The following is a 230,686-nucleotide window of genomic DNA, read 5'->3' on the forward strand; positions in this document are numbered from 1 at the left end:
CTCATCAGCAATAGCCTTCGGTTTGATGACAAAGCCTACAAAAATACAGGTAAAGAGAGCCACAATCGGCATCAGTACGCTGTTGCTTGCAAAATCCATAATATCAAGGACGGACATTCCGTTCCAGCTTATGAAGCTTAAAGAACCGAAGCCCAGAGAGGAGGGAATTCCCATAATCAGCGCCAGTATAGCTACAAAAATACCTGTAAACCGACGTTTCCATCCGAATTTGTCCATGAATACGGAAACAATGGTTTCCATCAGAGAGATTGCGGATGTCAGAGCGGCAAAGAAAACCAGCATGAAGAAGATGGTTCCAATCACTCCTCCAAATTTCATGCTTGCAAATACTTTCGGTAGAGTCATAAACATAAGCCCTGGTCCGGCATTCAGCGCAGAACGGTCGCCGCCGGAGAATGCAAATACTGCCGGAATAATCATCAGTCCGGCCAGGAATGCAATCCCTGTGTCGAACAACTCAATCTGGCGGACAGAGCTTTCCAGACTGTCGCTTTTCTTCATATAAGAACCATAAGTAATCATAATACCCATGGCCAGTGACATGGAATAAAAAAGCTGTCCCATTGCCGCCAGGATGGTCTTTATGGACACATCCGCCATATGAGGCTTAATGTAGTATATCAGCCCTTCCATAGAACCCTTAAGCGTCAGCCCGTACACGGAAATGATTATGGTAAGCATTACAAGAATAGGCATCATGATCTTGCTGACCTTCTCGATTCCTTTTTCCACACCGCATAAAACTACAACGGCCGTAAGGGCCAAAAAGAGAAAGAACCATCCAATGGGTTCACCCGTACCGCTAATAAAGTCTGTAAAATAGGTGTCGCTGGCTGACTCCTTAACGCCTCCTGTGACGAATACGGTAAAATACTTCACCACCCATCCCCCGATTACGGAATAGTACGGGAAGATGATAACTGGAACGATGACTGCAAGAATCCCCAAAAAGTTGAAACGTTTGTCCAATGACTGGAATGCGCCGATGGCGCTTAAACCCGTCTTTCTCCCCAATGCAATCTCTGCAATCATCAGCGTAAAACCAAAGGTGACTGCAAGGATTAGATAAATCAGAAGGAACGTGCCTCCGCCGTACTGGGCGGCAAGGTAGGGAAACCTCCAGATATTGCCAAGCCCGACTGCGGAACCTGCGGCGGCAAGAACGAATCCAAGCTTGTTAGAAAAATTACTTCTGTCTTTCATATTAACCTCCTCAATTCATGTTTCATTCCAAAAACAGATTATGCTCTATTATTACATGAACGGACAATATTTTCAAGAATATTTTTTAAGCAGGAAAAATAACATTTAACACAGAAAAAACCACGTTTTAAGCAGAAACTGTTGATTCTTTTTCTAAAAAAGGTAAAATATCCTCATATTATATATGAGATGGCCATCTTGGAATGTAGTGAAAAAATAGAAGAGCGAGGGATAACAAATGGAAGAAAAGAAAAAGGGATTTTCGATATCTCTTACGACGCAGATTCTGCTTGCAACGGTTGGCGGTATTCTGTTTGGTACGTTTATCGGACCGTGGGCGGCGAATTTAAAGTTTATCGGCGATATTTTTATTCGGCTAATCCAGATGTCCGTGGTACTTCTGGTTATGTCTGCGGTAGCGGCGGCGGTAGGAAGCGGCGACGGACAGGACGTAGGAAAGATGGGTTTCCACACATTTAAGTGGATTATCGCATTTACCATAGTTTCAGCAGGGTTCGGTGTGGCGTTATCCATGCTGTTTAAGCCAGGCGTGGGGATTGAGATTGCAAGCGCAGAGGATGTGGCAAATGCGGCGGTAGAATCATCCTCCCTTCAGGAAACGCTGTTAGGCTTTGTGCCCACCAATATTATCGGCTCCATGGCAGAGAGCGCAATGGTGCCCTGTATCGTGTTTTCACTGTTCTTTGGTGTGGCAATGGGCGCGTATACGAAGCAGAGTGGGAACCGCAACATGGTAGAGTGGGTGACAGGTCTTAATACGATTATCACCAACATTATTAAGACGGTTATGCATATTGCGCCAATCGGTATCTTTTGTCTGCTGGCAAATGTGGCCGGCTCTACGGGCCTTAAGGTTATTATTCCGATGATGAAGTTCTTAGGAGTGCTTTTGATTGGCGATGCAATTCAGTTTATGCTGTTCGGTCCCTTTACGGCGGCAATGTGTAAGGTGAATCCTGCTAAAATGCCGAAGAAATTCGCTAAGATGTCCATCATGGCCGTGACCACAACCTCAGGAGCCATCTGCCTTCCCACAAAGATGGAGGATGCCGTAACCAAATTCGGTATCAGCCGTAAGGTTGCAGATTTTACTGGACCGATTACCATGTCCATGAATAGCTGCGGGGCTGCACAATGCTATGTGGCGGCAATCTTCTTCATGGCACAGTCTACAGGAATCCAGATGACGGTGTACCAGATGGGAATGGCAATTCTGTTGTCCTGTCTAATGTGTATGGGAACCATCTCTGTACCTGGCGGTTCTGTAATCGTCTATACGTTCCTGGCGTCTTCACTTGGACTGCCCCTTGAGAGCATCGCGGTATTAATCGGTATTGACTGGTTTGCCGGAATGTTCCGTACACTGATGAATGTAGATGTGGACGTTATGGTTGGTATGCTTGTTGCAAGCAAGCTTGGCGAGCTTGACCGTGACGTATACAATGAGAAGAAGGAAGTCTCATATAATTAATTAAGGTTTCAAATCACTATTTGAACATACATATCTCTTTTAAGGAGCCAAAGGGCTTCGGAGAACCTCTGGGTATTGAAGGATATAGCCAGAGGTTCTTTTTTTGTAAAATATAGCTTAATATGGATTTTTGTTCATGTACAATGTCTTCTCCTAAGAGATTATATGCTGGACATTGTGACAGAGTTCGTGATAGATTATACCCAAAGGGCACACCGTAATACAAGGTATACCCAAAGGGCACACCGTAATGCATAAGATGAATAGTAAGGAGGGAGAACATGCAGGGAGACAGGCTGGTATTTGAATTGATTTTAAATATTGCCCTTCTGGTGCTGATTGCAAATCTGATATCCAAATTCAGGCTGATTCAGAAGCTCATTTTGCAGGAGAATAGAAGCCTTAAAAGCCAGGCGTTTCTGTCAGTGGTTTTTGGCGGGATGGTGGTTCTGTCAACGTATACAGGAATTGATATTGGCTCATACAGTCTAAATACACGGGTAATTGGTGCTATGGCGGCAGGACTTTTGGGCGGACCCATTGTGGGGCTGTATGCATCTTTGATTGGAGCCATCTATGTATACCTGTTTTCTGCTCATCAGGCATTTGCCATGGCGTCCGCATTTTCCACGATGATGTTTGGACTTTTAGGAGGCGGCTTCTACCCCTATTTTCAGCGAGGCAAATGGAAATACCAGGACTTGTTTTTGCTGACCTGTTTTGCCGAGGTGTGCGACATGGTGTGCCTCCTTCGGTTTACCGTTCCGGTGGAGATGGCGTTAAATACAATACTGGAGATTTCGCTGCCCATGATTCTTTTGAATGCCAGCGGAATCCTAATCTTTATTTCCAGCTTTAATCATATGTTTATCCAGCAGGACATCGAGCGGAGCCGCCAGCTTCAGCAGGCTTCAGGACTTGTGCGAAAATGTCTGCCCCTGCTGGTGAAAGGCCTTGAGGATTGTGACAACATGGAGAGGTTTGCCAAAACCATATTGGAGGAGACGGACTGGGCGGGGGTGGTTATCACCAGCAGAAGCCAGATTATTGCATGTGGGCAGAAGGAGATCGACAAGAACTTTCAGATAGGGGAGAAGATACCGGATATCGGGGTGCGGGTCATGGAAACAGGAAGGATGGAAACCATGTCCCAGGTGCCTTTGTCGAGTCCCTGGTATGAGTGGATGAAGGAGTATTCTTTAGTTGCGGCGCCTTTTATGATACGGGACCAGGCGGCAGGGTGTCTTATTGTGTGGGTGAAGAAACAGTGGGTGTTCCGTAAAAGTGAGTTAGAGCTTCACCAGCATCTGGTGGACTTAAGCTCCTATCAGCTTGCCCTCTCTGAGCTTGAACGTCAGAAGGATATGCGTCAAAAGGCGGAGTTTAAGGCATTGCAGTTCCAGGTAAACCCCCATTTTCTATTCAATGCACTGAATACGGTTTCCTGTGTTTGTCGGGAGAATCCTATACGGGCAAGAGAGCTTTTAATTATTCTTGCCAATTATTTTCGGTATAACTTGAACAGCGAGGCGTATATGGTTCCCTTTGAGAAGGAAATGGAGCATGTGCGGGACTATCTTGAGCTTGAGAAGGCAAGATTTGAGGAGAAGTTAATCATCACTTACGATGTTCCAAAAGATTTGGAGCTTGAGATTCCCACCTTGATTCTTCAGCCTATTGTGGAAAATGCTGTGCGCTATGGAATCAACCGAGAGGGAAAGCGGATCGTGACGATTTGTGCAAGGGAAGAACCAAAGGGATGCAAGGTATGCATCTGTGATGAAGGAAAAGGTATGCCAGAGGAGGTACTAAAGAAGCTGAAAAGCGGAGAGTCCATTGGGAACAGCGTGGGGCTTAGCAATGTGCACAAGCGGATGAAGAGTATCTATGGGGAGGAGAACGGGCTTCATATCACAAGCTCAAAAGAGGGAACTTGCGTTAAGCTGTGCTTTGGGGCTGAGTCCCTACGCAGGCTTTAGAAGGGGATATCCGTAGTTTACAAAAATGGAGGATGGGAAAATGAGAATCGCAGTAATCGATGACGAGAGGCCGGCAAGAAGTGAATTGAAGCATCAGTTATGGGAGCTGCTTAAAGATGCGCAGATTGACGAGGGAGAGAGCGGAGCACAGGCTCTTGAAATGGCGGGGGAGGTGTGCTATGATTTATTTTTCCTCGATATCAATCTGGGAGATATTAACGGGACGGTTCTTGTAAACGCACTTAAAAATATGCAGCCGGCTATGAAAATTGTGTTTGTGACAGCCTATTCGGAGTATGCTGTGAAGGCTTTTGAGCTTGAGGTAGAGGATTATATCATGAAGCCCTTTGATAAGAAACGCTTGGAAAAGATGCTGAAAAAATGTAAAATAACGAAGAAGGCGGAGAAGGGGACGGACAGCGTAAGACGGATTGCAATCAATACAGAGGGGAAGACGATTTTTAAAGAGGTGGGGGATATTGTATATATAGAGACCTATAACAGAGGATGTATGATTCATACAGTGGAAAATGATTACTTTGAAGGAAAGACCATAGGAGAGTTCGAGAAGAAACTGGGGGACATGGGATTTTTTCGGAGTCAAAAAAGTTTTCTCGTTAATCTCAATAAGGTGAAGGAGTTATTTTTGTGGAAGAATAACAGCTTTGCCATTAAGATGGAGGGATATGAGAAGGAGATTCTTCCTGTGGGGAGAGAGAAGATTAAGGTTCTGCGCCAGTTGCTTGGGGGCTGATGAAGTCAAATATTTTGAAGCCATGTTGTCAGATTGCATTAGATGAAATATTAAGGTAACAGTTCAGCCTGCAACCGCGCACTTGCTGCGCGGTTAGCAGCCAATGAATTGGAGCAGCTGGGAATCCGCCTCTTTGCCGCAGGCAAACTTTAAAATGGGCGGATTCCGTAACAGTGAAGCCGGAAGGCTGAACTGTTACATATTAAGACGAAAATGAGAAAACAGCTATTGACATCACAGGTCACATATGCTAAATTATTATATGCGTGAAGCAAAAAAGAAAGTAGAGTATCCACTCTCACCATAGCACAATCGGGTGACTATTGGTTTGATATTGAGTATTAGGGGCATGATTGGTGACATTATGTGATAATGTCAGGAAGTTAAGCCTGTTATACAGATATGTTAAGTGGATAGTCTGAATGCTGTTCACTTATTTTTATTTATATTTTTATGATGGGGGTGCAAGACAATTAGCGATTTAATGATTAACGGGCAGATCAGAGACAAGGAAGTAAGATTAATTGGAGAAGATGGAGAGCAGAAAGGAATCATGCCGATTAAGGAGGCAATGAGACTGGCTCAGGAAGCAGAATTAGATCTTGTGAAGATCGCTCCAAAGGCTCAGCCGCCGGTGTGCAAGATTATCGATTACGGTAAGTACAGATACGAGCTTGCAAGAAAAGAAAAAGAGGCGAAGAAGAAGCAGAAGACCGTTGAAGTGAAGGAAGTGCGTCTTTCACCCAATATTGACACCAATGATTTAAACACCAAGGTCAACAACGCGAAGAAGTTTATCAGCAAGGGCAATAAAGTAAAGATAACCCTGCGTTTCAGAGGCCGCGAGATGGCACATGTACAGCAGAGCAAGCATATTCTGGACGATTTTGCAGAGCTTTTGAAGGATATTGCCGTCGTGGAGAAACAGCCGAAGCTGGAAGGCCGAAGCATGAGTATGGTTTTAACTGAAAAACGTTAAAAATATATTTACAAATCAAGGAGGAAATAATCATGCCAAAGATCAAGACAAATAGAGCAGCTGCAAAGCGCTTCAAAAAGACAGGTACAGGAAAGTTAAAAAGAAATAAAGCGTATAAGAGCCATATCTTAACTAAGAAGTCTGCAAAGAGAAAGCGGAATCTTAGGAAATCAATCATTACTGATGAAACAAATGTAAAGAACATGAAGAAGGTATTACCGTATCTGTAAGAGAGCGGAGTAAAGTATTGAAGGAGGAAACAAGACATGGCAAGAATTAAAGGCGGAATGAACGCTAGAAAGAAGCATAACAGAGTTTTAAAATTAGCGAAAGGATACAGGGGAGCTCGTTCTAAGCAGTACAGAGTGGCAAAGCAGTCTGTTATGAGAGCTCTCACATCTTCTTATGCAGGAAGAAAGCAGCGTAAGCGTCAGATGCGTCAGTTATGGATTGCGCGTATCAACGCGGCTGCAAGACTGAACGGATTATCCTACAGCAAGTTTATGCACGGGCTGAAGCTTGCGAATGTGGATATGAACAGAAAGATGCTGGCAGAGATGGCAGTAAATGACGCGGCTGGATTTGCAGCATTGGCAGAGGCAGCTAAGGCGAAGCTGGCTTAAGCTGATTTAGATTTTGAAAATATTTCTTGACATCGGCGGTCTGCCGTGATAAAATTTTATTAAACCGATGAGGAAGAGTGAGTACTGTTAGATATCTGCTTTACAGAGAGCCGCGGATGGTGGGATGCGGTAAGTCAGAGCTGTCAGGAATGGGCTTCCGAGGGCGAGCTGAAGTGTCCGAAGGGATGGCAGTAAGCAAGCCGGAGAGGGTACTCCGTTAAAAAAGTACGCGTATGATGGTACGCATGAGAGGGTATATGAGGTTCGTATACCAAGCCGGGTGGCACCGCAGGAGTTGATGATTATTACTCTTGTCCCAGCAATCATTTATTGTGTGGGATAAGGGTATTTTTTTATTTTCAATTTAGTTGTAAAACAGGAAGATACGATATCCCGCGAAGCTTCAAAGAGTGAAAGGAGAACGAAACTATGAGTGAACAGAAAATCCCTTACAAAATCTATCTGGAAGAAAGCGAGATGCCGAAGCAATGGTATAATGTGCGTGCAGACATGAAGAATAAGCCTGCGCCGCTTCTGAATCCCGAAACTTTAAAGCCCATGACAGCAGAAGAACTTTCCGTCGTGTTCTGTGAAGAACTGGTACAGCAGGAATTGGATAACGACAACCGCTATATTGATATTCCCAAGGAGATTATAGATTTCTATAAGATGTACCGTCCGGCGCCCCTTGTTCGGGCATACTGTCTGGAGGAGAAGCTTAAAACACCGGCGAAGATTTATTATAAATTTGAAGGAAATAATACCAGCGGCAGTCATAAGCTGAATTCTGCCATTGCTCAGGCTTATTACGCCAAGAAGCAGGGATTGAAAGGCGTGACCACCGAGACAGGCGCAGGACAGTGGGGAACCGCTCTTTCCATGGCATGTTCTTATCTGGATTTGGACTGTAAGGTATTTATGGTAAAATGTTCCTATGAGCAGAAGCCCTTCCGTCGTGAAGTAATGCGTACCTACGGGGCCAGCGTTACACCATCGCCGTCCATGGAGACAGAGGTTGGAAAAAAGATTCTGGCAGAGCATCCGGGAACCACGGGAAGCCTTGGCTGTGCAATTTCAGAGGCGGTAGAGGTTGCGGTAGGAAGCGAAGGTTATCGGTATGTACTTGGAAGCGTGCTGAATCAGGTATTGCTGCATCAGTCGATTATTGGTATGGAGACAAAGGCTGCCCTGGATAAATACGGGATTACGCCGGACATTATAATCGGATGTGCAGGCGGAGGCTCAAACTTAGGCGGATTAATATCTCCGTTTATGGGAGAGAAATTAAGAGGAGAGAAGAACTATCATGTCATTGCAATAGAACCAGCCTCTTGTCCAAGTTTAACCAGAGGCGTTTATGCATATGATTTCTGTGATACGGGTATGGTATGTCCTCTGGCTAAGATGTATACATTAGGAAGCGGCTTTATTCCTTCTGCCAATCATGCAGGAGGGCTTCGCTATCACGGTATGAGCTCAGTACTGTCACAGCTCTATGCAGACGGATATATGGAGGCAAGGTCTGTAGAGCAGACGGCAGTTTTTGAGGCGGCTGAGAAGTTTGCCAGGGTGGAGGGAATCCTGCCGGCGCCGGAGAGCAGCCATGCCATTAAGGTGGCAATCGATGAGGCGATGAAGTGTAAGGAGACAGGAGAAGAAAAAACAATCGTGTTCGGACTGACCGGTACAGGATATTTTGACATGGTGGCTTATGAGAAGTTCCACAATGGAGAAATGAAGGATTATGTTCCTACGGATGAAGAACTTAAGGTTGGATTCGACGGGATTCCGAGATTTGCGGGGAATATGGAATAGGGAGACGAAACAGTATGAATGTTTTAGTTGTAGTAGATATGCAGAACGATTTCATTGACGGAGCATTGGGGACAAAAGAGGCAGCAGCAATTGTGCCAAAAGTGGTGGAGAAAATCCAGAATTTTGACGGAGAGATACTCTATACCAGAGACACACACGAAGAAAACTATCTGGATACCCAGGAGGGCAAGAAGCTTCCGGTAGCACATTGTATCAAGGGAACTAAAGGTTGGGAGCTGCATCCAAAGATTGAGGCGCTTCGCAAAAAAGAACCAATCGATAAACCTTCCTTTGGGAGTCCCCATCTTGGCAGCCTTCTAAGGAGTATGGATGACGAGTATCAATCCAGCGCTAAGGGTGGGATTGAAGCCATTACGTTCGTAGGGCTTTGCACAGACATTTGTGTAATATCAAACGCCATGATTGCAAAAGCGTTCCTTCCAGAAGTGCCGATTATTGTAGATCCTTCCTGTTGTGCAGGGGTAACTCCAGAAAGTCATAAGAATGCATTAGAAGCAATGAAGATGTGTCAGATTATATGTGAAGAATGATGTAAATATCGTTTGTAACTGTGAGCAGAACTTTTTAGATTGATTTGGCTGTGTAAAAAACAGAAGCCGGTCAGTATAAAAATGTTCTGCTCACAGTGGGAAAGCTTGTATATTTACAGTAGAATGCAAGACGTTACGCAGGATAATTAAGCTGCTTGTCCGTGATGTTGGTGAGGACCTCCTTTAGATACTTCCGCGCAAGATATCTAGCCATAGGAAGGTTCATATCCAGGTAATTCCCGCAGTCTTTTGCACATGCGCCGGGGACATCCCCCTCGAAATTGGCAATAAAGGTAAACATCTCGGTCATCAGCGGCACAATATCTTTGGATGTATATTCTCCGGCAAGAAGAAGATAGAAGCCTGTCCTGCATCCCATGGGTCCGAAGTAAATGGTCTTATCAGCGTAGACCGCATGATTGCGCAAAAAGGTAGCGGCCAGATGTTCAATGGTGTGCATCTCCGCAGTATTCATGACAGGCTCATCATTCGGGCTTGTCATACGTATGTCAAATGTAGTTACAGGGTGACCTTCTACCTGGTCAATACGGGAAACATAGAGTCCCGAAACGAGACGCAGATGGTCTATTGTAAAACTTGTAATCTTTTCCATAATAGATAGACTCCTTTTTGATTTAGTGTGCCCTTGGGCACACTAGTTATTGTGGTAATAGTTTCTTTGCCAGGTTATTATATCACTTTTATTAGGGATTTGCTATGAAAATGTGTGTAAATCAAGAAATATTAGTAACAGTTCAGCCTGCAACCGCGCACTTGCTGCGCGGTTAGCAGCCAATGAATTGGAGCAGCTGGGAATCCGCCTCTTTGCCGCAGGCAAACTTTAAAATGGGCGGATTCCGTAACAGTGAAGCCGGAAGGCTGAACTGTTACAAATATTATGCCGGCGGGTAAGAAGGATATTATAGCTGGTCATTCCCCTGCTTTGCCTTGGACATAACATTTCCGAGAAAATGCCTATGGAAAATATATGGATATGTGGTATACTATACGAAGTATTCCCAGAGGGAAGCTTATAATTTCTGAGGAGGCAGAAGATGAAATTATATATTGTAAGACATGGAGAGACGGAATGGAATAAGGCTCGTAAGATTCAGGGGCAGGTGGATATCCCACTGAATGAGTTTGGCAGAACGCTTGCTAAAAAGACGGCCAAGGGGCTTGCGGACATAAAATTTGACCTGTGTTATACCAGTCCGCTTGTAAGAGCAAGAGAGACGGCAGAGCTGATTCTTGCAGGAGGGACGACGCAGATTATCGAAGATGCGCGGATAGAAGAAATGGCGTTTGGAGAGTATGAAGGGCGGTGCTGTTCTAAAAAAGGATGGGAGCTTCCAGACGAATTTGGCCGCTTTTTCGATGGCCCTGACCGGTATCAGGCGCCAGAAGGCGGGGAGGATTTTGCACAGGTTAAGAAGCGGACAGGAGAATTTTTAAATGAGCTTTGCAAAAAGGCGGAATATCAGAACAGTAACATCCTCATTGCTACCCATGGGGCGGCGCTGGCAGGGATGTTGAACAATATTAAGGGGAGGCCCCTGACAGAATATTGGGGGGATGGGGTACATAAGAACTGTGCCGTGACTGAGGTAGAGGTGATTGACGGCATACCAAAGATTATTTCAGAAAATGTGGTTTACTATGACGACGAAGTAGAGCCGTGGGAGGAGTAGCGTTTATTCTAGGATAGAGACGGAGGAAATGTAAAATGATGAATGACAAGAAAGTATTATTCAGCGGAATGCAGGCCACAGGGAATCTTACCCTTGGCAACTATCTTGGCGCGTTGAAAAATTGGGTGACCCTAAGCGATGAGTACGAATGTTTTTATAGTGTGGTGGATATGCATTCCATTACGGTAAGACAGGAGCCCGCCACATTGAGAAAGCGGGCGCGGGCCCTTCTGACCCTTTACATTGCGGCAGGGCTTGATCCAGAGAAGAACTGTATCTATTACCAGTCTCATGTGTCCGGACATGCGGAGCTTTCATGGATTCTGAACTGCTTCACATACATGGGCGAGTTAAACCGTATGACCCAGTTTAAAGACAAGTCTTTGAAGCATGCAGACAATATTAATGCGGGATTATTTACCTATCCGGTGCTGATGGCGGCGGATATCCTGCTTTACCAGGCAGACGTGGTTCCTGTGGGTGTGGACCAGATGCAGCATTTGGAGATTACCAGGGATATTGCGGAGAGGTTTAACAATATCTATGGAGATGTATTTACCATACCAGAGGCTTATATCGGCAAGGTAGGCGCCAAGATTATGAGCCTCCAGGACCCCACAAAGAAGATGTCAAAGTCTGACGAGAATCCCAATGCCAGCATTTACCTTATGGACACTCCGGATGTTATTATGCGCAAATGTAAACGTGCTGTGACGGATTCGGAGGCGCAGATTTTGTATCGTGACGAGCAGCCAGGAGTTAAGAACCTGATTGACATCTACAGCGCTTGCACCGGAAAGAAGCAAAATGACGTGGTTGCAGAATTCGACGGCAGGGGTTACGGTGATTTTAAGACGGCAGTTGGAGAAGCAGTGGTGTCTGTGCTTAAGCCTTTACAGGATGAGGTTGCAAGGCTTGAGAAGGATAAGGCATATATTGACGGAATTATTAAGAATAATGCAGAGAAAGCACAGTATTTTGCGAATAAGACTCTTCGCAAGGTACAAAAGAAAATCGGATTTCCGGAACGGGTTCGATAGTCTGTAAGAGGTATTAATCTAAGAGAAAGGACAGAGTATGAGCATACAGACGAAAGGCCAGCAGAAATATTATGATTTTATAGAGGAGCGGGTGAAAAAGCTTCGGACAGGAATGATTGTATGGGGAAGTCTTCTGGCAGTTGCATTGATCGGGATGTTTTCAGACGTGTTGCTTGCGATTATTCTGGCTGCGGTCGGGGCTGCCCTTGCCATATTGAATTTAAAGTCCCAGAAAGCGCTGAATGAGAAGCTTAATGTGGTAGAGGACAGGGAGGAATTCTTCCGGCAGTTGGCTTCTTCGGACTTACTTGAGTTTAAAGCTCCACGTTTGATTATTATGAAAGATTATGTGCTGCAAATGAAGGAGGATGTTTTTATCTATCCCTTCTCTGAGATGGAGAAGGTGGAGGTAGGAATTCAGGGGAAGGTGGGTAAGACGCTGTTTCTAACAGACAGACAGGGAGCCCGCCATGAGATTATGTCCTGTATGAAGGATGACGGGAAGCAGGAGGAGTTTGATAAGGTTTACGGCGCATTGATTGAGCGTGTATAGGAGGTTACATCTATGCCAGATAGATTTAGAATACATGGTGATAATATCGTTGAATGTGAACGAATTGTCAATATAATATTAGCAGAAACGAACCCGTCTCGTATTGAAATATCACTTCTTTCGCCATCAACTATCGTTTACAATTTAAGTTTTGGATATTGCGGCTTTGAATTTTGGTGGCAGTTAGAGCTTCTTCCAGGATTTAATAAAGCTGGTCGTAAGCGATGGCAAAGGAATATATTTAACGCGCTTAAAGAGAGTGGAAGTTTTTTGGATGAAACACCAGATGCCATTGTAACCTGTGTAGATGGTGATATGGAAACTATCCTTTATGCCATAGAATTTTGTAGCGCTCTCCAAGCGGGAAATCAAGCGTGGCAAAGAAGCGGGCGAGCATTTTCTACTGGCCGTACAGGATGCCCCTATCTCTATATCGTAGATTTTGTAAAGTATGAGTTAGACCCTAGAACCCGTGAACGTATCGCGTTAAGATTTCCTAATCCAGCAGTTCCGTACAGTTATATAAACTTTTCAAAAGAAAGTGGTAATTTTGTAGCTCAAATCTATGTTCGCTCAGAAGAATTTGATAAATGCGAGGACTGTTTTTTGTATAACTTTGATGAAAAGGATTTCGCTGAAGCTGAACTTCGTGCATACATAGTAAAACGAATGTGTGGATTTGATACTAGTAGTGAAGAAAATTCAATTTTACAAAAGAATCTTAATGTTGTTATGTTTTTGGCTAATCTCTCCAGACCAATTGCAAGTTTTACATCATCTCAATGGAAAAGATTATATACATATCAACAAGGAATCATCCAGTTTTCTATTGAAAACTCTGATTTCAACTATCATAAAATAGTAACAGCCAAAGGACATCATGGTAAATCCCCTGAATTTCTCAAACTGGTTGATGGCTGTAGTGTCGGATTAGCATCGAAAGATTTACCTTTTGGAATTATACCTGCAAATAAGCGAGATGTTTTCGCAAATGGGATTCAACGTATTTACCCTGAGTATGATTCAAATATAATTAGGCAAATTGGAGATACCAATTCTGATTTAATTCTTTGTATCATTAAGGGTTTCAAGCCTCGTGGTGATGATAACCGACCTGATAGAGGAATACTTCCTTTTGTGGCTATGCTATCTTCAACTAATATGGAAGTAATGACATATATTTATGGTCCAGTCATTGCAAATAATCTTGAGACTCTTATAAAGGCGCCGAAACGTTTGGCACATTCAAATGGATTTTGGAAATCAATACTTGCTTTAAGCAATTATATTGCTCTTGATGTTCCTGTCCTTTCCGGACAAAATGAGGATGCGCAAGTACTACTAAACACTTCTGATTTAAAGAAAGATTATACTGCCATTGCTACGAATAATAAAGGACTAACTCGAAATGTATTTTCCAGTTTTCCTCAAGAATTTCATGAAGATGATGTAGATACAGGTATCCATTTTATTTTTTCACATCTTCTTTCCTCGGTTTGTTTTGAGGGAATGTGTAATCCGCCTGGCGGGGATTGGAGTGGGCTTTCCGTATTATATAAAGATTATGAAGTACGATGGCTTTCATTGCCGCGTGTAAGCAAAGAAATAAATGGTAAACGTCCTGACCATGTCTTGGAATTATTTGGTGTTTTTGATAAACCGCTTCTTTTATCAATAGAATCAAAAGAACACTCTTTTGACTTGGAATATCATGTTGGCAACGGTCTCATAAATTATATTACTGGGCTAATGAATTATATTCCTAACGTAGAACGTAAGGTCTATCCGCAGGTGGAATGGTGGCATAAGACCGAAAAATCTGTTGATATTGATGATTTTGAAGTTATTTCTGCCGCTGCATACTTACGAGCTTCTGCGCAACCCAACCATATAGTATTTCAAAATTCAAATTGTGATATGCATTTTATTATGGAACCTCAACAATATGGATGGAAAGTAGAAATTGTCCCCAATACCAGTAAATCATTAAAATTAAAATCCTTTATTAAGGATAAAATGTTTGAATTAAAATTTTGCAATATAGATATTCTTTAATTACCAATTTAAATACAATGATTCAAATACTTGGAGGTTTTGTTTGTTCATTACTTTCTTAAAACTTGAATTGCCGGATGGGATAAATTCATGCCTTTTGTATAAATCTTTGGGTAAATCAACGGTATAATTATCTTCGCCTCTAATTCCGTCAAACGAAAGCATATATTTTATTCCCTTACGGTTTAAAGATTCAAGATACGTAAGGAAAGTTTTATAATCTATACTACCATAATACCGACCCTTTGTATGAAAGTACGGAGGGTCTAAATATATTAAATCTCCTTCTTTTGCTTCCGATGTGGTTTCAAAATACTGCTGTGCTACGAATTTTGTATTTTGAATATGTTTAGACCAATCTTTAATTATCTTTTCTAAACTGTTTGGCGCGATGCCTGGCCTTGTATGATGCAATGAATTGTTAAATTCTCCATTTGCATTAAATCGAATCAATCCGTTGACACAGGTTCTTGATAGAAATAATAGATCTTCCGGCTTATGTTCACGATTAAATACATCTCTAATTTCGTAATAGACTGGATATCCTTCTTCTTGCAATCTACTCCAGCGGACTTTATATGCTTCTGCAAGCTCATCCGGATGATTCTTAATTTCATTCCACAAATCAATTAATGGAGTACAGATATCTCCACATACTGCGTTTAATGGGGTTATTGCATAGAGTATAGACCCTCCGCCTAAAAAGGGTTCAAAATACGTTCCGTAGTTTTCAGGCAGAAAAGTTTTGATCATATCTGCTTGGCTGCGCTTACTTCCGCTCCATTTTATAACAGGTTTAAACATGAGTATCCTCCGTTGGTTTATCAGCTTCAATTAAAATATCATTAGGATTAAGATCCAAAAAATCACATAAGCGAATAAAAGCTACAGATAATGGTGTCTTTCCATTTAAATAATCATATATTGTAGGTTTGGAGACTCCGGATTTTAGCGCCAACTCATTGATTGTTTTTATTTCTAAATCAATCATCCTTTTTCTAATCTCTTTCTCATTAATTATAAGTGTTTTCATAATGCAGAGGCACCTCCCGACATATTTAAACCTAATTTCCCCAAAGAATCTTCATTTTCTTTTGTATGAATTAAACGAGTTTCTGCCAACTTACAATATGATTCGTCCATTTCTATGCCAATATATTTTCTGCCGGTCATTTTTGCTGCTACACATTCACTTCCAGAGCCGGCAAAGGGGGTTAATACTATATCTTCTTCTTTTGAGGAGAGCTTAATCATTCTTTTTAATATTCTAATAGGTTTTTGGGTTGGATGTTTACCATACACAAGTTCAATTTTTCCTTTATTATTTGATATATCCCAAACTGTCCGCATTTGTTTGTCAGGAACTTTTAATCCATCATAGGAAAAATCTCCGGATTTTGAATATTCGTAATCAAAAAAGTACTCTCTTTTTTTACCGCCCTTATTACACCAAAGAATCGTTTCATGGCTTGCTGTTAAGCGTCTGCCTGCGAGATTTGGAAAAGCATTTCTTTTATACCAAATAACCTCATTAATTATTTCAATTTCAAGCAGTTGACACATAACATTAATGATTCCGATGTTATGGTATGTGCCGAATATCCACATAGAACCTGTCGGTTTCAGAATCCTTTGAGTTTCTGATAGCCACTCGTTTGTAAAAGCCGTGTATGCTTTGAATGAATAATCATCCCATTCCTGCATGACTTTATTCCAATTTCCGCCCATACCCTTTAGTTCAACGCTATTATCCCATTTCCAAGCCCCGCCTTTTGAAAGATTATATGGTGGATCAGCAATAATTAAATCGATACAAGAGTCAGGCATTTTTTTCATTTCAGCCACACATTCGCTGTTGATAATTGTATTTAAAGGCAATTCAATCATAGCAATTCCTCCTTGTGCAAATAGTATATCATTCCATCTTTTTGTGGTCAATATATTTTGCCTTTTAGTTAAAAAAATTTTACTCAGTCCATCCAACTGAAGGGGATGAATTGCGGTGTACCTAAAGGGATATATCCAAATATAATTGAAGAATGTGTATCATCGACTTCGATGTGAAAAACTCCATAACGAAACCGATAATACACATTCTCACAATTTAATCATTTGTTTTTGTTCAACATAGTGTAACGTTGATGTTCTAAGATAAGGAGAGTTTAGTCGTCTTCCTCTCCCTGGATTGTATAAGTCTGTCTCTTTCTTGCCATCTCATCATTTTCCAGATATTCGTCGTAAGTGGTAATCTTATCAATCAGCTTGCCGCCAGGAACAATCTCCATAATCCGGTTCGCCGTCGTCTGCACAATCTGATGGTCTCTGGATGAAAACAGAAGAACACCTGGGAACTTAATCATACCGTTGTTCAGTGCGGTAATGGCTTCCATATCTAAATGGTTGGTGGGCTCGTCAAGAATCAGTACATTTGCACCGGAAATCATCATCTTGGACAGAAGGCAGCGAACCTTCTCCCCTCCGGAGAGGACACGAACCTTTTTAACGCCGTCGTCGCCGGAGAACAGCATACGGCCCAGGAAGCCCCGTACATAGGTAACGTCTTTTTCTTCTGAATACTGGGTGAGCCACTCTACGATTGTTGCGTCATTTTCAAATTCATCGCCGCTGTCAAGCGGGAAATATGCCTGTGAGGTGGTGATTCCCCATTTGTAGGTTCCCTCGTCCGGCTCCATCTCGCCGGTCAGAATCTGGAAAAGGGTGGTCTTGGCAAGCTCGTTGCTTCCGACGAAAGCCACCTTGTCGTCGTGGTTCAGGGTAAATGTAAGGTTATCCAGAACCTTTTCCCCGTCAATGGTTTTGCTTAAGCCTTCTACAGAAAGGACTTCATTTCCAATCTCGCGGTTGGGGCGGAAATCAATATAAGGGTATTTACGGCTGGATGGTTGGATGTCGTCAAGCTGAATCTTCTCAAGAGCACGTTTCCTGGAGGTCGCCTGCTTGGATTTGGAGGCATTGGCGCTGAATCGGGAAATGAATTCCTGAAGCTCCTTAATCTTTTCTTCTTTTTTCTTATTGGCCTCCTTCATCTGACGGATGAGAAGCTGGCTTGATTCGTACCAGAAGTCGTAATTTCCAGCGTAAAGCTTAATCTTACCGTAGTCAATATCCGCAATCTGGGTACAGACCTTATTCAGAAAATAACGGTCGTGGGATACCACGATTACTGTGTTGTCAAAATTAATCAAGAATTCCTCAAGCCACGCGATCGCATCCAAATCCAGGTGGTTGGTGGGCTCGTCCAGAAGAAGAATATCTGGATTGCCAAAAAGGGCCTGGGCAAGCAAAACCTTTACCTTCTCCGGACCGTTTAAATTCTGCATAATCTCGTAGTGCATCTCAGTTTGGATTCCAAGACCATTTAACAGAGTAGCAGCATCAGACTCCGCCTCCCACCCGTTCATGGCGGCGAATTCTCCTTCCAGCTCACTGGCCTTGATTCCATCCTCATCAGTGAAATCTTCTTTGGCGTAAATGGCTTCTTTTTCCTTCATAATCTCGTATAGTCTTGCATTTCCCATCATGACCGTGTCAAGAACAGGGTATTCATCGTATTTAAAATGGTCCTGCTGCAGAAAGGAGAGCCGTTCCCCTGGGGTAATGCAAACCTCGCCTTTGCTTGGTTCAAGCTGGCCGGAGAGGATTTTGAGGAAAGTGGACTTTCCGGCGCCATTGGCGCCAATCAGACCGTAGCAGTTTCCTTCGGTAAATTTGATATTTACGTCTTCAAACAGGGCCTTTTTCCCTACGCGTAATGTAACATTGCTTGTACTGATCATAGTAAATCATACTCCTTATTATTTGAATCTTATTTTTGTTTCAGTTAAAGGTATACCAAGGTATACCTTGCATATCTTACCAAATAAAGAAAGAAATAGCAAGGTTTTTCAAGTATTCCCTGTACTAGATGTGGAAATGGGTATATAATAGCAGATGAGAAAGCGGGGTTTTAATTATGGTAAATGCAACAATGGTATTAGAGGGCGGCTCCACCAGAGGGGTGTTCACTTCTGGGGTGCTGGATTATCTAATGGAGAAGGGAGTGTATACGTCCCATGTGGTGGGTGTGTCTGCCGGCGCCTGTAACGGTGTGGATTATGTTTCGAGACAGATTGGAAGGACCAGGGACTGCATGATTCACAAGGAGAGAGAATACTGTTATTATTACGGATTCCGAAAATTTATCAGGGAAAAGAGTCTGATGGATATGGACATGATTTTCGACCGGTATCCGAACGAGTTCTTTCCATTTGATTATGATACCTATTTTACCTCTGAGATGGAGTGTGAGATGGTTACAACCAACTGTGAGACAGGGCAGGCGGAATATATGACGGAGAGACATTCAAAAGAGCGGCTTATGAAGGTCTGCCGTGCATCCTGCAGTATGCCATTGGTTTCTCCAATCGTAAATGTGGACGGCGTACCATATCTGGACGGAGGACTTGCAGACTCTATTCCGGTCAGACGGGCCATTGAGATTGGGAATAAGAAGATTATCGTAGTACTGACCAGGAATCCGGGTTATAGAAAGAAGCCCACGTCCCATGCTGTGGCGGATTTGTACCGCAGGGCGTATCGAAAGTATCCTGAGTTGGTGCGTGTGACGGTGAGACGGAATTATGAGTACAACCGACAGATTCGGCAGGTGGAGAGACTTTCGCGGGAGGGGAAGATATTCGTCTTCGCTCCAAGGATTCCCACAGTTTCCAGGGTTGAGAAGGATTATGATGCGTTGCTGCATTTCTACGAGCATGGATATCAGCAGGCCAGACGGAGATATTCAGAGCTTGAAGCGTATCTGGAGAGATAAGGAGGAAAGAGCATGAATCTATTTGAACATCAGATATCTACAAGGGAAGCACAGCAGATGGCGAAGGTGACGGATATGATTCGCCAGGATGTTGCGAAAAGCGGGGTGAAGGAGGGAATCGTGATTGTGTATTCCCCTCATACCACGGCAGGATTTACGATTAATGAGAATGCTGACCCAGACGTGGTGCATGATATGTTGTGCGGGCTGGAGGAAGCTTTTCCCACACGGAGGGAGTATTATCAGCACATGGAAGGGAATTCTCATGCGCATATTAAGACAAGTTATGTGGGGCCCTCACAGACAGTACTTCTCCATGAGGGGGAATTGGTGCTTGGAATCTGGCAGGATGTGTATTTCTGTGAGTTTGACGGGCCGAGGAACCGGAGATTTTATGTGAAGGTGATGGAAGGATAAGAAATGTCAAAGGTTCTGGCTCCATAACCCAAAATGAGATACGTAAGATGCTTGAAGAACTTTCCAGAACAAGTAATGTACAGGTTCAAGAACTAGATGAAGAAGATTCCGGTCTATTCAGTATTGAAAATTTTTTGAAAGAACGATAAGAGCATCAGGGCTGCTGCATTAAGCATATTTACGCTTAATGCAGCAGCCCCGTGTTTTTACATGGATTTACTCTTTCCAAATCCTACACTGTTCAATTCGTTTCCCATTATCCCCCTGCTTTTCGTCATAAGCAAACTGGTTCAAAAGCTGGCAGGGGAACTTGTCGCAGCTTCCGCAATGCTTGTGGGGCTTTGCCTCACAACAAGATTTCAGCGGACAGCTATCGCCCCAAAATGGTTTTTCAATATGAACGCACCCTGCGCAGTTCATCTGTTCACGGTAGGCGCACTGGCTGCATAGAAGCCCGCATCTTGATTCAATCTCCGACGTTTCCTTTAAGCCCACATAAATGTGGATTTCCGCGTTATCCATGCTGTCATCCTGGTATTCCTCGAAATCACATTTGAAGGTTCTTGGAAGATTCATCTGCCAGATTTCCTGCCATGCCGATGCAACTGCCTGTACCATGTCCCCATGAATAATAAACTTCGCATACCTGCCGGCCGGAACGCGGCAGACGGTATATTCTCCCTCCTTGGGCTCTTTTGCAGTCTCACAGGCTACGATTGTAGTGTAGTCATTTTTCTCATCACCCTCATAATCCGTATAGATTCCAAGGGCCTTCATGTTGGTCTTTTCCGGAATAGAAGCATAGATTCCCTCATTATAAAAACGATTCCAAAGCCCGCCAATCACGGCTCCCATGTCAGGAGACAGATTGTTGGTTCGGGCAGAGACGCCCACGGCGATTTTTTCCTGTAATGTTACAATTTCATACTTCATATTATAGATACTCCTTTTCTTTTGATGGGAATATTCTATCAAAACAATTGTGACAACTGTGTGTCATGATTCAAAAAATAGGTTGACGAAAACCAATACCTAATATATAATTTATTTATATAAAGAGCTTATATAAATAAATTATATAAATGCTTCAGATAGTCAATAACGATATCTGTATTACAGAGAATAAAAAGGAGAATCATCATGCCAAAACAAAGAATCACAAAAGAAATGGTGGTCAATGCAGCTTTCGACATAGCAAGAAGCAGCGGTATGGAGAAGGTTCTGGTTAAAAATATCGCGGACAAAATAGGATGCTCTGTTCAGCCCATTTACAGCTATTGCAAAAATATGGAGGGGTTGCGTCAGGATGTGGCAGATCAGGTCAGACATTTTATAAAGCAATATTTGGCGGCGCATATTGATAAAAGCAACCTGTTTTCCAGTACAGGCAAGGCGTACATTCAGTTGGCAAAAGAAGAACCATATCTGTTTAAGATATTTATTCTGCACCAGAGGAAGGGGATATCTTCGCTAAAGGATTTATATGAGAGAGAAGCCAATCCACAGGTAGCAATAGCCATTGCAAAAGAATTGGGGGTTAGCGTTTCACAGGCAAGACAGTTACATCTGAATATGCTGATTTATACCATTGGTATCGGCGCCATTTTTTCAGTGACCACACCAGGAATTTCAGCGGACGAGATATACACACAGCAGGAGAGGGCGTATGAGGCATTTTTAAAACAGGCGTTGGAGACAATAGATTTTGCGGAAAGGAATTTAATATGAAAACAGGAGTGATTATCTATCAATCGAAATATGGGGCGACACAGAAGTATGCAGATTGGCTGCGTGAAATGACAGGGTTTGACTGTGTAAAAACACAGAAAGCGGTGTTGGAGGAGGTGACAAAATACCAGACCATCATCCTTTGCGGCGGAATCTATGGGTCAGGCATAGCGGGACTTAAGTTTTTGAAAAAGAATATCGGCAGGTTAAGAGGCAGGAAAATCGCCATTCTATGCGTGGGCGCTTCCCCCTATGATAAGAATGCATTTGAAGAATTAAAAAAGCACAATCTGAAAAATGAGTTGGAGAATATTCCTCTCTTTTACGGACGGGGCCAATGGAAGCTGAATCAAATGACCTTCGTGGACAGGACATTATGTACCATGCTTAAGAAGTCTATCGCAAAAAAAGATCCCAGTACATACGAACCATGGATGGCAGGGCTTATGAGTGCGGTAGGCCCAAATGAAGACTGGACGGATAAAAAATATTTGGCTCCATTGCTTGAATATGTTAAAATGTTAAAATGTAAAAAGTAAAACTTGGGGGATCGGGAGGAAGCAGATGGAATACATACCAGCGAAAACAATCGTAACGAAGGTTAAGGCTCCAGGAAATTGGTTTGGTATTGACTATAATATGAACATTTACAAAGGCTGCTGCCATGGCTGTATTTATTGTGACAGCCGTTCCGACTGTTACGGTGTGGAGGATTTTGACAGGGTGCGCGCCAAGGAGGATGCATTAAAGATTATTCGGGATGACCTGCGCAGGAAAACCAGAACCGGCGTGGTGGGAACCGGTGCAATGAGCGACCCCTATAATCCTTTTGAAAAAGAACTTATGCTTTCCCGCCACGCACTGGAGCTGTGTGATGCATTTGAATTCGGCGCTGCCATTGCAACGAAAAGCTCTCTGCTGGAGAGGGACATGGATATTCTGCAAAGTATTGGTGAACATTCGCCTGTACTTTTAAAGATTACGGTGACAACCTCTGATGATGAACTGGCGGCAAAGATTGAACCCTTTGTTTCCCGTCCAACAGAACGGTTCCGCCTGATTGAGAAGCTATCGAAAGCAGGACTTTACACAGGAGTCCTGCTCATGCCTGTCCTTCCTTTTATTGAGGATAATGAGGAAAACATTGGAGAGATAATCCGAAAGAGCGAGAACGCAGGCGCAAGATTTATCTATCCTGGATTTGGCATGACTCTTAGGGGCAATCAGAGGGCCTGGTACTATCAGAAACTAGATGAATTATTTAAAGGAGAAGGTTTACCAGAAGCCTATCAGAAGAAATACGGGGGATACTATGAGTGTACCAGCCCACAGGCCAGAAGGCTGTGGGGGTATTTCTCACAGGAGTGTGAAAAGAGACATATTTTATACCGCATGGAGGATATCATCAGCCAGTATAAAAGGCCATACAGAGTTGAGCAGATGACATTGCCGTTTTAAGGTGCCAATCCCTTTTTCTTTCATATCCCTGCATACAAAATCATGACAACTCCTCCAGCATTTCTCGAACAGTTTTGTGGGTGCATGGGTGATGCTTGTAAGGCGCAATCTCATGAAGGGGCTTCAACACAAATTCCCTTCGGTGCATATCCACATGGGGAATGCACAGGTCGTCATCCTCCAGAATCAGATTATCATAGAAGATAATATCCAAATCCAGAGTCCTTGGTCCCCAATGGATTATTCGCTCTCTTTTGGCCTCTTGTTCGATTCGGTGCAGCACCTCCAGCAATTCACGCGGGGGCAGCAGGGTACGAAGCTTTAAGCACCCGTTTAGGAAATCATCCTGGTCGGTAACGCCGTAAGGCTTTGTTGAAAGGAAGGAGGATACCTGGATGACTTCGCAGGAGGGGGTTGTATGAAGGGCATTTACCGCCTGTTTTAGAAAATTCTCCTTGTCACCCATATTAGAACCAAGGGCAATGTAGGCTGTGTGCCATCCCCGTTCAATTTCTACCGACACAGTTTCCAGAGGAAGGCCCACAGGAGCCCAGGGCTTTTTAAGCTTCAGGCAGACCTTCTTAAGACGAGGGGTCTGAAGCAGGAGTGTTTCTGCCAGGCTTTCCGCAGCACACTCCAACAGCTTAAATGTGTGTGTGGTAAGAAAATGCTCGATTTGCCGGCTGAGTTCGCCATAGTCGATGGAAGAAGACAGTTCGTCCGTCTTTCCGGCAGCTCTTGTATCTGTGTACAGGTGGGCGGTTATGATGAATTTTTGTCCCAGGGCATTTTCTTCAGGAAATACGCCATGGTGGGCGAACACCTCCAGGTTTTTAATCGTAATCTTATCCATAGGCTCTCCTTCCCATTATTGCCTCTGTCATCTGGATTGCCCTGCGGTTTGCCTTCACGTCATGGACACGCACAAAAGAACATCCATTCATCATTCCATAGACGGTGGTGGCAAGAGTTCCTTCTTCTCTTTGGTCTGAGGGAAGGTCAAGGGTCAGACCGATAACGGATTTGCGGGAGGTTCCCAGAAGAACCGGATATCCAAGGTCCTGCATCCTGCCCACATGCCGGAGGATTTCCAGATTCAGCTCATAGGTTTTTCCAAATCCGACTCCAGGGTCCAGAATAATCTTCTCATCCCCAATCCCAGAAGCTTTTGCAATCCGGATACAATCCCTCATATCCTCCATAAAATCTATTAGGAAATCCTGGTAAACAGGCTCTTTGCGATTGTGCATCAGACAGCAGGCTGCGCCGTAATCTGCAACGAGCCCTGCCATAGAGGAATCATATTTCAGTCCCCAGATATCGTTGACAAGGTCAACGCCCCCTTGGAGGGCGGCTCTGGCTACGGAACTTTTGTAGGTGTCAATAGAAATTGGAATGTCAAATTCCTGTTTTAGTTTTTCAATCACAGGTACAGTGCGCTCAATTTCTTCTTCTTCGGTAATCTGAGCGTGGCCAGGGCGTGTGGATTCACCGCCTATATCCAGAATATCCGCCCCGTCGTCTATCATTTCCTGCGCATGCTTTAATGCGGCGTCCACAGAAAGGTATCTGCCTCCGTCAGAAAAGGAGTCGGGTGTGACATTCAGGATTCCCATGATGTAAGTGTGATTTTTTGTGTCAAATTCTTTTTTTCCTATAATCATAATCGAATCTCCATATTCTTCTTTTCAATACTCCAGTTACATTCTGCCTGTGAAGGACAGGCAAAGCAGGCCCGCGACAGCTTATCGCCTTGATACAGGAGAGCCTCCAGGGGCTCTGGGTTATCCCGCAGCCGCCTGTGTCCAAGGATTGCTGTGAGAATCTGCTGTTTTTCTGCTTCGGTATATGCAATATCCTTTGGCATATCTGCAAGAATCTGAGCCGCCAGAGCTTCGCCTGCAGATTCGTGGGGAATTCCTTCCTCATACTGCCTGCTTTTGCCAATATCGTGGAGAAGAGCCGCCCCATAGATTAGCTCGCGGTCAAGCCCTAAGTTCATTTCCAGATTCAGGATATAAGCGATTCGGGCAACATCCAGAAGGTGGTCCATCTGATGGCAGCAGAATATACGCGCCTTCTCAAACTCCTTAAGCTTTTGATAGGAGGAACGGTAGAGAGGGTGGTTTTGTATGAAATTTAGTTTTTTATTATCAGGTAATTTTGCCATAAGATGATTCCATCCTTCAAATAGTGTACTGTTAATTTTGTTTCAGTAATCGGAAAAAACGCTCCTCAAGCAAATGGTCAGTCTCAAAAACACCCCGCCGCGCCAGCGTCACGGTCTGACTACCAGGCTTTTTAATCCCGCGCATGGTCATGCACATATGCTCTGCCTTAACCATTACCAATACGCCTTGGGGCTTCATATGCTCCATGAGCGCATCAGCGATTTGTTCGGTCAACTGCTCCTGGAGCTGCAGCCGCCTTGCAAACACTTCCACTGTTCGGGCAAGTTTGCTTAAGCCCACCACCTTACCATTAGGGATGTAGGCAATATGCACTTTCCCGAAGAAGGGCAGCATATGATGTTCGCAGACGGAATGGAAGGCGATATCCTTCTCAAGCACCATCTCACTGTTGTCTACATGGAAGGTTCGGCTCAAGTGTTCGCCCGCATCCTCCTCCATACCGGAAAAGAGCTCAGTATACATTCTAGCGATACGGTCCGGCGTGTCAATAAGCCCTTCGCGGGTTATGTCTTCGCCGATTCCTTCCAATAAAAGACAGATTCCCTGTCGGATTTTGTTTTGATCTATCATAATTTTCTATCCTTTTAATCATATTTTTGAACTGACAATAATTAATGATATCTCATGTAGAGATTCGTTTAAAGCTCGTCATTACCTGGCCAAGATAAGAGAGGGAGCCAAAAGCAAGGATTACATCCTCCTTTCTGGCGTTTATCAGGGCCTTCTTTACCCCAATTTCTACCGTCTCTTCAGCTTGAATGGGAATACCCTTTGGGCAATGTCGTTCCATTACCTTAGCAAGCTTGGCAGCCGGAAGCGTGCGGTCTGTATCCGGAAGATTCACGGTATGGACTGATTTTGCCAGAGGAGCCATGATTTCAGCGATTTTCTCATACTCCTTATCCCGAAAAACTCCCATGATATAGATAAAATGTTTATTTGGAAAATAGATTTCCAGAGACTCCCGAAGCCTCTTTACAGCATCTTCATTGTGGGCCCCGTCTATAAAGAAGAAGGGTTTTTCTCTAAGACAGGTGAAGCGGCCGGGCCAGACGGTTTCTCTTAGGCCCTCTCGGATTGCATCACTGGTGATGTGATAGCCCAGTGTCCGAAGTGTAAAAATGGTTTCCAGCGCCGTAACCACATTCCCCGTCTGATGCCGTCCGGCAAGGGGACAGAAAACATCTGTCATCTCTTTATAAGAAAGAACTTGTCCCTGACAGCCATCTTCAATGAGTATTACCTGGTTTTCATCGGCAGTTACAAAAGGACAGCCCTGTGTTTCTGCCTGTTTTCTCAATATCTGCGTCACCTCTGGCTGCTGGCTTGAGGCAACCACCTGACAGCCTGGTTTGATGATACCCGATTTTACGGCGGCAATTTTTTCCAGAGAGTTTCCGAGAATCCCCAGGTGATCCCGACTGATGGAGGTGAACACAGAAATGAGGGTGTTCGTAATAATATTGGTGGCGTCTGTGGCGCCGCCAAGGCCGCACTCCAGCACAACAAGGTCACAGCTTTGTTCTTTAAAATATAAAAAAGCTATTGCAGTCTCCATCTCGAATACAGTCGGGCTCGTCTCACCGGCTGCCTCCATACGGGCAATAGCTTTCTGGACTAATGTAGTCAGTCTGGCAAATGTGTCTTCTGGTATCCATTGAGCGTCTACCTGAATCCGTTCCAGATAGGAAATCACTGTCGGCGAGAGATATCGTCCTACCCTGTAGCCTGCTTTGCTTAATATTGTGGAGGTGTATGCAAGTACAGAGCCTTTGCCGTTGGTTCCGGCAAGATGTATGAACTTAAGGTCATCCTGCGGATTCCCAAGTTCCCGCAACAGCTTGCGAATCGTACCCAGACCAAGTACACTTCCGTATTTCGACGCTTTGTCCAAATATACCCTTGCTTCTTTATAGGTCACGTTCTCGTTTCCTTTCGTTTTGTATTTTTCGTCGATGTTAATCATAGCACTAAAATGGGATTCCCACAAGAGAATTTGGAAAATATCATGCCTTTTTGGACAAGGCTCCCCCATCCCAAGGGGATAAATAATGGTCTCTTTTTGTTAAATTTTAGCAAAAAATTAACATGATAAGCAAGCGAAGTTATGATAAAATGAGTAATAATTTGTAATTGTGGAGGAAATTTTATGTTACAAAAGGAAAAGAAGGCTAAGGCGTTCCATTCCGGCAAAAGTAAAAGCCTTAGCAAAAAGATTATTTCAAAAATGGCATTGATCGTTGTAGCAGTCTTTTTGCTGACCGTTCTGACATCCGCCATGCTTGCTGCAAATTCTTTGATTCATGTGAACAGAGAAAAGCTGTCGGCGGTTGCCTATGAAAATGCTTTTCTGGTGGTCAATGACATTGAAAATGCCTATGGAAAAGTAGTAGGCTTTGCCGGTTCCCTGCGGAACATTTCCACTCTGCCCCCAAATGAACAGAGGGGCGCTATTGATACTGCCTTAGTTGGGCTTCTGGAGGAGGGGGATGGCTTCCCAACAGGATTTGCTTATTTTGAGCAGAATGTGATTGCAGATGCTAATGGACAGCCATACAGCGTCCATGGGAAGGATATTGCCTATGAGTCTGTCGTCTATCCCAATGAGGACAAGACAGGGTATGTATTCGAGAAGCATGAGGATGCATTTGATAATTATGAAAAAGATTATTATATGCAGATTAAGGAGACGAAAGAGCCATATATTATGGACCCCTATGTATACGAGCTGATGGGAAAGAATATTATGATGATCAGCATCATTGCACCGCTGTGGAATGCCGAAGGGCAGTTCTTTGGCGTGTCCGGCGTTGATGTGGGATTGGATAATATGCAGGAGAATATGCTGGTGAGCACGGATTATGATTCCGCCCACCTGGTTGCCCTGGCAGAAGACGGGACGATACTGATAGATTCTGCAAATGCCGATAAAGTGGGCAAAACAGCCTCAGAAGCAGGGTACTCTCAGATGGCGGAGGATGCAAAGGAAGTTCAGGCTATGCCGGAAGGCGAGAACATGAACAGCAATTCTGTGATAAAAGAAACTACGAATTTCAGCAGCGGAAAGAAGGGAATCTCTGTTGCCATTCCGCTGACGGTAAATGATAAGACCCGTTGGACGCTGCATCTGACTGTGGACACAATCGAGTTCTATGGGCCGATTATCAAAGATGCGGGGAAGCTGACCCTTATGGTTACGCTTCTTGGCTTTATACTGTTGATTGCGGTAAACAGCATCATCAAGAGATCCTTAGGTCCCATCCGGCAGATTGCCAACGGAGCCGCCAGGCTGGAGGCGGGGGATCTGAACATACATATAGATATCCAGTCCGACGACGAGCTGGGACGACTTTCACAGGCGTTTAATCATATCAGCGCCACCATGAGCAATTATGTGGAGGATATCTCCGGACTGCTTTCACAGATGGCGGACAATAATATGGATATTACGATGAGACAGAAATATATCGGTGATTTTATCCCGATTCAGGTGTCTATCGAGAAGATTTCCCAGTCGCTTAACGACACGCTGCATCAGATTGTGCTTTCGGCAAATGAGGTGTCCTCAAGCTCAGATAATGTGTCCTCCGGCGCACAGGTGCTTTCAGAAGGCGCGGCCGAGCAGACATCAGCCATTGAACAGTTGGCTGCATCCATTGAGAGCCTGTCAAAAGATGTGGCGGCAAATGCCAACGATGCGCGTACTGCCAATATCACTGTTTCGGAGGTGGGCAGGAACATTGAAGAAAGCAACAAGGAGATGGAGCAGTTAATCCGTGCAATGTCGGAGATCAGCCGATCTTCCGTTGAGATTGAGAAGATTGTTAAGGCTATCGAGGATATTGCGGAACAGACCAATCTTCTTTCGCTGAATGCTTCAGTGGAGGCGTCCAGAGCAGGTGTGGCAGGAAAAGGTTTTGCTGTTGTGGCAAATGAGATTAGAGGACTTGCTACAAGGAGTGCAGAGGCTGTCAACCAGACGGCAGCTCTAATCGCAACCTCTCAGCAGGCAGTAAAAAACGGTATGGGTATTACGGATAATACGGCCAAGTCCCTTGCAGCAGTAGTGGAGGGTTCGGAGACGATCTTAAGCTTTATGGATAAGATCAGCAGCGCTTCCCAGAATCAGAAGAACGTGCTGGAAGAACTTACTAAGAATGTAGAGTTAATTGGTAAGGTGGTTCAGTCCAATTCTTCTTATGCCCAGAACAGCGCCTCCACCAGTGTAAAATTGTCACACCAGTCCAAGCGTCTGCATGAGCTGGTGAACCGGTTCCGTTTGAAACGGATGTAGGGTAATTGTTAAAATTATCTGATACAGAAGCCTTGGGAATTGATTAGAGATATTAAACGAAGAAAGTAAAATACAAGATATGGCAGAATCCAGTTGTAAGAAAATGCCATATCTTGTATTTTTTATGACCAAGCGTACGCCAAAATACATGCCATGGAATACCTATGTGACAGACTTGTTTCTAAAACCTATTTCTTCATATAAGAAGAAACCATCCGTACCATCCCTTCAATCTGGTCCTGTTCTTCCTTGGATTTTCCGTCCTTAAGGACTGAGAGTACCAGCGAGAATTCATCCGGCGTAAACTGTATCCCCTTCTTGTTGGCATTGGTAATCAGCGCCATCATAATCGGAGCAAGGGATTTCCCGCTTTTGCCCTGGGTTTGTGCGGCGGCGGTGCGGATTAACTCCATTTTAATCGGGTCCATATTCTGCATATCTGGGTGATTCATCCATTCATTCATTTTTTGTGTCTCCTTTCTGGCTGCCCGTATCGGGCGAATTGTTTTCATTTTCAAATTCCTGTTCAAACATCGTATTGTACATCTCAAACATCTCCTGCTGTTCGGGGCTTAACATGCCCTTCATCATGTCCATCGGGTTAAACGAACCAAACCCCTGGGATGACGAATCAGAAGCATCGTCTGACATTGACTGCATACCTCGTACCATTTCCATCATATTCATCATGCTTGACATTTGTTCCATCATTTCCTTTTCAGCCGGACCCATATATGGTTTTAATCCCTCCAGTATGTTGGCAGGAGAGGAGGAAAATCCCTGGAAATATTCCATGGTGTGGCGCAGCTCCAGAAATTTTATGTAGATTCCGAAGAAACGCTGCACAGAAGGAGGAGTGTATGGAAGCATGAGTTTTAACGTGTATAGAAAAGGCGGTGTCACCAGATTGTCGAATGGTGTCATTGGTTTCGGCGGATTTTGTTCCATAGGCACTCCTTATCATAACGTTGTAAATATATATGACGGCGGAATGGATTTTATGAGATATGGGAAAACTAAATCTTAAGCATTTCATATATTATTAGGGAAATATATGTTTAGGAAGGAAAAGGGATATGAATAGAAAGTTGATTATTGATGGAAACGCCGTTTACGAGATTGATGAAGCATGCATGTTGAAAAAACAGTTAGAGGAAGAAAAGAAGAAGGAGCAGGACAGGATGAAGAACCAGGAAACAGAAGGGTATCAGATGAAGGAGAGCAAATAATATGAAAAGAGGCGGAGTGTTTTACTCCGCCCCATTTTAAGCTTTACGGAATTAGCATCCGCAGTCAAAGCCGCCGCATCCGCCGCTGCCAAAGCCGCCGCAGCAGAAGAGCAGAAGGATGATCCACAGACAACTATCATTGCCGCATCCGCCGCCAAAGTTGCTGCCGCATCCGCCACAGCAGAAGAGCAGAAGGATGATCCACAGGCAGCTATTGTTGCCAAAGCCGCAGCCACACTCTCCACCTCTACCTACATTTGACTCACAGCCACATCCACAGTTTGTAGCACTTAAATCGCTCATATTGAAATCCTCCATTTATGATGTTTACAGTACATAATATGCGAGGGGTATAGATGTGTGAAAAAGAAAATCAAAATTTTACCAGACGTTTTATGGAGTGCTGGTAATGGTAGGTATTTTTCTGGAGTTTCAGCTTATCCAGTGCGGAAATGTTCTCCTTGGCGTACTCGTCATATAGGGTCAGCAGGTAGGAGACGGTATAATTCCTGTGCTGGAACCAAGTGAACAAAAGCCAGTTCATAATATCCGGATACCAGTACCTCTCTGGAATGGATGAATTCCGCAGGAGAACCACATGGGTAAGGGCTTCTGTGGATAACCGAGTCAGTTCTTCGGAATAGTTCTTATCCCGAAACAGTGGGGCGCTTTTCTGGATGATATCAAACAGTGCGTTGGATGCCTTCCAGTAGGCCACGAAGTCGGGAAGGGAGTCGTCGTCATCTTCCATATGATGAAGGTCAAAGGTCTGCATGACGGGACGCTTGCGGGTATGGGACCAGTCGTACTCAGAGCGTTTGTCTGGATTAGACAGAACGCGGTAGGCCTCTAAGATTTCCTGCATCTTCTCAGTGGTGTCGATACCGTTCTTAATGTTGACGTCCGGATGGAACCGCTTTGCCAGTTCGTTCTTGGCTGCGGTAATGTCTTCTAATGAAGCTTTTTCTGAGACGCCTAATATATCGTAATAATTTTTATCTTCCATTATATCCTCCTGTTGCTAATATATGGACATAAACATTATTATCTTACGACAATCTTACAAAGAAATCAATTATAAATTTTACGGTTTTTCACAGGATTAGCATGAAGCGAATATTCTGGTAAAAAAGGGTTTTTTTTCAATGAATAGAGTAAAACAGCAGATTCACTATCGTTGTGCCGATACAATGCAGGGAAATATTAAGGGGCAAAACGTAACGGCTGCTATCCTAGATACAGGAATGGCGGCCCATCCCGACCTGAACGGCAGAATTCTTGCGTTTTACGACTGTGTCAACAGGCGGCATGGAATGTACGACGACAGCGGGCATGGAACCCATGTGGGAGGGATTCTTGCGGGGGACGGCAGGCTGTCAAAGGGGGCGTATGGAGGGATAGCGCCAAAGGCAGAGCTTGTTATTGTTAAGGTCCTGGATTCCAAAGGGGAGGGAAGCGTCGAGCAGATTCTTAAGGGAATCCAGTGGATAGAGGATAATCACGAGCATTATAACATTCGGGTTGCCAATGTGTCTGTGGGTGCGAAAAAGGGGTTGGATGAAAAAAAGGAGAGGGATTTGATTGAGGCTGTGGAGGTATTGTGGGATCTGGGAATCACGGTTGTGGTATCTGCGGGGAATCAGGGGCCAGAGTCGGGCAGTATAGCAGTTCCTGGCAACAGCCGGAAAGTCATAACCGTGGGTGCGCTGGATGAGCCGGGGGTGAAGGACGGATGTTCAGGCGTCGGTCCTACGGATTATTGTATTGTCAAACCTGAGCTGGTAGCACCAGGGTATCATGTATCGTCTTGCAACAGCCGATATTTTAAGACAAAGATTCCTTATGTCAGGAAAAGCGGAACATCCATGGCGACTCCTGTGGTATCCGGCGCAGCGGCTCTTTTTCTGTCGAAATATCCACAGGCTAAGAATGTTGATGTGAAGCTTAAGCTTCGGGAAGCCTGTGAGTGTGAAGAAGAGGCGCGACAGGGATGGGGGTGCCTTCGGATTGACCGGTTGTTGGAATAAAAAGGGAGGTGTCAAGAAAAAATACTTGACACCTCCCTTTTTTTGTTGTATGATAGCACAGGTGATGAAAGTGGATAAGATTCTGGAACAGTCATTACTGTTTGATTTTTATGGTGAATTGCTGACAGAACACCAAAAGGAGATTTATGAGCGTTTTATTGCGGAGGATTTGTCGCTGGGCGAGATTGCCGAGGAAGCGGGCATCAGCCGACAGGGAGTTCATGATCTGATTAAAAGGTGTAATCAGACACTGAGAGGATATGAGGAGAAGCTGCACTTGCTCGAAAAATTTCTAGCAGTAAAAGATAAGGTGGAGAGAATCGAGCAGCTTTTAGATCAATATAATGAAGAAGGTGCAGAAGAACTGGTTCGCAATATCCGGAAGATATCCGGTGAGATTATAGAGGAGTTGTAGTATGGCATTTGACAGTCTGACAGAAAAGCTTCAGAATATATTTAAGAATCTGAGGAGTAAGGGACGTCTCACTGAGGATGACGTGAAAGAGGCTCTGAAGGAGATTAAGCGGGCGCTGCTTGCGGCGGACGTGAATTTTAAGGTGGTAAAGGATTTTGTCAAGAGTGTCCAGGAGAGGGCGGTAGGGCAGGACGTTATGAACGGGCTGAACCCTGGGCAGATGGTTATCAAGATTGTAAATGAAGAACTGGTTAAGCTGATGGGGTCACAGACTACGGAGATAAAGCTTCAGCCAGGAAGCGCCATTACAGTCATTATGATGGCCGGTCTTCAGGGCGCTGGTAAGACCACCACAACTGCCAAGCTGGCAGGCAAATTTAAATTAAAGGGCAAGAAGCCGCTTCTGGCTGCATGTGACGTGTACAGGCCGGCGGCGATCAAGCAGCTTCAGGTGAATGGTGAGAAACAGGGCGTGGAAGTGTTTTCCATGGGAGAGAACCATAAGCCGGCCAACATTGCCAAAGCTGCCCTTGAGCATGCCCAGAAGAACGGGAATAACATTGTGATTCTGGATACCGCAGGGCGTCTTCACATTGACGAAGATATGATGGAGGAGCTTCAGGAGATAAAGAATACGGTGACGGTTCACCAGACGATTCTGGTTATTGACGCCATGACAGGACAGGATGCTGTAAACGTGGCTAAGGAATTTCACGAGAAGGCGGGGATTGACGGGGTTATCGTCACGAAGCTGGACGGTGATACCAGAGGCGGTGCGGCGTTATCGGTCAAAGCCGTTACAGGAAAGCCGATTCTATATGTTGGTATGGGAGAGAAGCTGTCTGACTTAGAGCAGTTCTATCCAGACAGAATGGCGTCCCGTATCCTGGGAATGGGCGATGTGCTGACGTTGATTGAGAAGGCGGAGGCTGAGATTGACGAAGAAAAAGCGAAGCAGATGGCCCAGAAGATGAAGAAGAACCAGTTTGACTTCGAGGACTATCTGGAGAGCATGAGCCAGATGAAGAACATGGGCGGGATTGGCAGCATCATGAGTATGATGCCTGGTCTTGGCGGCATGGGAGGCATGGGCCGGATGAAGGGCATAGATGAAGAACAGACTGCCCAGGCGGAGAAAAGTATGGCGAGGATGGAAGCGATGATCTATTCTATGACGCCGGAGGAGAGAAGGAATCCTGACCTTTTGAATCCGTCGAGAAAGCACAGAATTGCCAGAGGCGCAGGTGTGGATATCAGTGAGGTCAATCGTATGGTGAAGCAGTTCGCTGAGATGAAAAAGCTCATGAAGATGGTGGGCAAAGGCGGCAGGAAAGGAAAGCTCCGTCTGCCGTTCTGACATAAGAGTCCTGTCAGTTGACAAAAAGTGCGAGGGCAGGGAGAGGATATAACCGCGCGCAGCGCGTTATATAGATACAAAAAGTATATTTTATGGAGGTAGAATACAATGGCAGTAAAGATCAGATTAAGAAGAATGGGACAGAAAAAGGCTCCTTTTTATAGAATTATTGTAGCTGATTCAAGATCCCCAAGAGACGGCAAGTTTATTGATGAGATTGGTACTTATGATCCGAATTGTGATCCGAGTGCGATTCATGTTGACGAGGAAGCAGCAAAGAAATGGCTGAATAATGGCGCACAGCCAACAGAAGTTGTAAGCAAGATCTTCAAGATTGCAGGAATTGAAAAATAAATCATAACTGTTAAATCTTATTATTGAGGAGCTTGATTATGAAAGAGTTGGTTGAAGTCATTACGAAAGCTTTGGTTGATGATCCTGACAGCGTTGTTGTGACCGAGAGGGAAGAAAAAAAGACAATCGTTCTGGAGGTACACGTGGCTGATTCCGATATGGGAAAGGTTATCGGAAAGCAAGGACGCATTGCCAAGGCAATCCGCTCGGTTGTGAAGGCTGCGGCCGCAAAAGAGGATAAGAAAGTTATCGTTGATATTATGGATTAAGGTAATGTATGCCTATTTTAAATGGGGACAGACGCAAGATATTGTGCTCTGTCCTTATTTGTCCGACAAAAAGTATGTTGGGAGATTAATATATGGAAGAATTATTGCAGGTTGGGGTGATTACCCAGACACATGGAATCCGCGGAGAGGTGAAGGTGTTTCCCACAACGGATGACGCCTCCAGGTTTCGTGACTTAAAGCATGTACTTCTGGATACAGGAAAAGATACACTGTCTTTGGAGATTGAAAATGTTAAGTTTTTTAAACAATTTGTGATATTGAAATTCAAAGGCTATGATAATATAAATGATGTAGAAAGATACAAACGCTGTCCGCTGCTGGTAGAGCGGAGTGACGCGGTGCCCCTTGACGAAGATGAATATTTTATCACAGATATGATAGGGATGCAGGTGGTGACTGACCAGGGAGAGGATTTTGGCGTCCTGAAGGATGTGCTGACCACAGGCGCCAATGATGTGTATATGATTGATCATCCGTCGGCGGGGGAGGTTCTTGTACCGGCCATCAAGGAATGTATTTTAGAGGTGGATATCCCAGGCAGGAGAATGAAGCTTCACGTCATGGACGGGCTGCTCTGACAGTGGGGGCTTATTGGAAAATTAGGTAGGAGTAGGAAGATGCATTTTTATATTATGACTTTATTTCCGGAAATGGTGATGCAGGGATTGAACACCAGTATTATCGGGAGAGCTATGGAAAAAGGGCTTCTTTCCATTGACGCAGTCAATATCAGGGACTATGCCTTTAACAAGCACAACAGTGTGGACGATTATCCCTATGGCGGCGGCGCTGGGATGCTTATGCAGGCAGAGCCGGTTTACCAGGCGTACAAGGCGGTAGAGGGGATGATTGCAGGCGCGGCGCCAAATGAGCCTTGGCTAAAGGAAGCCAAAGAAGATGCTTTCTGTCAGGCAGAGAGCCTAAAGGAAGCAGGAAAGCCGCGGGTTATCTACCTCTCTCCCCAGGGAAGGACGTTTAATCAGAAGATGGCAGAGGAACTGGCACAAGAACAAGAGCTAGTGTTCCTATGCGGTCATTACGAGGGAATCGATGAGCGGGTGGTGGAGGAGATTGTAACGGATTATGTATCCATCGGTGATTACATCCTTACAGGCGGGGAATTGCCTGCCATGATTATGGTTGACGCCATTTCCCGTCTGGTGACGGGAGTTCTTCACAATGATGTGTCGGCGGAGTTTGAGAGCTTTCAGGACAATCTCCTTGAGTATCCTCAGTATTCCAGGCCGGAAATCTGGCATGACAAGCGTGTTCCAGAGATTCTGCTTTCCGGACATCATGCCAATATTGAAAAGTGGCGCAGAGAGCAGTCGATTTTAAGGACGGCGAAGCTGCGTCCAGACCTGCTTAAAAAAGCCCAGTTGACGGAAAATGAGAGAAAACTCTTGTCAAGAGACGATAAATGTGATAAAATGTAAAACGTTGTGAAGAAAAGAGATGGTCCTCTGGTACGAATGTATTAAGAACATCCAGAATATAAGGAGGTCACACAATGAACGATATTATTAAAAAAATTGAAGCAGAGCAGTTGAAAGAGAATGCGCCTGAGTTCCATGTGGGAGATACCGTTAAGGTATACGGCAAGATTAAAGAGGGTAACCGTGAGAGAATCCAGGTGTTTGAGGGAACAGTCCTTAAGAAGCAGGGCGGCGGTTCAAGAGCTACATTTACCGTAAGAAAGAATTCTAACGGTGTCGGCGTTGAGAAGACATGGCCCCTTCACTCACCGAACGTTGAGAAGGTTGAGGTTGTCAGAAGAGGTAAGGTAAGAAGGGCAAAACTGTTCTACTTAAGAGACCGTGTCGGCAAGAAGGCGAAGGTAAAAGAGTTAGTAAAATAAGAGACGGGTTAAAAAGGACAAGTACATAGCGTATATTGTCCTTTTTCTGTTATAAGGGGAGTACATGGGACGCAGACGGAAGAAACGTTTATTTAAGAGAATCAGAAGAAAGAAATTCAGGCTCCGTATTGACCTTCAGAAATTGTTTGAGATTGGGAAGTGGGGCTTCAAGATTGGCGTAGTGTGTCTTCTGGCGTTTGTAAGTGTCTGGTATTTCGGACAGCAGGTCAGTACCGTGGGTGATTCCATGAAGCCGGTCCTTGGCAATGGGGACGTGGTTTTGGTGAATCGGATTATTTATAATGCCACCACACCGAAGCGGGGAGATATCATTATATTTAAGCCCAAGGGGAATGAGAATGTCCATTATTATACGAAGAGAATCATTGGTCTTCCAGGGGAGACGGTGGAGATTATGGAGAACCGGATTTATATTGACGGTGAGAAGTTGGAAGAAAGGTACGAGACGACGGATATTGACGACGTGGGGATTGTAAAGGAGAAGGTGAAGCTTGCGGGGGATGAGTATTTTGTCCTTGGGGACAATCGGGCAAGCAGCGAGGACAGCCGGAATGCGGATGTGGGAAACGTAAAACGGGAGTATATTTACGGAAAGGCCTGGTTCGTGATTTCCTTTGGCGAGCATTTTGGCTGGATTAAACATAAGGAGTAGAAAGTATGCATTTTCAATGGTATCCGGGTCATATGACCAAGGCGAAGCGTATGATGCAGGAGAATATGAAGCTGGTTGACCTTGTAATCGAGCTTGTGGACGCGAGGATTCCGTTAAGCAGTCGGAATCCGGACATCGATTGGCTTGGAAGGAATAAGGCAAGGTTGATTCTGCTTAACAAGGCCGATCTTGCACAGGAGAGGTGGAATGACGCCTGGGAGGAATATTTTAAGGAAAAGGGTTATCTGGTGGCAAAGGTGAATTCCAGGAAGAACAGCGGCATGAAGCCTGTCAACGAGGTAATCAGGGAGGCATGCAAGGAGAAGCTTGAAAGGGACAGAAAGAGAGGAATCCTGAACCGGCCTGTGCGGGCCATGGTGGTGGGAATCCCCAATGTGGGGAAGTCTACTTTTATTAATTCTCTGGCAGGCAAGGCCTGTGCCAAAACGGGAAATAAGCCGGGGGTTACGAAGGGGAAGCAGTGGATTCGCCTGAATAAACAGGTAGAGCTTCTGGACACTCCGGGAATTCTGTGGCCTAAGTTCGAGGATCAGAGAGTTGGGCTTATGATGGCTTTGATTGGGTCTATGAAGGATGAGCTTCTGAATACGGAGGAGTTGGCAGCAGAGTTAATCTCTGTGCTGGAGGCTGATTATGCGGGGGTTCTAAAGGAGAAGTACGGGATAGAGGCAGATACAGAATCAGATGTGTTTGTTAAGCCCTTCCAGATACTTGAGCAGATTGCGCGCAGCAGGCATTGTATTCTGAGAGGAAATGAGCTGGATACGGAAAAAGCAGCGCTTCTTTTGCTGGACGATTTTCGTAACGGAAGACTTGGAAGGCTAACGCTGGAATATCCGCAGGAATAAGCTGGTGATCTGTGGCAGACGTAAAGAAGGAGATAGTAAGCTATGGCAAGGCAAGAAGAAAAGAGCATACTCCGAGAACTGGGAGGCTGGCTCTTATACATACTGATTATTATTGTGCTGACATATTTAATTATCACGTTCGTGGGACAGAGAACGAGGGTCAGCGGTTCGTCGATGGAGACGACCTTAAGTGACGGCGATAATCTGATTGTGGATAAGCTGTCCTATCGTTTTCAGGAGCCAAAGCGTTATGATGTCATCGTATTCCCTTATCAGCATGAGGAGAATACATTTTACATTAAGCGGATTGTGGGCCTTCCAGGGGAGACAATCCAGGTGGTGGACGGTTATACCTATGTAAACGGCGAGCTTCTGTCCAGTGACGTCTATGGTGCGGAGGTGATGAATTCTCCTGGGATGGCAGCCGAGCCCATTGAACTGGCACAGGATGAATATTTCGTGCTTGGGGATAACAGAAATCACAGCTCTGACAGCCGAGACCCAAGCGTCGGAGTGTTGAAACGGGAGAATTTAATCGGGAAAGCCTGGGTGCGGATTTATCCCTTTGACAGACTTGGAGTGATCAGGCATGAATAAGCGGGAAGAGGAAAAGCGAAGGAAGCAGGAGGAAAAACTTGCGAAGGAGAGGGCAAGGCTTGAGGCAATGCGCTCCTATGAGCGGGAGTATGACGGGAAATATATCTGTGGGATTGATGAAGTGGGCAGGGGGCCGCTTGCAGGACCGGTTGTGGCGGGGGCGGTAATCCTGCCCAGAGACTGTGAGATTCTCTGGGTGAATGATTCAAAGAAGCTTTCAGAGAAGAAACGGGAGGCCTTGTACGACGAGATTATGGCAAAGGCAGTGGCCACGGGGATTGGCATGGCAAGTCCGGCGAGGATTGATGAGATTAATATTCTAAACGCTACCTATGAGGCAATGCGCATGGCTATTGAACAGCTTAAGGTTCGGCCGGAGGTGCTTTTGAATGATGCCGTCACAATCCCGAAGGTAGATATTTTTCAGGTTCCCATTATCAAGGGGGATGAAAAGAGCGTGTCTATTGCGGCGGCCAGTATCATTGCCAAGGTCACAAGAGACCGGTTGATGGCGGAATATGACGGAGTAATTCCTGGATATGATTTTGCAAGTAATAAAGGTTATGGAACGAAAAGACATATTGAAGGGCTTAGAGAGCTTGGACCGTCGCCAATACATAGGATGACGTTTATTGGGAAATATGTTGTTTAAGGGCAGCAAGGTAGTTTATGGCGGGAAATAAGAGAAAAATTGGCGAAGCATATGAGCGCAGGGCAGGAGAATATCTGGAGGAAAAAGGTTATGAGATTCTGGAATATAATTTCCGGTGCAGAAGGGGCGAGGTTGATCTGATTGCCAGAGACGGGGAGTACCTTGTCTTTTGTGAGGTGAAATACAGGTCAAGCCATAAGAGAGGCCATCCGGCGGAGGCGGTGGATTTAAAGAAGCAAAGGGTAATCTCCAGGTGCGCCCTCTATTATATGAAAAGCCGCGGACTGTGGGAGGCGGCGTGCCGTTTTGACGTGGTGAGCTTTGAAGGGGATACTGTGACACTATATTCCAATGCATTTGACTATATAGAGGGATAAGCGGCGCCTGAGTATGGAGGATAGAAATATGAGTCTGGGGTTAAAATATAAGAATGAAGAGCATATATTTGACGAGAGAGAGGTAGATGGAGTCCCTTACCTTTCTTTTCCGCTCATTGAGAAGACTGGCATAGTGAAGCATGGATTTTCCACCAGGCTTGGCGGGGTCAGTAAGGGGCACTGTGGGACTATGAATATCAGCACTACCAGAGGGGATGAGCCGAAGGCTATTGAGGAAAACCGGCGCAGGATTGCCAAAGCTATTGGGGTAGACCCTCTGGACTTTACCTATACGCATCAGACCCATACCACCAATGTGGCTGTGGTGGAAGAAAAGGACAGGGGCGGCAAGTTTCCAGACACGGATGGAATGGTGACAAATGTACCAGGAATCTGTCTGGTGACCTTTTATGCGGACTGCGTGCCTCTGTTTTTCGTGGACCCAGTGCATCGGGCCATTGGGCTTAGCCATTCGGGATGGCGGGGAACCGTTGGAAGGATGGGGAAGGTTACGCTTGAAATGATGCACAAGCAGTACAAGACAAACCCTTCTCAGGTGTTTGCGGCGATTGGGCCGTCCATTTGTCAGGACTGTTATGAGGTTAGTGGGGATGTGATTGAAAGATTTAAAGAGACATTTGATGAAGCGCTGTGGAGTGAACTGTTTTATGAAAAAGCAGGTGGGAAGTATCAGTTAGATTTGTGGAGGGCAAACCTGGCTGTGCTGACAGAGGCGGGAATTCCCAAAGAACAGATTGCGGTCACCAATGTGTGTACACATTGTAATCCAGAGATTTTGTTCTCCCATCGGAGTCTGGGGACGGCCAGGGGGAATTTGAGCGCGTTTCTTGCACTTAAGTAGAGAGTAAAGAAAGGAAGGATGACTATGGTAATACCGGTACCGCCAAGCGGGGGCCAGGGAACAACGACTGCCGGTGAAGTGGCTGCGACAGCCGCGGGAGAGGTAGCAGAGGTGACACAGGATACGGTTGAGGAGATGGGACGACTTGCCCAGTATATCCAGGACAGTATTCCTAAGCTTGCAGGGTTTGGCGTGCGTGTTTTGGTTGCCCTGGCGGTATTTTTTATCGGAAGAATTGTCATCAGATGGATTCAGAAGCTGGTGCGCCGCTCTCTTGAGCGTTCCAGTGCAGATAAAGGGGTAGAGCAGTTTGTAGACTCCTTTTTGAAGTTCGGGCTTTATTCGCTGCTGATTTTCAGCATTGCGGCAAAGTTTGGCGTGGATACGGCTTCTGTGGCGGCTCTGGTGGCGTCAGGGGGCGTTGCCATCGGTTTGGCGCTCCAAGGCAGCCTGTCCAACTTTGCCGGCGGGGTGCTCATCCTAATTTTGAAGCCTTTTGAGGTGGGAGACTACATCGTTGAGGACACCAATAAAAATGAGGGTACGGTGAAGGAGATACAGATTTTCTATACCAAGCTGTCTACGATTGACAACAAGACCATTGTGATACCCAACGGGATGCTGACCAACAGCAGTCTGACCAATGCGACGGCTAAGGCGGAGAGAAGGCTTGACTTGAAGATATCTATTTCCTATCAGGCGGAGCTTCGTAAGGCGAAAGCGTTGATAGAGGAGATTCTGACGACAGATCCCTGTGTGATGAAGGATGAGGAGATTAATGTGTTTGTGGATGAGCTGGCTGACAGCGCGGTAATCTTAGGCGCAAGAGCGTGGGTAAAGAACGAGGAATTCTGGCCCACAAGGTGGCGGCTTCTGGAAACGATTAAGCTTTCGCTGGATGAGCAGGGAATTGAGATTCCTTACCCACAGTTGACGGTGCATGTGGGAGGAAACCGGTAAGGTGAATATTTAGTAACAGTATTTGGCATAAAATCACAAAATGTCATTGCCATTCACAATCAAACAATGCTATAATCTTCTGTAGTATTGTTTACGAATCAGCAACGAAAGAAGCAGGTGTCAGACTTGAAAAATAAAATCCAGAAATTTTCCAAAGGAGATTTTCAGTTATCACAACCTGATGTCATATTTGATGAGACCAATCTGGTGCTCATTATCGGAGAAGGGGAAGTATATCGGGGGAGTTTTACAATCAGAACGGAAAGTGGGAAGAAGATACGGGGACTGGTGTACTCGTCTTCTTTTCGTGTGCATTTTAAGAATCAGGGGTTTGACGGCAATCCTGCGAAGGTGGAGTTCACCTATGAGGGTAAGGGGCTTCGGCCAGGGCATGTGGAAGAAGGATGGTTTACCGTGGTATGCGGCGGCGGGGAGTATGAGCTGGCGGTCACGGCTATTATCGAGAAGCCTTATGTCATGACCTCCTACGGGAAGGTGCAGAGTACAGATGATTTTCGTAAACTGGCAATTAAGGATTTCTCGGAGGCGGGGCGTTTGTTTCGTGCCAGGGAATTCTACGAGATTTTGAAATATGAGAATGAACGGACATTTTATCTGTATGATAATATGAGAAAATGGTCCCTTGGGGATCAGGCGATGGAGGAGTTTCTGGTTGGCATTAAGCAGAAGGAGTGTATTTTTTTGACCCTTCCCGGTGAAGGGATGTTTTTTGAGGACATCTCAGAGCCCACCAAGGGAACGCTGACCATTGTTAAGAATACCTGGGGATATATGCCGATCCGTATTGAGGCGGAGGGAGAGTTTATTAAGGTACTCCGTCCAGAGACGAGTACGGACGATTTTGTGGGCAATGCCCATGAGATTGAGTATGTGGTTCGTCCTGACCGTCTGCATGGAGGGCGTAATTTTGGACTGCTTAAGTTTATTACGCCTTACGAGACTCTTACCTATGAGATTGAGGTGCTGCAGAACCAGGATTACAACGAGAACCACAGGAAGCCGGAGCTTCTCCTTGCCCAGATATTGAAGGAATATATCGGCCTTGTGGCAGGCAGAATCGAGATTGGCAACTGGCTGGAGAGCGCGGTGGAGAAGATGATTTCTCTGCGGAAGCTTAGGCCCCACAGTGAGCTGTATCAGTTAATGCAGGCTCATGTCTATCTGGTGGGCAGCAAGGTGGAGGAGGCCAAGTGGATTCTTGAGAATTATAATTATAACCGTTTTGCTATCGGAAAAGACCCTTTAACCAACTGTTATTATCTGTATCTGACCGCACTGGTGAGGGGGAAGGGAATCCACGCTGAGCGTGTGCTGGACGAGGTGGGTAAGACCTACATGCGGCACCAGGATTCTCTGCTTCTGCTCTATATGCTGATGGATTTGGATACCAGATATAAGACCTCTTATAAGAGGATTGAGCTGTTAGAGCAGCAGTTCCAGTATGAGATGCATGGGGTGATTTTTTATCTGGAGGCGTATCTGTGCTATCAGGACAGGCCCACACTTCTTAAGAAATTAGGCCCTTTTGAGATGCAGGTGTTAAATTTTGCGTCCAAATACCGCCTGATGACCAAGGAGCTTGCCCTTTATGTGGCGAATTTTGCCAGTCAGCAGAAGAAATACAGCGATAATATATTCCGGATTTTAGAGCGTATTTATAAGATGTATGACGAGCCGATGATTCTGAATACCATCTGTACGCTGCTGATTCGGGGCAATAAGCTTAAGAAGCGGCATTTTCCCTGGTATAAGAAGGCGGTAGACTCAGAGCTTCGCATTGCACAGCTCTATGAATATTATATGATGACGATTGATGAGGACAGCTTTAGGGGACCGCTGCCAAAGGTTATCCTTTTGTACTTCATGCATGGCAATTCGCTGAATTATAAAAAGGCAGCCTTTCTCTATGCGAATCTGGTCACTTACGAGGAGCAGGCAGGAGAGCTGTATCTGAATTACCGTGAACAGATGGTGGTATTTACCTGGAAGCAGTTGATGCAGCGGCACATTACGGAGTCTCTTAGGATTCTGTATAAGAGGTTCTGTCAGCCGGAGGAGATGACGGCCGAGAGGATGGAGGCAATGCGGGATATCTGCTATTCCTATTCCATTTCCACGCGGGTAAAGAATATGAAATGTGTCCTGGTTATTGATAAGGACGGAGAGATTCGCCAGAGAATTCCTTACGATGCTGAGGAGGGGACGGTAATCCGTCTGTATGACAAGGAAGCCAGGGTTGTGTGGGAGTCTGTGGAGGGACGCCATTATACGGATTCTATCGTCTATGAGACAAAACGTCTCTTTTATGAGCCAAGGTTTGTGGAGATGTGCCGTAAATACGCGGCTACAACCGGCGTATGGGAGCAGGAGAATGAAAAAGAACTGCCGACCTTTGAGGGGCTGATGGAAAAAGGGCTTCAGGCATTTGAAGGAAAAGATATATTCAGGCTTGTGACCAGGCGGATTAAGGAGGAGAACTATGAGGAGGACAGCTTCTTAAGTTATCTGTGCTTAGAGCTGTTCAAGCGGCAGCATTTTGACAGGGTGACGCTGATGTATCTGGCCAATTTTTACTGTGGTCCTACACGGGAAATGAAATATCTCTGGAAAACCCTGAAGGAAAACGGGATTCCTGCTTATAAGATTGGTGAGAGAATTATTACTCAGATGCTCTTTTCGGAGAATTTATTCCAGGAAGAGAAGATATTTGAGGATTATTATCTGTCGGATAATGTCTATTTTCGTCTAAAACAGGCCTATCTTGCCTATGTATCCAGAGAGTACGTGGTTTACGGAAGAGAGCTTGAGGCCAGCGTATTCGATATTATTGCAAATGAATGCGATGAGAAGGAGGATTTGTCTGATATATGCAAGATTGCATTGCTTAAATATTTTTCAAACCATGATTATACGGCGGCTCTGGAGGTGGTGCTTCACCAGGTTCTCAGGGAGATGTGCGAGAAGCAGATTGTTTTCCCGTATTACCTGAAGTATAAGGAGGAGTGGCTTAGAGAGCTGCAGTTGTATGACAAGGTGATGATTTCTTATCAGGCGAGGCCGGGCAGTCGTGTGACACTGTACTATAAGATGAAGCACGGCGCCAGAGATGAGCTTGGTTATCAGAATGAGGTGATGATGCCTGTCTATGAGAATCTGTATGTGCGGCAGTTTGTGCTGTACAGTGACGAGTCGATCAGTTATTATTTCATAGAGACTAAGGGTAAGGAGGACATTATCACAGAGAAAGAGGTCTTAAAAAACGTGAGGGAGATTAAGGAATCGGGCAAGTACGGCCGTCTGAACAGTATGGCGACTATGGCGCCTGCGGCGAGACGTAAAGCCATGATGGAGTACGAGGAAGAGGAGATTATGGCCAAGCGTTTGTTTAAGATTCATTAAAGATGTCTAAAGAGGGGAGGGGATAATTATGAGAAAAGGCGGAATCCTGGGGTATGATTTGAATGAAAAGAATTGTCAGATCAGCTATTATGACGAGACGAAGGAAGAACCGGAGACGATGGGAGCTGCTGCAGATAATTTTCAGATTCCCCTGATACTGGGATATTACAGGGAACGGTGGGTATTCGGCCTGGAGGCGAAGCGTTTGGCTTCCGTCCAGGAGGGAACCATGGTGAGTGACCTGTTTGAGAAGGCTGTGAGAAGGGAAAAGGTAAAGATTGGTTCTAAGAAGCGGGATGCAGTCTGGCTGCTTGCGAAGTTTATCCGCATGACCCTTGAGGGCTTCGAGGATATCGCTTTTATCACTTTTTCCGTCCCGTTTACGAATATTGATATGTCTAAGATGCTCAAAGGAATCGGGCAGCGTCTCGGCGTGGCGAAGGAATGTGTCTGTGTCCAGGATTATAAAGAGAGTTTTTGTCAGTATATGTTTTACCAGCCCAAAGAACTGTGGCAGTATGAGTCTGCGTTGTTTTACTGCGACGCCCAGGAGATTCGGGCGTATATGCTAAGGAGGCTCAATGCGGTGGGTGTGAAGGATCGGGATATGTTCGTCACCGTGGAGGAGGTGGCCAGTGCGCAGATGAATGAGCTTGCCGCCATCTATACCCTTCTTAACAAGGAGAAGGAGAAGGTAAAGGATAAGGCCAAGGCAGCAGACGACCGGTTTAAGAGGTTTATACAGAGTGTGTTTGAGAAGAAGGTGGTTTCTTCGGTATATCTTACGGGAGAGGGGTTTGAGAACAACTGGTATCCTAATTCTCTGAAGGTGCTGTGCAACGGGAGGAGGGCGTTTATCGGCAATAACCTGTACAGCAAGGGCGCATGTTACACATCTATGAGACGATACCTGGAATATCACGAAGGGCCGGTGTATCTGGATGATACGAAGATGACTGAGCAGATTTGCCTGCGTATGCGTGTAAACGGACAGGAGGGGTGGTATCCCATTGTGTCCTGGGGAACTCACTGGTACGAGGCGGACGGTCAATGGGAGGTAATCCTTGAGGATACGTCGGATATTGAGATTCATGTGGAGAGTCTGGCTGGGGAAGAACTTCAGGTGGAGACAGTATCTTTGGAGGGGCTTCCCAACAGGCGGGATTATTCTCTGCGGGTTCAGATTGAAGTGCTGTTTATGGACGAACGCACCTGCCGGCTTATGTTTAAGGACGTGGGGTTTGGCGAGTTTTTTCCATCCACAGGATTTCAAGTGGGGAAGACCATTCATTTAGGAGGCATCAATGGGCAGTTTAATTCTATGTCATAGGAAGCGGGCGAGACAGCCCTACGAGATAGCCAGGATTCATATGCGTATCTACACCATTGAGGAATTGTGTTATTATATCTGCAATAATCTCTATCTTATTGACTATACAATGGTGAACAGGCAGTTGTGCAACTGGATTGATAAAGAGCTGGAGCTTCCAAAGCTGGCTGAGCAGCTTCGTGAGGAATTGCGGCAGAATGGCACCATGGAACAGTTTGTGCTGACTATTCTTCGGGAGTCCACCATCTATGCCACCGGAGATATCAATAAGATACAGGGGATTCTTGAGCACCTTCAGAATCTTAAGGATGTGGAGAGGATGAAGTATAAGGCGGACAGCCTCCAAAAAAGCGGGGAGTATGAGACGGCGATTCTGGTGTATCAGTCTATTATTAACAGGGAGTGGGACAATTCCATCAGTAAGTTGTTCTACGGCAGGGTTTATGCAAGCCTTGGGGCGGCTTACGGGAGGCGTTTTCTCTATGAGGAGGCGGCCAAGGTGTATCTGGAGGCGTACCGTATCTGCGGTGATATGGAGCTGCTTCGGACGTATCTATACTGCTGCTATAAGGCCCTTCCGGGGGATCAGTATGTAAAAATGTTGTCGGGAAACTCGGTTTTTCTGAATATGGATTCTGCTATGAAGGAGGAAATCCGTGAGATTCAAAGGGGGATTGATATTGATATACCGGAGGAGTTATTTGAACAGTGGAGGAAGGAATATCGGCGAATTGATAAAAGTTAGTAGATCAACATAAAAAGGAGGAAAAGGTTATGAGTCATGACAGGTATTTAAGTCCGCTCTCAGAGCGTTATGCAAGCAAGGAGATGCAGTATGTATTCTCACCTGACAAGAAGTTCAGGACTTGGAGAAGGTTATGGATTGCCCTTGCAGAGACGGAGAAGGAGTTAGGGCTTCCTATTACGGAGGAGCAGATTGAGGAGTTAAAAAGCCATGCAGAGGACATTAATTATGACGTGGCAAGGGAACGGGAGAAGCTCGTCCGCCATGATGTTATGTCCCATGTGTATGCATATGGACAGCAGTGTCCAAAGGCAAAGGGCATCATCCATCTGGGGGCAACCTCCTGTTATGTGGGGGATAATACGGATGTGATTGTGATGTCAGAGGCTCTTGAGATTGTGAGAAGAAAGCTTCTGAATGTGATTGCCAAGCTTGCGAAGTTTGCAGAGGAGTATAAGGATTTGCCTACCCTGGCATTTACCCATTTCCAGCCGGCCCAGCCAACGACAGTGGGCAAGAGGGCTACCTTGTGGATACAGGAGTTTGCCATGGATTTGGAGGATCTGGAATATGTGAAGAGTACGCTTAAGCTTCTGGGTTCCAAGGGGACTACGGGAACCCAGGCAAGTTTTCTGGAATTGTTTGAGGGAGACCAGAAGACAATCGATAGGATTGATCCTATGATTGCCGAGAAGATGGGATTTGAAGCCTGCTATCCGGTGTCAGGTCAGACTTATTCGCGCAAGGTGGATACCAGGGTGTTGAATGTGCTGTCCGGCATTGCGGCCAGCGCCCACAAGTTTTCCAATGATATCCGGCTTCTGCAGCATTTAAAAGAGGTGGAGGAGCCCTTTGAGAAGACCCAGATTGGTTCTTCGGCTATGGCGTACAAGCGGAACCCCATGCGCAGCGAGCGGATTGCGTCTTTGTCCAGGTATGTGATGATTGACGCCTTGAATCCGGCTGTCACGTCTGCAACCCAGTGGTTTGAGCGGACCCTGGACGACTCGGCCAACAAGCGGCTCAGCGTGCCGGAAGGTTTTCTTGCCATCGATGGGATTCTTGATTTGTGCCTGAATGTGGTGGACGGCCTTGTTGTGTACCCGAAGGTGATTGAGAAACGTCTTATGTCCGAGCTGCCCTTCATGGCTACGGAGAATATTATGATGGATGCTGTAAAGGCAGGCGGCGACCGCCAGGAGCTTCATGAGCGGATTCGTGAGTTGTCCATGGAGGCAGGACAAAACGTGAAGGTTAAGGGGCTTGATAACAACCTGCTTGAGTTGATTGCAGAAGATCCGGCGTTTAATCTGACTCTGGAGGAATTAAAAGAGACTATGGACCCCACAAAGTACGTGGGACGCGCCCCTGTTCAGGTGGAGGCGTATCTTACAGAGGTGATTCGCCCGCTGCTTAAGAAGAATCAGGACCTGCTGGGGATGGAGGCTGAAATCAACGTATAACATAGAAGGCTAAAGCTTTTACGGTATGGCATACTCAAGAGAACGCAATCATTCATGTCCTTGGGGATAGAGAGTTGGTTTTCCAGAGAGAATAGTGCAAGTTTAGAAAGGGAAATGACTATGAGGTATGAATTGACGAAAGATTTAGAGACAGGAAATGCGATAATTGACCAGGAGCATAAGGAGTTGTTTCGCGCTGTGAACCAGCTTCTGGATTCCTGTCACAAGGGCCAGGGAAGGGCTGCAATGGAGCCTGCAATCAGGTTCCTGACTAATTATGTGGACCAGCATTTTACTCATGAGGAGCAGCTTCAGCAGATGGGAGGATACCCAAACAGGGCTCCCCATAAGGTGTTTCATGAGGAATACAAGAAGAAGTTAAAGCAGATCGTGTCGGGGATTCCGGCAGCGGGACCTTCTGTGGCAGACCTTAGCAGTCTGAATATGCATATTGCCCTCCTTGTGAATCATATCCGCAGCGAGGATAAAAAAGTAGGCGCATTTTTGAAACAAAAGTAAAAAGAATATGAAAATAAAATGAAAATTTGGCAAAATGACCAAAAATTTTGGGGTTGAAAATAATGTCATAAAAATAACAGGCGGAAAATCAAGGATTACCGCCTGTTATTTTTGCAGAATTGGACAAGGTAGTACAATATATGTACAAAATAGACAAAAAATGTGAAAAAAATAACAGCATATTGAATAAAACATTTTTTAATGGTATGATAGGAGAGATGAATAACTTATATTCAATTTATCTATGCAAAAGGGGGAATTTGTAAATGGAAGCTATGTTGAATAATATTTTCTCAACATTAGGCAGCTATCTGTCAAACTACATTTTGATCGCAGCGCTTCTTGGCGGCGGCATATGGTTTACAGTAAGTCTTGGTTTCATTCAGGTTAAGGGTTTTGGCGAAGGAATGAGAAGAACCTTTGGCGGAATGTTCAAGAAGGGTGACAAAGCGGGAGCAGACGGTATGTCATCTTTCCAGGCGCTTGCAACAGCTATTGCAGCCCAGGTAGGTACTGGTAACATTGCCGGAGCGGCGACAGCGCTTGCAATCGGTGGTCCCGGAGCTATTTTTTGGATGTGGATTGCTGCATTCCTTGGAATGGCAACCATCTACGCTGAGGCAATTATGGCCCAGAAGTACAAACAGGTGGGTGACGACGGTGAAGTAACCGGAGGACCTGTGTACTATATCCGTGCAGCATTTTCAGGAGCCTTCGGTAAGGTGCTTGCTGGTATCTTCGCTGTTCTGATTACTCTGGCTCTTGGATTTATGGGTAATGCTGTACAGTCTAACTCCATCGCAGCAGCATTTAATACTGCATTTGGAGTACCACAGTGGATTATGGGAGCTGTCCTTGCAGTCCTTGCGTTGTTCGTATTCTTAGGCGGTACAGGACGTATTGCAAAGATTACAGAGCTGATTGTTCCGATTATGGCAGCGTTCTACATACTTGGTTCTTTAGTTGTAATTATTTTTAACATTAAGGAGATTCCGTATGCGCTCCATGCAATCGTTGTGGGAGCATTTGCACCATCCTCAATCGTCGGCGGCGCTGCAGGAGCAACCGTTAAGCTGGCTCTTACTAAGGGTGTTGCACGTGGACTTTTCTCCAATGAAGCTGGTATGGGTTCTACGCCTCACGCACACGCAGTTGCTAAGGTTAATCATCCAGTAGAGCAGGGATTTGTAGCGATGATCGGTGTATTTATTGATACCTTCGTTATCCTCAATCTTACTGCACTGGTAATTATTACGACACATTCCATTCCGTCAGGGAAGACAGGGGCTGAGCTTAGCCAGTATGCATTTTCTACACTGTATGGAAAGGGAGGAGACATCTTTATTGCAATCTGTATGTTCTTCTTCGCATTTTCCACGATTCTCGGATGGTATTTCTTTGGTCAGGCAAATATCAAGTATTTGTTCGGCTCAAAAGCGGTTAAGATTTATTCAGTAATCGTTGCCGTATGCGTATTCCTTGGCTCACTTGCAGAGGTCGAGCTTGTTTGGACGATGCAGGATACTTTCAACTCTTTGATGGTTATCCCGAATATTCTTGCGTTGTTCGCATTGAGCGGAGTTATTAAGCAGGTGCACAATGACTTTTTCAAGGACCGTAAGAAATAAGACATTGGAATAAAATTAAATAAGGAAAAGTAACGCCGTGCAGTAAGAATGTTCTCTGCATGGCGTTTTTATGGAATAAACAGAATATGATTGTAAGATATAAAAAATAGACAATAATCACAGGTAAATATTGTCTATAATGTACAAATTCAGATATTTTAAATTTAAAGGTTGCAAATGTTTTAACAATCGGTTATTATAGGTATAGGCAATGAAGCATATATAAATTGTCTATGAGCAATATTGAAAAGAGTGTAAAAAGAATACAAGAGTGGGATGATATTTCTCAAGAGAGAGTCATAACAATGGCCGCCGAAGAGGCAAACCGGAGATAGATTATATCGCAGGCGAAACTTTCAGGCAAAAGGACTGGGAGATGTACCACATTCTGAATCTTGTGCTGTATGATAAATTTCTAAAGATGATTGATATGTTATCAGGGCAAAAGACAGAAAGGGCGATTGCACACATGATTGTGTTCAAATCGTCCTTTTTTTACAATAAAGTTTACAGATGACCGCAAGGGAGAAGAAAAGCAGATGGGAAGCAGAGATTACATGGTAATTACCAATAATCCACTGGTTTTGGACAGACTTAAGGAGACACACCATATCGTTTATCGGGATATTTCCTATGAGGAGGTCCTCAGGGAAGTGAGAGACAGAATTCACGAGGGGCACACATTGTTATCGCATCCGTTATCCGGAAGCGTGAAGCCCAATGAGACGCCATATAAATCCATTATGATATCAGAAGGAAAGGGGGAGGTTGACGAAGGGTCCGTTAAGTTGATTGAGAACGCCATACAAGCGTGCCAAAAGTTCATCTTCAAGTCTGACTTGTATGAAGAATCGGTATATGACGATTTTCAGTTGATTGACTGGACGCTGCTGGAGAGTGGAATGGCATCTGCAGATGTCTGGTAGTCTTAAGTAAAGGTTGTAGAAGCGTATAAGCTTTGAACAATAATATCAATATTCTAAGGAGGGAACCAAAAGTGAGATTAGAAATGGGACACATTTACATTAAGGATATTCAGTTCGCGGCTGAGTCTAAGATTGAAGACGGTATCCTTTATGTATCCGAGGAGGCCGTAAAAGCGGTTGCTCTTGAGGACGAGAAGATTAAGAGCGTATCTTTTGATATCGCAAAGCCAGGTGAGTCTGTGAGAATCACACCGGTTAAGGACGTCATCGAGCCAAGAGTTAAAGTGGAAGGCAGAGGTGGAATCTTCCCAGGCGTAATCGCTAAGGTTGATACTGTAGGCGAAGGCAAGACATATGCGCTTAAGGGTATGGCTGTTGTTACGGCTGGTAAGATCGTAGGTTTCCAGGAAGGTATCATCGACATGACTGGTCCGGGAGCTGACTACACACCATTTTCCAAGACGCTGAATCTGGTTATGGTATGTGAGCCGGTAGATGGCATTAAGCAGCATGATTATGAGAAGGCTGTACGTTTCGCAGGCTTCAGAGTTGCTGTGTATCTTGGGGAACTGGCGCGCGAGCTTACTCCGGATGAGACAAAGGTATATGAGACATGTACAATCAAAGAGGGTATGGAGAAGTATCCGAACCTTCCGAGAGTTGCATATGTACAGATGCTTCAGAGCCAGGGACTTTTGCATGATACATATGTGTACGGCGTAGATGCAAAGAAGATTGTTCCGACGATTATGAGCCCGACAGAAGTTATGGACGGCGCTATCGTATCTGGTAACTGTGTATCCGCATGTGATAAGAACCCAACTTATGTTCATTTGAACAATCCTGTTGTTCACGATATGTTTGAGCAGCACGGAAAGACATTTAACTTCGTTTGCCACATTATTACCAATGAGAACGTATATCTGGCTGACAAGCAGCGTTCTTCTGACTGGACGGCGAAGTTATGTAAGATGTTAGACCTTGACGGCGTTATCGTTTCTCAGGAAGGCTTCGGTAATCCGGATACTGACCTGATCATGAACTGCAAGAAGATTGAGGCAGAAGGCGTTAAGACTGTTATCATTACAGACGAGTACGCAGGACGCGACGGAAAGTCCCAGTCACTGGCTGACTCTGATCCGGCGGCAGACGCAGTAGTAACAGGCGGTAATGCAAACCAGGTAATTATCCTGCCAAAACTTGACAAGGTTATTGGAACTCTGGATTATGTAACGAAGATTGCAGGTGCAAGTGAGGAGACGCTTCGTGAGGACGGCTCTCTTGAGGTTGAGCTTCAGGTACTTACAGGTGCAACCAACGAGACTGGTTTCAACAAACTGAGTGCGAGATAAGAAGGGAGGATAAGAACATGGCTAAATTAAAAGTAGTTCATTACATCAATCAGTTCTTTGCACAGATTGGTGGAGAAGAAAAAGCAGATTATCCGGCAGAGCTTCGTGTTGGAGAGATTGTCGGACCAGGTCAGGCATTGACACAGCAGTTCGGTGAGGACGCTGAGATTGTTGCTACAATCGTTTGTGGTGACTCTTATTTCAATGAGAATCTTGAGAAGGCAAAGGCAGACATTCTTGCTATGGTGAAGGAGCAGGCTCCGGATGTATTCGTGGCAGGTCCTGCATTTAACGCTGGACGTTACGGCGTTGCCTGTGGTACGATTGCAGCAGCAGTTCAGGAGGAGCTTGGTATTCCGGCTGTTACAGGCATGTATGTAGAGAACCCAGGCGCTGATATGTTTAAGACTCAGGTTTATATTGTATCTACAAAGAACAGTGCGGCAGGTATGAGAGACGCTGTTAAGAAGCTGGCTCCGTTAGCTGTTAAGGTAGGAAGGGGCGAGGCAATCGGCGCTTCCTCAGAGGAAGGATATATCCCGAACGGTGTTCGTGTGAACTTCTTCGAGAAGGAGAGAGGTTCCCTTCGTGCCGTTAAGATGTTGATTAAGAAGCTTAATGACAAGCCGTTCGAGACTGAGTTCCCGATGCCTGATTTCGACAGAGTTGACCCGAATCCGGCGGTTAAGGATCTGGCACATGCGAAGATCGCACTTGTTACCTCCGGCGGTATCGTACCGAAGGGCAATCCGGACCACATTGAAAGCTCCAGCGCTTCACACTACGGCGAGTATGATATCGCAGGCGTTATGGATTTGACAGAAGCGACATACGAGACAGCCCACGGTGGATATGATCCGGTTTATGCAAATGAAGACTCTGACCGTGTATTACCGGTTGACGTACTTCGTGACATGGAGAAGGAAGGAAAGATTGGGGAGCTGCATCACCTGTTCTACACAACCACAGGTAATGGTACAGCCGTTGCATCATCCAAGGCTTTCGCTGCTGAGTTCTCTCAGAAGCTTAAGAACGACGGTGTTGACGCAGTAATCCTCACCTCCACATGAGGTACCTGTACTCGTTGCGGTGCAACGATGGTAAAAGAAGTAGAGAGAGCAGGAATCCCTGTTGTACACATCTGTACAGTAACTCCTATTTCTATGACAGTTGGCGCGAACAGAATCGTACCGGCTATCGCTATTCCACATCCTCTTGGAAATCCTGCATTAGATGCAGATGAGGAGAAGAACCTCAGACGTAAGATTGTTGAGAAGGCGTTAGTTGCCCTTGAGACAGAGGTTGAGGGACAGACAATCTTTGATTAGTCTCTAAATATATGGACAGATTAGAAAACTGTCCATATAGATGGTATTTTATTTTCATTTAATAAGTGGTATAGTGCAAAGAAGGATGACACTATACCACTATAAAAAGGAGAAGTTTCGTTATGAGCAAAATTTATGACGTAATTGTCCTGGGCGCAGGTCCTGCAGGTTTGGCAGCAGGACTGTACGCAGGAAGAAGCCGTCTTTCTGTTTTGATTATTGAAAAAGGGCAGGACGGCGGACAGATTGCAATCACAGATGAGATTGAGAACTACCCTGGACAGACGGTTGAGGGTGAGTCAGGACCGTCTTTGATTGCAAGAATGACAGAGCAGGCGGCTAAATTCGGCGCTGAGCGTGTATCTGACACGATTACAGAGGTTTCCCTTGAGGGAGAAGTAAAAGTGTTAAAGAGCGCAAAGGCTGAGTATCAGGGAAAGAATGTGATCATCGCTACAGGCGCTCACGCAAGGCCAATCGGCTGTAAGGGCGAGGCAGAGTACATGGGCAAGGGCGTATCCTACTGTGCTACCTGCGACGCTAACTTCTTCGAGGACTTTGAAGTATATGTAGTAGGCGGCGGCGACTCTGCTGTTGAGGAGGCTATGTATCTGACGAAGTTCGCAAGGAAAGTAACCCTGATCCACAGAAGGAATGAGCTTCGTGCCGCGAAGTCAATCCAGGAGAAGGCCTTTAAGAATCCGAAGCTTGAGTTCATGTGGGATTCAGTCGTTGAGGAGCTTGGCGGAGACGAGATTCTGTCTGAGATGACGGTTAAGAACGTTAAGACAGGGGAGATTACCAAGGTTACGGCAGACGAGGACGACGGAATGTTCGGTCTGTTTGGTTTCATCGGTACGGTTCCGAACTCCAAGATCTTTGAGGGAATCATCGACATGGACGAGCGTGGATATATTAAGACAGATGAAGATATGCACACCAATATTGCTGGTGTATATGCTGCCGGCGACGTTCGGATTAAGAGCTTAAGGCAGGTAGTTACCGCAGCGGCTGACGGAGCAATCGCGGCAGTTCAGGTTGAGAGAAGCATGTCAGACTACTTCTAAAGCAGGCAGACTTCGTCTCGCGGGGCATCTCCTTATGAGGGGGTTATCCGCAGCATTAAGATTGGGATAGACACGCTTATAGATGTAACAAGCGGTAGGCGTGTTTACAGAAGCCTTACTATTAGGCTTCGATATCATAATATCAATAAAGGAGGATGATAGAAATGATAGATGTAGATAAGAATACATTCCAGACTGAGGTTCTGGAGGCAGAGGGCTATGTATTCGTAGATTTCTATGGTGACGGCTGCGTACCATGCCAGGCTTTGATGCCAAAGGTACATGAATTCGCTGATAAGTATGGTGACAAGATGAAATTTACTTCTCTTAACACCACCAAGGCACGTCGTCTTGCAATCGGACAGAAGATTCTTGGACTTCCTGTAATGGCTATTTACAAGGATGGACAGAAGGTGGAAGAGGTTGTTAAGGAAGATGCGACACCAGAGAGTATTGAGGCGATGATTCAGAAGTATATCTAATTGATATAGTTCTTGATCATATAAATGTTTTTTACCACATAAGAAAGGAGAAAGCATAATTATGGCTATTTTAGAAGGGAAAAAAGCAATAATTATCGGAGACCGTGATGGAATTCCGGGACCGGCAATCGCTGAGTGCGTACAGACTGCCGGCGCAGAAGTAGTATTTTCATCAACGGAATGTTTCGTCTGAACGAGCGCAGGCGCAATGGATCTTGAGAATCAGAAGAGGGTTAAGGATTTTGCTGACGAGTATGGTGCAGAGAACTTAGTAGTAGTTCTTGGTGCAGCAGAAGGTGAAGCTGCAGGTCTTGCAGCAGAGACTGTAACAGCAGGAGACCCGACATTCGCAGGTCCATTGACAGGGGTCCAGCTTGGACTCACGGTATATCACGTATGTGAACCAGAGATGAAGGAAGAATTCGACGACGCTGTTTATGATGAACAGGTTAGTATGATGGAGATGGTACTTGACGTTGACGATATCGTTAGCGAGATGAGTTCTATCAGAGACGAATTCTGTAAGTATTTATAAGATAGGATTGTAAGAGGGGGCGGACTCTATGGTGACCCACCGTGGGTCTGCCCTTTTTCTATCCGCCTGATAGGGCGGAGACAAACCCTTCTGTATCGAAGAAATGAAAGGTGGTAAATAAAGCAATGAACAGTGTAATTAAAGGCGCCAGCTACGTGCTTGCGCATACGCCGCAGATGGTGGTATATAATGGAACGACTCAGACCACAGAGAGAATTGTAAATCCAGAGTCTGAGTATCTGAAAGAATTGGAGAGCCATTTACGTTCCTATGAGGACTGCGTAAACTACTGGCCAAATCAGGTATATATCGGTAATGCGACACCGGAGGACCTTGCAGGCGTGGAGTTCCCATACTATGACAAGGTAAAAGAGGGCGCCCAGAGATATGGAAAATATGGCGAGATCATGCCAGAGGAGGAGTTTATCCTTCTGGTACAGGCATGCGACCAGTTCGAGGTCGTTAAGATTGACAAGGATTTCGTCAGCGCCCACAAGGATGCATTTGCCAAGGACCCGATTATCACAGAGGATATTGCAGCAAGAGTTGAGGCCGGCGTAGAGCTGTCCGAAATCGAAGCAGCGGTAAAGGATGAGCATGCAGAGGGAATCTATGTGGCAGGCAAGCTTGTAGCTTGCGTAAAGAGAGCTCATGATATTGACGTAAACCTGTCCGCTCATGTTATGCATGAGAACCTGATGAGCAAGGCGTCAAGCGTACTGGCTCTGTTATACGGCGTCAAGAATGCAGGAATCAGCAAGGACGACATTGAGTATGTTATCGACTGTGCAGAGGAAGCATGTGGAGATATGAATCAGAGAGGCGGCGGCAACTTCGCGAAGGCAGCGGCAGAGATCGCAGGTCTTAACAATGCTACAGGCTCTGACAGCCGTGGCTTCTGTGCAGGACCATCTCATGCGCTTATTGAGGCAGCGGCATTGGTAAAATCCGGCGCATACAAGTGTGTGGCTGTAACAGCAGGCGGATGTACCGCTAAGCTTGGTATGAACGGAAAAGACCATGTGAAGAAGGGACTTCCGATTTTAGAGGATTGTTTGGCAGGCTTCTGTGTCATCCTTTCCGAGAATGACGGAGAGAATCCAGAGATTAATCTTGATATTTTGGGACGCCATACGGTTGGAACAGGAAGCGCACCGCAGAACGTAATTGGAAGCCTTGTTGCCGACCCGCTTGAGAGAGCAGGACTTAAGATTACAGATATCGACAAATTCTCTCCTGAGATGCAGAATCCGGATATCACGAAGCCGGCAGGAGCAGGAGATGTGCCGATGGCAAACTACAAGATGATTGCGGCTCTGGCTGTAAAGAGAGGCGAGCTTGACAGAAAAGAGCTGGCTTCCTTTAGCACCAACCACGGTCTTACCGGATGGGCGCCGACACAGGGACATATCCCGTCAGGTGTTCCGTACATCGGATTCGCAAGAGAGGATATCCTTGCAGGAAAGATTAAGACAGCCATGATTATCGGAAAAGGAAGTCTGTTCCTTGGACGTATGACCAACTTGTTCGACGGTGTTTCCTTCGTAATCCAGGCAAATACAAAGGCAGAGGCTGAGAAAGCTTCCGGCGTATCTGAGGAAGAGGTAAAGGGATTGATCGCAAAGGCGATGAAGGATTTCGCAGCTTCCCTGATTGCAGAGTAAGGGGGACGGTAACGATGGCAAATAATATTGAGAGAATGATTGCCGATACCTTTATGGAGATGGCGCAGGGCCTTGAGACGGGAAGCTTTGGAAAGAGGCCGAAGGTAGCCCTCACTGGTATGGGCAGCGAGCATGGAGAGGAAAACTCCATGAAGGCAGCCGTAGAGGCGGCAAAAGACGGAATCGACGTTTACTATATCGGAACATTAGAGGCAGAAGGCGTTACTACCATCAAAGTGGCCAACGATGAGGAAGGTCACGACCGTATGGAGGAGATGCTGAAAAACGGCGAGGTGGACGCAGCAGTTACCATGCATTTCCCGTTCCCAATCGGCGTTTCAACGGTAGGACGCTGTGTAACGCCGGCAACGGCAAAAGAGATGTTTATCGCAAACACAACCGGAACCTCCAGTACGGACCGTATTGAGGGAATGATTAAGAATGCGATTTACGGAATCATTACCGCTAAGGCCTGCGGAACAAAGAATCCTACAGTGGGTATCCTGAATGTAGACGGCGCGCGCCAGACAGAGAAGGCGTTAAAGCAGTTACAGGAAAAGGGATACGACATTGCATTTGCTGAGTCCGGCAGGGCAGACGGCGGATGTGTAATGAGAGGGAACGATGTGCTTCAGGCGTCACCGGATATCATGGTAACGGATTCATTAACCGGAAATATTCTGGTGAAGATGCTGTCCTCCTTTAACACAGGCGGAAGCTTCGAGGCCACAGGCTTTGGATATGGACCTGGAATCGGGGAAGGCTATGAGCAGTTAGTCATGATTGTGTCAAGAGCAAGCGGCGCTCCGGTAATCGCCAATGCAATCCGTTATGCCGGCCAGCTCGTAAGAGGTAAAGTGTTCGAGGTTGCTAAGGCTGAGTTTGCAGCAGCGAAAAAGGCTGGACTTAAGGATGTTTTAGATGCGCTTAAGGCTTCTCAGAAGCCTGCAGGGGCCGCCGAAGAGGTGAAGGAGCCGCCGAAGGAGATTGTAACCGCTCAGATTGCAGGAATCGAGGTCATGGACTTAGAGGATGCAGTAAAAGCCCTGTGGAAGATTAACATCTACGCAGAGAGTGGAATGGGATGTACGGGTCCAATCGTCAGAGTATCTGAGGCGAACCTTGCAAAAGCAGAGGAAGAGCTTAAGAAGGCTGGATATATTAACTAGTATACCCAAAGTGAATTAGCTGAATATAGGTTACCGAGAGGTACTGGAAAGTGGCGTCTGTCTCATGATGCCACTTTCCTTTGCATTAGGCCGGTTCTATAATGAAACCGTGAGGTGTTAATAGTTTATGGAAGCGGTTTTGAGAGTAAGGTTTTCGGGCATTGTTATGCCTTGGAAAGAAGTGATAAGAGGGTGTCTTGTCATCCTGTTATTAGGTATTTTATGTCTCTGTGTCCAGAATTACGCTAGGAGAAATGAGGCGGTAGAGTCACTGCCCGCAGGCAGCCAGGTTAAGCAAAGGACCGTGGCGGTTGGGCTTGAGGCAGATTTTACGGAAAGCTTTAAACCGACAGCTATGGATATAAGAAAAAGGCTTAAGGCTTTGGACACAGACTTAAGCGCAGCAGTAAAGCCTGTCCCGATACAGAATTCTTTGGCAAAGTCATATACGCTGCCGGAAATAGATTTGGGCTTGCCGGATGAAGCTTTCATCAATGAAGCTATCATCGAAGAAAGAACAGAATCCGTCGTCATCGAGGAGTTGCCGGCCATTGATGTGCCGGAGGCTCCAAAAGAAAATATCGTACCGGAGAATCCAACTGTACCAGATATAACAGATATTCCGGAAGAAAACGTGGTACCAGAGAATCCAACTGTTCCAGAGGAGCCAGCAGCTTTGGACGAAATCGCGGGTTTCATTCTGGACGAAGAAGGCTACATAACAGGTTACACAGAACGGGTCGTGATTAGAGATGACTTACTGATTATTCCGGAGAGCGAAAGCTTAGTCGGAATCAGAAGCGGCGCTTTTCATGGATTGAGTGAAAATATCATAGAAGTTTACCTTCCGGCAAAGCTTTGCGATATTGAGCCAGGTGCGTTCGATGTGTTCCCGAATCTGATGTTTGTGGAGGTGTCAGGGGATAACCCCTATTATTACAGTTTAAATGGGCTTCTGTACCATGTATCCGGAGAAGAAGTTTTCTGTCCAATGGGGAGAACAACTGAATAAAAGAGTAAAATGAAAGGGATGATTTCTCTGCTTTCACAATATACTAATCAGTAGGATTGTGATGGAGACAGTGGGGAGTCATCTCTTTTTATATATAGAAAAAAATTCTGTTATTTTTGGGAAGCAGGTGATATAATGAGAAAAGATTTTTTTAAGGAGGCGATGGCATGAAGATTCAGCAGATCAGAAGAGACAAAGACGAGTACATAGATATGCTTCTCATGGCAGACCCACAAAGAGACATGATTGAAAGCTATCTTGATAATAGCGAGATGTTTGCCTTGATTAATGGGGGAGATGTGTGCGCAGTCTGCGTGGTTGAGCTGTTGAAGAATCGAAAATGCGAACTGAAAAATATTGTGACCCGAAAGAAGGATCGAGGGAAGGGCTATGCGAAATATATGATTCGCCACATCTGCGAGCATTATGGCAATCAGTGCGATACCATGTATGCCGGTACGGGCAACTGTAAGAAGACTCTTGAATTCCTGGGGAAATGCGGGTTTGTCAACTCTCATATGGTGGCGAACTATTATCCGGAGCATTACCGTGAGCCCATCTATGAGGAGGGAGTCAGGCTCACCGATAAGATTTATCTGAAAAAGCAGTTGGATTCAGAGGTCAGCGTGAAAAAGGTGGTGGATCTTGCGCTGGAAGCGGGAAGGATTCTCTTAAAAAACGGTGCGGAGATTTTTAGGGTGGATGAGACCATTATCCGAATCTGTAAACGTTTCCATGTAGAATATGTGGATACGTTTATCTTAAGCCATGCTATTTTCATCAGTGCGGAGAACGGCATGGAGGAGGCATATACGAAGGTGAAGCAGGTGCCCTTGTCCTCCTCTCACCTTGGGATTGTGGCGGAAGTAAATGAGTTGTCAAGGGAGATTGCAGAGGGGCTTGTGAGTATCGAGGAGGCATCTGAACGTCTTAGGGAGATTGACAGGTTTCCGGAGAAAAGGGGATATTTTCAAGTTCTTGCTGCGGGTATCTCAAGCGGATGTTATGGATATATTCTGGGGGCGTCTGCGCTGGAGAGCATAGTGGCATTTTTTATCGGATGTATCCTGTATGTATGGGTGCTGACGGCAAAGAAGCTTAAGCTGTCAAAGATGATTGTAAATATTGTGGGAGGCGTGATGATCACGACTCTTGCGATTGCAGGGTATCATCTTCCCCTGCCAGGGGAGGTGGCGCTTAGCGGGATGATTATTGGCTCGATTATGCCCCTGGTGCCGGGGCTTGCCTTTGTGAATGCCATCAGGGATATTGCGGACAGTGATTTTCTGTCAGGGACGGTGCGGATGATAGACGCGCTGCTGGTATTCGTCTATATTGCCGTGGGCGTGGGGGTTACGCTCAGCGCGTATAATAATATGGGAGGGGGATTGATGCTGTGATCCATGAGTTTATTATGCATGTCATATGCCCGTTTCTGGGTACCATGGGATATGCGGTGCTGTTCCATGTTCCTAAGCGGTTCTATCTTAGCTGCGGGTTCACAGGTATGACAGGGTGGCTTGTGTACAATACAATCGTTGGCCGTACTTTTTCAGCGGCCTTCGCCTCCTTTTTGGGAACCATGGCCGTGGTATTTTTATCCCGCGTGCTCAGTGTGAGAAAGAAATGCCCCCTTACAATCTTTCTGGTTTCTGGAATTTTGCCGCTGGTGCCAGGAGCAGGCATCTACTATACTGTGTACTACCTTGTAACGAACCAGTTGGCAGAGGCCTCCAGACGGGGGATGGAATCGGTTAAGGTGGCATTTGCAATCGTATTGGGAATCGTGTTTGTCCTGGCTGTTCCGGGCACAGTATTCCAGTCATTGGCTGTGGGACAAAGAAGAAGTAGAAAAGGTTGATAGATGTCTGATAGATATGGTACAATGAAGATAATATAAAGATGCAATTAGCAGCTACAAGAACCGTTACAGTTATGTAAGGAAGGTGAGCATATGTCAGGTAATTTGTTAAAGATTTTAAAGGAGAGCCGGTATACTACGGTTCTGAGCGGATTTGGCATGCTTCTTGAGAGCGGCTATCCATCCATCCGAGACGGCGATGTGTCCTACGATATAGAGCAGAAATACGGATATTCTATGGAAGAAATGTTTTCCAGTGCATTTTTCTCTACACGGAAGGAGCAGTTCTATGAATTCTACCGCAATGAAATGCTCAGTCAGCTTAAGACACCGCCGGGGAAGGGTTTTGCTGAGATGGCTGAGCTTGAGCGAAGGGGGATGTTCCAGGTCATTATTACCAGGCGGATTTATGGGTTGTCTCAGAGAGCAGGATGTAGGAACGTGATAGACCTTCATGGGAATGTGTACAATAATTTTTGTCCCCACTGTGGAAGGACTTATCCCATGGAGTACGTGAGGGATTCCGTCAGAGTGCCTTTGTGTGAAGACTGTAAGACTCCAGTTAGGCCGAGAGTCTGCCTGTTTGGGGAGATGGTGGATAACGGCGTGATTACCAGAGCGGCAGAGGAGATTCAGAAGGCAGACGTTCTGCTGGTGCTTGGCTCCCACCTGAACTCTTATCTGTGTAATCAGTTAATCAATTATTATGAAGGGGATAAATTGATTCTGGTAAATGAGACGCCCCATCATGCGGAGCGTTTGGCAAATATTGTTATCCATGAGAGGGTGGACGATCTGCTGGAAAGGCTTATAAGAAAACTGGGGTAGGCGAGGGGAATCCCTGCCCCAAAAAGGTTATTAAGACAGATTAAGGAGATATAGACATGAACAGAGTAAGAACCAGATTTGCGCCGAGTCCCACCGGCAGGATGCATGTGGGAAACTTAAGAACTGCGCTTTATGCGTATCTGATCGCGAAGCATGAGGAGGGGGACTTTATGCTTCGGATTGAGGATACGGACCAGGAGCGTTTTGTGGAAGGGGCATTGGATATTATTTACCATACTCTTGCAGAGACAGGACTTGTCCACGACGAAGGACCGGATAAGGACGGAGGGGTTGGTCCCTATGTCCAGAGCGAGCGTAATGCTTCAGGGCTCTATTTGAAATATGCGAAGCAGTTGATTGAGCAGGGAGATGCTTATTACTGCTTCTGTGACAAGGAGAGGCTTGAGACTTTAAAGAGCAGCGTGTCTGAGGACGGTGGGACTCAGATTGTGGTTTATGACAAGCATTGCCTGGGACTTAGTAAGGAGGAGGTTGAGGAGAACCTTAAGGCGGGCAAGCCTTATGTGATTCGTTTTAATATGCCCACAGAAGGGACAACCACCTTTGTGGACGACATTTACGGAGAGATTACAGTTCCAAACGAAGAACTGGAGGATCTGATTCTAATCAAATCTGACGGGTATCCTACTTATAATTTTGCCAATGTGGTTGACGATCATCTTATGGGGATTACCCATGTGGTACGTGGAAATGAATATCTGTCTTCCGCGCCGAAGTATAACAAGATTTACGAGGCCTTTGGGTGGGAGGTTCCCACCTATGTGCACTGTCCATTGATTACGGATGAGAATCATAAGAAGCTTAGTAAGCGGTGCGGACATTCTTCGTATGAAGATTTGATTGATCAGGGATTTATCACCGAGGCTGTGGTCAACTATGTGGCGCTGCTTGGCTGGTGTCCGGCAGGCAATCAGGAGATATTTTCCTTGGATGAGCTGGTGAAGGAGTTCGATTACCGGCATATGAGCAAGTCTCCGGCCGTATTTGATATTGTGAAGCTTAAGTGGATGAACGGCGAGTATTTTAAGGCCATGGATGAAAAGCGGTTCTATGAGATGGCTAAGCCTTACATTCAGGAGGTGGTATCTAAAGATTATGACCTTCAAAAGATAGCGGCTCTTGTCCGCACCAGGATTGAAGTATTTCCGGATATTCGCGAACAGATTGATTTCTTCCAGGAGCTGCCGGAGTATGACCCGTCTATGTACTGCCATAAGAAGATGAAGACCAATGAAGAGAAGGCTCTTGAGGTGCTTAACGAGGTGCTGCCCCTTTTGGAAGCCCAGGAGGATTATAGCAATGACGGGCTGTTTAATGTCCTTAAGGGATATGTGGACGAGAAGGGGTATAAGACAGGCTTCGTTATGTGGCCTGTACGTACGGCAGTATCCGGCAAACAGAGCACCCCAGGCGGCGCAACGGAGATCATGGAGATTATCGGAAAAGAAGAATCGCTTAGGAGAATCCGAGCAGGGATTGAATTATTAAGCAGATAAGGGGAATCTATGAGTTTAAATCGTGCTCAGAGTACGGCGGCTGCCCACAAGGACGGGCCATGTATGGTTCTCGCCGGTCCCGGTTCCGGGAAGACTCTTACCATTGCCAAGAGAATTGAATATCTGATTACAAAGTATAAGGTAAGACCAGAAGAAATTCTGGTCATTACCTTTACAAAATATGCGGCAAATGAGATGAAGGAGCGTTTTTGGCAGGTCATGGGGAATGTAAGGATGCCTGTGACCTTTGGGACCTTCCATGGAATCTATTACGGTATCTTAAAATGGGCGTACAGGCTGAACCAGCAGAATCTACTGACGGATGAGGAGAAGGACGCCCTGCTTCGTCAGCTTGCGGGTCAGCTTGAATGGGATGTCTTAGGGGAGTTGGGCGACGAAAGGGATGCTCTTAAGGAGTTGGCCGCTGAGGTGGGAAATATAAAAAATAATTGTCTTGATATTGAGGAATATGAGTCCAGGCGTTACAAAACGTCCATGTTTCGGGAATTGTACCGGCTCTATGAGAGGGAGAAGAGGAAGCTTCGCAAGATTGATTTTGAAGACATGTTAATCATGTGTCGGGAATTATTTCTAAAAAGACCGGACATCCTAAAGAAATGGCAGGAAAAGTTTCAATATATCCTGGTAGATGAATTTCAGGATGTGAACCAGGCTCAGTATGATGTGGTGAAAATGCTTGCAGCCCCCAAGGACAACCTGTTTGTAGTGGGGGATGACGACCAGTCTATCTATGGGTTTCGGGGTGCGAAGCCTGGGATTATGCTGGAGTTTATGAAGGATTATCCCAAGGCAGAACAGATTCTTTTGGAGCTCAATTACCGCTCCACCGCTCATATTGTAAACGGAGCTCTTCGGGTGATTAATCACAATGATGAGCGTTATGAAAAGAATTTAAGAGCGCAGAAGGGGAAGGGTGAAGCCATCCACGTCCAGGAGGTCTATGACCCTTTGGCAGAGGGTGAGTATGTTCTTGAGATGATTCGGGAATATAAAGAGAAGGGAATCCCTTATGAGGAGATGGCTGTACTGTACCGGACGAGCCTGGATGCCAGAGCCCTGACAGAAGCCTTGGCAAAGGGACAGATTCCCTTTATCATGAAGGAAAGAATAACCTGTTTGTATGACCATTTTATAGCTGTAGATTTGATGAGCTATCTCCATTTGGCCAGGGAGGGGTGTGAGCGCAAACATCTCCTTCGGATTGCCAACAGGCCCAAACGTTATCTTAGCAGAGACAGTATGGAGGGAAGGGTTAGCTTCGAGTCTATGCGGAATTTCTATTGTGACAAGGCATGGATGATTGACCGGATTGACCAGTTGGAGTGGGAGCTTAAGATGCTTAAAGGTCAGTCTCCCTATGCCGCGATTCAGTATATCCGAAAAGGAATGGGATATGATGATTTCCTTAAGGAGTATGCTGTCGGCCATCAGGTTTCCCTGGATGATCTTATGGAGACCGCGGATGAAATCTGGCAGAGCGCAAAGGGATATCGAACAGCAAAGGAGTGGTTTGAACATGCAGAAAATTATAAAACTGTATTAAACGAGCAGAAGGCTAAGGGATGGAATCAGACGAAGGAAGGAGGCGGAGTTTCACTTTTGACCATGCATGGGGCCAAGGGGCTTGAGTATGAGCTGGTGTTCGTAATCGCCGCCAATGAGGGAAGTACACCTTACCGGAAAGCGAAGCAAAAGGAGGAGATTGAGGAGGAGAGGCGGATGTTCTATGTTGGGATGACCAGGGCAAAAAGCAGGCTCATCCTTAGTTATGTAAAAGAAAAAAACGGAAAAGCTCTCAGTCCTTCCCGCTTTATTGAAGAATTACTCCTCGTCTAGTTCCTCAAATTCCTGTGTGTCCATCCACTCGTCAAATGCATCTGCAGCAATCTCGTATTCTTCGTCATCTACGATATTCTCAAGTTCGGGTTCTCCTTCGGGCGTCTCCACATAACGGTAGAGGTAAACGTCTCCTTCTTCGGTGTTCCCATCTTCGTCCATGGGGAGTAAAGCTATGTATTCCTTGTCGGCGGCCTCGAACAGAGTGAGAATTGCGCATTTTACGACTTCATCATTGTCAAGTGTCAATTCAACTGTCATGTATTCATCCATAGTATCCGTCTCCTTTATTTTTAGATACTTTAACTGTACCAAAGGAAAGGGGAAAATGCAAGAAGGTTTTGAAAGTTACTATTCACAGCCACATAAAAATGTTGTAGAATAATAGGAGGATATGCGAAAAAGGCGTAAGGAGGAATACTGTTATGAGAAAAAGGAAAATGTTAAGGGCATTGATGATGCTCGTATGCATTTTCGTATTGTCCGCTTGTAAGAAGAATGTGGGAACGCCGGAGGATAACGCGGTGTCTGATGAGTCAAAGGAGGAGGAAACTCCAAAGAAGGAGGACGATACATATGTGTTTGGTTTTTCAGGGATTGATATGGAGAATCCTTATTTTATAACACTGGAATCAGCGATTAGGGAGGTGATTGAGAAGGAGGGTTTTGAGCTTATTACAAAGGATCCGGCTTCAAGCCCTGAAGATCAGGAGGCGCAGATTAAGGAGATGATTGAGGAGGGAATCGATGGGATTTTCTTATGTCCCGTGGACTGGGAGGCGATTACACCGGCCCTTGACGCTCTGAAGGAGGCGGATGTGAAGATTGTCAATGTGGATACCCAGGTAAAGGAGATGGAGTATGTGGATGCATACATTGGCTCCAACAATGTGGAGGCGGGGTATATCTGCGGCGAGGATCTGATTGAGAGATGTCCGGAGGGAGGAAAGGTTGCGATTCTGGAGTGTCCCACCCAGAATTCTATCAATGACCGTATTACGGGATTTGAGGAGGCGATTGCCAAAGCCCAGAAGGGCTTTGAGGTTGTGGAGCGTGTGGACACCAACGGAGAGTTCGAGAAGGCGTTAGGGGCTGCAAAAGAGATTTTGGAAAAGCATCCAGACGTATCGGGCATTATGTGCGGCAACGACCAGCTTGCGGTTGCGGCCAAGACGGCGGTAAACCTTGCGGGCCTAAAGACGGTGGTGATCTATGGTGTGGACGGCTCGCCGGACATAAAGAAGGAATTGAAGAAAGCAGACGGACAGATTGCGGGGACGGCGGCGCAGTCGCCCATCAATATTGGGAAGACGGCGGCTAAGACGGCGATTGACATGATGAATGGGGAAGATTATGAGACGGAGATTTTTGAAGAAGTATTTATGATAAATAAGGATAATGTTGAGATGTATGGAGTAGACGGATGGCAGTAGAGAGGCTGATTTTGTAGCAATAGCTGTATGGTTCCGGAAGATAGCAGGAGGATTTAAGGCATGAAGGAAACACAGGGGAGACCTTTACCGTTAGGAACTACAATGATAGGAAATATTGTGAATTTTTCTGTGGCTGTGCCTCAGGAGAAGGAGTGTCAGTTATTGATTTACCGTGCTGGGGCGAAGAAACCCCATGCTGTTTATGATATGAAGCGGGAGCTTGGGGAGGTACGTTATCTCGCTCTGGAAGGGATAGAACCATCGAAGTTTGAATACAATTACAGGATTGGGGGAGAAGTTGTAATCGACCCGTATGTGAAGGCGATCGCCGGACGGGAGGTCTGGGGACGCAAGCGAGACGTGCAGAAGCATGAGGTAAGAGGGATTCTGTATGATAAAGAATATGACTGGGAGGGAGACATGCCGTTGTGTCTTCCATATAACAGTGTGATTGCCTACAGTCTCCATGTGAGGGGGTATACGAAGCATGCTTCCTCCAAGGTAGTAAGCAGAGGAACGTTCCAGGGTGTGGTGGAGAAGCTGCCTTATCTTAAGGAGTTGGGAATTAATCAGATTCAGTGTATGCCTGTTTATGATTTTGAGGAGTGTATGCAGTATCGGAATTACTGGGGATACGGTACTGCATACTGGTTCGCGCCAAAGAGCTCTTATGCCAAGTCGAAAGACGGTGTGAAGGAATTAAAGGATATGGTAAAGGCATGTCACAGGGAGGGGATAGAGGTTGTTCTTGAGATGCCATTTACGGAGGAAGTTTCAAAACAGACGATGGAGGAATGTCTGAGATATTATATGATTGAGTACCATATAGACGGGTTTATCCTGAATCCGCAGATTGCGCCGATGGAGGCAATTTATGCGGACCCGATTTTGAAGAAGACGAAGATCATGGCTCACAGGATTGATTTTCAGACGGTCATGCGCCGTTTCCTTAAGGGAGATGAGGGAATGGTGGAGGGAGTCATGTACTGGCTTCGGCGTATTTCCGAGAAAGACGGAACCTTTAACTGTATTACGAACCAAAATGGATTTACCTTGAACGACCTGGTATCTTATGACAGGAAGCATAATGAGCCAAATGGGGAGAATAACCAGGACGGTCCAGAATATAATTATAGCTGGAATTGTGGGGCGGAAGGACCCACCAGGAAGAAGGCCATTGCCAAGCTTCGGGACGGGCAGATAAGGAATGCATTCTTACTGCTTTTGCTGGCCCAGGGAACGCCTTGTATCCTTGCAGGGGATGAATTTGGAAATGCACAGAAGGGGAACAACAACGTGTACTGCCAGGATAATCCAGTAGGATGGACGGATTGGACTCACTTAGAGCAGAAGAAGGACCTCCATGATTTTGTGAAGCAGTTGATTGCAGTTAGGAAGAACCATCCGGTATTCTGGCCTAAAAAAGAGATGTGCGGCTTGGATGAGGCAAGGTGCGGCGTTCCAGATGTGTCCTACCATGGGGAGAGTGCGTGGCGGGTTCCGTCGGAGGTGTTCAGCCGGCAGCTTGGGGTCTATTACAGCGGGATGGCAGCAGGGGGGGAGGATTGTTTTGTCGCTTACAATATGCATTGGATTGAACATTCCTTTGCTCTTCCGGCGCTTCCAAGGAATAAAAAGTGGTATATGATTGCCTCCACAAAAGAGGGTGTTCTTGATAAAGTCCAGTGTCTCAGGAATCAGAGGACAGTGGTTTTAAAGGAGAGGACGATTATGGTGTTTGCAGGCAGGGAAGAAGATGGAGAAAAAGGGGACAGAAGTGGTGAAAAAAACAGGGCTGACGTCCTACCAGCTAAAGTGGATTGCAATTATAACAATGTTGATTGACCATACCGGTGCAGTGTTATTCCCACAGATATTGGCTTTCCGGTATGTGGGCAGATGCTCATTTCCCATATTCTGTTTTCTTTTGACGGAAGGGTTTGAACATACCCGCGATGTCCGGATGTATATGGTAAGGCTTGGCGGGTTTGCGCTGCTGTCTGAGGTTCCCTATGACCTTACGCTCCATGGCGGGGTTATGAATTGGGAGCGACAGAATGTATTTTTTACACTTTTTTTGGGCGTGGTTTTGATGTATATGCTCAAGAGAAGCAAAGAGCTGCCCCTTAAGGTGGTGGAGATTCTGGTGGTTATGGTTGCTGCGGATTTTCTGCGGACGGACTATGGATTTAAGGGGATTATTCTGATTGCCGTGTTCTATCTTCTGCGGGAGCATCTGTGGCTTAAGACGGTTTGCGGCGGTGTTTGGAATTTTTTGTGGAATGGCAGCATACAGGGATACGGTGCGCTGGCCATGATTCCGATTGCTTTATATAACGGAGAGCGGGGAAGGAGAATGAAGTATTTCTTTTATTTCTTCTATCCGGCCCATCTGTTGGTTTTGTATCTGGTCCATAGGTATTTTAGTTTTTAAAGGAGAAAATGAATGGGTATGAAAGCATGGCAGCATTTCAGGACAATCAATCATCACCGGTTTTTGGTTATGAAGGGGTGCTTTAAGGTGGGCTTATACCGGCAGGGCCTTCTCCATGACCTGTCTAAGTATTCCCCTTCGGAGTTCTTGGTGGGATGCAGGTATTATCAGGGAACCAGGAGCCCCAATAATGCGGAGCGGGAGGAGATCGGGTATTCCAGGGCATGGCTTCACCATAAGGGAAGGAACCGGCATCACTATGAGTATTGGATTGACTACAGTACAGACCCCAAGGAGGGAATCATCGGTATGAAGATGCCGGTTCGGTATGTAATTGAGATGTTCATTGACCGGATTGCGGCGGCTAAGACTTATCGTGGGAGTAAATATACGGATTCCTATCCGTTGGAATATTATGAGAAGGGCGTAGCAAGGCTTGGGCGGATGGTTCATCCAGAGACGGCCCAGCTTTTACATTCCTTACTTAAAATGTTGGCCAGAGATGGGGAGGAGGAGACGTTTCGTTATATACGAGGGAAGGTTTTGAAGAAATAACCGTAAGGACTATGGCAGAATATTTATTTGCAGCGCTATCGGAGTAAATCTGATGGCGTTTTTAAGGTCGGCTATGACAGGATGGAATGGCCGCAGAGAGTATTGAGGGTTGAACTGAGAAAGTAAGGTGCATAGAATGGAATTTGAAGAACAAGCACGAAAATTTATAGAGGAGTTGCCTTATAGACAGGGGGAGTACGCAGGACGTAATTGGGGCCATCCATGGCATTCCTTATGCTCATACCATGGTAAATTGAAACCAGCGATTGCACATATGTTGGTTAGAGATTTTACAGAACCGAAAGACGTGATTTTTGACCCATTATGCGGCGTAGGAACAATTCCCTTTGAGGCCTGCATCCAAGGTCGAGTTGGAATTGGAAATGATTTGAGCAGAATGGCATACGCAGTAACAAAAGCAAAAGTTCAGCATCCGGTTAAAGAGGATGCCTATATCATTTTAAAGAGATTAGAAGATTATATTGAAGGTAATAAAAGTAAATTTGATATAGAACCGCCGCCCTACAGTGATTTTGGATTTAACGGAAAAATTCCTGCGTATTTTGAAAAAAATACTTATTGTGAGATATTAGCGGCAAGAGAATTCTTCATGAAAAGAAAGGAGATTACTGGGCCGGAGTGTATGGTTTTGGCGGCTATGCTTCATATACTTCATGGAAACAGGCCATATGCATTGTCGAGAAATTCCCATCCACTGACGCCTTACGCGCCCACAGGTGAATTTGTATACAAAAATGTAATCGAACATATTCATGACAAGCTAAATATTGCTTATAAAAAAGCTGATTTGTCAAAGGCATATACAGGGAAAAGTATTCACAATGATTTTTCAAGAGTAACAATAAATGATGTCGGTGCGGTTGATTGGATTATTACGTCGCCGCCATTTACTGGTTCTCTTAGATTTTATATACAAAACTGGATGAGATTGTGGTTCGTTGGCTGGGAAAATGAAGATTTTAAACAAGCAGATATGGATTTTTTGGAGGCAAAGCAAAAAAAGAATATGGATATCTACTTTGATTTTTTTGAAATGTGCTCAAATGTATTGAAATCTGATGGAAAAATGATTTTACATTTAGGGAACTCGAAAGTATGCAATATGGCTGAGGAATTGACTAAACGATCGGTAAAATATTTTGATGTAGTGTATGGAGGGGGAGAAAATGTTGCGGCTATAGAAAAGCATGGAATTGCTGATAAGGGCGCTACATTTGAACATCAATATTTATTTTTGCAGAAGAAATAGGATGAAGAAAGTATCTTCGGGGCAGTTCGGTAATCTGTATTACCATGACAGCGATGGAAAAGTGGTATTTATCAATGACGGAAAGATTAAGCCAGAAGGAAAAGTAAGTTTGGAATTATACCGCCCAGTCTTCCTTTCGGGATTTGATGACTTTGTATTGTTTCCTGAGTTCGTCCAAATTCTGTACATTCTTAAAATAGGTATTCATAACTCAACCTCCATAAAATAAAAAGAGTGTAAAGCCCTTGATAATTCAATAGACTTTACACCCTTTGATTAAGTGGTTGTGATTTAGTTGTTACATTTCATATTCTTCAGATGGTATACCTAAAGAAGCAAGTTTGTTTTTGTATACTTTTAACTGATACTCTAATTCTGGATTATTACCTTTATCAGCTTTTTTAATACGCTGTAAATTTACATAATAGTCAATCGTAATTTGTTTTAGTTCATCAAGCGACTTATCTTGTACCATCCTTTCACCGCCTTTACCATATTGAAACAAACGTTAAGTGTTATACTTATTATAGCGGATTAAGTGAGAGGTGTAAAGCCTTATTGAATTGTCGAGGTACTTTGTTGTTTTGTGTTGAGATAATTATAATATCTTGTACAAGATAAACAATAATACACTTACAAGCTCAAACAAAACACCACACAAAAAGCCAAACAACGAAAGGACGGTAAATAAAATGTTATTTGAAAAGGAGATCAAAGAAGCACAAGAGAAGCTACACAAAAAAAGTTACTATGTATCTAATATGTCAGAGCCTTATAACGATTGCTATGAAGTTTCTGATGGGAATAACAACATTATGATCGACTATTTATCAGTTGCACAACACATTCAACTATCAAATATGATATACCAGGCAGACAGGACAACAATCCAAACAAAAGGCGGCAAACAATATGAAAAAATTTACTAAAAAGCAATTAAATAGCATGACTATTAAACACTTACAGCCTATAACGTTAAATTTAGCAATTATATATTACAATAGTGATTCCTGCAATATCTCATTTGGTAATCGTACACCTGAGCAGGTAGCATTTACATTAGTAGCACAAGCAAGTAAATCAAGCCTAGTAAAAGATATAATGCGTTTTCAAAAATCAGTAACATAATAAATCCTCTGACGAGTCTTTGAGAATTAAGACGAAACTCCCATAACAGGGGATCGGGATAGCAATATCATCCAAAAGTTCTTTGATAATCGAATAAAGGCTTTACACCTAAAACACCGATTGATATAATAAAAGTATTAAAGTAAACGGCACTTATAGAAAGTAGGTGAAGATATGACGCTTGAAGAACAAAGACAGGCTGCTATAATGACATATGTAAATCTTATGAGAATTAAGGCACATGAAACGGGCGAAAATAAAGAGCTTGAATATCAGATCAAAGTTGCAAAGATTGTATTACAAAATTTTGGTATTGATTATTCAGAACTTGAACTTTAAATTTTACAAGTAATTACCAACCAAGGTGTAAAGTCTTTATTGAATTATTAAAGGCTTTGCACCTTTTTTAATATCGGCTTTAGCCGGTTGAGTACGGTGGAGTTTTTCGTGTTCCGAAAAACGGAGACGTGCGAAACAAAAATCCACCTGCTCTGCGCAACATCATAAACTTAAGAATCTCTGCTGCACATTTAAATTATTACAATAAAAGTCTATTTTAGCAGATCATGTTAAAAGAAAAATGCCCATAATCTCCCCTTAAAAGGAGTATGAGCATTTTAAAAACTATTCTTTTGATTATTTTAGGTATTTGTGATTTAGTTGATGTTAATATACAAAAGAACCTGTCTGCTTACAGCGTAAGAAGCTTCCTAGAAAAACAAAAGAAGCCTTGAAAATCAAGGCTTCTTTTTTCCTGCGGAAGATGGGACTTGAACCCACACAGCTCGAAAGCTACAAGATCCTTAGTCTTGCTCGTCTGCCAGTTCCGACACTTCCGCAAGCGACGTATCTACCGTCCGAAAATTATAATACTACAAAGTCTATCAGATGTCAACAAGAAATTCTATTTTTTCCAATTTTTTTTATCTGTATAAGAAACGGAACAGACTTGAAGAAAATTTCAGAAATTATTCAATATATACCGAAATTTTGGTGTATAATAGAAACAGAACCAGTAAACGGATGAATAATGGTATATTTTGCAGGAAAAGCGAGGAGAATGACGATGTTAGAGAAGCTGGATTTGACAAAATCACTTGGTAAGGCGGAGTATAAGGAGAAGATGGCGGAATTGATGCCGAGGCTAGGGAAACTTCAGAGAGAATGCAGAGAATACGGGATACCGGTTATGATTGCGTTTGAGGGATACGGTGCGTCCGGCAAGGGAGTTCAGATTGGCGAGCTGATAAAGGCCCTTGATCCGCGAGGCTTTGAGGTGTATGCAGTTAAGAACGAGACAGAAGAAGAACAGATGCATCCATTTATGTGGAGATTCTGGACAAAGATGCCGGCAAAAGGTCGTTTTGCCATCTATGACAGCAGTTGGTATCGGAAGGTATTGATAGACCGTTTTGACAAGAAGACAAAGAAACGTGAGCTTGCGGACGCTTATCATTCCATCTGTGCCTTTGAGGAGCAGATGACAGCAGATGGGATGGTAATTATCAAGATTTTTCTGGCCATTGACAAAAAAGAGCAAAAGAAGCGTTTTGATAAATTAACGGCTTCTAAGGAAACGGCTTGGAGGGTAAGCGAAGGAGATTTAAAGCGCAACAAAGCATTTGATAAATATCAGGTGGTCAACGAGGAGATGCTGACACGTACAGACACGGAATATGCGCCGTGGAATATTGTGGAGGCAGTAGACCGCCGGTTTGCGACGGCGAAGATCTATGCTGTCGTTGTACAGACTTTGGCAGAGAAGGTGGAGGAGGCGAAAAAGAAAGTCAGAGACATCGAAGAGAATACTTTAGAGCCGGCGCACGATGACGGCTCACAGAAGGATAGAAAAGTTATGCAGGAGAATCATGTAGGGCAGGACAAGAAGATGAAGGAATCCATCCTTGGAAAAGCGGACTTGAGCCTTACATATACGAAGGAGGAGTATAAGGCGCGTCTTTTAAAGCTTGAGAAGAAGATGGAGAAGCTGCACGGAGAGCTTTATCGCAGGAGGATACCAGTAGTTTTGGGCTTTGAAGGATGGGACGCCGGCGGTAAGGGCGGCGCCATTAAACGACTGACGGAGAAAATGGACCCCAGAGGGTTTGTAGTTCATCCAACGGCTTCGCCCAATGATATTGAGAAGGCGCACCATTATCTTTGGAGATTCTGGGTGGATATGCCAAAAGCCGGCCACGTCACCATATTTGACAGGACATGGTACGGCAGAGTCATGGTCGAGAGGATTGAAGGCTTCTGTACCAGACAGGAGTGGCAGCGGGCATATAAAGAGATTAACGACATGGAGAAGGATTTGGCGGATGCAGGGGCAATCGTACTGAAATTCTGGATGCAGATTGACAAGGACGAGCAGGCCAGAAGGTTTAAAGCAAGACAGGAGAATCCAGAAAAACAGTGGAAGATTACGGATGAGGACTGGCGCAATCGGGAGAAATGGGAGCAGTACGAGGAGGCGGTAGACGAGATGCTGATTCGGACCTCCACCCCTTATGCCCCATGGATTGTAGTAGAGGGAAATTGTAAATATTTTGCCAGAATCAAGGTGTTGGAGACGGTTATAGACGCCATTGAAAAGCGCCTTGACAAAGATATGGAAAAAAATAAGAAGTAAAATAAAGGAAATCCAGTACTTTTGTCGAATATTATATATGAGGGTGTAAATGATGTATTATTCCGATGAAGTAATTGAAGAAGTAAGATCAAAAAATGACATAGTTGATGTCATATCCACTTATGTCAGACTGCAGAAAAAAGGAAGCTCTTATTTCGGGCTATGTCCGTTCCATAACGAGAAGTCGCCATCATTTTCCGTCAGCAGACCAAAGCAGATGTATTACTGCTTTGGCTGCGGGGCGGGCGGCAATGTATTTACCTTTCTGATGGAATATGAGAATTATTCCTTCGTGGAGGCCCTTAAATATTTGGCAGACAGGGCAGGTGTAGACCTTCCGGAGCAGGAGTACTCCAAGGAGGCAAAGGAGAGGGCAGATACCAAAGCTATTCTTCTTGAGATTAATAAGCTGGCAGCCCAGTATTATTATGTACAACTGAAGAATGAGCAGGGAGCCCATGCCTTGGCCTATTTAAAGAACAGGGAGTTAAGCGACGATACGATACGGGCTTTCGGGCTTGGATATTCTAACAAGTACAGTAATGACCTGTATCAGTATTTGAGGTCAAAGGGCTATCAGTCAGAGATGCTTTTAAAGGCAGGGCTGGTCAGCATGGACGAGCGGCAGGGAGTGTATGATAAGTTCTGGAACAGGGTGATGTTTCCCATTATGGACGCAAACAGCCGAGTAATAGGATTCGGCGGCAGAGTCATGGGGGACGGAAAACCAAAGTATCTGAATTCTCCGGAGACGATTATTTTTGACAAAAGCCGTAATCTATACGGTCTTAATAGGGCAAGAAGCACCAAGAAGCCTTATTTTTTGCTCTGTGAAGGATACATGGATGTGATTTCGCTTCACCAGGCAGGCTTTACCAATGCGGTGGCCTCATTAGGAACAGCCCTGACAGCGGGGCATGCCTCGCTGATTAAGCGGTATGTGCAGGAAGTATATCTGACTTATGACAGTGACGAAGCAGGGACGAAGGCGGCGCTTCGCGCTGTGCCGATACTCAAGGATGTGGGAATCACAGCAAGGATCATTCGTATGGAGCCTTACAAAGACCCAGACGAGTTTATTAAGAACCTGGGGGCGGAAGCGTTTGAGGAGAGAATCGGGAAAGCCAGGAATGGCTTCATGTTTAGTCTGGAGGTCTTGGAGAAGGATTATGATCTGCATACCCCAGAGGGAAAGACGGATTTCATGAGGGAGGCGGCCAGGCGTCTTACGGAATTTGATGAAGAAATTGAGCGCAAAAACTACATAGAAGCAGTAGCGGCGGCCTATCATGTAGGCAATGAAGATTTGCAAAAGCTGGTGGCAAGAATGGCAATCCAGGCGGGACAAGCCAGTCCAGCCAGGCGGCCTAAGCCTGTGAAGCATCAGCCTAAGGGGAAGGAGGACGGGATTGTGAAGTCACAGAAGATCCTGTTGACCTGGCTGATTGAGGATGTCTCTATCTTTCGCCAGATTGAGCCGTATATTACACCGTCAGATTTTTCAGGAGATTTGTATCGAACGGTTGCAGAGCTTCTCTATGAGCAGTATGAGGCGGGAGATGTGAATCCGGCGAAGATTATGAATCATTTTACAGACGAGGAGGAGCACAGGGAGGTGGCCAGCCTGTTCCATACGAAGATTCGTGAGCTTACGACTGTAAAGGAGCAGGAGAAAGCCCTTAAGGAAACGGTTCTGCGTGTGAAGAACCACAGCATAGAGGTGGCGACGAGAAACCTGGAGCCAACGGATATGAAGGGCCTGCAAAGGCTGATGGAAGTAAAAAGCAAGATGCAGGATATTCAAAAACTGCATATTTCTGTTAATTAAGGATAAAATATAAGCAAGCAATGAGAGGATGGGCACTATATGGAAGAAAACATAGTGAAATTTGAAGAGAAATTAAAAGATCTGGTCTCTCTGGGAAAAAAGAAGAAGAGTATTCTGGAAGTACAGGAAATTAATGATTTCTTTTCAGATATGGAGCTGGAGCCAGATCACATGGAGAAGGTGTTTGAGTATCTGGAGTCCCATAATATCGACGTACTGCGCATCAGCGGGGATGACGATGATATCGACGATGTGGATCTTATGATCTCCGAGGAAGATGAGGTAGACATGGAGAAGCTGGATTTGTCTGTACCGGACGGAATCAGCATCGAGGATCCTGTACGCATGTACTTAAAGGAGATCGGAAAGGTTCCGCTTTTGACGGCAGACGAGGAAGTGGATCTGGCAAGCAGGATGGCAGAGGGGGATGAGGATGCCAAGAAACGTCTTGCAGAGGCGAACCTGCGTCTGGTTGTCAGCATTGCCAAGCGTTATGTGGGGCGCGGTATGTTGTTTTTGGATCTGATCCAGGAGGGCAATCTGGGACTGATTAAGGCTGTGGAGAAGTTCGACTACCGCAAGGGCTTTAAGTTCAGTACCTATGCGACTTGGTGGATTCGCCAGGCCATTACCCGCGCGATTGCAGATCAGGCGAGAACTATCCGTATTCCGGTTCATATGGTTGAGACGATTAACAAATTAATCCGTGTGTCCAGACAGTTATTGCAGGAGCTTGGGCGTGAACCCACGCCGGAGGAGATTGCGGAGGAACTGGACATGCCTGTAGAGAGAGTCCGTGAGATCCTTAAGATTTCCCAGGAACCGGTGTCCTTAGAGACGCCTATTGGCGAGGAGGAGGACAGCCATCTTGGGGACTTTATCCAGGACGACAACGTGCCTGTTCCGGCAGAGGCAGCGGCACAGACCCTTTTAAAAGAGCAGCTTGACGAGGTTCTGGATACACTGACAGAGAGAGAACAGAAGGTTTTGAGATTACGGTTCGGTATGAATGACGGGCGTGCGCGTACGCTTGAGGAGGTCGGAAAGGAATTCGACGTAACAAGAGAGCGTATCCGCCAGATTGAGGCCAAAGCCTTGAGAAAGCTCCGCCATCCAAGCCGCAGCAGAAAATTAAGAGATTATCTGGATTAAGAAAGAGGCGCCTATGGAACTATCAAGAAGACTTTATGCAGTTGCAAGTCTTGTGACAGAGGGCGCCTCTGTTGCAGATGTTGGAACAGATCACGGATACATACCTATTTACCTGATGCAGCAGAACATTGCATCAAAGGTAATTGCATTAGACATCAATGGAGGGCCTCTTGAGCGTGCCAGGATGCACATTATCGGGTATAACTTAAAAGGGCAGATTGAGACGCGGCTGTCCGACGGGCTTTCGGCGGTTAAACCTGGGGAAGTGGATACCATGATTGCCGCTGGTATGGGGGGCGGATTGGTAATAAAGATCCTGGAAGATGGCAGAGAAGTGGTAAAGAGTCTTAAGGCGTGTATCCTTCAGCCTCAGTCCGAGGTTTGGCGGGTACGCAGGTATCTTTTGGACCACCATATGGATATAATAGATGAGGATATGGTGGAGGAGGACGGAAAATATTACCCTATGATGCGGGTGATTCACGGGGAATCGCCAAGGTATACAGAGTGTGAATATATTTTCGGTAAGAGGCTGCTGGAAAAGAGAAATCCGGTGCTTGAGAAGTTTCTTCACAGGGAATTGGAGATTCGGGAGGGCGTCTTTAAAGAGTTGAGTCATCATGTGGATAGTGAAGGTGCGAAAATGCGAATGACGCAGATACGCAGGGATATGATGATAATCAGCAGAGCTCTTGGATACTATTGTATCCACCCCAATTTGTAAAGAGGCCGTCGGGTTTTAAAGGGCATGATTTGGTGAATAAGAAAACGAAAAAAGGTGGATTTGTATGCTATGTAAGGATATCATGGCTGTGATTGAGGACAGTTATGCCAGGGAATATGCCATGGAATGGGATAATGTAGGTCTTCTGGTGGGAAGGACCGATAAGGAGATCGGGCGTATCTATGTGGCGCTGGACGCTGTGGACGAGGTGATTATTGAGGCGGTAAATCTGGAGGCGGATATGCTGGTGACCCATCATCCGTTGATTTTTGGAGGGATGAAGCAGATTACCAACCAGGACTTTATCGGGAGGCGCGTGCTTTTGATGGCCCGTCGGGATATGGCTTATTATGCCATGCATACGAATTATGATGTGGTTCGGATGGCACAGCTTTCGGCAGATTATTTAAAACTGAAAGAACAGGAGGTTCTGGAGGTTACCTGTGAGGAAGCGGGACAAGAAAAAGGGCTCGGTCAGATTGGGTATTTGGAAGAACCGGTTTCACTAAAGGCTTGCTGTGAGGGCGTGAAGAAAGCATTTTCTATTGAGGCAGTTCGAGTGTTCGGGGATTTGCATAGGACAGTCCGAAAGGCGGCAATATGTCCAGGTTCGGGGAAGAGTGTAATCCGAGACGCCCTGAGAAAAGGTGCGGACGTTCTGATTATCGGAGATATTGGGCATCATGAAGGGATTGACGCCGCGGCTCAGGGCATGGCTGTGATCGATGCAGGACATTACGGGTTAGAGCATATTTTCGTGGAGGATATGAGGCAGTATCTTACAAAGAAGCTTGCGGGCGTGGAGGTTATTGCAGCGCCTGTGAGACATCCTTATATGAATATTTAGCAGAGGAAAATGAGTATTCCAAAGGTGGTTTGTATACCCTGCCGACAGATATTGTCCAGGAGGTTATGAGGGTCAATGTGATTTGTGTTTGGGGAAAGAGGTGGTCATATGGGTAATGAGGCGTGTAAGGATATGTTTGATGGGAAGGGGAGTGTCTTAATGGCAGATGATATGATGGGAAAGGAGATGTATCAGGTCAAAATTGGGGAGGAAACTCGGCTTTATAAGGCAGGGACTACATACCGTGAGATTGTGAAGGAGTACCAGAAGGATTATGAGAATGATATCGTGCTGGTATTTGTAAACGGAAAGCTCCAGGAATTATTTAAAAAGCTCAAATCAGACTGTACGTTGGAATTCGAGACAACGGCAGGAGAGATTGGACACAGGGCTTACCAGCGCAGCATCAGTTTGATGATGGTGAAAGCGGTCTATGATGTGGCGGGGCATGATGCAATAGAGAAGGTGAGGATACATTTTTCCGTTAGCAAGGGATATTATTGTACTGTCAAGGGAAATATTTCCGTGGACCAGAAGCTTCTTAACAGGGTGGATGCCAGGATGCGCGAGATGGTGGAGATGGATTTGCCTATCAATAAGCGCTCTGTGCGTACGGATGATGCAATCGCCTTGTTCGGGCGCCATGGTATGTATGACAAGGAAAGACTGTTCCGTTACCGCAGGGTTTCCAAGGTAAATATATACAGCATGAATGAATTTGAGGATTATCATTATGGGTATATGGTCCCAAGCGCGGGATATTTGAAGTATTTTAAATTGTATCTGTATGACGAGGGATTCGTTGTCCAGATGCCGGTGAAGTCTGCGCCCAAAGAGGTGCCTCCTTTTGAGCCTCAGAACAAGCTGTTCCATGTGCTGAAGGAGTCGGTTCACTGGGGGGATATACAGGGAATCGAGACGGTAGGCGCCTTAAATGACAGGATTACCACAGATGGGGTTCATGATGTGGTTCTGGTACAGGAGGCGCTGCAGGAGAAGAAGATTGCGGAGATTGCAACGCAGATTGCCGCACGTCCGGAATTGAAGTTTATCTTGATTGCCGGGCCGTCCTCTTCTGGAAAGACCACATTTTCCCACAGGCTGTCTGTCCAGCTTCGGGCAAATGGACTGACGCCAAGGCCCATTGCTGTGGACAATTATTTTGTGGAGAGGGAGGAGAATCCCAAGGATGAGACAGGCGCTTTTGATTTTGAGTGTCTGGAGGCTGTGGATGTGGCTCTGTTCAATAGCCAGTTGAATGAGCTGCTTGAGGGCAGGGAGGTGGTTCTTCCTACGTTTAATTTTGTGACAGGGCATAAGGAATACGGGACACGAGCTATGAAGCTTGGAGAGAACGATGTGCTTGTAATTGAAGGAATCCATTGCCTGAATCCCAAAATGACGATGAATCTGCCGGATGAAAATAAATTCAAAATCTATATCAGCGCCCTGACCCAGTTAAATGTTGACGAGCATGACCGGATTCCGACTACAGACGGAAGGCTCCTTCGCCGGATTGTGAGGGATGCCCGTACCAGAGGGTCGTCTGCACAGCGTACCATACGGATGTGGCAGTCGGTCAGGCGGGGGGAGGAGAAGTTCATCTTCCCGTTTCAGGAGGAAGCGGATGTCATGTTTAATTCAGCGCTGATTTATGAGCTGGCTGTGTTAAAGATTTATGTTGAGCCGCTGCTGTTTGGGATTGACAGAAGTTGTCCAGAATATTTGGAGGCGAAGCGGCTGCTTAAGTTCTTAGATTACTTTGTAGGGATTGGGAGTGAGAATGTCCCTACCAATTCGCTTCTGAGAGAGTTTATTGGGGGCGGGTGTTTTAAGGTGTGAGCATAGTCTCGCATTTTCATTAAAGGTGTTATGGATATTCTTTTTTCTTCCATGTCCTGTCATAAGTAAACCTCCAAACTGAGTAATTTTTTCTATCAGTTTGGAGGTTTACACAATCGCTTTTAGATCGCCTTTTTTTACCTGTCTTTCTATCCGTTCAACTGCTGACAGTTGGTCTAAAAGATAACCATTTTTTTCCATTAGCAAAATGTTTTTATTATTTATAGTGGCGTCCGGATTTTGTAATATGTGCAACCTTCTGGGTATTCGTAAGCCAGGTAACGATTTCGTTTGCCTGTGAAGCCTCGATTTTCGGTCCTAACTGTACCTTTTCTATCTGAATATCTTTATCTACCTCCACATATAGTCTGGGGACATCAAAATTATCCAAATCTATTTTTGGTTCAAAACAATGGTGAATCATACGTACTTCTTTCTCATGGCTGTACTCTGAGCTCTTGAAAAGGAAGCGTACTTCATTCAGGCAGCTAGTCACAAAATTACGGATGATTCCTTTTTCATCCAGACCAGCTATATGGGTATCCCATTTAGTATTGTTTGGAGTTTCTTCCATACGTTTTTCCAGATCGTCGAGAATACACCATATTTCCTCCATGATTTTCAGAATGATTTGGATGTTTTCGTCAGAATCTTGGTCAATATACTGAATCACATAGAGAGGATAGTCTTGGTCGGAATAGATGGATACATCCGTCAGTGTATCCTCGGCTTTCTGAATATCCAGAAAGTCTTCCGTAAATGTAATACTGCAGCCTTTCGCATCATCCGCATAGGAAACCCACATTGGAATGGCATTGTCCAGCTTTGTAAAACTGGTGACGTAAATATTTTCATTGATTGGAGTCAAGGTATCTTCATCAATACATTTTTTGTTTGGGTGTGGAAAATACCTTTCAATCTTTTCCAATATGTTTCTTTGCTGTTCTGGTGTATTTTCTAGTTGTTGCGAATTAAATTCTAATCGTAGTGCCGCTTTTTCCATCATTTCAATAAAACATTCTCCTTCAAAAGAGTCGTTCATGTAAATGGTATTCCATAACCGCAGTTTACCAGGTGTATCCGAATCTTCGGGCAATAGCCGCTTTAATGTACTGATTTTCGTGTAATGTACAGGAATGAGATTCCCCGCGCCTGATGTCTGAGCACCTGGAACAAATTTGCATATATCTTTTATATCGATAATCTGCTTATAAAGGCGGAAAAGGCACATCAGAAGTTCCCCGCGTTTAGCCGCCGTTAATTTCCTGAAGGTATTATTTTTTTGTAAACGTTGGAATAATTTATAGCCTTCCTCATTCTCATACAGTTGGAGTCTCGCCAGTGACCGATACATAGTTTCCAGTCTTATTTGTTCTATGTTATACTCGGTTTCCATCATTTTTATGGCATAGGCAAGGTTCGCACATGCCTTTATGGAATAAGTACCAGAGGAATACCGGAGTCGATTCTCTATATTTTGAAGATACTTTTTCCGTTCACTATTTTCTAGCCTTAATTGTTTTGCGTTCAACAAGGGAAATACACTTGCCGATACCCATCCTGTATTTATGTAGACATCTTTTTTGTGGTAATTATCGGGAAATGTTTCAGCTTTTTCAAAATATTCCAGAGCTTTTTCTAATTTAGGTTTCCATCCAAGCACTGTCTGCTGCATAAGCTCATAAAAATAATATCCCTGATGCAGATTCATTGTATAGTTGCTTGGCTCCGTATTTTGTATGGAATTTAATATATGTTCTGCTTTTTGAAGATAGGTTCGTCCTTGTTTTGGATCACGTGCCAGATGGAGATAACATATTGCCAGATATTTTTTAATTTTTGCCTTATTTTTTCCCCTAATCGTTTTTGCATACCTCCATACTTTTCTAATATCATTTCATAGCGGTCTTTTGATTTTTTATAATAGCCCAGCTTCATCAAACATATGCCCTGGCCAATATCTGCAAGCAGATCTCCGATCGGCGGAGCATCCAGACGTAAATTTTCAATCATAAAAGAGTCTAAATGCATATTCGTATCAGCGAATAGTTTGCTTTGAAGCCTTTCCTTTTGTTGTGGATAGCTGTCAGAGCCACATTCTTCCTGGATTTTTTCATAATATTTCTTTGCATTATGATAATCTTCCTGTAAAAACAGATTTTGTGCTATGTTGTAGTATGCTTTTAATCCGATGGTACCTTTTGAGATATGAGGACTTTCCTCGTACAGTTTTTCTAGTACAGAAGTTGATTTTTTATACTTTCCCTGCTTTTGCAGAAAAAGCCCCAATAACAGACGCACCTCTCGGTCAGAAGGATTGCGGTTCAGTAGTTCATTAATACTTTTCTGGATCTTCTCCGTTGGAGAATTTTTTTGAATCGCACATTTTATTTTATAAAGACCGGCAAAGCGGTTTCCATTACTGGCCAGACTGTTAAATATTTGCTCATATTCGGTTAGATTATCGTCAAAATGAGCTTCTGTTGCCTGTGTTTCTACCACATTTTCAAAAGCTCCATTTTTAAAATCTCGGTGTTGTTTCCACAGGCACACCCCTTTACTATTTTTTGCATCCACATTGTTAGGGTCATAATTTAATATTGCCTTACAGATATCTAATGACATGTCATAATCGCGACTTTTCTGATATACAATAGCTAACTGAACCAGGGCTTGAATAAGATATTCCCTATAGATCTGTTCTCTGTCTGTATGTGCATCTAAATTAATATCTGTGCGAATATTTTCTTTGTCTAAAAAGGAATCAAGTGCACTGTTTATGGGTATCTTTTTATTCCATTCAGTTAGGATTCCTTTTGTAATTTCCAGGAAACATGATTTTGCTTTCTGGATATGGTATAGATAACGGTGCGCTCTGCCGATATTCATTCTTGTTTCTAACCAAATGTGGATCTTCCAAAGCTCATTTTCACCGATGGATCTTCCCTCTGTTTTTGCCTTTATTTTCTTTTCAACTTCTTCAAATTCATCTAATGCCCGCCAGTAATCGTTTCTCTGGTTATGCTTTCCCAAATTGCGGAAATATTTCCCCAGATTTAATTGGAGCATCAGATCAAGAAAATCATCAGAATCGGGGTCGTATATCTGTTTTAATATAATACATGCCTGATGATAGTATTCTGAAGGGTCATAAAAATGTTCCCCCATGTATTGGCCATATCTGAGAAGAACATTTCCTTTTGTAAGATGCAGCATTTTTTTGTAAGTAAGGTAAGGATTATTTTTTTCTTTGTTTTTTTTCTTGAATTCACTCAGAGCCAGTTCTATCTCTCCGATTTTTTTAAGAATGGTTTCAAAATCTTGCTGCCTGTTAATAACTGTTGCGTCTTCAAAGCTGTCAAAACGAAGGCTGTAATATCCATCAGCTCTTTGGTATTCTTCATGCAAATCCGCCAAAATTTTCTGGTGTATTCTACCGTTCTCATTCATCCAATCCTTAAAATAACTTACCATATGTTCATTTCTCCATTCCCTCATATTTCTAACCTTACAAATATAAACAAAAATGGCAAGCAAACAAGGAGAATTTCTTCTCCTTATTTTCTTACCATTGAAAAACGACTACAGTTTAACATATTTTCTGAAAAATTTCGACATTTTTAGTAAATATATTTATCTTTGTCTCGTTTTGTAACTCTAGGCAGTCTGCCTCACCCTGGACACTACCATAGCCACTCCAAGAATCGCAGCGGCAAACAGCACCTGCAGCCCAAAACAAGTATAGAGGGACATCTGCTGCCCATGGCTGAAGGTGTTATTATTGGACAACAGCCCATTAGCCACCTCATACCAATAGGCTGGAAGGAATTGTGCGAACGTGCGAACGCCCTTCCCCAGAATCTCCAACTCAACGAACACGCCGCACAGGAAGGACATTCCAATGGAAACCACATTGACTACAGCGCTTACGACCTCCTCCTTGCTGACCAGCGTACCAATCAGGAAGGACAGCGACAGAGACACTATTGTCATCAGAAAGCTGTTGAGCAGGTAGTAGGGCATATTTGGGGCATTGATAAAGGATTTCCCATACATTAAAATCGGCATAAGGGTACACACGCCATAGACGCCAAGCCCCACCGTAGCGTAGCCAAGCACAATCTGGAGGTTCTGGCTCCTTGCAGGAACGGCTGAGCACGTCATCCGGCGCTTCACATCCGGATTGCGGAAAGCAATCATGATATAGCTCATGGAATAGCAGAGGATGGAAATCAGGATATAAGGCATATACTGGTACATAAAGGCGTGAGGAGGCTGTTCCCCGCCAAAGCCGTTCTTGTCAATGAGAGTCACTTCTGCTTCATCTTTACAGTTTTCCATGACGCTGGAAACTGATTCAGTCAAAGAGAACCCGCTTTTTGTCATAATCCGGACGTCATTCATAAAGGTATTAATCTGCTGGTCCACATAGAAGCCGCTGATGCTTCCGGGAACCTTGGTGACCGGCAGCATTTCCTCACCCTCAAGGCATCGTTCCTCAAAATCCTCAGGAATCGTTACGACATAGTAGACCTCTCGGTAGAACATGCGGTCCTGGATGATGGAAGGATCGTCGGGAAGGTCCACCAGGGTATGATACTGGCTTAAGTAGTCAGAAAGTCCCTTGGCAAGCTCGCCTTTGTCTCGGTCAAACACAGCGATATTCAGGCTTATCTGCTCAAACCCCGAAGTATTCCCTCCTGTAATTTTCTGTGCGGCAATGGCCATGGACAGAAAGATTACAAGATACAAAAGCATCGTATGGATATTCCGTTTGGTTATGGTAAGAAATCCTCTATATACTGTCATAACGTTCCCTCCTTATGCCTAAGAATGCCACTGTCAGAAGCAGCACGCTCATCACGGCCAGAATCAAAAGGCATCTGGTAAACCGTTCCATATCGTTGTAGATGCCCATACAGTAGAATGCGTCGCTTAAGACGGCGGCCGGATTGATACGGTTGATAATGGGACAGTGAAGCTCAATGATATTCTTCATGTTACCGAACATCAGGCCCGCAAGGAAGCCCGGAAACAGTGTGAACAATACGCAGACGCCCATCTTAAGCCCAAAGGACATGCGGGCAAGGCATCCGATTGCAACCCCTAAGCAGACGCCGATCATGCTGCCCATGAAATCCACCAGAAGCAGAGAGCCGATATCGTTTCCCAGGCTGATTTTCAGCACCTGTGTGATATACAGACACAGAATCAGGATATTAAAGAAATGGATGATAAAAAGCACAGCCATATCTATCATAACCAGAGTCAGTTTATGGGTGGGAGTAATGCTGCGTCTCGCGCCAAGGGCAGATATATTAGCCTGGCCGTCTGTGCTTGACTGAACTCCTAAGAAGGCGCCTGAAAGGCAGGCATAGGCAACCAGCGCAAAGAAATACTGGACAGAGGGGTTTAAATCCTTGCCGCCTAAAGATACCTCCAGGGTAGAGCTTCGGTAATCGCCCATGGCTTCCATAGCGTCAGGAAGCTTTTCCGGATGGGTCGTGGCAATCTTTTGGAACATGGCGGAATTCTGGTTAAAGCTTTCCAGAACCGAGGTCAGGATACTCTCGTTTAACCCGTTCTTAGCCACGGTGAGAGAAGGAGTTTCTTTGACATAGAAGATTCCGGAAATCTTTTCTTCGTCCAGAGCCTTAAGAGCTTTTTCTTCTGTGGAAATGTCCTGGATATCCAGCGTCTCGCCGTCCATCTGTGCCAGGAATTCTTCAAAGGCGCGGGCATTTTCCGAGGAGACGTCTTCTTTGACAACGGAAACCTTAATCTCATCCCAACTGGACTCGCCTGTGCTTTCAAGCCCTGCGTTTCCGAAGGATATGTAGAAAAAGGTACCAAGTATGATGGGAAACACAAGCGCCCAGAACATAATTGGAAAGTTCCGTATTGTCTGCAGGAACCGGTATCTGAATAAATGTAACATTCCTATCCCTCCTAATCTCTTAATTCTTTGCCCGTAATCTCAAGGAATACGTCGTTGAGAGTGGGCAGCTCTGAAAAGACGCGGCCGAAGCTTACGTCCTTTTCCTGTAAATAATTCAGGATGCGCACCAGATTGTGTCTGGCAGTACCCAGCTTGATTTTTAAAATCTGGTCCTCATAGCTTAGGTCAAAGACGTGAGGAAGTCCCCGTATTCTGGCAAGCAGAGCTTCATCCAATGCTATGGCCTCGATGGTGATGGTTTCCCCTGTCTTAATCATTTTCTTCAATTCTTCAGTAGTACCCGTTGCCAGCACATGCCCATGGTCGATGATGGCGATGCGGGTACAGATTTGCTCTACCTCCTCCATATAGTGAGAAGTGTAGATAATGGTAGAGCCCTGACGATTCAGCTCTACGATTCCCTCCAGAATCTTGTTGCGGCTTTGAGGGTCTACGGCCACCGTAGGCTCATCCATGATAATCAGCCTTGGCTTATGGACGATGCCGCAGGCAATGTTAAGGCGTCTGAGAAGGCCTCCTGAGAGCTTCTTAGGGCGCATTTTTGTAAAATCCTCAAGTCCCGTAAAGGCAATGGCCTCCTTAACAAGCTGGCCCCGCTTTGCCTTGTCGCGGACGTAAAGGCCGCAGAAGTAGTCGATATTCTCGCGGACAGACATTTGTTCAAAGACTGCTACATTCTGCATCACCACGCCGATTTGTTTTTTAATGTCATAGCTGTTTGGCTGCATATTTTTGCCAAAAATAGTGATGGTGCCTTTGTCGTATTTAAGCAGAGCAAGCAGGCAGTTGATTGCTGTGGTTTTGCCTGAGCCGTTGGGACCGAGAAGTCCGAAGATTTCCCCCTCCTGTATGTCTAAAGACAAGTGGTCAAGGGCCACTAGGTTTTGGTATCTTTTTACCAGGTTCTCAATCTGGATGATATTGGTTGACTGCATAGAATCGCCTCCTTATTTGATACTTGTAGTATAAAGTTTAGACGTTTATAATGGTAGTGTCAGGTGTCAGAAGGATATGTGACAAATGTAATGAGAAGGAATATGCCGCCTAAGCCAAAGGAGGGGGAAATGGAATGAAGCGTGCGTTAGATTTGACAGTTTTATGGATATATTGTCTCGTGGCGGCAGTTTTCATGCCGGTTAATGTTCCTTTTGTAGTATCGGCTCTTGGGGCGGTTGTGTACGCATGCGGCAGTTGTCTGGCAAGGTCAGGGGGGATACGGTTTGGGGCGACGGTTGTGTTTCTTTCTTTATCCTTAGTATGTCCCCATTTTTTAATGTTTTCGCCTCTTGTCCTATATACCCTGTTGGACGTAGTCCAACCATCCGCCAAGCCTTCTATGGCAGAAGGACTAAAGGGAGAGGCAGCTTGCGGGGCAGGTGACGGTTGTGATATATTGAATAAGCGCAATTATGTACTGGGAGTGACTGTCTGCTGCTTTGCCGTTTCTTTTTATGTGGCCTCTAAGAGGTCTTCGGTGTGTTTTACTGCAGTGGGCTGTGTGGTTGCGGGCCTGCTCCAATATCAGACTATGGAATATAACCTGCTGGATGAGAAGTTTCGCAGAATCAGGGATGACAGTGTGGAGAAGAATCTGCTGCTTCGTGAGAAGAACCAGAGTATTCTGGAAAATCAGGATTACGAGGTCTATACAGCGACTCTCAGAGAGAGGAATAGGATTGCAAGGGAGATTCACGACAATGTGGGGCATATGCTGTCTCGTTCCATTCTGCTGGTGGGCGCTATGAAGGCGGTTCACGGGGAAGGGAATCTTAAGGACATGCTGTGTCAGTTGGAGGATACCTTAAATGGGGCAATGACCAATGTACGGGAGAGTGTTCATGATCTCCATGACGAGGCCATTAATCTGAAGGAGGCTTTGGAGAGCCTGGTAGGGGAATTTACCTTCTGTCAGGCGGACCTTGAGTATAACATGGGATATGATGTGCCAAAAGAGCTTCGATATGGTTTTATTGGGATTGTGAAGGAAGCGCTGCATAATGTGACGAAGCACAGTGACGCTCAATGGGTGCAGGTAGTTGCAAGGGAGCATCCGGGGTTATATCAGTTGATTATAGAGGATAATGGGACGGGGTGTCCGGCAGAAGGAGAAAAGGGGTATCCGGCTAAGAACCAGGAGGGAAGCCAAGGAATCGGAATCCGCAACATGAAGGAGAGGGTGGACGGCTTTGGCGGTAATATGGAGATACGGACCCAGGGCGGCTGGCGTATCTATATTACTGTACCGAAGAAGACATAAGGGAAGATAACAAGATTTTACCGGAATACAGGAGAATGTCAGCAAAGGCAGAGAAATTGGCTGTAATTAGAGAGAGGATGGCTTTATGAAGATTGTAATCGTGGATGATGATATGCTGGTGGCAGGGGCGCTTAAGACCATACTGGAGGCGGGCGAGGATGTAACGGTTGTGGGCACCGGACAGGATGGCAGCGAGGCGTTTGCGTTATATCGAAAGCATTTGCCGGACGTACTGCTTATGGATATCCGGATGCGGCATGTCAGCGGACTTGACGCGGCAAAACAGATTGTGGAGGAATATCCAGAGGCGAAGATACTGCTTCTGACAACGTTTGCCGATGACGAGTACATTGTGAAGGCGTTAAAATACGGGGTGAAGGGCTATCTGCTTAAGCAGGATTACCAGAGCATTCTTCCGGCCATTCGGGCGGTGTGTACAGGCCAGACGGTGTTTGGGACAGAGATTGTGTCCAAGATTCCCCAGCTTTTACAGGAGAAGAAAACCTTTGACTGGGGGGCCTATGAGATTAGCCCAAAGGAGTTGAAGGTGATCTCCCTGGTGGCGGAGGGGCTTAGCAACAAGGAGATTGCAGGCGAGCTGTTTCTAAGCGAGGGGACGGTGCGCAACTATATCAGCAATATTCTGGAGAAAATGGGACTTCGGGACCGCACGCAGTTGGCGGTGTATTATTTGAAGGCAATTCGCTAAAAAGCGGTTGGCTAAGCAGGAAGATAGTAAAGGAAGCACGTTATTTCTGTAATAGGGAGTAATGTGTTTTTTTATGTAAACATTAATTTCTGAAAATTTAGAATCTATATTCAAATGTGTCGATTTACAACGATAATATTTTGATAATAAGGATTTTGTCTGAAATTTCCCCCAAAATATATGATACAATAAAAAATATGTGTGAGGACGAAAGATAAGGCAAGCTCTATGATACAAAAAGATATCCGCAAAAAGGGCGAAAGGAGAAAAAATAATGGACGTATTCCAGAATAATGAAAGTTTAAAGCTCAGATTCCCAAGGACATATGAGGCGCTTAAAAATACCGGAGGAATGAAAATGAGAAGGGCCATGGCCGCAGAGGATGCAGTCCGGACAACTTTTCTGGGGGTTACAAAGGAGGAGAAGGAATTTCTGTTGTTTGAAGGCGTGACTAAGGAGCGCCACACCTCCGGTTATCTCCACATAGAGGCAAAGGCTGTGAGAAAAAGTACGGGAGAGGTCTTAGACCAGAACCGCCAGGTGGTATTTTTTACCAGAGGGGGAGAGAAGAACGGCTTGCTTATGGGGCTTAAGATTAGCCAGGAGGCCCAAAAGGACTGTAAGGTGTGCCTTGAGTGGGGGATTGTAAAGGATAACGGCGTGATCACTAAGACCCAGGAGTACGACCTGGCAGAGTACGACCTGCTCCAAAATGAATATCATATCGCACATCCTTGCAGGAAGGAGGGACACCCAAAGGAAGACCCTTATATCAATTATTATTTCTGGCGCAGTCCTGAGCATGGGGAATACGTGGATTATAAGTATCCAAACGGCCATAACCTCATGTGCAAATCAGAAGGTACGGCGTCGGCTTTAGGGCATGGGGTGCGAGAGATTTTGAGCGCGAGCCTGATTCTGGAAAATGAAAATGACTTGGTGGAGTATCCAGATTTTATCAGCAAGGTGGATTTCCATGAACAGGGGATTAAGTGGGGAGGTGTGGAGGACTGGAGGCGGCAAATCTCTGACCTTTTGAAATCAAACACAGGCTTTGTCTCCTACACCTTGTCGATCATATGTCTGTTGGAGGATATGGGGGAAAAACGGCATACGTTTCTAGTTACCAATAAGGAGGGCGTCTCGAACCTGCCTATGCTTCGCTTCTGCTGGGGCTGCCTTGGGGCGGGGACCATGGTTTCAACGGCAGAAGGGGACAAGGCGATTGAGGAGATCCGTACAGGCCACATGGTAGAGTCAGAGGGAGGATTTCGGCGTGTGTGTAATACCTGGAAGGGAACAGAAAAGAATCCTGTGATTGTAATCAGGCTTGAGGACGGACGTAAGGTTATGGCCACTTCCAACCATCCATTCATTACAAAGGAGGGAATGATGGCTGCCAACGAGATTAAGAAAGGAACGCTTGTCAAGACAAGGGAGGGCGGCTTTCTTCCTGTTGCGGAGGCTTACGCGGACTTCCTGGGCGAGATTGTAGTCTACAACCTTGAGGTGGAGGAGGAGGGGATCTTTTACGCAAATGGAATCGCCAGCGGAGATATGAGGCGCCAGAATTCTTATAAGGGCGAAAATGTGAGGGAAAAGATTGCAGAGGAATGGCGGCAGGACTTTGACAGTTTTATGGAGATGCTTAAGGGGGATGCATAATGGGACGAAGTGTTGAGGATATTTCGCGGGTGCAGATTTCCTATGACAGGGATACCTATGTCTGTGAGGCGTTTACGGAGGAAGCCTTTATGGGCGGCGAGATTCTGGTTGTGCTTAGCAATACCAGGGATACGAAGAATGAGGCGGCGCGGCTTGCGGTGTCGAAGGAGTGGCATGGTTTGGACGGCGTGGTTCGATGCGAAAAAGAGCTTTTAGCAGATGTAACGTATCTGTACCTGTATCTGGTGGATGCCCAGAAGATTGCCAGCAACGTGGTGAGGGTGTTTATTCATACTCCCTGCCTTAAAGGGTATCAACTGGGGGAGAGGGGCTTGGTTTATCTGATGCTGGATACCAAAACCAGCGATTACAGCCTGGCGCGTCAGTTGGCGGTGGGAAACGAAGGCGCCAAAATATCTCTGGATTTACCGGCCTGCGGTGTGCGTCTGCCTGAGCTTGGAATCTGGGGAAATGCGGCTTGCGCTTGTCTGTCACTGGCTTATCATAGCCGTATCGACGGTGTGGATATCTGCGGGCCAGAGCTTTCCGGCGCGCAGGTGCTGCTTCGGGGACCGGAGGTTATAAGACTAGAGGTTTCAGAAAATGTCCTTGTAGGGCAGGGAGATTTTGAAAAAGAGACGGTTATACAGACGGAAATCCGAAGGGGGATGGTGGTGGCTGCTACGGCAAGGCTTACGGCAGAGGAACAGAACAATACACTAAGCTTTTGGTGGGATTTGTCCGGTGAGGGACTAGACCCGTCGGGAGTTTATACTCTGCGTTTGCGCTATCTCACAGGAGAACAGGGTGAAGGCCTGTCGGCCCCTGGCCCAGAGTATCCGCTTTTTCTTGGTCTGCCGAAGGTTCAGAGTGTGAGGGCTTCGGGAGAGGAAACGGTGGTCTGTCTTGGAGAGGAGATGCAGTATGAGGTTACAGAAGGGCGCCAAGACAGGCTGGTGTCGGAAAGTGAGATACGCCTTTCTGGCGGAATCACAGAGATAGATGTCCGAATGTGTCAGGGAATTTCTTACGGGCCCTCCCTTCATGTGAAAACAGCCCTGCCGCGGTTTTTAAGTATAAAGCAGGGAAATGATACCTTTTACAGCCTGTGCCGTGTAAGGGAGGAAGTTCTAAAGGAAAGGGTGACGGTGCCTCTTGGAAGGTGGCTTGAGGGCTATGACAAGGGAGAGATTTTTTGGGTGACGCAGGGGGAATTGGAAAGTATTCTTAGGATAGAGCCGCTTCTGACAGAACGGCTTGTCTCTGGCAGCGACAGCGTTTATGATGAGTTCGAGGAAATGCTGGGATGCTGTGCAAAAGATTATGAAACCATGGAAATACTTGTCAGGGCGGTTCTTGAACATGCGCCTTTGCGGGCAGAGGATATTCTGGCGTTCCGGTACAGATATCGGGTGAGCGAAGGGAGAGTGGATTTGGAGGCTGGGCTGTCTTTGGCGATCGAGTATGCTATTTACCAGAATATACCGGAGAATCAGAGGATGCTGTTGGAGGACGGTCAGCCCGTAGGAATATCCGACAGATTAGGCGGGGATGCTGGGTCTGATCGAACGGTAGATGCATCCCACAGGAATGGTTATGTGGGAACCGGAACCTGTGACTGCCAGGTGGTTTTAAGAAACGGAAGGGTGGTGTTAGAGCCGTTTATTCAGGGATTTACTCAGGCCTCCTCCTATGTGATTCCGGCGTCTGGGCCTCTTGACAGTCAGGCACAGCTAGACGGCGGGGCGGGAGTGGCGGATTTTCTGGCTGACGGGATGGCGGCGCCCTTTGTGCGGCTGCTCTATCCAATTGAGCGTATGGGGAGAAACAGTAAGGGGGAAATGCGGTATTTCCACAATATCTGTCTGGCGGCAGGCCAGAGCCTTCCTGCACTAATAAATGCGTCCCAGGCAATGCGGCGCCAAGAGCTGCCAAATCGGCTGGAGGAGGTTTCCCTTGCCGATTTGCGGGGGCGCGCTACCATCCGCGTGAGGATTTTGGTAACGGTGAATAAGGTCTTACAGTGGGTATCCATGGGAACCACCGCGGGGGATATGGCGGATGCACTGGGAATTTCAAAGGGAAGGCTCGCACTTTGGCGTCAGACCTCCTTTGGGCCTTGTCCGGTGTTCGGGGATGAGCTTAGGAGTATGTGTCTGGTTTCCGGCGATATAATGGAGGTGAGCCAGGATGGGGCTTTTATTGGATAGAATCTTTACTTCATCTCCGATTCAAGATGAGAGTGGATTTTTGGAACGGCTTCAGGGGCTTTTAAATGGGCGGACGCCGGATTATCTGTGGGTAGACAACCGTTCTTCGCAGTACAGATGTTGGAGGATACAGAAGTTATATCTTACAGGTGAGAGGTTAGAGAGGGATACGGCTTTTTCTTATGGGGGCTGGACGCTTGTGGTGCATAAAGGCAGCAGGATACACAGGCAGGAAAATGGCGGAAGACTTCAGGGAGGCTTTTCTTTCCGGAAGGAGGAGAAGCTCTTTTCAGGAGTCAGTCTTTCGCTGGATGAAAGAGGACGGTTCCTGTTTGAAATTACAATATTGGATGAAGAAGGGATTTCTGCGGAAATCCGGTATTTTACCAGAGGGTGGGATACCTTTCTGAGACGGTGGGGAGATGTTGAGGTCAGAGGAGAGGTGTTTAAGCTTCCTTCCGGCGCGGCGCTTAGGGTGTGTTTTTCTCCTTTGGTACAGGAGGAAACCATATTTCAGTTGCAGGAGACTTTGGAGGTGAAAAGCAGTTTTACATCTGTCTATGGAGATGCGCTTTCCCTTCAGCTTCCGGCAGGGTTTCCATTGGTCTTTCAGCGGGCTTCAGAACCAGAAGGAAGGTGTTACTTAGCGCCAGGGGGAAGGGCATATGGATATGGTGTAAAGAAGCTTGAGTTAGGAATGTCAGGCACAGAGTATGTGGGAATGTCAGGGGGGAGCTTGCCTTTGCTTTGTACCTGGGCAGCCTGCATGGTATGGGATAGGGCAGTTGGATAGGCGGGGACAGACGGCTTACCTTGCCATGCCTGGGGGGGCAATATTATTCCCAGAGCAGCGAAGCACCTTTTTTTTGCAAGGCAAAAGAGGGAGTTTACAGATATTGCGAGCTTCCGGCGTTTACATTATCGGAGGAGGGACCTCTTTCGGTGTTTCCGTTTAGTGGATGCCGTTCTTTAGCAGGGGTGGCTCAGTTCATTGAGCAGAACTGTCTTGGCAACATTCGGCGCTTAGCTGTGGAGGAAGGCGCGGGGGAGTTTGCGCCAAACCGCATGAAAATGAAGGCGGGAGAGGAGCCTTTGCCTTCACGCTGCATAAGAATTGCAGAGGATAGAGAGGGGCAGTTACTCATCAGCAGAAGCGGCATGGCGGTATGGCTTGAATCAGGGAGGGTCAAGTGGATCTCCCTTTTAAGCTTTGGCTGTCCTTTTCCTGGTCTGGCATTTACCCTTCCTCACAGGAGGTTGATGGCCGCGGTTCAGACAAACGAGCTGTTTCTCGTTCTGGCAAGCGTCCGGCAGATTACAGGGCTTGCAGGCACTCCCTATTCCATAACCAGGGAGTGCCTAAAAAGGGCGGAAAAAGGAGGTTATCCCTATGGTAAGCAGCTTGAGGAGTTGGTGGGGACGACTTATCTGACTAAGGAGGAATTGTGCCGCGCAGTAAGAGAACGGACGAAGGAACAGGAGGTTTCGGAGGCTTTGCTTAATGCCTGCGACCATTTTACAGTGGAGCTGGACGGATGGACATTTCGGATGGGAGAGGGCAGTTGGGGGAAGAAGGATTGTATATTTCTGGTAAAGATGGGTGTCGCTTCTTCAGTCCTGGAGTTGATTAAGGAGCCTCTGTGCTGGAGCCTTATACCCGATAAGAAACAGATTGACCTGGCCCAAAGGTCTGTCCTTAGGGCTAAGGAGAGGGCCTGGGAATTGAAGGATGCAGGGCTTCTTCGGATACTGACAGATTCCAAATGGCAGGGCCTTTTGTGTTTCCATGTGCCGGTGGACGTAAATAATCTTCCGTCTGAGCTTGGGTTTCTGGCAGGAGGTCTGGGCGTAGGGCTTTTGCAGGGATTGTATGCGGCCTGCTCTGCGTCAGGGACATGGCAGGCGTTCATCGATTACCAGGATATGGCTCATCAGTATTATCCGGATATGAGGGAATTTGGGTTCAAAGTCCTTGAATTGGGGGTGGGGATTGAAAATGGGAGGACAAAAAGCTTCTCTGCCAGCGCAGAGCTTCTCATAAATCGAATCTTTGGCGGCAGAACGGAGGCAGGAGAGGACAGCCAGACAGGTAATAATCTGGTTTTTGACGGATATTACCAGAGGGAGGAAGGCGGGGGACATTATGTGTTTAAGCTTCGGCAGGAGCAGAGCTACACTGTTTCCGGCTGCGCCTTATGCCGCCTTCTGGTAAACGGCGGCGCTTTGCAGGCAAACGGTCAGAAGGGAAGCTTTGTCCTTAATGGAGACATGACATTTGACGATATGGGTAAAATGGATCTCTACTCTTATGACAGGATTGGGTATCATGGCTTGGCGGTTAATCTGGATATGAGGGATGGAGAAAATGATTTTACGGTAAATATGGAAAGCCTCCAATTCGATTTGTCAGAGGCGTCAGTACGGGAGCATTCCTTTGCTCAGTGCTTCCCGTTAAAGCCTGTAGGAATCTCCTATGTCAGAGGTAGAACGCCCATGCAGGCGGGCTATGCAGAACTTAAGGTATCAAGGGAGGTAAGCGGGATAGAGGAGGAGTGGTATGGAATCTTTTGGCAGATTGACCTTGGGAACATGGGAAGCCTGGTAAAGCAGTATTCCCTTGCCTTAGAGCTTTTGACCGCCTGGAAGCCCTCTCCTGAGGATGAAATTAAGGGGGCGGACGGGAGTTTTTTGTGTGGGACGCCTAAGTATTTCACAGGGATACGGCTTTTGGCAAACGGAAATGCTGTCGGGTGGGAGATTCCCTTAGAAGGCGTGCTGACCCTGGGCTTTGGGGGCGTTGAGCTAAAGTCGAGAGAGAGGGAAGAAACAGGCGGGATGGAATATTATTTCCGGTTTCGCAATTTTGCTCTAAGGTTTCTGGGGCTTCGGTTTCCACAGACCAATCATGATATGTATTTAATTTCAGACGAGAATCAGACCTTGGGGTGGTACGGGTCTTTTTGCGAAGGAGAGTGAAGAAAGTGGCTTATACAGTACGAATCAGCTTCCTCAATGTCAATCAGGGGATGGCGGGAGTGGTTGAAATCTATGACGGGCTGATCGGAACTATGCCTGTGCCGCCGATTCCCGCTGCCGGAGGCGCATTGGTGCCTGCGCTGCCTGTGGGCGCGTCCCTTGTGGGAATTATGCTGGTTGATTTTGGATGTCAGGGCTCTGCGGGAATGGCGAACGATTTCTCTGTACAGTACGTTCAGCAGTTGATGGCCCTGCGGGGAATGAACGTAATCGACGCGGTATCCATAAGCCATCTGGACGACGACCATTACTCCCTGCTTCGCCATCTGGGGGCAGGAACCGTGATTGAGGATTTGTTTATCGGCGGGGAGGATGCAAACCGAAATAATATTGGAATACTGCTAGGGCAGCTTGCGGCAGGAGGAATCACCTTCAACAATATTTTCCATCAATTTAACGGGTATGCCGAGAATGGCCCCGACCCTTATCTGAACGAGGATGGTGTATGGGTATTAGGGAATCAGGACAATGTGTGCTTTAAGATATTGCTGGCAAATGCCCAGAATTTGTACAATCCGCCCCCTAGAAGGGCTGCGGATTTTATCAACACAGGATCTATCATGCTTCTTTTGTATTCCTTCCAGTTAAATGGAAATGTACGGATGATAGAGAGCTCTTTTTTATTTACAGGGGATGCCACCACAAAAACGCTGATGTTGTTTAACGGCCTGCCATTTGCAAACAACTTCCTTGGCGAGCCGAAAGGGATGTCTGTTCCCCACCACGGCTCGGACAGCTCCATTCGCTCCAGAGGAGGGAATTACACAGACCTTACGAATCTGCTGACCCGTTATCAGCCGGCGACGGCTGTGGTAAGCGCCGGATATCATATGGGGTACAAGCATCCGGGGAAATACTCCATGTACTATTTTCGGGAGGCTCTGAGAAATCCAGGAGGCCCCTTTCAGATACCTGCTCCCGCTGTACTGCCGGATTCTGTTCCCCCTCCGGCGGCGTCTACCCATGTGAATTCCATTTATCAGGGAACGGGAAGCCGTGCAAGAATCCGGATGAATGGAGGAAACGGGTATATAAGAATCCAGAATTCTAATTTTTATCCTATCGAGGAAATGGTGAATTTGTATAATACATCTACCGCGTGGGGAACGCCTTTTGCGAGAAGAAATGTGCATATTGATTTTAACAGTGTCAATCAGGGAAGTTATACGATTACCTGGAATGAATTCTAAGTACAAGAGAGAGGATCAGGAGGATGAATCAAAGATACCAATGGGTCAGAGAGCTTTTTGCCTTTGGTCAGCCGGAGATTCTGATTAGAAAAGAAATCCGAGACGGTCAGTCAGAGCTTGAGAAGGTATTTAGCCGGATTCCGGACAGGCTGGGGATGGAGGCCTTGGCGGTTTCAGAGCCAATGTTTTGGGAGAGAAGGGACGGCTATACCGCTAAGGGGAATGTTGTCTGGAACGGGAGGGATTACATAATTAAGATAAGGGGAGGGGAGCCGGATATGGGAGAAAGTATTTCGGTTTCTTTAAACCTTAAGAACAAGGGCGGCCCTATGTCCTTAGATGAGTGCTATCCTCTGGCGGGAGTCCGGCTGGCGGATGATTTTTTTGCAGTCAAGCGGGAGGATTTTTATGAGGGAATCTATGCGGCGTCCTCTGAGATTGGCTTCCTGTGCGGCAGAGGAGAAGAACAGGGCTTAGGGGCTAACTTCCGGTTATGCCTTCGTTTTACAAAAGATTGTCCAATGTGGAGACGGTTCGCGGTACTGATGCCGGATGCAGACATAGAGATTCTCTTTGAGGGAAGGATTTTTCCCGCTTCCCATCCAGTCTCCTATGAGGTGACAGGGGAATATCAGCGTCTTGTGCAGTTTCCCTTCTGGAAGGGGAATATCAGCACCACCAGATGCAGGCTTACCCTTCAAAGCCACACAGAGGATATCTATACGCTGCCAAGGGAGGTCGGCGGCGTGTCCGTTTGGGAGGAATACATGAGCCAGGCGTATTGGGAGGGTGCGTTTGATTTAAAGCTTGAGTCTTTTGGCTTACCCGAAATCTGGCTGAGAGAAAAGCTGTACATGCATGGACAGCAGTTTAATCTGTCGGCTTCATTTGGGGAAGGTCTTGTGGTCGGCCGTGTGTTTGAGTTGATATCTGTCCTGTCTGGACGGACAGATATGATTTTGCCGCCGGACTGGCTTTCTCTGGATTCCGTAAAGCTTACGGATGTGGCGTTACGGATGCAGAAGGAGGTGGCAGTGGAAGCAGTATGGCCGGCCAACAAAAAAGAGGTATTTCAGGGCGTGGCTCTGGTAATCGAGCTGCCTTTGCCAGCGGTTCCCATTCCTTTTTTTGCCGATCAGGATGAGCCTGCCGCTGCGGCTTTCATGCTTCAGTGGGATCTTTTGCAGAGCTCTCCCATGCCTTCTTCCACACTGGCGTTTCGGAGTCATTGGAAGGGATATGGAGTGAACCTAAATCTGGATTTATCAGAGTTTTCCTTTATCGGCCGCCTTTACCGAGAGGCAGAAGGAAAATTGGAGACAGGGGCTTCTAACGGAATTTTTCCAGGTTTTTCCAAGCTGGTTCTTACTGACCTTCGTGTGGCCGGCAATCTTCCTGAATCCTATTATGCCATCCAGGTTACATTTGCAGAACCGAAAGAGGAGAAACTCCCCCTGGCAGGGAGGATGTTGGATATTATCCGAATCGGCGGATGGGGCTTCTATACGCCGGAGGGGCTTGGTCTGGGGCTTGACCTTCAGGTGGTTTTGCTTGGGGCGGTTTTTGGGATTTCAGGCAGTTATGCTAAGGAGGGGGAACGTCAGGTGATGACCCTTTTAGGAGAGCTTCATACCCCGCTGTCGTTGTTAGGGCTTGTGGGCGAGCTCCTGGGAAATCCTTTAAGCGGAGACGAATTTGATTTAAGTATTACACGGCTTCACTTTAGATATGTGACGGAACTAGGGGAGAGGGAGAGCAGGCTTTCAGAGGGGAATGTCAGGAATTTTGAATTTTTGGCGGAGATTGATTTTAATTGGAGTGCAGTTGATTTAAAGGCGAAGACGGTGTTTGAACTTAAATGGAGCCGTAAGGAGGAGTTTCAGATGAGCCTGTCTGCCCAGGTGGAATTCTTTGGCTTTCTGGCGAAGGCTCTCTGTGATGTAACCTCAAGGGACGGGACGCTTGAGATGGAAGGGGTGCGCTTTGAAATCCGCATGGCGGGGCTTGACCTGACGGCAAGGCAGCAGCAGGAGAGCGGTAGTCAGGTTTTGCGCCTTGAGATTCGCGAGATTAATCTTGGAAGCTTGTTAGAAGCTCTGGTGGATTGTATCATTCCAGGGACAAGCTGGTATCTGCCCTGGCCTTTTGGGATATTAAAGCAGGTGACCCTTAAGGATTTGTCGGTGATGATTGACAATACGAAAGGGATTGTGCGGGTAAAATATGGAATCGACCTGAAAATACTGGTATTTCATTTAAAGAGTATTGTACTGGAGTATGGGGACGGACGAAACGGGCAGGAGGAGTATTTTACCCTGACGCTGGATTTGGGATTGGTAACGGGAGAGAGGGCGGCATTGGAAGATAATTCAGAGCCCTACGTCATGGATTTCTTAAAAGGCTTATATCCGCCGATTCCCAATCTTGGAAATTCTAAGTTCCGCCTTCGCTATCTTGCCATTGGCCAGAGGGTTAAGGTGGAGGTTCCAAGGACATTTGACGAGGCTGGGATTAGGGATGTCCTTTCGCAGCTTCGCAGACAGCTTCGAGAGGACGGCGCCCCTGTCCTGGATGCAGAGAATAACTGGGTGGCGGCTCTTTGGTTTACGTTGATGGACAGCATTGATGTGACGGTGCTTCTGTGTGATCCCCGCATTTATGGACTTCAGCTTGAGATTGGCAAAGGCTGTGACATGACAAAGGATTTGGCGGGGCTTAAGCTTGTCGTCCTGTACAGCAAGGTAACAGAGAATATCGGTATGTTCTATGCCAGGTTGTCCCTGCCGGAAGCCTTCCGAAAAATCGAGCTTGGCGCAGTTAAGCTTCAGCTTGGGGAGGCTGCGGTTGCCATTTATACCAACGGCGATTTTAAGATTGACCTTGGGTTCCCCCATGGCGGCGATTTCTCCCGTTCCTTTGGGCTTACTTATCTTATTTTCAGTGGAAAAGGAGGCTTTTATCTGGGCGTTCTTCACGGCGAGACGTCTGCCCAGGTGCCAGAGGCTTCAAGGGGGCATTTTGACACGGTGTTAGAGCTTGGGGTGGGGATCAGCGCAGGTTTTGAGCGAGATTTTTCCTTAGGGCCAGTGCGTTTTGGCGCTAGTATCCAGATGGTTGCAATCTTTCAGGGAGTTATTGCACAGTATGTACCCCAGGAGTGTGATAGAAAGGACGCCACGTATTTTAAGGTGAGGGCCATGGCAGGGGTGACGGCCTCTGTGTATGGGGAAGTGGATTTTGTGGTTTTGAAGATTAGTTTTTCTGTAAATCTGTCCGTGACTGTGGACCTTACCATTGAAAGCTACAGGAAGACCCTTCTTAGGCTTCAGGTACGGGCAGCGGTGCGGGCATTTATCAAAATTTTGTTTATCAAGATTCATTTTAGTTTTGACTTTCAGTGGAACCCTGTCTTTACACTGGGGGAGGATTCCCTGGCGCCTTGGGAGACGCCGGTTCGTATGGCTAAAAGGGAGACGCCAAAGTATGTTCTGGACTTTCGGGCGCTCAGAGTGTTTGAGCATCCAAGGGAGATTGAGGCTATGCTGACTCCCTACGGCGGGGTGGAGAGGGCTTCTTTAAACGGGATTTCAGGAGGAGAGGTGCTGCGTCGTGTTGCCGTTCTGCCTTTGCTGTATGGATACCAGGACGGTACGGCAAAACGCTGCCAATTTGAAAGCTTGGGTGAGTCGCCTGTGGGAGTGCTGGCAGCGGCATTGCTTCGGCGCTGCTGTCTTGCTCTTGGAATGGGGGAGGAGATTCCATTTGAAGCTTTAGAATGGCTGGCCAGTGAGCTGGCGAGGCCGGAGGTATTTGATAGGGGCTTTGGGTGGGAGATTTTGGAGGAATTCCTGACGGACAATCTTCATGTGCGTTTCCTTCCCTGGGAGCGTAAGGATACCAATGAGGAGGAACACAGGATTCCCTTTCCGATTCTGCCTTTGGCGGCGGTTTGCTGGCAGAGCGGAGATATTTTCCAGCAGTATGACCTGTCCTTGGAACCACTGATTACTACAGAAATGCTTAGGAAAATGGAGGATTATTATTCCATGCTGCGTCCAAAAGGGACAGGACTTTTGGAGAATCTGGCCAGAAATCGGGGAGATGGACTTCCAATGGCAAAGTGGATGTTCTGTGATTATTTCTACCTGTTTTCCAAAGTTGTGGTGTCTCAGGCATTGCAGCATTATCCAAAAGGGGAACCGGCGGCGTCTCTTTCGGCGTTGACAGAGCAGGTCTTAAAAGAGGAGGTGCTTAATTCCATCAGCGGCTTTGTATCAAGGAGTGTGCTTGGAGGCATGCGGTTTGCCTATGAGGATAGAGGAGAGATGGCGACAGAGAGCCTTTTTACCTATGCAAAGCAGCAGTATGATGTAGGGGGACAGCCTGACAGTCAGAAAGCTTCTGTACAGGGAGAAAATCCGGCAGAAGAAATGATTTACTGTATAAGGAGCACCAAAGCTGGAGGCTGGTTTGACCTTGATGAGATACAGATGCATTTGACTCCAGAGGACGTGGAATTTCCGCCTTCGTCTATGGAAGTGTCTATGGACTGTAAGGTGCTGCCCTATTACCAGACCAAACAACGGATTCTGGAATTAAAGGGCGTAATTGAGGTGGAAGGAATTCCTTTGCGCCGCATTTATACGATAAACGGAACTTTACCGAAGAAATATCGGGTGGAAGTCTGTGAGGGGGAGGAAATACGTGACATTGAGGGCAGGGTGCGGCCTTGCCGTATATTGCGCGTACCTCTGACTTGGGCTGCCAAGGGTAAGTTTGGCGTGGAATGTCTGGGGCAGGAGGCTGCTGGTATACTGGATACCTTAGACCTTGAACGGGTAGAAATGGCAGAGTGCTATCGCGCTGCCAATGCCCCTGGCGAGGAAGGAAGCGGTCTTGCGGTTGTTGATGGGGAAATATTTCTGTTCCGGCAGAATCTAAGCATGGAGGCCCAAAAGCCGCTTAAGGGACGCAAGATCAACGGCGCCAGGAACAGTGCGTATCTGTCAGGGCAGCGGCAGGAGTTTCTAAGGCTTCTTAAGGATGCGTCCAGGGTGAATTCCAGAGGATATTTTCTGACCTGTGACGTACCAGAAGAGGCAGTAAAAGAGGGATTTTTAGAGCTTTTGTTTTTGCTGTACGCACAGGGAGAGGCTGACAGCCTTGTGGTGGATTATGAGGACAGCCAGAGGCACTCCCATCGTCCGGTGGTGATGACAGAGGAAACCTATGACACGCCGGTGTATCGTTCGGGCCATACAGGGATTTCCCTTGAGATGGACGAGCCGGAGACATTTTTATCCCAACCCTTTCAGATGCTTCTAAGCAGGGTAGAGTCAGCGAAAGAGAGGCAGAACGTCTCGTATCCTATGCATTACGGCATACCCTTGGAGGAAGGAAGGGGATTTACGCCAAGTGGGTTAAGCCTTCCGGTGGTGCCTCTGACAGAAGGAGAGAGGGCGAGGTTTACGCAGATTCTTCCCTTGTATCGGTGTTTTACTGATGATGAGGACCCCTATGGAGGGATTCTGGATTATGAGAGTTTAAAAATCCGGTTTGCATTGCTGGATGTAACGGGAAATGAAACCGGAGAGGGGCTTTCGATGGACGTGGAATTAGGCTATACAGACCCCTTGGAGTCTCCGAGCGTTTATCCCAAGACCTGGTTTGGCTACAGCCTCCGTGACAGTGGAGGGAATTTGGAGGTTCAGGTGACGGTTGCCTGTAAGAATCTGGAAGATGGTCTGGATGAGGAGGAGATTTTGCTTGCCAGGCAGGCCTACTTTCAACTTCTGCAAAGGGATGCAGAGCTTTGGCTTACGGTGATGGGAAATCGTCAGAAGCAGGAAAAGAAGGATTTGTTGGATTATTTGGATGAGCTGCGTAAGGGATATCTGCCAAAGCGCCAAGTTACGTTTTGCCAGTCTGTCCCCCGTCCTTTGGATGAGGCGGTTTACGTTGACGTGTGCCTTGTGATTGAGAGGGACGCCTCCTATTTATCCTCCCTGCTTCCCTCAGAGAGGGTAAGGCAGGCGGTATCCGTGGCAAAAGCGGAGGTTCCTCCAATGGAGGATGGGATTTTGGATACGCAGATTGCCAGATTGGGAAGTACGGGAGAGCTGTATCATCTTCATTTTCCAGAATGGGAAATTGAAGAAGGGGCCGTTGCTTATTCCTTAGCGCCTCTGAGCAAAAATCTGATATCCTTGTCAGAGCTTCAGGTGTACACCCTGTCGGGGGAGGAGGCGTCTGTCAGCTACTCGGATGTAGATTTGGAAGAATGGGCGGACGTATTTTTTCAGGATTTTGAGAGGGTCATTGGGCCTGACTCAATGCTTGAGCTTAAGCAGGAGGAATTGGAGGAGCTGCTTGAGATGAAGGAGGAATTTGCCGAAAGGCTTGGCGCTCAGGCGGTTGCTGTGGAGAGGGATGTACAGGAGGAACGAAGGAGAGAGGCGGCGGTAGATTTTTTTACTGAGCAGTTGAAGCAGAATTTATATCTGGCGAGGCAGACGGATGTAGTGGCAGTATACAGGACTACGACAGTTCTTAAGAAGAATCAGGCGTATCTGGGCGTGCCAGGAGAGCTGCAAGGCTTAAGGGAGCCTGGGGCAAAGGGCAAGCAGACAAAGGGCATGGAGGATAAAACCAACGATGTAAGCCTGGCTCTGGGAAAGATTCGGGAGGATGGGCTTCTGGCTCTTTCCCTTCGGTGCGGCAGGAGGGAACGTCACAGGAGGGTGACTGGGAAGGTAGGGCTTCAGATTACGGATTTGGAATGGCAGGACGGGCAGGGAGGACTTCCAAGGTACTATTCTTATCTGTTTCCACAGACGAAGCAGCTTCGGGTAAATGTGCCCCTTCCAGCCCGTTATTTTCCGTCCCTTCCAGTTCTTATGGGGCATGAAGCCCTTTCTTCAACGGAGCTTCTTGAGTGGGATTATCGCTTCTGTTTTTCACACAGGACGGCTGCTCAGGATGGGGTGAATATTGAGGTTCGGTTTGACAAAACCAAAAAAATTCGGATGGGCTATACGCTTCCAGAAGCATTGGGGCAATACATGTTTTTGCGGGAGGATATCTTAAATGCAAGGGAGGGCGCGGCTAGGGGTATGCTTTCTGCCAGCCGAGAGATACTGAATTCCTGGGGAGTAGACGAAGGAAAGCAGGCGGCCTATAATGGTGAGGATGGTTTTGGATTTGTTCTGTCGGTGGACCCGCAAAAGGAGGAGTTGATTCTGGAGGGCGCAGACGCAGGAGTTGAAATGCAGTTGGTTAGCGGAGAATGGACAGCGCTTAAAGGAGAGGGGAATCGATATGAGATTCCCGAAGACGCTAAAAGAGAGCCCTATCTGTATCGTTTTACTTTACAGGGGCTTCCTCTTGGGCCGGTACGGCAGGTGAATACGACGGTCTGGGTGGCGAGGAATCAGACCATTCCCAATATTGCGCCTGAGTTTGTGCTTACCACGAAGCCAGTCCGGTTTCCGTCGGCGTTAAAGCCCTTTATCCTGCGGGAACAAAGCGTTGAAATGGGTGGCTTCGATGAGGCTTATTTTACACAGAGCATCAGAAAGCTGTGTCAGGACTTTGGAAGCGCGGCATTGGAGATAAGCTTTGGCAGGAGGCTTGCCGAAGCCTTGGATATGTATCTTTGGCTGCCGGTTCTCTATCTGCCGGATATTTCTAAGGATACATGGGATAAAAGCCTTCGGGAGGGGTATGAGGAGATTGAGAAATGGATGAAAGAAAATATCAGTGAAAAGGTATTGGAGGATGGGGTAGTCAGAGTCCATCTTAGCCTGTCTGACGTCAGTGACAAAACGTATTGTAAGGCAGATTTAAAAGAATTAATTTTTAGGATTCAAAAAAACTGTTGATAATCTGGCTATAGTAGTAGTACAATGCTAATTGACGGTAATATCAAAAGGATATGTGTATGATACAGAACAATATAGGGAAAAGTAAAGGAGAGATGATTTATGAAAGTAGTAGCAACAAAGAAAGCGCCGGAAGCATTGGGACCGTATTCACAGGGGTATGTGCACAACGGAATCTTCTATTCCGCAGGCCAGGTTCCGATTAATCCGGAGACAGGCGAAGTAGAGGCGGACACCATTGAGGGACAGACAGAGCAGGTATGCAAGAATTTAGGGGCAGTCTTAGCAGAGGCAGGAACAACCTTTGATAAGGTGCTTAAGACCACCTGCTTCCTGGCAGATATGGGAGATTTTGCGGCATTTAACGAGGTGTACGCAAAGTATTTTACATCCAAGCCGGCGAGAAGCTGCGTAGCGGTAAAGACTCTGCCGAAGAATGTAAAATGTGAAGTGGAGCTGATTGCAGTTGTGGGCGAATAAGCAAAGAAACTGACTGCGGTTTTGAGTGAATAAGAAAAGAGGTAATGAATTATGGCAGAAGAACAGCAGAATGGCTGCACGTCGTCTGACTGCGCCGGATGCGCCCATGCAGGGTCATGCAGCAGCAAGCCCCAGGACTTGAGAGAGCCGGCGAATCCATTTTCCAAGATAAAGAAGGTAATCGCTGTTGTCAGTGGTAAGGGCGGTGTTGGCAAGTCCTTAGTGACTGCAAGCCTGGCAAGAATGATGCGCGAGCAGGGATTTCAGGTAGGGATTCTGGATGCCGACGTGACGGGGCCTTCCATTCCGAAGATGTACGGAATCCACGAGAAGGCAAAAGGAGACGAGGCGGGAATCTTTCCCTGTGAGGCCAAGGACGGTACCAGGGTTATGTCGGTGAACCTGCTTCTTGAGAATGAGTCGGATCCTGTCATCTGGAGAGGGCCTGTGATTGCAGGCGTTGTGACCCAGTTCTGGACGGACGTTATGTGGGGAGAGCTTGACTATCTGTTCGTGGACATGCCGCCGGGAACCGGCGACGTGCCACTGACGGTGTTCCAGTCTCTTCCGGTGGACGGCGTGGTAATCGTGACGTCTCCACAGGATTTGGTGCAGATGATTGTGAAGAAGGCTTTCAATATGGCGAAGGCTATGAATATTCCGGTACTTGGGATTGTGGAGAATTATAGCTATCTGGTGTGTCCGGACTGCGGGAAGCAGATTTCCGTGTTCGGGGTTAGTCATGTAGAGCAGGCGGCAGAAGAACTTGGAATTCCGGTGCTTGGGAAGATGCCGATAGATGCAAGACTTGCTGAGGCGGTGGAGAATGAGAAGTTCCATGAGATCAGCAACGAGTATCTTAAGGCGGCTGTGAATCAGATATAGACGAAGGAATTGTGGCGCAGGCGGCAGGGAAGGGCTGTCTGCGTCATTTTTTGAGTTCATAGGGAAAATGTGAGGGATAAGGATAAAAGTCCTTAGGAAAATGTGGGAGATATAGATAAAAGTCCTTAGGAAAATGTGGGAGATATAGATAAAAGTCCTTAGGAAAATGTGTATATAGCTTGAAAAAATGCAGATAATAATCTATAATTATTAGAGAAAAATATTCTTGGGGGACAGGATATGTATCGCAGATTGATTGAACATTTAAAAAGCTGGAAAGAAAGTCAAAATCGTAAGCCCATGATTCTGCGAGGCGCCAGACAGGTGGGAAAAACATGGCTTATGAAGGAATTTGGCCGTACCTGTTATAAAAAGTGCGCGTATATTTCTATGGATGAAAATGAAGTTATGGAGGAAGTATTCAGGGATGCATTTGACATTTCAAGAATTATCACGGCCCTTGAGATTGCCGTGGGCTTTCAGATTGAGCCAGGTAATACATTGATTATATTTGACGAGGTACAGGAAATACCAAGAGCGTTAAAGGCATTGAAGTATTTTTGTGAGAATGCGCCAGAATACCATGTGATTGCCGCAGGTTCACTTTTGGGTGTGGCATTGCACGAGGGGACTTCATTCCCTGTGGGAAAGGTTGAATTCTGCGACTTATATCCTATGGATTTTTGGGAGTTTTTAAAGGCGTGCGGCGAGGATGGTCTGGCAGATTTACTAACTGCAAGAGATTACGGATTAATCTCTGATTTTAAAAATAAATATATGGACTATTTGAAGTACTATTACTATGTGGGAGGAATGCCGGAGGTAGTGTCCGTTTTTTCAGAGGAAAGGGATATGAAGCAGGTTCGTGTCATTCAGAAGCGTTTGCTTGCTGCCTATGAGAATGATTTTTCAAAACATGCACCGAAGGAGGTTGTCACACGGATACGGATGCTATGGAATTCCGTTCCGACACAGCTTGCCAAGGAGAATAAGAAGTTTATATACGGACTGATACGGGATGGGGCGAGAGCCAGGGAATATGAGGTGGCGATTACCTGGTTGATTGACTGCGGGCTGGTATATAAAATAAACCGTGTAAGTAAACCAGGTTTTCCCCTTCGTGCTTATCAAGATTTTAAGGCGTTTAAACTGTTTGTTTTAGATATCGGTCTTTTGGGGGCAATGTCGGGGCTGAATGCAAAGATTATATTAGAGAAGAGTCGTTTGTTTGAAGAATTTAAGGGTGCGTTGACAGAGCAGTATGTGATGCAGCAGTTGGTTGTTAATCCCGAAAATGATCTGTTTTACTGGTCTTCTGAGAACGGAACAGCGGAGATTGATTTCCTTTTGCAGAATGAGGAGGGAATCATACCAGTGGAAGTGAAGGCGCAGGAAAATCTGCAGGCGAAAAGCTTGAAACTGTTCTGTGAAAAATATCATCCTAATCTGGCGGTGCGGACATCTATGTCCGATTATAGAGAGCAGGACTGGATGGTAAATATTCCGCTGTATCTTGTTGGAAGGGATTTCTTATGATAAGGAGAGGACTGCTTGCGATGTATAAGATATTGATTGTAGAGGATGATAGGGTAATCGCCCAGGCTCTTGCCTCCCATCTGGGCAAATGGAATTATGAGACAAAATGCGTTGATGATTTTAAGAATATAGTGGATGAGTTCCGCAGGTATGACCCCCAGTTGGTTCTCCTTGATATCATGCTTCCGTTTTTTAACGGGTTCCACTGGTGCCAGGAGATTCGGAAAGTGTCGGAGGTGCCGATTATCTTTCTGTCTTCCGCAAACGACAACATGAACATCGTCATGGCCATGAACATGGGCGGTGATGAGTTCATCGAGAAGCCTTTTGATTTGAATGTGGTGACGGCAAAGGTGCAGGCAATCTTAAGGCGGTCTTACTCTTTTCAGGGTACGGTCAATGTGATGGAATACCATGGGGCAATCCTGAACTTAAATGATGCGACGCTGGTAAATAAGGAGCAGAAGACTGAGCTTACGAAGAATGAATTCCGTATCCTTCAGATGCTTTTGGAGAATGTGGGAAGGATTGTATCCAGAGACAGTATTATCACCAGGCTGTGGGAGAACGATGAGTTTATTGACGATAATACGCTGACGGTAAATGTCGCAAGGCTTCGGAAGAAATTAGAGCAGATTGGACTTACGCAGATGATACGGACGAAAAAAGGGATTGGGTATATGGTGGAGCAATGAAGACAACGAGGGCATTTTTTAGAGAACGAAAGAGAGAGCTAGGCTTATGCGCCATATTGCTGGGAACTTTTGCGGTAGTATCTTATCTGTATGGCATCCGTATGGATGCGGTGGAGTATGCCCTTTTGTTATCAGCAGTCTGGGTGCTGCTTTTAGGCATACCGGACTATCTGCGGTTTGTGCGAAGGCATAAGGAACTGCTTGAGGCAGAGAAGGGCTTGGAGTCGGGAATTGATGGAATACCGGATGCCTGTACTCTTTTGGAGGAGGATTATCAGAGGATTATTACGAGGCTGTATGAGGCGAGGATTGAGGCAGAATCGGCAGGGAGAATCGCCAGGCAGGAGATGGTGGACTATTATGGGATGTGGGTGCACCAGATTAAGACACCCATCGCGGCAATGTATGTTCTGCTTCAGGCTTTAGAGGAGTGCCAGCTTGAAGACGAGGGGGCGCCTCAGCATACCTTGACGGATGAAGCCCAGACGCCCGAAGGGGATAAATTACGGGGCACCCTTGGGCATCCTTTCAGGGATGAGGCCCATTGGCCCCGTGTAGGCATGGATTGCGGTGCGCCCTTTGGGTATCTAAAAGAGATGAAAATGGAATTGTTCAAGATTGAGCAGTATGTGGAGATGGTCCTTACTTACCTGAGGATGGAGGAGATGTCCTCTGACTTGTCTTTTGAAAGCTGTTCTCTGGATTCCATTATTAAGCAGGCTGTCCGCAAGTATTCCCAGATGTTTATTCTTAAGAAGATTCAGCTTGTATATACGCCGATTGAGATGAAGGTTCTGACTGATGAGAAGTGGCTGGTTTTTGTGTTAGAGCAGATATTGTCCAATGCGTTGAAATATACCTCCACAGGGAAGATATCGGTTTATACGAAAGGGCAAAATTGTCTTGTGATTGAGGATACCGGAATCGGAATCTGGCCGGAGGATTTGCCCAGGGTATTTGAGAAGGGATTTACGGGTTATAATGGGCGCAAGGATAAAAAGTCTACGGGGATTGGGCTGTATCTGTGCAAGTCGGTGATTGATAAGCTTAAGCACCAGATTTGGATTGAGTCTGAGGCGGGAAAGGGGACGAAGGTGTATCTGTCGCTTCAGAGGAATATGATGAGGCATGAGTGATGTGTTTTCAAAGGTAATCGTTTCTAGTCACTTTTTTCGTAATTTTTTAAAAGTGGTGATGAGAGATACAACGGAAAGGCCGGAAGGGATTAAAGCTGGTGGGGTCAGATGAAGATATCGTCAGATCTCTTTTAGATTAAGTCTTTACACTTGTTACATTGCTAATTATAATGTATTGTAAATATTGATTAATGTAAGTATAGTAAAAGGTAGGAAAAACAGTATTATTAGAAAGTCTTTATAAAATATATAAGTCGTTGAACTGAAATATAGGTGATATCATGGAACTTTCTGATGAAAAATCAAGTAGAAATAATTTTTTAAATGATTATGAGGACGATATGGATATGAACATATATGTGAAAATAAAAGAACTTGCAGATAAATATGCATCAGAGCTTAAAAATCAGGTAGATGCTCGAATTGAGGAAATGAAAAGTGATGACACGTCGCATTATTTGATATATAGAGTATTAGGGGTTACTAATCAAGAAGGAAGTTTTATTGATTTATATCAAAATAAAGGACGATTTTTATATAAGTATGCAGGTGCATTTTTGGAAGAAGCTGCCTGTATGTGCATAAAGCATAAATATTCTAAAGCTGCAAAAATAAGAATTCCAAATACGTTGGGGAGTCGCCCCAAGACTTTTGAAATTGATTGTTTGGTTGATGGAATGGCACATGAAATAAAATGGAGAGATGCAACAACAGATGGGGACCATATTACAAAAGAGCATACACGAGTTAAAGTTATAAAAGAGAAAGGTTATACGCCCATAAGAGTTATGTTCTATTATCCACAACGTTCGCAGGCTAAAAAAATTCAAGAAACTTTAGAAACCTTGTATAAGGGGATTGGTGGGCAATATTATTATGGTGATACTGCTTGGGAATATATAAAAGAAATGACAGACATTGATTTGTTGGATATTCTTCAAAAAATTGCAGATTCAAGGAAGTGATAGTGAAATGGTAATACAGGGAGATTGTTTGGGAGTTTTGAAACAGATGGATCGTAATTCAGTTGATATGATTTATTTAGACCCACCTTTTTTTTCGCAGAAAATACAGTCTTTGAAAGATACACAAGGGAATGAGTATTCCTTTGGAGATACTTGGAATAGTCGGGAAGATTATTTAGATTATATGAGGGTACGTGTATATGAATTGAAACGAGTTTTAAAAGATACAGGAAGTATATTTTTGCATTGTAACGAAAAGGCATCACATTATTTGAGAATAATATTAGACGATGTTTTTGGAGAAGACAACTTTAGAAGTGAGATTATATGGACGTATAAAAGATGGTCTAATTCAAAAAAAGGATTGTTGCCAGGGCATCAAACAATTTTCTTTTATTCAAAAACAAATGATTATAAATTTAATATTGTTTATACAGAGTATTCTCCAACCACTAATATTGACCAAATTCTTCAAGAGAGGGTGAGGGATAATAGAGGAAAAACAATTTATAAACATGACAATAATGGTGAAGTTATTTTGTCGAAGGAAAAAAAGGGAGTTCCGATGTCAGATGTTTGGGAGATTCCATTTTTAAATCCCAAAGCTAAAGAACGAGTTGGATATCCGACACAAAAACCTATTGAATTACTTGAAAGAATAGTTCGTATTAGTACTGATGCAGGTGATACGGTACTTGATCCTTTTTGTGGGAGTGGAACGACAATAGTTGCGGCTGAATTAATTAATAGAAAAGGAATAGGAATTGATATTAGCCAAGATGCAGTAGAAATATCTGAAAATAGATTAAAAAATCCATGTAAAACAGAATCCAGATTACTGAAATTAGGTATTGAATCATACAAGACAAAAAATGATATTGATAGTGCCATTCTAAATCAATTGGATTGTGATGTGGTGCAAAGAAATAGGGGGATTGATGGATTTCTAAAAAAATATTATAAAAATGCACCTGTGGCAGTGAAAATCCAAAAACCAACAGAAAGTCTTAGTGAGGCGGTGAATTTGTTAAAAACAGCAGGAAAGAAAAAAAAATGTAGTGTAACAATTTTAATACGCACTCAAAATGACGATTTAATCAGGAATATTAATATTCCGTCAAATATGGTCATAATTGATGATTATAAGATACAACTTGAAAATGAATTAAAAGAAATGTCTCTTAATGTATGTGCGTCAATTATGTAATTATGTTAGATGCTATGTGTCAATTAAATACGGATCAGGTGATACATTCTATACGTCAATACTTTCTAAATAATGGAGGGAATTGAACTTAACTGGAAAATGAAAAATAAGAGTGATGGTAAAAAATAATTGAATAATATTTTGAGCAATAATAAGAGGGACTACTTACCTTGATTAACAATCAACTGTGAGAAGTCCCTTTTTTATTTTCGCAGAGTAACTTCCTCTGCGAAAATTATTTCTAAAGAACATATTTATTGTAAACACCCAACCCCCATAAGTCAATACCTAAAATATTTTTGTAATAATTTGGTGCAGATTTCTTACAAAGATTTAGAGAGAAAATATATAATTTCTTATATTATATATAAAATAATTCGATATTTGAAATAAAAACTGTTAATTTATATAGAAAATCAACAGCAAATTTTCGCAGAGGAAGTTACTCTGCGAAGTTGGAGGGATTGGTATCTGGTACTTAATAGACTGCCGCGGTCAGGAGGAGGCGGAAGCGGTTGTTTCATATAGAGAATATTTAACTACAGAAGCAGCAAAAGACATTTTCCTGCTGACATATGACCGGATGCGCCGTTATGAAGGGGCGTGGCATACGGAAAAGAGACTCTTATTCCCCTCCTATGTGTTTGTGGAGAGTGAGAATAGAACGCTTCTTTTGGAGGAATTGAGAGAGCGTGGGATGGAAGCATTTTTTTTGAATGAATTGGGAGAAAGAAGAAGGAATTCATTTCCTGCCAAGAAACCCGTAAAAAGTGAAGCTGCCAAAAAGGGTATTCCATTACTCTGTATCAAGCAAGCTGAGGAGAGGTTTTTAAAAGATTTATATGGAGACAGCCGCAATCTGAAAATGTCAAGGGGGATCGTCAAGAACGGGGTCACCCAGGTAACAGCAGGACCTCTGAAGGGATTGGAAAAGAGGATATGCAGGATTGAAAGGCATAAGAGGCTTGTAAAGCTTAAGATGTCTACAGAACAGAGTATTGGCTATATTACGGCGGGGTTGGAGATTACGGAGAAGATTTAGAAAGTTGGCTAAAAATAAGGAGAGGATTGCATGAATACGAACTGGTGTGTAATGCGGACAATTCCAGGGAAAGAAGCAGAGGCGGCTGCATTGATGGAAAAGAAAATCAGCCGTAAGCTATGGGATTCTTTAAGGATACTTCGGAAGCAGCAGCTATTCCGCACAAAAGGGATGTATCTCCTGAGTAAGAAGGAAATGTTTCCAGGGTATATTTTTGTGCATACAACATCGCCAAAGGAGCTTAGGAAGGAATTGGAGAAATCCAGGCAGTTTCCCCAGTTGGTGGGCGGCCAGGGGATTGACATTGTACCGGTGGAGCCAAAGGATTTGAAATTCCTTAAAAATGTCTGCGGCGAGAATTTGGGGCATGATATGAAGTTGTCTACGGTACAGGTGGACGATGAGGGGCAGGTAAAAAGCGCGGCAGGAGTGTTAAAGCCCTACCTAAACCAGATTACCAGACAAAGGCTCAGACATCGGTATGTGACGGCCAGGGTTCGTTTGTTTAACCGCCAGGAGGACGTGCTGTTCGGGATACGAGTGGAAGGAGATCCCAGGTAGGGAGAGTGTGCATAGATGAATGATTTTTTAACTGATTCGAGATTCAAGGATATTGTTCCATTTTCATCCAGGATTTGTCTCTCCAGCCCTACCATGCATGGTGACGAGCAAAAATGGGTGGATGAAGCAATCCGGACAAACTGGGTTTCTACAGTTGGGGAAAATATTAATGAAGTAGAAAAAATGACTGCTGAAATAATTAATCGAAAATATGCAGTTGCTTTGTCTGCTGGAACGGCGGCATTGCACCTTGGTATCAAACTGGTTGGAGAAAAACTCTATGGTCAGCCAAAGATTGGTCATGGTACGCTTGAAGGTCGTAAAGTATTCGTATCAGACATGACCTTTGATGCTACAGTCAATCCAATTGCCTATGAGGGCGGAGAACCTGTTTTTATCGATACTGAATACGATACGTGGAACATAGATCCAATAGCTTTAGAGAAAGCGTTTGAGCTGTATCCGGATGTGAGAGTTATTGTAGTCGCTCACTTATATGGTACACCAGGCAAAATTGACGAGATTAGGGCGATTGCTGATATGCATGATGCACTTATTGTAGAGGATGCTGCAGAATCATTGGGCGCTACATACAAAGGTATACAAACCGGTAATTTTGGCGCTGCATCAATTATTTCCTATAATGGAAATAAAATTCTGACTGGCAGTTCAGGTGGAATGTTTTTAACAGATAAAATTGAGGATGCAAATAAGATAAGGAAATGGTCCACACAGAGCCGAGAGGATGCTGCATGGTACCAGCATGAAGAGATGGGCTATAATTACCGCATGAGTAACATTATTGCAGGGATCGTTCGTGGGCAGTTGCCATATTTGAATGAGCATATTGTTCAGAAGAAGCAGATTTATGAAAGGTATAAGGAGGGTTTGGCTGATCTTCCTGTAAAGATGAATCCGTATGATGAAATTAATAGTGAACCTAATTTCTGGATGAGTTGTATGACTATAGATGAAGAATCTATGTGTCAACAGGTGCGAGGGGAAAAGGATAGCTTATATCTGACAGAGCCTGGGAAATCCTGCCCGACAGAGATTTTGTCTGCTCTGAGTGCATTCAATGCGGAAGGCCGTCCAATTTGGAAGCCAATGCATATGCAGCCGTTGTATCGGATGACCCCGTTTATAACTGCCGATGGCAATGGTAGAGGGCGGACAAATGCGTATATAAGTGAGTCCGGAACGGATGTTGGAGCCGATATTTTCAACCGTGGGCTGTGTTTGCCGTCTGATAATAAGATGAAACCAGAGGAACAGAACATAATTATCGATATCATCCACCGTTGTTTTCTGTGAGGAGAAGCGCATTGGCTGCATATGCATGAGGAGTTAATTGGACTGCCTTGCAAACCGTGGAAATAGGAATTTGATAAAAGCGTTAGTACATCTTATGTGAGAGGGGTAGTTTATGCAGCATAAGTCATATGGGCCATATGAGAAATACATAAAGCGGCCACAGGATTTTTTATGTGCTTTATTGGCGATTATTGTCCTGTCACCGGTCATGCTGATTACAGCAATTCTTGTGAGAGTGAAACTGGGATCGCCTGTGTTGTTCACACAGGAACGGCCGGGGATGATAGACCCAAAGTCGGGAAAAGAGAAGATATTCAGGCTGTACAAGTTTCGGACAATGGCAGACGGAACCGATGAGAACGGGGAACCCTTACCTGATGAAGTCAGGCTTACGAAGTTCGGGCGCACACTTCGCTCCACCTCCCTTGATGAACTGCCAGAGCTGATTAATATCATCAAAGGCGATATGGCGGTGGTAGGCCCACGGCCGCTTCTGGTGAAGTACCTTCCGTATTACACAGAAGAACAGCGCAGACGCCACATTGTTCGTTCGGGACTGACTGGTTACGCCCAGGTACACGGCCGCAATACAGTGAACTGGGACGAAAAATTTGAGATGGATGTTAAGTACGTTTCAAATATTACATTTCTTGGCGATGTGAAGATCATTTTTGAAACCGTCGGTAAGGTATTCAGGCGGGAGGGAATCGCTTCAGAAACCTCCGCAACCATGGAGGATTTTAGAGATTACTGCGACAGTATTGGCAGAGTCCCAGAAGGGGTGGGCAGCAGGCAGACAATGAGTAGATTATAGATAACAGGGGTGGAAGAATGAAAGATCCACTGATCAGCGTAATTGTACCAATTTACATGATAGACAGATACATCGGAATTTGCATAGAGAGCATTATCAGCCAGACATACAGAAACCTTGAGATCATTTTGGTCGATGATGGCAGCAAGGACAGATGTTCCGAAATATGCGACCTGTATGCGAAAAAGGATCCGCGTGTCCGGGTGATACACAAGCCGAACGGCGGCCTTGTATCCGCCAGAAAAGCGGGGCTTCAGCAGTCTAACGGCGCTTACATAAACTATGTTGATGGCGATGACTGGATTGGTCCGGGATTTATAGAAGGACTTTATACTGCGGCATCCACTTCCGGTGCTGACATGGTCTGCGCCGGACATACCCGCGATCTCTTTTCCAAATCGGCGCATTTCACCAATGCTCTCCCTGCGGGGATATATGAAGGGGAACGGTTGAAGTGGCTCTGGCAGAACATGATTTTGTTCGGCTCCTTTTACCGTCCGGGGATATCCACATATGTCTGGAACAAGCTGTTCAAGAGAGAAGTGTTATTGGCTCCGCAGTCGTCTGTGGACAGCCGTATTTCCATTGGTGAGGACGGCGCGGTGACATACCCGGCTCTTTTGAACTGCAAAAGGGTGGTAGTGACAGACAATGTTGCCTACCATTATAGACAGAGAGAAGATTCCATGCTGAAGCAGAGCGCCAGTTATAGCGTGGAAGCACAGAAGCTGAAATATCTGTATGACTATATGATGAGATGGAGTCAGTCAACCGCCCCAGAGCTTGACATAGCGTCTCAGGTAACGGATTATATTCTTTCCATCGCAATCATGCGCTCCGGTGGAAGGCTGCCGCAGGATGATTTCTCCACTTTTGACACAGCTTACTATGGCAAGGATGTGGTTATCTACAGCGCAGGGACGTTCGGTCAGCAGCTGATCGCAAGGTTCAAGGAAACCGGGCACTGTAATGTGGTCGCCTGGCTGGACGATGATTACTGGGAATACCGGAGGTGCTACATGGATGTCGATCCGGTGGAGAGCATTACATCCATAGATTATGACTATGTTCTCATAGCTGCCGTTGACCCCGGTGTAGCAAAGAGCGTTAAGAAGCGCCTGTTGGATCTTGGCATCAGTGCTGAAAGGATTCTGACAGTATCGGTGCTGGACGACAAAGAAGGACTGATGAGCCGATTCCTTGACACAGACACCATAAAAGTAGAAGAAGCGAAAAGAAAACGAGAGGTATTGTCGCATGCGTGATTTTACTACAGAAATTTTATCTGCCAAAGGCCCCGCCATTCTTGCCGTTGGACAGGCAGGATATATCATCAAAAGCCATAACGGGCAGTTACTGGCTATAGACCTCTATCTTTCCAATTGTGTGGAACGGGTGGAAGGGAATAAGGGCTATAAAAGATTGCTCCCTCAGATTTTGAATCCCAGTGATATCGATTTCGATGTGGTAATCTGCACACACCCGCATCTGGATCATTTTGATATTGACGTAGTACCGGAGCTGTTGAGTAACGGCAGGACAAAGCTGTTCTGTTCGGCGGACTGTGAGAAGCTGGTTCATCAAATGCAGATGGAGTATGATTTCCTGTCTATCACCTATGTAAAATCGGGAGACCATTGCATTGAGGGAGATTTCGATATCATGTTTGTCAACTGCGATCACGGAGCTGGCGCACCGGATGCGGTCGGTGTGGTTGTAAAGGTGGATGGAAAGACGATCTATGAAGCCGGAGATACCTGCCTGAGATTAGACCGGATCAATGAAATCCCACAGCTGCTTGACGTGTTGATCGCTCCAATCAACGGTGCATATGGGAATCTGAATGAAGATGACTGTGCGGTTCTGGCCGAGAACCTGAAACCGGGAATAACGATTCCGTGCCATTATGGAATGTTCGCATCCCACCACGGCGATGTTGGCAAATTTTATGACATCATGACGGAAAAGAAACTGCCTTTCCTGCTCATGCGGCAGGGTGAACAGTATCAGCTCTGAGGGAGCGGGAAGGAAAAGAAAATGAACAACGAGGCAAAAGAATCAAAAGATTCAAGAGAAGTAAAAGTTGCAAAAGAAACAAGAGAATTTGAAGGGAAGAAGCTTCTTATCCTTGGTGGGAACCCGGAGACTATTCCGCTGGTGGAGATCGCCAATAACTGGGGGATTAAAACGATTGTCGTATCCGCAAGGCATACCGATCCTGCAAAGACTTATGCGTGGAAAGCATATGATTTTGAAGGATTGGATACGGGGGCAGTCATCAAGATCGCCACGGAAGAAAAGGTGGACGGCGTCCTCGTCGGCGTGGCGGATATTCTTGTTCCCATGTATTGCAAGGTCTGCGAGGCTCTTGACCTTCCCTGTTATGCGACACAGGAAATCGTGGATGTGTTCAGCTTTAAGGATGTCTTCAAATCCACCTGTGAGAGGTATGGTGTCCACGGCATCCCGGAGTTCTATCTGGACAGTAGCATGAACCCGGAAGATCTGGCGAAGATTCAGTTCCCCGTCATGGTGAAGCCCGTGGATAATGGCGGCGGCGTGGGCATGACGGTTGCCTACAACGAGGAAGAACTGAGAAAGGGTGTAACGGTGGCACTGGAAAACAGCCGCACCAAACGTTTTATCGTTGAGAAGTATATGCAGTGCGAAGACATGGGTATGTACTATACCTTTAAGGATGGGTATTGCTCCGTTTCCTGTATTTATGATCGCTATACCACCGATGAACAGCCGGGGCTGTCCCGCGTCTGCCTCGGCGGTACCTATCCATCCAAGCATCTGGACGAGTATTTTGAACGGATGCATCCCAATGCTCTGCGTCTCTTCAGGGAGATCGGGATTAAAAATGGTGTGCTAATGCTCTCCGGTTTCTATGAAAATGGCGAGTTTTATGTGTATGACACCGGTTTCCGCCTTCAAGGCGAAGCGCCGCATCTTCTGATGAAGGCAATCCACGGTTTTGACCAGAGGGAGATGCTGATCCGTTTCGCACTGACCGGATCTGAGGGTGACGTGGAGCTAAAAATGGAAGATGACACTAGGCTTCGAGGCAAGTGGGCGGCTACGCTTTGGTTCCTGCTGAAGGAAGGCAGGATTGCGAAGATTGAGGGTCTGGACAGGCTGGATCAGGACGAGAGAGTGGTTGCTAACATTCAGCGTCTGCATGAAGGCGACACTGTTCTGCCTGAGTGGATCGGAAACGAAAAACAGGTGCTGACGAGAATGTACCTTATCTGCAACAGCAGGATGGAGCTGGCGGATACATTGAAATATTACATGAACACAGTGAAAGTGCTGGATGAAGAAGGAAACAATCTGCTTCTGAAAGGCTTTGATGTTAATAAAGCATTGGAACTTAAATGATCTCTTCCGCCATATTTCCGCTGTTTAGCAGGTGAGAGAAGATAGATTTGCCTGTAGAATCTGCGAAAATGGAAGTTGATAAGAGAAAGGAAGAGAAAATAGATGGAATTTAAACGACTGAAAGATAAAGTGATTGTGATATCCGGGGGCACTAAGGGAGTCGGCAGAGCATTCGCTGAAGTCGCGGGAAGAGAGGGTGCTAGGGTTGTCATCGGCGGGCGTGATGAGAAAGCAGGAAAGGAAGCTGTCAGGAATATCAGGACATTCGGGTCAGAGGGCTTGTTCGTCCACTGTGATCTTCTGAAGGTTGACGACTGCAGGAATCTGTTTGATGCAGGTTATGAGAAGTTCGGCAAGATCGATGGATTCTTCAACTATGCCGGAGTCACGCCGGTAAGTCCTCTGGATGCCTGTGATGAGGAAACCTTTGACTGGGTGATGGATGTAAACTTCAAAGCCGCGTTCTTCTGCTGTCAGGAAGCCGTGAAGTATATGCGGATGAATGGCGGTGGCAGCATTGTCCTCACCGGTTCAGCCCATGGGTGGGGAGGACAGAAGGATAGAGCTGCTTATGCATGCAGTAAAGGCGTGTTGCGGATATTGATGGAGCATATCGCCCACCAGTATGCATCTGAACTGATCCGATGCAATTATCTGACGCTTGGCTGGACCCCGACTGAGGGCGAGGTAAGCCTTAGAATTTCACAGGGCGAAAGTGAGGCGGAGTTGCGGAAACGCGCGGCGGAAATCCTTCCGATGGGGCGGATGTGCGAACGGAATGACTACATGGAAGGGCTGCTCTACCTGATGAGCGATGCAAGCGCGATGATGACGGGGAGCACGTTCAGGCTGACTGCTGGGGAGTATATTTGATAATAGGAGTTTCTAAAAAATGATATGCAATAGCTTTTCTGGAATAATGAATAGGCGAAGAACTAACCTGCGATAAAAGACAAGTCAAGTAATGAAAAAATATCTTAGAGAAATAAGAGAGAATTAGGTTCTGAAAAAATCCATTTATGCATGATTAGTTGATGGGAGAGAAAAATATGAAAATCTTGATTCTTTCAAATAAAAGCGGAGCCATGGTAGATTTCCGATATGAGCTAATAACTGAATTGTCCAAAAAAAACTCAGTTGTTATTGCAACTCCTTTTGACGATAAAATGGAAAAGCTTCGTTCGATGCCTATACGACTTATAGAAGTCAGCATAGATAGAAGAGGGATTAATCCCTTTAAAGATGCTAGGCTAATATTAAAATATTTAAGAGTATTAAAGCAAGAACAACCGGACATTGTAATTACGTATACTATAAAGCCTAATATATATGGAGGATTGGTGTGCCGAATGAAAAATATTCCTTATGCGGCCAATATTACTGGTCTTGGCACATCATTTCAAAATGGAGGTTTGATTAAAATAATAGTTACCTGTCTTTATAAAATAGCCTTAAAAGACGCAAAAGACATTTTTTTTGAGAATACCGGAAATAGGGAAGTATTAGTATCGAATAAAATTTGTGATTTTGAAAAACACATATACTAAATGGTGCCGGAGTAAATCTAGCTAGATTTTGTTATCAGCAATATCCAAATAATGACGTCCCTAATTTTTTATTTGTTGGGCGTGTGATGAAAGAGAAGGGTGTTGACGAATTGTTTGCGGCGATGAAACAGTTGAATGCAGAAGGTAGGAGTTGTTTCTTGAACATAGTGGGGCCGTGTGAAGAAGGCTATGAAGAAATACTTCATAAGTATGAAAAATTAGGTTGGTTAAAGTATCACGGTTACCAAGAAGATGTTATTCCTTTCATAAGAAAAAGTGATTGCTTTGTTCTGCCTTCATACCATGAGGGAATGGCAAACACAAACCTTGAATGTGCAAGTTCTGGACGACCAATAATCACCAGTAATATTCCAGGATGTAAAGAGGCTGTCATTGAAGGAATTACTGGTTTTACTTGTATGCCAAAGAATTTTGATAGTTTATATAAAGCAATGCTAAGAATGCTTGAGCTTAACCAAGGTGATAGGATTAAAATGGGAAAAGCTGGGCGAAAGCATATGGAAGATTTTTTTGATAGAAGGAAGGTAGTTCAAGAAACAGTAGAGGTTATTAACTTATAAGAATAATTTAAAATAATAAATGTTAATTATAGATTATTTGAGATTAGTGAATTATTGCTGATATAAGAGGTGATATAGTGAGTAGCTGCCCATTAATAAGCATTGTGGTTCCAGTGTACAATGTTGAAAACTACATTAATAAATGCGTCGATAGTTTACTAAAACAAACATATAGTAATATAGAAGTAGTCTTGGTTGATGACGGATCGACAGATAGTTCATCCATCATTTGTGATAGACTTTCAGTGGAAAATGAGTGTGTAATAACTTATCACAAGAAAAATGAAGGTCTGGGATATGCGAGGAACTATGGCGTAAATAAGGCTAAAGGTGATTGGATTGTATTTGTTGATTCTGATGATTATGTTAGAGAAGATTACATACTATATATGTGGAATCTATCGTATAATGGAACTGTTGATCTGGTTTCTTGTGGAATTACATTGGAAGCTGAAAATGGAACCGAGTTATCTATTTCAACATGCAGAGAATGCTTTGTAAATTCATCGAAGGATGCTTTTTTTAACATATATATTAAAGGAATAGAGAGGTACACTGCATATTCAAAACTGATAAGAAAAGAGATAGCATTAAACAATCAATTCCCTAAAGGGTATTTTGAAGATTTTGCAACAACTTACAGATATTTAAGTCAATGTACAAAAGTTTCGTTTGGAGATGGAGGGGAGAATTACCGATATATACAAAGACAGGGAAGTATTTTAAATAGGAGACTCGAAAAGAAGCATTTGCACTGTTTTGAAATATGTGAAGATATTGCATCTTATATTCAGGAATCATATCCGGATTATCGCAAGTATATAGTATTACTTTATGAAACACAGCTAATTCAAATACTAAACAAACAAAGCATGGGGAAGAAAGAATATAGTAATCTTTTTTTAAATACAGACCTATATTTCGTGCAAAAATCCCTTGCCTATTATTTGATAAAAAGATTAGCAAAAGTCAGAAGATTATTGGACTTCTATTATGTACAACGCCAAAGTTGTATAAAATAAGTAGAAGAACAAAGAAGTTAATGAGGAATATGAGATAGGGAATAAGAATGAAAAGTTTAAAGATAAATATTAGTTTAACCACTATAATGCTCTATGCTATGTTCATAGCTATGTTTAGACCTGAGATTCTTCAACCCAATGTGCAGGTTGTTTTCAGAATTGCATTTTTAGGTTTGACATTGATTTACATTTTATTGACAACAAATATTAGAGAGTATTGGAATGTGGCTCTGCCCTTGTCGCTGTGTGTTTTTCTATCGAGTTTTATTAATTACAAGGACGGATTATTAAACTATAGCAATTTTCTTAATGGAACATTAAGAGCAATGTGTATATATTGCTTATATATCATGTTTTCAAAAGTGGTGAAGCAAAAAGGTGCGCATGCGTTGCTGGTTTATTTACATAGATTACTTTCACTTTATGCAATAATATCTGTTATATCCATATTCTGGGTAGTGAGAGATCAAAACGGATTATACTTTTTTGGATCAAAATATACTACCACATATTTATTGATCTTTTATTCAGGAGTAACGTTTTGTTTGTATGAGGATAGAATTAAGCAGAGTCTTTATTATAAAATAAAATATCTATTTATATACTTAATTGTGGGATTATCAATTGCATATACAGGCTGTGTAACAGGGGTTGTGACATATGCTGCTTTTTTCGTGCTTTCATTCGCAGGAGATCAAATAAAGAGAATACTTACAAAACCACATGTGGTCGTACTATGCATGATAGGAGCATTATTACTCCTTCTTTCTTTACAAGCAGTTTTACAGAACGAACTGGTTAAAGATATTATAATTAACATTCTACATAAAGACATGACTTTAACGGACAGACTTCGATACTATAATAGGGCTGCTTTTGTAATCCAAAATGGCAATTTGTTTTGGGGTTACGGATATGCAAGCGAGTTAATGAGAAGCAATATTGGTTTAGGAACGAATCTTCAAAATGGTTTGCTTCATATGATAGCTGAGTATGGGGGCGTTACCGTAATTGTTTTACTGATAAGCACATTTTATTTAACAAGGAACAACTTTAAGACAGCATATTGGGGAATGTACATGGCACTATATACTTTCATAATAGCATCTATTGTAGAGGTTTCATATCAGTTGGTGTTCTATTCTATATTGTTTTTAGTTCATCTACTTCAAAAGGATGAAACAGCAGGTTATTATGGAATTGGAGTGGCTTCTTACTCTACAAAGAGAAGGCATTTTTCAGTGAGATGGAAATCTATATGAACAATATAGCTCTTTAAACAATTATAGTCAGCGAGGGATTAAAGTTATAATATGAAAATGGGTGTAATAAGTGTCGTTATTCCAATATATAATGCCCAGAGACATCTCGAAAGATGTTTGTTAAGCATAACACAGCAGACATTTACTAATTTTGAATGCATTCTAATAGATGATGGTTCCACGGACGATTCCCAGGGAATATGCCATAAGTATATTAATGAAGATAGCAGATTTACATATATACGTAAAGATAACTCAGGTGTCAGTGCATCACGTAATATTGGTGTACAAGCTGCAGCCGGTGAATATATTGCTTTTGTAGATGCAGATGATTATATTGAGAAGGATTATCTTCAAATACTGTTTTCAAAGCTTTCAAAGCTTTCGAATCCGGGACTATGTTTATGTCAGTACTTTATTGATTCGACAGGCAGCTGTTTTCCAGTAATTGAACCAGAATTAAAAAGCTTCAGCAATATTGCCCCCTTTTTTTCTAGAACAAAATCTTAGAGAAAAAGATGGGACTATATATTCTGATAACATATGGGGATCAGTATGGAGATGTCTTTTCTGCAAAAAAGTAATAGAAGAAAACTCAATAGAGTTTAAGTCAAATCTTCGAATTCATGAGGATCAAGTTTTTATATTGGAATACATTAACAGTATTAATGCAAAAAATGTTATATACATCGAAAGACCTTTATATCATTATACAGTGGATTTGAATTACAGTTCTGCTCTTCACAGAGAATATATAACAGATTTGTTTGTTAATGATAAGTACTATTTACAATATGTAAAAGAAATTATTAAAAAAGCGGATGAGCTGAGCAATGTAGTTAAAGAGCAATGCTATTCAAATATATGCTTTCAAAATGCCTATAAAATTATTAGCCAAGAACAGTATCTCCCTATCAAAAAAGCAATGGAGAATTTAAAGTATTATAGTTCTTCAGGATTGAAAGAAGTAACTAGAATCGGTCTTAGTAGCAAAAGACATGATGATAGTAGGAAATGGATTATACTCAAGCTTTATATACTGAATAAATACGTTAGCATTGTACTTCTTTTTAAAATTAAGAGGATAATAAAAAGGAAAAATTAACATGAAAATTGGAATTATTACGCTTCATGCTTCAGAGAATTTCGGTTCAATATTGCAAGCTTTTGCATTACAAAGTTATCTTAATAGTAAAGGACATGATGCATATATTATAGATTATACTTACACGAATGATTATAAACAGTATAATCTCTTTTATATAGCTCCTGGATATTTCGTTAAATCCTTAGCAAAAGATATTCTGTATTTTGATAGGAAAAGAAAAAGGAAAAAGGTTTTTCTTGATTTCTCGAATAGTAAACTGAAGAAAACTAATAAATCATATTATGATAATGATGATTTGTCAGAATTAAACAAGGAATTTGATGCTTTTATTTGCGGAAGTGATCAAATTTGGAATCCGAATTGTTTAAAAGCAATTGTACCTGCATTTTTTTTGGATTTTGCTGACGATAATAAAAGGAAGATAGCGTATGCACCTAGTATGCCAATAGACCCAGGAGAAAAATACTATGACCAAATAAAAAGACTAGTAAATAGGTTAGACTATGTTTCCGTAAGAGAAGACATTAGTGTTAATATTCTAAAAGAACGTATTGGCATAAGACAGGATGTAATAAATGTGTGTGACCCCACTTTACTATTACCTGGAAAGTTTTATATCGACTTATTTGATCTGCACAAACAAGAAACAAGTGCACTGAGAAATGATTATATTTTTGTTTATATTCTTGGAGATATTGGGACGTCACAGAATTTAATCAAAGAGGCGATAAATATACAGAATAAAACACATATGCCTATATATTATGTCAGCAATAGAAAAATAAGAGAATTTGTACATAATAAGAATAAGTATCTGTTAGGAATTGGGCCAAGAGAATTCTTGAAGTTCATTAATAATTCTAACGCTATTTTAACAGATTCATTTCACGCAACAGTGTTTTCTATTTTGTTTGAAAAAAGATTTATCAGCTTTGGTAGAAACGAATCGGAGTCAAGAGTTAAAAATTTGTTGTCTGAGTTAGGACTCATGGATCACTATGGGAGTGATTATTCTTCAGAATGTCTAACGAAAAAAATCTCATATAAAACGATTTTGAGAAAGATTCATCTTATGAGGGAGAATGGGGAACGCTATTTGGAAAAAACCTTATTTAGTTAGTTTATATCAATGGAGGATTATTTGTAGATAATGAGAATTGAACGCACGAAAAATGCATCACGTAATTTTGCTTATGGCATTTTCTATAGATTTTATTCTATAGTGTTCCCATTTGTGATTCGAACAGCCATTATATATCTCTTGGGTGTTGAATACTTAGGGTTAAATAGTCTGTTTTCTTCAATACTACAGGTATTAAATCTTGCTGAACTAGGAGTTGGTTCAGCGATGGTGTTTTCGATGTATGCTCCTATTGCAAGAAATGATAGCTCTAAAATATGTTCGTTGATGAAGTTATATAGAACATATTACAGGATTATTGGATTAGTAATATTGCTTGGGGAGTAATATTATCTCCAATTATTCCGATGTTAATTGAACAGGATGTTCCTCCTAGCATTAACATTTATATATTATATTACCTTAATCTACTCGCAACAATTCTTACATATTGGCTTTTTGCTTATCGAAATTGTTTATTCCAAGCATTTCAAAGAATTGATATTATTACTAAGACAACGCTTATATCAGATACTGTAAAATATTGTGGACAATTAGTTGCTCTAGCTGTTTTCCATGATTTTTATATATTTTTTATTGTTGGAATACTTGGGCAGGTATTTAATAATATATTGATACTTTTATTTTCCAAGAAGTATTATCCAGATCTTAATCCAACGGGTTCTATCCCAAAGGAAGAACGAAAAACCATAAATGGTAGGATACGAGATCTTTTCACTTCAAAACTAGGATGGACGATTGTAAGTTCAGCTGACACTATTGTCATTTCAGCATTTCTTGGACTTAAAGTTTTAGCGGTATATCAAAACTACTATTATATAGTTAGCGCCCTTCAAGGAATGATAATCATTCTTTTTAATTCGGTTGTTGCTGGATCCGGTAATAGTATGATAGTTGATAGCAACGAGAAGAATTATCATGACTTAAAAAAACTAAGTTTTATAACGTTTTGGTTATTAGGTTATTGCTGTGCAGGCATACTATGTATAATGCAGATTTTTATGAAGGTATGGGTTGGCGACGAGCTTTTACTTCCATTCTATTTTGTAATCCTGTTTTGTATCTATTTAACCGGAAACATTATTGTACAGTTGTTAAGCGTTTATAAAGATGCAGCAGGTATTTGGCATAAGGATAGATTTAGACCATTAGCTTCTGGTATTACAAATTTGGGACTCAATTTGATATTTGTAAATTATTTTAATCTTATGGGTGTTGTGTTATCAACTATTATCAGTGTTTTTTTTGTGAGTGTTCCATGGATTATTAAAAACGTTTTTATTCTTATTTTCCCCGGACGTTTTCGAGACTATTTTAGGCTGATGATAAACATGTTATGTGCTATAAGCATTTCTGCGATATTTCCATATTTAATATGTTATGCTATTGAAGGAGATGGAATTGGAAAACTGGTTTTAAATCTTGTGATATGCACCACCGGTTACAATCTGGCAATGTATATTATTTATCGAAGATCAGAAATATTATCGGAATTATTCTCAACAATGAAAATCTTGGCTCGCAATAGATCTTCAAAATAATTGTAATGTCATTAGAGAAATTCTGTTGCCAGGAGGAGATGTATTAAAGGCATTTTCTTTCCAGAGGAGTGTTACGGATACAGCTCTCAAAGTATAAATATATCTATACTGTGGTGCGGTTAAGGAGTTTTTATGAGAAGTGTATGTGAACAAAATAAATGTGCTGGATGTATGGCATGTATAGATATATGTCCGAAGTCTGCAATTAAAATAGTGGATAGTATTGAGTTCTACAATGCTGTGATTGATGCTGAAAAGTGCATTAATTGTAAAGCATGCGAAAATGTATGTCAAGAATTGCATCCTGCAAAAAAGAGAGAGCCGATCTTTTGGAAGCAAGGATGGACGAACAAACTAGATAGATCAAAGAGTTCGTCAGGCGGCTTGGGATATGCTTTGGCAAGTGCATTTATTAAAGAAGGCGGTATTGTGGCTGCGTGTGTGTTTGCCAATGGGGAGTTTAAATTTCAGACGTTTGATAATCTCATTGAACTAGATGCTATTCGAGGGTCTAAATATGTTAAGAGCAATCCAATAGGTATTTATAAGAAGATACGAGAGATTATAAAGGAAAGGAAAGTACTGTTTTTGGGCTTGCCATGTCAAGTATCTGCATTATTAAACTATATTGGAGAACATAATGCTGATAATTTGCTTACAATCGATTTAATATGCCATGGTACCCCTAGTCCCAACATTCTTACAGATTATTATGCTGAGCATCGCATTGATATTAGGGACATTAAAAATATATCATTTAGAAAGAATAGTAATTTAGGATTAATTCAAAATAAATCCCGTTTTACTTACCCTTTTAATATGGATGCTTATAGCCTTGCTTTTCTAAATTCTGTTTGCTATACAGAGAATTGCTATAATTGCGCGTATGCGTCATGGAATAGGGTGTCTGATATTACTTTGGGTGATTCATGGGGGTCTGAATTGAATGATGAGGAGAAAAAGAGAGGAATTTCACTTGTTCTTTGTCAAACCTTAAAAGGAAAGAATTTAATTGATATTGCAGACTTATCCCTAGCGAATGTAGACAGAATAAAAGCAGTAGAAGCAAATCATCAGTTACAACATTCATCTGTCAAAACAAAAAAATATGATGTTTTTATGCAATCATATCTAAAAAATAATAATGTTTCTGAGGCAGTAAGAAAATGTTTTCCCAAACACTATATTAAACAGATTATAAAAACAATACTATATAAGCTTGGAATTTACAAATGGGGGGAGGTAATGTATAGGATTACTTTTGAAACCAAAAGTTGAGTTAAGGAGATGGATATCACCATGTTGACAATCAGTATAATTATACCGGTATATAATTCCCACATGAAGCTTTTTGCCCCGGCAGGGCGGCCGTCTTTGTTCACTAGCACACGCGTCTCATCTGCCTGCAGCATATGGTAGCTGTACATTTTTTCATGCAGATAACCATTGAGGATCGCAAGATACCTGTCCGTGCACTGGATCGTCCAGTTTGCCATGTTCTGCCTTGAAATATGCAGAACGTACCGCCCAAACTCCTGCTCCTGCCGGTAAAACGGGACGACATTGATATATTTTGCATTTATCACTGCAGCCTCAATGGACGGGGACACAAAGCTCCCTCCTTAAAAGGCATTTCGGGTGTGGGGCCCTGACGATCTCCTCCGTCTTCTTCCCGGTGTACACATTTACATGGTGTTCCTCCACCTCAGCTTTCGCCGGGGTAAATCCATATCTGTGGTATACTTTATCCGGGAACTGTTTAAAGCAGCCTTTCCCGAACAGTTCCTCCAGTTCTTCTTCCGACATGAAATGCTACGTTAAAGAACACAATCTTCCCGTCCACTTCCATAAAAGAGATATGGGTTTCCATTTCATGCTTTGGTGTGGACAGCTAATAAATAAAGTCTTTACACTTTTTTAATTTTTAATTATAATAGTAATCAAATTCTGATTCATTATCTGTATATGAATTTATTTTTATGTTGTGACTAATGGGAGAATTATAAAACGGCATAGATGATTTTAGCAGAAATGGAGGTGTAGTAAATGACGCATGGCGGAGGAATCTCAAATTCCAGAGAGTTGGAGTTCGTGCTTTTTTGTATTGAAAATATTTCCTTACGGCTGAATATAGATGCAAAATGTGTCTACGATGCTTTATCAAAGAAAAGTGATATATTAAGCGGCTATATTGTTCCGGAATATGAGAGTCTTCACACGCAAAGCAAAGATTATATCGTAGATGAAATTCTGGAACTTATGGAGGAAAGGGGAGTAGAATTATGATTTTGTATCATGGTTCCTATATCGAGATACCGGAACCAGATTTTAGATATTCCCGTCTGAATGTAGATTTTGGACGAGGATTTTACACAACACCTATTCATGAGCAGGCTTTCAAATGGTGCAGTAAGTTCAGGCACCGCGGCAGAGATGGGATAATCTCTTGTTATAGCTTTGATGAATATGCTTGTAATGATATGAATATACTGAAATTCGACGCCTATTCCGAAGATTGGTTGGAATTTATTTTAACCTGTCGGAGCGGAAAAGACGTATCGAGTTATGACATCGTAGAAGGCGGTGTAGCCAATGATCAGGTGTTCAATACGGTAGAGCTTTATTTTGATGGGCTGATTGATAAGACGGAAGCAATTAAACGATTGCGTTATGAAAAGCCGAACATGCAGATTTGCTTTCGGACAAAGGAAGCATTATCAAAGCTACATTTTGAAGGGAGTGAACGGATATGAACGCAAATCCTGTTTTATTACAAAAAAAGTATGCCCGCGTGATTGAAGAATTTGCCAAAAAAGCTTGTATCACATTGGATGCCGCATTGGATTTTTTTTATCACTCAGAGGTTTATTGCCTTATTCGTGAAGGAGTATCAGATATGCATTGTATGAGCGATCTATATTTGGCCGAAGAATTAGATATGGAATACCGCGATACCTTTCCAGAAGAAAAATCTTTTTCTATTACCTAATTTTCGCAGAGTATCTTCCTCTGCGAAAATTATCTCTAAAGAACATATTTATTGTAATCACCCAACCCGCAGAAGTCAATACCTAAAATATTTTTGTAATAATTTGGTGCGGGTTTCTCAGAAAAATATCTATATTATTTCCTTTATTCTTTAAAAATCATATATTATTTCAAATAAAATCAGTTAATTTACCCATGAAATCAACAGCAAATTTTCGCAGAGGAAGATACTCTGCGAAGTTGGAGGGATTGGTATCTGGTACTTAATAGACTGCCGCGGTCAGAATGAGGCGGAAGCGGTTGTTTCATATAGAAAATATTTAACTACTGAAGCAGCAAAAGACATTTTCCTGCTGACATATGACCGGATGCGCCGCTATGAAGGGACGTGGCATACGGAAAAGAGACTCTTATTCCCCTCCTATGTGTTTGTGGAAAGTGAGAATAGAACGCTTCTTTTGAAGGAATTGAAAGAGGGCGGAATGGAAGCATTACTCTGTATCGAACAGGCTGAGGAGAAGTTTTTAAGGGATTTATACGGAGACAGCCGCCATCTTATGATGTCAAAGGGGATCGTCAAGGGCGGTTTTCCCCAAGTAACAGCAGGACCTTTGAAGGGAATGGAGCATAAGATTTGCAGAATTGACAGGCATAAAAGGCTTGCAAAGCTTAAGATGCCTACAGAGCAGAAGCTCGGCTATATCACGGCGGGATTAGAGATTACAGAGAAGATATAGAGCGTTGGCCAAGAATAGGGAGAGGATTGCATGAATACGAACTGGTATGTAATGCGGACAATTCCGGGGAAAGAAGCAGAGGCGGCTGCATTGATAGAAGATAAAATCAGCCGTAAGCTATGGGCTTCCTTAAGGATACTTCGGAAGCAGCAGCTATTTCGCACAAAAGGGAGGTATCTCTTGAGTAAGAAGGAAATGTTTCCAGGGTACATTTTTGTGCATACAACATCGCCAAAGGAGCTTAGGAAGGAATTGGAGAAATCCAGGCAGTTTCCCCAGTTGGTGGGCGGCCAGGGGATTGACATTGTACCAGTAGAACAAAAGGATTTAAAATTCCTTAAAAATGTCTGCGGCGAGAATTTGGGGCATGATATGAAGTTGTCTACGGTACAGGTGGACGATGAGGGGCAGGTAAAAAGCGCGGCAGGAGTGTTAAAGCCCTACCTAAACCAGATTACCAGACAGAGGCTCAGGCATCGGTATGTGACAGCCAGGGTTAGACTCTTTAACCGTCAGGAGGACGTGCTCTTTGGAATACGGATGGAGGGAGATCCTAAGTAGGTGGATTGGAAACCAGGAATACTTCTTGAAGCATTGGCACTTGGAGTAGGAATGGTGGAAATAGAAGAATTATGACTGTGGCTGTGGGTATATGTACATACAGGTATGGATGGCGAAGCCATGTAAAAATGTAGGAATGGGAGGACATGGGATATACCACCATTCCCTGGTATGGATGGCGAAGCCATGTAAAAATGCAGGTGCTGAGACAGCAATGGTCAGGAGGATATATGTGGTATGTAATGCAGGTGGCTTCGGGAAGGGAAGGACATACAGTCCTGTTGATGGAGAGGATTCTATCTCAGGGGATTCTTGAGAACTGTTTTGTTCCCATGCGAAGGATGAAGAAGAAATATGAGGGGAGATGGCAGGAGGTTAAAGAGAAGCTGTTTCCAGGGTATGTATTCTTAATCTCAGAACAACCCCAGTTATTGTATGATGAATTGAAGCAGATCCCTGCGTTGACAAAACTGTTGGGAAGCTGTGAGGAATATTTTACGCCGCTGTCAGAAAAGGATGTGCATTTTTTAAAGAAATTGCAGAGTATACAGTCAAGGGGATATGGGAAAAGCCAAAGATGTTCCCAGGGTGCAGATGGAATTCGTTCATTCAGGCAAGGGAAAGAACCAGATGCGTTGTTTGTGGGACTGTCGAAAGTGGCTGTGGGAGAGAACCAAAGAATCAAAATCATATCGGGACCCCTTAAAAATTTGGAGGGGCAGATTAAGAAGATAAATCTTCATAAAAGGATAGCGGTTGTGGAGGCAGAGTTTATGGGGAATCGCATATTGCTTCATTTGGGGATAGAGATTGCAGAGGATGAGAATTATGGTACAGGATTACATCAATGATTTACGTTTTAAAGATTTGAAGCCTTTGAAAGAAAAAGTCTGGCTCGCATCTCCTACGATGCATGGAAAAGAGCTGGAATTCATGACAGAGGCTTATAAGACAAACTGGATGACGACTTTGGGAGAGAACATAGATTGTATAGAGAAGCTAGCAAGCAGCTTTATGGGAGTGAAACATGCTGTGGCTCTTACTTGCGGAACAGCCGCCATCCATCTTGCGGTAAAGCTGGCAGCAGAAAGGTTATACAACGCGTCTACAGGAATCAGCACTCCAAACGGATTAGGGACGGGAGGATCATTGTTTGGAAAACGTGTATTCTGTTCAGATCTTACTTTTGACGCAACCGTAAACCCTGTAGTTTATGAGGGCGGCGAGCCAGTGTTTATAGACTCAGAGTATGATACCTGGAACATGGATCCAGAGGCATTAGAGAAAGCTTTCAGGCTCTATCCAGATGTGAAACTGGTGATACTGGTGCATCTTTATGGAATTGCAGCGAAAATAGATGAAATCAGAGAGATATGTAAGAAAAATGACGCCATTCTCATTGAAGATGCGGCAGAGAGTCTGGGTACATTATACAAAGGACAGCAGACGGGAAGTTTTGGAGACTATGGGATTATCAGTTTTAATGGGAATAAAATTATTACAGGAAGTTCGGGCGGTATGCTGCTGGTGGATGACGAATACAGTGCAAATAAAGCGCGTAAATGGAGTACACAGTCGCGGGAGCCTGCACCGTGGTATCAGCATGAGGAGTTGGGATATAACTACAGGATTAGCAACGTTGTTGCAGGGGTAGTCCGCGGACAGTGGGAGTTTATGGGCGAGCATATAGAGAGAAAAACAGAAATCTATCAGAGATATAAAAAAGGACTTTCTGATTTACCGGTTTGTGTAAATCCAGAGGGAGAAGGGATATCCAACCATTGGTTAAGCTGTCTGCTGATTCATAAAGAAGCCATGTGCGAAACAGAAAGATCAGATTGCTCGGCAACATACATAACGTCTTCAGGAAAAAGCTGTCCGACAGAGATATTGGAAGCCCTGGAAGCTTTTCATATAGAGGGAAGGCCGATTTGGAAACCGATGCATCTTCAGAATATATACAGGAATCATGGGTTTGTGACAGCAAAAGGCGGCAAAAGGCAAAAAGGCAATGAAGCAAATGTTGGTGCAGACATATTTGCAAGAGGATTATGCCTGCCAAGTGATGTGAAGATGACTGACGCCAAGCAGGATTTTGTGATAGAGATTATTCACAGATGTTTTGCATAAATGAACAGCTTAGGAGGTTAAGTATGGAAGAAAACATAAAAAAGACTTTAGAATATCCATTCCAACCCCAATTTATTCTTTCTAAAAAGAAAAAAATAAAACGAGAGCTTCTTAAGGAATGGCACCAATTTGAGAATAAGAAGGTTGCGGTTTTAGGAGGCTCTACCACACATGATATCATAGCCATTATTGAACTTTTCCTGTTAGCTCAAGGAATTAGGCCAGAATTCTATGAGTCTGAATACAATGGGTATTATACGGAGGCTGTATTTGATAACCCTGCTTTAAAAGAATTTCATCCCGATATTGTCTATATATATACGACAAATCGTAATATTGATCAGTATCCAGATATTTCTATGACAAATGAGCAGGTGGAAACCCTTATCCACAATACGGTTAGGAAGTTTACAGATATGTGGGAGAGTCTTACTAAAGAATACCACTGTCCGATTATTCAAAATAATTTTGAGATGCCTTGCTATCGTTTGCTCGGAAACAGAGAAGTATGGGATATTCACGGCGCCGTCAATTTTTTGTCCAGAGTGAACGAGCAGTTTTACCAGTATGCGCAAAATCATAAAGACTTTTTTATTTGCGATATTAATTATATTTCTGCGGATTTTGGTTTGAAAAAATGGCATGATCCATTGTATTGGTACATGTATAAGTATGCCCTCAGTTTGGACGCGATTCCAACTCTGGCATTTAATGTCTCGAATATGATTAAGTCTATCTTTGGAAAGAACAAAAAGGGATTTGTTCTGGACCTTGACCATACTCTGTGGGGCGGCGTCATTGGAGACGACGGTATTGAAGAAATCAAACTTGGACCGGAAGAACCAGAGGGAGAGGCATACTGGGAGTTTCAGAGATATTTAAAGCAATACAAGGATTTAGGAATTTTGTTAAATATTGATTCAAAAAATGAGAGAGCAAATGCCCTTCTGGGGATTAAGCATCCAAATTCCTTGTTAAAAGAATCCGATTTTATCAGTATTCAGGCGAATTGGAATCCAAAAAGTGAGAATTTCCTAAAAATTGCAAAAGAGCTAAATTTATTGCCTGAGAGTCTTGTATTTGTGGATGATAATCCGGCGGAGCGCGCAATCATAGAACATCAGATAGAAGGAGTAAGCGCGCCGGAAATAGGTCATGTTCAGGAATACATCAGAATCATTGACAGGTCTGGTTTTTTTGAAGTAACCACATTGTCAGAAGATGATACATATAGAAACGAGATGTATAGGAAAAATGCAGAGAGAACCAAGGCAGAAGCTTCCTTCAAGGATTATAATGAGTATCTTTGTTTCCTTAATATGTCCGCAGAAATAGCCCCATTCACATCTATCTATATTCCACGAGTCACACAACTTACAAACAAAAGCAATCAGTTCAATCTTACGGCAAAAAGATATACCCAGAGCGAGATTGAAAGCATCAGCGCAGACGAGAATTTTATGACTGCTTATGGGAAGCTTATGGACCGTTTCGGTGATAATGGAGTTGTATCCGTGATAATCGGAGAGATAAAAGGTGATGAATGTCACATATGTCTGTGGTTGATGAGCTGCCGTGTTTTAAAACGGAATATGGAATTTGCCATGATGGATTATATGGTGGAGAGATGTAAAGAGCAAGGAATCCATAAGATGGTGGGATATTACCATCCAACGAAGAAGAATGAAATGGTCAGGGAATTTTATGGAGAACTGGGATTTTTTAAGACGATTCAAAAGGAAGATGGAGACACAGTCTGGGAATATGAGATTCCGGAAGTTTACATAAAAAGAAATACAGTGATTAAGGAGATACAGCCATGACGAGAGATGAGATCATGAAAGAGCTTATAGAAATATTTCAGGATGAGTTTGATGATGAAAGTCTGAAAATAGACGAGGAAATGATATTGGATGATTTGGAGGACTTTAGCAGCCTATCCATGGTGAATCTTATGTCAACGATTGCGGCAGAGTTTTCAATCAATTTTAGTATGGGCGAATTGCGGAAAATCCAAAGTGTGGGAGATATTGTGGAGTTGATTCTTGGCAGGAAGTGAGAAGGATATGTATATTCATCATGTGGGATATCTGTGTAAAGATATAGAAAAAACAAAAATGGATTTTTTGAGTCTTGGATACGTAGTGGAACAGGAAGCAATCAGGGATGAACTGAGAGATTTGGATATCTTGTTTCTGCGCAATGGAGCTTATCGGATTGAACTTGTCAAGCCTAACCGGAATTCATCCATATACCCGCTGTTAAAGACCTATAAAAATGCACCCTACCACATCTGTTATGGAGTTGCTAATCTGGAAGATGCAATCGCTTCATTTACTTTGAGGGGGGGTATATTGTGATACAGGAACCAATGTGCGCGCCTGCAATTCGTAACAGAAAAGTATGCTTTCTTGTAAAGAAGTCCCTGGGAATGATTGAACTTGTTGAGGAGAAAGAAAATGGAAGTAACAGTTAAGGAGATTGTATCATTTTATGAGAGTATTGGGATTAAATATCGGATAACAGGTGAAGAAGATGTTTCGGTTCATTCCTTCTGCCCACTAAATGCATTAAAGTCCGGAAGCGTCACATGGGCGCGGCATTTGCATAAGATTCCAATTGAGAAAATGAATGAGGTTCATAGAAAAGAAAGCTTAATATTAGTTGCTGAATACGGTGAAGAGTTAGCGGGAGCAGAATTTCCTGTGATTTATGCGGAAAATGCCCAGAGGGCTTTTTTTCTCATGACAGAGAGGTTTTTTGGATTTTTAAATCCAGAGAACAGGGAAAGAAAGATCGAGAGAACCGCTGTCGTAGATACGAAGCAGATTGGAAAAAATGTCTATATCGGACATCACACATACATTGCAAGCGATGTGAGCATAGGCGATAATGTGACAATCATGCATAATGTAACCATTGAGGGAGGGACTATTTCCATCGGAGATCATACCATCATAGAGTCGGGAACCACCATTGGAGCCCAGGGCTTCAGTTATTTTAAGGGATTGGACGAAAGAGAGATCTGCGCTCCTCATTATGGCGGCGTAAGGATTGGAAACCATGTAAAAATAGGCGCGAATAATACAATTATTCGAGGATGTCTGGCAGATACAGTCATTGAAGATGATGTAAAAACTGCGGATTTGGTATGTATCAGCCATAACGATCTTATTAAGCAAGGCGCTCAGATTACTTGCGGAGTTATGATTGCAGGAAGTACAACCGTAGGAGAACATTCATGGATTGCACCTGGCGCTGTATTGAATAATGGGGTAAATATTGGTGAAAACAGTTATGTTGGTATTGGCAGCGTAGTGTTAAAGAAAGTGAGAGAAGGACATAAAGTATTTGGTGTTCCAGCCATAAATATCGATTGAGGAGTAATTTGATGGAAGAACGATTACCAAAGCTTAAAAAGACGTTTTATTCCGTGATTGTAAAAAGGTGTTTAGACGTAATATTAAGTGGATTTGCATTAGTATTGCTGAGTCCATTTTTTCTTATTATTGCTATTTTAGAAATTATATTTCATGGTAAACCAGTTTTATACTGTCAGAAACGTACAGGACAAAATGGTATTATTTTTAATATTTATAAATTTCGTTCAATGACTAATGAAGTTGATGAGAATGGAGAACTACTTGCAGGAAATCTAAGATTAACGAAGTTTGGTAAACTGCTTCGCAAGACGTCTATTGACGAACTTCCGGAATTGTTTTGTATTTTCAAAGGAGATATGTCTATTATAGGTCCGCGTCCATTGCTTCCACACTATACAGAGCTATATAGCAAGAGACACAGAGGAAGATTATTAATCCGTCCCGGACTAACTTGTCCTTGGATAAAAAAAACAAAGAATGAACGGAAATATAGTAAATATACCTGGGGAACCCAATTTGAAAATGATATTTGGTATGTGGAAAATGTAAGCTTTTTTGTAGATATTAAAATGATATTTGCAATTATAAAAGAGGTTTTAGTGCCAAGGAGTGACAGAGTGGATGATACAAGGGAAGAATTTAACGGAAGGAATTTGTGGGAATAAAAGAGATGAAGATTGTAGTTGTAGCGCCTCATAATGATGATGAAATATTAGGTGTGGGAGGAACAATGGCAAAACTGTCCAAACAGGGCCATGAGGTTATTGTTTGTGAAGTTACGGCGGGTGATTTGGATAATGAAATTGTACAGTTACAAAAAAAAGAAGCAGTTGCTTCACATAAATTGATGGGAATCAGAGATACCATTTTTATGAATCTTCCGGTAGTTGGATTGAAAGAAATGAGAACGGCGGAGATTAACAGGAATTTTTTGAATATAATGACAGAGCTTAGTCCTGAGATTGTTTTTATTCCACATAAGGGTGATATGCATATTGATCATAGAATGGTAGTTGACGCAATAATGGTCGCATTAAGACCAGTTTCGTCTCCCAACTTAAAAGCAATCTATGCTTACGAAACATTATCTGAAACAGAATGGAATACACCGTCAGTAGACAATGTATTTATTCCTACGGTTTATGTGGATATTACGAATGAAATAGATACAAAAATAGATGCAATGAGATACCATAAAAGCCAGTTGTGTGAATATCCGCATCCACGTTCATTAGAAGCGATAGAGGCGTTGGCAAAGCACAGAGGAAGTACAATATGTCGGAAATATGCAGAAGCATTTATGTCGATCAGGCAGGTTTTTTAGAAATGAATATACCAAAAAAACCAGAAGAACTCATCAGTGTTATCGTTCCAATCTATATGATTGAACAATATCTGGGCGTTTGTATTGAGAGTATTTTAAACCAGACATATACAAATTTGGAGATAATCCTTGTGGAAGACGGCTCAAAAGATTTATGTCCTGAGATTTGTGATTTATATGCAAAGAAAGATAGCAGGATTAAAGTGATACATAAAGATAATGGCGGATTAGTTTCTGCACGAAAAGCAGGGATTCAGATAGCGTCGGGTCAATACATAGGTTATGTAGATGGGGATGATTGGATAGAAAAAGAATTCTATGAAAGCATGTATTGCGCTATAAAAGCATCAGAGGCGGATATGGTTTGCGCGGGATATACAAGGGAGCTGTTTGATAAATCAGAACAATTTTTAAATATCTGTTCATCAGGGGTTTATCATGATGAGAATTTGAAACACATCTATGATTCTATGATTTCAGAGGGTTCTTTTTACCGACCTGGGATTTATACATATGTATGGAACAAGCTGTTTAAAAGAGAGCTTCTTTATTTGGTACAAATGAATGTAGATAACAGAATTTCAATCGGTGAAGATGCGGCAGTTACATATCCAGCTTTATTAAAGTGTAATAGAATCTGTATCACGGATAATACGGCATATCATTACAGGCAGCATAATAGTTCTATGTTAAAGAAGAATAATTTGCTAAGTAATGAAATTTTAAAACTTAAATATTTGTACGAATATATGGAGACTTGGGCTGAAACAGAAAGCTCATATCGTATATCGTCTCAAATAGAGGACTTTATTTTATCTATTTGCATGATACGTTCTGGAGGACAGTTGGACTGTTCAAATACAAGATGTACATATCTGGCGTTTGATGAGAAATATATTGGAAAATCCGTCGTAGTCTACAGTGCAGGAACCTTTGGCCAGCAGTTAATCCATCGGCTGAAGGAAAAAGGCTGTTGTAATATAGCTGGCTGGTTAGACGATGATTACTGGGAATACAGACGGTGCTGCCTGGAGGTTGACCCGATAGAGAGCATAACAACGATTACTTTTGACTATGTGCTGATTGCCGCCGTTGATCCCAGCGTTACTCATGAAGCTGTAAAACGGCTTCTGGACTTAGGCGTAAGTGGGGATAAACTTTTGACGGTGTCCGTTCCAAAAGAAAAAGAAGGGCTTATCAGACGCTTCCTGGATGTAGAGGCTCTAAAGACGGAAAAAAAGAGAATGGGAGGGGATATTGCATGAAGGATTTTGCAGTAAAAATTTTGACAGCAGAAAAAGGAAATACACATCTATTTTCTGTTGGTCAGGCAGGCTTCATTATAAAAAGTTCAAAAGGCCAGCTTCTTGCCATAGACCTGTATCTCTCAAATTGTGTGGAGCGCGCGGAGGGGCATACAGGGTTTAAACGCCTCCTTCCTAAGCTTTTAAGTCCATCAGATTTAGATTTTGATGCAGTCGTCTGTACCCATCCCCACCTTGACCATTTCGATCTGGACACGGTTCCCCAATTAATGAGGCATAAGACAAAACTTTTTTGCTCTGTAGACTGCAAGAAGCTGATTAAGCAGACGCAGATGGAGTATTACAGGGAACAGATTACCTATGTAACCCCAGGCGATGGGGCCAGGGTAGGAGATTTTTCCATTGATTTCGTCCCTTGCGACCATGGCGAGGGAGCCCCAGATGCGGTAGGCGTGCTCGTTACGGTAGATGGAAAGAGAATCTATGAGGCGGGAGACACCTGCTTAAGGCTTGACAGGGCAGGGGAGATACCTAAGCCCCTGGATGTCCTGATAGGGCCTGTCAATGGAAGATATGGAAATATGGATGAAGAAGAACTAAGTCAGCTAGCCGAAGCTTTAAAGCCTGGTATTACCATTCCATGCCACTATGGAATGTTTGCATCCCATCATGGAGATGTAGGCAGATTTTACGACATTATGACGAAGAAAAAGCTGCCAATACACATTATGCAGCAAGGAGAGCAATATACACTTAAGAGGTTATGAAAATGATGAAGGAATTTGAAGGAAAAAAGCTATTAATTCTTGGAGGAAACCCTGAAACCACGCCATTGGTTGAGTTGGCGAATGGGGGGGGGTATTTACAATCGTAACATCTGCGCGCCATACGGATCCGGCCAAGAAAGCGGCCTGTAAATCCTATGACGTAGACGGGCTGGACGTCCCTGGCTTGATTGCCCTGGCAAAAAAAGAACAGGTTGACGGCGTGTTAGTCGGCGTTGCGGATATTCTTGTGCCATCCTATTGCAAAGTCTGCGATGCTTTGAATCTGCCCTGTTATGCGACACAGGACATTGTAAATATCTTTTCATATAAAGATGTCTTCAAGGCGACCTGTGAGCGTTACGGTATCCATGGGATTCCAGAATTCTATCTGGATGCCGAGATGAAACGTGAGGACCTTGATCAGATTGTCTACCCTGTCATGGTAAAGCCGGTGGATAACGGCGGCGGTGTAGGCATGACGGTTGCGTATAATGAGTCGGAGCTTTGCAGGGGAGTAGAAACTGCTCTGGCGGCTTCTGACAAAAAAAGATTCATTGTTGAGAAATATATGCAATGTGATGATATGGGAATGTATTACACATTTAAAGATGGGTATTGCTCTGCTTCCTGCATCTATGACCGGTATACTACGGATGAACAAAAAGGGGTAAGCAGGGTCTGCCTGGGAGGGACATATCCCTCCAAACATATTGAAGAATACTTCAGCCGAATGCACAGTAATGCGGTTCGGATGTTCCAGGATATTGGAATCACCAACGGCGTGCTGATGTTATCGGGGTTCTATGAAAACGGCGAATTCTATGTATACGATACAGGGTTTCGCCTCCAGGGGGAAGCGCCCCATCTTCTGATGAAGGCAATCCACGGATTTGACCAGCGTAAGATGCTGATTCGATTTGCGCTCACCGGCTCTGAAGGGGAGATTGACATTAAGAAGGAGGACGATGTGTTCTTGCGGGGCAAACATGCAGCCACGCTTTGGTTTCTCCTGAAAGCCGGAAAAATTGCGAGAATTGAAGGGCTGGAGGAGGCGTCTTCTGACCCGAAGGTGGTGGCGAACATTCAGAGGCTGTACGAGGGCGACACTGTTCTTAAGGAATGGGTAGGACAGGAGAAGCAGGTTTTGACGCGCATGTATCTGGTATGTGACAGTAAGACAGAACTTTCCAAGAGGCTGAAGCATTATATGAACAAAGTCCGAGTCTATGACGAGGACGGCAACAACATGGTTCTGAAAGGATTTGATGTTGATCAGGCGCTAAAGCTTAGCTCTGTTACCTAGTGCGTAAGTCTCCTTTGCATCAGTTCTTTTAGGCTGAATGTGAAAGGAGAGTCTATGGAGAGAGAATTTGAAGGAAAGAAGCTGTTAATTCTTGGAGGTAATCCTGAAACCATGCCTTTGGTGGAGATTGCCAACGAAATGGGTATCAAAACCATTGTGTCCTCCGCCCGCCATACAGACCCCGCCAAGAAAGCGGCCTGGAAATCTTATGATGTGGACGGTATGGACGTTGCAGGGCTTGTGGCTCTTGCAAAAGAAGAAAAAGTAGACGGTGTGCTGGTTGGCGTTGCGGATATCCTTGTTCCGGCTTACTGCAAGGTATGTAAGGCCCTTGACCTGCCCTGCTATGCCACACAGGAGATTGTGGAGGTATTTTCGTATAAAGATGTGTTCAAATCCACCTGTGAGCGCTATGGGGTTCATGGGATACCGGAATATTATCTGGACGGGGAGATGAGACGGGAGGATTTGGACAAGCTTGTCTACCCTGTTATGGTAAAGCCGGTGGACAACGGTGGCGGCGTCGGTATGACGGTGGCTTATAACGAGGAAGAATTGAGAGCCGCGGTTTCTCTTGCATTGGAACATTCCAAAAGAAAACGGTTTATTGTCGAGAGGTATATGGAGTGTGAGGATGTAGGAATCTATTATACCTTTAAGGATGGCGAGTGCTCTGTGTCCTGTATCTATGACCGGTATACCACAGACAAACAGCCAGGGTTCAGTAAGGTTAATCTTGGAAGCATATATCCCTCTAAGCATCTTGAGGATTATTATAAGAGGATGCACGACAATATGGTTCGTATGTTTCGTGAGATTGGTATCAGAAACGGGGTGCTGCTGATTTCTGCATTTTATGAGAAGGGCGAATTCTATGTCTATGACCCTGGATTTCGTTTACAAGGGGAAGCGCCTCATCTTCTGATGAAGGCTGTCCAAGGCTTTGACCAAAGAAAGCTGCTGATTCGGTTTGCATTGACTGGTTCAGAAGGCGAGATAGACCTTAAGAGGATGGACGACGTTACGCTTCGCGGGAAATATGCGGCTACTCTGTGGGTTCTGCTAAGACAGGGGAGGATTAAGAGTATCAGCGGTTTGGAGAAGATTGAGAATGACCCAAGGGTTGTTGACAACGTGCAGAGGCTTTATGAGGGCATGACTGTGGAGCCCTCCTGGATTGGAACGGAAAAACAGGTTATGACCAGGCTTTACCTTGTTTGTGAGAGTATGTCTGAGCTTAGGGAAACGCTTCTTGCCTGTGAACAAAAAATCAAGGTGTTTGACGAGAATGGAAATGATCAGGTTTTGGAATGGCTGAAGCTGGATCCTTCGGCATATGGAAAGGGGCAGGAGACAGGGAAGCGGACTGCTGTGATTACGGGAGGAACGAGAGGGATTGGTTTTGAAACTGCAAGGGCTCTACTTAGAGAGGGCTATCATGTTGCTGTAATCGGGAGGAATCCCAGCAGGGCTAAGGAAGCGGCCTTAAAGCTTGGGGACTGTTGTAAGGGCTATTGCTGTGATGTCTCTAATGTGCAGGAGGCGGAGGAAACCCTTAAGAGGATTAACCAGGATTTCGGCTCTATTGACGTGTTGATTAACAGTGCGGGAATTCTTGATACTTCCAGACTTGATACTCTGACTGAAGATGAGTGGAATGAAGTGTTGGATATCAATCTTAAGGGGACGTTCTTTATGATGCAGAAGGCAGTCCCTTATCTGGAAAAGGCTGCTTTTCCCAGAATTATTAATATATCCTCCAATGCCGGACGGATGGGAGGATATGAAAACGGGCTTGCATATACTGCCTCAAAGGGCGGTGTGATTGCGCTGACTTACGGGGCGGCAAGGAGGCTTGCGTCTAAGAAGATTACGGTAAATTGTGTTTCTCCCGGAACCATTGTGACAGAGATGGTGGAGGAGGGCTATGACGACGAGGCAAAACAGAAGCTGATTGCACGATTTCCAGTTGGGAGAATGGGAAGACCAATGGAAGTGGCTGATGCCATCTGCTATTTTGCAAGTGAAAAGTCGTCGTTTACCACAGGGGCAGTCCTTGATGTAAACGGCGGTATGTTTATGGGGTAAAGGAGATGGGCAGATGAAGCGTATGTTTGATTTGAAGGGAAAGAAGGCCATTGTTGTCGGAGGAGCGGGAGACCTGGGCTTTGGAATGTTGGAGGGGCTTGTTGAGGCCGGCGCTCAGTGTGTTGTGATTGATGTGGATGAAAAGCTTAAAAGTGTGTGCGAGGGCTTGAATTCCAGAGGGTTTAGGACGCATCCGGTCCATGGGGACATCTCTGACAGAAAGCAGGTGAGGGAGTCCTATGAAGAGGCAATGGATATTTTTGGCAATGACCTGGACATTATGGTCAATGCTGCGGGAATCCAGATTCGTCATCCCAGTGAGGAGTTCCCTATGGAGGATTGGGACAAGGTCCTGGCGGTCAATCTGACTGGGCCTTGGATGTACATGCAGATGGCGGCAAATACTATGATACCGAAGGGATATGGAAAACTGGTTACTGTTTCGTCGCTTCAAAGTATTATTGGCGGAGTGACGATTCCGGCCTACACAGCGGCAAAGGGAGGGCTTGGAACACTGATAAAAACGTTGTCAAACGACTGGGCGGCAAAGGGTCTTAACATTAACTGTATTGCTCCAGGCTACATGGCCACGAAGCTGAATACTGGGCTTCTTGCTGATCAGAAGCGGTCGAAGGAGATTCTTGGCCGGATTCCCCAGGGAAGATGGGGGACGGGTGAGGACCTTAAGGGAGTGACGGTATTCTTATGCTCGTCGGCAAGCGATTATGTAAATGGAATTACGATACCGGTTGACGGTGGATTTTTGGGAAGATAAAGGGATAGGATGAGGCGGTGAAGTTCATGAGTGAAAAGAGACTAAGCAATAAAGTGATTGTCATTTCAGGAGGCACAAAAGGGGTCGGCCGAGCCTTTGCGGAGGTAGCAGGGCGTGAGGGAGCGAAGGTGGTGATTGGAGGACGTGACGAAAAGGCGGGAAAGGAGACGGTAAGGAATATAAAAACTTTTGGCTCAGAGGGAATGTTTGTTCACTGTGATCTTTTGAAGGTGGAGGATTGTAAGAGTTTATTTGATGAGGCTTATGAGAAGTATGGGAGGATTGACGGCTTCTTTAATTATGCGGGAGTCACGCCGGTAAGCCCGTTGGATAGCTGTGATGAGGATACGTTCGACTGGGTTATGGACGTGAACTTTAAAGCCGCCTTTTTTTGCTGCCAGCAGGCGGTGAAGTATATGCGTAGGAATGGAGGAGGCTCGATTGTCCTAACAGGCTCAGCCCATGCGTGGGGAGGGCAGAAGGACAGGGCTGCATATGCCTGCAGCAAGGGAGTGCTTAGGATTTTGACGGAGCACATCGCCCATCAGTATGCCGGCGAGCAGATCAGAGGGAATTATCTGACGCTTGGGTGGACGCCCACGGAGGGAGAAGTGGAGTTAAGGCGAAGCCAGGGAGAAAGCGAGGCTGAGCTTAGAAGGAGGGCTTCGAGGATTCTTCCGATGGGGCGTATGTGTGAGAGAAGCGATTACATGGAGGGGCTTATATATCTGATGTCGGATGAGAGCGCCATGATGACGGGGAGTACTTTTAGGCTTACGGCAGGGGAGTATATATGATTAAGAAGCTGACAATGGAGAGGAAAATAGAGTGAAAGTTTGCGTATTAATGAGTACATATAATGGAGAAAAATTTCTTTCTGAGCAGATTGAGACAATATTAAATCAAACAGGTGTGGAGGTAAATCTTCATATAAGAGATGATGGCTCGAATGACAGAACGAAAGAGATATTAAAAACGTATGCAGAAAAATACGATAATGTAAATATTACTTTCGGGGAAGCAGCAGGGGTAGGTAAAAGTTTTATGTCCTTGCTCTATTCTGCTGAACCTGCGGATTACTATGCATTTTCAGACCAGGATGACATATGGGATGCGGATAAACTCTGGTCAGCGATTCAATATATAAAGGAGAAGGCAAAGATAACAGACCCTGTCTTATATTGTGGAAATCAGAAAATTGTTGATTCAGATAGAAAATTTGTTGCGCTTAGGCTTCCAGAAAACTATGAGGATCATGGATTAATGGGAGGCATTCTGGCAAATGGTTATGCAGGATGCACTATGGTCATGAACCATATATTATGGGAACTTTTACAAGATAAAAAGAGAAGACCCAAGATGCAGTTTTTTGACAGCAGAATCCATGATGAGTGGGTTGTGGCAGTAGCGCAGGCGGTAGGTAAAGTTATCTATGATCCGGTTTCTCATATGGAGTACAGACATCATAATTCAGCGTTTACATCAACTGACAGCCTTACATCTCAAAAAAATTAAATTATAAATACAAATTTTATGTGAAGAAAATTAGGCAAATTAAGAATAGAGGATTCCATAAAAACGGAATGAGGCTTACGGCAGAGAACCTTCTTAAATTTTATCCGGAATTTCTTAATAATGATGAAAAAAGAAAACTATTGATAATGGCAAATTATAAAAAGAGTATGAAAAACAAAGTTGCTCTTTTAAGAAGTAATATGATTAGAGAATGTGTAAAAGTAAATCCGGAGATTTTGATTGTAAGGATTTTATTAGGAGTATTTTAGAAGGAGGGAGGTCTTATGAAAATAACATTTTGTCTTCCTGGATTGAAGCGCGGACCAGTAGGAGGATATAAAGTGGTATATATTTATGCAAATGCCCTTTGTGAACGCGGACATGAAGTTACGATCGTACATGATAACACGAATCTGACTGGCCGCCGCTGGATTGACAGAGTATTTCTATTTCGTATATTATTGCTGATATTCCTCTATGGATTCAAGCCGCGCTGGTATAAATTGGATAAACGTATAAATCAAGTCTTAATGTTAAATGGATTTAAGATGGATAAAGTACCAGATGGAGACGCGGTTGTAGCAACAGCCTCGGTTACTGCCGGTGATGTAAATAGGCTATCGGCAAAAAAGGGAAAAAAATATTATTTTATACAAGATTATGAAAAATGGGACAACTCAGAAGAAGATTTGATTGCAACTTATCGAATGCCCTTTACTTTTGTCACTATATCGGCATGGCTGAAAGCCTTATTAGAACAGTATACAGAATTTCCGGTTATGCTAATTCAGAATGGAATTGAATTTGATGATTTCTATGTACTTAAGGATATAGATAAGCGTAATCCGTATACGGTGGCCATGCTTTATCACAAATTACCCAATAAAGGAAGTAAGTATGGAATTCGTGCCCTTTGTAAATTAAAGAAAAAAATACCAGAATTGCATGTAAATATGTTTGGAACAATGAAAAGACCAAAAAATCTTCCCGAATGGATGGATTATACACAGAAAGCATCAAAAGATGAATTACGTTATATATATAATAATTCATCTGTTTTTCTATGTCCGACTATACGGGAAGGATTTGGATTGACAGGTGCAGAGAGTATGGCTTGTGGGTGTGCATTGGTTTCTACAAATTATGCAGGAGTACGAGAATATGCCGTTGACGGAAGAAACTCTTTGCTCTGTGATGTGAAAAGTGAGAATTCTTTGTATAAAGCGTTAAAGCGATGTATGGAGGACAACAATCTGAGAATCAGGTTGGCTAGAACGGGTAATGAGGATATACAGGCATTTTCATGGAAAAGTGCAATAGATAAGTTTGAGAGGATGCTGACGGTTGAAAAAGAAAAGATTTAAGCTGAGCCCTAGTTGGAGGAAATTTGTAGCACTTATTTATGCATTGGCGCCTTTTTTGGGATATTATGACGTTCCTTTTATCAGAAAAAATTTATTTGTGGTTCTGGTATTCTTGATATCTTTATTTACCGTTTTTCCTGTATTGGTAAAAGAAGGTTGGAGCTACAAAAAGGGAAATAATGTACTTGATATTTTGCTGCCAATGATGGGGCTTGTATTTATTACAGGAATAATCAGGCCCTTTTTAACAGGAATAAATATGACGTCAGGACAGATATATTATTTCTTTTTATTTTTTGGTACATTGGTATTCAGTTCTGTTCTCTTTATGGATGAAAAGCTAAGGAATTTATTCAGGAAATATGTTGAAGGTATTACAATATTCATGTCAATCTGTGTCGTAGTGCAATGTGTTATGCATTATATTTTAAATATGCAGGTGGAAGTAACATGGGCTATACATCTTCCGTTTCGCGAAATGATGGATACAGAGATTGCAGGAGATATTGAGATAAGAACAATGGAGATGTACAATCATTTGTTCCGACCAAGAGCATTTTTCATTGAACCAGCCAATTTTGCACAGTATTGTTCAATAGGGCTGGTAAGTATTCTGACCCAGAAGAAGGAATATAGGATGAAAGCAATCATTGTGACCTTTGCGATGATAATGACTACATCTGGAATCGGTATTTTTTCGGTTATTCTTATTTGGGGCGGGGCGTTTCTGTTAAGTGGAAAGGGAATTAAAAAAAAGACATTATTTGGAATAATGGCGCTTGCGGCCATAGGAATACCGGCTACTCTATATGCATATTTCAGGATAGAATTTATTCATAATGCAGTAGATAGAATGTTATTTTCATATGATGGATACAATTCAGTAGAAGGCAGATTAGGGACATGGAGATTTGTGCGAGAATTATCGGGAATTAAGTATGTCATTGGAAATGGATATAGAAATTTCCCTACTTTTATTAGAAATGGAGTAGTTGTGAACTATTACATGACTGCAATAACAGAGTTATTTTATTGTCAGGGCATTTTGGGAGGAATATTGTTTTGCATGTTATGTGTGGCATTAATGAAAAAGATATGGAACAGACGAGATAAAAGTTGTATTCTTATGGTGTTTATAGCAATTATTTACATTATTGGCTCCAATTTGTTTGTGCCATATAGGGCGGTTCTGTATATACCCTTTTTATTTTATTTGGCAGAAAAAGATGATAATAAAGAAAATGAATTTATTGATGTGATAAAAGGAAATTTATATGAAAAAGATAGGATTAATAACATTTTGGAAAGATAATTATGGTTCAGCTTTGCAATGTTATGCTACAAAATCAATTATTCAGAAAATGGAATATAATTGTGAGGTATTAGTGTATGAACCTCATGGAAAAGAAAAATATATCAGTTTTATGAAAAGGGCTTTTGATCGTCTGTGGCAAAGTATCACAGCTCCTGGTTTTTATAAACATTATTCAGAATTGAGAAGAAATTCCCAAAATACATTTCGGGATATGCCGGATAGCGTGAAATTTAGTTTAGAATTATTTTGCCAGTCTGTACTGCAGCCAAGAGGGTACGGCAGAGCAATGTTAAAAAAAATAGGAAATAGCCAAGAGTATACTGCGTTTATTGCGGGTTCAGATCAGATATGGAACGGAGCGGCGCCAGTAGACTCTTTTTATTTTCTTGCGTTTGCTCCAGATAATAAAAAGATTGCGTTTGCTCCTAGTTTTGGAACATCCAAAGTGATGAATTATAACCGGAAAAGGTTTGAAAATTTGATTAAAAAATTCCGGTATTTATCGGTACGGGAGGAGGATGGAATAAAAAATGTTCATAGTCTGACTGGCAGATATGCGCAGCGTATTTCAGACCCGGTAGTTATGATTGATAAAAAAGGGTGGACAGATTTTTCAGAGGGGGGAATCGTACATGTTCGTCCTTATATATTACTGTTTTTTCTGAATAAACCAGACAATAAAGTTGTAGAAACAATCCAAAATATAGCTAATTATGAAAAAAAGAAATATGATACTTTATGTTTTGTATATAAATATGATAATTTTTTTCAAATAGAAGGATACCGTACAGTAGAGGGAGGACCTAAGGATTATCTTTCTCTGATTAGTCATGCGGAGTTTATATTTACCGATTCTTTCCACACAGCGCTTTTTAGTATCATTTTTAATCGCTCTTTTTATGTTTTTCCCAGAAATTATGGACATAGCTGTGAACAGACAAGCCGCCTTCGCACTTTGCTGCGTATATATAAATGTGAGAATCGAATGATTTGGAATGAAAACGCAGCAAAAAACATAGAGATTACTCCATTACATGATTGTAGTCAGATATTGGAAAAAGAAAGAAATAGAGCAATCAAATTTCTTGAAGCTTCTATTGCATCATGCAATAACAATAGGGGGAAGATTGGGAAAAAAGGGATACCTGAATTAAGGGAATTATGTACAGGTTGCTGTGTGTGTGAAACAGTTTGTCCGACAGGGGCGATTAAGATGAAAGAACATCCGAAAGGTTACATGATTCCGGAAATTGATGTTAAACGGTGCATTTCTTGCGGAAAATGTGAAAGGTATTGTAACACTGTACTGAATTTTAAGAAGATTAAGAAAACCGCTTATGTTGCATATGCCAAAGACAAGATGATTAGAGATTCTTCCGCCTCAGGGGGGATGTTTCAAATTTTAGCGAGATATACCATCCTTAAAGGTGGAATCGTATTTGGAGCAGGCATTTTGTATGAAAACAATCATATTGAGATTCGGCATTTATCTGCAGAAACGGAAGAAGAACTTTATCCGCTTCTGAATTCAAAATATGTGGAGAGTAATTGCAGCGGAATATATACCAAGGTGCTAAAAGAATTAAAAAAAGGAAGGATGGTTCTTTATAGTGGAACGTCTTGTCAGATAGAGGGACTAAAAAGATATTTACAAGGTAAAGAATATTCTAATCTATATACAATAGACTTGATCTGTCACGGCGTACCAGGCAGATATCTATATCATAATTATATTTCTTACTTGGAAGAAAAATATAAGTCAAAAATCACAGGATTTTCTTTTCGGAATAAGAAGTTAGATGATTTATTTACCGAGAGAATCCAGTTTATAGACGGGGAGAAAGCGGTTCAGTGGAAAAAATCACCATATTATCGAATGTTTTTTGAAGAACAAAGTTATCGGGACTGTTGTTATCAATGCCAATATTCTTCTGTTCATAAGCCAAGCGATATTACTCTTGGAGATTATTTTGAAGTGAATCAAGATTATCCAGAGCTATTTAAGCAGGGGGAGATTTTAGAAAAGGTTGGGAATCCATCTTCTGTGATTATTCATACGGCTCAGGGAGTGAAATTAATTGACGAGTGCAGGGAACACATCCGAGTACATGAGGTCGATGTGGATAGAGTACAATTAAGTCATCGGCAATTATGTATTCCGTCGGTATATACTCATCAGCGTGAAAGATTATTTAAACTTTATAAAGAAGGAGGTTTTAAAGCAATTCAACAATACTATTGGTGGAAAGATTTTGTGGAATTTTTACCTAAAACATTTGTACTTATGATGAAAAAAACAGAAGAAGGTGAGTAATATGTATCAATGGATAACCTATCTTAGAAACATTATATTTGGATATATTTATGCCAAAAGAATTATTATAAGAAATAAAGACTCCAATATACTTTTAACATATAGAGGAGTTGGAGATCGCGTTTTCATGTTAGCATACGTTAGAGCCTATCAAAAGCAGCATAATATTAAAAATATTAAAATCATTTCTGGCGATCCGGATAGTCCGGTTTATCAATGCTTTGGAATGAAAAGAAACGAATTAATATATGAAAAAGAGAAGCACATATATATCATGAATAAGTTTTATACTACCTATGCGGGATTTAAATTTAGGAAAAAATATCCACAACTAGTTCCGGTTACTATTTTTGCATATGTTCGGACAGATTTATTTGATTATAATAGAATCATAAGATTTTCGGATGTGGTAAAAGTGATATATCAATTACCTAAAAGTACAACTCCTGATAAATGTGTAAGCTTAAGTTCAGGAGGACTTGCAGAAAAACTATTGGCAGAAGGAGTTATTATACCAAATAGAACGGTACTGATGAATCCATATGCCAATAGTGTCAAGGAGTTATCTTTAGACCTTTTTGAGAAAATTGTCAAAGAACTGACGAATTGGGGGATTAACGTGATTGTATCGGCTCAAAAAGGAAAAAGGAGGATAAGTAATGCGTATCATTTAGACTTTACACTGGATGAGGCAATCCCATTGTGTAATGCAGTTGGTTTTGTGATTGGAGCGAGAAGTGGATTTATGGATTTAGTTTCTTTTTCTAATGCGGCAATACTCTCCATTGACAGTGATGAATATCCACATTCGGATTTATTTTTACTGGAAGATTGTTGGCAGCAGAACCATAAGATAAAGACGATTCGGTTATGTAATGGAAATGAAGAAGAATTGATAAAAAAGGTAGTTGACAATACGTTAAAATATTTTAATATTAGCAAATAACGGAATAGGTATGGTACATAATTATGAGTAACAAATTGAAAAGATCAATAAAGTTAAATACAGTTATTTTTGCATTAAAAAGGGTATTGACAGTGATTTTTCCAATGATAACTTTACCATATGCGTTACGTGTATTAGGTGTTGAAAATATAGGGAATTATAATTTTGTGTTATCTGTTATCGGATATTTTACGTTAATTGGTATTCTTGGTTTGCATGACTATGGAAGGCGTGACGGTGCAATCATCCGGAGCGACAGACAAAAAATCTCATTGTTTGCATCAGAAATATTTTCATTCAATCTATTTATTACGAGTATTGCATATATTATGCTATTTATTTGTACGCTCTTGATTAGTAGGCTGAGAAAAGACGGGCTGTTAGTATTTATATGTTCATTATCTATCTTACTTACAACGATTGGAGTTGAATGGATATATAGCGTATATGAAGATTATATTTATATTACAGTACGGCAAATTTTGACTCAATTTGTATCAATGATATTGATGTTTATATTTGTTCGCGACAGAGATGATTTGCTTGTCTATGCAGCTATCTCTATCATAGCGTCTGCAGGTTCAAATTTATTTAATTTATTCCATTCAAAAAAATATTGTGATCTGAAATTTACACTAAAAGGTAATTGGAAAACCCATTTGCAGAAAAGTATTATTTTTTGCAAATTCAATGATGATAACAATCTATGTACATACAGATATGACTATTTTAGGATTTCTCTGCGGAGATTACAGCGTGGGATTATATAGCGCGGCCGTAAAAGTATACAATGTAATTGGCGCTATATTAATAGCTGCAGCAAGCGTAGGAATTGCAAGATTAAGCGAATATTCAGGAAATGGTAAAAAGTATGAGTTCAATCAGTTGGCTGAAGAAATTTACGGAGTAATCCTTACTATAACATTTCCCGTAGTCGTGGGAGTATGTTGTTATTGCAGAGAAATAATCTGTATGGTTGGAGGTAAGGAATATACAGAGGCTCATACGTCGTTGTTCATATTATCAATCGCTCTTTTATTTTTTATTTTGGCCGTTTATTGGGGACAATGTATTTTGATTCCAAACGGAAAAGAAAAAGAATTACTGTATATCACTTCTATAAGTGCGGTTATAAATATTGTATTAAATTTTGCGCTTATTCCATTTCTAAAACAAGATGCAGCAGCTATAACTACAATGTTAAGCGAAGGTTTTACCGCGCTTTTAACGATCATATATGGAAGAAAATTGGTCAAATTAGAAGGGATATACTCTATTATATTGAAAAGTCTGATAGGAAGCGGATTTGTGTGTGTTGTTTCAGTGACTTTGAAGAATATTTTTATTAACCCTAATATAGCGTTGGGTGTGAGTATCATATTAAGTGCGGTTGGATACCTCATGATTGAAGTAGTTGTTAAAAATGAAGTGGTTTATAAGCCTGTAATTTTTTGTATTCAAAAGTTATTTAATTGATGTACCTTAAGCGGGATGGAGGAAATATGATAAAAAGTAAGATAAAAAATATGGTTAAAACGATTATAAAGTCGTATAAAAAAGTGGGATGGAGATGTATGGATACCGGCCCTATAGATGTCCATATGAATGGACAAATCCATCGGATTATCAGATTTTTCGGCTTTACGGTAAGCGGTAAATTAGATGGCCAAAAGGGTAAGGGGGGGTATAAATACTCCGGTATTTTATCTGAAAATTAACAGAGAGGCCCCGTACACTCTGGAATGTATTCAGATGTGGCTGGACATCGCGGCGCAGATGGGGGCAGATTATTATATTGTATGTGATAATAAATGGCTGGAGCACAAGGTTTTGAAAACCTGTCTTTTTGAGGACCGTAATATCAAATTCATCCCCTCTTATGGCCGCTCTCTCAGGCAGACTGCGGACAGGCTCTATACAGGAAATTGGAGGTTTGCCACACATGCCCATTTAACACCTTTCTATCATGCGAAAAAAATGGGATATCAGTCGTTTTGGAGTGTGGATGCAGACGATACTTCTTTTTTGATGGAATATGAAAGAACGAGTCAGGCTCTTATACAGGTGGAACAGTATGTAAAGGAAAAGGCGTATCTGCCATGTCCCTTGATATGTGGTTTAGCCGTACCCATGGCAAACATTGGAGCTTTGGCGTGACTTTTATTAATGATAATGTAGGATTTATAGACATTTTTCAGAATACGGTATCTAAAGAATGGATGAAGCATTATCAAGAGATGGAAACCGCATTTAACCTGGATTGGTTTTTACTTATCTGAAGGATTTTGAGGACATAAAGATAGAGACCTTTTATATAGAAAGGTGCTGGTTCATCCATTGGGGAAATTCTCTTATCAATCCTTTTTATTCCTGGGTAAATTATTGGGAGAATGGGAAGATACATTATCCGATTTTGGAGGGGATCTATCACAATAAAGAAGCTGGATGTCTGGATATTGCGGATGCGGTCAGAATCGACGTGAGAGCCACGAGGGATGAGGGTATGAGGATTCTGGAAAATAGAATCTGTAAATCCAGATATTTTCAGAGCCAGCAAAGAAGGTTATTTCAAAACCAGGATTTTGCAGGTGATAAAGATTATCTAAGATTTTGAAGGGAGGCTGCATAATGGGAGAGTTGGAGTATATTATCGTTCAGGCAGGCGGCAAGGGAACGCGCATGAAGGAGTTGACAAAAAATAAACCAAAAGCATTGGTACCGGTGAATAACCTGCCGATGCTTTTTCATTTGTTCCGTAAATTTCCGGATAAGAAGTATGTGATTATCGGGGATTATAAATATGATGTGCTAAAACGTTATCTGAGGGAATTTGCAGAGGTGGAGTATTGTCTGGTATGCGGTACGGGGCATGTGGGCACCTGCGGGGGACTAAAGGAGGCTCTTTCTCATATTCCTGGGCAGAAACGTTTCATGCTAATCTGGTGCGATTTGATTCTTCCGGATGTGTATGAAATACCAAACTCAAAGGGTGATATCATCGGTCTGTCAAAGGATTTTCCATGCAGGTGGAAGTATGAGAACGGGGTGTTCAGTGAGAAAAAAGTTCTGAGTTTGGCGTGGCGGGTTTTTTTTTCATTTTCATGACGAACAGCGCCTTGAAGATGTACCGGATGAGGGGGAGTTTGTTCGCTGGCTTCAATCAAAAGGCTTTCATTTTGAAGAACAAGGGCTGTACCGCACTCATGAGTACGGGCTGTACAGTGAGTGGGAGAAGTTGAGTAAGGCAAGATGCCGTCCCTTTAACAGTATGAGAGTGGAGGGGGATAGAATCTATAAGCTTCCTGTTGATAAGCAGGGCAGAGAGCTGGCAGTTCGGGAGGCGGCCTGGTATCAAAAGATTAAAGAGGAAAAGTTTGAAAATATCCCTGTAATCTATGAGTATGAGCCTCTTTGTATGGAGTACATTGATGGAAGGAATATCTATGAATATGATTCCATTTCCTATGAGGAGAAGAAGGGGATTCTGGAACAGGTGATTGGGTGTCTGAGGCAAGTCCATGGTTTGGAGTCGGTTCCGTCTGACCAGGAGAGTTACAGGATTGCTTATTTGGATAAAACATATGAGAGGCTTAAGAAGGTGCGCCCTCTGGTTCCTTTTGGGGATGATGAGGCGGTGGTGGTAAACGGTAGAAGGTGCAGAAATATTTTCTGCTGTCAGGATATTGTGGAGAGGCTGGTGATGGAGTATTGTCCGGACAGCTTCCGACTGATTCATGGGGATTGTACCTTCAGCAATATGATGCTTAAGCAGGATAAGACGCCGGTTTTACTTGACCCGCGGGGGTATTTTGGAAGGACTAAGCTCTATGGAGACGCAGCCTATGACTGGGTAAAGCTGTATTATTCCCTGGTAAGTAATTATGACCAGTTTAATTTGAAGCGTTTTACCCTTGATATTGATGAGAAAGGCGTGAGACTTGTGATTGCGTCAAACCATTGGGAAGATATGGAGGACTGTTTTTTTGAGCTCTTGGAGGGGGAAGTGACAAGGAGGCAGATGAAGCTGTTTCTGGCGATTACGTGGTTGAGTCTTACCACCTATGCCTGGGAGGATTATGATTCGATTTGCGGGGCATTTTATAATGGACTTTATTATTTGGAGGAGGCGCTAGATGAATACAATGAATAAATTTTTTGACAGGAATAGCAGGATTATTGGGAATGCGTTGGATTCGATTTCTGAACATGATATGGAGAGGCTGATTTCTGACTGTGAGAGAACGATTAGAAAGGGACATAAGGTGATTGCGTCTGGATTGGGGAAGAATGTGCCTATCTGTGATAAGTTTGTAGGGACCATGCTTTCCCTTGGGCTGGATGCGGGATTCCTCCATATGAATTCTGCGGTGCATGGGGATATGGGAATGGTACATAAGGGAGATTTGGTGATTATTCTTACCAAAAGCGGTGCGACTGCGGAGACGGTGTACCTTGTGGAATTGCTGAGGAAGCGGGAGGATGTGAAGCTGTGGCTTATAAGCTTTGAGCAGCAGAGTGTGCTGGCGGACACCATGGAAAATAAGATATTAATCCAGATGGAACATGAGGGGGATCTGTGGGATATTGTTCCGAATAATTCCACAACCCTGAATCTGATTGTGCTTCAGACGGTTGCGGTGGAGTTGTCAAGGCGGCTTCGTCTGGATTTGGAGAGGGATTTTAAGCCTAACCATCCGGGAGGGGCTATTGGGGAGAGGCTGAATCATAAATAAGCTGATTTTATCTGACAAATAGAAACACAAGATATGGCAATTTATGTGAAGCATGATTTGCCATATCTTGTGAATGTTCTGCTTAAAGGTGCAGTCCCTTCTTAATATTCAACCTCCACCGGCATTCTCACTTTTGCCGATTCCATAACCGCAAGGAGTGCAAGCACCGTATTAGCCGAATCCTTAAGCGTCACCGGAAATTCCTCCCCAGACAACATACAATCCACAAACCCGCTGATACTCTGGAATGCAAATCCATGATGCTTCCCGAAGATTTTATTCTGTACAATCACATCCGGCACCACTACCTTTTGGTCCGTATACTGCTGAATCATATTGTGGTTGCTGGCGTCAATACTAATCATACCCTTATCTCCGATTACGTTAAACTTAATATCATTTACACAGGGATTGGCGTTAGGCGTAATCCATCCGTTTTCCATCTGAGCGATTCCGCCCTTGCAGAATTCAATCGTGGTCAGATACTCGTCCACCGTATCCACGCCCTGGCCCTTCAGCACGCCTTCACGGCTTACGCTGTATACCCGCTTCACTTCGTCATGGAAGAACCAGCGGAGGGTATCCAGACTGTGGCTTCCCAAAAACCATAAAATCGAAGATTTTGCCGCCCAGGGAAGCATATCTGTGGCCACCCATTTGATATCGTTCAATCGTATGTAGGCGCTGTAAAGATTGCCAAGCTCGCCCCGGTCTACAGCTTCATGGGCGGCGTTAAACGGCGGACTCCAGCGGTTATGTAAATCTACCATAGCCCGCACCTGATTCTTTTCCACCGCATTTACAATACGGTACACATCCTCCCTTGTTGTGGCAAGAGGCTTTTCAATCAGCATATGCTTTTTATGCTCGGCCGCGGCCTCTGCTATATCGGCATGGGCAAAGTCCGGCGTTACGATTGCCACGGCGTCGCAGTCTGCCTTTTGAAACATCTCATTGTAATCGTCATATACCTCTTTAATTCCAAGTTTAGAGGCCATTGCTTCCGCTTTCTGGCGGTTCATGTCGCAGATTGCGTTTATTTCTGCAAATGGATGCTCCTGGTAAATTCTGGCATGGTTCTCCCCCCAGATTCCGGCGCCTACAATAGCCATTTTAAGTTTTGAACTCATGATTATTCCTCCTACTTCTAAATATAATGCCCCTTGACCTTCCCACTCTATCCTTTCACAGAACCAAATGTCAGGCCGCGGATCATATGCTTTTGTACAATGATTGCAAAAATTAATACCGGCAGAACGGCCATTACGCCTGTCGCCGCCATTTCTCCCCATTTTACCCCTGATACAGACAGATACATCATGACGGAGGTGGGAATGGTCTTGGCCTGAATACTGGTCAGGAAATTAGCAAATACAAACTCATTCCACGAGTTAATGACACAGAAAATGGACGTTGCCACAAGTCCAGGGGTAATCAGCGGTAGAAGAATTTTAATGATTCCGGTAAGCCTTGAGCAGCCGTCCACCCAGCCTGCCTCCTCCAGTTCAATGGGCATATCCTCGATGAAGCCCCGCATCATCCAGATGGTAAATGGGATATTAAAGGTTGTATAGCAGATGATGAGCACCAGTCTGGTATCCAGAAGTCCGGCCATGGAAGCCATCATAAAATAAGGAATCACGACTGCCATGGGCGGCAGGAATTTCTGACTCAGCACCCAGAAGGCGCGGTCTTCCCGCTTTTTCCATTTGTATCTTGCAAATCCGTAGGCCGCAAAGCTGCCAATCGCCAGTGAAATCAGCGTAGATATTACAGCAATTATAAAACTGTTCTGAAAGAAGTCAATGATATTGCTGTCCTCGATAATAGCCTGATAATTCTTCAGAGTCGGCGTCACGAAAATCTTTGACGGGTCAAGAATGTCTACCCTGTTCCGAAAGCTTACCATAATCATCCATACAAAAGGAAGCAGGCAGGCCATACACATCAAAAGCAGAAAGACGCTGCGGGCAAGACTTAAGATTTTTCTTTTACCTTTTCGATTCATTACACAGCTTCCTCCTTCCTCATTCTCTTAATCAGGAATTTACTGATACAGGTTGTAAGAACAAGCAGCACCAGAGCAATGGCGGCCGCCCGTCCAATCAAGCCGTTCTGGGCGTTAGCCATACGGAATATATGAAGGCTTAAAAACTCCGTAGCCGTTCCGGGCCCGCCCTGAGTCAAAACGTATGCGACGTCAAACAGCTTCAGACAGTCAATCACCCGAAACAGAAGGGTTAAGTACACAAGCTTCTTAATCATAGGAATCGTGATATAAAATAATTCCTGAATCCTCGTTGCACCGTCAATAGCAGCAGATTCGTAAGGCTCGTCTGGTACAGAGCGAAGTCCGGCATACACAATCAGCGTTACAAAGGGTGTATATTGCCACACATCCACCATAAGAATCGACCAGAAGGCCATTTTCTCGGAAAGCCATGTCACTTTCAGTCCAAAGAGTGTATTCAGAAAATGGTTTATGATTCCATATTCCGAATTCAGCATCAGCTTCCACATCTGTGCAGCGATGGAAGGGGTGATGACAAGGGGAATGATCATAATACCAATTACGAGAGGCTTTAGCTTAAACTCCCAGGAGTTTAAGCATAAACCTGTCAGAAATCCAAGGACTAATTCAACCGCCGTAGCCAGAACCATGAACGCCAGACTGATGAACACGGAATGCCAGAAATCTCTGTCAGCTCCGGAAAACAGTCTTACAAAATTCTCAATTCCCACAAACTCTGTTTTGGAAAAGTCCCAGCCAAGCTGGTAATTTGTAAAGCTGATGATTGTCAGAAATATCGTTGGTATTACGGAAAGCACGATCATCGTCACCATTGCCGGTGCAATGTATTTTAAGTATTCTTTCTCTTTCCTTCGCATGAACCTACCTCTTTCTTTACTTAATTAAGTCCTCAATATCCTTCTGCATATCCTCGCATGCCTTGTCGGTGGTCGTGTCTCCTGTCAGCGCAGAGCTTCCGTAACCGCCTGCAATATCAAGAATCTGGTTAATAGAATCGTGCTGCGGAATCCAGGAGAGTCCCTTTTCTACCAGACCGTTTGCAGACTCAAGGGCTGCCTTTTGGGCCTCGTAGGACGGATTGGTTTCCTGAAGCTCGCTATCGTCAAATGCAGACGCCCTTGTTGCAACGCCTCCGTTTTCCACATACTCTTTTACCTTTTCCCTGCTTGCCATGTAAGAGATGAAAGCCCACGCAGCGTCCTTATTCTTAGAACTTTCCGGAATCCCAAGGTTCCAGCCTGCAAGGGCGGCGCCGTCTCCTGCCGGTCCCGTAGGAGTGGGAACGAATGCAACCTTGTCGGATACGGTTGATGCTTCAGGGTCTGTAATCTGTCCTGCAAGGGCGGTAGCGTCCAGCCACATGGCTGTCTTTCCAGAGATAAAAGCTCCCAAGGCTTCCTCATGGGTGTAAGAGCCAACATCCGGAGGCGCGCATTTTAATAACTCAACGAAATATTTAAGAGATTCCTTTGTCTCGTCTGTGGTGCAGGTTACTACCTCGTCGTCAGAGCCAATGGTTTCCTGATCCAAAAATCCGCCGCCGAAGTTGTACATCAGGCTCATCCAGCCAGATGCGAAATGAATTCCTCTCTGAGCCCTCATGCTTACGCCGTAAAGTCCGTCCTCTTTTCCGTTAAAGAACTGTGCCAGCTCTAAGAATTCATCCATAGTCTCTGGCGCTTCTTTATCGTATTTTTCAAACAAGTCTGTTCTATAAGCAATAAATCTTGTCTCGCCGGCAGTCGGGATTCCGTAATTGACTCCGCCCGCGCCAGCGATACCATTGCGGTATGCGGGCATAATGTCCTCATAGTCGAACCATTCCGGAGTTTTTTCCGTATTTTCAGCGTAGTCGCTGATTGGGACAAGAACATTTTTGGAAGCATATTCGCTCATCCAGAACGCGTCAACCATGAATACGTCATAGCTTCCGGCGCCCTGGGCGTCTAAGAGTTGTTTGTTTTTAAGGTTTGTCTCCTCAACAATATCCCATACAACCTTGATGCCGGTCAGGTCTGTAAATTCCTTCTCCATTTTCTTAAAGGCGTCCGTAGACGGATGAGAAGCCATGGCTACCGTAATTTCGGCTCCGTCAAAATTTTTCTTTACAGCCGCGCCCCAGTCCTCTAAGGTCTTTCCCTCCTCTGCCGTAAAACTTAACTCCTTGCCGCCGCTGCCGTTATTCTTCTCCGTCTCATTTTTGTCCTTAGAGCCGCAGGCTCCAAGCCCCATTGTCATTGTGCCGGCGAGAATCAAGGACAATATCTTTTTCGTTCTGTTTTTCATACTTTTTCTCCAATCTTTGATTTCATGCCACTTTGTTGTTTTGTGCTTCGTCCGTTATGCATAACTTCTGTTATGTATTATATAATTTCTTGATTCTTTTGTATTTATTGATTATTATTCGATTTTTACAAAATATTCTCCTGTTTTTCTGGATTTATGTTATATTATTAACAAAAATTTACATACAAAAAGCTGTTCTTGTATGATTTTTGACAAGAACAGCCCTTCTGTAATGCTTTTTATATGACAGAACGGTTTTTTACAGACCGCTGATAACCGCTTGGAGTCATGTTTGTAATCTGCTTAAAATTACTGGAAAAATGATGTACCGAGCTATAATTCAATAGCCCTGCAATCTGTGTATAAGTATATTTATCCTCGCTGATCAGCCGCTTGGCTTCTTTGATTTTCATCTGACTGTAATATTCCATCACGCTTACGCCCATCTGCTTCTTAAAAACTTTCAGGATGTAGCTTTTGGAGAAGGAGAGCTGGCAGCAGATATCATCCAGGGTCACCTTTTGATAAATGGAAGACAGGATGATGCCGATTACCTGATCTACGATCATTCGCTCGTTGGCAAAATCGCGGTCCTGGTATATTTCCGGAAGCTTATCCTTAAGATAACTGTTGCGAATTAAGGTAAGCAGCAGAAGCTCAAGCTGATTTTTTAATTCCTGTAATCCGCCGTAGGGCGCATCTTCTTTTAGTTTAAGCTTTTGCTGGTCAAAAATGTCATAGGGCCCCTCAAAAACCTTTTGGCCGGCTGCGTAAAGCCGTTTGACAATCTGGGTTTCCTCGCCGTAAAATTTTAGAACGCGGCTTTGTATGGCGGACAATTCCTTGCACTTACAGTCAAAGCTGATAATAAATGTGCTGGCAAAATCACCGACGGATAAAATATTATGAAGCTCATTAGGGGCGTGGAGATATGCTTCGCCGGAGGTTACATAGTACTCCTTATCATTGGATACCACCTTTACATTTCCATAATCAATGTATACCAATTCCCAGAAATTATGGCTTTCCCCGATTCCCTCGAATTCCTTTACATATTCAAAATAGTGAAAGCTGATAAAATTGGATATGCACAGCTTATTTTCTACTCCGGTTCTTTTATAATAATCCATTCTTTTTCCTCGACCTGACATGTATTTCTTTCATTATAACATTAAAATTTCTGTAATTCCATTGGCATTAGATTCTAAAAAATGTCTTGACATTATTTTTCTAAATTTGGGGAAGATATAAATAATATCAGAAGCAGCTTTTTGAAGAACAGGGCATTTTGTAAGAATTTGTAGGAATATGCAAGAATTCTGGTTTTGCGGTATAAAATCCCTTCATTTACAGATAATAGTATCATTACGAACAGTGATATGAAAATCTACAGATGGAGGAATCGATACTATGAAAGCAACAGGAATTGTACGTAGAATAGATGATTTGGGCAGGGTGGTAATTCCAAAGGAGATCCGGAGAACATTGCGGATTCGTGAGGGAGACCCCTTGGAAATCTTCACCGACAGGGAGGGCGAGATCATCTTAAAAAAATATTCTCCCATTGGAGAACTGTCAACATTTGCAAAACAGTATGCAGAAAGCCTTGCCCAGACCATCAACTGTCTGGTGTGCGTCTGCGACATGGATCAGATCATTGCAGCGGCGGGAAATGGGAAAAAAGAGCTTCAGGACAAGTATATCAGCAGACAGTTAGAGAAGAGCCTTGGCAGCAGGACCCAGCTTGCGGCTTCAGCAGGAGATAAGGGATATATTCCTATTATAGATGCCCAGGATGAGGATTATGAGCATGAGATTATCAGCCCAATCATCTGCGAGGGAGACATTATCGGCGGTGTAATCCTGTTATCCCGCGACCCCAAGAAGAAGCTCTCGGAATTAGAGCAGAAGATGGCAATGTGTGCGGCAGGCTTTTTGGGAAGCCAGATGGAGCAGTAGGACAAATAGGTTTTCAGATTCTTTTTGATTCCAGGAATAAATTCAACATTTCTGTCATACCTTGTGATAGACAAGGAGGGATGGGAATGGAAAGAAAGCTCCAAAAAGATTCGTGGATCATGTGGGTGTTAAAATCGCTGCTGGTTTCTTATGTTATTACAGGGATCCTGCTTTTGCTTTTGGCGGTTGCGCTGTTTAGGTTTGAGCTGAATGAAAAAGCTGTGTCCGCAGCTATTGTTGCAATCTATATCATAGCAACTCTGCTTGGCGGGATTATCATCGGGAAGTTTGCTAAGGTGAGGAGATATCTGTGGGGGATGGGTCTTGGGATTGGCTATTTTGCCTTGCTTCTGCTGATTACCCTTGGGGTGTACCGCACGTTAAACGGAGACGCGGCAAATCTGGTAACCACGCTGATTCTGTGCGCGGGAGGCGGAATGGCAGGCGGAATGCTGTCCTGATTTTCATTTTATGCACTTCCTTATTGCGAAAATGAAGATGTAATGTTATAATAACAGAAGTCTAGCAAAAAATAAGGAGGAACATGACCATGAAGCATGTAAAGACATTAAATACACAGACCATGAACAACAGTTTGAAAAAGGGCGGATGCGGCGAGTGCCAGACATCTTGTCAGTCAGCATGTAAGACATCTTGTACAGTTGGCAATCAGACCTGTGAGCAGAAGAAATAAGTCGATTTGGAATGATGGCGCTGCTGCGGTTTTGCCGTAGGCCAAGAATCCCGTAAAGCGGGATTCTTTTTCTGTTTGCCGCAAGCATACCAAAAAGGGCGTACAGTAATACATAAGGAAGCTGACATAGGTGTCAGAATGTGAAAGGGGTACATAATCTTGATACATCAGTATCAGAATAATGGATACAATATTGTTATGGATGTCGTAAGCGGTGCGGTTCATGTGGTTGACCAGCTTTGCTACGACGTCATTTCTGAATTAGATCAATTTTGTAAAGAGCAGGAAGAACCTACATTAGAGATGTTGAAGAAGCCTCAGGTATTGGACGGGCTAATGCAGGCTCTTGGCGGGAAATATGCAAAGGATGAGCTTATGGAGGCCCTGTCGGACGTGACGGAGTTGACGCAGGCAGGCCAGTTATTTGTAAAAGATACTTATGAGAGCATGATTGAAGCTGTGAAGAAGCGAAAGACGGTGGTGAAAGCCCTGTGTCTTCACATAGCCCATGACTGCAATCTTGCCTGCAGGTACTGTTTTGCAGAGGAAGGGGAATACCATGGCAGGCGGGCTTTAATGAGCTATGAGGTGGGGAAGAAGGCGCTGGATTTCTTAATTGCAAGCTCTGGTAACCGCAGGAATCTTGAGGTGGATTTCTTTGGCGGCGAGCCGCTGATGAACTGGCAGGTGGTAAAAGACCTGGTTGCCTATGGAAGAAGGCAGGAAAAGGTTCATGACAAGCATTTCCGTTTTACGGTCACTACCAACGGCGTACTTTTGAACGACGAGATTTTGGAATTTGTCAATCGGGAGATGGACAATGTGGTGCTGAGCCTGGACGGGCGTAAGGAGGTCAATGACCGTATGCGTCCGTTTCGCAATGGAAAGGGAAGCTATGACCTGATTGTTCCCAAGTTTCAGCGGCTTGCAGAAAGCCGCAATCAGGAGAGATATTACATTCGTGGGACATTTACCCGTAATAACCTGGACTTTTCGGAGGATATCCTACATTTTGCAGAGCTTGGGTTTAAGCAGATGTCTATAGAACCTGTGGTGGGCTCTGAGAGCGACCCTTACGCCATTCGTACTCAGGATCTTCCAAAGATTATGGAGGAGTACGATAAGCTGGCGAAGGTGATGATTGAGCGAGAAAAAGAAGGAAAAGGTTTCAATTTCTTTCATTTTATGATAGACTTAGACGGTGGGCCCTGCGTGGCGAAGCGCTTGTCAGGATGCGGTTCTGGAACCGAGTATCTGGCAGTAACGCCGTGGGGGGATTTGTATCCGTGTCATCAGTTTGTAGGTCAGGAAGATTTCCTGATGGGAAATGTAGAGCAAGGGATCATAAGACCGGAGATTGCAGACGATTTCCGAAGCTGTAATGTCTATTCCAAGGAAAAATGCAGGGATTGCTTCGCAAAATTTTACTGCAGCGGCGGATGTATGGCTAATGCCTACAATTTCCACGGCACAATCCATGACACCTATGAGATCGGATGCGAGATGCAAAGAAAGCGTGTTGAGTGCGCAATTATGATAAAAGCTGCTTTGGCGGATAAGTAGAAAGGATGTTTACCATGAAGAAGAACAGAGGTATCATATGCCTGATACTGACGGTGGTTCTGATTGCACTGATGGGATTTACCGTACTGGTGGGCTTCGGTAAGACCGAAACCGGTGCGATGAAGAATATCAAGCTTGGCCTTGACCTGGCGGGCGGTGTCAGTATCACGTATCAGGTTAAGGACAAGAACCCTTCGGATGAGGAGATGAGCGATACAATCTATAAGCTCCAGAGGCGTGTGGAGCAGTATAGTACGGAGGCAAGCGTTTACCAGGAGGGAAGCGACAGGATCAATATTGAGATTCCCGGTGTGACGGATGCCAATACGATTCTGGATGAGCTGGGGAAGCCAGGCTCCCTGGAGTTTCAGACAGAGGACGGCAAGACTGTAATAACAGGCTCTGACGTGGAGACAGCAACGGCGAGAGCCGGTGAAGACAGCATGAAGAACCGTGAATATTCGGTTGAGCTGACGCTGAACAAAGATGGAAAAGAGAAGTTTGCTAAGGCTACAGAGGAGAATGTAGGCAAGAAGATTAATATTGTTTATGACGGAACGACAATCAGCGACCCAATCGTTAATCAGGCGATTACCGGCGGGTCGGCGTACATTACCGGTAACTTTACCTTTGAGGAGGCGGAGAATCTGGCTTCCACCATCCGTATCGGCGGATTAAAGTTAGAGCTTGAGGAGCTTCGCTCCAATGTGGTGGGAGCCCAGTTGGGAGAGCAGGCAATCAGCACCAGTTTGAAGGCAGGAGCGATTGGTCTGGGGTTGATTATCGTATTTATGATTTTTGTATACTATCTCCCAGGATTGGCGTCAGGGCTTGCACTGTTGATTTATACAGAGCTGGTTCTGGTGATCCTGAATGCGTTTAACGTTACGCTGACGCTGCCAGGTATTGCGGGTATCATCCTTGGGATCGGTATGGCGGTGGATGCGAATGTTATTATATTTGCCCGCGTGCGTGAGGAAATGTCACGGGGGAAGACGGTGAAGAATTCTTTGAAGTCAGGCTTTCAGAAAGCAATGTCTGCGATTGTGGACGGAAATGTAACCACTCTGATTGCGGCGGCTGTGCTGTGGTTTAGAGGCTCCGGTCCGGTTAAGGGATTCGCTCAGACTCTGGCAATCGGTATCATAGTGTCCATGTTTACCGCTCTTGTGGTTACGAGGATTATCGTATTTTCCTTCTTTGCAGTTGGAATGCGCAAGGAGAGCCTGTACTATCGTCCGAAAAAAGAGCGTGAGCCGATTGGATTTGTGGAGAAAAGAAAGGTATTTTTTGCGGTTTCAGCTCTCCTGATTGTGGCAAGCTTGGCAGTGATGGGTATGAATGCCTCCCAGGGAAAGGGCGCGTTTGCCTATAGCCTTGAGTTTGAGGGCGGTACCTCTACCAATGTGACCTTTAACGAGGAATATTCCATCGACGAGATTGACGAGAAGATTGTTCCAGTGGTGGAAGAAATTACCGGAGATAATAATGTTCAGACCCAGAAGGTTGCGGGAACAAATCAGGTAATCATCAAGACTGTGACCCTTTCTCTTGACCAGCGTGAGGAGCTGAATCAGGCCATGGTGGATGAGTTCAAGGTTGACGAGTCGCTGATTACGGCTGAGAATATCAGCTCCACCGTAAGCAATGAGATGCGAAAAGATGCGGTTGTGGCGGTAATCATTTCCACAATCTGTATGCTCCTTTACATCTGGTTCAGGTTCAAGGATATCCGTTTTGCGGCAAGTGCGATTCTGGCTCTTCTGCATGATGTTTTAATTGTAATCGGCTTCTATGCGATTGCAAGGATTTCCGTGGGAAATACGTTTATCGCTTGTATGCTGACGATTGTAGGTTACTCCATCAATGCGACTATCGTTATCTTTGACCGTATCCGTGAGGAGCTTCATTATCAGACCAAGAAGACGGACCTTATGAATGTGGTGAACAAGAGTATTACCCAGACCCTTACCAGAAGTATCTACACATCACTGACAACCTTTGTGATGGTGGCGATTCTGTTCATTATGGGTGTCAGCTCCATTCGTGAGTTTGCCGCGCCGCTGATGGTGGGCGTTATTTGCGGGGCATATTCTTCTGTATGTATCACGGGCGCTCTGTGGTATGTGATGCGGGCGAAGCTTGGGAAGAAGGAAGATTAGGCTTTCATATATGTAGATTTAAAGAGGAAGCAGCCATTGTTATAAATGATATGACATGGCTGCTTTTTGGCGTCATATTGTATTAGAAAATGCTGTAGAGAAAATCGGGGAAATGAAACCGATAAAAATTAGGTAAGGATGGAGGTATAGTCATAGATGGAACGTTGGGTGCTTCTTAGAAAAGGCGGGGATTTTGAGGCAATGGGGGAGAAATTTAACATCAGTCCCCGACTTGCTTGTCTGATTAGGAATCGGAATGTGATTGGGGAAGCTAAAGTCCATAAGTTTTTGAACGGAACCATTGAGGAGATCAACGATGGACGGCTGATGAAGGGAATGGAGGCTGCAGCCTTAATTGTAAAGAAGAAGATTAAAAATAACCAGAAGATTCGGATTATCGGGGACTATGACATAGACGGGATTAATGCGGCTTACATATTGCTGGAGGGAATCGAAGGGCTTGGCGCAGAGGCGGACTATGATATTCCGGATCGGATTACAGACGGTTATGGTCTTAACATGGAGCTTTTAAAGCGGGCCCATGAGGATGGAGTTGATACCATTATCACCTGTGACAACGGGATTGCGGCGGCAGATGAGATTGCATATGGAAAGAGCCTTGGGATGACGATTATCGTGACAGACCATCATGAGGTGCCTTATGAGGAGGGGGAGGAAGGGCGTATTTATCGTCTGCCTCCTGCGGACGCGGTTATTGATCCCAAACAGCAGGGCTGTGAATATCCGTTTTCGGGACTGTGCGGCGCGGCTGTGGCGTACCAGTTCGTGCGTACCTTGTGTGATGTCATGGGAAGAAAGAAGAAAGAGTTTGACTATCTGCTGGAAAATGCAGCCATTGCCACTGTGGGGGATGTAATGGATTTGGAGGATGAAAACCGTATCATTGTAAAGGAGGGGCTTAAGCGGCTTGGCGCTACCAAGAACCTGGGCCTTCGTGCGCTGATTGAGTGTACAAACCTTGAAAAAGACCGGATTCGTGCGTATCACATTGGTTTTATCCTGGGACCTTGTATGAATGCCAGCGGAAGACTGGATACGGCCAAACGGGCATTGGAGCTTTTAAGGGCTAAGAGTAAGAGAGAGGCCGATATCCTGGCAGGGGACTTGAAAGCGTTAAACGACAGCAGAAAAGAGATGACGGAGAAGGCGGTGGTTCAGGCAAAGGAGTTGGTGGAAGGAACGGAGATTGAGAAAGACAGAGTGCTGGTCATCTATCTTCCACAGTGTCATGAGAGTCTTGCCGGAATTGTGGCAGGCAGACTTCGGGAAAGTTATTACAGACCTGTTTTTGTGCTGACAGACGGGAAAGAAGGGGTCAAAGGCTCTGGACGTTCCATCGAGGCATATCATATGTACCAGGAGCTTAGTAAGTGCAGCGAGCTTCTCAAGAAATACGGCGGGCACAAGCTGGCGGCAGGTTTTTCCTTAGAGAAAGAGAAGATAGAGACATTCCGTCGTATGCTCAACGAAAACTGTACTTTAACGCAGGAGGAACTGACAGAAAAAGTAGTCATTGACATGGAGCTTCCCTTTGCCTGTGTGACAGAAAGGTTCATCCAAGAGCTGTCCCTTCTTGAGCCCTTTGGAAAAGGCAATACCAAGCCTGTATTCGCCGCCCGTAACGTAGAGATTTTAAGCGGCAGAATTCTGGGAAAGAACCGAAATGTCTTAAAGCTTAGGGTTCGGGATGCTACCATTACAACTTTAGACGCCATGTATTTTAATCATGGGGAGGAGTTTCTGAAAGTACTAAAAGACCGTTACGGGGAAGAAGGGGTGGAGGCAATGCTAAGTGGAAGGCAAAGCCCTATAACATTGTCTGTCACCTATTATCCAGAGCTGAATGAGTACATGGGACGTGTTACCCCGCAGATTGTGATTACCCATTACCAGTAAACTGGGATATACAAGCTGGCGCTGGCGCATAAGCATAAAATATACTTGCTTTGTGCGGCAGCGCCATGATGTAAATTTACTTGATAGGACCAGACCTTTGTTATAGGTCTTTGTAGTGCACATCCTTTAATTCGGTTCTGAATCCAATCTGCTTAAACCTTTGCTGAACGATCTCCGCGCTCTTGATGTCTGTATTGGCAAGAAGTATGTAGAACTTTCCTCCATTCAGCACTCCCATATAATCGGTCAATCGGATCTTACATGCTGCCTGGATAGAAATAGATTTATAATCGCGATACCCCATTTCAAATTCTACTAATACACATTCTGTCAGTCCTTTTTCCTTTGCGTCAAGAAATGCTTTTAGAAGAACTCGGAATGTATCCTCCTTCAGTACGTTTGTACCCTCCAGATAATTCTTTCTTCTGAAGTTTGACATATAACGGCTTGCATAAAGCAGAGTATTCTGAAGCAGGGTTTCGATTACCGTCAGCCGTTTTACCGGCGATACCCCATGCTTTTTGCTTGAAACATCCCAGAACATTAGAATGACCCGTATATCATCTTCAGCATAAATGGCATGGGCCAGCGCCGGACGATTGGCGTCGTTGGTCTCATTCACATAAATCCGGCCGGCTTTAAGCTCGCTGTACATCTCTCCAAGCTCTATATACTTTATGGAATTCCCAAGCCTTCTGGCCTCTAAAGAGGTAGAGGAGTAAAGTCGGGCATATTCTCTGTTGGCCACATTGTAGATTGCCACATTCTTACTGCCCATCTCTTTTCCCAATATCTCTGCCGCATAGAACAGTACTTCCTCGGTCTTGTACTTTTCCAGGCTGGAAATGATATCATAAATCGATTTCCAACTATCCGTTGAAGATGCAGGCTCTGTTTCTCCTGTTGTCAGTTGCACGCTCGTTCCTTCAGTGGTTTCTAATTCTTCCGGATACAATTTCATCACCCTTCCATATTTCTGTGTGTTTTATATGGTATTATTTTGCACCACTTTTGGGAAATTGTCAAGAAATATACGAAGTCCAGATAATGATTGAAAATCCTCCAAACTAATGTTATAATTTTATCTTGAGCAAGTAATGATACAGGAATGGAGAGATTGTTATGAAAAAGATTGAAGAATATGTAAGAAGTATTCCGGATTTTCCGGAGGAGGGAATCATTTTCAGAGACGTGACCAGTGTATTGCAAGATGCGGACGGTTTGGCTCTTGCCATAGACTTAATGCAGGAGAAATTAAAAGGCGTTGAGTTCGACTTGGTGGTTGGGCCGGAATCCAGAGGCTTTATCTTTGGCGTTCCCATTGCCTACAACCTGCACAAACCGTTTATCCCTATTCGTAAGAAGGGAAAGCTTCCCTGCGAGACAGTTTCCATCCAGTATGAGTTAGAGTACGGCACCGCAGAGCTTGAGATTCATCGCGATGCGATCAAAGAGGGACAGAGGGTCGTGATTATTGACGATTTAATCGCTACCGGCGGCACTAACGAGGCCATGGTAAAGCTGATTGAAGGTCTTGGCGGGAAAGTGGTTAAGACGGTGTTCCTGATGGAGCTTAGCGGACTGAAAGGGAGAGATAAGCTTAAGGGATATGATGTGGAGTCTGTCATCGCATATCCGGGCAAATAGATGAGAATTGGAAGATCAGAGAGGGAGGAGGCGTTAATATGTCAGGAGTTACAACCTATGAAGCAATAGACGACCGGATTGCGGCGGATGCCATCATGACCGATCATTCCCAGGGACTTGAGATTGTGGACGGCCATGCTGTGAAGGCGCCGGTAGACTATGAGGACCCTGACCATTTATATGACATGTTAATCGCCCGTATTCGTAAGTACCATCCATCTACGGACGTGACCATGATTAAGAAAGCCTATGAGCTGGCCCAGGAGGCACATGGGGATCAGTGCCGGAAGTCAGGGGAGCCCTATATTGTCCATCCTTTGTGGGTCGCAATCATTTTGGCGGACCTTGAGATGGATAAGGAGACGATTGCTGCTGGAATCCTTCATGACGTGGTAGAGGATACCCAGATCAGTGAGGATGAGATACGCAAGGATTTTGGGGATGATGTGGCTCTTTTGGTGGACGGCGTCACAAAGCTGGGGAGGCTTTCTTATTCTTCAGACAAATTAGACGTCCAGGCGGAGAATCTGCGCAAGATGTTTCTTGCCATGGCGAAGGATATACGGGTTATTATTATCAAGCTTGCCGACCGCCTGCACAATTTAAGGACCCTGCAGTTTATGAAGCCGGCAAAGCAGAAGGAGAAGGCCAGAGAGACCATGGATATCTATGCGCCTATCGCCCAGAGGCTCGGTATCTCTAAGATTAAGACGGAGCTTGACGATTTGGCGTTAAAGTACTCTCAGCCGGAGGTCTTTTTCGATCTTGTTGACCAGATCAACACCAGAAAGATGGAACGGGAGGAGTTTGTTCAGCAGATTGTTGAGGAGGTTTCCTCCCACATGGGGAATGTTAATATCAAGGCTCAGGTCAGCGGACGTGTGAAGCATTTCTTCAGTATTTACAAGAAAATGGTCAACCAGGATAAGACGGTGGATCAGATCTATGATCTTTTTGCAGTACGCATCATTGTGGAGTCGGTGAGGGACTGCTATGCCGCTCTTGGTGTGATTCATGAGCTGTATACCCCGATTCCGGGGCGTTTCAAGGATTATATCGCCATGCCAAAGCCCAATATGTACCAATCCCTGCACACTACCTTGATGAGTTCTGTTGGGCAGCCCTTTGAGATTCAGATTCGGACAGAGGAGATGCACAAGACTGCCGAGTATGGAATTGCCGCCCACTGGAAATATAAGGAGTCCGGAGACGGCAAAAAGAGTGTGAAGGCCCAGGAGGAGGAAAAGCTAAGCTGGCTTCGCCAGATTCTGGAGTGGCAGAGGGACATGTCGGATAATCGGGAATTCATGAGCCTGATTAAAGGAGATTTGGACCTTTTCGCGGAGGACGTGTACTGCTTTACCCCCCAGGGGGATGTGAAGAATCTTCCTAATGGCTCTACGCCCATTGATTTTGCCTATATCATTCACAGCGCCGTGGGCAATAAGATGGTGGGCGCAAGGGTGAACGGAAAGCTTGTTAATATTGATTACAAGATACAGAACGGCGACAGGATTGAGATTCTGACTTCCCAGAATTCTAAGGGACCAAGCCGAGACTGGCTTGGCATTGTCAAAAGCACCCAGGCGAAGAATAAGATTAACCAGTGGTTTAAGCGGGAGTTCAAGGAAGAGAATATCGTTAAGGGTAAGGAATTGATTGCCAGCTACTGCAGGACGAAGTCCATTGTACAAAGCAGCATTATGGCTGCCAGATATCAGGAGATCGTTCAGAAAAAGTACGGCTTCAAGGACTGGGATTCTGTTCTTGCGGCAATCGGACACGGCGGCTTAAAAGAAGGCCAGGTGGTGAACCGCTTGGTGGAGGAGTACAGTAAGGAGCATAAGCAGGAGCTTACGGATGAGGATGTGCTTGGAAAGGTCGCAGAAGCCTCCAAAAATAAGGTGCATATTGCCAAGTCCAAGAGTGGGATTCTTGTGAAGGGAATCGATGACGTGGCTGTGCGGTTCTCCAGATGCTGTAATCCGGTTCCGGGGGATGAGATTGTCGGTTTTGTCACAAGGGGAAGAGGCTTGTCCATTCACCGGACGGATTGTGTGAATATGCTACATTTAACAGAGCCGGAGAGGGCTCGTCTCATTGAGGCAGAGTGGGAGAGCGAAGTTGCAGAGCAGGCGGGTGGACAGTATCTGGCAGAGGTAAAGATATATGCCTATGACAAAAAGGGTTTGCTGCTTGAGATGTCCAGAATCTTTACGGAGCAGAATGTGGATGTGAAGTCTATGAACGTGCGGACCAGCAAGAAGCAGGGGACTGCCACTATTGAGACTGGTTTTATCGTACACGGAAGGGAAGAACTTGACAAGGTAATTAAGAAGCTTCTCCAATTGGAGGATATCATTGATATTGAAAGGACGACAGGTTAATTAGAAGATGAAAGTAGAGAGATTTTTAATTGGGATTATCAGTACGAATTGTTATCTGGCGATTAATGAGGAGACAAAACAGACGGTTGTAATCGACCCTGCAGCCAGCCCGTCGTCGCTTATGAACCATATTAAGAGCGAAGGGCTTACCATAGAGGCAATCCTTCTCACCCACGGACATTTTGACCATACCATGGGACTTGACGGGTTCTTAAAGGAGTATGACGTTCCGGTCTATGTCCATGAGGGAGATAAGGAGATTTTAGCTGACCCAGGATTTAATCTGTCCTCCAGCTATACGTCAGGCTTTACCTTTTCCGATGCAAAATATCTCCATGGGGGAGAGACGTTAAGCTTTGCAGGCTACGACTTCCAGGTGCTCCATACGCCGGGGCATACGCCGGGAGGCTGCTGTTATTATGTGAGGTCAGAGGGCGTGATCTTCAGCGGTGATACGCTGTTTGCAGGCTCGGTGGGACGGTCAGATTTTCCAGGAAGCAGCGGTTCTGATTTGATTCGTTCGATTCGTGAAAAATTACTTCCCCTGCCTGATGATACCCAGGTATATCCAGGACACATGGGGGAGACTACAATCGGTCAGGAGAGAGGTTTTAATCCCTTTCTGTAGAATGGAGTAACAGAAATGATTCAAGTGATTTGTAAGAGTGATGCGTATACTTATAATGTGTACCATATGATAAAGGCTTTCTTTCCGTCCAAGAAGATTACTTCTGAGACGGAGGAGGAAGCCTCTCATTATGTTGCGGTGAGATTGCCTGATTCAGAGTGTATTATGATTGGGGAAGAACAGCTTAAAGAAGCGGCCGGCGGGCAATACGAAGATGACGGTAAACAGACGGAAGCTCAGATAAAGTACTGGATTGACGTCTTCCTTTATGAAGAACTTAGGAAATTAACGGGACAAGCCCTGGCGTGGGGAATTCTAACCGGCGTCAGGCCCACTAAGATTGCTATGCAGAAGCTGGAGGAAGGATGGGACAGGGACAGCTTTGTTCCCTGGTTTCAGGAGGAGTGTAAGGTAAGCCGCCAGAAAGCTGAGCTTTCTTTTGAGGTTGCAAGGCGGGAGAGACGCTTGCTTGGCTTGTTGGACTGTGAGACAGGGTACAGCCTCTATGTAGGGATTCCCTTCTGCCCTTCTGTGTGCGCCTACTGCTCCTTTAGCTCTGGTGCGTTAGATGACTGGAAGGAGAGAATCTGGGATTATCTTCATGCCCTTCAGAAGGAGTTGTCATTTATTGGGGAGCGGTGTAAGGGGCAAAAGCTTAATACCATTTATATAGGCGGCGGCACGCCTACCACGCTGACGGCAGAACAGCTTGAGTCTCTTTTGGCCTGTATTGACGCACATTTTTCCAGAGAACATTTATTAGAATATACGGTGGAGGCGGGACGGCCGGACAGTATCACAAAGGAGAAGCTCATGGTATTGAAAGCTCATGGTGTCACCCGCATTTCCATCAATCCCCAGAGTATGCAGCAGAAGACCCTTGACAGAATCGGGCGGAGGCATCGGGTGGAGGAGATTGTAGAAGCCTATGAACTGGCTCGCCGGGTGGGATTTGACAATATCAATATGGACTTGATTGCAGGTCTTCCAGGAGAGAGGGCAGCGGACATGGCGGATACCCTTGAGCAAATCCGTGAGCTTGGGCCGGACAGCCTGACGGTACATTCTCTGGCCATTAAGAGAGCGGCGAAGCTTGAGTTTGGAGATTTGAATGCAGATGCAAAAGAGATTTCATGTACCTTGTCAGAAATGATTAGGATGGCCAGAAAGACGGCCTGCGAGATGGGGCTTTTTCCTTATTATCTGTACAGGCAGAAGAATATTGCGGGGAATTTTGAGAATGTTGGCTATGCTAAGGAGGGCAAGGCAGGCATTTACAATGTTCTGATTATGGAGGAGAAACAGTCCATTATTGCGGCGGGGGCAGGGGCGCAAACGAAGCTGGCGCTTAAGGAGGCAGTTCTAGTACCGGGCAGTAAAAAGAAGAAAATGACCCGTCTTTTGCGGATTGAGAATGTGAAGGATGTGGCACAGTATATTGAGAGAATTGATGAGATGATTAGTCGTAAGGAAGCGGTTCTGTTACTGTTCACTCCTGAGCCGTGCACTACGCTGCACGGCTACAGGCCAGTACGGTAATGGGGTCAGAATCCGGCCTCTTGCCGTAAGGCAACTTTAAATAGGCCGGATTCGTTACTGTGAACACCATGGGTGTGAACAGTAACGCGGTTCTTTGAGTCATGAGCAGACCCAAGGAAACGGCTTGAAAAAGTTGAAAAATTTGATATAATGAAAACACAAAAATAAGGAGAACGAATATGGCGTTAAAGAAGAAACCCGTCACGGGAATGAAGGACATGCTTCCCCGTGAGATGGAGATTCGGGACTATGTGATACAACTGATTAAGGACACTTATAAGACCTATGGCTTTATGTCCATAGAGACGCCCTGTGTGGAGCACATCGAGAATCTGTGCAGCAAACAGGGAGGAGATAACGAGAAGCTGATTTTCAAGATTTTAAAACGGGGCGAGAAGTTAAAGCTTGAATCAGCAAAAGAGGAAAACGACCTGGTGGACGGCGGGCTTCGCTATGACCTGACGGTTCCCCTTGCCCGTTATTATTCCAACCATGCCAATGAACTGCCCTCTCCCTTTAAGGCTCTCCAGATTGGGAATGTGTGGCGTGCCGATCGTCCCCAGAAGGGGCGGTTTCGCCAGTTTATGCAATGTGATATCGACATTCTTGGGGAAGCCTCTAACTTGGCGGAGATTGAGCTGATTCTTGCCACTACGGCAATGCTTGGGAAACTGGATTTTCAGAATTTTACGGTTTGTATCAATGACCGCAATATTTTAAAAGCTATGGCAAAGTACAGTGGTTTTAAAGAGGAAGACTATGACGAGGTATTTATTATCCTGGATAAGATGGATAAAATCGGCGCCCAAGGGGTTGCGTCAGAGCTTCAGGAGATGGGGTATGACAAGGAGAAGACGGATGCTTATCTTAAGCTTTTCGGGGAAGTGACTCCGGATGTAGAGGGAATTCGTTACTTAAAAGGTAAGCTTGGAGACTGTCTGCCGGATAAGACGGCGGATGGGATGGAGATGATTATTTCAAGCGTGGAGGCCGCTAAGGAATGTGAGTTTAAGATTAGCTTCGACCCAACCCTGGTTCGGGGACAGTCCTACTATACAGGAACCATTTTTGAGGTGCGTATGGATGATTTCGGCGGTTCTGTAGCAGGAGGGGGACGCTATGACCAGATGATTGGTAAGTTTACCGGACAGGACACGCCAGCATGCGGGTTCTCTATTGGTTTTGAACGGATTGTCATGCTGCTTCTGGAAAATGGATATGAGGCGCCAAAGCAAGGGTTAAAGAAGGCCTATCTGCTGGATAAAAAGATGCCAAGAGAAGGGCTTCTTAAGATTCTTGCCCTTGCGAGGGCAGACCGAGAAGCAGGGGGTCAGGTGTTGATTGTGAATATGAAGAAGAATAAGAAATTTCAGAAGGAGCAGCTTTTAGAGGAAGGATACCAGGAGATTGTCGATTGTTTTGAGGATTCTTACGACAAGTTATAAACGATTTCACAAAAAAAGGAGATAAAATATGGCAGAGTCAATGCAGGGATTAAAGAGAACCCACAGGTGCGCAGAATTGTCCGCCGCTAATGTGGGGGAGACAGTAACCATTATGGGATGGGTGCAGAAGAACCGGAATAAGGGCGGTTTGGTGTTCGTGGATGTGAGGGACCGCTCCGGAATCATCCAGGTGGTGTTTGAGGAAGGAAAGTCGGACGCAGAGTTAATCGAGAAGGCGGCGAAGCTTCGGGCTGAGTTTGTGGTTGCTATTGTAGGACGGGTTGAAAAGCGTTCCGGCGCAGGCAATGAGAAGCTGGCCACAGGAGAGATTGAGGTGATTCCAGAGCAGATGCGGATTCTGTCTGAATCCGAGACACCGCCCTTTCCGATTGAGGAGAACTCTAAGACCAAGGAGGAGGTGCGCCTGAAATACAGGTATCTGGACTTAAGAAGGCCGGATCTTCAGAGAAATCTGATGATGCGAAGCCGCGTTGCCACTCTTACCCGTCAGTTTCTGTCGGAAGAAGGCTTCTGCGAGATTGAGACGCCGGTTTTGATTGGAAGCACACCAGAGGGTGCCAGGGATTATCTGGTGCCAAGCCGTATCCATCAGGGGAATTTCTATGCGCTGCCTCAGTCGCCTCAGCTTTTTAAACAGCTTTTAATGTGCGCAGGGTATGACCGCTATTTTCAAATTGCTAAATGCTTCCGTGACGAGGACTTAAGGGCTGACCGTCAGCCGGAGTTTACCCAGATTGACATGGAGTTGTCTTTTGTGGATGTGGACGACGTGATTGAGATTAATGAGAGACTGTTGGCGAAGCTGTTTAAAGAGGTTCTGGATATTGAGGTAACGCTTCCTATTCCGAGGATGACCTGGCAGGAGGCCATGGACCGCTTTGGCTCTGATAAGCCGGATATTCGTTTTGGAATGGAGCTTCATGATGTGACAGAGGTTGTGAAGGACTGTGAGTTCGCGGTTTTTAAAGGCGCTATTGAAAACGGTGGTTCTGTCCGTGGGATTAACGCCAAAGGGCAGGGAGGTATGCCCCGCAAGAAGATTGACAAGCTGGTGTCCTTTGCCAAGGATTACGGTGCAAAAGGGCTTGCCTATATTGCTGTCCAGGAGGATGGAACGGCTAAGTCGTCTTTTTCAAAGTTCATGAAGGATGAGGAGATGTCTGCCCTGATGACAGCCATGGGCGCAGACAAAGGGGATCTTCTTTTGTTCGCGGCAGATAAAAATACGGTTGTATGGGACGTCTTAGGCGCCCTTCGTTTAGAGCTTGCCCGTCAGATGGAGCTGCTTGATAAGAGTGAGTATAAATTCCTGTGGGTGACAGAGTTCCCGCTTTTAGAGTGGAATGAAGAACAGAATAGGTACACGGCGAAGCACCATCCTTTTACCATGCCTATGGAGGAGGACCTTGTATATATCGACAGTGAGCCTGGCCGAGTGCGAGCGAAGGCATATGATATCGTGCTGAACGGCAATGAGATTGGCGGAGGAAGCGTGAGAATCTTTAATCCTGAGATTCAGAGCAAGATGTTTGAGGTGCTTGGGTTTACGCCGGAGCAGGCCAATGAGCAGTTCGGTTTTCTTCTGACAGCCTTTAAGTATGGCGTGCCGCCTCACGCGGGACTTGCCTATGGGCTTGACAGGCTGGTAATGCTGATGGCGAAGGAGGACAGTATCAGGGATGTAATCGCATTCCCGAAGGTGAAGGATGCGTCGGATTTGATGACAGAGGCGCCGACGGCTGTGGATAAAAAGCAGCTTGAGGAACTGGGGCTTTCGATTGTGAGAGAGAAGGTTAAGCAGGAATAAATAGGTTAAATCGGATAGGGAGAAATCCAAACGAACAGAATGTTTGACTGTCTTGCCCTTTACTTTTCCACAAAGGAACCTTTACTTTTCGGTTTTTTAGGGTATAATAAGTAAAGGAAGAAGGTGAATGCTATGATTTCATATTCCGGTCTGCTGCAAAAACTGGATGAAAAAGGTTTGACGAAAACTGCACTGGCTAAGGAGCTTGGTATTTCCTCCCGTACCGTGGCAAAAATCGGACGGAGAGAGAAAATCGCCGATTATGTTCTTGAAAAAATGGCTGCTTTCGGTTGTCCTGCTGATGAACTATGCCAGTCCATTTCGGATAACAGTTTGCTCCAAACGCTAAGAGATGAGAAAAACATCCGTATGTCAGGGGGGGTTGTACCATGAACTTCAAGTACGGATGACCTATAACTCCAACCACATAGAGGGCAGCAAACTCAGTGAAGATCAGACTAGGCTGATATTTGAGACAAACACAATAGACATCGGAGAAGGAATCCCTGTTGATGACATTATCGAAACTGTCAATCATTTTCGAGCCATTGACTTTTGTATAGATGTGGCGGAAGAACCGCTTACCGAGGATATCATCAAAGAACTGCACCGCATTTTGAAGCAAAGCACAAAGGATTCCACGCTTGCATGGTTTGCCGTTGGGGATTACAAGAAAAGAGCCAATATGGTCGGCGGCCATGAAACGGTAAAGCCGAAAGAGGTTGCTCCACGCATAAAAGTTCTGCTTTCCGAATATGAAGCCAAAACTGCTGTCACGATTAATGATATCATTTGCTTCCATTACGCGTTTGAACGTATTCATCCCTTCCAGGATGGAAATGTAACACAGAGACACCAGCAGAAAGCAGCGTAACAGCGGCAGACTGCTTTGTACATAAAATTGAATAGTGTATATGCCAAAGGACATTTCATCTTTTATTTAGGTGGATGTCCTTTTTTTGTACCCATTTTCAGGAGAAAGGAGATTCACATGGAATTAAACGAAATGGAAAAACGGCTGTTGTTTCAGGTTGAGGGCGACTATCAATCCAAAGTTCTGAACGAGCTTTACATGACTGCCCGGTACACAAAGAATCCCGAACAGCGAAAGGCGGCGGAAAGTCTGATGGCAAAACTGCGGGGTCTGACAGATGCCGAGTGTATGGACATAGTCCGGGATATTCAGAAGAATTACCATCTGCCCTACCCGGCCCGGACGATTGGGGAAAAAATTGCCGAGGCCAGGCAGCAATCCGGCGCAGAGAAATTGAAGGGGCATGACATCATGGCGCTGGAACGCTTTGACCCGGAGGTAAGACACATGATCGTCTTTGATGTGCTTTCAGGTGATTCCCCTGTGGGTGACAAGGGCGATAAGATGCGCCTGTTCCTTACGGATGCCGGCTATCAGAAACTCTTAGACAGCCAGGAACGGGGCGAAGTCAAACTGAAAAACCATGCGAAGGTCTCAGGCGGGCATCTCCACTATGACCGCAGGGATCGTGCCTTGTAACGGAAATAACCGGAGAAAGGAGGCTGTGAAATGGCTGTATTCCGGGTAGAAAAAACGAAGGACTTCACGATCATGTGCAACCACCATCTGCGCAATACGGAACTGTCCTTAAAGGCAAAGGGGCTTCTCTCCCTCATGCTGTCGCTGCCGGAAGATTGGGACTATACCACAAAGGGGCTCGCCCATATCTGTAAGGACGGTGTGGATTCAATCACCACCGCCCTGAAAGAACTGGAGCGGCACGGGTATCTCACCAGGCAGCGCCTCCGCTATGAGAATGGGCAGCTCGGAGATATTGAATATACCATCCATGAAAAGCCTGTAAACGCTGAAAAACAGGCTTTTCCACCTAAACGGGAAAATCCAAGACAGGTAAATCCAAAACAGGCAAAACCTGAACAGGCGGAACCTGGACAGGAAAATCCCGCACAATTAAATACTAATCCATTAAAAACTAAAAAATTAAAAACGGATATATCAAGGACCCATCAATCAATCTATCCGGCAGAGCCGGAGGCGGCAGGCCGCCCGGATGGGATGGATCGGATTGAGCTGATAGAGGCATACCGCGAGATCATCAAAGAAAATATTGAATATGACTGTATGGTCTCCCGGTATGGGAAAGAACGCCTGGACGAGACTATGGAGCTTATGCTTGAAGTGGTCTTATCCAAACGACCATATATCCGTATCGCCGGGGATGATTTTCCCAGGGAGGTGGTAAAGAGCCGTTTCCTGAAAATCAATTCCGGCCACTTGGAGTATGTCTTTGACTGTATCGACAGGAACACCACAAAAGTCGGGAATATCAAGGCATACCTGCTGGCGGCGCTGTATAATGCCCCGGCAACCATGGACAGTTATTACCGTGCCGAGGTCAACCATGACCTGTACGGCTGTTAGGCGCCTTCGGGTGCCTTTTTTCACCACAGAAAGGAGGCGGGGCACGATGAAAAGAAATACTGTGTCGGTACTATGCCCGGCGTAACCAAAGAACAGATTCAGGCGGCGCGGGAGGCGGACCTGTTCGCATACCTGCAGTTCTATGAACCTGGGGTGCTGAAACGGGACGGGCCCAATTACCGGCACAAGGAACATGACAGCCTGGTCTATGTGACCGGAAAAAGGTATTGGTACTGGAACAGCCGGGGCCGGAGTATCAACGCCCTGGATTACCTGATCCAGATTCGGGGCTATGGGCTGGTAGATGCGGTCCATACGCTGGCCGGCGGGGAAATCCAGCAGGCACCGGCCTATCGGAGTACAACAGTAACAGCCCATGTGCAGAAGGAACCGGAGAAGAAAAAATTTTCCCTCCCCTGGGCCAGACGGTGCGCCACTTCTGCCGTTTCCTATTTGCAGCGGCGCGGGATCAGTTCTAATATTATCAGCCGGTGTTTCCGGGAAGGGCTGTTCTATGAGGCACGGTATAAGGGCGAGCCTGTCTGTGTGTTTGTGGGAAAGGATGATGCGGGGAAAGCAAAGTTTGCCTGTATGCGGAGCATTACCGGCAGCCTCAGGAAAGATGTCTACGGCAGCGACAAGGAATACAGCTTCTGCTATCCACCGAAGAATCCGGGCAGCCGCCATGTGGCGGTCTTTGAGGCGCCCATTGACGCCCTCTCCCATGCCACACTGCAGGAATTAGAAGGCTGGAAATGGGACGGCTATCGGCTGTCCCTGGGCGGCACTTCCCATGTGGCGCTGATTGCATTTTTGAAACGCCACCCGGAAATCCGGCGCGTCAGTCTCTACATGGACAATGACCTTGGCGGCCTTAAAAATGCCAGGAGGATCAAGGCGATGCTCCATGAGGACCAGCGCTTTAAGCATATCCGGGTGGGGATCAACCCGCCCCGAACAGGCAAGGACTACAACGAAAAGCTGCTCTGCGCCAGGGAGCGCATAAAAGAGCGCCAACAACAAAGCCGCCATAGACAGGCGGCAATTTCTATTTAAGGAGGATTTTAGAAATGATGAACACAGAGAACACGGCTTTACAGATGATCGCCGAAGCTGCCCGGTGCCCGGATTATGGCCCCGACATGGTTAAGGCGCTGATGAAAAAGCTGGATATGAACGAGAAAGGCTTTGCGCTTCTGATGAACGTCGCCCCTTCCACGGTCCGGCTCTGGACCAGCGGCGCCGCGCAGCCAAGCGGAACGGCTAGGCGGCTCATGCAGATTTACGAGACCGGGCCGGAGATTGTCGGCAAGATTGCCAGAGGGCAGCCGCCGGCAGATGGGAGAGATTCATAAATGGCAGAGGAAAGGAAACAGACTGATTTAGGCACGGAAACGCCGATTGCGGAAAATGAACAGGTCAGGGCGCTGCTTGCACTCTTAAAAGAAAAAGATTCCCCCGCCTATGCAGACTTCGCAGAACTGATTGAATCTGTCACAGGGATGGAGAAACGTCTTTCCATAGCGGTCGGCGAGCTGGCGACTATGCGGGAGGATTTGCAGAAAATGCAGGATCACTCCCTGAAAGCCTCACTCCAAAAGACCTGCAAAGCACTGGAAGGCAATATTTCCTCTATGCAGCAGAAATTATCAGGGCTAAAGGGAAAGATTGTTGCGGGCTGCAGGCATATCCTGGCGGATTTTAAGGAATGCGGTACCGTCGCTTTGAACGGGATTACCCATTTCCTTCACCTGAAACCGGCGTTAGAGGCGATCCGTCAAGGGGCGGAAAACCACCAGCAGGCCAGCAGCCGGGCAATGGAGAGGATCGATGCTTTCGCGTCCGAGTACCATGAGGCAGGAAAACACCTGAAAAATATGCGCCTGGCGCTGATGGGAGAGGAACCGGTGCAGCAGGCAAAGACCGGCGGGGAGATTGCGCACTATGCCAAGGCCCCCTACCGTGCCAGCCGTGCGTGTATGGGAGCCATGAAGAAAAACGCAGAAAAGGCAATGGCTGCGCTGAAAAAACTGGAACAGGCAGCCGAGCGCCGTCCCTCCGTTTTGGAGTCCATGCGGGAACAGGCGGCGAAGCTGGAACCGGCAAAGAACCAGCCGGCACCTTCCCATGACAAAGGCAGCCGGTGATAAAAACAGAATGAAGGGAGGAAATCAAATTGAAACAGGAACAACTTCCGCAGATTCACTTAGTCCGTGATACGGATTTAGGCGTATTTGCCTATGAGCTTCATATCCTGGCCGGTGATTTTCTGCGGGAAAGTGAATTCAATCTGCGCTCACTGGCAGCCAACACCGGGCCGGATTCTATCACTATCATGGGAAAAAAACACATATGGTTCGCTGATGCCCTGTCTGCCTACTATCCCACAGGAGAGCTTTACCGGGTGGCCGCCATGACGGAATACCCCGGTGCCAGGGCTTTCCTGTTCCACACGGAGCGTAAGGAGGACGGACGGCTGTACGGGGATGTCCTGATGATGGACCTTGACACGCTGCGGCAGGACATAGAAAGGAATACCCTCTACCCTTACGGCGTCAGCATGGAATACCGGGACGGCACGAAGGCGGAGGCAGGCATTGAAAAATGGGAGGCGATGGAACTGTACCAAAAGGACGCCCTAAAAAATTGGCGCTATCTCTATGCGCCGGAGCAGGTGACAGAATGGCAGCACTCCTATCTGGACAGATTCAGCCAGTGGAGGGAGCAGGCATTTTCCTATATGCCCCAGGATTTGGAGGAACGGCTGAATACGGAATATATGCTTGCGGCAGAGAACCCGGACACGGATATGTACCGCATACCGCTGGGGACAGCCAAGCAGATGCTCCTTGACGGCGATCCGGTCTACCGCCTCTTTCCCGGAGGACCGGAAAAAGTCGCGCCCATTGCGGCGGTCACAGGACTCTGGTATGAGTTTTACCGGGAGTTCGCCGTTACACCGGAGGATTTGGGCGCGCTTGACCGATTGGTCCGAAGGGAGACGGACCGGATCATGGGAATACGCCCGCAGCCTGATAAATCACAGGAACGCCGCCCTTCCCCGGAGCGGTGATTTTTTATGACAGACTGGAGGTGATAAGGATTGGCGGATAACATACAGCATGAAGATTTCGGGGAAAAGATCGGCGGCGCAAAAAAAGATTTATGGAAGGACCGTGGGCTCGATGTGAACGATCTGGACGTCATGAATGAGCGTGAAGCCGAAAAATTCGTAAAAAAGGATAATATCTGGAAGAAACCGGATTATACGGCCATGCTTGATGACGGGATTCCCCTTGGCGTGGTCTATTTTATCAAAAAGGCGAGGGACGGGCTGAACGCCTCCCCGCAGTATTACCGCAGGGACGACACGCCGGAGAAGCGCCTTGCAAGACAGAAAGAATATATCCAGACGGTACGGGAGCTGCAAAGCGTGGTCTCGGAGGTGCGCACCGTGGAGGACGCAATGGAGGTCTATGACCGTTTCTTTGTGGAGAACGGGTATCTGGAGCAGGTGCAGGGCTGGGGCAGCGGCATCCATTACCAGGCGACGGAGAAGGGCAGGGAGAACCCGGCTATTACAAACAAGCTGTCCAATGCCCTGATGGTCCACTCGGAGAGGTATTTTGAGCGGAATTTCACACAGAAAGCGCAGAAGGAGCAGTTTGGCGTTTCCAAAGACCAGAAGGTGCCGAAAGGTTATGCGATCCATTTCAACGATGGGAAGAATACTTATTCCAAAAATAATGACTGGAAACCTGATACCTGGTATGTGACGAAGGGCTATTCCATCTTACAGACAAGTTTTGAATCGCGGGAGGCTGCCCTGAAATGGGTGCAGGAGCTGGCGAAAGGCCGAAGCAAAAGCGGAAAGACACGGTTTGTGCCTCCCCAGCTCTCCCATGTGCAGCGGACCGGGCCGGATTACAGGAATGGCGCGGAGATCACCGGGCAGCACTACCTTGATACCTTCGGATTCCGCGGCGGAGAGTTCGGGAACTGGATGAACCAGAATGACCGGCAGGCTTCCCTCAACATGGGTTTTGAAGCGCTCAAGGATTTGGCGGCAGCCCTGCAGGTCAGCGATAAAGATATTGCCTATCAGGGAACGCTTGCCATCGCTTTCGGTGCCAGGGGCAGCGGCAACGCCGCGGCCCATTATGAGCCGCTTCGCAAGGTCATCAACCTTACGAAGATGCACGGGGCTGGTTCCCTGGCACATGAATGGTGGCATGGACTTGACGATTACCTTGGCGTAAAAATAGGTGCCAAGGGTTTCCTTTCTGAACAGCCCCGCCTCTATGCCCCATTCCAGAAGCTGATTGAAACCATGAAATATAAACCAGAGACACCGGAGCAGGCGGCGGCCCGTACCGAAGCACAGACGGAACGCACCCGGAAAAATGCGGCAAGCTGGCTGGATTCTGCGGTGCTCGGTTCCCTGAAACGGCATGGCAATGAGGCACAGATGGAAGCCTATGCAGTTCTCAGGGAGGCTTTTTTGTCCGGCGAGACCGGCTCCGTGGAACAGATCAACGCCCTTAAGAAGTCTGTCACCGGGCGGGTGATCCCCAAAAATGAGCGGGAACGGCTGGAAATATTCGAGCACATGCTGTCCGGGATGCAGATGCAGGAGGCACCGCAGATTGGACGGGTGGAAACCGATTTTTACCGGAATTCCGTGCGGATGGGTAAGGAATGTGAAAAGGACGGCGGTTATTGGGACAGCAACACGGAAATGACCGCCAGGGCCTTTGCCTGTTACATCAAAGATAAGCTGCCTTATCAATCAGATTACTTAGCGGGCCACGCAGATTGTGCCGTTACCTTCGTGACAGATAAAAGTGGAGAAATGGAAATCTTGAAAGCCTTCCCAGAGGGAGAGGAACGCAGAGCCATCAATGCGGTATTTGACGAAATTGTGGCGGACCTGAAACGGGAGCAGATACTTACCCATTCGGATGTGACGCTTCCCCTTCCGGTGCAGCCGTTGGCGGAGAATGAGCAGATTTCCATATTTACGGCAGAGAGGCCTTCGGTCATGGCGCAGCTTGCAGCGGCAAAGCCGGCAGAAAAAACGACCCCGGCACAGGCGGCCCCGAAAAAGAGCCATGCGCCGGAGATTTAAGGAGGTGGAAGGATTGGAGGAAAACAAAGATTACCGGGTTCACCGCTCCGGGGATCTGTCGGAAGGCTACAAGCTGCAGGTGGAACATGCGGTATCATGTGAGAACATAGATATTTCACCGTTGATTGCACAAGGGGCAGAAACGATACAGGCCATGCGCCAGGACAGCATTGAGGGAGAAAAGAAAGCCTATGACATCGTAGTGGCTGCAGCAAAGCAATGGGAACAGCAGGCGGCGACCACGCAGCGGCTTGACCGGGCACTGGCATACTTACGCACCCCGGAGGTAAAGCATACAGGGAACAGTTGGCAGCCCTTTTCAAACAACAATGACTGGATGGAGATCAGCAACCGGGTCTATAAGATGTTCTGCCGGATCAGGGAAGAAACCAGATATGACAGGGCGGCAGGGCGGAGCGTCCCGGCTGCCTGGTATGTGACCTGGGATTTGTATTTGAATTCGCCCAGGGAAGGCTACAGCATCCATCTTGCAGGGCAGGACAAGAAACGCTATACGGACAAAGCCGCTGCCGTGAAGTATCTGGATGGGCGGAAGAAAGCCTATTCCCATCTGTTCGCGGAAATTTCGCCGCCTGTCCCCAAAGAGCATGAGAACTGTTTTACAGTCTATGGAGTGCTTCTCCCCGGATATAGTGTTGAGGGCCGGGAGCAGGAAAAAGCAGGGCATACCACCGCTGGCATTTCGGAGGGCGGTATTTCTGCGCCCGGAAAAGAAGAAAAGCCTTCCGTGCTGGGAAAGCTGTCTGCGGCGAGGGAGCAGGAAAAGGCTGCGGCGGAGCCGAAGGCGCCAACTAAAAAGAAGGAGGATATGCAGATTTGAAAGTGTTGATGATAGAGCCTGGGAAAGCGCCTTATGAGGCCGAGCTTGACGGGAGCCTTGAATCCATGCAGGAGGCAGTCGGGGGAGGCATAGAGGGCTACTACCCTTATGCGGAACCTGTTGCGATTGTCTGCAATGATGAAGGGAAAATAAACGGGCTGCCCCTGAACAGGGCAATTTATAATGAGGACGGCGAAATGATTGAGATCATGGCGGGCACCTTTTTCATGGCTGGTCTCGGTGAGGAAAGTTTTACCGACCTTCCCGATTACTTTATGGATCAGTATAAGGAACAGTTCAAATACCCGGAAAAATTTTACCGGCTGGCGGGTGAGATTATTGCGGTGAAGCAGCCCCTCCCGCCAGAGGAAAAGCAGCAGCCGGCCCCTGTCATGGAGAAACCAGACGGGGACGATATAAGGCTTGACGAATCCACGAACCTGGCTTTCGACCTGGATGAATTTTTCAGGCAGAACAGCGGGGCCTATGCAGACCTGTACCTGGATTCCCATGCAGAGAAAGAGCGCATGGCGGACGAGTTGCTTTCAGGAGATACCGGAAAAATCCGCATGAGGCTGGCGGCATTTGAGCGTGAGGAACACATGGAGGGAGAAACAGCGCCGCTTTTAGCGCGTATTTCTTCCTATGAAAAAGAGTACGGGATCAGCACTTATTCTATTTATCAGCTTGACTTATCGGACAATACAGATAACCTCCGTTTTATGTCCCTGGACTGGCTGGAAAGTAAAGGGCTTTCCGTGGATCGGGATCATTACCAGATGGTCTATGCAATGCAGCGGGAACCGGGCGAAACACTGGAGGATATTTACAGGCGGTTCAATATCGACCACCCGGAAGATTTCAGGGGCCATTCCCTTTCCGTTTCCGATGTGGTGGTCCTGCATGAGAATGGTGTGGACGCCGCATATTACATGGACAGTATCGGCTTCAAGGAGCTGCCGGGCTTCTTCGGTGCAGATGCGCCGGAGGCGAAACAGGATGTTTCGGTGCGGAAACAGCTTGACAATGCGAGGAAACAGGCGGCACAGACAGAGCCGAAAATATCGGATAAAAGGCCCAGAGAGCCGGAAAGGAGCTGATAGCTTATGCTGATGGCAGTGGAAGGCTCCTATGCGCTGATGGTGCAGCCGGACGATATTTTGATCTCTCCCCGTGAGGTAGACGAACATTTTGGGACAATGGCCTGCTTCCACTCCCGTTATGCGCTGGGTGACAGCCACAATTACATGGATAAAGATGATTTTCTGCGGGAGATGTATTTAGATACCGTGGGGCATGATGAAGCGGGTCTGAAACGCTATGAACACATGGTGAACATTGTGAGCAGCCGGTTCCGGCACGGTCCAAAGACGGAGGAACGGGCGGTTGATGACGCCATGCTGAAGGTGATCTCCGAAAAATACATTACGCTGCCCCTTTATCTGATGGATCACAGCGGCCTTGCCATGCAGACCACAAGTTTCAATGATCCCTGGGACAGCGGGCAGGTGGGATGGATTTATGTTTCCAAAGAGGATGCGCTGAAGGAATTTTGCGGCCAAAAAATGACCGGCGCCCTTCGGAAAAAGGCGGAGGATCTGATGCGCAGCGAAGTGGCCGCTTATGATTCCTACCTGCGGGGCGAGTGCTACGGCTTTGAGCTTTATAAAAACGGCGAGCTTATGGATAGCTGCTGGGGCTTCACGGGCGACCTGGACGATGCCTGTAAGGATATGGCTGAATATATCCCGGAGGGCTGTAAGGATATGGTGACGCATTTAGAGGAACAGAGCCACCCGGCGACCATCATTAAAACGCTTCTGAAACATGCGAAAATCCAGGTGGATCAGGCGGCAAAAGCCTTTGAACATGCCCCGCGCCAGCAGGTGATCGGGGATGTCCGTTAAACAGGTATTTCCTATTTATATTTACAGATTTTATCAGGAAGGAGGATGCACATGCAGGAAGAATTGGAACAGCGGACCGTTTCGGTCTCCATCCAGGCGGCGAAGCTGTCCGGGCGGGTGCTGCGGTCTGCGATTGCCACGGTACTCCGTAAAATGGAACAGGAACGCACTACCCCGAAAGTCGGGCAAAACAGTATGAAACGGCTGACCTACAAAGACCCCGGAGTCAATACCATTGAAGTGTCTGGCAGAATCCGCTCCTTTGAGCGGTATGCTCGGAAACACCAAGTCCGCTACCATATAGAAAAAGAGTTGGGGACCGATCCCCCGAAGTGGACGGTCTATTTCAAAGCGAACCAGGCGGACGCGCTGACAGCAGCCTTTAAGGAATATACCCAAAAAGACCTTGCCCGGAGCACCAGGCCGTCGCTGCTCTCCCAGCTTCATAAATTCAAGGAGCTGGCGCAGGCGCTTGGCCGTGACCGGGTAAAGAACAAGGAACACGGAGGGCCGGAACGATGAAGATAGATACCGATGCCCTGAAAAAGCAGGTGATCCTCCATCTGCCCTATCTCTTGTTCCTTCTGGTCTTTGCGAAGCTGGGCGAGGCGGTGCGCCTTGCCCCCGGAGCAGACGCCTCACAGAAATTGTTAGGGCTTTCCGAAGGCTTCTCACTGGCTTTTCAGAGTATGTGGCCCGGCGCGGCGCTGGACTGGCTGGTGGGATTATGCGGTGCGGTGATCGTGCGGATGGCGGTATATATGAAAGGGAAAAATGCAAAAAAATACCGCAAGGATGTGGAGTACGGTTCTGCACGTTGGGGAAATAAAACAGATATAGCTCCTTTTATGGACCCGAAACCGGAAAACAACATCATCCTGACACAGACCGAGGGGCTTATGATGTCCGGCAGGCCGAAAAATCCGGCCCATGCCCGCAATAAGAATGTGCTGGTAGTCGGCGGTTCCGGCTCCGGCAAAACGAGATTTTTTATTAAACCCAACCTCATGCAGCTCCATAGCTCGTATGTCGTTACCGATCCGAACAGATAAGTATAATAAGGTTATAGGGAAGCGCGCACCCTCAAAGAAAGGAGGTTACACACCATGAAGAAGCAGGCAGAGAAAGACAAACTCACCGCCCTATACGAAAGACTCTCACATGACGATGAACGGGCAGGGGAATCCGTGAGCATTGAGAACCAAAAACGGATTTTAGAGGACTACGCAAGGAAAAACGGTTTTACCAATATCCGGCATTTTACCGATGACGGAATCCGGGGAACTACTTTCAAGCGTCCGGGGCTGGACGCTATGTTAGACGAAATCCGGGCGGGGAACGTGGCAACGGTTATCATCAAAGACCAGAGCCGAATCGGGCGTGACGTGGTTGAAGTGGGGCTTTTAAAGCGCACCTTTGACGAGTACCATGTGCGTTTTATCGCCGCAAATGACAACCTTGACACCGCCAACGGCTTTGATATTATGTCTATCTTCCGTGACGTGATAAACGAGTGGTATGTTGCCGACACCAGCCGCAAAATCAAGGCTGTTTTCAAGTCCAGAATGGAAAAAGGCTTGCGCTGTTCTGGTAGTGTCTGCTATGGCTACCGCGCTTCCAAAGAAGAAAAAGGCGAGTGGATAATTGACGAGGAAGCCGCCGCCGTTGTGCGCCGTATCTTCCAGAGCGTCCTTGCCGGGGAAACCGTAGCCAGCATAGCAAAAGCACTCCGCACCGAGAAAATCCCTATCCCGTCCGAGCATTGGAAACGGACAGGCGAGCCAGTCCGGGCGGCAAAATACACAGACCCCTACGCATGGTCAGCCACCACTATCGGCTACATACTGAAACGCCCGGAATATATGGGGCGCAAGGTACTGGGGAAAACCGTATGCGAGAACTACAAGACCAAGAGCAGCCGCAAGACCACGCCGGAGGAACAATATATCTTTGAGGGCGCAATCCCCGCCATTGTGGACGTGGAAACGTGGCAGACCGTACAGAAGATACGGGAAACCGTGCGCCGCGCCCCGAAGCGGCAGAACGCCCCGAACCGTTTGACCGGGCTTTTATACTGCGCCGACTGCGGCTCAAAACTCACACACCGCTACAACCTTGTGCAAGGAAAATGGATTGAGGACGCTTTTATCTGCTCCGGCTACCGCCACTTAATCCATGACTGCACCATGCACCATATCCCCACGGCGAAGATTGAAGCCGCTATCCTTGCCGTTATCCAGCGTGTGAGCTGGTATGTGCGGCACAATGAAAAGGAGTTTACAGAACGTGTCCGGGAAGCGTCCGACCAGAACCAAGAAAAAACCGTTAAAGAGTGCAGACAGAAAATCAACAAGGCACAGAAGCGGCATAGAGAGCTTGACGGGCTTGTAAAAAAGCTGTACGAGGGCAACGCCACGGGCAAGATACCCGACAAGCATTTTACCCGGCTTCTTGCTGAATATGACGAGGAACAGACCGGGCTGGAAACGTCCATAGCGGAATGGCAAAGGCAGATTGAAAGCTGGAACGCTGATAAGCTGAAAACAGACCAGTTTATCCAGCTTGTGAAACGCTATACCGACTTCTCCGAATTGACAACGCCCATGCTCAACGAGTTTATCGAGAAAGTGATTGTGCATGAGGGCGAGGGGCGGGGGAATGACCGCCACCAGCGGATAGACATTTATTTAAACTTTATCGGCGCATTTGAAGTACCCGCCCATATCGTCACCCCGGCAGAGGTAGAGGAACAACGCCGCCAGCAGGAGGAACAGGCGGCAAAGGAAGCCCGGTCAAAGGAGCTTGAAAAGGCACGGTATGAGAAACGCAAGGCAGAGAAACGGGCATTTACCGAAAGGAAGAAAGCGGGGCTTCTCACGCCGGAGGAACAGGAAGCGGAGGAAAAACGGCTTGCACATAACCGGGAGTGGCAAAAGGAATGGCGGGAGAAACGAAAAGCCACAGAGCCGCCCAAGCCGCCTAAGAAGAAATCACTAAAGGAGCTTATGGAGATTGAAAAGACCGGGGCAGAACTTACGCCGGAGGAAGCGGAACGGCTTGCGGAACACCGCCGGAAAAAAGCCGCACAGCATAAGGCGTGGCGCGAAAGGCAGAAAGCCGGACAGCCAAAAACAAGGACACTCAAAGAGCTTGCCGCCGCCCAGAAAGAGGGGGAAGCCCTAACGCCGGAAGAAACAGAACGGCTGGAAGCCCATAAGAGCCGGAAGAAAATCGCAAGGGAAAAACTGGTACAGCAAGCCGAAACCGACCCGGCAGCGGCGGCAGAACTGGCAAAGAAGCGGGCATATCAATCCGAAGCCACCAAGAAATCCCGGCAGAAAATGTATGAGGAAGCCGCCACAGGAAACCCCGAAGCGGTAGAACGCTATGAGAATTACCTTGCCGCAAGGAGGGAAGCATACCACAGGAAAAAACAGGAAATCACCGCCGAGAAAACAGAGCAAAGCGCATAGCCGCCCTCTCTGAATATCAAAAGACGGAAAAGCAAGGGCGCATTGTGGAAATGTGCATAACAGGCTATGGAATCATGGATAACTCTATTCACAGCACATGGAAAAGCTAAAGAGCAGCTTTCCCACGTCCTGCAAACAGAGTTACCCACAATTCCATAAGACAGCCAGTTATACACATTACCAGCAATGCCGACTACTACGGAATCCCTCTCATTCATACATCAATATTACCTACAATAATGCTGATGTAATTCGTATATCTTTTGTTTTATTAGCTCCACAAGTTCTGGTGGTTCTAAGACAGTTGCGTTGTTTCCAAATGACAGGAAGTAATTGGCAACCCAATCCAAAGTTGCATGACGTATTTTCATGTCGATTATACCACCGCCTGTTGGGAATGTTTTTAATCCCCTTGCCAGTAAAAATTCAGTTTCGCAGCGTTTAGCACCTATATCTGTTAGCTTAATTTTTATGTGGTAATCATTTCCGATTTCTAACCTTTCGAGATATTCTTGAATGGACGCAGGAACAGGAAATTTCCCTTTAGGATATGGTTTTTCCTCTATTATTTCCTTTATACGGTCAATACGGAACTCTCTGATTTGATTAGCAACGGTGCAATATGCAGGGCAATACCAAAGCCCATTCATAGCATATAGCCCAATCGGTATAATTGTGCGTATACTTTCAGAATGTGTTGATGAATACTGTATTGTTGCTGAATGGTGATTAACGACAATATGAAACATTGGTTTAAGTAGTGGTGAATCGCAATGCCTGTCTGGAATCCAAAATACTACACTATTTTGAATTTGTGTAATACTGCTTTGTATATCTAAGGGCAGACAGTTCAAAAATTTTTTCAAAACAGATATTGTTTCCTGTTCAAAAGGTAAATCGTGATAGAATTTCAAGGCTTGACAGGCAAAGAATATAGCTTTGGCTTCATTCTCTGAAAAAGTGATAGGCGGCAAAATGCGCTCTTTCAAGATGTGATACCCGCCAGCAGCACCGACTTCGGAATAAAGGGGGAATCCAGCCTGTTCTAATTCTTGCAAATCACGGAGTATTGTTCGCTTTGACACAGAAAATTCTTTTGCTAATTCGCCTACTGTAAAATCCTTTTTGGCATTTATCGTTATCATCATTTCAATAAGCCGTTCTGCTTTTGACATTTTTAAAAACTCCTTTCCGAATGGTGACAGCCGTTGTCACTATTCCATGATAGACTATCTATGTACCAAATGCAATATGATACTCAAACGAAAGGACAAGATGTTATGAATAAAAACGTGATTGAAATGGTTATTTTTCAGACAAACCAAGAAGTGACCGAGGAACATTTTTTACGAATGTATCACAAATTGAATGAGGTGCTTGAAAAAGATATTGCCGGATTTGTAAAACGGTCATTAACAAAGGATTTAAAGCAGGATAAATGGGTTGAAATGATTTGGTGGGCATCAATGGAGGCAGCACAGGGGGCTTTGGAAAAGTTGCCGCAGGTTACGGAATTTCAGGAGTATTGTTCTGCTTTAGCAGACGAGGGAACAATGATGTTCCATTTGGAGGAAATGGCATGACACCAAACGATATTCTTTCCTACTGCCAGTCTAATTTGAAAGATGTTGTATTAGTAGAAAGTTGGGGAGAACGAGGGATTTTTTATAATCCAAACGGAGTTTTGAAACGGGGAGTATATGTTTTAACTGTTAAAGAAAAAGACGGTGATAATGATAAAGGCTCTATGTTGAACCGTGATAATGTATATCGTGTGAATGTCGGTTTAAGGAAACAGACCTTTATTAAAAAATTTGGGTATATTCCAGAGCGTCCGCCTGCTGGAAAAATCGTAAAAATGGATTATGATTTTACCATTTTAGATACCATTATTCCCCACCCTGTCTACGCATGGATGAGCTGGGCATGTGTTTTAAATCCCTCTGATAAGACCTTTGAGGATTTCAAGGCAATGATACAAGAATCTTATGATTTTGCAAAAGAAAAATTCAACAAAAGAAAAAAGTAAATAATGCAACAGAAGTGGCGACAGTTCAATGCTGCCGCCCTCTGATTTATAAATGCAACTGTAAACCATGCAGCACCCCATGTGGGAGAAAGGGGGAAATTTCTATGGATTGCACAGAAGCATACAGGGAACACATCATGTATTCTTTTAATGGTTTCTGCAAAGTCGTCATACGCTATGCCGCCATCAACGCATGGCGCGACAGGAACAGGCGGCGGCAAAAAGAAATATCCTTTGAATACCTCACAGAAGAAAAGTTCTACCCTCTAAGCACATCAGACGAATTTCTCAAATCACCTTACGAACAATACCCCGTTACAATCTGCGGTCAGACAATCATCCTCACCAATGGGGAGCTTGCCGCCGCCCTGTTATCCCTGCCGGAGAAAAAGAGGGAAATCATTTACCTTTACTTTTTCGGGAATTACACACAGCAGGAAATCGCGGATTTATACGGGCATTGCAAGAGTACGGCGTGGCATTATATCCACAGCGCATTACAGATGTTGCAGAAAGAAATGGAGGGATTTTCACATGGGGAATACTAACCTTGTGCCGTATGAAACCATTGTCCGGGCGACAAACGGCGAGCCGGAAGCCGTGGACGAGGTTTTACGGCATTACAGCAAACGAATCCGCTTTGCCGCCCTTGAAAACGGGCACGTCAACACAGACACTGAGGACAGCATAAAACGGCGGCTTATTACTGCCCTGTTCCAGTTCCGCTTTGACTGAAAAAGGCGGCATGACAGGAGGTGAGGGTTGTCGGGAAAATAGCCATGCTGATATTCAATGATACCGAGGAAAAAGCGGTTGAGAAAGCCATAGCTGCCCTTGCGGATATGATACCGTTGGAAACCATACAGCCGCCCCGTTCTCCGGCACTTACTTTTCCGGGATTGGAAATAAGACTGTACCAACGCCGGGTACTGAAAAACGGCACAGACATTTCTCTCACCCGTCTGGAATACGGCGCACTCTGCTATCTTGCCGCCAGTCCGGGGAGGGTATTCACAAAGGCGCAAATCTTTGAAGCCGTGTGGAGTATGGAAAGCGAAAGCTGCCAGTCAAACGTGGCAAATGTGATATGCAATCTACGGAAAAAGATAGAGCCGGACAGCAGGAATCCCACTTACATAAAAACCGTTTTAGGCATAGGCTACAAGTTTGCTTCCGGGGAATAACAACAGGATAACCGCCGCTATTGGCGAAGATACGAAACAGGAAATCAAGGAAAAAGGTTTCCTGTTTTTTTACGCCTATTTTGCTTATTTCCGGCTTTTCTGCATGGGAAAATACCGCCGCAAAACTGGCAGAATCCACGCCATGCAAGCCGGGGGAAAACGGCAAAAGCCAGCACAGCGCAGTCCGTCAGTTACTAAGAGCAAGATTCTACCACAGTACCAAATTTCGCTAATCGCTCATTTTGTCCTGCGGGAATCTTGTTGGGGTTGCCACCCCAAGCCCGCCTTTTGCGGCTTGCGCCGCTTGAAAAAATCCACCCATGAAAGGAGGTTCACAGCCATGAAAAGATACAACACGCCCCACCGAAGCCGGGTAATCAAAACACGCTTGACCGAGGAAGAATATGCCGAGTTTTCCGAGCGTGTCACCCTCTGCAAAATGAGCCAAGCCGAGTTTATCCGGCAAGCCCTAATTAAGTCAAGTATACGCCCGGTTATCACCGTTTCCCCGGTCAATGATGAACTGCTTTCTGCCGTTGGGAAACTCACAGCCGAGTACGGGAAAATCGGCGGCAACTTGAACCAGATTGCCCGCTGTCTGAACGAGTACGGCGCACCTTATAACGCCCTCTCCCAAGAAGTGCGAGCCGCCATAGCCGAGCTTGCCGCCTTGAAGTTTGAAGTCTTGCAGAAAGTAGGTGAATCCGTTGGCAACATTCAAACATATCAGCTCTAAAAATGCCGATTACGGAGCTGCCGAGCAGTACCTAACCTTTGAGCATGACGAGTTTACCATGAAGCCCACCCTTGATGAAAATGGGCGGCTTGTTCTCCGTGACGATTACCGCATTTCCTCTCTGAATTGCGGTGATGAAGATTTTGCAATCGCCTGTATGCGCTCCAATCTGAAATACGGCAAGAACCAGAAACGGGAGGACGTAAAGAGCCACCACTACATTATCAGTTTTGACCCCCGTGACGCACCAGACAACGGCTTGACCGTAGACCGGGCGCAAGTGTTGGGCGAGGAATTTTGCAAGACGCATTTTCCCGGACACCAAGCCCTTGTCTGCACCCACCCGGACGGGCATAACCACAGCGGCAACATTCATGTGCATATCGTAATCAATTCTTTGCGGATTGCGGAAGTGCCGCTATTGCCCTACATGGAAAGACCAGCCGACACAAGGGAGGGCTGCAAGCACCGCTGTACAGACGCAGCTATGGAATACTTCAAAGCGGAAGTCATGGAGATGTGCCACCGGGAAAACCTCTATCAGATTGACTTGCTGAACGGGAGCAAGAACCGAGTTACCGAGCGTGAGTATTGGGCGAAGCGGAAAGGACAAGCCGCACTGGATAAAGAGAACGCTTCCCTTGCCGCCATAGGAGAGCCGCCCCAACTTACGAAATTTGAAACGGACAAGGAGAAGTTACGGCGCACGATACGCACCGCCCTGTCCTCTGCCGTTTCCTTTGAGGACTTCTCCGGGAAGCTGTTACAGCAAGGCGTGACCGTCAAGGAGAGCCGGGGGCGGCTATCCTATCTCATGCCGGACAGGACGAAGCCCATCACCGCCCGGAAATTAGGTGATGATTTTGACCGTGCCGCCGTGCTGGAAGCACTCACCATAAACGCACAGAACGCCGCCAGAGCTGCCGAAAAGCCCATACCCAAACAGGAATACCCCCGCAGCATAAAAGACCGCTTACAGCATGGCAAAGCCGCTATAAACGCACCGAAACAGGACAGCGTACAGCGCATGGTAGACCGGGAAGCCAAGCTAGCCGAGGGCAAGGGCATAGGATATGACCGCTGGGCGGCTGTCCACAATCTAAAGCAAATGGCGGCTACCATGAGCGTTTACGAGGAATCCGGCTTTTCTTCCCCGGAAGAACTGGAAGCCGCCCTTGCCGCCGCCAGCGCGGAGCTGTCAAACGTCCATGCGGAACTGAAAGCCGTGGAAAGCACTTTGCGGGAGAAAAAGGACTTACAGAAACAGCTATTGGCGTACATCAAGACCAAGCCAGCCCGTGACGGGCTGAAAGCACAGAAAACAGAGAAAGCCCGCAAAAACTACCGGGAGCAGCACGAAAGCGAATTTATCATTTCCGAATCTGCCGCCCGGTATTTCAAGGCAAAGGGAATCTCCAAGCTGCCAGTGTCCAAAGCATTACAGACCGAGATTGAGCAGCTTACCAAAGAGAAGAACAGCCTTTACAACGAGTACCGGGAGAAGAAAGCAAGCGTCCGGGAATTGCAGACCGTAAAGGGCAACCTTGACAAAATATTGCGCCGGGAGCCGGAACGGGGAAAGGGGCGGGAAAATGAACGGTAAACGCCCCTACATGGACTACCCACAGTACAGAGCCGCCCGCCGCCTTGTGCATGAGTGCTGTAACTACGATAACGGCAACTGTATTGTGCTGGATAACGGCGAGCCTTGTGTATGCGTCCAGAGTATCAGCTATTCGCTTCTCTGCCGCTGGTTCATTGCCGCCGTGCTTCCCCTTGACTGGAAACTGGAAGCCGCCCTACTCCACCGGGCAGAACTGAAACGCTGTACCGAGTGCGGCGGTCAGTTTCTCCCAAAATCCAACCGGGGGAAATACTGCCCCGATTGTGCCGGACGCATGAAAAGAACCAGAGCCGCACAGCGTAAGCGGAAACAGAGGGGGAAATGTCACGCTTTAGAAAATACAAAACCCCCGTAAATCAAGGCTTCCCGGCTACTGCTCAACGGGTATGCGGTACATTTATCCTTTACCCCCGGAAAAGCCGTTTTAAATGCGTAACAGAAGCCACAGACAGGAGGCGAAAACCATAACCGAATACATTACAGCCAACACCACAATGCCGCCCTTTTTCCCCTATCCCCGATTTCTGCTGAAAATGGACTTGTCACAGACTGCAAAGCTGCTCTATGCGCTGCTCCTTGACCGTTCCACCCTCTCACAGAAGAACGGCTGGCAGGACAATGAGGGCAGGACGTATATTGTCTACCCCATAGCAGAGATAGCGGAAATACTGGATAAAAGCACCATGACAATACAGAACTCCCTAAAAGAACTGGATATTGCCGGGCTTTTAGAGAGGGAACGCCGGGGATTTTCCGCGCCGAACCGCCTTTATGTGAAAGTGCCGGAAGTAGTAAAGGTTTCTTTAGATATGACACAAAGAAATCTTGATGTCAGTCCTAAAGAAAACTGTACATCAGACACAAAGAAAACTTTACCTATGATACAAAGAAAACTTTACCCTAACCAACTAAATATAAACAAACTAAAAGAGAGCCAACGAATGGGAGCGAGTGGAGAGCCGCCCGCACCCTATGGCAAATACCAGAATGTTTTCCTCACTGAAAGCGAATATGCGGAGCTGAAGCAGGAATACCCGGACTGCCTTGAACGGCTTATCGAGGAAATGAGCCGGTATATTGCTTCCAGCGGGAATGACTATGTAAGCCATGCCGCCACGCTTTACAGGTGGGCGGACAGGGAGAAAAAGGAGAACCCGAAAAAGGGAATCCCCGATTATTCTTTCAAAGAGGGCGAGAGCCTTTGACAGCGGAGATAAAACGCCCCATAAACAGGGCGTGAATAAGACCATGAACAAGGAGGACGATTTTATGTGTGATTATGATAACGCTATTTTCCGGCTTGCCACAGAAACAGAGCCAGAGCCGGAGGACTACATGGGCGAGGACGGGCTTTTATATTGCGGGAGCTGCCGCCAGCCCAAAGAAGCCTATTTCACCGAGGGAAAGGGGCTTTTCGGACGTGACCGACACCCGAAAGAATGTGACTGCCAGCGCAAACGCCGGGAAAAGCAGGAAGCCGCCGACCGGGAGCGCAAGCACCGCGACACCGTGGAAGAACTGAAACGCCGGGGATTTTCCAACGCCGCCATGCGCCAGTGGACTTTTGAAAATGACAACGGCAAATGCCCCCAAATGGATAAGGCTTTATTCTATGCGGCGAACTGGGAGGAAATGAAAGCGGAAAATATCGGCTATCTGCTATGGGGCAAGGTAGGCACAGGCAAGAGCTATTTTGCCGGGTGTATCGCCAACGCCCTTATGGAGCGTGAGATTTCCGTGTGCATGACAAATTTTGCCTTGATACTCAATGACCTTGCCGCCAGCTACAAGGGCAGGAACGAATACATAGACCGCCTTTGCCGCTTCCCTCTGCTTATCCTTGACGATTTCGGCATGGAGCGCGGCACGGAATACGGGCTTGAACAGGTTTACAACGTGGTTGACAGCCGATACCGAAGCCGGAAGCCGCTAATTGTCACAACGAATTTGACGCTGGAGGAATTACAGCACCCGGAGGACACCGCCCATGCCCGGATTTATGACCGTCTGCTTGAAATGTGCTGCCCTGTCTGCATTACCGGGGAGAACATCAGGAAAGCCACAGCACAGGGGAAAATGGAACGGTTAAGGGGATTGATGAACGGAAAGGAGAGCCTATGAACCATGACACCAGCAAGACCAGCCGCACCGCCGCCCCTCTGGACGTGAAGCCCGACCTTGTGAAGCGGATAGGGAATACCACCTTTGACATACATATCCATTTCAGCGAAACGAGCCGGGAAACCTTTACGGACAAGGTAGTGCGGCTTATTGAGAATGACAAGGACAGTGTAACCAACTGAAAAGAAGATACACTTTTTCTTATTCCCTACTTGACATTACCAAAAGGTACGGTCTTGATAGAGGTGGGAAAGCTGTTAAGCCGCGGTGCGCCAAAGCTGGACAAGGACGGAAAACCGGTAAAGGGGAAGGATGGGAAAACCGTGTATGAGCCTTATAAGATCAAGGTATTCAATACGATCAATTTCTCAAAAAGTATGCACTATAACCCTTTTGCCTACATTCACAACGAGAAGGATATTCTGAAACTGGTGACGGTGCTGATCGCAAACACCAAAGGGGAAGGAAAATCCGGCGACGACTTCTGGGTCAAGGCCGAGACTTTGCTTTACACGGCATTGATCGGCTATATTTATTATGAGGCCCCGGCAGACGAGCAGAATTTTTCCACTCTTGTAGAAATGATAAATGCAATGGAGGTCCGGGAGGATGACGAGACCTTCAAAAATGCCGTTGACCTTCTCTTTGATGCGCTGGAGCAGAAAGACCCGGACCACTTCGCCCTCCGGCAGTATAAGAAATACAAACTTGCGGCGGGCAAGACCGCAAAATCTATCCTTATTTCCTGCGGTGCCAGGTTAGCGCCGTTTGATATTAAGGAAGTGAGGGAGATTACCATGTATGACGAGCTGGAGCTTGATCTGGTCGGGGACAGGAAAACGGCGCTGTTCTTTATTATCAGTGATACGGATGCGACGTTCAATTTCCTTGTCAGTATGGCCTATACGCAGTTGTTCAACCTGCTGTGTGAGCGTGCCGATGACAAGTACGGTGGCAGGCTGCCGGTACATGTGCGGTGCCTGATCGACGAGGCCGCCAATATCGGGCAGATTCCAAACCTGGAAAAGCTGATGGCAACGATCCGTTCCAGGGAGATTTCGGCCTGTCTGGTCCTGCAGGCGCAGAGCCAGTTAAAGGCGCTTTATAAGGATAACATGGACACCATCATCGGCAACTGTGACGCTTCCCTTTTCCTGGGAGGCAAGGAAGAGACCACTCTGAAAAGCTGGAATTCCCTGCTTGGGAAAGAGACCATCGACATGTATAACACCAGCGTCACCAAAGGCAATCAGGAATCCCACGGCCAGAACTTCCAGAAGTTAGGAAAGGACCTGATGTCGGTGGACGAGCTGGCCGTGATGGACGGCGGGAAATGCCTGCTGCAGATCAGAGGCGTGCGTCCTTTCCTCTCCCGGAAATATGATATTACCAGACACCCAAATTACCGGCTGCTTTCCGATTTCAATGAGAAGAACGCTTTTGACATTGAGAAATTTTTATCTACAAAAATGCCGGTGCGTCCCGGCGAGCTGTACCGCAATTATGAAATCACAACCGGAGATTTGGAACAGGAAATACAAACTGCATAATGCTGTCTCTGCCTGTCTGGTTTTCTTGTGCGGTATTATTGACAAAGCCTGTCATACGCTGTAAGATAGACATGTAAAAATTAAATAGAAAAGGTGATGAAACTCCGGCATATTTGATGCCATAAAATCGGTGGCATGGGTATGACTGGAAAAGAGTAGATAGAATCAATTCAATAGGTAAAAACAAGCTGTTTCGGCAGTTTATTTTGTATACCTATATTTGATTTTATTTTACTCTTAACTGTTTTCATCATTGGAAAGATAAGTCGTAGAGTAAAATCTGCGGCTTTTTCTTTTCCCATCAAGAAAGGAGAAAACAATTATGTTAGACAGTATGCGTATGGCTTTAGAAAAACCGCCCCTTTATAAAAAGTCAGAGGGTGCCTTTTGGAATGATGAGTATATTTCAAAGCAAATGCTGAAAGCCCACCTTGATCCCCAATTTGAGGGTGCAAGCAGAAAATTGGATTTTATTGAAAGGTCTGTCGCATGGATAAAGGAGCTTGTGGCCCCGATTTGCTATCCCACACTTCTTGATATTGGGTGTGGGCCAGGGATATATGCGGAAAGATTTACAAAAGAGGGCTATCAGGTAACAGGCATTGATTTTTCAAAAAGGTCAATAGACTATGCACTGGAATCTGCATTACGGCAGGAATTAAGTATTACATATCTGTTTCAAGATTATTTGCAAATGAATTTAAAAAAAGATTTTGATTTTGGAACAATGATATATTGTGACTATGGAGCATTATCAACATCTGACAGGCAGATTATTATGAGAAACGTGTATCAGCACTTAAAATACGGTGGGAAATTTCTGTTAGACGTTTTCGGAACAGCAAAATATGAATCTTTCACTGAAAGTCAAACATGGAAATTCTGTAATCATAACGGCTTTTGGCGTGAGGGGAGTTACCTTGAACTTAATGGATTATATAAATATCCCGATAATGTGACATTAGAGAAGACATCTATTATTTCAGATAATGAAATAAATACCTATTACATTTGGAATACATGTTTTACAAAAGAAACATTGATTAAGGAGGTAAAAGAAGCTGGCTTTAAGGTATGCGGCATTTTTGGTGATGTAGCAGGCAGTCCATATAACAAAGACAGTTTCACGATTGCAATACTTTTAGAAAAATAATCTAATTATGCGGTCATGGCTAGAAATTTGAAAGCTCAAACCACATAATACTGTCCCTGCCTGTCAAAGTGCTAGGACTTAGTTTTGACCACTCTGAAAGGAGGTTCTTTTGAGGATTCGTGCCCCTCCCCTGACAACTGAATACTTTCCAGGTACGCCCTGGACTATGCCGCCCCTGTGCTTTATGTAAATTTTCCTGAAGCACAGGGGCGTTTTTTCGTTTCCGGCCTGAAACGGCCACACTACAAAAACATGATTTCTTAAATTAAAGGAGGAACTATATGGCTTTTTTTGCAAGTGCGATTGATACCCTGAAAATCCTGGTTATTGCTCTGGGCGCCGGCCTCGGCGCATGGGGCGTCATCAACCTTCTGGAAGGTTATGGCAATGACAACCCTGGGGCAAAATCCCAGGGCATGAAACAGGTCATGGCTAATTAGAGGTAATCAAAAGAGGAAAGGAAAAGCACAATCCAGACGGAACCGGCGATACCGTCAAGAAATATTTGTGAGTTAGCAAGAATCCTGATATAATGGGTACAAACGCCCATCCGGGGCAGAAAGGCAGGGAGAAAAATGCACATCAGCTACAAACCGCTCTGGCACACACTGATAGAGCGAAACATGAGGAAAGAGGATTTAAGGCTTGCCGCTGGACTGACCACAAATATGATTGCCAATATGGGCAAAGGGAAACATATCAGTATGGAAACGCTGACAAAGATTTGCGAAACCCTGAATTGTGGCATATTAGATGTAATTGAATTGGAACAAGAAAAAGATTTTGCAGATAAAGCAGAATGACAAAATAGGAGTATCTCAAATATGTCACGTTTTGAGATACTCCTATTTGTTTTCCATATCGTCCGACACATACTCCATAATGTCCTCAATCCTGCAATCAAGAATCCGGCACAGGTTGTTCAGAATCATGGTTTTGACAACCATATTTTTCCGAAGCCTGTGGAGTTGGGCTTTATCAATGCCATAGTCCTTGATTAGTTTGTACTGGCTGATACCTTTTTCTTTCAATGTGTCCCATAACCGGTCATATTTTATCATTCTATCACTTCCTTCCTCTTGTATTTTAAGCTGTGTCGTTCTATAATGATATGGTGCGTGTATGTTCCCTATTTATGCAAATCTGGGAATCAGAACGCAACAAATCCAAAGGAGGGCAAAGAGGAATGGAACTGGATTATTTTAAGGACAAACTTTTTGATTTATTGAATGACAGCGAGGAAATGGGGATTATCGACCTGAATGCTGATGAGAGGAACAATCTGTTCATTGTCAGGACAGAGGACGGGAATGTATTTGAAATCGTATGCCGGAAGGCAGCGGGAAAGGAGGACGGATGGACGACCGCAAACTGACCGTATGCTATGGACGTGGCAATTACAAGCAATCTCCGCCGCAGATTCTTTTACAAGGTAAGTGGCTGGAACAGGCTGGATTCTCCGCAGGGGACAAAATCACCGTGAAATGCCAGCAGGGGCAGCTTATCATCACAAAAAACGGGAAAAGAGCAGATTCAACAGAATAATGTTTATGACACAATGATTTTTTCGGAAAATCTATTCCCTCTGGAAAGTGACTGCGGTATAATGGAGCTATCGACAAATCTGAATTTGAGGAGGTGTTTTATGTTTAATGAAATATGCATATATGAAGCGAAATTAACCAAATTAGATGAAATAGAAGAACTAATGAAAGAAGTTGCCGAATTTTATTTACAACAAGATGGGGTCATTGATGTACATTATATAAAACGTACTCATCGACAAAAAGATTTTAATGCGGTTAAAGAGGGGGAATTGCCTGTTCGACTCACGAGAAATGTAGGCAAGGTAACATATGTGTTGTATTGGGTGTTAGAAAATGAAGAAGCTCATGCAAGAGTATCTAAACTTGGTATAGAGAAGTTTTACAAACGTTGGAACAGATGTTTAACTACAATGCCTAAAATAATTTTGGGTGAGAATATCGTCTAACCACAAATTCCAGTTTGTGCGCTTAAAAATTGAATCAGAACCACCCAAAATGCCGTTGCATGGAAAAATCCCAAGCAACGGCATTTCCTTATCTCCGCTTCATCCTGCTCAACGGCGAATCCTTATATGCCGGAGTTTTCTTCATAACATTCTTCAAAACCGTGCGCTCCTGCTCCGACAGCTTCTCATACCGGATTTGTAGCTGCGTACACATCAGGGCAGTGAACACATCCAGATAGGAACCCGGCACGGCCAGCGCCTTCTTTGCGTCCCTGATTAGCTTTATGCCATTGGAGCCGTCCGGCGCACTGTCCGTATCGTCCTTGTGCGCTTCCCTTATGGCATGGAGGATAGTGTCCCAAGTCCGGTGCGTGACCTGACAGAAATAATCTTCTTCCTGTACCTGCATGGCTTCCAACGCCTTTAACGCAGCATCTTCCTCCGCCTGCTGATATTGGGAAAGGACTTGCCCCCGCAGGACTTCCAGAAGGCTGTTGAAGTTTTGAAAGTGGGCGGTTGCCACACCATCCACATAAATCTCCGTGTCCGTCATCAGGGTAACAAAATCCTCATGTGTGGCAATCTCACACAGCAGCCGGTTGTTGATACGCCCGCTTTTCAACAGCTCCACCATGCTGTCACTCAAATGCAGCTCCGTAAGTTCCATGCCCGGATGGTTCCGGTTCTCTGTCAGGCAGAGCAGGTAATCCGTTGACACGCTGTAAAATTTTGCCAGCTCCACAAGGTTTTTGTGGCTGATTTCCTTGAGTTCGTCATTCTCATAGCTTCCCAAGGCTGATTTGGAAATCTTTGTAGCCGCCGCCAGTTCCTCTAATTTTAAATGCCGCTCCGTCCTTAAATCCTTTAACCGCTCCTGAATCGTTATCCCCTGTTTCATGGCTTCCTGCTCCTTCCCTGCGGCCAGCTTTTGCCGCCATCCCCATTGTACCACATATCCATGCCGGGCGCATTTCCCTTTGTGATTCTTTTCAAAGGCGCAAAATGCGCTTTTGATTTGCCCGGATTTTCAGAAGTGCAAAATGCACATCTGATTTTGCACCCGTCCGGCAGAAAGCCTTTTCCGCAATCGTGGAATTTTTCAGATTTTGGGCTTTATTCCTGATTCGTGGACATACGGCACATGGTACAAAAATGTCATATGATATAGGCAGTTCATCGATGGATTATTCCAATCGAATGACCGGCCTGTATGGGATATGCTCCCCGGCGATGTAACGCAACGACTTCCGGCAGGGAAACGGAGGAACCCTGACCGCAACGAGCGTACCAAGGAGAGCGAAACGCCGCCAAAGACGGGGGCAGGAACGACAGCAGAGGGAACCGGCAAAATGAACACCGAAACGATACCGAAACACAACAATTTCACGGGGCATAGTCTGCCCTGCCCGTAATACCAAGGGGGATTTTGGGGCGGCTCTACGGCTGTATTTCTTCTGAAAATCGCCCCGAAACGATACACAAAAAACCACTGCCCGCCCATTCCGGCTGTACCTGCTGAATCGGGCGGTTTTTCTATGGAGGAGGCACTATGCCGAGAATGTCAAAGAAGTTGAAGAAAGAGCTTGCTTTCTTCCTGAACGACCGGGGGCGCAGAAGCTACAACGGACTTTGCCGGAAATGCCAGCATGGGTGCAAGCAGAGTTTCCGGGCTGTCATTATCGACTGCCCCCACTACCTATCCAAACGAGCCAAAAGGAGGACACCATCCAATGAATTGTGAATTTATGATAGCCAGTACGCCCCTGCCGCCCTGTATGCCGCTCCCAAAGGCAATGCTCCGGCTTCCGGTCAGCAACACGGCAAAGGTCATGTATGCCCGCCTGCTGGAAGAAATCCTGACAAGGGGAACCGAGGACAGCAACGGGATTCTGTTCATCCGCTTCCCCGTCATGGAGATAGCGGCGGCACTCTCCCGAAGCCCCCAGACCTGCAAGCGTTCCCTGAATGAGTTAGAACAGGCGGGAATGATTATGCGTGTCCGCCAGGGAATCGGGGAGGTCAGCCACATCTATATCCTGCTCCCGAAGGAGGACGCTGCCCATGAATGAGAAGCTGGAAAAACTGAATCAGGAGATTGAAAAGACCGAAGCCAGACTGCGGCGGGCGCAGCATAAGGAGAAAATGCTGGAACACCAGATAAAGACCCTGAACCGGAAGGAACGGACGCACCGGCTCTGCACCAGAGGGGCAATGCTGGAAAGCCATCTCCCCCACCCGGAAGCCGTGACGGATGAACAGGTCAGCACCATTTTAAAAGTATTGTTCCACCGGAGCGACACCAAATGTCTTTTGGAACAGGTTCTTGCAGAAAACCAGAAGGAGGATATGAAATGAAATTTTCAAAAATGAGCTGAATGTTATTTGCCAAAATGCCGCACCGACCAAGGCGGAAACTCTTGCAGGCATAAAAGAAATCGTATCGGTAACAGCGGATTTAATGACAAAGTTAATCATGGAGAACGCCATCCGAAGACTGGAACGAATACCAGAACCAGAGTGCAGCCAGTTTATTGCCAGTGTAAAAGCACAGTTCCCGACAGAACAAAACAACAATTCTATCCGTCAGCGGCTTGCGGTGGCAAAAGCACAGGAACAGATTTTACAGGGGCATGACCTGTCAGGAAAAGAACGGTTCCGCCCGGAAACCCGCCACATGATTATGGTGGAAGTACAGAAACAATGCTTTGTTGGCTTTAAAGGGGAGCGGTTCCGCTTTTATCTCTCCGATGAAGGCTACAGGAACGCAAAGCGCAGCGAGCAGGAGGGAGAAATCAAAATAAAAAGCCATGCCGCCGTTGTTGACGGAAAGCTCTATCCAGATAAGAAACCGAAACAGCAGGAACGGTAAAAATGCGTGTTCAAAAATCAAAGTGCGCCGGGCGCGTCTTGATTTTTGCCGGGAAGTTTTAACGTGGACGAGCCGGGCGCGTTCACGTTGACGGCTTCCAAAATGACAAGCTGGAAAATCCCCCTCTGAAAGAGGGCGCAATTATACACCACTTAGGGAAGTGGTGCATTGCGCCCTGCCGGGAGCGTCCTGCGGACAGCAGATGATTTTCGTAGATTTTCAATCTGCTCCAATCATCACAGGGGAAGCTACCCTTCCCCTGCGCTGGCTCCGCCAGCTACCCCTTTGTAGACTTGCCGCCCGGAACTACCTTGCGTTGAAAACTATTTCCGTCCGACAAGTTTTCCGAAATTCAGCTACACTTTTTCAATGGGACAGCGTATAATGGAGTTAGTGAAAAATCGGAATTAACCAAGCTGAAAGGAGAACGGATATGGAACTAAAACTCATTAGATTAGAGGAATTACATATAGATACATTAACTAAAATAATGGAGCGGGCTTTTGATGAAGATACAAGAATACATCTTGGTAAGGAAAAAGGCGGACCAGATGGATATAACAATGGAGAGTTTTTAAGAAAATGGGGATTACATAACGATTCTTCTTCATATTGTATTTCTCTAAATGAACAGTTGATTGGTGGAGTAATCTTGTGGATAAATGAAAATAATCACAACTTTCTGGGGAATATTTTTATTGACCCGGCTTATGAAAATCAGGGATTGGGAATAAAGGTGTGGAATATGATTGAAAAATTATATCCTGATACAGAGATTTGGGAAACAGAAACACCTATTTTTTCGAGTAGAAATCATAATTTCTATGTCAATAAGTGCGGGTTTCATATTGTTAAAATTGATAATCCTAAAAACAGGTTAGAAGGTCAGTATAAAATGCAGAAAGTGATGAAATAAAGTTTAACAACTTTCGGTTTGTCGAACTAACAGCCTATCAAAGAACTAAATAACCCGCCGCCCACCAGCGGCACACCCAAGCAGGAAATCTGAAAAGGTATCCTGCTATTTTTTTGCCCGGAATCCGGGAGAAAGGAGGGCGCACATTTGCCATGCCCGCACTGTAAAATCACTATCGTCCAGCGGAGCGAGAACGAATCCGCTGTTTCTGCCGCTGCTTACCAGAGCGGCGAAAAGCTGTTTTCTGAATACGACCAGCAGCAGAAATACTATCCCTATAAAACCGAAGTCACCCACAAGGAAATCATGCTCCCGCCCCATGTGCCGCCGGAATATGCCGACCGCAATACCTTATGGAACTCTGCCGAAGCACAGGAAAAACAATGGAACTCCCAACTAGCCCGGAGGTTCGTGCTTGCCATCCCAAGGGAAATCCCATCGGAACAGCACGCCGACCTTATCCGTGACTACTGCCGGGAGTTTTTTGTTTCCAAAGGCATGATAGCCGATTTTGCCATCCATGACAAAGGGGACGGCACCCCCCACGCCCATATCCTGCTCACCATGCGGGCGATGGACGAAAAAGGGAAATGGCTCCCCAAATGCCGCAAGGTATACGACCTTGACGAAAACGGCGAAAGAATCCGGCTCCCGTCCGGCAGATGGAAAAGCCATAAGGAGAACACCGTGGACTGGAACGACCAGAAATACTCTGAAATCTGGCGGCAGGGATGGGCGGACACGGCTAACCGTTACTTAGAAGCCAATCACCGCCCGGAACGGCTTGACCTGCGCTCCTATGCCCGACAAGGGATTGATAAAATCCCCACCGTCCACATGGGGCCAGCCGCCTGCCAGATGGAGAAGAAAGGAATCCAGACCAGCATCGGCAACCTGAACCGGGACATCAAAGCCGCCAACTCCCTCATGCAGTCCATCCGCCAGATGGTGCGCCACTTAAAAGGCTGGATTGCCGATTTAAAAGAGAAAAAAGCCGCCCTGATGGAAGCATTGGAGCAGACGAAGGAACCGACCATACCGGAGCTGCTCTCACAGTATTTAGAACTGCGGAGCGGACAGCGTGCCGGCTGGACTTCCAGAGGGAAGCTCAAAGGCACAGTTGCCGACTTCAACAAGGTACAGGCGGCAATGGATTTTCTGCGGGAAAAAGGAATCTCCACCGTGGAAAGCCTTGACACCCGGCTGGACGAAATCAGCCAGACCGCCGTTTCTGTCATGGAGAGCGTGAAAAAAAGCGAGAAGCGTATCAAAGCCATCGACACCATGCTGTCCTACATTGACAAATACGAAGCCAACAAGCCAGTCCATAAGGAGTACGCCGCCATCGGCTGGAAGAAGAAAAAAGAGCAGTTTGCGGAGAGCCACCGGGAGGAACTGGACGCTTACAATGCCGCCATCCGGTATTTGAAAGCCAACCTGAAAGGCAATTCCTACTCCCGCAAAGATTTGGAAGCGGAACGGGAACAGCTTACTTCTGCCCTGCCGGAACAGGGGGAAGAGCTGGAAGCGGTTCAGGCAGATGTAAAAGTGCTGCGGGATGTGCGCCGCTGGCTCAACCAAGTGTTGCCATCCGAGCAGTACCGACAGACCGCCGAGCCGGGGAAGAAACCGTCCGTACAGGGGAACCTGAAAGGGCGGCAGGAACGCATCCGGCAGGAGCAGGCAGAGAAACGCCAGCCGCCCCGGACACAGAAACAACAGAATATGGAACTTTAAACAGGCACTTGTTTTGTGATTTGAAATCGCTGGCAGGTGCCTTTTCTTTTTAAACAAAATGGATTTACAGACAACGTGAACGACATTGTGTCGCTCACGTTGGGATTATCAGGAGGAAACGCCTATTGAACGTATTTGAAGCCGTGAAGCAGTCCGTCACCACAAGGCAGGCTGCGGAGCGTTACGGAATCAAAGTAAACCGGAATGGGATGTGCGTCTGCCCGTTCCATAACGATAAGAACCCAAGCATGAAGGTTGACCGCCGCTTTTACTGTTTCGGCTGCGGAGCCACCGGGGACGTGATTGACTTTGTTTCACGTCTTTATGGAATCGGCAGTAAGGAAGCCGCCCTCATGCTGGCGCAGGACTTCTCCATCCCCTATGAGGATAGAAAGAACACCGGAAAGCAACCCATCCGGCCACGCTTACGGAGGGAAAGCGAAGAACAGAAATTTAAGCGCATGGAGCGGCACTGCTTCCGGGTACTGTCCGACTATTACCATCTCCTGCGCCGCTGGAAGGAAGAATACGCCCCTAAACAGCCAGATGAAGCATGGAATCCCCGGTTTATAGAAACCCTGCAAAACATGAGCCGTCTGGAATATCTGATGGACGTACTTTTATCGGGGGAACTTCCAGAGCGGGCAGCCCTTATCACAGGACACGGAAAGGAAGTGAGGAACCTTGAAAGACGAATGGCAGAACTTACCGCCCCAGATACGGCAGGAAGTAAAGAACATGGCAGAAAACACCGAGCCGCCCCGGAGCGTTGAGGACGTCAAAGCCTTGCTGGAAACCACCGAAAAAGGCGGCTTCCGAAACAGTATCCGCAACTGCCTGACCGTGTTTCAGTGCGACCCGCTCCTTTCCGGGGCGGTTGCCTATAACCTGCTGACCGACCGCACCGATATTTTAAAGCCCATCGGCTACCAAAGAACCCCAAACAGCCCCATGACCGACACGGACATGAAATATATCCGGCTGTATCTGGAAGAAACTTACGGTCTGACCAGTGAAAAGAAGATACAGGACGCTGCCGACCTTGCCGCCAACGAGAACAGCTACCACCCTGTCCGGGAGTATTTAAACAGCCTGACATGGGACGGAACCGAACGGATACGCTCCTGCCTGCGGCACTTTCTGGGAGCCGGTGAGGACGATTACACTTACCAATCCCTGCGCCTGTTCCTGTTGGGAGCCATCCACCGGGCATTTGCCCCCGGCTGTAAATTTGAAATCATGCTCTGTCTGGTAGGCGGTCAGGGAGCCGGGAAGTCCACCTTCTTCCGCCTGCTGGCGGTCAAAGACGAGTGGTTTTCCGATGATTTACGAAAGCTGGACGATGACAACGTATACCGCAAGCTGCAAGGCCACTGGATAATCGAGATGTCGGAGATGATTGCCACCGCAAACGCCAAGAGCATAGAGGAAATCAAGTCATTTTTGAGCCGCCAGAAGGAAGTCTACAAGATACCCTACGAAACCCACCCGGCAGACCGCCCAAGGCAGTGCGTGTTTGGCGGTACGTCCAATGCCCTTGACTTCCTGCCCCTTGACCGCTCCGGCAACCGCCGCTTTATTCCCATACAGGTATGCCCGGAACAGGCGCAAATCCATATCTTAGAGGACGAAGCCGCTTCCAGAGCCTATTTAAACCAAGTGTGGGCGGAAGCGATGGAGATTTACAAAAGCGGCAGATGGAAGCTGACATTCAGCCCGGAAATGGTGCGCTATCTAAAGGAACGCCAGCGGGACTTTATGCCGGAGGACACCAAGGCCGGGATGATTCAGGCTTTCCTTGACAGCTACCCCGGCGATACCGTCTGCTCCAAACAGCTATACAAAGAAGCCCTGAACCACGCCTTTGACGAGCCGAAACAATGGGAGATACGGGAAATCAACGAGATAATGAACCAGTGCGTTACTGGCTGGAAGTATTTCTCCAACCCCCGGATGTTTGCCGGATATGGCAGACAGAAAGGATGGGAACGGGAGCAGCCGACAACGGACACTGGCAACGGAGCGGGAAAAAACCCGGAGGGATTTACGCCGGTGCCGGAGCAGATGGAGCTTCCCTTCTGAAAAAATCCGGCAAATAACAGCCCGTTGCACACTTCGTTGCTATCCCGTTGCCGGGCCGGTTGCCGGGGAAAATCCCGTAACTGTCGGCTTTTCTCCCCTTTAACAACCAAAACAACAGAAAAATAAAAGAAAAAGTATAAAATAACCCAACCGCCAGACAAGGATTAGTTTCATGGTTTTTTGAAGCCCGTTGCCGGACTTCGTTGCCGACCTTCCCTGTCTGGCTGTTTTCATCTATGGAGGACAACTGCCTATGGCGAAAAATAAAACAGAGATTCATGTCACCACAATATTTGACGGCGAACTGGACGCTACGGACGTTTTCGTGAGCCTTATCGCACAGAAACACAGCAGAAAAACAGATAAAGATTATCTTGCTAAACCACAAGAAATAGGGTATAATAAAGATGAGGTTCCAAGTGACCGTGTTCCGTCTGGATTGTGCGGGTAAACGGTTATGATGAACACAATGGAATATACAGGGATGGACACGATTCTTGCCGGAAGCTTCCGGGCAGCTATCTATTGCAGGCTGTCCAAGGACGATGACCTTGACGGGACGAGTGCCAGTATCGAGAACCAGCGGGATATGCTGGAAAAGTTCTGCCAGAAGCAGGGATGGGAGGTTACGGCAGTCTATCAGGACGACGGCTTCACCGGCTTGAACATGGAACGCCCCGACCTGAAACGGATGTTGAAAGCCATCGAGCGGAAGCAGATAAACCTTGTGATTACAAAGGATTTATCGAGGTTAGGACGGAACTACTTGCAGACCGGGCAGCTTATTGAGGACTTCTTTCCAAGAAACGGTGTGCGCTACATCGCCATGAATGACGGTATCGACACCATGCGGGACAACAACGACATTGCGCCCTTTAAAAATATCCTGAATGAAATGTACAGCAAGGATATTTCCAAGAAAGTCCATTCCTCCTATGTGCTGAAGGCGCAGAAAGGCCAGTTCACCGGCTGTATCGCCCCGTTTGGCTACAAGAAAGACCCGGAGGACAAGAACCACCTTCTTATTGACGGGGAAACCGCCCCGGTTGTCAGGCTGATTTTCGGGTATGCGCTGGACGGACACGGCCCCAACTACATCCGGCGCAGGCTGGAGGAAGAAAAGCACCCCTGCCCGACATGGTGGAACCGGAAGCGGGGACACCGGAACATCCGCACCAAATGGGAAAAGAAAGACCCGGAAAACGGGCGGTACGTCTGGGACTTCTCCGTGATTAAGGAAATCCTGATGAATCCCGTCTACACCGGCGCAATCGCTTCCCAAAAGACCGAGTACCGCTTTAAAATCGGCACTATCCGGGATAAGAAGCCGGAGGACTGGATTGTGGTGGAGGGGACGCATGAGCCGCTGGTGGACAAAAAGGACTTTGCGATTGTGCAGGAAAAACTGAAATCCCGCCAACGACCGGGCAAATCCGGGGAAATCAACCTCTTTGCAGGGCTGATAAAATGCGGGGAGTGCGGAAAGGCTCTCACCATCCGCACCACGCATGAGAAGTTCCCGAAGCGGATTTTCTCCTGTAAGACCTACAATGCCTATGGGAAGCAGCACTGCACACAGCACCGGATTGAGTTTGACACGCTCTATTCTCTTGTGCTGAACAAAATCCGGGAGTGCGCCGCCGCTGCCCTGACCGACAGTGAAGCAGTAGCCGGACGGCTGACTGACACCTGCAAAGCCGAACAGAAAGACCAGCAGGAAGCAATGGAACGCACCCTTGCCAAAGACGAGGAACGTATCCAAGTGCTGGAAAAAATGGTGCTTCGGCTCTATGAGGACATGGTAGCCGGACGAATCACAGAAGCAAACTTCAATCTCCTTCTGGAAAAGACACAGAAGGAACAGGCAGAATTAAAGGCTAAAGTTGAGAAAGGCAGGAAACACCTTGCCGATGAAATCCGGCTTGCCGTGGACGCAAGGCAGTGGGTGGAATCCATACAGGAATATAAGGACATCACCGAGCTGGACGCTTCCATCCTGAACCGTCTGATTAAAGAAATCGTTGTCCATGAAACCATAGACAGCGATAAGACAAGACACATTTCTATCGAAATTCTTTTTAATCTCAAACCCATACCGGAAGTGGAGCAGGTCACAAGCTGACCGCTCCCCTGCTCCGGGGGATTCTTTAAAAACTCCATATATATTTCTTGACGTGCCGCCGCCCGCCAGATAGCTGTATTGTTCCTACTAATTGGGGATAACACAGCTTATGGCTGGCGGCGGTATTGTGCTGGTGGGTGCCACGTTGATCCCGCTGCTCTCCGGCCTGTTCGGTTAATAGCCGATGGGCAGTCTGTTTGAAAGGATAACAGACTGGATTAAAGAGGGCTTAATCGAAGCGATCACAGGACAATACACTGGTATCTTTGAGTCCGTCAACAGCCAGGTCTCGGATGTGGCCTCGCAGGTAGGCCAGACTCCGCAGGGGTGGAATGGCGGCGTGTTCAGCATGATCCAGAATCTTTCTGAAACCGTCGTCATTCCCATTGCGGGAATTATCCTGACTTTTGTTCTTGTCTATGAACTGATCCAGATGATCCTTGAAAAGAACAACATGCACGATTTTGATATGTTCAACATCTTCAAGTGGATTTTCAAAACCTTTGTTGCCACATATCTGCTCACCAACTGCTTTACTATCGTCATGGCGGTGTTTGACGTCGCCCAGAATGTGGTGAGCCAGAGCGCCGGCGTGATAAACGGGAACATGGATGTTACCGCTGCGCTGGCCGACCTGGAAACGCAGCTTGAAGCAATGGGGATGTGGGAACTGATCGGCCTGTGGCTGGAGACCAACATCATCAACCTGTGCATGTGGGTGTTGTCCATCGTGATCTTTGTCATTGTGTATGGCCGTATGATTGAAATATATCTTACGGTCAGCCTGGCACCCATACCCTTTTCCACAATGGCAAACCGTGAATGGGGGCAGATGGGGACAAATTACCTGCGTTCCCTGTTTGCTTTAGGTTTCCAGGGGTTTTTGATCCTGGTCTGCGTTGCAATTTATGCGGTGCTGGTCCAGTCGATCCCTTCTTCCGGTGACATTCACGGCGCGATCTGGGGTACGGCAGGCTATACGGTCCTGCTGGCCTTTGCCCTGTTTAAGACAGGCTCGCTATCCAAAAGTATTTTTAACTCGCATTAGCGTGTAACCAACCTACATTTTAACAAGAAGGAGGACTTTCCTATATGAGTAAGACAAACAACGAACCCATGCAGCCGGAGGCTCAGGCGGGCGAAGGCTTGAAACTGGATGTAAATGTACGCCCGATTGCCCCGATGGGGAACCTTCTGGCTTTCGCCAATGTGACGATTGGGGACTGTTTCAAGATCGACGGCTTCCGTATCTGCTCCGGTGAAAACGGGCTGTATGTCAATATGCCTTCCACCCAGGATAAGCAGGGAAAATGGAGGGATGTCTGCTGGCCGGTGACGGCGGATTTCCGCAGGCAGCTTAACGATGCCCTGATTGAAGGGTACGGCCAGGCGATTGAAAATTTGCAGGCCACCCTTGAAGCGACAAAGGGAGCGGCGGAGAAACCTTCCCTGACCGGCGCCCTGAAGGATAATGCCGGCAAGGTCAAGACGCAGCCGGCAAAGCCTGCTCCCGCCAAGAATGAGCAGGCCCGATAATGCCGGAGGCTGGAAAATATGGCATCGTGTATGCGGACCCACCCTGGCGTTATGATATGAAACGCGGCAACGGGGTGGCGGAAAACCATTACCCAACCATGAGCATAGAAGAAATATGCGCACTGCCGGTTGCAGACCTTGTGGCCAAAGACAGTGCGCTTTTTCTATGGGCCACCTTCCCGCAGCTCAATGAAGCCTTCCGGGTAATCGAAGCATGGGGCTTCAAATATAAGACGCTGGCCTTTTTGTGGCTGAAACAGAACCGGAAAGCGGATTCCTGGTTTTATGGGATGGGATTCTGGACCCGCTCTAATGCGGAGGTGTGCTTACTGGCGACCAGGGGAAACCCCAAACGCCAGTGTGCGGGAATCCACCAGTTTGTGATCTCCCATATCGAACAGCACAGCAAGAAGCCGGACGAGGTACGGGATAAGATTGTGAAGCTCATGGGCGACCAGCCCAGGGTAGAACTGTTCGCAAGGCAGCAGACCCCCGGCTGGGATGTGTGGGGAAATGAAGTGGATTCCAGTATCACGATGCCGGAAAGGAAGAAGTGATATACAGCATGAATGGAGGTGAATTTACATGCCCTATGTACCCGTACCCAAAGACTTAACGAAAGTCAAGACCAAGCTGGCGTTTAACCTGACGAAGCGCCAGCTTATTTGTTTCAGCCTGGCCGCGCTGGTGGGGCTGCCGGTATATTTCCTTACCCGCGGCGCTATCGGCAACTCGGCGGCGGTGCTGTTGATGATCGGGCTTATGATGCCCTTTTTCTTTTTCGCCATGTATGAGCGGGACGGACAGCCGGCGGAGAAACTTCTGAAAAACAGGCTCCGCTATAAGCTCTGGCCGAAGAAACGGCCATACCGGACGGAAAACCTGTATAAATCCATGTCAAAGAAGGAGGTTACGAGGATTGCCAAAAACCAAACAGCAGGAAGCCCAGGAAAAACGTCTGCAAAGAAACATCAGGCAGGCAAAAACGGCCAGGGCCGACGCAAAGACAAGCGGAAATAAGACTGTCCGCACCAGGCCGCCTAAAAAGGGCGGCTTTTTTGCCGGGCTGAAAACGGACGCCCCGCAGACGGTCCAGCAGAGTATTCCCTATAAGGAAATGTACCGGGATGGAATCTGCCGGCTGACGGATAAGCTCTACACCAAGACGGTGCAGTTTTTTGATATTAACTACCAGCTTGCACAGGCGGATGACAAAGCGCAGATTTTTGAGGGCTACTGTGATTTCCTCAATTATTTTGACGCTTCGATCCATGTGCAGCTTACCTTCATCAACCAGCGGGCCAACATGCAGGATTTCGCCCGCAGTATCGACATCCCCATCCGCGGCGACGAATATGACGGAATCCGCAGGGAATATGGGGATATGTTAAAGGGCCAGCTCCAAAAAGGCAACAACGGCCTTACCAAGCGGAAATATATCACCTTCGGCATTGAGGCTGACGACCTTCGCACTGCAAAGATGCGCCTGGAGCGGATCGAGGCCGACGTGCTGGCGAATTTCAAAGCCCTGGGAGCACAGGCAAAGCCGTTAGACGGGCAGGAACGCCTGGAGCTCCTTCACAGCCAGCTCCACCCGGACGGGCAGGAAAAGTTTCATTTTGCCTGGGCGGACCTGCCGAAAACCGGGCTTTCCACAAAAGATTTTATTGCGCCCTCCGGCCTGTCGTTCTCGAATGACGGAAAGACCTTCCGGGTGGCCGACCATTCCGGGGCAGTGTCCTTTTTGCAGATTTTAGCGCCGGAGCTGACGGACCGGCTGCTGGCGGAGCTGCTTGACCTGGACGACGCCGTGACGGTGAACCTGCATATCCAGTCCATCGACCAGGCCCAGGCGATCAAGAACATCAAACGCAAGATGTCCGATTTGCAGAAAATGACCATTGAAGAACAGAAGAAAGCGGTCCGTGCCGGTTATGACATGGACATCATACCTACCGACCTTGCCACCTACGGCGAAGAAGCAAAGAATCTCCTACAGGATTTGCAGAGCCGGAATGAGCGCATGTTTCTCGTGACGGTGCTGGTGGAGAATATCGCTTCCAAACGGCAAAAGCTGTTTAATGATATTCTGTCTGCCTCCGGTATTGCGCAGAAATATAACTGTGCCCTGAAACGTCTGGACTACCAGCAGGAACAGGGGCTTATGTCCTCTCTTGCCTTAGGGTTGAACCAGATTGAAATTGAGCGTGGGCTTACGACAAGCAGCACCGCCATTTTCGTGCCGTTTACGACCTGCGAGCTGTTCCAGGAGGGCGAGGCGCTTTATTATGGCCTGAACGCTTTAAGCAATAACCTGATCATGGCGAACCGCAAGAGCTTAAAGAATCCAAACGGCCTGTTCCTGGGAACGCCCGGCAGCGGCAAGTCCTTCTCTGCCAAGCGTGAGATCGTCAACGTGTTCCTTTTAACGGAGGATGACATCATTATTGCAGACCCGGAAAATGAGTACGGGCCTCTGGTACAGCAGTTTGGAGATCAGGGGCAGGTCATTGACATTTCCCCGACTTCCACCAACTATATCAATCCGATGGACATTAACCTGGACTATTCGGACGATGAAAACCCCATCACACTGAAAAGCGATTTTATCCTGTCGCTGTGTGACCTGATTATCGGCGGCAAGGAAGGGCTTTCCCCGATTGAGAGGACCATCATTGACCGTTGCACGAGGCTTGTGTACCGGGATTATTTGCAGGACCCACGCCCGGAAAATATGCCGGTCCTGGGCGACTTGTATGAGCTGCTTTTGAAACAGGCGGAGCCGGAGGCGCAGAATATCGCTACGGCGCTGGAAATCTACGTCAATGGCTCCCTGAATGTGTTCAATCACCGTTCCAACATTGACATGAACAACCACCGGGTACTCTGCTTCCAGTTAAAGTCTCTGGGCAAGGCCCTGAAAGAGATCGGGCTTCTCATTATGCAGGATGCCGTGTGGAACCGTGTTACCGCCAACCGCTCGAAGCACAAGACGACCTGGTTCTATATCGACGAATTCCACCTCCTTTTGAAAGGCCAGACCGGAAGTTTCAGTGTGGAAATCTGGAAAAGATTCCGTAAATGGGGCGGCATACCATCGGGCCTGACGCAGAATGTGAAGGACCTGCTGGCCTCCCGCGAGATTGAGAATATCTTTGAGAACTCGGATTTTATCTACATGCTGAACCAGGCCCAGGGGGACCGGCAGATTTTGGCGAAGCAGTTGGGGATTTCCCCGCACCAGCTTTCCTATGTGACCCATTCAGGCCCCGGCGAGGGGCTTCTGTTTTTCGGGAATGTGATTATCCCCTTTGTCGATCATTTTCCGAAGGACACCCTGTTATACAGCGTACTTACAACACGGCCTGATGAAGTGGCAGGTGCGTAAATTCCCGAAAAATAAAAATGACTGGAGGTGATAACAGTGCCGCGGGACAAAGAATTTCAGAGGAAAAAGAAAGATGCCCGGATGCCGGTCCGTGATTCCCATGCGGAGGAACGTATGGACACTCGGCAGAGCGAACAGGATTTTAACCTGCTTCGGGCCAGGGACGCCCCTTCTTCTTCGGGAACGGCCCGGAGCCGGAGGTATGAAACCGCAGCACAGCAGGCAGCGGATGATATGCAGCCTTCCGCAGCGGATGTACAGCAGGCGGCCACTTCCACGCTGGAACATTTGGCTGGAAAAGATTTGGACCATGAGCCTTCTGCACCAGAACTGCGCCGGAGGGATTTCAGATATGAAGAATCCCGGCGTGCGGATTTTGACAGTGGCAATTCTGGTACAGAACACCACACACAGGGAGAACCCGGTCAGGCAGAACGCCGTTCCCGGATGCACCAGCACGGCAACAAATACCAGCAGCGTTTCCAGGAGGCGGCAAAGGCCGAGGAACCAAAGGACAAGCCACCGGAGGCAGCCGAAGGAGAACCAAAACGGCCTTCCAAGCTGGAATTTACCGCTGACGAACTCCCACCAGAGGCAAAAGATACAAAGCTCACCAAAGCCCGGAGGAAAGCGGAACGGACAGCAGAAAAACTGGAGCAGGCGGAGAATCGTCTGCCTGCCCGCCGTAAGCTGCGGATGGAAACATCTTCTGATCCTGATACGGGTAAAGCCAAAAAGCACCTGAAATTTGAAAAGGAGGTGAAATCCCAAAGGACCCATGTAAAGGGTCCTGCTCCGATGCGCCCGGTAAAGGTCGGCACAAACATGGCGGTTGGCTACGCCCACAAAAAAATCTACCAGGCGGAGAATGAAAATGTCGGCATTAAAGCAGCCCACCGCACCGAGCTTGTAAGCGAGTCGGGGCTGCGCATGGCATACCACAGGCATAAGACCGCGCCATACCGCAGGGTGGCAAAATTACAGCAGAAATCAGCCAGGGCCAATGCCCGGCTTGCCTACTGGCAGGCATTACAGGACAACCCGGAGCTGAAGAAAAATCTTCTTGCCCGGATGTGGCAGAAACAGAAAATTAAACGCCAGTATGCCAAAGCAGCCAGAGAAGCGAAAAAAGCGGGAAAGTGCGCAAAGGACACCGCCGTTACCACGGAGAAGATCGCTGCCGGCGTGGTTCACGCTGTCAAGCGCCACCCGGTTATATGTGGAATCGTGATCCTGCTCCTTTTGGTATTTTTCCTGATTACCTCCCTCTTTTCTTCCTTTTCTAATCTGGGAACCGGAGGGCTGGGGAGCCTTGCTGCCTCTACTTATCTGGCGGACGACGCGGACATCAACAATGCGGAGCTTGTCTATACCGAGTGGGAAACGGACTTGCAAATGCAGATCAACCGTGTGGAATCGGACCGGTCCGGTTATGACGAATACCGCTATAACATCGGCCCCATTGAGCATGACCCTTATGTTTTAATGGGGTATCTCACCTCTGCGTATCAGGATTTCACCTATGCACAGATCGAGAGCGTCCTCCGAGAGCTTTTTAACGGGCAGTATTCCCTATCTTTTTCAGAAGAAACGGAAATCCGCTACCGGACAGAAACAAGCATTGACCCGGAGACCGGTGAGGAAACGGAGGAAGAAGTGCCTTATGAGTGGCACATCTTAAATGTAACGCTTACTTCCACGCCGCTTGAAAACCTGGTGGTTTCACGCATGGACGCAGACCAGAAGGAAATCTGCGAGATTTTATTGCAGACCAAAGGCAACCGGCAGTATGTGAAAAATGTGTTTGGCACGAACTGGCTGCCCTATGTCACCAGCTACTACGGCTACCGGGTACACCCAATCAGCGGGGGAAAGAACTACCATACCGGCGTTGACATTGGGATGCCCCAGGGCACGGAGATTTTGGCCGGGCATGACGGCACGGTCACGCTGGCAGGAAACGCGGGCGGCTATGGCCTGTGCGTTGCCATTGAGGGCGAGGCTTACGAGGGGCACTCCCTTACCACCAAATACGGCCACTGTTCGCAAATCTTAGTATCTGCCGGACAGGAGGTAAAAGCCGGGGATGTGATTGCGAAGGTCGGCAGTACCGGAAATTCCACCGGGCCGCACCTGCACCTGGAGGTGCTGGTTGACGGCCAGTATATGAATCCCATGTATTTCGCCGATACCGGCGATACCAGCGAGCGGCATCTGCCGGCAATAGGCGCAGGTGGCGGAGGGAATTATTTCAATTATGATGTACCGCCAGAGGCCCTTGCGGATGAAAAATTTGCGGCTATGCTCGCGGAGGCTGAAAAGTATTTAGGCTATCCGTATGTATGGGGCGGCGCAAGCCCTTCCACTTCCTTTGACTGTTCCGGGTATGTTTCCTGGGTGGTCAATCATTGCGGCGTGGGCTGGAATTTCGGACGCCTGACCGCAGATGGGCTTTTAGGCGTGTGTACGCCTGTATCAAACGCGGATGCAAGTCCCGGCGACCTGATTTTCTTCCAGGGCACCTATAACACCAGCGGCGCAAGCCATGTGGGAATCTATGTGGGTAACGGGATGATGATCCATTGCGGGGACCCGATCTCCTACGCGAACATCAACACAAGCTACTGGCAGCAGCACTTTTATACATTTGGGCGTCTGCCCTGACAGATTGGAGGTAATAAATTGAACCCTAAGATTGAAAAACTGGAAAAAGAGATCGACAAGACAAAAACCAGGATCGCGGAGATGCAGGCCAAGCTCCGCGACCTGGAAAAGCAGAAAACGGAGCTGGAGAATACCGATTATGTGGCGATTGCCCGCAGCTTCCATCTGACGCCCCAGCAGTTGGCCGAATTTCTGAAATCGCAGCAGTCCGTCCCGTCCGTGGATGGCCCTCTGCAGAAACAGGAGGACATGAATGAGGACTAAAAAAATCTCTCTGTTACTGGCGCTTGTGCTTGTCATAAGCGCCATATCTTTGCCCCTGACGGCTTATGCCGCCGGGGAAAAAGATACCACACCGCCAGAGCTTACGGCTTCTCTGGACGGCGGTACGCTGAAAATAGAAAGCAGCGACGATCATTCCGGCGTGGAGGCAGTCTTTGTGGACGGGAACCGTATCAACTCCCTGACCAATGGGGCGGCTTCCGTCACCCTAAAGGATTATGCCGGCACAGGAAAACAGGTAAGCGTGTACGCCCAGGATTATGCCGGGAACCGCTCAAAGACCGTGAAGTTTGAAAATCCCTATTATGAGGAACCGGCGCCCACGGAAAAACCTGCTGCCACGGTACCGCAGAACCAGAGCAGCAAGCCGGTAAAACCGGCACAGGCCCAGGCTGCTTCTTCCGGCAGTACCGATCATAACGTCCAAAGCAGCAATTCCGGCAGTAATGCTTCCGGGAATGGCTCTAATGCGGGTACGAATACGGGAGCCAATGGCGGTAGCAATACAGCCTCCGGCACAAATAACGGCAGCTCCAATTCCCAGGAGGAAACAGGAACCACTTCCTCTATCCCGGATGGCGCGTTTACCCCGGATGGTACCGGCACAGTGTTAGATACAGCCACCGGCGAAGGTGACGATAAGCAGTTTTATACCATCACCACCGAGGCCGGAAATGTATTCTATCTTATCATTGACGGAAAGCGGGACGATAACAACGTCTACTTCCTGAACGGTGTTACCGAAGCTGACCTGATGGCCCTGGCGGAAAAGAACGAGGGCACCATGAGCGTGATTCCGGCAGAGGACGTCTGCACCTGTACGGATAAATGCGAAGTCGGCGAAGTCAATACTGCCTGTCCGGTCTGCAAGAACGACCTCAAAGGCTGTACCGGAAAGGAAAAACCTGCGGAAACAGAGGAACCCGCACAGACCGAACCGCCGAAAAAGGACAATGGCAGCGCCGGCACGATTATCTTCATTATCGTTGCCCTGCTTGCGGTAGGAGGCGTTGGTTATTATGTGAAGATCATCCGTCCGAAGCAGCAGGCAGAGGATGAAGAAGATTTCGAGGATGACGGCTACGGCGAAGGCTTTGACCCGGATGAAGCCTATGGGGAACCGGAATATCTCTCCGAAGATGATTTTGACGACAGGATTGATAATGGACAGGAGGACAGCGAGTAAAGCTGTCCTTTACTATTTTAAGAAAGCGAGGATATTTCATGGAGAAAACAAATACCCATTACCGCAGCGGCGTAAAGCGGCTGCTGGCATTTCTGCTTTGCGCAGTATGCGTCTTTGGGATGATCCCTACCCAGGCGTTCGCATTTTCGCCGGGACAGAAAGCAAGCTCCTGGCTGGGCGATCAGTATGTGGGGTCTGACGGACAGCATTATTATGCGCCGGCGCCTTACACCTACCTTGTTTACAATTCTGATGGAACGATGGATGTGCGCAGCAGTTCCGGGGGCAATGCTTACCGGCACTATATGCTGACAGCTTCGGACGGGAGCAGCCAGCAGGTGTATTGCGTGGAAAGCGGCATTGCCTATAACACTTCTGACAATACCTATACATCGGAAAGCGGCACCAACAGCAATTACTTAAACCTGCTGCCTTCCGAGGCAAGACGGGGGATCACCCTCACGGCGATTTACGGCTGGAAACCCGGCGCCTCCCTCCCTGTGTCCGGCATTAACGAGGACGATTATAAAATGGCGACACAGATTATCCTCTGGGAGTACCAGCAGCAGCTTCGCAGCGACCCATACAGCCGGCACGGGAACGGCCATGCAAACGCAGACCAGTATTTCAGCGTGATCGCCGGACGTCCTGCGGAAAAAGCCTACAACTGGATTTTGTCACAGGTTGCTTCCCATTCCACAGTTCCCTCCTTTACTTCCACAAAGAAAAGCAAAGCCCCGGAACTGGAACTGAAATGGGACACGGAGAAAAAAATTTATACCCTGACCGTCACGGACACCAATAACCTGAAAATCAATCTGGAGACTTTGAAAGGCAGTGGTGTTTCCGTCACAAGAAACGGGAACAAGTACACATTTACCAGTAAGAACATGATTATGGACCCTGTGACCTTTGAATTCCGGAAGGATATTCCGGTTGCCAACGATATGCTGATCTGGGGCCGTCCCGGTTATCAGACCATGATGACCGGCGCCAGCGACCCGGTTTCCTTCTTTACAAAAGTCAAAACCGAAACCTACGGTACCGCAAAGATTGTCAAGACCAGCGAGGACGGCATTGTGTCGGGGATTCCTTTCCAAATCTCCGGCACGGACATTTTGGGAAATAAAGTGGATGAAACTGTCACTACCGGAAAAAACGGGCAGATCAAAGAAAAGCTGCTGCCCGGCACCTATCTAGTGAAAGAGCTGCCGGTGGACCGTTATGTTACCCCTTCTGCACAGTATGTCACCATTGAAAGCGGACAGACCTCCACGGTGCATTTCAGCAATATCCTGAAAAAATTCCGCATCCATGCGGTAAAGAGTGACGCTGATACCGGCACCGCCCAAGGCGACGCCACCCTTGCCGGGGCAACCTACGGAATTTATAACAATGGCGAACTGGTAGACACCTACACTACCGGGCCAGACGGCAGCTTTATGACCCGCTACTATGTCTGCGGCGATAACTGGACTATCCGGGAGATTGAACCGAGCACCGGCTACCTCTTAAACGATACAGTCTATGAGGTGGGCGCTTCCCCGACACTATATGAGGTGGAACTGAATACCACGGAGAACCAGGTCAAGGAAACGGTCATTTACGGAAATATCCAGCTTGTGAAGCATACGGACGATCTGGACCCGGATGTGTCCGGGGATGAAAATACGGACGAACCCAATGAGGGCGTCATTGAACGCCCGGAGGCCGGAGCGGTCTTTGAGGTTTACCTGAAAGCGGCAGGCAGCTATGAGGGCGCAAAAGAAAGCGAGCGCGACCTGCTCACTACCGATGGGGACGGCTTTGCTTCCACCAAAATGTTACCTTATGGCCGTTATACAGTGCACCAGGTAGTCGGCGAAGAAGGGAAAGCGTTTATCCCGGACTTTACGGTCTTTATTTCTTCCAACGGACAGACTTACAGCTATATCCTGAATAACCGTACCATTACCGCAAGGCTGCGTGTAGAGAAATGCGACGCGGAGACCGGCAATATTATTCCGATGACGGGCACTGGTTTCCAGATCAAGGATTTGTCTACCGGGGAATTTGTCACCCAGGAAATCTATTATCCGAACCCGGAAACCCTTGATACTTTCTATGTATCGGATGAAGGCTGGCTGATGCTGCCGGAGCCTTTGCACACTGGCGATTATGAGCTTTACGAGGTGGCGGCGCCTTATGGATATGTATTATCCAGTGAACCGGTGCCGTTTACCATTGACGGCAGCGAGGCCGTTGTCACGGTTACGCAGTATAATATGCCGCAGAAGGGGCAGCTTACCATCACCAAGACCGGCGAGGTATTCGCTTCCGTCCAGGAGAACGATGGCCTGTACCAGCCGGTGTATGAAGTGGCCGGGCTTCCGGGTGCGGTCTATGACGTGATCGCGGATGAAGATATTTATACCGGCGACGGGACGCTCAGGGCGGCAAAAGATACCGTTGTGGAAACCCTTACCACAGGGGAGGATGGAACGGCACAGAGCGGACTTTTGTACCTGGGCCGCTACCGTCTGGAAGAACGCCAGGCGCCGGAGGGGATGGTCTTAAATACCCAGCCGGAATATGCCGAGCTTACTTATGCGGGTGAAACTGTGGAAGTGACGCAGACCGCCATCGGACTTTATGACGAGCGCCAGAAGGTGGCTGTGAGCCTGCTTAAAGCACTGGAAACAGACGAGCTGTTCGGGCTTGGCATGAATGAGGAATACAAAGATATTTCTTTCGGCCTTTATGCTTCCGCAGACCTGACGGCCCTTGACGGCAGCGTGATCCCGGCAGGCGGGCTTTTAGAAGTGGTTTCCATTGACCCGAATGAGGCGGGTGGCTATGACGCTTCCTTTGTCTCCGACCTGCCTTTTGGCAGCTACTATGTGAAAGAACGCACCACAAACAGCGCCTATATCCTCTCTGATACGGAATATCCGGTGATCTTTGAGTATGCCGGCCAGGACGCGGCGTTGGTGCAGATTCTTGTCAATGAGGGCGAGGCTGTTTCCAATGACCTGCTGCGCGGGCGTGTGGACGGTGTAAAGGTTGGCGAAAACCCGGAGGGCGGCGAAGATATGAAGCTGTCCGGTGCGGTCATGGGCCTGTTTCAGCCTGATACCGAAGAATTTACCGAGAAAAACGCGCTGCTTACTGTCACCACTGCCGAGGATGGCAGCTTTTCTTTTGAGAATATCCCTTACGGCCACTGGATCGTAAAGGAAATTTCCTCTCCGGCGCTTTATACGGTAAGCCCGCAGCAGCACCATATCTATATCGGTGTAGACGGCCAGAGCATTGAAATCAAAGTGGAAAATACCCTGATCCGCGGCAGCGTGCAGGTGATGAAAACCGAGGCGGTGGACGAGCCTTCTTCTGTGGAGAAGGAGGACAAAGATAATAACACCTTCCTCCGCTTCCTCTCCGGCGCAGTATTCGATCTGTATGAGGACGCCAATGGCAATAAGGAATTTGATTCCGAAGATATGAAGATCGGTACACTGAAAGAATCGGATGCGGGCTACCACACCGCGGAGGGTCTTCTGGCAAAGGGCTACTTTGTGAAGGAAAGCAAGGCACCGGAGGGCTACCAGCTTGACGAGAACGCCTACTACTTTGCCATCACAGAGGACGGCCAGGTGGCTGTTGTGGAAAATGGCGAGGCCGGACGGGGCTTTACCAATGAGGCGCACCGCGGAAATCTGAAGATTACAAAGGATTCCAGTGACGGGCGCAAGGATGGGTTCGCTTTTGAAGTTAAGAATGCGGACGGCTCCTACTGTGAGACCTTTACCAGTCCAAAATCCGGCGTGATCGAGGTCAAAGGGCTGCGCGTTGGCATTTATACCGTAACGGAAATCTCCAACCGGGCAAGCAAGGACTATATCATTCCTGACGCCGCCACCGTGGAGATCAAGGCGGACGAAACCGCAACGGTCCAGTTCTTCAATGAAAAGCCGGAGAAACCGACTACCCCGGATAACCCGGATAATCCGAAAACACCGTCCAATCCGTCCACACCGTCTAATCCTGATAAAGCGGTACCGCAGACTGGGGATGACAATTTCATTTTCCTGTATGGCGGGCTTCTGGCGCTGGCTGTAATTGGCGGTGGGCTGTTTGCCGTGGTCTATTTCAAAAAGGAAAAGTACAGCAGAAATACCCCAAAGAGAAAAGCTGTTGGTATTGCGGTGGTTTCTCTCTGTGCGGCACTGGCACTTGGCAGCGGGTTCCTGATGGTACGCGACCTTAACCAGTATTCAGAGAGCGCCGGAGCCTATGAGGACAT

At 45.7% G+C, this 230,686-nt stretch carries 234 protein-coding genes, 1 tRNA gene, 3 pseudogenes and 1 riboswitch (2 of these 239 running past the window's edge); of the genes and pseudogenes, 203 read left to right on the forward strand and 35 right to left on the reverse strand.

The features are described from left to right. Positions 1-1,224 carry the 5' portion of a sodium-dependent transporter gene (locus GN277_RS08690; protein WP_159750708.1) on the reverse strand. 132 nt of this gene lie to the left of the window's left edge, so only the first 1,224 of its 1,356 coding nucleotides appear in the window; the start codon lies at positions 1,222-1,224; its stop codon lies off the left edge, out of view. 238 nt (positions 1,225-1,462) lie between these two features. On the opposite strand from GN277_RS08690, the gene GN277_RS08695 reads away from it, so the two are divergent. From GN277_RS08695 to GN277_RS08735, 9 genes are all read left to right on the forward strand, one after another. Then, positions 1,463-2,716, forward strand: coding sequence for a dicarboxylate/amino acid:cation symporter (locus GN277_RS08695; RefSeq protein WP_159750709.1), 1,254 nt, complete (start codon positions 1,463-1,465; stop codon positions 2,714-2,716). Between the two features lie 281 nt (positions 2,717-2,997). After that, on the forward strand, positions 2,998-4,695 hold the full coding sequence (locus GN277_RS08700) for a LytS/YhcK type 5TM receptor domain-containing protein (protein ID WP_159750710.1): 1,698 nt from the start codon (positions 2,998-3,000) through the stop codon (positions 4,693-4,695). Between the two features lie 40 nt (positions 4,696-4,735). Then, positions 4,736-5,449 (forward strand): LytR/AlgR family response regulator transcription factor, encoded by a 714-nt coding sequence (locus GN277_RS08705; RefSeq protein ID WP_159750711.1) that lies wholly within the window; start codon positions 4,736-4,738, stop codon positions 5,447-5,449. A gap of 484 nt (positions 5,450-5,933) precedes the next feature. Next, positions 5,934-6,428 carry a translation initiation factor IF-3 gene (gene infC, locus GN277_RS08710; RefSeq protein WP_159750712.1) on the forward strand — a complete coding sequence of 165 codons (495 nt, stop codon included), beginning with the start codon at positions 5,934-5,936 and terminating at the stop codon, positions 6,426-6,428. 32 nt (positions 6,429-6,460) lie between these two features. Then, positions 6,461-6,658 carry a 50S ribosomal protein L35 gene (gene rpmI / locus GN277_RS08715; RefSeq protein ID WP_016218802.1) on the forward strand — a complete coding sequence of 66 codons (198 nt, stop codon included), beginning with the start codon at positions 6,461-6,463 and terminating at the stop codon, positions 6,656-6,658. A 36-nt stretch (positions 6,659-6,694) separates the two neighbouring features. Next, positions 6,695-7,051, forward strand: a complete 357-nt coding sequence (gene rplT / locus GN277_RS08720; RefSeq protein ID WP_159750713.1) for a 50S ribosomal protein L20 — start codon at positions 6,695-6,697, stop codon at positions 7,049-7,051. Between the two features lie 77 nt (positions 7,052-7,128). Continuing rightward, complete coding sequence (locus GN277_RS08725) at positions 7,129-7,272, forward strand: hypothetical protein (protein WP_159750714.1); 144 nt, start codon at positions 7,129-7,131, stop codon at positions 7,270-7,272. Positions 7,273-7,480: 208 nt separating this feature from the next. After that, positions 7,481-8,866, forward strand: a complete 1,386-nt coding sequence (locus GN277_RS08730; RefSeq protein WP_159750715.1) for a TrpB-like pyridoxal phosphate-dependent enzyme — start codon at positions 7,481-7,483, stop codon at positions 8,864-8,866. A gap of 14 nt (positions 8,867-8,880) precedes the next feature. Further along, a complete protein-coding gene (locus GN277_RS08735; RefSeq protein WP_159750716.1) occupies positions 8,881-9,417 on the forward strand; it encodes a cysteine hydrolase family protein in 537 nt (178 codons plus the stop codon). 133 nt (positions 9,418-9,550) lie between these two features. On the opposite strand, the gene GN277_RS08740 is transcribed toward GN277_RS08735, so the two are convergent. After that, positions 9,551-10,030 (reverse strand): S-ribosylhomocysteine lyase, encoded by a 480-nt coding sequence (locus tag GN277_RS08740; RefSeq protein ID WP_159750717.1) that lies wholly within the window; start codon positions 10,028-10,030, stop codon positions 9,551-9,553. 442 nt (positions 10,031-10,472) lie between these two features. On the opposite strand from GN277_RS08740, the gene GN277_RS08745 reads away from it, so the two are divergent. The 4 genes from GN277_RS08745 to GN277_RS08760 are packed head-to-tail and all read left to right on the forward strand — an operon-like array spanning position 10,473 to position 14,756. Beyond that, a complete protein-coding gene (locus tag GN277_RS08745; protein ID WP_159750718.1) occupies positions 10,473-11,108 on the forward strand; it encodes a histidine phosphatase family protein in 636 nt (211 codons plus the stop codon). A 35-nt stretch (positions 11,109-11,143) separates the two neighbouring features. Further along, positions 11,144-12,148 carry a tryptophan--tRNA ligase gene (gene trpS / locus GN277_RS08750; RefSeq protein ID WP_159750719.1) on the forward strand — a complete coding sequence of 335 codons (1,005 nt, stop codon included), beginning with the start codon at positions 11,144-11,146 and terminating at the stop codon, positions 12,146-12,148. 37 nt (positions 12,149-12,185) lie between these two features. Beyond that, a complete protein-coding gene (locus GN277_RS08755; protein WP_159750720.1) occupies positions 12,186-12,701 on the forward strand; it encodes a hypothetical protein in 516 nt (171 codons plus the stop codon). Between the two features lie 12 nt (positions 12,702-12,713). Beyond that, a complete protein-coding gene (locus GN277_RS08760; RefSeq protein WP_159750721.1) occupies positions 12,714-14,756 on the forward strand; it encodes a hypothetical protein in 2,043 nt (680 codons plus the stop codon). Here GN277_RS08760 and GN277_RS08765 read toward each other — a convergent pair whose 3' ends face one another. The 4 genes from GN277_RS08765 to GN277_RS08780 all read right to left on the reverse strand — a co-directional run bounded on the left by GN277_RS08765 (position 14,757) and on the right by GN277_RS08780 (position 18,553). After that, positions 14,757-15,560 (reverse strand): DNA adenine methylase, encoded by an 804-nt coding sequence (locus GN277_RS08765; protein ID WP_159750722.1) that lies wholly within the window; start codon positions 15,558-15,560, stop codon positions 14,757-14,759. Further along, entirely contained in the window at positions 15,553-15,789 is a 237-nt protein-coding gene (locus tag GN277_RS08770) for a helix-turn-helix domain-containing protein (RefSeq protein ID WP_159750723.1), read from the reverse strand. Before GN277_RS08770 ends, GN277_RS08765 begins: the two co-directional genes overlap by 8 nt. Beyond that, entirely contained in the window at positions 15,786-16,643 is an 858-nt protein-coding gene (locus GN277_RS08775) for a DNA-methyltransferase (RefSeq protein ID WP_159750724.1), read from the reverse strand. Before GN277_RS08775 ends, GN277_RS08770 begins: the two co-directional genes overlap by 4 nt. Positions 16,644-16,918: 275 nt before the next feature. Further along, the gene (locus tag GN277_RS08780; RefSeq protein ID WP_159750725.1) at positions 16,919-18,553 is read right to left on the reverse strand and encodes an ABC-F family ATP-binding cassette domain-containing protein; all 1,635 of its coding nucleotides are present in this window, start codon (positions 18,551-18,553) and stop codon (positions 16,919-16,921) included. A gap of 176 nt (positions 18,554-18,729) precedes the next feature. Here GN277_RS08780 and GN277_RS08785 point away from each other — a divergent pair, with 176 nt between their 5' ends. Beyond that, the gene (locus GN277_RS08785; protein WP_159750726.1) at positions 18,730-19,587 is read left to right on the forward strand and encodes a patatin-like phospholipase family protein; all 858 of its coding nucleotides are present in this window, start codon (positions 18,730-18,732) and stop codon (positions 19,585-19,587) included. Between the two features lie 12 nt (positions 19,588-19,599). Further along, a complete protein-coding gene (locus GN277_RS08790) occupies positions 19,600-20,004 on the forward strand; it encodes a secondary thiamine-phosphate synthase enzyme YjbQ (protein WP_159750727.1) in 405 nt (134 codons plus the stop codon). A 216-nt stretch (positions 20,005-20,220) separates the two neighbouring features. Here GN277_RS08790 and GN277_RS31690 read toward each other — a convergent pair whose 3' ends face one another. After that, positions 20,221-20,937 carry an effector binding domain-containing protein gene (locus GN277_RS31690; protein WP_159750728.1) on the reverse strand — a complete coding sequence of 239 codons (717 nt, stop codon included), beginning with the start codon at positions 20,935-20,937 and terminating at the stop codon, positions 20,221-20,223. A 207-nt stretch (positions 20,938-21,144) separates the two neighbouring features. On the opposite strand from GN277_RS31690, the gene GN277_RS08800 reads away from it, so the two are divergent. From GN277_RS08800 to GN277_RS08810, 3 genes are read left to right on the forward strand one after another with little or no spacing between them, the layout of a single operon-like run. Continuing rightward, positions 21,145-21,732, forward strand: a complete 588-nt coding sequence (locus tag GN277_RS08800; RefSeq protein ID WP_159750729.1) for a TetR/AcrR family transcriptional regulator — start codon at positions 21,145-21,147, stop codon at positions 21,730-21,732. Beyond that, positions 21,729-22,271 (forward strand): flavodoxin domain-containing protein, encoded by a 543-nt coding sequence (locus GN277_RS08805; protein WP_159750730.1) that lies wholly within the window; start codon positions 21,729-21,731, stop codon positions 22,269-22,271. The genes GN277_RS08800 and GN277_RS08805 overlap by 4 nt, the downstream gene beginning before the upstream one ends. Positions 22,272-22,296: 25 nt before the next feature. Continuing rightward, entirely contained in the window at positions 22,297-23,190 is an 894-nt protein-coding gene (locus tag GN277_RS08810; protein WP_159750731.1) for an SPL family radical SAM protein, read from the forward strand. Between the two features lie 40 nt (positions 23,191-23,230). Here the strand turns inward: GN277_RS08810 and folK are convergent, their stop codons facing one another. From folK to GN277_RS08835, 5 genes are read right to left on the reverse strand one after another with little or no spacing between them, the layout of a single operon-like run. Then, on the reverse strand, positions 23,231-24,043 hold the full coding sequence (gene folK, locus GN277_RS08815) for a 2-amino-4-hydroxy-6-hydroxymethyldihydropteridine diphosphokinase (RefSeq protein ID WP_159750732.1): 813 nt from the start codon (positions 24,041-24,043) through the stop codon (positions 23,231-23,233). Next, a complete protein-coding gene (gene folP / locus GN277_RS08820) occupies positions 24,036-24,854 on the reverse strand; it encodes a dihydropteroate synthase (protein ID WP_159750733.1) in 819 nt (272 codons plus the stop codon). The genes folK and folP overlap by 8 nt, the downstream gene beginning before the upstream one ends. Then, positions 24,851-25,360: an HD domain-containing protein gene (locus GN277_RS08825; protein WP_159750734.1), complete on the reverse strand. Its 510-nt coding sequence runs from the start codon at positions 25,358-25,360 to the stop codon at positions 24,851-24,853. Before GN277_RS08825 ends, folP begins: the two co-directional genes overlap by 4 nt. A gap of 31 nt (positions 25,361-25,391) precedes the next feature. Next, positions 25,392-25,952, reverse strand: coding sequence for a GTP cyclohydrolase I FolE (gene folE / locus GN277_RS08830; RefSeq protein WP_159750735.1), 561 nt, complete (start codon positions 25,950-25,952; stop codon positions 25,392-25,394). Between the two features lie 52 nt (positions 25,953-26,004). After that, positions 26,005-27,303: a bifunctional folylpolyglutamate synthase/dihydrofolate synthase gene (locus GN277_RS08835; RefSeq protein ID WP_159750736.1), complete on the reverse strand. Its 1,299-nt coding sequence runs from the start codon at positions 27,301-27,303 to the stop codon at positions 26,005-26,007. Between the two features lie 228 nt (positions 27,304-27,531). Between GN277_RS08835 and GN277_RS08840 the strand changes: the two genes are divergently transcribed. Continuing rightward, entirely contained in the window at positions 27,532-29,676 is a 2,145-nt protein-coding gene (locus GN277_RS08840; protein WP_159750737.1) for a methyl-accepting chemotaxis protein, read from the forward strand. Between the two features lie 188 nt (positions 29,677-29,864). Here GN277_RS08840 and GN277_RS08845 read toward each other — a convergent pair whose 3' ends face one another. Together GN277_RS08845 and GN277_RS08850 are read right to left on the reverse strand one after the other, a co-directional pair. Beyond that, on the reverse strand, positions 29,865-30,140 hold the full coding sequence (locus tag GN277_RS08845) for a hypothetical protein (RefSeq protein WP_159750738.1): 276 nt from the start codon (positions 30,138-30,140) through the stop codon (positions 29,865-29,867). Continuing rightward, on the reverse strand, positions 30,133-30,624 hold the full coding sequence (locus tag GN277_RS08850) for a hypothetical protein (protein ID WP_159750739.1): 492 nt from the start codon (positions 30,622-30,624) through the stop codon (positions 30,133-30,135). Before GN277_RS08850 ends, GN277_RS08845 begins: the two co-directional genes overlap by 8 nt. A 128-nt stretch (positions 30,625-30,752) precedes the next feature. On the opposite strand from GN277_RS08850, the gene GN277_RS29375 reads away from it, so the two are divergent. Next, positions 30,753-30,905 (forward strand): hypothetical protein, encoded by a 153-nt coding sequence (locus GN277_RS29375; protein WP_204162719.1) that lies wholly within the window; start codon positions 30,753-30,755, stop codon positions 30,903-30,905. Between the two features lie 51 nt (positions 30,906-30,956). On the opposite strand, the gene GN277_RS08855 is transcribed toward GN277_RS29375, so the two are convergent. Together GN277_RS08855 and GN277_RS08860 are read right to left on the reverse strand one after the other, a co-directional pair. Beyond that, positions 30,957-31,208: a chorion class high-cysteine HCB protein 13 gene (locus tag GN277_RS08855; protein WP_159750740.1), complete on the reverse strand. Its 252-nt coding sequence runs from the start codon at positions 31,206-31,208 to the stop codon at positions 30,957-30,959. Positions 31,209-31,278: 70 nt separating this feature from the next. Beyond that, positions 31,279-31,911, reverse strand: coding sequence for a J domain-containing protein (locus GN277_RS08860; RefSeq protein WP_159750741.1), 633 nt, complete (start codon positions 31,909-31,911; stop codon positions 31,279-31,281). Positions 31,912-32,050: 139 nt separating this feature from the next. Here GN277_RS08860 and GN277_RS08865 point away from each other — a divergent pair, with 139 nt between their 5' ends. The 35 genes from GN277_RS08865 (at position 32,051) to GN277_RS09035 (ending at position 66,899) form a co-directional block, all read left to right on the forward strand. Then, complete coding sequence (locus tag GN277_RS08865) at positions 32,051-32,932, forward strand: S8 family peptidase (RefSeq protein ID WP_159750742.1); 882 nt, start codon at positions 32,051-32,053, stop codon at positions 32,930-32,932. Positions 32,933-32,981: 49 nt separating this feature from the next. Continuing rightward, positions 32,982-33,347, forward strand: coding sequence for a YlxM family DNA-binding protein (gene ylxM, locus GN277_RS08870; RefSeq protein ID WP_159750743.1), 366 nt, complete (start codon positions 32,982-32,984; stop codon positions 33,345-33,347). 1 nt (position 33,348) lies between these two features. Beyond that, positions 33,349-34,704, forward strand: coding sequence for a signal recognition particle protein (gene ffh / locus GN277_RS08875; protein WP_159750744.1), 1,356 nt, complete (start codon positions 33,349-33,351; stop codon positions 34,702-34,704). A 108-nt stretch (positions 34,705-34,812) separates the two neighbouring features. Then, on the forward strand, positions 34,813-35,058 hold the full coding sequence (rpsP, locus tag GN277_RS08880; protein ID WP_159750745.1) for a 30S ribosomal protein S16: 246 nt from the start codon (positions 34,813-34,815) through the stop codon (positions 35,056-35,058). 38 nt (positions 35,059-35,096) lie between these two features. After that, entirely contained in the window at positions 35,097-35,327 is a 231-nt protein-coding gene (locus tag GN277_RS08885) for a KH domain-containing protein (protein ID WP_159750746.1), read from the forward strand. A gap of 92 nt (positions 35,328-35,419) precedes the next feature. Continuing rightward, on the forward strand, positions 35,420-35,926 hold the full coding sequence (gene rimM / locus GN277_RS08890) for a ribosome maturation factor RimM (protein WP_159750747.1): 507 nt from the start codon (positions 35,420-35,422) through the stop codon (positions 35,924-35,926). A gap of 39 nt (positions 35,927-35,965) precedes the next feature. Beyond that, positions 35,966-36,784, forward strand: coding sequence for a tRNA (guanosine(37)-N1)-methyltransferase TrmD (gene trmD / locus GN277_RS08895; RefSeq protein ID WP_159750748.1), 819 nt, complete (start codon positions 35,966-35,968; stop codon positions 36,782-36,784). 74 nt (positions 36,785-36,858) lie between these two features. Continuing rightward, a complete protein-coding gene (rplS, locus tag GN277_RS08900) occupies positions 36,859-37,206 on the forward strand; it encodes a 50S ribosomal protein L19 (RefSeq protein WP_159750749.1) in 348 nt (115 codons plus the stop codon). A 64-nt stretch (positions 37,207-37,270) separates the two neighbouring features. After that, positions 37,271-37,879, forward strand: a complete 609-nt coding sequence (lepB, locus tag GN277_RS08905; protein ID WP_159750750.1) for a signal peptidase I — start codon at positions 37,271-37,273, stop codon at positions 37,877-37,879. 5 nt (positions 37,880-37,884) lie between these two features. After that, positions 37,885-38,748: a ribosome biogenesis GTPase YlqF gene (ylqF, locus tag GN277_RS08910; protein WP_159750751.1), complete on the forward strand. Its 864-nt coding sequence runs from the start codon at positions 37,885-37,887 to the stop codon at positions 38,746-38,748. 42 nt (positions 38,749-38,790) lie between these two features. Beyond that, on the forward strand, positions 38,791-39,345 hold the full coding sequence (gene lepB, locus GN277_RS08915; protein WP_159750752.1) for a signal peptidase I: 555 nt from the start codon (positions 38,791-38,793) through the stop codon (positions 39,343-39,345). Beyond that, a complete protein-coding gene (locus GN277_RS08920) occupies positions 39,338-39,997 on the forward strand; it encodes a ribonuclease HII (protein WP_159750753.1) in 660 nt (219 codons plus the stop codon). The genes lepB (GN277_RS08915) and GN277_RS08920 overlap by 8 nt, the downstream gene beginning before the upstream one ends. 17 nt (positions 39,998-40,014) lie before the next feature. Further along, complete coding sequence (locus tag GN277_RS08925) at positions 40,015-40,374, forward strand: YraN family protein (RefSeq protein WP_159750754.1); 360 nt, start codon at positions 40,015-40,017, stop codon at positions 40,372-40,374. 28 nt (positions 40,375-40,402) lie between these two features. After that, positions 40,403-41,236 carry a peptidoglycan editing factor PgeF gene (pgeF, locus tag GN277_RS08930; RefSeq protein WP_159750755.1) on the forward strand — a complete coding sequence of 278 codons (834 nt, stop codon included), beginning with the start codon at positions 40,403-40,405 and terminating at the stop codon, positions 41,234-41,236. A 135-nt stretch (positions 41,237-41,371) separates the two neighbouring features. Further along, positions 41,372-42,196: a mechanosensitive ion channel family protein gene (locus GN277_RS08935; protein WP_244324965.1), complete on the forward strand. Its 825-nt coding sequence runs from the start codon at positions 41,372-41,374 to the stop codon at positions 42,194-42,196. 117 nt (positions 42,197-42,313) lie between these two features. After that, positions 42,314-45,616, forward strand: a complete 3,303-nt coding sequence (locus GN277_RS08940; RefSeq protein WP_244324643.1) for a DUF5717 family protein — start codon at positions 42,314-42,316, stop codon at positions 45,614-45,616. Positions 45,617-45,644: 28 nt separating this feature from the next. Then, a complete protein-coding gene (locus tag GN277_RS08945) occupies positions 45,645-46,946 on the forward strand; it encodes a DUF5716 family protein (RefSeq protein WP_204162720.1) in 1,302 nt (433 codons plus the stop codon). Then, positions 46,921-47,691: a hypothetical protein gene (locus tag GN277_RS08950; protein ID WP_159750758.1), complete on the forward strand. Its 771-nt coding sequence runs from the start codon at positions 46,921-46,923 to the stop codon at positions 47,689-47,691. The genes GN277_RS08945 and GN277_RS08950 overlap by 26 nt, the downstream gene beginning before the upstream one ends. Positions 47,692-47,720: 29 nt before the next feature. Further along, positions 47,721-49,154: an adenylosuccinate lyase gene (purB, locus tag GN277_RS08955; protein WP_159750759.1), complete on the forward strand. Its 1,434-nt coding sequence runs from the start codon at positions 47,721-47,723 to the stop codon at positions 49,152-49,154. A 120-nt stretch (positions 49,155-49,274) separates the two neighbouring features. Continuing rightward, positions 49,275-49,673 carry a bacteriohemerythrin gene (locus tag GN277_RS08960; protein ID WP_159750760.1) on the forward strand — a complete coding sequence of 133 codons (399 nt, stop codon included), beginning with the start codon at positions 49,275-49,277 and terminating at the stop codon, positions 49,671-49,673. Between the two features lie 266 nt (positions 49,674-49,939). Beyond that, on the forward strand, positions 49,940-51,301 hold the full coding sequence (locus GN277_RS08965) for an alanine/glycine:cation symporter family protein (protein WP_159750761.1): 1,362 nt from the start codon (positions 49,940-49,942) through the stop codon (positions 51,299-51,301). A gap of 277 nt (positions 51,302-51,578) precedes the next feature. Next, a riboswitch (glycine riboswitch) is annotated at positions 51,579-51,683 on the forward strand. A 157-nt stretch (positions 51,684-51,840) separates the two neighbouring features. After that, positions 51,841-52,227 (forward strand): GrdX family protein, encoded by a 387-nt coding sequence (locus GN277_RS08970; protein ID WP_159750762.1) that lies wholly within the window; start codon positions 51,841-51,843, stop codon positions 52,225-52,227. A 71-nt stretch (positions 52,228-52,298) separates the two neighbouring features. Then, positions 52,299-53,579 (forward strand): glycine/sarcosine/betaine reductase component B subunit, encoded by a 1,281-nt coding sequence (locus GN277_RS08975; RefSeq protein WP_204162721.1) that lies wholly within the window; start codon positions 52,299-52,301, stop codon positions 53,577-53,579. A 17-nt stretch (positions 53,580-53,596) separates the two neighbouring features. After that, positions 53,597-54,907: a glycine reductase complex selenoprotein B gene (gene grdB / locus GN277_RS08980; RefSeq protein WP_159750763.1), complete on the forward strand. Its 1,311-nt coding sequence runs from the start codon at positions 53,597-53,599 to the stop codon at positions 54,905-54,907. 122 nt (positions 54,908-55,029) lie between these two features. Further along, positions 55,030-55,974: a thioredoxin-disulfide reductase gene (gene trxB / locus GN277_RS08985; protein ID WP_159750764.1), complete on the forward strand. Its 945-nt coding sequence runs from the start codon at positions 55,030-55,032 to the stop codon at positions 55,972-55,974. Positions 55,975-56,138: 164 nt separating this feature from the next. Continuing rightward, entirely contained in the window at positions 56,139-56,456 is a 318-nt protein-coding gene (gene trxA, locus GN277_RS08990; RefSeq protein WP_159750765.1) for a thioredoxin TrxA, read from the forward strand. Positions 56,457-56,517: 61 nt separating this feature from the next. Then, the gene (grdA, locus tag GN277_RS08995; RefSeq protein ID WP_159750766.1) at positions 56,518-56,991 is read left to right on the forward strand and encodes a glycine/sarcosine/betaine reductase complex selenoprotein A; all 474 of its coding nucleotides are present in this window, start codon (positions 56,518-56,520) and stop codon (positions 56,989-56,991) included. A 125-nt stretch (positions 56,992-57,116) separates the two neighbouring features. After that, positions 57,117-58,655 (forward strand): glycine/sarcosine/betaine reductase complex component C subunit beta, encoded by a 1,539-nt coding sequence (gene grdC / locus GN277_RS09000; RefSeq protein WP_159750767.1) that lies wholly within the window; start codon positions 57,117-57,119, stop codon positions 58,653-58,655. A 14-nt stretch (positions 58,656-58,669) separates the two neighbouring features. Next, positions 58,670-59,824: a glycine/sarcosine/betaine reductase complex component C subunit alpha gene (gene grdD, locus GN277_RS09005; RefSeq protein ID WP_159750768.1), complete on the forward strand. Its 1,155-nt coding sequence runs from the start codon at positions 58,670-58,672 to the stop codon at positions 59,822-59,824. 127 nt (positions 59,825-59,951) lie between these two features. After that, complete coding sequence (locus tag GN277_RS09010) at positions 59,952-60,836, forward strand: hypothetical protein (RefSeq protein WP_159750769.1); 885 nt, start codon at positions 59,952-59,954, stop codon at positions 60,834-60,836. Positions 60,837-61,003: 167 nt separating this feature from the next. After that, a complete protein-coding gene (locus GN277_RS09015) occupies positions 61,004-62,236 on the forward strand; it encodes a GNAT family N-acetyltransferase (protein ID WP_159750770.1) in 1,233 nt (410 codons plus the stop codon). Then, on the forward strand, positions 62,233-62,697 hold the full coding sequence (locus GN277_RS09020) for a threonine/serine exporter family protein (RefSeq protein ID WP_159750771.1): 465 nt from the start codon (positions 62,233-62,235) through the stop codon (positions 62,695-62,697). The genes GN277_RS09015 and GN277_RS09020 overlap by 4 nt, the downstream gene beginning before the upstream one ends. 93 nt (positions 62,698-62,790) lie before the next feature. Continuing rightward, the gene (locus GN277_RS09025; protein WP_159750772.1) at positions 62,791-63,525 is read left to right on the forward strand and encodes an SIR2 family NAD-dependent protein deacylase; all 735 of its coding nucleotides are present in this window, start codon (positions 62,791-62,793) and stop codon (positions 63,523-63,525) included. Positions 63,526-63,581: 56 nt separating this feature from the next. Then, positions 63,582-65,042, forward strand: coding sequence for a glutamate--tRNA ligase (gene gltX, locus GN277_RS09030; RefSeq protein WP_159750773.1), 1,461 nt, complete (start codon positions 63,582-63,584; stop codon positions 65,040-65,042). Between the two features lie 9 nt (positions 65,043-65,051). Continuing rightward, complete coding sequence (locus tag GN277_RS09035) at positions 65,052-66,899, forward strand: ATP-dependent helicase (RefSeq protein WP_159750774.1); 1,848 nt, start codon at positions 65,052-65,054, stop codon at positions 66,897-66,899. Here the strand turns inward: GN277_RS09035 and GN277_RS09040 are convergent. Further along, positions 66,885-67,172, reverse strand: coding sequence for a DUF1292 domain-containing protein (locus tag GN277_RS09040; protein WP_159756513.1), 288 nt, complete (start codon positions 67,170-67,172; stop codon positions 66,885-66,887). The genes GN277_RS09035 and GN277_RS09040 overlap by 15 nt on opposite strands. A 152-nt stretch (positions 67,173-67,324) precedes the next feature. Between GN277_RS09040 and GN277_RS09045 the strand changes: the two genes are divergently transcribed. The 6 genes from GN277_RS09045 (at position 67,325) to GN277_RS09070 (ending at position 72,820) form a co-directional block, all read left to right on the forward strand. After that, positions 67,325-68,332 carry a sugar ABC transporter substrate-binding protein gene (locus GN277_RS09045; protein WP_159750775.1) on the forward strand — a complete coding sequence of 336 codons (1,008 nt, stop codon included), beginning with the start codon at positions 67,325-67,327 and terminating at the stop codon, positions 68,330-68,332. 60 nt (positions 68,333-68,392) lie between these two features. Further along, on the forward strand, positions 68,393-70,177 hold the full coding sequence (locus GN277_RS09050) for an alpha-amylase family glycosyl hydrolase (RefSeq protein WP_159750776.1): 1,785 nt from the start codon (positions 68,393-68,395) through the stop codon (positions 70,175-70,177). Continuing rightward, positions 70,089-70,766 (forward strand): TraX family protein, encoded by a 678-nt coding sequence (locus GN277_RS09055; protein ID WP_159750777.1) that lies wholly within the window; start codon positions 70,089-70,091, stop codon positions 70,764-70,766. The genes GN277_RS09050 and GN277_RS09055 overlap by 89 nt, the downstream gene beginning before the upstream one ends. 18 nt (positions 70,767-70,784) lie before the next feature. Then, positions 70,785-71,321 (forward strand): DUF5662 family protein, encoded by a 537-nt coding sequence (locus tag GN277_RS09060; RefSeq protein ID WP_159756516.1) that lies wholly within the window; start codon positions 70,785-70,787, stop codon positions 71,319-71,321. 136 nt (positions 71,322-71,457) lie between these two features. Continuing rightward, positions 71,458-72,591, forward strand: coding sequence for a TRM11 family methyltransferase (locus tag GN277_RS09065; protein WP_159750778.1), 1,134 nt, complete (start codon positions 71,458-71,460; stop codon positions 72,589-72,591). 1 nt (position 72,592) lies between these two features. Continuing rightward, positions 72,593-72,820: a hypothetical protein gene (locus GN277_RS09070; protein ID WP_159750779.1), complete on the forward strand. Its 228-nt coding sequence runs from the start codon at positions 72,593-72,595 to the stop codon at positions 72,818-72,820. Between the two features lie 69 nt (positions 72,821-72,889). On the opposite strand, the gene GN277_RS29380 is transcribed toward GN277_RS09070, so the two are convergent. Beyond that, positions 72,890-73,066, reverse strand: a complete 177-nt coding sequence (locus tag GN277_RS29380) for a hypothetical protein (RefSeq protein WP_204162722.1) — start codon at positions 73,064-73,066, stop codon at positions 72,890-72,892. 217 nt (positions 73,067-73,283) lie between these two features. Here GN277_RS29380 and GN277_RS09075 point away from each other — a divergent pair, with 217 nt between their 5' ends. The 3 genes from GN277_RS09075 to GN277_RS09085 all read left to right on the forward strand — a co-directional run bounded on the left by GN277_RS09075 (position 73,284) and on the right by GN277_RS09085 (position 74,058). After that, complete coding sequence (locus GN277_RS09075) at positions 73,284-73,520, forward strand: hypothetical protein (protein ID WP_159750780.1); 237 nt, start codon at positions 73,284-73,286, stop codon at positions 73,518-73,520. Beyond that, positions 73,504-73,719: a hypothetical protein gene (locus tag GN277_RS09080; RefSeq protein WP_159750781.1), complete on the forward strand. Its 216-nt coding sequence runs from the start codon at positions 73,504-73,506 to the stop codon at positions 73,717-73,719. Before GN277_RS09075 ends, GN277_RS09080 begins: the two co-directional genes overlap by 17 nt. A gap of 174 nt (positions 73,720-73,893) precedes the next feature. After that, positions 73,894-74,058 carry a hypothetical protein gene (locus tag GN277_RS09085; RefSeq protein WP_159750782.1) on the forward strand — a complete coding sequence of 55 codons (165 nt, stop codon included), beginning with the start codon at positions 73,894-73,896 and terminating at the stop codon, positions 74,056-74,058. 416 nt (positions 74,059-74,474) lie between these two features. On the opposite strand, the gene GN277_RS09090 is transcribed toward GN277_RS09085, so the two are convergent. Continuing rightward, positions 74,475-74,558 (reverse strand) — tRNA-Leu (locus tag GN277_RS09090). 227 nt (positions 74,559-74,785) lie between these two features. On the opposite strand from GN277_RS09090, the gene pap reads away from it, so the two are divergent. The 6 genes from pap (at position 74,786) to GN277_RS09120 (ending at position 82,744) form a co-directional block, all read left to right on the forward strand. Further along, positions 74,786-76,351 carry a polyphosphate:AMP phosphotransferase gene (pap, locus tag GN277_RS09095; RefSeq protein ID WP_159756519.1) on the forward strand — a complete coding sequence of 522 codons (1,566 nt, stop codon included), beginning with the start codon at positions 74,786-74,788 and terminating at the stop codon, positions 76,349-76,351. A 52-nt stretch (positions 76,352-76,403) separates the two neighbouring features. Continuing rightward, positions 76,404-78,179 carry a DNA primase gene (gene dnaG, locus GN277_RS09100; RefSeq protein WP_159756522.1) on the forward strand — a complete coding sequence of 592 codons (1,776 nt, stop codon included), beginning with the start codon at positions 76,404-76,406 and terminating at the stop codon, positions 78,177-78,179. A 39-nt stretch (positions 78,180-78,218) separates the two neighbouring features. Next, complete coding sequence (gene rpoD / locus GN277_RS09105; protein WP_159750783.1) at positions 78,219-79,331, forward strand: RNA polymerase sigma factor RpoD; 1,113 nt, start codon at positions 78,219-78,221, stop codon at positions 79,329-79,331. Between the two features lie 13 nt (positions 79,332-79,344). Next, positions 79,345-80,055 (forward strand): tRNA (adenine(22)-N(1))-methyltransferase, encoded by a 711-nt coding sequence (locus GN277_RS09110; protein ID WP_159750784.1) that lies wholly within the window; start codon positions 79,345-79,347, stop codon positions 80,053-80,055. A gap of 64 nt (positions 80,056-80,119) precedes the next feature. Beyond that, the gene (locus GN277_RS09115) at positions 80,120-80,902 is read left to right on the forward strand and encodes a Nif3-like dinuclear metal center hexameric protein (RefSeq protein ID WP_159750785.1); all 783 of its coding nucleotides are present in this window, start codon (positions 80,120-80,122) and stop codon (positions 80,900-80,902) included. Positions 80,903-81,076: 174 nt separating this feature from the next. Then, positions 81,077-82,744, forward strand: coding sequence for a nucleoside kinase (locus GN277_RS09120; protein ID WP_159756526.1), 1,668 nt, complete (start codon positions 81,077-81,079; stop codon positions 82,742-82,744). A 217-nt stretch (positions 82,745-82,961) separates the two neighbouring features. Here the strand turns inward: GN277_RS09120 and GN277_RS09125 are convergent, their stop codons facing one another. The 5 genes from GN277_RS09125 to GN277_RS09145 all read right to left on the reverse strand — a co-directional run bounded on the left by GN277_RS09125 (position 82,962) and on the right by GN277_RS09145 (position 89,623). Continuing rightward, positions 82,962-84,455: a DUF2971 domain-containing protein gene (locus tag GN277_RS09125; protein ID WP_159750786.1), complete on the reverse strand. Its 1,494-nt coding sequence runs from the start codon at positions 84,453-84,455 to the stop codon at positions 82,962-82,964. Positions 84,456-84,490: 35 nt separating this feature from the next. After that, positions 84,491-85,777 (reverse strand): tetratricopeptide repeat protein, encoded by a 1,287-nt coding sequence (locus GN277_RS09130; protein ID WP_159750787.1) that lies wholly within the window; start codon positions 85,775-85,777, stop codon positions 84,491-84,493. 624 nt (positions 85,778-86,401) lie between these two features. Next, complete coding sequence (locus GN277_RS09135) at positions 86,402-87,553, reverse strand: ABC transporter permease (RefSeq protein ID WP_159750788.1); 1,152 nt, start codon at positions 87,551-87,553, stop codon at positions 86,402-86,404. Further along, positions 87,540-88,682, reverse strand: coding sequence for an ABC transporter permease (locus GN277_RS09140; protein WP_159750789.1), 1,143 nt, complete (start codon positions 88,680-88,682; stop codon positions 87,540-87,542). The genes GN277_RS09135 and GN277_RS09140 overlap by 14 nt, the downstream gene beginning before the upstream one ends. 11 nt (positions 88,683-88,693) lie before the next feature. Continuing rightward, positions 88,694-89,623, reverse strand: coding sequence for an ABC transporter ATP-binding protein (locus GN277_RS09145; protein WP_159756529.1), 930 nt, complete (start codon positions 89,621-89,623; stop codon positions 88,694-88,696). Between the two features lie 149 nt (positions 89,624-89,772). Here GN277_RS09145 and GN277_RS09150 point away from each other — a divergent pair, with 149 nt between their 5' ends. From GN277_RS09150 to GN277_RS09305, 33 genes are all read left to right on the forward strand, one after another. Further along, positions 89,773-90,960, forward strand: a complete 1,188-nt coding sequence (locus GN277_RS09150; protein WP_159750790.1) for a sensor histidine kinase — start codon at positions 89,773-89,775, stop codon at positions 90,958-90,960. Positions 90,961-91,045: 85 nt separating this feature from the next. Then, positions 91,046-91,669 (forward strand): response regulator transcription factor, encoded by a 624-nt coding sequence (locus tag GN277_RS09155; protein ID WP_159750791.1) that lies wholly within the window; start codon positions 91,046-91,048, stop codon positions 91,667-91,669. Positions 91,670-91,943: 274 nt separating this feature from the next. After that, complete coding sequence (locus tag GN277_RS09160) at positions 91,944-93,335, forward strand: Hint domain-containing protein (RefSeq protein WP_159750792.1); 1,392 nt, start codon at positions 91,944-91,946, stop codon at positions 93,333-93,335. Continuing rightward, on the forward strand, positions 93,335-95,545 hold the full coding sequence (locus GN277_RS09165) for a hypothetical protein (RefSeq protein WP_159750793.1): 2,211 nt from the start codon (positions 93,335-93,337) through the stop codon (positions 95,543-95,545). The genes GN277_RS09160 and GN277_RS09165 overlap by 1 nt, the downstream gene beginning before the upstream one ends. Then, positions 95,526-96,338 (forward strand): hypothetical protein, encoded by an 813-nt coding sequence (locus tag GN277_RS09170; RefSeq protein WP_159750794.1) that lies wholly within the window; start codon positions 95,526-95,528, stop codon positions 96,336-96,338. The genes GN277_RS09165 and GN277_RS09170 overlap by 20 nt, the downstream gene beginning before the upstream one ends. A gap of 20 nt (positions 96,339-96,358) precedes the next feature. Beyond that, the gene (locus GN277_RS09175) at positions 96,359-98,521 is read left to right on the forward strand and encodes a hypothetical protein (protein ID WP_159750795.1); all 2,163 of its coding nucleotides are present in this window, start codon (positions 96,359-96,361) and stop codon (positions 98,519-98,521) included. Positions 98,522-98,526: 5 nt separating this feature from the next. Then, a complete protein-coding gene (locus tag GN277_RS09180; RefSeq protein WP_159750796.1) occupies positions 98,527-99,771 on the forward strand; it encodes a ComEC/Rec2 family competence protein in 1,245 nt (414 codons plus the stop codon). A 23-nt stretch (positions 99,772-99,794) separates the two neighbouring features. Next, positions 99,795-107,651, forward strand: a complete 7,857-nt coding sequence (locus GN277_RS09185) for a hypothetical protein (protein ID WP_159750797.1) — start codon at positions 99,795-99,797, stop codon at positions 107,649-107,651. A gap of 102 nt (positions 107,652-107,753) precedes the next feature. Next, positions 107,754-108,131, forward strand: a complete 378-nt coding sequence (locus tag GN277_RS09190) for a RidA family protein (RefSeq protein ID WP_159750798.1) — start codon at positions 107,754-107,756, stop codon at positions 108,129-108,131. A 51-nt stretch (positions 108,132-108,182) separates the two neighbouring features. Beyond that, positions 108,183-109,016 carry an Mrp/NBP35 family ATP-binding protein gene (locus tag GN277_RS09195; RefSeq protein ID WP_159750799.1) on the forward strand — a complete coding sequence of 278 codons (834 nt, stop codon included), beginning with the start codon at positions 108,183-108,185 and terminating at the stop codon, positions 109,014-109,016. A gap of 240 nt (positions 109,017-109,256) precedes the next feature. Then, positions 109,257-110,552, forward strand: coding sequence for an ATP-binding protein (locus GN277_RS09200; protein ID WP_159750800.1), 1,296 nt, complete (start codon positions 109,257-109,259; stop codon positions 110,550-110,552). A 20-nt stretch (positions 110,553-110,572) separates the two neighbouring features. After that, complete coding sequence (locus tag GN277_RS09205) at positions 110,573-111,247, forward strand: response regulator transcription factor (RefSeq protein ID WP_159756532.1); 675 nt, start codon at positions 110,573-110,575, stop codon at positions 111,245-111,247. Then, the gene (locus GN277_RS09210) at positions 111,244-112,383 is read left to right on the forward strand and encodes a sensor histidine kinase (protein ID WP_244324644.1); all 1,140 of its coding nucleotides are present in this window, start codon (positions 111,244-111,246) and stop codon (positions 112,381-112,383) included. The genes GN277_RS09205 and GN277_RS09210 overlap by 4 nt, the downstream gene beginning before the upstream one ends. 281 nt (positions 112,384-112,664) lie before the next feature. Beyond that, positions 112,665-113,348, forward strand: a complete 684-nt coding sequence (locus GN277_RS09215; protein WP_244324645.1) for an ApaLI family restriction endonuclease — start codon at positions 112,665-112,667, stop codon at positions 113,346-113,348. Next, positions 113,329-114,555, forward strand: coding sequence for a DNA methyltransferase (locus GN277_RS09220; RefSeq protein ID WP_244324646.1), 1,227 nt, complete (start codon positions 113,329-113,331; stop codon positions 114,553-114,555). The genes GN277_RS09215 and GN277_RS09220 overlap by 20 nt, the downstream gene beginning before the upstream one ends. A 583-nt stretch (positions 114,556-115,138) precedes the next feature. Then, positions 115,139-115,597 (forward strand): hypothetical protein, encoded by a 459-nt coding sequence (locus tag GN277_RS09225; protein WP_159750801.1) that lies wholly within the window; start codon positions 115,139-115,141, stop codon positions 115,595-115,597. Between the two features lie 30 nt (positions 115,598-115,627). Next, positions 115,628-116,158, forward strand: coding sequence for a transcription termination/antitermination NusG family protein (locus tag GN277_RS09230; RefSeq protein ID WP_159750802.1), 531 nt, complete (start codon positions 115,628-115,630; stop codon positions 116,156-116,158). 15 nt (positions 116,159-116,173) lie between these two features. Continuing rightward, positions 116,174-117,472: a DegT/DnrJ/EryC1/StrS family aminotransferase gene (locus tag GN277_RS09235; protein WP_159750803.1), complete on the forward strand. Its 1,299-nt coding sequence runs from the start codon at positions 116,174-116,176 to the stop codon at positions 117,470-117,472. A gap of 112 nt (positions 117,473-117,584) precedes the next feature. After that, a complete protein-coding gene (locus GN277_RS09240) occupies positions 117,585-118,286 on the forward strand; it encodes a sugar transferase (RefSeq protein WP_159750804.1) in 702 nt (233 codons plus the stop codon). A 17-nt stretch (positions 118,287-118,303) separates the two neighbouring features. Continuing rightward, positions 118,304-119,551, forward strand: coding sequence for a glycosyltransferase family 2 protein (locus GN277_RS09245; RefSeq protein WP_159750805.1), 1,248 nt, complete (start codon positions 118,304-118,306; stop codon positions 119,549-119,551). After that, positions 119,544-120,302 (forward strand): MBL fold metallo-hydrolase, encoded by a 759-nt coding sequence (locus GN277_RS09250; protein ID WP_159750806.1) that lies wholly within the window; start codon positions 119,544-119,546, stop codon positions 120,300-120,302. Before GN277_RS09245 ends, GN277_RS09250 begins: the two co-directional genes overlap by 8 nt. 21 nt (positions 120,303-120,323) lie before the next feature. Further along, positions 120,324-121,670 carry an ATP-grasp domain-containing protein gene (locus tag GN277_RS09255; protein WP_159750807.1) on the forward strand — a complete coding sequence of 449 codons (1,347 nt, stop codon included), beginning with the start codon at positions 120,324-120,326 and terminating at the stop codon, positions 121,668-121,670. Positions 121,671-121,772: 102 nt separating this feature from the next. Further along, a complete protein-coding gene (locus tag GN277_RS09260; protein WP_159750808.1) occupies positions 121,773-122,543 on the forward strand; it encodes an SDR family NAD(P)-dependent oxidoreductase in 771 nt (256 codons plus the stop codon). A gap of 176 nt (positions 122,544-122,719) precedes the next feature. Beyond that, positions 122,720-123,217: a glycosyltransferase gene (locus GN277_RS29385; protein WP_204162723.1), complete on the forward strand. Its 498-nt coding sequence runs from the start codon at positions 122,720-122,722 to the stop codon at positions 123,215-123,217. Between the two features lie 86 nt (positions 123,218-123,303). Further along, entirely contained in the window at positions 123,304-123,798 is a 495-nt protein-coding gene (locus GN277_RS29390) for a glycosyltransferase (RefSeq protein ID WP_204162724.1), read from the forward strand. Positions 123,799-123,875: 77 nt separating this feature from the next. After that, positions 123,876-124,820, forward strand: coding sequence for a glycosyltransferase family 2 protein (locus tag GN277_RS09270; protein WP_159750809.1), 945 nt, complete (start codon positions 123,876-123,878; stop codon positions 124,818-124,820). Between the two features lie 47 nt (positions 124,821-124,867). Beyond that, positions 124,868-126,082: a hypothetical protein gene (locus GN277_RS09275; protein WP_159750810.1), complete on the forward strand. Its 1,215-nt coding sequence runs from the start codon at positions 124,868-124,870 to the stop codon at positions 126,080-126,082. Positions 126,083-126,133: 51 nt separating this feature from the next. Next, positions 126,134-126,592 (forward strand): glycosyltransferase family 2 protein, encoded by a 459-nt coding sequence (locus tag GN277_RS09280; RefSeq protein ID WP_159750811.1) that lies wholly within the window; start codon positions 126,134-126,136, stop codon positions 126,590-126,592. A gap of 205 nt (positions 126,593-126,797) precedes the next feature. Next, entirely contained in the window at positions 126,798-127,187 is a 390-nt protein-coding gene (locus GN277_RS09285) for a hypothetical protein (RefSeq protein WP_159750812.1), read from the forward strand. A gap of 1 nt (position 127,188) precedes the next feature. Then, entirely contained in the window at positions 127,189-128,310 is a 1,122-nt protein-coding gene (locus GN277_RS09290) for a polysaccharide pyruvyl transferase family protein (protein WP_159750813.1), read from the forward strand. A 30-nt stretch (positions 128,311-128,340) separates the two neighbouring features. After that, the gene (locus tag GN277_RS09295; protein ID WP_159750814.1) at positions 128,341-128,658 is read left to right on the forward strand and encodes a hypothetical protein; all 318 of its coding nucleotides are present in this window, start codon (positions 128,341-128,343) and stop codon (positions 128,656-128,658) included. Between the two features lie 20 nt (positions 128,659-128,678). Continuing rightward, positions 128,679-129,872: a lipopolysaccharide biosynthesis protein gene (locus tag GN277_RS09300; protein ID WP_159750815.1), complete on the forward strand. Its 1,194-nt coding sequence runs from the start codon at positions 128,679-128,681 to the stop codon at positions 129,870-129,872. 132 nt (positions 129,873-130,004) lie between these two features. Continuing rightward, on the forward strand, positions 130,005-131,150 hold the full coding sequence (locus GN277_RS09305; RefSeq protein ID WP_159750816.1) for a Coenzyme F420 hydrogenase/dehydrogenase, beta subunit C-terminal domain: 1,146 nt from the start codon (positions 130,005-130,007) through the stop codon (positions 131,148-131,150). Here GN277_RS09305 and GN277_RS30065 read toward each other — a convergent pair. Further along, positions 131,099-131,482 carry an IS66 family transposase gene (locus GN277_RS30065; protein ID WP_244324647.1) on the reverse strand — a complete coding sequence of 128 codons (384 nt, stop codon included), beginning with the start codon at positions 131,480-131,482 and terminating at the stop codon, positions 131,099-131,101. The two genes, GN277_RS09305 and GN277_RS30065, sit on opposite strands and share 52 nt — an antisense overlap. Further along, positions 131,466-131,678 carry a hypothetical protein gene (locus GN277_RS30070; protein ID WP_244324648.1) on the reverse strand — a complete coding sequence of 71 codons (213 nt, stop codon included), beginning with the start codon at positions 131,676-131,678 and terminating at the stop codon, positions 131,466-131,468. The genes GN277_RS30065 and GN277_RS30070 overlap by 17 nt, the downstream gene beginning before the upstream one ends. Positions 131,679-131,918: 240 nt before the next feature. On the opposite strand from GN277_RS30070, the gene GN277_RS09315 reads away from it, so the two are divergent. The 33 genes from GN277_RS09315 (at position 131,919) to GN277_RS09470 (ending at position 159,380) form a co-directional block, all read left to right on the forward strand. Then, on the forward strand, positions 131,919-132,158 hold the full coding sequence (locus GN277_RS09315; RefSeq protein WP_159750817.1) for a DUF3791 domain-containing protein: 240 nt from the start codon (positions 131,919-131,921) through the stop codon (positions 132,156-132,158). Next, on the forward strand, positions 132,155-132,625 hold the full coding sequence (locus GN277_RS09320) for a DUF3990 domain-containing protein (RefSeq protein ID WP_159750818.1): 471 nt from the start codon (positions 132,155-132,157) through the stop codon (positions 132,623-132,625). Before GN277_RS09315 ends, GN277_RS09320 begins: the two co-directional genes overlap by 4 nt. Beyond that, positions 132,622-132,861 carry a DUF3791 domain-containing protein gene (locus GN277_RS09325; protein ID WP_159750819.1) on the forward strand — a complete coding sequence of 80 codons (240 nt, stop codon included), beginning with the start codon at positions 132,622-132,624 and terminating at the stop codon, positions 132,859-132,861. Before GN277_RS09320 ends, GN277_RS09325 begins: the two co-directional genes overlap by 4 nt. 367 nt (positions 132,862-133,228) lie before the next feature. After that, positions 133,229-133,597, forward strand: a complete 369-nt coding sequence (locus GN277_RS09330) for a hypothetical protein (RefSeq protein ID WP_159750820.1) — start codon at positions 133,229-133,231, stop codon at positions 133,595-133,597. Between the two features lie 30 nt (positions 133,598-133,627). Then, positions 133,628-134,158, forward strand: coding sequence for a transcription termination/antitermination NusG family protein (locus GN277_RS09335; protein WP_159750821.1), 531 nt, complete (start codon positions 133,628-133,630; stop codon positions 134,156-134,158). A 146-nt stretch (positions 134,159-134,304) separates the two neighbouring features. Then, positions 134,305-135,009: a transcription termination/antitermination NusG family protein gene (locus tag GN277_RS09340; protein ID WP_159750822.1), complete on the forward strand. Its 705-nt coding sequence runs from the start codon at positions 134,305-134,307 to the stop codon at positions 135,007-135,009. Then, positions 134,987-136,288, forward strand: a complete 1,302-nt coding sequence (locus tag GN277_RS09345) for a DegT/DnrJ/EryC1/StrS family aminotransferase (RefSeq protein WP_244324649.1) — start codon at positions 134,987-134,989, stop codon at positions 136,286-136,288. The genes GN277_RS09340 and GN277_RS09345 overlap by 23 nt, the downstream gene beginning before the upstream one ends. A 23-nt stretch (positions 136,289-136,311) precedes the next feature. Continuing rightward, entirely contained in the window at positions 136,312-138,111 is a 1,800-nt protein-coding gene (locus GN277_RS09350) for an HAD-IIIC family phosphatase (RefSeq protein WP_159750824.1), read from the forward strand. Beyond that, positions 138,108-138,347 (forward strand): acyl carrier protein, encoded by a 240-nt coding sequence (locus tag GN277_RS09355; RefSeq protein ID WP_159750825.1) that lies wholly within the window; start codon positions 138,108-138,110, stop codon positions 138,345-138,347. The genes GN277_RS09350 and GN277_RS09355 overlap by 4 nt, the downstream gene beginning before the upstream one ends. Further along, positions 138,334-138,648, forward strand: a complete 315-nt coding sequence (locus tag GN277_RS09360; RefSeq protein ID WP_159750826.1) for a VOC family protein — start codon at positions 138,334-138,336, stop codon at positions 138,646-138,648. Before GN277_RS09355 ends, GN277_RS09360 begins: the two co-directional genes overlap by 14 nt. Positions 138,649-138,747: 99 nt before the next feature. Next, positions 138,748-139,668, forward strand: coding sequence for an LbetaH domain-containing protein (locus GN277_RS09365; protein ID WP_159750827.1), 921 nt, complete (start codon positions 138,748-138,750; stop codon positions 139,666-139,668). An 11-nt stretch (positions 139,669-139,679) separates the two neighbouring features. Further along, the gene (locus GN277_RS09370) at positions 139,680-140,336 is read left to right on the forward strand and encodes a sugar transferase (protein WP_159750828.1); all 657 of its coding nucleotides are present in this window, start codon (positions 139,680-139,682) and stop codon (positions 140,334-140,336) included. After that, positions 140,327-140,995 (forward strand): PIG-L deacetylase family protein, encoded by a 669-nt coding sequence (locus GN277_RS09375; protein ID WP_204162725.1) that lies wholly within the window; start codon positions 140,327-140,329, stop codon positions 140,993-140,995. Before GN277_RS09370 ends, GN277_RS09375 begins: the two co-directional genes overlap by 10 nt. A 2-nt stretch (positions 140,996-140,997) precedes the next feature. Further along, positions 140,998-142,260: a glycosyltransferase family 2 protein gene (locus GN277_RS09380; RefSeq protein WP_159750829.1), complete on the forward strand. Its 1,263-nt coding sequence runs from the start codon at positions 140,998-141,000 to the stop codon at positions 142,258-142,260. Next, entirely contained in the window at positions 142,257-143,027 is a 771-nt protein-coding gene (locus GN277_RS09385; RefSeq protein ID WP_159750830.1) for an MBL fold metallo-hydrolase, read from the forward strand. The genes GN277_RS09380 and GN277_RS09385 overlap by 4 nt, the downstream gene beginning before the upstream one ends. A 184-nt stretch (positions 143,028-143,211) precedes the next feature. Continuing rightward, positions 143,212-144,330, forward strand: coding sequence for an ATP-grasp domain-containing protein (locus tag GN277_RS09390; protein WP_159750831.1), 1,119 nt, complete (start codon positions 143,212-143,214; stop codon positions 144,328-144,330). A 54-nt stretch (positions 144,331-144,384) separates the two neighbouring features. Beyond that, complete coding sequence (gene fabG / locus GN277_RS09395; RefSeq protein WP_159750832.1) at positions 144,385-146,418, forward strand: 3-oxoacyl-ACP reductase FabG; 2,034 nt, start codon at positions 144,385-144,387, stop codon at positions 146,416-146,418. Between the two features lie 13 nt (positions 146,419-146,431). Continuing rightward, entirely contained in the window at positions 146,432-147,193 is a 762-nt protein-coding gene (locus GN277_RS09400; protein WP_159750833.1) for an SDR family oxidoreductase, read from the forward strand. Positions 147,194-147,219: 26 nt separating this feature from the next. Then, complete coding sequence (locus GN277_RS09405) at positions 147,220-147,990, forward strand: SDR family NAD(P)-dependent oxidoreductase (RefSeq protein ID WP_159750834.1); 771 nt, start codon at positions 147,220-147,222, stop codon at positions 147,988-147,990. Positions 147,991-148,039: 49 nt separating this feature from the next. Beyond that, a complete protein-coding gene (locus GN277_RS09410) occupies positions 148,040-148,708 on the forward strand; it encodes a glycosyltransferase (RefSeq protein ID WP_159750835.1) in 669 nt (222 codons plus the stop codon). A gap of 20 nt (positions 148,709-148,728) precedes the next feature. After that, complete coding sequence (locus GN277_RS09415; protein ID WP_159750836.1) at positions 148,729-148,977, forward strand: hypothetical protein; 249 nt, start codon at positions 148,729-148,731, stop codon at positions 148,975-148,977. Between the two features lie 15 nt (positions 148,978-148,992). Further along, positions 148,993-150,072 (forward strand): glycosyltransferase family 4 protein, encoded by a 1,080-nt coding sequence (locus tag GN277_RS09420; RefSeq protein WP_159750837.1) that lies wholly within the window; start codon positions 148,993-148,995, stop codon positions 150,070-150,072. Further along, positions 150,053-151,384 (forward strand): O-antigen ligase family protein, encoded by a 1,332-nt coding sequence (locus GN277_RS09425; protein WP_159750838.1) that lies wholly within the window; start codon positions 150,053-150,055, stop codon positions 151,382-151,384. The genes GN277_RS09420 and GN277_RS09425 overlap by 20 nt, the downstream gene beginning before the upstream one ends. After that, the gene (locus GN277_RS09430) at positions 151,347-153,701 is read left to right on the forward strand and encodes a polysaccharide pyruvyl transferase family protein (protein WP_159750839.1); all 2,355 of its coding nucleotides are present in this window, start codon (positions 151,347-151,349) and stop codon (positions 153,699-153,701) included. The genes GN277_RS09425 and GN277_RS09430 overlap by 38 nt, the downstream gene beginning before the upstream one ends. A 1-nt stretch (position 153,702) precedes the next feature. After that, on the forward strand, positions 153,703-154,647 hold the full coding sequence (locus tag GN277_RS09435; protein ID WP_159750840.1) for a hypothetical protein: 945 nt from the start codon (positions 153,703-153,705) through the stop codon (positions 154,645-154,647). 23 nt (positions 154,648-154,670) lie between these two features. Further along, complete coding sequence (locus tag GN277_RS09440; RefSeq protein ID WP_159750841.1) at positions 154,671-155,417, forward strand: oligosaccharide flippase family protein; 747 nt, start codon at positions 154,671-154,673, stop codon at positions 155,415-155,417. Beyond that, complete coding sequence (locus tag GN277_RS09445) at positions 155,368-156,123, forward strand: oligosaccharide flippase family protein (protein ID WP_159750842.1); 756 nt, start codon at positions 155,368-155,370, stop codon at positions 156,121-156,123. Before GN277_RS09440 ends, GN277_RS09445 begins: the two co-directional genes overlap by 50 nt. Before the next feature lie 26 nt (positions 156,124-156,149). Next, on the forward strand, positions 156,150-156,365 hold the full coding sequence (locus GN277_RS09450; protein ID WP_159750843.1) for a hypothetical protein: 216 nt from the start codon (positions 156,150-156,152) through the stop codon (positions 156,363-156,365). A 34-nt stretch (positions 156,366-156,399) separates the two neighbouring features. Next, positions 156,400-156,804, forward strand: a complete 405-nt coding sequence (locus tag GN277_RS09455; protein ID WP_159750844.1) for a hypothetical protein — start codon at positions 156,400-156,402, stop codon at positions 156,802-156,804. A 256-nt stretch (positions 156,805-157,060) separates the two neighbouring features. Then, positions 157,061-157,261 carry a hypothetical protein gene (locus tag GN277_RS09460; RefSeq protein WP_159750845.1) on the forward strand — a complete coding sequence of 67 codons (201 nt, stop codon included), beginning with the start codon at positions 157,061-157,063 and terminating at the stop codon, positions 157,259-157,261. Positions 157,262-157,275: 14 nt separating this feature from the next. Continuing rightward, positions 157,276-157,752 (forward strand): nucleotidyltransferase family protein, encoded by a 477-nt coding sequence (locus GN277_RS30075; RefSeq protein ID WP_244324650.1) that lies wholly within the window; start codon positions 157,276-157,278, stop codon positions 157,750-157,752. A gap of 130 nt (positions 157,753-157,882) precedes the next feature. After that, entirely contained in the window at positions 157,883-158,797 is a 915-nt protein-coding gene (locus tag GN277_RS30080) for an aminoglycoside phosphotransferase family protein (protein ID WP_244324651.1), read from the forward strand. Then, a complete protein-coding gene (locus GN277_RS09470; protein WP_244324652.1) occupies positions 158,781-159,380 on the forward strand; it encodes an SIS domain-containing protein in 600 nt (199 codons plus the stop codon). Before GN277_RS30080 ends, GN277_RS09470 begins: the two co-directional genes overlap by 17 nt. A 101-nt stretch (positions 159,381-159,481) precedes the next feature. Here the strand turns inward: GN277_RS09470 and GN277_RS09475 are convergent, their stop codons facing one another. The 5 genes from GN277_RS09475 to GN277_RS09495 form a co-directional block, all read right to left on the reverse strand. Then, positions 159,482-160,510, reverse strand: coding sequence for a Gfo/Idh/MocA family protein (locus GN277_RS09475; RefSeq protein ID WP_244324653.1), 1,029 nt, complete (start codon positions 160,508-160,510; stop codon positions 159,482-159,484). A 47-nt stretch (positions 160,511-160,557) separates the two neighbouring features. Continuing rightward, positions 160,558-161,388 (reverse strand): carbohydrate ABC transporter permease, encoded by an 831-nt coding sequence (locus GN277_RS09480; protein ID WP_159750846.1) that lies wholly within the window; start codon positions 161,386-161,388, stop codon positions 160,558-160,560. Beyond that, positions 161,388-162,269, reverse strand: coding sequence for a carbohydrate ABC transporter permease (locus tag GN277_RS09485; RefSeq protein ID WP_159750847.1), 882 nt, complete (start codon positions 162,267-162,269; stop codon positions 161,388-161,390). Before GN277_RS09485 ends, GN277_RS09480 begins: the two co-directional genes overlap by 1 nt. Before the next feature lie 16 nt (positions 162,270-162,285). Beyond that, a complete protein-coding gene (locus GN277_RS09490; protein WP_159750848.1) occupies positions 162,286-163,698 on the reverse strand; it encodes an ABC transporter substrate-binding protein in 1,413 nt (470 codons plus the stop codon). A 239-nt stretch (positions 163,699-163,937) separates the two neighbouring features. After that, on the reverse strand, positions 163,938-164,849 hold the full coding sequence (locus GN277_RS09495; RefSeq protein WP_159750849.1) for an AraC family transcriptional regulator: 912 nt from the start codon (positions 164,847-164,849) through the stop codon (positions 163,938-163,940). Positions 164,850-165,108: 259 nt separating this feature from the next. Here GN277_RS09495 and spoVT point away from each other — a divergent pair, with 259 nt between their 5' ends. The 6 genes from spoVT to recJ all read left to right on the forward strand — a co-directional run bounded on the left by spoVT (position 165,109) and on the right by recJ (position 171,993). Then, positions 165,109-165,657 (forward strand): stage V sporulation protein T, encoded by a 549-nt coding sequence (gene spoVT / locus GN277_RS09500; protein WP_159750850.1) that lies wholly within the window; start codon positions 165,109-165,111, stop codon positions 165,655-165,657. A gap of 86 nt (positions 165,658-165,743) precedes the next feature. Then, on the forward strand, positions 165,744-166,118 hold the full coding sequence (locus tag GN277_RS09505; RefSeq protein ID WP_159750851.1) for a TIGR04086 family membrane protein: 375 nt from the start codon (positions 165,744-165,746) through the stop codon (positions 166,116-166,118). Between the two features lie 89 nt (positions 166,119-166,207). Next, positions 166,208-166,351: a six-cysteine ranthipeptide SCIFF gene (gene scfA / locus GN277_RS09510; protein ID WP_016221654.1), complete on the forward strand. Its 144-nt coding sequence runs from the start codon at positions 166,208-166,210 to the stop codon at positions 166,349-166,351. A 159-nt stretch (positions 166,352-166,510) separates the two neighbouring features. Then, positions 166,511-167,914: a thioether cross-link-forming SCIFF peptide maturase gene (scfB, locus tag GN277_RS09515; RefSeq protein ID WP_159750852.1), complete on the forward strand. Its 1,404-nt coding sequence runs from the start codon at positions 166,511-166,513 to the stop codon at positions 167,912-167,914. A 14-nt stretch (positions 167,915-167,928) separates the two neighbouring features. Next, complete coding sequence (secD, locus tag GN277_RS09520; RefSeq protein WP_159750853.1) at positions 167,929-170,076, forward strand: protein translocase subunit SecD; 2,148 nt, start codon at positions 167,929-167,931, stop codon at positions 170,074-170,076. 156 nt (positions 170,077-170,232) lie between these two features. Continuing rightward, positions 170,233-171,993 (forward strand): single-stranded-DNA-specific exonuclease RecJ, encoded by a 1,761-nt coding sequence (gene recJ, locus GN277_RS09525; RefSeq protein WP_159750854.1) that lies wholly within the window; start codon positions 170,233-170,235, stop codon positions 171,991-171,993. 100 nt (positions 171,994-172,093) lie between these two features. On the opposite strand, the gene GN277_RS09530 is transcribed toward recJ, so the two are convergent. Beyond that, entirely contained in the window at positions 172,094-172,954 is an 861-nt protein-coding gene (locus GN277_RS09530; RefSeq protein WP_159750855.1) for a hypothetical protein, read from the reverse strand. A gap of 161 nt (positions 172,955-173,115) precedes the next feature. On the opposite strand from GN277_RS09530, the gene GN277_RS09535 reads away from it, so the two are divergent. From GN277_RS09535 to GN277_RS09630, 21 genes and pseudogenes are all read left to right on the forward strand, one after another. Further along, positions 173,116-173,640 (forward strand): adenine phosphoribosyltransferase, encoded by a 525-nt coding sequence (locus tag GN277_RS09535; RefSeq protein ID WP_159750856.1) that lies wholly within the window; start codon positions 173,116-173,118, stop codon positions 173,638-173,640. A gap of 38 nt (positions 173,641-173,678) precedes the next feature. Beyond that, positions 173,679-176,027: a RelA/SpoT family protein gene (locus tag GN277_RS09540; RefSeq protein WP_159750857.1), complete on the forward strand. Its 2,349-nt coding sequence runs from the start codon at positions 173,679-173,681 to the stop codon at positions 176,025-176,027. 7 nt (positions 176,028-176,034) lie between these two features. Next, positions 176,035-176,655, forward strand: coding sequence for an MBL fold metallo-hydrolase (locus tag GN277_RS09545; RefSeq protein WP_159750858.1), 621 nt, complete (start codon positions 176,035-176,037; stop codon positions 176,653-176,655). 15 nt (positions 176,656-176,670) lie between these two features. Further along, positions 176,671-178,194 (forward strand): coproporphyrinogen dehydrogenase HemZ, encoded by a 1,524-nt coding sequence (gene hemZ / locus GN277_RS09550; RefSeq protein WP_159750859.1) that lies wholly within the window; start codon positions 176,671-176,673, stop codon positions 178,192-178,194. A 179-nt stretch (positions 178,195-178,373) separates the two neighbouring features. Further along, entirely contained in the window at positions 178,374-179,639 is a 1,266-nt protein-coding gene (gene hisS / locus GN277_RS09555; RefSeq protein ID WP_159750860.1) for a histidine--tRNA ligase, read from the forward strand. Between the two features lie 28 nt (positions 179,640-179,667). Further along, on the forward strand, positions 179,668-181,467 hold the full coding sequence (gene aspS / locus GN277_RS09560) for an aspartate--tRNA ligase (protein WP_159750861.1): 1,800 nt from the start codon (positions 179,668-179,670) through the stop codon (positions 181,465-181,467). Positions 181,468-181,599: 132 nt separating this feature from the next. Next, positions 181,600-181,860: a helix-turn-helix domain-containing protein gene (locus GN277_RS31695; protein WP_204162727.1), complete on the forward strand. Its 261-nt coding sequence runs from the start codon at positions 181,600-181,602 to the stop codon at positions 181,858-181,860. Further along, positions 181,850-182,341, forward strand: a complete 492-nt coding sequence (locus GN277_RS31700; RefSeq protein ID WP_330587187.1) for a Fic family protein — start codon at positions 181,850-181,852, stop codon at positions 182,339-182,341. Before GN277_RS31695 ends, GN277_RS31700 begins: the two co-directional genes overlap by 11 nt. A gap of 117 nt (positions 182,342-182,458) precedes the next feature. Beyond that, positions 182,459-182,980: a DUF5720 family protein gene (locus tag GN277_RS09570; RefSeq protein WP_159750862.1), complete on the forward strand. Its 522-nt coding sequence runs from the start codon at positions 182,459-182,461 to the stop codon at positions 182,978-182,980. A gap of 30 nt (positions 182,981-183,010) precedes the next feature. Next, entirely contained in the window at positions 183,011-183,883 is an 873-nt protein-coding gene (locus GN277_RS09575) for a DUF6017 domain-containing protein (protein ID WP_159750863.1), read from the forward strand. Between the two features lie 72 nt (positions 183,884-183,955). Continuing rightward, entirely contained in the window at positions 183,956-184,939 is a 984-nt protein-coding gene (locus GN277_RS09580) for a DUF3991 domain-containing protein (RefSeq protein ID WP_159750864.1), read from the forward strand. Positions 184,940-184,953: 14 nt separating this feature from the next. Next, the gene (locus tag GN277_RS09585; RefSeq protein ID WP_159750865.1) at positions 184,954-185,238 is read left to right on the forward strand and encodes a helix-turn-helix domain-containing protein; all 285 of its coding nucleotides are present in this window, start codon (positions 184,954-184,956) and stop codon (positions 185,236-185,238) included. After that, positions 185,239-186,030: a DUF6674 family protein gene (locus GN277_RS09590; protein WP_159750866.1), complete on the forward strand. Its 792-nt coding sequence runs from the start codon at positions 185,239-185,241 to the stop codon at positions 186,028-186,030. A gap of 29 nt (positions 186,031-186,059) precedes the next feature. Next, positions 186,060-186,956: a hypothetical protein gene (locus GN277_RS09595; protein ID WP_159750867.1), complete on the forward strand. Its 897-nt coding sequence runs from the start codon at positions 186,060-186,062 to the stop codon at positions 186,954-186,956. Between the two features lie 30 nt (positions 186,957-186,986). Then, positions 186,987-189,011 carry an LPD1 domain-containing protein gene (locus GN277_RS09600; protein WP_159750868.1) on the forward strand — a complete coding sequence of 675 codons (2,025 nt, stop codon included), beginning with the start codon at positions 186,987-186,989 and terminating at the stop codon, positions 189,009-189,011. Positions 189,012-189,015: 4 nt separating this feature from the next. Beyond that, positions 189,016-189,852, forward strand: a complete 837-nt coding sequence (locus tag GN277_RS09605) for a hypothetical protein (RefSeq protein WP_330587487.1) — start codon at positions 189,016-189,018, stop codon at positions 189,850-189,852. 2 nt (positions 189,853-189,854) lie between these two features. Then, a complete protein-coding gene (locus GN277_RS09610; protein ID WP_244324966.1) occupies positions 189,855-190,952 on the forward strand; it encodes a DUF3846 domain-containing protein in 1,098 nt (365 codons plus the stop codon). Between the two features lie 6 nt (positions 190,953-190,958). Then, positions 190,959-191,759 carry a hypothetical protein gene (locus GN277_RS09615; RefSeq protein WP_159750871.1) on the forward strand — a complete coding sequence of 267 codons (801 nt, stop codon included), beginning with the start codon at positions 190,959-190,961 and terminating at the stop codon, positions 191,757-191,759. Between the two features lie 51 nt (positions 191,760-191,810). Then, on the forward strand, positions 191,811-192,281 hold the full coding sequence (locus GN277_RS09620) for a PcfB family protein (RefSeq protein ID WP_159750872.1): 471 nt from the start codon (positions 191,811-191,813) through the stop codon (positions 192,279-192,281). Then, positions 192,278-192,802, forward strand: a pseudogene (locus tag GN277_RS09625) (type IV secretory system conjugative DNA transfer family protein); the annotation flags it as partial. The gene GN277_RS09620 and the pseudogene GN277_RS09625, both read left to right, overlap by 4 nt. Before the next feature lie 63 nt (positions 192,803-192,865). Continuing rightward, positions 192,866-195,232 (forward strand): recombinase family protein, encoded by a 2,367-nt coding sequence (locus GN277_RS09630; RefSeq protein ID WP_159750874.1) that lies wholly within the window; start codon positions 192,866-192,868, stop codon positions 195,230-195,232. Positions 195,233-195,459: 227 nt separating this feature from the next. Here the strand turns inward: GN277_RS09630 and GN277_RS09635 are convergent, their stop codons facing one another. Then, positions 195,460-196,407 carry a helix-turn-helix transcriptional regulator gene (locus GN277_RS09635; protein WP_159750875.1) on the reverse strand — a complete coding sequence of 316 codons (948 nt, stop codon included), beginning with the start codon at positions 196,405-196,407 and terminating at the stop codon, positions 195,460-195,462. A gap of 105 nt (positions 196,408-196,512) precedes the next feature. Here GN277_RS09635 and GN277_RS09640 point away from each other — a divergent pair, with 105 nt between their 5' ends. The 16 genes and pseudogenes from GN277_RS09640 to GN277_RS09715 all read left to right on the forward strand — a co-directional run bounded on the left by GN277_RS09640 (position 196,513) and on the right by GN277_RS09715 (position 206,432). After that, on the forward strand, positions 196,513-196,815 hold the full coding sequence (locus tag GN277_RS09640) for a hypothetical protein (RefSeq protein WP_147413095.1): 303 nt from the start codon (positions 196,513-196,515) through the stop codon (positions 196,813-196,815). Between the two features lie 35 nt (positions 196,816-196,850). Then, positions 196,851-197,261, forward strand: coding sequence for a DUF6194 family protein (locus tag GN277_RS09645; RefSeq protein ID WP_330587188.1), 411 nt, complete (start codon positions 196,851-196,853; stop codon positions 197,259-197,261). A 104-nt stretch (positions 197,262-197,365) separates the two neighbouring features. Next, on the forward strand, positions 197,366-197,809 hold the full coding sequence (locus tag GN277_RS09650; RefSeq protein ID WP_159750877.1) for an RNA polymerase sigma factor: 444 nt from the start codon (positions 197,366-197,368) through the stop codon (positions 197,807-197,809). After that, positions 197,796-197,996 carry a helix-turn-helix domain-containing protein gene (locus GN277_RS09655; protein ID WP_016289817.1) on the forward strand — a complete coding sequence of 67 codons (201 nt, stop codon included), beginning with the start codon at positions 197,796-197,798 and terminating at the stop codon, positions 197,994-197,996. Before GN277_RS09650 ends, GN277_RS09655 begins: the two co-directional genes overlap by 14 nt. 44 nt (positions 197,997-198,040) lie before the next feature. Next, the gene (locus GN277_RS09660) at positions 198,041-198,445 is read left to right on the forward strand and encodes a winged helix-turn-helix domain-containing protein (protein ID WP_159750878.1); all 405 of its coding nucleotides are present in this window, start codon (positions 198,041-198,043) and stop codon (positions 198,443-198,445) included. Positions 198,446-198,465: 20 nt separating this feature from the next. After that, the gene (locus tag GN277_RS09665; RefSeq protein ID WP_159750879.1) at positions 198,466-198,678 is read left to right on the forward strand and encodes a hypothetical protein; all 213 of its coding nucleotides are present in this window, start codon (positions 198,466-198,468) and stop codon (positions 198,676-198,678) included. Positions 198,679-198,785: 107 nt separating this feature from the next. Then, positions 198,786-199,181, forward strand: a complete 396-nt coding sequence (locus GN277_RS09670; RefSeq protein ID WP_159750880.1) for a plasmid mobilization protein — start codon at positions 198,786-198,788, stop codon at positions 199,179-199,181. Next, positions 199,153-200,784, forward strand: a complete 1,632-nt coding sequence (locus tag GN277_RS09675; protein ID WP_159750881.1) for a relaxase/mobilization nuclease domain-containing protein — start codon at positions 199,153-199,155, stop codon at positions 200,782-200,784. Before GN277_RS09670 ends, GN277_RS09675 begins: the two co-directional genes overlap by 29 nt. Then, entirely contained in the window at positions 200,774-201,160 is a 387-nt protein-coding gene (locus GN277_RS09680) for a cysteine-rich VLP domain-containing protein (protein WP_159750882.1), read from the forward strand. The genes GN277_RS09675 and GN277_RS09680 overlap by 11 nt, the downstream gene beginning before the upstream one ends. 73 nt (positions 201,161-201,233) lie before the next feature. Next, complete coding sequence (locus GN277_RS09685; protein WP_159750883.1) at positions 201,234-202,010, forward strand: replication initiator protein A; 777 nt, start codon at positions 201,234-201,236, stop codon at positions 202,008-202,010. A gap of 64 nt (positions 202,011-202,074) precedes the next feature. Further along, a complete protein-coding gene (locus GN277_RS09690) occupies positions 202,075-202,926 on the forward strand; it encodes an ATP-binding protein (protein WP_159756553.1) in 852 nt (283 codons plus the stop codon). Then, entirely contained in the window at positions 202,923-203,108 is a 186-nt protein-coding gene (locus tag GN277_RS09695; protein WP_057572172.1) for a transposon-encoded TnpW family protein, read from the forward strand. The genes GN277_RS09690 and GN277_RS09695 overlap by 4 nt, the downstream gene beginning before the upstream one ends. A gap of 30 nt (positions 203,109-203,138) precedes the next feature. Further along, a pseudogene (locus tag GN277_RS09700) lies at positions 203,139-204,476 on the forward strand (VirD4-like conjugal transfer protein, CD1115 family); the annotation flags it as partial. Positions 204,477-204,798: 322 nt separating this feature from the next. After that, a complete protein-coding gene (locus GN277_RS09705) occupies positions 204,799-205,629 on the forward strand; it encodes a class I SAM-dependent methyltransferase (protein WP_159750884.1) in 831 nt (276 codons plus the stop codon). A 281-nt stretch (positions 205,630-205,910) separates the two neighbouring features. Continuing rightward, positions 205,911-206,069, forward strand: a complete 159-nt coding sequence (locus GN277_RS09710) for a Maff2 family mobile element protein (RefSeq protein ID WP_084415108.1) — start codon at positions 205,911-205,913, stop codon at positions 206,067-206,069. Positions 206,070-206,204: 135 nt separating this feature from the next. After that, positions 206,205-206,432, forward strand: coding sequence for a helix-turn-helix domain-containing protein (locus GN277_RS09715; RefSeq protein WP_004080809.1), 228 nt, complete (start codon positions 206,205-206,207; stop codon positions 206,430-206,432). Between the two features lie 42 nt (positions 206,433-206,474). Here the strand turns inward: GN277_RS09715 and GN277_RS09720 are convergent, their stop codons facing one another. Then, positions 206,475-206,690, reverse strand: a complete 216-nt coding sequence (locus GN277_RS09720; RefSeq protein WP_004080811.1) for a helix-turn-helix domain-containing protein — start codon at positions 206,688-206,690, stop codon at positions 206,475-206,477. Positions 206,691-206,815: 125 nt separating this feature from the next. Here GN277_RS09720 and GN277_RS09725 point away from each other — a divergent pair, with 125 nt between their 5' ends. The 3 genes from GN277_RS09725 (at position 206,816) to GN277_RS09735 (ending at position 207,622) form a co-directional block, all read left to right on the forward strand. After that, the gene (locus GN277_RS09725; protein WP_004080812.1) at positions 206,816-207,004 is read left to right on the forward strand and encodes a hypothetical protein; all 189 of its coding nucleotides are present in this window, start codon (positions 206,816-206,818) and stop codon (positions 207,002-207,004) included. After that, a complete protein-coding gene (locus GN277_RS09730) occupies positions 206,956-207,174 on the forward strand; it encodes a SymE family type I addiction module toxin (RefSeq protein ID WP_120475368.1) in 219 nt (72 codons plus the stop codon). The genes GN277_RS09725 and GN277_RS09730 overlap by 49 nt, the downstream gene beginning before the upstream one ends. Positions 207,175-207,274: 100 nt before the next feature. After that, positions 207,275-207,622, forward strand: a complete 348-nt coding sequence (locus GN277_RS09735) for a hypothetical protein (RefSeq protein ID WP_103240839.1) — start codon at positions 207,275-207,277, stop codon at positions 207,620-207,622. An 88-nt stretch (positions 207,623-207,710) separates the two neighbouring features. Here GN277_RS09735 and GN277_RS09740 read toward each other — a convergent pair whose 3' ends face one another. After that, positions 207,711-208,520 carry a helix-turn-helix domain-containing protein gene (locus GN277_RS09740; protein WP_120475371.1) on the reverse strand — a complete coding sequence of 270 codons (810 nt, stop codon included), beginning with the start codon at positions 208,518-208,520 and terminating at the stop codon, positions 207,711-207,713. A gap of 319 nt (positions 208,521-208,839) precedes the next feature. Between GN277_RS09740 and GN277_RS09745 the strand changes: the two genes are divergently transcribed. The 21 genes and pseudogenes from GN277_RS09745 to srtB form a co-directional block, all read left to right on the forward strand. Next, positions 208,840-209,034 carry a hypothetical protein gene (locus GN277_RS09745; RefSeq protein WP_159749058.1) on the forward strand — a complete coding sequence of 65 codons (195 nt, stop codon included), beginning with the start codon at positions 208,840-208,842 and terminating at the stop codon, positions 209,032-209,034. A 137-nt stretch (positions 209,035-209,171) separates the two neighbouring features. After that, on the forward strand, positions 209,172-209,363 hold the full coding sequence (locus tag GN277_RS09750; protein ID WP_044903452.1) for a hypothetical protein: 192 nt from the start codon (positions 209,172-209,174) through the stop codon (positions 209,361-209,363). Further along, positions 209,353-209,691, forward strand: a complete 339-nt coding sequence (locus GN277_RS09755; RefSeq protein ID WP_159750885.1) for a cyclic nucleotide-binding domain-containing protein — start codon at positions 209,353-209,355, stop codon at positions 209,689-209,691. The genes GN277_RS09750 and GN277_RS09755 overlap by 11 nt, the downstream gene beginning before the upstream one ends. Further along, positions 209,684-209,977 (forward strand): DUF3847 domain-containing protein, encoded by a 294-nt coding sequence (locus GN277_RS09760; protein ID WP_004054629.1) that lies wholly within the window; start codon positions 209,684-209,686, stop codon positions 209,975-209,977. Before GN277_RS09755 ends, GN277_RS09760 begins: the two co-directional genes overlap by 8 nt. A gap of 1 nt (position 209,978) precedes the next feature. Next, positions 209,979-210,491 (forward strand): DUF5720 family protein, encoded by a 513-nt coding sequence (locus tag GN277_RS09765; RefSeq protein WP_159756559.1) that lies wholly within the window; start codon positions 209,979-209,981, stop codon positions 210,489-210,491. A 433-nt stretch (positions 210,492-210,924) separates the two neighbouring features. Beyond that, positions 210,925-211,407 carry a GNAT family N-acetyltransferase gene (locus tag GN277_RS09770; protein WP_016222938.1) on the forward strand — a complete coding sequence of 161 codons (483 nt, stop codon included), beginning with the start codon at positions 210,925-210,927 and terminating at the stop codon, positions 211,405-211,407. Positions 211,408-211,554: 147 nt separating this feature from the next. Beyond that, on the forward strand, positions 211,555-213,144 hold the full coding sequence (gene mobQ / locus GN277_RS09775; RefSeq protein WP_159750886.1) for a MobQ family relaxase: 1,590 nt from the start codon (positions 211,555-211,557) through the stop codon (positions 213,142-213,144). Between the two features lie 125 nt (positions 213,145-213,269). Beyond that, the gene (locus GN277_RS09780) at positions 213,270-213,917 is read left to right on the forward strand and encodes a CHC2 zinc finger domain-containing protein (protein WP_159750887.1); all 648 of its coding nucleotides are present in this window, start codon (positions 213,270-213,272) and stop codon (positions 213,915-213,917) included. Continuing rightward, positions 213,883-215,226 carry a virulence-associated E family protein gene (locus tag GN277_RS09785; protein ID WP_159756562.1) on the forward strand — a complete coding sequence of 448 codons (1,344 nt, stop codon included), beginning with the start codon at positions 213,883-213,885 and terminating at the stop codon, positions 215,224-215,226. Before GN277_RS09780 ends, GN277_RS09785 begins: the two co-directional genes overlap by 35 nt. A 253-nt stretch (positions 215,227-215,479) precedes the next feature. Then, complete coding sequence (locus GN277_RS09795; RefSeq protein WP_159750888.1) at positions 215,480-215,677, forward strand: hypothetical protein; 198 nt, start codon at positions 215,480-215,482, stop codon at positions 215,675-215,677. 6 nt (positions 215,678-215,683) lie between these two features. Further along, positions 215,684-217,348 (forward strand): recombinase family protein, encoded by a 1,665-nt coding sequence (locus GN277_RS09800; RefSeq protein WP_159750889.1) that lies wholly within the window; start codon positions 215,684-215,686, stop codon positions 217,346-217,348. A gap of 94 nt (positions 217,349-217,442) precedes the next feature. Beyond that, a pseudogene (locus GN277_RS09805) lies at positions 217,443-217,526 on the forward strand (Maff2 family mobile element protein); the annotation flags it as partial. Positions 217,527-217,532: 6 nt separating this feature from the next. Further along, positions 217,533-218,396 carry a VirB6/TrbL-like conjugal transfer protein, CD1112 family gene (locus GN277_RS09810; RefSeq protein WP_159750890.1) on the forward strand — a complete coding sequence of 288 codons (864 nt, stop codon included), beginning with the start codon at positions 217,533-217,535 and terminating at the stop codon, positions 218,394-218,396. A 44-nt stretch (positions 218,397-218,440) separates the two neighbouring features. Continuing rightward, on the forward strand, positions 218,441-218,884 hold the full coding sequence (locus GN277_RS09815; protein WP_159750891.1) for a SpoVG family protein: 444 nt from the start codon (positions 218,441-218,443) through the stop codon (positions 218,882-218,884). Continuing rightward, positions 218,884-219,441, forward strand: a complete 558-nt coding sequence (locus tag GN277_RS09820) for an MT-A70 family methyltransferase (RefSeq protein ID WP_159750892.1) — start codon at positions 218,884-218,886, stop codon at positions 219,439-219,441. The genes GN277_RS09815 and GN277_RS09820 overlap by 1 nt, the downstream gene beginning before the upstream one ends. Positions 219,442-219,469: 28 nt before the next feature. After that, on the forward strand, positions 219,470-219,904 hold the full coding sequence (locus tag GN277_RS09825; RefSeq protein WP_159750893.1) for a PrgI family protein: 435 nt from the start codon (positions 219,470-219,472) through the stop codon (positions 219,902-219,904). Then, positions 219,843-222,272 (forward strand): VirB4-like conjugal transfer ATPase, CD1110 family, encoded by a 2,430-nt coding sequence (locus GN277_RS09830; protein ID WP_456300603.1) that lies wholly within the window; start codon positions 219,843-219,845, stop codon positions 222,270-222,272. The genes GN277_RS09825 and GN277_RS09830 overlap by 62 nt, the downstream gene beginning before the upstream one ends. Before the next feature lie 36 nt (positions 222,273-222,308). Further along, positions 222,309-224,936 (forward strand): CD1108 family mobile element protein, encoded by a 2,628-nt coding sequence (locus GN277_RS09835; RefSeq protein ID WP_159750894.1) that lies wholly within the window; start codon positions 222,309-222,311, stop codon positions 224,934-224,936. Between the two features lie 18 nt (positions 224,937-224,954). After that, the gene (locus tag GN277_RS09840; protein ID WP_159750895.1) at positions 224,955-225,200 is read left to right on the forward strand and encodes a DUF4315 family protein; all 246 of its coding nucleotides are present in this window, start codon (positions 224,955-224,957) and stop codon (positions 225,198-225,200) included. Further along, positions 225,190-226,404, forward strand: a complete 1,215-nt coding sequence (locus GN277_RS09845; protein ID WP_159750896.1) for a DUF4366 domain-containing protein — start codon at positions 225,190-225,192, stop codon at positions 226,402-226,404. The genes GN277_RS09840 and GN277_RS09845 overlap by 11 nt, the downstream gene beginning before the upstream one ends. 38 nt (positions 226,405-226,442) lie before the next feature. Further along, positions 226,443-230,686: the 5' portion of a class B sortase gene (gene srtB, locus GN277_RS09850; RefSeq protein WP_159750897.1), read on the forward strand. Its footprint extends 670 nt past the window's final position; 4,244 of the gene's 4,914 nt are visible here — the first part of the coding sequence; it begins with the start codon at positions 226,443-226,445; its stop codon lies off the right edge, out of view.

It is taken from the genome of Sporofaciens musculi (assembly GCF_009830285.1).
Lineage (GTDB): Bacteria > Bacillota > Clostridia > Lachnospirales > Lachnospiraceae > Sporofaciens > Sporofaciens musculi.

Bases quoted from the DNA above. Each gene is read 5' to 3' on its own strand.
- GN277_RS08695 (WP_159750709.1), top strand. From the start codon at position 1,463: ATGGAAGAAAAGAAAAAGGGATTTTCGATATCTCTTACGACGCAGATT.
- GN277_RS08700 (WP_159750710.1), top strand. From the start codon at position 2,998: ATGCAGGGAGACAGGCTGGTATTTGAATTGATTTTAAATATTGCCCTT.
- GN277_RS08705 (WP_159750711.1), top strand. From the start codon at position 4,736: ATGAGAATCGCAGTAATCGATGACGAGAGGCCGGCAAGAAGTGAATTG.
- infC (WP_159750712.1), top strand. From the start codon at position 5,934: ATGATTAACGGGCAGATCAGAGACAAGGAAGTAAGATTAATTGGAGAA.
- rpmI (WP_016218802.1), top strand. From the start codon at position 6,461: ATGCCAAAGATCAAGACAAATAGAGCAGCTGCAAAGCGCTTCAAAAAG.
- rplT (WP_159750713.1), top strand. From the start codon at position 6,695: ATGGCAAGAATTAAAGGCGGAATGAACGCTAGAAAGAAGCATAACAGA.
- GN277_RS08730 (WP_159750715.1), top strand. From the start codon at position 7,481: ATGAGTGAACAGAAAATCCCTTACAAAATCTATCTGGAAGAAAGCGAG.
- GN277_RS08735 (WP_159750716.1), top strand. From the start codon at position 8,881: ATGAATGTTTTAGTTGTAGTAGATATGCAGAACGATTTCATTGACGGA.
- GN277_RS08740 (WP_159750717.1), bottom strand. From the start codon at position 10,030: ATGGAAAAGATTACAAGTTTTACAATAGACCATCTGCGTCTCGTTTCG.
- GN277_RS08745 (WP_159750718.1), top strand. From the start codon at position 10,473: ATGAAATTATATATTGTAAGACATGGAGAGACGGAATGGAATAAGGCT.
- trpS (WP_159750719.1), top strand. From the start codon at position 11,144: ATGATGAATGACAAGAAAGTATTATTCAGCGGAATGCAGGCCACAGGG.
- GN277_RS08755 (WP_159750720.1), top strand. From the start codon at position 12,186: ATGAGCATACAGACGAAAGGCCAGCAGAAATATTATGATTTTATAGAG.
- GN277_RS08760 (WP_159750721.1), top strand. From the start codon at position 12,714: ATGCCAGATAGATTTAGAATACATGGTGATAATATCGTTGAATGTGAA.
- GN277_RS08765 (WP_159750722.1), bottom strand. From the start codon at position 15,560: ATGTTTAAACCTGTTATAAAATGGAGCGGAAGTAAGCGCAGCCAAGCA.
- GN277_RS08770 (WP_159750723.1), bottom strand. From the start codon at position 15,789: ATGAAAACACTTATAATTAATGAGAAAGAGATTAGAAAAAGGATGATT.
- GN277_RS08775 (WP_159750724.1), bottom strand. From the start codon at position 16,643: ATGATTGAATTGCCTTTAAATACAATTATCAACAGCGAATGTGTGGCT.
- GN277_RS08780 (WP_159750725.1), bottom strand. From the start codon at position 18,553: ATGATCAGTACAAGCAATGTTACATTACGCGTAGGGAAAAAGGCCCTG.
- GN277_RS08785 (WP_159750726.1), top strand. From the start codon at position 18,730: ATGGTAAATGCAACAATGGTATTAGAGGGCGGCTCCACCAGAGGGGTG.
- GN277_RS08790 (WP_159750727.1), top strand. From the start codon at position 19,600: ATGAATCTATTTGAACATCAGATATCTACAAGGGAAGCACAGCAGATG.
- GN277_RS31690 (WP_159750728.1), bottom strand. From the start codon at position 20,937: ATGAAGTATGAAATTGTAACATTACAGGAAAAAATCGCCGTGGGCGTC.
- GN277_RS08800 (WP_159750729.1), top strand. From the start codon at position 21,145: ATGCCAAAACAAAGAATCACAAAAGAAATGGTGGTCAATGCAGCTTTC.
- GN277_RS08805 (WP_159750730.1), top strand. From the start codon at position 21,729: ATGAAAACAGGAGTGATTATCTATCAATCGAAATATGGGGCGACACAG.
- GN277_RS08810 (WP_159750731.1), top strand. From the start codon at position 22,297: ATGGAATACATACCAGCGAAAACAATCGTAACGAAGGTTAAGGCTCCA.
- folK (WP_159750732.1), bottom strand. From the start codon at position 24,043: ATGGATAAGATTACGATTAAAAACCTGGAGGTGTTCGCCCACCATGGC.
- folP (WP_159750733.1), bottom strand. From the start codon at position 24,854: ATGATTATAGGAAAAAAAGAATTTGACACAAAAAATCACACTTACATC.
- GN277_RS08825 (WP_159750734.1), bottom strand. From the start codon at position 25,360: ATGGCAAAATTACCTGATAATAAAAAACTAAATTTCATACAAAACCAC.
- folE (WP_159750735.1), bottom strand. From the start codon at position 25,952: ATGATAGATCAAAACAAAATCCGACAGGGAATCTGTCTTTTATTGGAA.
- GN277_RS08840 (WP_159750737.1), top strand. From the start codon at position 27,532: ATGTTACAAAAGGAAAAGAAGGCTAAGGCGTTCCATTCCGGCAAAAGT.
- GN277_RS08845 (WP_159750738.1), bottom strand. From the start codon at position 30,140: ATGAATGAATGGATGAATCACCCAGATATGCAGAATATGGACCCGATT.
- GN277_RS08850 (WP_159750739.1), bottom strand. From the start codon at position 30,624: ATGGAACAAAATCCGCCGAAACCAATGACACCATTCGACAATCTGGTG.
- GN277_RS29375 (WP_204162719.1), top strand. From the start codon at position 30,753: ATGAATAGAAAGTTGATTATTGATGGAAACGCCGTTTACGAGATTGAT.
- GN277_RS08855 (WP_159750740.1), bottom strand. From the start codon at position 31,208: ATGAGCGATTTAAGTGCTACAAACTGTGGATGTGGCTGTGAGTCAAAT.
- GN277_RS08860 (WP_159750741.1), bottom strand. From the start codon at position 31,911: ATGGAAGATAAAAATTATTACGATATATTAGGCGTCTCAGAAAAAGCT.
- GN277_RS08865 (WP_159750742.1), top strand. From the start codon at position 32,051: ATGAATAGAGTAAAACAGCAGATTCACTATCGTTGTGCCGATACAATG.
- ylxM (WP_159750743.1), top strand. From the start codon at position 32,982: ATGATAGCACAGGTGATGAAAGTGGATAAGATTCTGGAACAGTCATTA.
- ffh (WP_159750744.1), top strand. From the start codon at position 33,349: ATGGCATTTGACAGTCTGACAGAAAAGCTTCAGAATATATTTAAGAAT.
- rpsP (WP_159750745.1), top strand. From the start codon at position 34,813: ATGGCAGTAAAGATCAGATTAAGAAGAATGGGACAGAAAAAGGCTCCT.
- GN277_RS08885 (WP_159750746.1), top strand. From the start codon at position 35,097: ATGAAAGAGTTGGTTGAAGTCATTACGAAAGCTTTGGTTGATGATCCT.
- rimM (WP_159750747.1), top strand. From the start codon at position 35,420: ATGGAAGAATTATTGCAGGTTGGGGTGATTACCCAGACACATGGAATC.
- trmD (WP_159750748.1), top strand. From the start codon at position 35,966: ATGCATTTTTATATTATGACTTTATTTCCGGAAATGGTGATGCAGGGA.
- rplS (WP_159750749.1), top strand. From the start codon at position 36,859: ATGAACGATATTATTAAAAAAATTGAAGCAGAGCAGTTGAAAGAGAAT.
- lepB (WP_159750750.1), top strand. From the start codon at position 37,271: ATGGGACGCAGACGGAAGAAACGTTTATTTAAGAGAATCAGAAGAAAG.
- ylqF (WP_159750751.1), top strand. From the start codon at position 37,885: ATGCATTTTCAATGGTATCCGGGTCATATGACCAAGGCGAAGCGTATG.
- lepB (WP_159750752.1), top strand. From the start codon at position 38,791: ATGGCAAGGCAAGAAGAAAAGAGCATACTCCGAGAACTGGGAGGCTGG.
- GN277_RS08920 (WP_159750753.1), top strand. From the start codon at position 39,338: ATGAATAAGCGGGAAGAGGAAAAGCGAAGGAAGCAGGAGGAAAAACTT.
- GN277_RS08925 (WP_159750754.1), top strand. From the start codon at position 40,015: ATGGCGGGAAATAAGAGAAAAATTGGCGAAGCATATGAGCGCAGGGCA.
- pgeF (WP_159750755.1), top strand. From the start codon at position 40,403: ATGAGTCTGGGGTTAAAATATAAGAATGAAGAGCATATATTTGACGAG.
- GN277_RS08935 (WP_244324965.1), top strand. From the start codon at position 41,372: ATGGGACGACTTGCCCAGTATATCCAGGACAGTATTCCTAAGCTTGCA.
- GN277_RS08945 (WP_204162720.1), top strand. From the start codon at position 45,645: ATGAGAAAAGGCGGAATCCTGGGGTATGATTTGAATGAAAAGAATTGT.
- GN277_RS08950 (WP_159750758.1), top strand. From the start codon at position 46,921: ATGGGCAGTTTAATTCTATGTCATAGGAAGCGGGCGAGACAGCCCTAC.
- purB (WP_159750759.1), top strand. From the start codon at position 47,721: ATGAGTCATGACAGGTATTTAAGTCCGCTCTCAGAGCGTTATGCAAGC.
- GN277_RS08960 (WP_159750760.1), top strand. From the start codon at position 49,275: ATGAGGTATGAATTGACGAAAGATTTAGAGACAGGAAATGCGATAATT.
- GN277_RS08965 (WP_159750761.1), top strand. From the start codon at position 49,940: ATGGAAGCTATGTTGAATAATATTTTCTCAACATTAGGCAGCTATCTG.
- GN277_RS08970 (WP_159750762.1), top strand. From the start codon at position 51,841: ATGGGAAGCAGAGATTACATGGTAATTACCAATAATCCACTGGTTTTG.
- trxB (WP_159750764.1), top strand. From the start codon at position 55,030: ATGAGCAAAATTTATGACGTAATTGTCCTGGGCGCAGGTCCTGCAGGT.
- trxA (WP_159750765.1), top strand. From the start codon at position 56,139: ATGATAGATGTAGATAAGAATACATTCCAGACTGAGGTTCTGGAGGCA.
- grdC (WP_159750767.1), top strand. From the start codon at position 57,117: ATGAACAGTGTAATTAAAGGCGCCAGCTACGTGCTTGCGCATACGCCG.
- grdD (WP_159750768.1), top strand. From the start codon at position 58,670: ATGGCAAATAATATTGAGAGAATGATTGCCGATACCTTTATGGAGATG.
- GN277_RS09010 (WP_159750769.1), top strand. From the start codon at position 59,952: ATGGAAGCGGTTTTGAGAGTAAGGTTTTCGGGCATTGTTATGCCTTGG.
- GN277_RS09015 (WP_159750770.1), top strand. From the start codon at position 61,004: ATGAAGATTCAGCAGATCAGAAGAGACAAAGACGAGTACATAGATATG.
- GN277_RS09025 (WP_159750772.1), top strand. From the start codon at position 62,791: ATGTCAGGTAATTTGTTAAAGATTTTAAAGGAGAGCCGGTATACTACG.
- gltX (WP_159750773.1), top strand. From the start codon at position 63,582: ATGAACAGAGTAAGAACCAGATTTGCGCCGAGTCCCACCGGCAGGATG.
- GN277_RS09035 (WP_159750774.1), top strand. From the start codon at position 65,052: ATGAGTTTAAATCGTGCTCAGAGTACGGCGGCTGCCCACAAGGACGGG.
- GN277_RS09040 (WP_159756513.1), bottom strand. From the start codon at position 67,172: ATGGATGAATACATGACAGTTGAATTGACACTTGACAATGATGAAGTC.
- GN277_RS09045 (WP_159750775.1), top strand. From the start codon at position 67,325: ATGAGAAAAAGGAAAATGTTAAGGGCATTGATGATGCTCGTATGCATT.
- GN277_RS09050 (WP_159750776.1), top strand. From the start codon at position 68,393: ATGAAGGAAACACAGGGGAGACCTTTACCGTTAGGAACTACAATGATA.
- GN277_RS09055 (WP_159750777.1), top strand. From the start codon at position 70,089: ATGGAGAAAAAGGGGACAGAAGTGGTGAAAAAAACAGGGCTGACGTCC.
- GN277_RS09060 (WP_159756516.1), top strand. From the start codon at position 70,785: ATGAAAGCATGGCAGCATTTCAGGACAATCAATCATCACCGGTTTTTG.
- GN277_RS09065 (WP_159750778.1), top strand. From the start codon at position 71,458: ATGGAATTTGAAGAACAAGCACGAAAATTTATAGAGGAGTTGCCTTAT.
- GN277_RS09070 (WP_159750779.1), top strand. From the start codon at position 72,593: ATGAAGAAAGTATCTTCGGGGCAGTTCGGTAATCTGTATTACCATGAC.
- GN277_RS29380 (WP_204162722.1), bottom strand. From the start codon at position 73,066: ATGGTACAAGATAAGTCGCTTGATGAACTAAAACAAATTACGATTGAC.
- GN277_RS09075 (WP_159750780.1), top strand. From the start codon at position 73,284: ATGTTATTTGAAAAGGAGATCAAAGAAGCACAAGAGAAGCTACACAAA.
- GN277_RS09080 (WP_159750781.1), top strand. From the start codon at position 73,504: ATGAAAAAATTTACTAAAAAGCAATTAAATAGCATGACTATTAAACAC.
- GN277_RS09085 (WP_159750782.1), top strand. From the start codon at position 73,894: ATGACGCTTGAAGAACAAAGACAGGCTGCTATAATGACATATGTAAAT.
- pap (WP_159756519.1), top strand. From the start codon at position 74,786: ATGTTAGAGAAGCTGGATTTGACAAAATCACTTGGTAAGGCGGAGTAT.
- dnaG (WP_159756522.1), top strand. From the start codon at position 76,404: ATGTATTATTCCGATGAAGTAATTGAAGAAGTAAGATCAAAAAATGAC.
- rpoD (WP_159750783.1), top strand. From the start codon at position 78,219: ATGGAAGAAAACATAGTGAAATTTGAAGAGAAATTAAAAGATCTGGTC.
- GN277_RS09110 (WP_159750784.1), top strand. From the start codon at position 79,345: ATGGAACTATCAAGAAGACTTTATGCAGTTGCAAGTCTTGTGACAGAG.
- GN277_RS09115 (WP_159750785.1), top strand. From the start codon at position 80,120: ATGCTATGTAAGGATATCATGGCTGTGATTGAGGACAGTTATGCCAGG.
- GN277_RS09120 (WP_159756526.1), top strand. From the start codon at position 81,077: ATGGGAAAGGAGATGTATCAGGTCAAAATTGGGGAGGAAACTCGGCTT.
- GN277_RS09125 (WP_159750786.1), bottom strand. From the start codon at position 84,455: ATGAATCTGCATCAGGGATATTATTTTTATGAGCTTATGCAGCAGACA.
- GN277_RS09135 (WP_159750788.1), bottom strand. From the start codon at position 87,553: ATGACAGTATATAGAGGATTTCTTACCATAACCAAACGGAATATCCAT.
- GN277_RS09140 (WP_159750789.1), bottom strand. From the start codon at position 88,682: ATGTTACATTTATTCAGATACCGGTTCCTGCAGACAATACGGAACTTT.
- GN277_RS09150 (WP_159750790.1), top strand. From the start codon at position 89,773: ATGAAGCGTGCGTTAGATTTGACAGTTTTATGGATATATTGTCTCGTG.
- GN277_RS09155 (WP_159750791.1), top strand. From the start codon at position 91,046: ATGAAGATTGTAATCGTGGATGATGATATGCTGGTGGCAGGGGCGCTT.
- GN277_RS09160 (WP_159750792.1), top strand. From the start codon at position 91,944: ATGGACGTATTCCAGAATAATGAAAGTTTAAAGCTCAGATTCCCAAGG.
- GN277_RS09165 (WP_159750793.1), top strand. From the start codon at position 93,335: ATGGGACGAAGTGTTGAGGATATTTCGCGGGTGCAGATTTCCTATGAC.
- GN277_RS09170 (WP_159750794.1), top strand. From the start codon at position 95,526: ATGGGGCTTTTATTGGATAGAATCTTTACTTCATCTCCGATTCAAGAT.
- GN277_RS09185 (WP_159750797.1), top strand. From the start codon at position 99,795: ATGAATCAAAGATACCAATGGGTCAGAGAGCTTTTTGCCTTTGGTCAG.
- GN277_RS09190 (WP_159750798.1), top strand. From the start codon at position 107,754: ATGAAAGTAGTAGCAACAAAGAAAGCGCCGGAAGCATTGGGACCGTAT.
- GN277_RS09195 (WP_159750799.1), top strand. From the start codon at position 108,183: ATGGCAGAAGAACAGCAGAATGGCTGCACGTCGTCTGACTGCGCCGGA.
- GN277_RS09200 (WP_159750800.1), top strand. From the start codon at position 109,257: ATGTATCGCAGATTGATTGAACATTTAAAAAGCTGGAAAGAAAGTCAA.
- GN277_RS09205 (WP_159756532.1), top strand. From the start codon at position 110,573: ATGTATAAGATATTGATTGTAGAGGATGATAGGGTAATCGCCCAGGCT.
- GN277_RS09210 (WP_244324644.1), top strand. From the start codon at position 111,244: ATGAAGACAACGAGGGCATTTTTTAGAGAACGAAAGAGAGAGCTAGGC.
- GN277_RS09215 (WP_244324645.1), top strand. From the start codon at position 112,665: ATGGAACTTTCTGATGAAAAATCAAGTAGAAATAATTTTTTAAATGAT.
- GN277_RS09225 (WP_159750801.1), top strand. From the start codon at position 115,139: ATGCGCCGTTATGAAGGGGCGTGGCATACGGAAAAGAGACTCTTATTC.
- GN277_RS09230 (WP_159750802.1), top strand. From the start codon at position 115,628: ATGAATACGAACTGGTGTGTAATGCGGACAATTCCAGGGAAAGAAGCA.
- GN277_RS09235 (WP_159750803.1), top strand. From the start codon at position 116,174: ATGAATGATTTTTTAACTGATTCGAGATTCAAGGATATTGTTCCATTT.
- GN277_RS09240 (WP_159750804.1), top strand. From the start codon at position 117,585: ATGCAGCATAAGTCATATGGGCCATATGAGAAATACATAAAGCGGCCA.
- GN277_RS09245 (WP_159750805.1), top strand. From the start codon at position 118,304: ATGAAAGATCCACTGATCAGCGTAATTGTACCAATTTACATGATAGAC.
- GN277_RS09250 (WP_159750806.1), top strand. From the start codon at position 119,544: ATGCGTGATTTTACTACAGAAATTTTATCTGCCAAAGGCCCCGCCATT.
- GN277_RS09255 (WP_159750807.1), top strand. From the start codon at position 120,324: ATGAACAACGAGGCAAAAGAATCAAAAGATTCAAGAGAAGTAAAAGTT.
- GN277_RS09260 (WP_159750808.1), top strand. From the start codon at position 121,773: ATGGAATTTAAACGACTGAAAGATAAAGTGATTGTGATATCCGGGGGC.
- GN277_RS29385 (WP_204162723.1), top strand. From the start codon at position 122,720: ATGAAAATCTTGATTCTTTCAAATAAAAGCGGAGCCATGGTAGATTTC.
- GN277_RS29390 (WP_204162724.1), top strand. From the start codon at position 123,304: ATGAAAGAGAAGGGTGTTGACGAATTGTTTGCGGCGATGAAACAGTTG.
- GN277_RS09275 (WP_159750810.1), top strand. From the start codon at position 124,868: ATGAAAAGTTTAAAGATAAATATTAGTTTAACCACTATAATGCTCTAT.
- GN277_RS09280 (WP_159750811.1), top strand. From the start codon at position 126,134: ATGAAAATGGGTGTAATAAGTGTCGTTATTCCAATATATAATGCCCAG.
- GN277_RS09290 (WP_159750813.1), top strand. From the start codon at position 127,189: ATGAAAATTGGAATTATTACGCTTCATGCTTCAGAGAATTTCGGTTCA.
- GN277_RS09295 (WP_159750814.1), top strand. From the start codon at position 128,341: ATGAGAATTGAACGCACGAAAAATGCATCACGTAATTTTGCTTATGGC.
- GN277_RS09300 (WP_159750815.1), top strand. From the start codon at position 128,679: ATGTTAATTGAACAGGATGTTCCTCCTAGCATTAACATTTATATATTA.
- GN277_RS09305 (WP_159750816.1), top strand. From the start codon at position 130,005: ATGAGAAGTGTATGTGAACAAAATAAATGTGCTGGATGTATGGCATGT.
- GN277_RS30070 (WP_244324648.1), bottom strand. From the start codon at position 131,678: ATGTCGGAAGAAGAACTGGAGGAACTGTTCGGGAAAGGCTGCTTTAAA.
- GN277_RS09315 (WP_159750817.1), top strand. From the start codon at position 131,919: ATGACGCATGGCGGAGGAATCTCAAATTCCAGAGAGTTGGAGTTCGTG.
- GN277_RS09320 (WP_159750818.1), top strand. From the start codon at position 132,155: ATGATTTTGTATCATGGTTCCTATATCGAGATACCGGAACCAGATTTT.
- GN277_RS09325 (WP_159750819.1), top strand. From the start codon at position 132,622: ATGAACGCAAATCCTGTTTTATTACAAAAAAAGTATGCCCGCGTGATT.
- GN277_RS09330 (WP_159750820.1), top strand. From the start codon at position 133,229: ATGCGCCGCTATGAAGGGACGTGGCATACGGAAAAGAGACTCTTATTC.
- GN277_RS09335 (WP_159750821.1), top strand. From the start codon at position 133,628: ATGAATACGAACTGGTATGTAATGCGGACAATTCCGGGGAAAGAAGCA.
- GN277_RS09340 (WP_159750822.1), top strand. From the start codon at position 134,305: ATGGGATATACCACCATTCCCTGGTATGGATGGCGAAGCCATGTAAAA.
- GN277_RS09345 (WP_244324649.1), top strand. From the start codon at position 134,987: ATGGTACAGGATTACATCAATGATTTACGTTTTAAAGATTTGAAGCCT.
- GN277_RS09350 (WP_159750824.1), top strand. From the start codon at position 136,312: ATGGAAGAAAACATAAAAAAGACTTTAGAATATCCATTCCAACCCCAA.
- GN277_RS09355 (WP_159750825.1), top strand. From the start codon at position 138,108: ATGACGAGAGATGAGATCATGAAAGAGCTTATAGAAATATTTCAGGAT.
- GN277_RS09365 (WP_159750827.1), top strand. From the start codon at position 138,748: ATGGAAGTAACAGTTAAGGAGATTGTATCATTTTATGAGAGTATTGGG.
- GN277_RS09370 (WP_159750828.1), top strand. From the start codon at position 139,680: ATGGAAGAACGATTACCAAAGCTTAAAAAGACGTTTTATTCCGTGATT.
- GN277_RS09380 (WP_159750829.1), top strand. From the start codon at position 140,998: ATGAATATACCAAAAAAACCAGAAGAACTCATCAGTGTTATCGTTCCA.
- GN277_RS09385 (WP_159750830.1), top strand. From the start codon at position 142,257: ATGAAGGATTTTGCAGTAAAAATTTTGACAGCAGAAAAAGGAAATACA.
- fabG (WP_159750832.1), top strand. From the start codon at position 144,385: ATGGAGAGAGAATTTGAAGGAAAGAAGCTGTTAATTCTTGGAGGTAAT.
- GN277_RS09400 (WP_159750833.1), top strand. From the start codon at position 146,432: ATGAAGCGTATGTTTGATTTGAAGGGAAAGAAGGCCATTGTTGTCGGA.
- GN277_RS09405 (WP_159750834.1), top strand. From the start codon at position 147,220: ATGAGTGAAAAGAGACTAAGCAATAAAGTGATTGTCATTTCAGGAGGC.
- GN277_RS09410 (WP_159750835.1), top strand. From the start codon at position 148,040: ATGAGTACATATAATGGAGAAAAATTTCTTTCTGAGCAGATTGAGACA.
- GN277_RS09420 (WP_159750837.1), top strand. From the start codon at position 148,993: ATGAAAATAACATTTTGTCTTCCTGGATTGAAGCGCGGACCAGTAGGA.
- GN277_RS09430 (WP_159750839.1), top strand. From the start codon at position 151,347: ATGAAAAAGATAGGATTAATAACATTTTGGAAAGATAATTATGGTTCA.
- GN277_RS09435 (WP_159750840.1), top strand. From the start codon at position 153,703: ATGTATCAATGGATAACCTATCTTAGAAACATTATATTTGGATATATT.
- GN277_RS09440 (WP_159750841.1), top strand. From the start codon at position 154,671: ATGAGTAACAAATTGAAAAGATCAATAAAGTTAAATACAGTTATTTTT.
- GN277_RS09445 (WP_159750842.1), top strand. From the start codon at position 155,368: ATGACTATTTTAGGATTTCTCTGCGGAGATTACAGCGTGGGATTATAT.
- GN277_RS09450 (WP_159750843.1), top strand. From the start codon at position 156,150: ATGATAAAAAGTAAGATAAAAAATATGGTTAAAACGATTATAAAGTCG.
- GN277_RS09455 (WP_159750844.1), top strand. From the start codon at position 156,400: ATGTGGCTGGACATCGCGGCGCAGATGGGGGCAGATTATTATATTGTA.
- GN277_RS30075 (WP_244324650.1), top strand. From the start codon at position 157,276: ATGGGAGAGTTGGAGTATATTATCGTTCAGGCAGGCGGCAAGGGAACG.
- GN277_RS09470 (WP_244324652.1), top strand. From the start codon at position 158,781: ATGAATACAATGAATAAATTTTTTGACAGGAATAGCAGGATTATTGGG.
- GN277_RS09475 (WP_244324653.1), bottom strand. From the start codon at position 160,510: ATGAGTTCAAAACTTAAAATGGCTATTGTAGGCGCCGGAATCTGGGGG.
- GN277_RS09480 (WP_159750846.1), bottom strand. From the start codon at position 161,388: ATGAATCGAAAAGGTAAAAGAAAAATCTTAAGTCTTGCCCGCAGCGTC.
- GN277_RS09485 (WP_159750847.1), bottom strand. From the start codon at position 162,269: ATGCGAAGGAAAGAGAAAGAATACTTAAAATACATTGCACCGGCAATG.
- GN277_RS09490 (WP_159750848.1), bottom strand. From the start codon at position 163,698: ATGAAAAACAGAACGAAAAAGATATTGTCCTTGATTCTCGCCGGCACA.
- GN277_RS09495 (WP_159750849.1), bottom strand. From the start codon at position 164,849: ATGTCAGGTCGAGGAAAAAGAATGGATTATTATAAAAGAACCGGAGTA.
- spoVT (WP_159750850.1), top strand. From the start codon at position 165,109: ATGAAAGCAACAGGAATTGTACGTAGAATAGATGATTTGGGCAGGGTG.
- GN277_RS09505 (WP_159750851.1), top strand. From the start codon at position 165,744: ATGGAAAGAAAGCTCCAAAAAGATTCGTGGATCATGTGGGTGTTAAAA.
- scfA (WP_016221654.1), top strand. From the start codon at position 166,208: ATGAAGCATGTAAAGACATTAAATACACAGACCATGAACAACAGTTTG.
- secD (WP_159750853.1), top strand. From the start codon at position 167,929: ATGAAGAAGAACAGAGGTATCATATGCCTGATACTGACGGTGGTTCTG.
- recJ (WP_159750854.1), top strand. From the start codon at position 170,233: ATGGAACGTTGGGTGCTTCTTAGAAAAGGCGGGGATTTTGAGGCAATG.
- GN277_RS09530 (WP_159750855.1), bottom strand. From the start codon at position 172,954: ATGAAATTGTATCCGGAAGAATTAGAAACCACTGAAGGAACGAGCGTG.
- GN277_RS09535 (WP_159750856.1), top strand. From the start codon at position 173,116: ATGAAAAAGATTGAAGAATATGTAAGAAGTATTCCGGATTTTCCGGAG.
- GN277_RS09540 (WP_159750857.1), top strand. From the start codon at position 173,679: ATGTCAGGAGTTACAACCTATGAAGCAATAGACGACCGGATTGCGGCG.
- GN277_RS09545 (WP_159750858.1), top strand. From the start codon at position 176,035: ATGAAAGTAGAGAGATTTTTAATTGGGATTATCAGTACGAATTGTTAT.
- hemZ (WP_159750859.1), top strand. From the start codon at position 176,671: ATGATTCAAGTGATTTGTAAGAGTGATGCGTATACTTATAATGTGTAC.
- hisS (WP_159750860.1), top strand. From the start codon at position 178,374: ATGGCGTTAAAGAAGAAACCCGTCACGGGAATGAAGGACATGCTTCCC.
- aspS (WP_159750861.1), top strand. From the start codon at position 179,668: ATGGCAGAGTCAATGCAGGGATTAAAGAGAACCCACAGGTGCGCAGAA.
- GN277_RS31695 (WP_204162727.1), top strand. From the start codon at position 181,600: ATGATTTCATATTCCGGTCTGCTGCAAAAACTGGATGAAAAAGGTTTG.
- GN277_RS09570 (WP_159750862.1), top strand. From the start codon at position 182,459: ATGGAATTAAACGAAATGGAAAAACGGCTGTTGTTTCAGGTTGAGGGC.
- GN277_RS09575 (WP_159750863.1), top strand. From the start codon at position 183,011: ATGGCTGTATTCCGGGTAGAAAAAACGAAGGACTTCACGATCATGTGC.
- GN277_RS09580 (WP_159750864.1), top strand. From the start codon at position 183,956: ATGCCCGGCGTAACCAAAGAACAGATTCAGGCGGCGCGGGAGGCGGAC.
- GN277_RS09585 (WP_159750865.1), top strand. From the start codon at position 184,954: ATGATGAACACAGAGAACACGGCTTTACAGATGATCGCCGAAGCTGCC.
- GN277_RS09590 (WP_159750866.1), top strand. From the start codon at position 185,239: ATGGCAGAGGAAAGGAAACAGACTGATTTAGGCACGGAAACGCCGATT.
- GN277_RS09615 (WP_159750871.1), top strand. From the start codon at position 190,959: ATGCTGATGGCAGTGGAAGGCTCCTATGCGCTGATGGTGCAGCCGGAC.
- GN277_RS09620 (WP_159750872.1), top strand. From the start codon at position 191,811: ATGCAGGAAGAATTGGAACAGCGGACCGTTTCGGTCTCCATCCAGGCG.
- GN277_RS09630 (WP_159750874.1), top strand. From the start codon at position 192,866: ATGAAGAAGCAGGCAGAGAAAGACAAACTCACCGCCCTATACGAAAGA.
- GN277_RS09635 (WP_159750875.1), bottom strand. From the start codon at position 196,407: ATGTCAAAAGCAGAACGGCTTATTGAAATGATGATAACGATAAATGCC.
- GN277_RS09640 (WP_147413095.1), top strand. From the start codon at position 196,513: ATGAATAAAAACGTGATTGAAATGGTTATTTTTCAGACAAACCAAGAA.
- GN277_RS09650 (WP_159750877.1), top strand. From the start codon at position 197,366: ATGGATTGCACAGAAGCATACAGGGAACACATCATGTATTCTTTTAAT.
- GN277_RS09655 (WP_016289817.1), top strand. From the start codon at position 197,796: ATGGGGAATACTAACCTTGTGCCGTATGAAACCATTGTCCGGGCGACA.
- GN277_RS09660 (WP_159750878.1), top strand. From the start codon at position 198,041: ATGCTGATATTCAATGATACCGAGGAAAAAGCGGTTGAGAAAGCCATA.
- GN277_RS09670 (WP_159750880.1), top strand. From the start codon at position 198,786: ATGAAAAGATACAACACGCCCCACCGAAGCCGGGTAATCAAAACACGC.
- GN277_RS09680 (WP_159750882.1), top strand. From the start codon at position 200,774: ATGAACGGTAAACGCCCCTACATGGACTACCCACAGTACAGAGCCGCC.
- GN277_RS09685 (WP_159750883.1), top strand. From the start codon at position 201,234: ATGCGTAACAGAAGCCACAGACAGGAGGCGAAAACCATAACCGAATAC.
- GN277_RS09690 (WP_159756553.1), top strand. From the start codon at position 202,075: ATGTGTGATTATGATAACGCTATTTTCCGGCTTGCCACAGAAACAGAG.
- GN277_RS09695 (WP_057572172.1), top strand. From the start codon at position 202,923: ATGAACCATGACACCAGCAAGACCAGCCGCACCGCCGCCCCTCTGGAC.
- GN277_RS09705 (WP_159750884.1), top strand. From the start codon at position 204,799: ATGTTAGACAGTATGCGTATGGCTTTAGAAAAACCGCCCCTTTATAAA.
- GN277_RS09710 (WP_084415108.1), top strand. From the start codon at position 205,911: ATGGCTTTTTTTGCAAGTGCGATTGATACCCTGAAAATCCTGGTTATT.
- GN277_RS09715 (WP_004080809.1), top strand. From the start codon at position 206,205: ATGCACATCAGCTACAAACCGCTCTGGCACACACTGATAGAGCGAAAC.
- GN277_RS09720 (WP_004080811.1), bottom strand. From the start codon at position 206,690: ATGATAAAATATGACCGGTTATGGGACACATTGAAAGAAAAAGGTATC.
- GN277_RS09725 (WP_004080812.1), top strand. From the start codon at position 206,816: ATGGAACTGGATTATTTTAAGGACAAACTTTTTGATTTATTGAATGAC.
- GN277_RS09730 (WP_120475368.1), top strand. From the start codon at position 206,956: ATGCCGGAAGGCAGCGGGAAAGGAGGACGGATGGACGACCGCAAACTG.
- GN277_RS09735 (WP_103240839.1), top strand. From the start codon at position 207,275: ATGTTTAATGAAATATGCATATATGAAGCGAAATTAACCAAATTAGAT.
- GN277_RS09740 (WP_120475371.1), bottom strand. From the start codon at position 208,520: ATGAAACAGGGGATAACGATTCAGGAGCGGTTAAAGGATTTAAGGACG.
- GN277_RS09745 (WP_159749058.1), top strand. From the start codon at position 208,840: ATGCTCCCCGGCGATGTAACGCAACGACTTCCGGCAGGGAAACGGAGG.
- GN277_RS09750 (WP_044903452.1), top strand. From the start codon at position 209,172: ATGCCGAGAATGTCAAAGAAGTTGAAGAAAGAGCTTGCTTTCTTCCTG.
- GN277_RS09755 (WP_159750885.1), top strand. From the start codon at position 209,353: ATGAATTGTGAATTTATGATAGCCAGTACGCCCCTGCCGCCCTGTATG.
- GN277_RS09760 (WP_004054629.1), top strand. From the start codon at position 209,684: ATGAATGAGAAGCTGGAAAAACTGAATCAGGAGATTGAAAAGACCGAA.
- GN277_RS09770 (WP_016222938.1), top strand. From the start codon at position 210,925: ATGGAACTAAAACTCATTAGATTAGAGGAATTACATATAGATACATTA.
- GN277_RS09785 (WP_159756562.1), top strand. From the start codon at position 213,883: ATGGCAGAAAACACCGAGCCGCCCCGGAGCGTTGAGGACGTCAAAGCC.
- GN277_RS09795 (WP_159750888.1), top strand. From the start codon at position 215,480: ATGGCGAAAAATAAAACAGAGATTCATGTCACCACAATATTTGACGGC.
- GN277_RS09800 (WP_159750889.1), top strand. From the start codon at position 215,684: ATGATGAACACAATGGAATATACAGGGATGGACACGATTCTTGCCGGA.
- GN277_RS09810 (WP_159750890.1), top strand. From the start codon at position 217,533: ATGGGCAGTCTGTTTGAAAGGATAACAGACTGGATTAAAGAGGGCTTA.
- GN277_RS09815 (WP_159750891.1), top strand. From the start codon at position 218,441: ATGAGTAAGACAAACAACGAACCCATGCAGCCGGAGGCTCAGGCGGGC.
- GN277_RS09820 (WP_159750892.1), top strand. From the start codon at position 218,884: ATGCCGGAGGCTGGAAAATATGGCATCGTGTATGCGGACCCACCCTGG.
- GN277_RS09825 (WP_159750893.1), top strand. From the start codon at position 219,470: ATGCCCTATGTACCCGTACCCAAAGACTTAACGAAAGTCAAGACCAAG.
- GN277_RS09845 (WP_159750896.1), top strand. From the start codon at position 225,190: ATGAGGACTAAAAAAATCTCTCTGTTACTGGCGCTTGTGCTTGTCATA.